Source organism: Paenibacillus sp. sgz302190, assembly GCF_059820445.1.
The window spans coordinates 114806-310236 of the sequence record NZ_JBZYAO010000004.1 but is presented as its reverse complement, the minus strand read 5'-3'; the positions used below and the strand labels follow the sequence as shown (position 1 = coordinate 310236).

153 protein-coding genes, 4 pseudogenes and 3 riboswitches (1 of these 160 cut by a window edge) are annotated in these 195431 nt (G+C 51.6%); of the genes and pseudogenes, 48 read left to right on the top strand and 109 right to left on the bottom strand.

All coding sequences use genetic code 11. The annotated features are described in order from the left end of the window. The 5 genes from AC6RNO_RS08030 to AC6RNO_RS08010 form a co-directional block, all read right to left on the bottom strand. Window positions 1-7582, bottom strand: a 7582-nt coding sequence (locus AC6RNO_RS08030) for a hypothetical protein (protein ID WP_497105151.1), incomplete at its 3' end; no start/stop codon positions are given. Between the two features lie 23 nt (window positions 7583-7605). Then, complete coding sequence (locus tag AC6RNO_RS08025; protein ID WP_497105150.1) at window positions 7606-8448, bottom strand: hypothetical protein; 843 nt, start codon at window positions 8446-8448, stop codon at window positions 7606-7608. A gap of 19 nt (window positions 8449-8467) precedes the next feature. Beyond that, window positions 8468-9406 carry a hypothetical protein gene (locus AC6RNO_RS08020; protein WP_474687044.1) on the bottom strand — a complete coding sequence of 313 codons (939 nt, stop codon included), beginning with the start codon at window positions 9404-9406 and terminating at the stop codon, window positions 8468-8470. Between the two features lie 27 nt (window positions 9407-9433). After that, window positions 9434-12967, bottom strand: coding sequence for a fibronectin type III domain-containing protein (locus tag AC6RNO_RS08015; protein WP_497105149.1), 3534 nt, complete (start codon window positions 12965-12967; stop codon window positions 9434-9436). A 42-nt stretch (window positions 12968-13009) separates the two neighbouring features. Further along, window positions 13010-17164, bottom strand: a complete 4155-nt coding sequence (locus tag AC6RNO_RS08010) for a fibronectin type III domain-containing protein (protein WP_497105148.1) — start codon at window positions 17162-17164, stop codon at window positions 13010-13012. Window positions 17165-17215: 51 nt separating this feature from the next. Further along, window positions 17216-17310: riboswitch (cyclic di-GMP riboswitch) on the bottom strand. A 279-nt stretch (window positions 17311-17589) separates the two neighbouring features. On the opposite strand from AC6RNO_RS08010, the gene AC6RNO_RS08005 reads away from it, so the two are divergent. Together AC6RNO_RS08005 and AC6RNO_RS08000 are read left to right on the top strand one after the other, a co-directional pair. Continuing rightward, window positions 17590-19212 carry a stalk domain-containing protein gene (locus AC6RNO_RS08005; RefSeq protein WP_497105147.1) on the top strand — a complete coding sequence of 541 codons (1623 nt, stop codon included), beginning with the start codon at window positions 17590-17592 and terminating at the stop codon, window positions 19210-19212. Between the two features lie 155 nt (window positions 19213-19367). Continuing rightward, window positions 19368-19673: an LSm family protein gene (locus AC6RNO_RS08000; RefSeq protein ID WP_474686839.1), complete on the top strand. Its 306-nt coding sequence runs from the start codon at window positions 19368-19370 to the stop codon at window positions 19671-19673. A gap of 100 nt (window positions 19674-19773) precedes the next feature. Here the strand turns inward: AC6RNO_RS08000 and AC6RNO_RS07995 are convergent, their stop codons facing one another. Then, on the bottom strand, window positions 19774-20244 hold the full coding sequence (locus AC6RNO_RS07995) for a CBS domain-containing protein (RefSeq protein ID WP_474686838.1): 471 nt from the start codon (window positions 20242-20244) through the stop codon (window positions 19774-19776). 147 nt (window positions 20245-20391) lie between these two features. Next, complete coding sequence (locus AC6RNO_RS07990; protein ID WP_497105146.1) at window positions 20392-21615, bottom strand: FAD-dependent oxidoreductase; 1224 nt, start codon at window positions 21613-21615, stop codon at window positions 20392-20394. 235 nt (window positions 21616-21850) lie between these two features. Between AC6RNO_RS07990 and AC6RNO_RS07985 the strand changes: the two genes are divergently transcribed. The 3 genes from AC6RNO_RS07985 to AC6RNO_RS07975 all read left to right on the top strand — a co-directional run bounded on the left by AC6RNO_RS07985 (window position 21851) and on the right by AC6RNO_RS07975 (window position 23114). Continuing rightward, the gene (locus AC6RNO_RS07985) at window positions 21851-22051 is read left to right on the top strand and encodes a cold-shock protein (RefSeq protein WP_474686834.1); all 201 of its coding nucleotides are present in this window, start codon (window positions 21851-21853) and stop codon (window positions 22049-22051) included. Window positions 22052-22247: 196 nt separating this feature from the next. Further along, window positions 22248-22448: a cold-shock protein gene (locus AC6RNO_RS07980; RefSeq protein WP_474686832.1), complete on the top strand. Its 201-nt coding sequence runs from the start codon at window positions 22248-22250 to the stop codon at window positions 22446-22448. A 498-nt stretch (window positions 22449-22946) separates the two neighbouring features. Beyond that, window positions 22947-23114 carry a hypothetical protein gene (locus AC6RNO_RS07975; protein ID WP_497105145.1) on the top strand — a complete coding sequence of 56 codons (168 nt, stop codon included), beginning with the start codon at window positions 22947-22949 and terminating at the stop codon, window positions 23112-23114. Between the two features lie 735 nt (window positions 23115-23849). Here the strand turns inward: AC6RNO_RS07975 and fumC are convergent. Then, the gene (gene fumC, locus AC6RNO_RS07970) at window positions 23850-25247 is read right to left on the bottom strand and encodes a class II fumarate hydratase (RefSeq protein ID WP_497105144.1); all 1398 of its coding nucleotides are present in this window, start codon (window positions 25245-25247) and stop codon (window positions 23850-23852) included. A gap of 640 nt (window positions 25248-25887) precedes the next feature. Here fumC and AC6RNO_RS07965 point away from each other — a divergent pair. The 8 genes from AC6RNO_RS07965 (at window position 25888) to AC6RNO_RS07930 (ending at window position 31773) form a co-directional block, all read left to right on the top strand. After that, window positions 25888-26280 carry a YbgC/FadM family acyl-CoA thioesterase gene (locus tag AC6RNO_RS07965; RefSeq protein ID WP_497105143.1) on the top strand — a complete coding sequence of 131 codons (393 nt, stop codon included), beginning with the start codon at window positions 25888-25890 and terminating at the stop codon, window positions 26278-26280. 90 nt (window positions 26281-26370) lie between these two features. Next, on the top strand, window positions 26371-26535 hold the full coding sequence (locus tag AC6RNO_RS07960) for a hypothetical protein (protein WP_497105142.1): 165 nt from the start codon (window positions 26371-26373) through the stop codon (window positions 26533-26535). Window positions 26536-26665: 130 nt separating this feature from the next. Beyond that, complete coding sequence (locus AC6RNO_RS07955; protein WP_497105141.1) at window positions 26666-27271, top strand: DUF3298 domain-containing protein; 606 nt, start codon at window positions 26666-26668, stop codon at window positions 27269-27271. 211 nt (window positions 27272-27482) lie between these two features. Further along, a complete protein-coding gene (locus AC6RNO_RS07950) occupies window positions 27483-27962 on the top strand; it encodes a DUF6530 family protein (protein WP_474686818.1) in 480 nt (159 codons plus the stop codon). 1 nt (window position 27963) lies between these two features. Continuing rightward, window positions 27964-29172: an MFS transporter gene (locus AC6RNO_RS07945; protein ID WP_488435929.1), complete on the top strand. Its 1209-nt coding sequence runs from the start codon at window positions 27964-27966 to the stop codon at window positions 29170-29172. A gap of 17 nt (window positions 29173-29189) precedes the next feature. Further along, window positions 29190-30305 (top strand): AAA family ATPase, encoded by a 1116-nt coding sequence (locus tag AC6RNO_RS07940; protein WP_488435928.1) that lies wholly within the window; start codon window positions 29190-29192, stop codon window positions 30303-30305. A gap of 53 nt (window positions 30306-30358) precedes the next feature. After that, a complete protein-coding gene (locus AC6RNO_RS07935; RefSeq protein WP_497105140.1) occupies window positions 30359-31399 on the top strand; it encodes a cobaltochelatase CobT-related protein in 1041 nt (346 codons plus the stop codon). A gap of 14 nt (window positions 31400-31413) precedes the next feature. Beyond that, window positions 31414-31773 carry a GIY-YIG nuclease family protein gene (locus tag AC6RNO_RS07930; RefSeq protein ID WP_474686814.1) on the top strand — a complete coding sequence of 120 codons (360 nt, stop codon included), beginning with the start codon at window positions 31414-31416 and terminating at the stop codon, window positions 31771-31773. Window positions 31774-32474: 701 nt separating this feature from the next. Here the strand turns inward: AC6RNO_RS07930 and AC6RNO_RS07925 are convergent. The 3 genes from AC6RNO_RS07925 to AC6RNO_RS07915 form a co-directional block, all read right to left on the bottom strand. After that, entirely contained in the window at window positions 32475-33404 is a 930-nt protein-coding gene (locus AC6RNO_RS07925; protein WP_497105139.1) for an RsmD family RNA methyltransferase, read from the bottom strand. A 167-nt stretch (window positions 33405-33571) separates the two neighbouring features. Continuing rightward, window positions 33572-34168, bottom strand: a complete 597-nt coding sequence (locus AC6RNO_RS07920) for a TetR/AcrR family transcriptional regulator (protein WP_474686813.1) — start codon at window positions 34166-34168, stop codon at window positions 33572-33574. A 220-nt stretch (window positions 34169-34388) separates the two neighbouring features. Next, window positions 34389-34937, bottom strand: a complete 549-nt coding sequence (locus AC6RNO_RS07915; RefSeq protein WP_497105138.1) for a CcdC protein domain-containing protein — start codon at window positions 34935-34937, stop codon at window positions 34389-34391. 440 nt (window positions 34938-35377) lie between these two features. Between AC6RNO_RS07915 and AC6RNO_RS07910 the strand changes: the two genes are divergently transcribed. Continuing rightward, window positions 35378-41317, top strand: a complete 5940-nt coding sequence (locus tag AC6RNO_RS07910) for an immunoglobulin domain-containing protein (protein WP_497105137.1) — start codon at window positions 35378-35380, stop codon at window positions 41315-41317. A 524-nt stretch (window positions 41318-41841) separates the two neighbouring features. Further along, window positions 41842-42057: pseudogene (locus AC6RNO_RS07905) on the top strand (GNAT family N-acetyltransferase); the annotation flags it as partial. Between the two features lie 114 nt (window positions 42058-42171). Here AC6RNO_RS07905 and AC6RNO_RS07900 read toward each other — a convergent pair. From AC6RNO_RS07900 to AC6RNO_RS07890, 3 genes are all read right to left on the bottom strand, one after another. Then, the gene (locus AC6RNO_RS07900; protein WP_497105136.1) at window positions 42172-44631 is read right to left on the bottom strand and encodes a prolyl oligopeptidase family serine peptidase; all 2460 of its coding nucleotides are present in this window, start codon (window positions 44629-44631) and stop codon (window positions 42172-42174) included. Window positions 44632-44752: 121 nt separating this feature from the next. Next, on the bottom strand, window positions 44753-45034 hold the full coding sequence (locus tag AC6RNO_RS07895; protein ID WP_497105135.1) for an HXXEE domain-containing protein: 282 nt from the start codon (window positions 45032-45034) through the stop codon (window positions 44753-44755). A 326-nt stretch (window positions 45035-45360) separates the two neighbouring features. After that, window positions 45361-46026, bottom strand: coding sequence for an SIMPL domain-containing protein (locus tag AC6RNO_RS07890; protein WP_497105134.1), 666 nt, complete (start codon window positions 46024-46026; stop codon window positions 45361-45363). Window positions 46027-46193: 167 nt separating this feature from the next. On the opposite strand from AC6RNO_RS07890, the gene AC6RNO_RS07885 reads away from it, so the two are divergent. After that, the gene (locus tag AC6RNO_RS07885; RefSeq protein ID WP_497105133.1) at window positions 46194-46820 is read left to right on the top strand and encodes a hypothetical protein; all 627 of its coding nucleotides are present in this window, start codon (window positions 46194-46196) and stop codon (window positions 46818-46820) included. Between the two features lie 120 nt (window positions 46821-46940). Here the strand turns inward: AC6RNO_RS07885 and AC6RNO_RS07880 are convergent, their stop codons facing one another. The 5 genes from AC6RNO_RS07880 to AC6RNO_RS07860 form a co-directional block, all read right to left on the bottom strand. Then, window positions 46941-47123 (bottom strand): hypothetical protein, encoded by a 183-nt coding sequence (locus tag AC6RNO_RS07880; RefSeq protein WP_474682568.1) that lies wholly within the window; start codon window positions 47121-47123, stop codon window positions 46941-46943. Window positions 47124-47133: 10 nt separating this feature from the next. Beyond that, a complete protein-coding gene (locus tag AC6RNO_RS07875; protein WP_488435921.1) occupies window positions 47134-47406 on the bottom strand; it encodes a hypothetical protein in 273 nt (90 codons plus the stop codon). 121 nt (window positions 47407-47527) lie between these two features. Beyond that, complete coding sequence (locus AC6RNO_RS07870) at window positions 47528-48325, bottom strand: DUF2935 domain-containing protein (protein WP_474682570.1); 798 nt, start codon at window positions 48323-48325, stop codon at window positions 47528-47530. A gap of 87 nt (window positions 48326-48412) precedes the next feature. After that, on the bottom strand, window positions 48413-50128 hold the full coding sequence (locus tag AC6RNO_RS07865; RefSeq protein ID WP_497105132.1) for an ABC transporter transmembrane domain-containing protein: 1716 nt from the start codon (window positions 50126-50128) through the stop codon (window positions 48413-48415). A gap of 110 nt (window positions 50129-50238) precedes the next feature. After that, window positions 50239-51108 (bottom strand): LysR substrate-binding domain-containing protein, encoded by an 870-nt coding sequence (locus AC6RNO_RS07860; RefSeq protein WP_497105131.1) that lies wholly within the window; start codon window positions 51106-51108, stop codon window positions 50239-50241. A 126-nt stretch (window positions 51109-51234) separates the two neighbouring features. Here AC6RNO_RS07860 and AC6RNO_RS07855 point away from each other — a divergent pair, with 126 nt between their 5' ends. From AC6RNO_RS07855 to AC6RNO_RS07845, 3 genes are all read left to right on the top strand, one after another. Continuing rightward, window positions 51235-52305, top strand: a complete 1071-nt coding sequence (locus tag AC6RNO_RS07855; RefSeq protein WP_497105130.1) for a branched-chain amino acid aminotransferase — start codon at window positions 51235-51237, stop codon at window positions 52303-52305. 189 nt (window positions 52306-52494) lie between these two features. After that, on the top strand, window positions 52495-52827 hold the full coding sequence (locus tag AC6RNO_RS07850) for a PadR family transcriptional regulator (RefSeq protein WP_474682574.1): 333 nt from the start codon (window positions 52495-52497) through the stop codon (window positions 52825-52827). Continuing rightward, window positions 52824-54134 carry an FtsW/RodA/SpoVE family cell cycle protein gene (locus AC6RNO_RS07845; RefSeq protein WP_497105129.1) on the top strand — a complete coding sequence of 437 codons (1311 nt, stop codon included), beginning with the start codon at window positions 52824-52826 and terminating at the stop codon, window positions 54132-54134. Before AC6RNO_RS07850 ends, AC6RNO_RS07845 begins: the two co-directional genes overlap by 4 nt. Window positions 54135-54200: 66 nt before the next feature. Here AC6RNO_RS07845 and AC6RNO_RS07840 read toward each other — a convergent pair whose 3' ends face one another. The 3 genes from AC6RNO_RS07840 to AC6RNO_RS07830 all read right to left on the bottom strand — a co-directional run bounded on the left by AC6RNO_RS07840 (window position 54201) and on the right by AC6RNO_RS07830 (window position 61743). After that, window positions 54201-58616 (bottom strand): S-layer homology domain-containing protein, encoded by a 4416-nt coding sequence (locus AC6RNO_RS07840; RefSeq protein WP_497105128.1) that lies wholly within the window; start codon window positions 58614-58616, stop codon window positions 54201-54203. Window positions 58617-58814: 198 nt separating this feature from the next. Next, window positions 58815-59957 carry a response regulator gene (locus tag AC6RNO_RS07835; RefSeq protein WP_497105127.1) on the bottom strand — a complete coding sequence of 381 codons (1143 nt, stop codon included), beginning with the start codon at window positions 59955-59957 and terminating at the stop codon, window positions 58815-58817. Beyond that, window positions 59932-61743, bottom strand: a complete 1812-nt coding sequence (locus tag AC6RNO_RS07830) for a histidine kinase N-terminal 7TM domain-containing protein (RefSeq protein WP_497105126.1) — start codon at window positions 61741-61743, stop codon at window positions 59932-59934. The genes AC6RNO_RS07835 and AC6RNO_RS07830 overlap by 26 nt, the downstream gene beginning before the upstream one ends. A gap of 271 nt (window positions 61744-62014) precedes the next feature. Between AC6RNO_RS07830 and AC6RNO_RS07825 the strand changes: the two genes are divergently transcribed. Then, entirely contained in the window at window positions 62015-62716 is a 702-nt protein-coding gene (locus tag AC6RNO_RS07825; protein WP_474682579.1) for a Fic family protein, read from the top strand. A 335-nt stretch (window positions 62717-63051) separates the two neighbouring features. Here AC6RNO_RS07825 and AC6RNO_RS07820 read toward each other — a convergent pair whose 3' ends face one another. The 4 genes from AC6RNO_RS07820 to AC6RNO_RS07805 all read right to left on the bottom strand — a co-directional run bounded on the left by AC6RNO_RS07820 (window position 63052) and on the right by AC6RNO_RS07805 (window position 65467). Next, window positions 63052-63240, bottom strand: coding sequence for a hypothetical protein (locus tag AC6RNO_RS07820; protein ID WP_497105125.1), 189 nt, complete (start codon window positions 63238-63240; stop codon window positions 63052-63054). Between the two features lie 67 nt (window positions 63241-63307). Beyond that, a complete protein-coding gene (locus AC6RNO_RS07815; protein WP_474682581.1) occupies window positions 63308-63643 on the bottom strand; it encodes a hypothetical protein in 336 nt (111 codons plus the stop codon). Between the two features lie 498 nt (window positions 63644-64141). Further along, window positions 64142-64525: a PIM8 family immunity protein gene (locus tag AC6RNO_RS07810; protein WP_474682582.1), complete on the bottom strand. Its 384-nt coding sequence runs from the start codon at window positions 64523-64525 to the stop codon at window positions 64142-64144. 24 nt (window positions 64526-64549) lie between these two features. Beyond that, entirely contained in the window at window positions 64550-65467 is a 918-nt protein-coding gene (locus AC6RNO_RS07805; RefSeq protein ID WP_497105124.1) for an RHS repeat-associated core domain-containing protein, read from the bottom strand. A gap of 496 nt (window positions 65468-65963) precedes the next feature. On the opposite strand from AC6RNO_RS07805, the gene AC6RNO_RS07800 reads away from it, so the two are divergent. Then, window positions 65964-66191 (top strand): hypothetical protein, encoded by a 228-nt coding sequence (locus AC6RNO_RS07800; protein ID WP_474682584.1) that lies wholly within the window; start codon window positions 65964-65966, stop codon window positions 66189-66191. Window positions 66192-66645: 454 nt separating this feature from the next. On the opposite strand, the gene AC6RNO_RS07795 is transcribed toward AC6RNO_RS07800, so the two are convergent. The 3 genes from AC6RNO_RS07795 to AC6RNO_RS07785 are packed head-to-tail and all read right to left on the bottom strand — an operon-like array spanning window position 66646 to window position 68614. Then, the gene (locus AC6RNO_RS07795; protein ID WP_497105123.1) at window positions 66646-66918 is read right to left on the bottom strand and encodes a hypothetical protein; all 273 of its coding nucleotides are present in this window, start codon (window positions 66916-66918) and stop codon (window positions 66646-66648) included. After that, the gene (locus AC6RNO_RS07790) at window positions 66919-67698 is read right to left on the bottom strand and encodes a DUF2705 family protein (protein ID WP_497105156.1); all 780 of its coding nucleotides are present in this window, start codon (window positions 67696-67698) and stop codon (window positions 66919-66921) included. Continuing rightward, entirely contained in the window at window positions 67673-68614 is a 942-nt protein-coding gene (locus tag AC6RNO_RS07785; protein ID WP_497105122.1) for an ATP-binding cassette domain-containing protein, read from the bottom strand. Before AC6RNO_RS07785 ends, AC6RNO_RS07790 begins: the two co-directional genes overlap by 26 nt. A gap of 164 nt (window positions 68615-68778) precedes the next feature. Between AC6RNO_RS07785 and AC6RNO_RS07780 the strand changes: the two genes are divergently transcribed. After that, a complete protein-coding gene (locus tag AC6RNO_RS07780; protein WP_497105121.1) occupies window positions 68779-69492 on the top strand; it encodes a response regulator in 714 nt (237 codons plus the stop codon). Beyond that, entirely contained in the window at window positions 69489-71240 is a 1752-nt protein-coding gene (locus AC6RNO_RS07775; RefSeq protein ID WP_497105120.1) for an ATP-binding protein, read from the top strand. The genes AC6RNO_RS07780 and AC6RNO_RS07775 overlap by 4 nt, the downstream gene beginning before the upstream one ends. Window positions 71241-71349: 109 nt before the next feature. On the opposite strand, the gene AC6RNO_RS07770 is transcribed toward AC6RNO_RS07775, so the two are convergent. From AC6RNO_RS07770 to AC6RNO_RS07730, 9 genes are all read right to left on the bottom strand, one after another. Further along, entirely contained in the window at window positions 71350-71889 is a 540-nt protein-coding gene (locus tag AC6RNO_RS07770; RefSeq protein ID WP_474682589.1) for a GNAT family N-acetyltransferase, read from the bottom strand. A 102-nt stretch (window positions 71890-71991) separates the two neighbouring features. Beyond that, a complete protein-coding gene (locus AC6RNO_RS07765; protein ID WP_497105119.1) occupies window positions 71992-72285 on the bottom strand; it encodes a hypothetical protein in 294 nt (97 codons plus the stop codon). Between the two features lie 211 nt (window positions 72286-72496). Then, window positions 72497-75604, bottom strand: coding sequence for a beta-galactosidase, LacZ type (lacZ, locus tag AC6RNO_RS07760; RefSeq protein WP_497105118.1), 3108 nt, complete (start codon window positions 75602-75604; stop codon window positions 72497-72499). Between the two features lie 15 nt (window positions 75605-75619). Continuing rightward, entirely contained in the window at window positions 75620-77230 is a 1611-nt protein-coding gene (locus AC6RNO_RS07755) for a response regulator (protein ID WP_474682591.1), read from the bottom strand. A 6-nt stretch (window positions 77231-77236) separates the two neighbouring features. Then, window positions 77237-78991 (bottom strand): histidine kinase, encoded by a 1755-nt coding sequence (locus AC6RNO_RS07750; protein WP_497105117.1) that lies wholly within the window; start codon window positions 78989-78991, stop codon window positions 77237-77239. Between the two features lie 115 nt (window positions 78992-79106). Beyond that, a complete protein-coding gene (locus AC6RNO_RS07745) occupies window positions 79107-80510 on the bottom strand; it encodes an ABC transporter substrate-binding protein (RefSeq protein WP_474682593.1) in 1404 nt (467 codons plus the stop codon). A gap of 145 nt (window positions 80511-80655) precedes the next feature. Further along, window positions 80656-81522 (bottom strand): carbohydrate ABC transporter permease, encoded by an 867-nt coding sequence (locus AC6RNO_RS07740; RefSeq protein WP_474682594.1) that lies wholly within the window; start codon window positions 81520-81522, stop codon window positions 80656-80658. Window positions 81523-81537: 15 nt separating this feature from the next. Continuing rightward, window positions 81538-82431, bottom strand: coding sequence for a carbohydrate ABC transporter permease (locus tag AC6RNO_RS07735; protein WP_474682595.1), 894 nt, complete (start codon window positions 82429-82431; stop codon window positions 81538-81540). Between the two features lie 1119 nt (window positions 82432-83550). Beyond that, window positions 83551-86697 (bottom strand): glycoside hydrolase family 38 N-terminal domain-containing protein, encoded by a 3147-nt coding sequence (locus AC6RNO_RS07730; RefSeq protein WP_497105116.1) that lies wholly within the window; start codon window positions 86695-86697, stop codon window positions 83551-83553. Window positions 86698-86945: 248 nt separating this feature from the next. Here AC6RNO_RS07730 and AC6RNO_RS07725 point away from each other — a divergent pair, with 248 nt between their 5' ends. The 4 genes from AC6RNO_RS07725 to AC6RNO_RS07710 all read left to right on the top strand — a co-directional run bounded on the left by AC6RNO_RS07725 (window position 86946) and on the right by AC6RNO_RS07710 (window position 91820). Beyond that, entirely contained in the window at window positions 86946-88253 is a 1308-nt protein-coding gene (locus tag AC6RNO_RS07725) for an extracellular solute-binding protein (protein ID WP_497105115.1), read from the top strand. A 2-nt stretch (window positions 88254-88255) separates the two neighbouring features. Further along, on the top strand, window positions 88256-89947 hold the full coding sequence (locus AC6RNO_RS07720; protein WP_497105114.1) for a methyl-accepting chemotaxis protein: 1692 nt from the start codon (window positions 88256-88258) through the stop codon (window positions 89945-89947). A 224-nt stretch (window positions 89948-90171) separates the two neighbouring features. Next, entirely contained in the window at window positions 90172-90474 is a 303-nt protein-coding gene (locus AC6RNO_RS07715; RefSeq protein WP_474682599.1) for an ArsR/SmtB family transcription factor, read from the top strand. Between the two features lie 140 nt (window positions 90475-90614). Next, entirely contained in the window at window positions 90615-91820 is a 1206-nt protein-coding gene (locus AC6RNO_RS07710) for an MFS transporter (RefSeq protein ID WP_497105113.1), read from the top strand. Between the two features lie 505 nt (window positions 91821-92325). Here the strand turns inward: AC6RNO_RS07710 and AC6RNO_RS07705 are convergent. Beyond that, window positions 92326-92766: a YkvA family protein gene (locus tag AC6RNO_RS07705; RefSeq protein ID WP_488435892.1), complete on the bottom strand. Its 441-nt coding sequence runs from the start codon at window positions 92764-92766 to the stop codon at window positions 92326-92328. A 332-nt stretch (window positions 92767-93098) separates the two neighbouring features. Here AC6RNO_RS07705 and AC6RNO_RS07700 point away from each other — a divergent pair, with 332 nt between their 5' ends. The 6 genes from AC6RNO_RS07700 to ptsP all read left to right on the top strand — a co-directional run bounded on the left by AC6RNO_RS07700 (window position 93099) and on the right by ptsP (window position 98813). Continuing rightward, the gene (locus AC6RNO_RS07700) at window positions 93099-93884 is read left to right on the top strand and encodes a DeoR/GlpR family DNA-binding transcription regulator (protein ID WP_488435891.1); all 786 of its coding nucleotides are present in this window, start codon (window positions 93099-93101) and stop codon (window positions 93882-93884) included. Continuing rightward, window positions 93881-94822, top strand: a complete 942-nt coding sequence (gene pfkB, locus AC6RNO_RS07695; RefSeq protein ID WP_497105112.1) for a 1-phosphofructokinase — start codon at window positions 93881-93883, stop codon at window positions 94820-94822. Before AC6RNO_RS07700 ends, pfkB begins: the two co-directional genes overlap by 4 nt. Before the next feature lie 32 nt (window positions 94823-94854). Further along, window positions 94855-96228, top strand: a complete 1374-nt coding sequence (locus tag AC6RNO_RS07690; protein WP_488435889.1) for a PTS fructose transporter subunit IIC — start codon at window positions 94855-94857, stop codon at window positions 96226-96228. A gap of 65 nt (window positions 96229-96293) precedes the next feature. Next, window positions 96294-96746: a fructose PTS transporter subunit IIA gene (locus AC6RNO_RS07685; protein WP_497105111.1), complete on the top strand. Its 453-nt coding sequence runs from the start codon at window positions 96294-96296 to the stop codon at window positions 96744-96746. Between the two features lie 15 nt (window positions 96747-96761). Continuing rightward, window positions 96762-97040 carry an HPr family phosphocarrier protein gene (locus AC6RNO_RS07680; RefSeq protein WP_488435887.1) on the top strand — a complete coding sequence of 93 codons (279 nt, stop codon included), beginning with the start codon at window positions 96762-96764 and terminating at the stop codon, window positions 97038-97040. A gap of 39 nt (window positions 97041-97079) precedes the next feature. Next, entirely contained in the window at window positions 97080-98813 is a 1734-nt protein-coding gene (gene ptsP / locus AC6RNO_RS07675) for a phosphoenolpyruvate--protein phosphotransferase (RefSeq protein ID WP_497105110.1), read from the top strand. A 93-nt stretch (window positions 98814-98906) separates the two neighbouring features. On the opposite strand, the gene AC6RNO_RS07670 is transcribed toward ptsP, so the two are convergent. The 4 genes from AC6RNO_RS07670 to AC6RNO_RS07655 all read right to left on the bottom strand — a co-directional run bounded on the left by AC6RNO_RS07670 (window position 98907) and on the right by AC6RNO_RS07655 (window position 104571). Then, window positions 98907-99701: a lipid II flippase Amj family protein gene (locus AC6RNO_RS07670; protein WP_474682608.1), complete on the bottom strand. Its 795-nt coding sequence runs from the start codon at window positions 99699-99701 to the stop codon at window positions 98907-98909. 43 nt (window positions 99702-99744) lie between these two features. Beyond that, the gene (locus AC6RNO_RS07665; RefSeq protein ID WP_488435884.1) at window positions 99745-100038 is read right to left on the bottom strand and encodes a MazG nucleotide pyrophosphohydrolase domain-containing protein; all 294 of its coding nucleotides are present in this window, start codon (window positions 100036-100038) and stop codon (window positions 99745-99747) included. A gap of 72 nt (window positions 100039-100110) precedes the next feature. Then, window positions 100111-102039 (bottom strand): dihydroorotate dehydrogenase, encoded by a 1929-nt coding sequence (locus tag AC6RNO_RS07660; protein ID WP_497105109.1) that lies wholly within the window; start codon window positions 102037-102039, stop codon window positions 100111-100113. Window positions 102040-103383: 1344 nt separating this feature from the next. After that, window positions 103384-104571 (bottom strand): ROK family protein, encoded by a 1188-nt coding sequence (locus tag AC6RNO_RS07655; RefSeq protein ID WP_497105108.1) that lies wholly within the window; start codon window positions 104569-104571, stop codon window positions 103384-103386. 174 nt (window positions 104572-104745) lie between these two features. Here AC6RNO_RS07655 and xylA point away from each other — a divergent pair, with 174 nt between their 5' ends. Further along, on the top strand, window positions 104746-106062 hold the full coding sequence (gene xylA / locus AC6RNO_RS07650) for a xylose isomerase (RefSeq protein ID WP_497105107.1): 1317 nt from the start codon (window positions 104746-104748) through the stop codon (window positions 106060-106062). A 38-nt stretch (window positions 106063-106100) separates the two neighbouring features. Here the strand turns inward: xylA and AC6RNO_RS07645 are convergent, their stop codons facing one another. From AC6RNO_RS07645 to AC6RNO_RS07630, 4 genes and pseudogenes are all read right to left on the bottom strand, one after another. Beyond that, the gene (locus AC6RNO_RS07645; RefSeq protein WP_497105106.1) at window positions 106101-106595 is read right to left on the bottom strand and encodes a CBO0543 family protein; all 495 of its coding nucleotides are present in this window, start codon (window positions 106593-106595) and stop codon (window positions 106101-106103) included. Then, entirely contained in the window at window positions 106592-107080 is a 489-nt protein-coding gene (locus AC6RNO_RS07640; RefSeq protein ID WP_497105105.1) for a CBO0543 family protein, read from the bottom strand. The genes AC6RNO_RS07645 and AC6RNO_RS07640 overlap by 4 nt, the downstream gene beginning before the upstream one ends. A gap of 45 nt (window positions 107081-107125) precedes the next feature. Next, a pseudogene (locus AC6RNO_RS07635) lies at window positions 107126-107362 on the bottom strand (YiaA/YiaB family inner membrane protein); the annotation flags it as partial. Window positions 107363-107407: 45 nt separating this feature from the next. Beyond that, a pseudogene (locus AC6RNO_RS07630) lies at window positions 107408-107611 on the bottom strand (YiaA/YiaB family inner membrane protein); the annotation flags it as partial. 209 nt (window positions 107612-107820) lie between these two features. Between AC6RNO_RS07630 and AC6RNO_RS07625 the strand changes: the two are divergent. The 4 genes from AC6RNO_RS07625 to AC6RNO_RS07610 all read left to right on the top strand — a co-directional run bounded on the left by AC6RNO_RS07625 (window position 107821) and on the right by AC6RNO_RS07610 (window position 111711). Beyond that, on the top strand, window positions 107821-109107 hold the full coding sequence (locus AC6RNO_RS07625) for a LysM peptidoglycan-binding domain-containing protein (protein ID WP_497105104.1): 1287 nt from the start codon (window positions 107821-107823) through the stop codon (window positions 109105-109107). Between the two features lie 124 nt (window positions 109108-109231). Further along, complete coding sequence (locus tag AC6RNO_RS07620) at window positions 109232-109510, top strand: hypothetical protein (RefSeq protein WP_474682616.1); 279 nt, start codon at window positions 109232-109234, stop codon at window positions 109508-109510. 168 nt (window positions 109511-109678) lie between these two features. Beyond that, the gene (locus AC6RNO_RS07615) at window positions 109679-110782 is read left to right on the top strand and encodes a PfkB family carbohydrate kinase (protein WP_497105103.1); all 1104 of its coding nucleotides are present in this window, start codon (window positions 109679-109681) and stop codon (window positions 110780-110782) included. 17 nt (window positions 110783-110799) lie between these two features. Beyond that, window positions 110800-111711, top strand: coding sequence for a pseudouridine-5'-phosphate glycosidase (locus tag AC6RNO_RS07610; protein WP_474682618.1), 912 nt, complete (start codon window positions 110800-110802; stop codon window positions 111709-111711). A gap of 103 nt (window positions 111712-111814) precedes the next feature. Here AC6RNO_RS07610 and AC6RNO_RS07605 read toward each other — a convergent pair whose 3' ends face one another. Beyond that, complete coding sequence (locus tag AC6RNO_RS07605; RefSeq protein WP_474682619.1) at window positions 111815-112387, bottom strand: nitroreductase family protein; 573 nt, start codon at window positions 112385-112387, stop codon at window positions 111815-111817. A 1153-nt stretch (window positions 112388-113540) separates the two neighbouring features. Here AC6RNO_RS07605 and AC6RNO_RS07600 point away from each other — a divergent pair. After that, window positions 113541-115166, top strand: coding sequence for an S-layer homology domain-containing protein (locus AC6RNO_RS07600; RefSeq protein WP_497105102.1), 1626 nt, complete (start codon window positions 113541-113543; stop codon window positions 115164-115166). An 82-nt stretch (window positions 115167-115248) separates the two neighbouring features. Here AC6RNO_RS07600 and thrC read toward each other — a convergent pair whose 3' ends face one another. The 6 genes and pseudogenes from thrC to AC6RNO_RS07570 all read right to left on the bottom strand — a co-directional run bounded on the left by thrC (window position 115249) and on the right by AC6RNO_RS07570 (window position 121090). Beyond that, window positions 115249-116646, bottom strand: coding sequence for a threonine synthase (gene thrC, locus AC6RNO_RS07595; RefSeq protein ID WP_497105101.1), 1398 nt, complete (start codon window positions 116644-116646; stop codon window positions 115249-115251). A gap of 160 nt (window positions 116647-116806) precedes the next feature. Beyond that, window positions 116807-117919, bottom strand: coding sequence for an RNA-guided endonuclease InsQ/TnpB family protein (locus tag AC6RNO_RS07590; RefSeq protein WP_474682622.1), 1113 nt, complete (start codon window positions 117917-117919; stop codon window positions 116807-116809). After that, window positions 117879-118007 (bottom strand): annotated as a pseudogene (locus AC6RNO_RS07585) (IS607 family transposase); the annotation flags it as partial. The pseudogene AC6RNO_RS07585 and the gene AC6RNO_RS07590, both read right to left, overlap by 41 nt. Window positions 118008-118215: 208 nt before the next feature. Next, on the bottom strand, window positions 118216-119010 hold the full coding sequence (locus AC6RNO_RS07580) for an energy-coupling factor transporter transmembrane component T family protein (protein ID WP_474682623.1): 795 nt from the start codon (window positions 119008-119010) through the stop codon (window positions 118216-118218). Beyond that, entirely contained in the window at window positions 119001-120488 is a 1488-nt protein-coding gene (locus tag AC6RNO_RS07575) for an ATP-binding cassette domain-containing protein (protein ID WP_497105100.1), read from the bottom strand. Before AC6RNO_RS07575 ends, AC6RNO_RS07580 begins: the two co-directional genes overlap by 10 nt. 5 nt (window positions 120489-120493) lie before the next feature. After that, window positions 120494-121090: an ECF transporter S component gene (locus AC6RNO_RS07570; RefSeq protein WP_474682625.1), complete on the bottom strand. Its 597-nt coding sequence runs from the start codon at window positions 121088-121090 to the stop codon at window positions 120494-120496. A gap of 102 nt (window positions 121091-121192) precedes the next feature. Continuing rightward, a riboswitch (TPP riboswitch) is annotated at window positions 121193-121302 on the bottom strand. Window positions 121303-121422: 120 nt separating this feature from the next. Here AC6RNO_RS07570 and AC6RNO_RS07565 point away from each other — a divergent pair. Then, window positions 121423-121779 (top strand): hypothetical protein, encoded by a 357-nt coding sequence (locus tag AC6RNO_RS07565; protein WP_474682626.1) that lies wholly within the window; start codon window positions 121423-121425, stop codon window positions 121777-121779. Between the two features lie 134 nt (window positions 121780-121913). Here the strand turns inward: AC6RNO_RS07565 and AC6RNO_RS07560 are convergent, their stop codons facing one another. From AC6RNO_RS07560 to AC6RNO_RS07500, 13 genes are read right to left on the bottom strand one after another with little or no spacing between them, the layout of a single operon-like run. Next, window positions 121914-122933, bottom strand: coding sequence for a BtrH N-terminal domain-containing protein (locus tag AC6RNO_RS07560; protein ID WP_497105099.1), 1020 nt, complete (start codon window positions 122931-122933; stop codon window positions 121914-121916). A gap of 3 nt (window positions 122934-122936) precedes the next feature. Then, window positions 122937-123203, bottom strand: a complete 267-nt coding sequence (locus tag AC6RNO_RS07555) for an acyl carrier protein (RefSeq protein WP_474682628.1) — start codon at window positions 123201-123203, stop codon at window positions 122937-122939. Between the two features lie 20 nt (window positions 123204-123223). Next, window positions 123224-124618 carry a preATP grasp domain-containing protein gene (locus AC6RNO_RS07550; RefSeq protein WP_497105098.1) on the bottom strand — a complete coding sequence of 465 codons (1395 nt, stop codon included), beginning with the start codon at window positions 124616-124618 and terminating at the stop codon, window positions 123224-123226. A gap of 16 nt (window positions 124619-124634) precedes the next feature. Beyond that, entirely contained in the window at window positions 124635-125951 is a 1317-nt protein-coding gene (locus AC6RNO_RS07545) for a type III PLP-dependent enzyme (protein WP_497105097.1), read from the bottom strand. Between the two features lie 14 nt (window positions 125952-125965). Further along, the gene (locus AC6RNO_RS07540; RefSeq protein WP_497105096.1) at window positions 125966-126778 is read right to left on the bottom strand and encodes an ABC-2 family transporter protein; all 813 of its coding nucleotides are present in this window, start codon (window positions 126776-126778) and stop codon (window positions 125966-125968) included. Window positions 126779-126784: 6 nt separating this feature from the next. Continuing rightward, a complete protein-coding gene (locus AC6RNO_RS07535) occupies window positions 126785-127588 on the bottom strand; it encodes an ABC-2 family transporter protein (protein WP_497105095.1) in 804 nt (267 codons plus the stop codon). Beyond that, window positions 127585-128571, bottom strand: coding sequence for an ATP-binding cassette domain-containing protein (locus tag AC6RNO_RS07530; RefSeq protein WP_497105094.1), 987 nt, complete (start codon window positions 128569-128571; stop codon window positions 127585-127587). The genes AC6RNO_RS07535 and AC6RNO_RS07530 overlap by 4 nt, the downstream gene beginning before the upstream one ends. 26 nt (window positions 128572-128597) lie before the next feature. Then, window positions 128598-129599, bottom strand: coding sequence for a Gfo/Idh/MocA family oxidoreductase (locus tag AC6RNO_RS07525; protein WP_497105093.1), 1002 nt, complete (start codon window positions 129597-129599; stop codon window positions 128598-128600). Window positions 129600-129612: 13 nt separating this feature from the next. Further along, entirely contained in the window at window positions 129613-130788 is a 1176-nt protein-coding gene (locus AC6RNO_RS07520) for a radical SAM protein (protein WP_474682635.1), read from the bottom strand. 4 nt (window positions 130789-130792) lie between these two features. Further along, window positions 130793-131920, bottom strand: coding sequence for a UDP-glucuronosyltransferase (locus AC6RNO_RS07515; protein WP_497105092.1), 1128 nt, complete (start codon window positions 131918-131920; stop codon window positions 130793-130795). A gap of 17 nt (window positions 131921-131937) precedes the next feature. Next, window positions 131938-133275 (bottom strand): ATP-grasp domain-containing protein, encoded by a 1338-nt coding sequence (locus tag AC6RNO_RS07510; RefSeq protein WP_497105091.1) that lies wholly within the window; start codon window positions 133273-133275, stop codon window positions 131938-131940. Continuing rightward, the gene (locus AC6RNO_RS07505) at window positions 133272-133547 is read right to left on the bottom strand and encodes an acyl carrier protein (protein ID WP_488435863.1); all 276 of its coding nucleotides are present in this window, start codon (window positions 133545-133547) and stop codon (window positions 133272-133274) included. The genes AC6RNO_RS07510 and AC6RNO_RS07505 overlap by 4 nt, the downstream gene beginning before the upstream one ends. Window positions 133548-133566: 19 nt before the next feature. Beyond that, window positions 133567-136302, bottom strand: a complete 2736-nt coding sequence (locus AC6RNO_RS07500) for a prolyl oligopeptidase family serine peptidase (RefSeq protein ID WP_497105090.1) — start codon at window positions 136300-136302, stop codon at window positions 133567-133569. Window positions 136303-136657: 355 nt separating this feature from the next. On the opposite strand from AC6RNO_RS07500, the gene AC6RNO_RS07495 reads away from it, so the two are divergent. Then, a complete protein-coding gene (locus AC6RNO_RS07495) occupies window positions 136658-137617 on the top strand; it encodes a stalk domain-containing protein (protein WP_497105089.1) in 960 nt (319 codons plus the stop codon). Between the two features lie 779 nt (window positions 137618-138396). Here AC6RNO_RS07495 and AC6RNO_RS07490 read toward each other — a convergent pair. Further along, window positions 138397-139179 carry a helix-turn-helix domain-containing protein gene (locus AC6RNO_RS07490; RefSeq protein WP_497105088.1) on the bottom strand — a complete coding sequence of 261 codons (783 nt, stop codon included), beginning with the start codon at window positions 139177-139179 and terminating at the stop codon, window positions 138397-138399. A 118-nt stretch (window positions 139180-139297) separates the two neighbouring features. Between AC6RNO_RS07490 and pyk the strand changes: the two genes are divergently transcribed. Further along, a complete protein-coding gene (gene pyk, locus AC6RNO_RS07485) occupies window positions 139298-140710 on the top strand; it encodes a pyruvate kinase (protein ID WP_497105087.1) in 1413 nt (470 codons plus the stop codon). An 894-nt stretch (window positions 140711-141604) separates the two neighbouring features. Here the strand turns inward: pyk and AC6RNO_RS07480 are convergent. Further along, entirely contained in the window at window positions 141605-142435 is an 831-nt protein-coding gene (locus AC6RNO_RS07480; protein WP_497105086.1) for a YhjD/YihY/BrkB family envelope integrity protein, read from the bottom strand. A gap of 290 nt (window positions 142436-142725) precedes the next feature. Here AC6RNO_RS07480 and AC6RNO_RS07475 point away from each other — a divergent pair, with 290 nt between their 5' ends. From AC6RNO_RS07475 to AC6RNO_RS07450, 6 genes are all read left to right on the top strand, one after another. Beyond that, window positions 142726-146031: a glycosyl hydrolase gene (locus tag AC6RNO_RS07475; protein ID WP_497105085.1), complete on the top strand. Its 3306-nt coding sequence runs from the start codon at window positions 142726-142728 to the stop codon at window positions 146029-146031. A 31-nt stretch (window positions 146032-146062) separates the two neighbouring features. Next, complete coding sequence (locus AC6RNO_RS07470; RefSeq protein WP_497105084.1) at window positions 146063-147025, top strand: ABC transporter permease subunit; 963 nt, start codon at window positions 146063-146065, stop codon at window positions 147023-147025. Window positions 147026-147067: 42 nt separating this feature from the next. Then, a complete protein-coding gene (locus AC6RNO_RS07465) occupies window positions 147068-147934 on the top strand; it encodes a carbohydrate ABC transporter permease (protein WP_474682646.1) in 867 nt (288 codons plus the stop codon). Window positions 147935-148018: 84 nt separating this feature from the next. Beyond that, window positions 148019-150370, top strand: a complete 2352-nt coding sequence (locus AC6RNO_RS07460) for a helix-turn-helix domain-containing protein (RefSeq protein WP_497105155.1) — start codon at window positions 148019-148021, stop codon at window positions 150368-150370. Between the two features lie 153 nt (window positions 150371-150523). Further along, complete coding sequence (locus AC6RNO_RS07455) at window positions 150524-152083, top strand: type 2 periplasmic-binding domain-containing protein (RefSeq protein ID WP_497105083.1); 1560 nt, start codon at window positions 150524-150526, stop codon at window positions 152081-152083. A 31-nt stretch (window positions 152084-152114) separates the two neighbouring features. Further along, complete coding sequence (locus tag AC6RNO_RS07450; RefSeq protein WP_497105082.1) at window positions 152115-154301, top strand: glycoside hydrolase family 88 protein; 2187 nt, start codon at window positions 152115-152117, stop codon at window positions 154299-154301. 1008 nt (window positions 154302-155309) lie between these two features. On the opposite strand, the gene AC6RNO_RS07445 is transcribed toward AC6RNO_RS07450, so the two are convergent. The 40 genes from AC6RNO_RS07445 to AC6RNO_RS07250 all read right to left on the bottom strand — a co-directional run. Next, window positions 155310-156374, bottom strand: coding sequence for a hypothetical protein (locus tag AC6RNO_RS07445; protein ID WP_488435857.1), 1065 nt, complete (start codon window positions 156372-156374; stop codon window positions 155310-155312). Between the two features lie 211 nt (window positions 156375-156585). Beyond that, entirely contained in the window at window positions 156586-157599 is a 1014-nt protein-coding gene (gene galE, locus AC6RNO_RS07440) for a UDP-glucose 4-epimerase GalE (RefSeq protein WP_474682650.1), read from the bottom strand. Between the two features lie 157 nt (window positions 157600-157756). Then, window positions 157757-157972, bottom strand: a complete 216-nt coding sequence (locus AC6RNO_RS07435; protein WP_474682651.1) for an anti-repressor SinI family protein — start codon at window positions 157970-157972, stop codon at window positions 157757-157759. A gap of 53 nt (window positions 157973-158025) precedes the next feature. After that, a riboswitch (cyclic di-GMP riboswitch) is annotated at window positions 158026-158109 on the bottom strand. Window positions 158110-158292: 183 nt separating this feature from the next. Beyond that, on the bottom strand, window positions 158293-158628 hold the full coding sequence (locus AC6RNO_RS07430; RefSeq protein ID WP_474682652.1) for a helix-turn-helix domain-containing protein: 336 nt from the start codon (window positions 158626-158628) through the stop codon (window positions 158293-158295). Window positions 158629-158884: 256 nt separating this feature from the next. Further along, on the bottom strand, window positions 158885-159220 hold the full coding sequence (locus tag AC6RNO_RS07425; protein WP_474682653.1) for a helix-turn-helix domain-containing protein: 336 nt from the start codon (window positions 159218-159220) through the stop codon (window positions 158885-158887). Window positions 159221-159259: 39 nt separating this feature from the next. After that, window positions 159260-160384, bottom strand: a complete 1125-nt coding sequence (locus tag AC6RNO_RS07420; protein WP_497105154.1) for an aminotransferase class I/II-fold pyridoxal phosphate-dependent enzyme — start codon at window positions 160382-160384, stop codon at window positions 159260-159262. Between the two features lie 74 nt (window positions 160385-160458). Continuing rightward, window positions 160459-161307, bottom strand: coding sequence for a metallophosphoesterase (locus AC6RNO_RS07415; RefSeq protein WP_497105081.1), 849 nt, complete (start codon window positions 161305-161307; stop codon window positions 160459-160461). Then, a complete protein-coding gene (locus AC6RNO_RS07410; RefSeq protein WP_497105153.1) occupies window positions 161300-161947 on the bottom strand; it encodes a NeuD/PglB/VioB family sugar acetyltransferase in 648 nt (215 codons plus the stop codon). Before AC6RNO_RS07410 ends, AC6RNO_RS07415 begins: the two co-directional genes overlap by 8 nt. A gap of 17 nt (window positions 161948-161964) precedes the next feature. Further along, window positions 161965-162561, bottom strand: a complete 597-nt coding sequence (locus AC6RNO_RS07405; protein ID WP_488435854.1) for a sugar transferase — start codon at window positions 162559-162561, stop codon at window positions 161965-161967. Between the two features lie 36 nt (window positions 162562-162597). Continuing rightward, the gene (locus AC6RNO_RS07400; RefSeq protein WP_474682656.1) at window positions 162598-163665 is read right to left on the bottom strand and encodes an EpsG family protein; all 1068 of its coding nucleotides are present in this window, start codon (window positions 163663-163665) and stop codon (window positions 162598-162600) included. Window positions 163666-163708: 43 nt separating this feature from the next. Beyond that, complete coding sequence (locus AC6RNO_RS07395) at window positions 163709-164599, bottom strand: glycosyltransferase family 2 protein (RefSeq protein ID WP_488435852.1); 891 nt, start codon at window positions 164597-164599, stop codon at window positions 163709-163711. A 21-nt stretch (window positions 164600-164620) separates the two neighbouring features. Further along, a complete protein-coding gene (locus AC6RNO_RS07390; RefSeq protein WP_497105080.1) occupies window positions 164621-165724 on the bottom strand; it encodes a glycosyltransferase in 1104 nt (367 codons plus the stop codon). Window positions 165725-165734: 10 nt separating this feature from the next. Continuing rightward, window positions 165735-166802, bottom strand: coding sequence for a glycosyltransferase (locus tag AC6RNO_RS07385; protein ID WP_474682659.1), 1068 nt, complete (start codon window positions 166800-166802; stop codon window positions 165735-165737). Beyond that, window positions 166765-167934, bottom strand: a complete 1170-nt coding sequence (locus AC6RNO_RS07380) for a glycosyltransferase (RefSeq protein WP_497105079.1) — start codon at window positions 167932-167934, stop codon at window positions 166765-166767. The genes AC6RNO_RS07385 and AC6RNO_RS07380 overlap by 38 nt, the downstream gene beginning before the upstream one ends. Before the next feature lie 28 nt (window positions 167935-167962). Further along, window positions 167963-168847, bottom strand: coding sequence for a UTP--glucose-1-phosphate uridylyltransferase GalU (gene galU / locus AC6RNO_RS07375; RefSeq protein ID WP_474682810.1), 885 nt, complete (start codon window positions 168845-168847; stop codon window positions 167963-167965). A 23-nt stretch (window positions 168848-168870) separates the two neighbouring features. Beyond that, entirely contained in the window at window positions 168871-170697 is a 1827-nt protein-coding gene (locus AC6RNO_RS07370) for an SDR family NAD(P)-dependent oxidoreductase (protein WP_497105078.1), read from the bottom strand. Window positions 170698-170961: 264 nt separating this feature from the next. Next, window positions 170962-171942 (bottom strand): glucosamine inositolphosphorylceramide transferase family protein, encoded by a 981-nt coding sequence (locus AC6RNO_RS07365; RefSeq protein WP_497105077.1) that lies wholly within the window; start codon window positions 171940-171942, stop codon window positions 170962-170964. Between the two features lie 34 nt (window positions 171943-171976). Then, the gene (locus AC6RNO_RS07360; RefSeq protein WP_497105076.1) at window positions 171977-173542 is read right to left on the bottom strand and encodes a lipopolysaccharide biosynthesis protein; all 1566 of its coding nucleotides are present in this window, start codon (window positions 173540-173542) and stop codon (window positions 171977-171979) included. Window positions 173543-173566: 24 nt separating this feature from the next. Beyond that, window positions 173567-174127, bottom strand: a complete 561-nt coding sequence (locus AC6RNO_RS07355) for a DapH/DapD/GlmU-related protein (RefSeq protein WP_497105075.1) — start codon at window positions 174125-174127, stop codon at window positions 173567-173569. Between the two features lie 21 nt (window positions 174128-174148). Continuing rightward, the gene (locus AC6RNO_RS07350; RefSeq protein WP_497105074.1) at window positions 174149-175315 is read right to left on the bottom strand and encodes a glycoside hydrolase family 88 protein; all 1167 of its coding nucleotides are present in this window, start codon (window positions 175313-175315) and stop codon (window positions 174149-174151) included. A 21-nt stretch (window positions 175316-175336) separates the two neighbouring features. Beyond that, a complete protein-coding gene (locus tag AC6RNO_RS07345) occupies window positions 175337-176518 on the bottom strand; it encodes a glycosyltransferase (RefSeq protein ID WP_497105073.1) in 1182 nt (393 codons plus the stop codon). 10 nt (window positions 176519-176528) lie between these two features. Beyond that, window positions 176529-177731: a glycosyltransferase gene (locus AC6RNO_RS07340; RefSeq protein ID WP_474682667.1), complete on the bottom strand. Its 1203-nt coding sequence runs from the start codon at window positions 177729-177731 to the stop codon at window positions 176529-176531. Window positions 177732-177741: 10 nt separating this feature from the next. Continuing rightward, window positions 177742-178908 carry a polysaccharide pyruvyl transferase family protein gene (locus AC6RNO_RS07335; protein WP_474682668.1) on the bottom strand — a complete coding sequence of 389 codons (1167 nt, stop codon included), beginning with the start codon at window positions 178906-178908 and terminating at the stop codon, window positions 177742-177744. A gap of 16 nt (window positions 178909-178924) precedes the next feature. Next, entirely contained in the window at window positions 178925-179953 is a 1029-nt protein-coding gene (locus AC6RNO_RS07330; protein WP_488435842.1) for a glycosyltransferase family 2 protein, read from the bottom strand. Window positions 179954-179956: 3 nt separating this feature from the next. Further along, a complete protein-coding gene (locus tag AC6RNO_RS07325) occupies window positions 179957-181156 on the bottom strand; it encodes a glycosyltransferase (protein WP_497105072.1) in 1200 nt (399 codons plus the stop codon). 10 nt (window positions 181157-181166) lie between these two features. Then, entirely contained in the window at window positions 181167-181898 is a 732-nt protein-coding gene (locus AC6RNO_RS07320) for a glycosyltransferase (RefSeq protein WP_497105071.1), read from the bottom strand. A 119-nt stretch (window positions 181899-182017) separates the two neighbouring features. Continuing rightward, window positions 182018-183838, bottom strand: a complete 1821-nt coding sequence (locus AC6RNO_RS07315) for an ATP-binding cassette domain-containing protein (protein WP_497105070.1) — start codon at window positions 183836-183838, stop codon at window positions 182018-182020. A 1-nt stretch (window position 183839) separates the two neighbouring features. After that, window positions 183840-185033, bottom strand: a complete 1194-nt coding sequence (locus AC6RNO_RS07310) for a nucleotidyltransferase family protein (protein WP_497105069.1) — start codon at window positions 185031-185033, stop codon at window positions 183840-183842. Window positions 185034-185048: 15 nt separating this feature from the next. After that, window positions 185049-185447, bottom strand: a complete 399-nt coding sequence (locus AC6RNO_RS07305; protein WP_497105068.1) for a lasso peptide biosynthesis B2 protein — start codon at window positions 185445-185447, stop codon at window positions 185049-185051. Between the two features lie 56 nt (window positions 185448-185503). Next, window positions 185504-185797, bottom strand: coding sequence for a lasso peptide biosynthesis PqqD family chaperone (locus AC6RNO_RS07300; protein WP_497105067.1), 294 nt, complete (start codon window positions 185795-185797; stop codon window positions 185504-185506). Then, window positions 185797-186705, bottom strand: a complete 909-nt coding sequence (locus AC6RNO_RS07295) for an HPr kinase/phosphorylase (protein WP_497105066.1) — start codon at window positions 186703-186705, stop codon at window positions 185797-185799. The genes AC6RNO_RS07300 and AC6RNO_RS07295 overlap by 1 nt, the downstream gene beginning before the upstream one ends. 117 nt (window positions 186706-186822) lie before the next feature. Continuing rightward, on the bottom strand, window positions 186823-186966 hold the full coding sequence (locus tag AC6RNO_RS07290) for a paeninodin family lasso peptide (protein ID WP_474682677.1): 144 nt from the start codon (window positions 186964-186966) through the stop codon (window positions 186823-186825). 21 nt (window positions 186967-186987) lie between these two features. Continuing rightward, a complete protein-coding gene (locus tag AC6RNO_RS07285) occupies window positions 186988-188928 on the bottom strand; it encodes an asparagine synthase-related protein (protein WP_497105065.1) in 1941 nt (646 codons plus the stop codon). Between the two features lie 167 nt (window positions 188929-189095). Then, window positions 189096-190208 (bottom strand): nucleotidyltransferase family protein, encoded by a 1113-nt coding sequence (locus AC6RNO_RS07280; protein ID WP_497105064.1) that lies wholly within the window; start codon window positions 190206-190208, stop codon window positions 189096-189098. After that, complete coding sequence (locus tag AC6RNO_RS07275) at window positions 190205-192010, bottom strand: ATP-binding cassette domain-containing protein (protein ID WP_497105063.1); 1806 nt, start codon at window positions 192008-192010, stop codon at window positions 190205-190207. The genes AC6RNO_RS07280 and AC6RNO_RS07275 overlap by 4 nt, the downstream gene beginning before the upstream one ends. 21 nt (window positions 192011-192031) lie before the next feature. Beyond that, on the bottom strand, window positions 192032-192487 hold the full coding sequence (locus AC6RNO_RS07270; RefSeq protein ID WP_497105062.1) for a S24/S26 family peptidase: 456 nt from the start codon (window positions 192485-192487) through the stop codon (window positions 192032-192034). Further along, window positions 192474-192743 carry a PqqD family protein gene (locus AC6RNO_RS07265; RefSeq protein ID WP_474682682.1) on the bottom strand — a complete coding sequence of 90 codons (270 nt, stop codon included), beginning with the start codon at window positions 192741-192743 and terminating at the stop codon, window positions 192474-192476. Before AC6RNO_RS07265 ends, AC6RNO_RS07270 begins: the two co-directional genes overlap by 14 nt. Next, window positions 192743-193528 carry a hypothetical protein gene (locus AC6RNO_RS07260; protein ID WP_488435829.1) on the bottom strand — a complete coding sequence of 262 codons (786 nt, stop codon included), beginning with the start codon at window positions 193526-193528 and terminating at the stop codon, window positions 192743-192745. Before AC6RNO_RS07260 ends, AC6RNO_RS07265 begins: the two co-directional genes overlap by 1 nt. 100 nt (window positions 193529-193628) lie before the next feature. Then, window positions 193629-193799, bottom strand: coding sequence for a hypothetical protein (locus tag AC6RNO_RS07255; RefSeq protein WP_474682684.1), 171 nt, complete (start codon window positions 193797-193799; stop codon window positions 193629-193631). 90 nt (window positions 193800-193889) lie between these two features. Further along, window positions 193890-195431, bottom strand: partial view of a hypothetical protein gene (locus AC6RNO_RS07250; protein ID WP_497105061.1) — the 3' portion only. The gene runs 150 nt beyond the window's last position; the window shows 1542 of its 1692 coding nt (coding positions 151-1692); its start codon lies beyond the right edge, outside the window; it ends in the stop codon at window positions 193890-193892.

The following is a 195431-nucleotide window of genomic DNA, read 5'->3' as shown; positions in this document are numbered from 1 at the left end:
TGATCAGGTACTTCACTTCCGTGCCGCTCACCGGGTCCGTATAGCCGCTCGGCTGTTCGGACGTGTACGTCTCGCTCTGGGATTGCCGGTTGCCGCTTCGGTCATATGCGTAGATGGTCGTTTTGCCCGGCGCCTCGGCTTTTTCGATTCTTCCCGCCGCATCGTAGCTGTAATTCGTTGTGCCGTAGCTGTCGGTTTTCGCCGTTTGTCTTCCCGCGTCGTCGTATGCATAAGCGTACTCGGATATAAGGCTGCCATCCGGTTTCTTGTTCACGAGCTTCATCAACCGGTTGTTTTTGTCAAACGCATACTCTTCCTTCACTCCGCCCTCGTAAGCAATCGACGTCCGGTTGCCGTTCTCGTCGTAGGTGTAGGCCGTTGTCTTGCCTTGGAACGATACGGTCGCCATCCGGCTTGACTTGTCGTAAGTGTAGGATGTAACGAAGCCTTTGGAATCCGTGACGGTTTCGATGCTGCCCACGGCGTCATAGGTGTAAGCAATCTGTGTAGTCCCGCCTTTGGAAATCTGCAGGATACGGTTATTCCCGTCGTACGTATAGCTGCTTGCCCCACTCTCGTCGGTCATCGACGCCCGGTTGCCCGCTTCGTCGTACGTATAAGCGACCGAGTCGCCTGTTTCCTTGACGGTTCTTTCCAGCAGCAGGTTCCTGTTATCGTACACATAACGGGTATGGTTGCCGTTGCGGTCGGTCATCTCCGCTGCGTTCAGAGCCAAATCATAGCGATACGCGATCGACTGACTCAACGCGTTCGTGACCGAGCGCAGCAATCCGAACGCCCCGTAGCGGTAGCGGGTGACTTTCCCTTTGCCGTCCGTCATGTCCAGCTTGTTGCCGGCCATATCGTAGCTGTATGCAACGCTGACGTCTAACGGGTCGGTGACCCGGATGAGACGTCCGACAGGATCGTACTCATACGATTTGGCATGGCCTAATGCGTCCGTCTCCTTGACTTTCTCGCCCGCCGGATTGTATTGGTACAGAGCGGTGAACTTCTCCGGCTTGTTCTGCGCGGCGATCTCCGGGTCCACCGTGCGGATGAGGCGTCCGGCCAAATCATACGTGTACAGCCAGCCGTACCGCTCTTCATCTGTGCTGCCCGAAAGATACCCTTTCGCATCGATCTTTTTGATTACATTGTTGTTGGCATCGTACATGTTGCGGGAGATGACAATGCCGTAAGGGTCGGTCACCGTAACAAGACGGTTCAGCTTGTCGTATCCGTACGTCATGCTGTTGTTCCGGGCATTCGTCTCCGCAAGCTTGTTGCCGGCCAAATCGTATTTGTATGTGAACGTATGCTGCTCAGGGTCCGTAACCTGTTCGACGCGGTTTAAGGTGTCAAAAGCGTAACGGGTGACAAGCCCTCTCTCATTCCGCTCCGCCACGCGGTTGCCGACTTTGTCGTAGGTGTATTGCTTGTAAACGTCGGCTCCGTTCACCTTGCGGATCACTTTATCCACGCGGTTCAGCGCATCGTATGTGTAAGTTATGATGTACGGCTCCCGCTCTTCCCCCGCATACCGGTACGCCCGCGGATCGATTTGCTTCGTACGGTTGCCGAGAAGATCGTACTCGTAACCGGTTATGATACGGATTTTGCCCGCATATTCGGCATCCCGCAGCGCCGCGGCGTCACTCAAGCTTGCCGCATCCAAATCCGCTTCATCCATTAGCTTGATCCGTTTCACCAACCGGTTCGAATTGTCATACTCGAACTTCTCCACATCGTAAACCGACGTTTCCCGCAGCTTCTGCGTCTTGACGAGATTGCCGTTCTTGTCATAATCGCTTTGCGTATAAGCGCCGCTGTTGTCGGAAACGGTTTTGAGCAAATTATTATCGTAGTACGTATAGGTCGTTTCCCGCAGGAACGCCGCATCCTTCGAACCTGTCACGGTTTTCTTCAGCAGATTTCCCACGGCGTCATACGCATACGTCTCTACGGCATACATGGTGCTGCCGCTTCCGTCCCGGTCGACCGGCGTTCTTTTGACAGTCAGCCTGTTCGCTGCGTCGTATCGGAGAAGCGTCACGCTGCCCCGCTTATCTTTGAAAGAAACGAGGTTGCCGACCAGATCGTACTTGTTTTCCGTGTAATCGCCGTACGGGTCTTTCACCGTCTTTTCTTTGCCGAAAGCATTGTATGTGTATGTGACCGTATTGCCTAACTGATTCGTTTCGGCGATTTTGCGGCCCAGCCCGTCATACGCATAGGCGGTCGTTCCCCCGTCGGCAAATGTTGCCTGGCGCAGCGTGCTGTCGGCGTTGTAGGCATAGCTAGTCTCACGGCCCAGCGCATCCACGGTTCGAATCAAATTGCCAAGCACGTCATAATCGTAATCCGTACTATTTTGCAAAGCATCTGTCTTGCGAACCACGCGTCCCAGCCCGTCGTAAGCAAAAACGGTTCCCGCAGACGTCTGCATATCCCCTGTATATCTCAATCCGTCCGCGACTTTGCGGATTTGCCCGCGAGCATCGTACTCGATATATTCTATGCCGCTGCCATCAGGCGAGAAGACAGCTGTCCGGCGATTCATCGCATCGAATGCATAGGCCGTACCCGCCAAGCTTGTGACTGAAGCAGGGTTATCGTATGCCGGATCATATTGATTCGGCATCACTTGCTTGATCAAGTTGCCGACAGCATCATAGACGTATCTCGTTGTCGCCAGGGAGCCGTCCGCAGCCGGCGTCTTTTTGCGGATCAACCGGTTCAATGCATCGTACTCATACACGATGGAGACGCCCTTCGCATTCTGTTCTTCCAGCAGATTGCCGTTCGCGTCGTAACGATACAGAGCCGTTCCTTGCAAGGAGTCGATCTTTTTCACCGGTCTTTTGTCAAAATCATACTCAAATTGCGTAGAACGTCCTTGTGCATCCGTCTGGCTCTTCAAACTGCCGTTTTTGTAATAACTGTAGGCAGTGGTTGAAAAAACCCGATCCGTATAATCATTGTCGTATTTAGCGCCGGACAAGTAGTCCAGACTAAGGTCGGAGGTCTTTACAAGCAATGACTCCCCGATCAATTGGGACCTCACGTCGTATGCATACCTTCTGACGTTGTCATCGCCGTCCGCTGCTTTTTGCAGCTGCAAGGTCCTGTTCCCGGCCCGGTCGTAGTCGTAAGTCGTCTCCCTGCCGTTGGGTCCGGAAATTTTAGTGAGCCTGCCCGCTTTGTCGTATGCGCGGCTCTCTTTATTGCCTGACGATATTTTGCCCGCGTTCGTTCCGTCCCGATAGAGGAATGTCTCGCTGCCAATCAGACGATTCGCCTCATCATATTGAAGCTCCGTCAGCTTATAGGAGCCGGAGGCGCCTTCCTGCTTGATGAACTCTTTCTTTTCAATCGGATTGCCCGAAGCATCATAGCTCAGCAACTGAGCATTCCCCGCCTGATCGTACCGCTCGGACAGCTCGCCTCTGGCGGAATACTTGAATCGCTCCGTTGTTCCGTCCGGATATTCGACGCGGTAAGGCTTATCAAAGACAGTATTGAATATTTTCGTAATCCGACCCTGGCTGTCCGTCTTGATCTGCATAGCCTTGCCGGTCAAATCGTAATCGTAAGCTTCCTTGTTGCCGTCGGCTAATGTTTTCTCTTTAGGCAAACCGTTCAAATAATACACATATCTTGTCGTATTTCCCCGAGCGTCGGTTTCGGAAGTCACATGGCCTGAGCCGTCATACTTGAAGCTTTTGGACACATAGCGCGTTCCGTTCTTCTCATTCTGGAAGGCGAGCTCCGCCGAAACGATGGCAGCCCTTCTGTCGTTGGCATCATATTCGAATGTAATGCCTGCCGATTTGTCCGGATTCGCTGCGTTATATCCTTCGCCATCCGACTCTTTGACGATATTGCCGCGCCCGTCGTATGCTTTATAAGAAATCACTTCTCTTGCTTTGCCGTCAAAAACGGATGCCCGCACAGGTCTATTCAGCGCATCATACTCGTATTCGATGCCCGGCGCCTGATCCTCGGAAAGCGCCATATATCTGGCATCGATTTCCTTGATCTTGTTGCCTGCGGCATCATATACAAATCTTGAAGCATTGCCGAGCGGATCGATCTTCTTCACTGTCTTGCCCAAGCCGTCGATAACCAAAGTTACCGTTGCGTCGATTCCTTGAATCGTCAACGTCTGGGAGACGGCGTTGCCCGCCTTGTCGTATTGATAGCGCGTACGCTTGCCTTCAGGATTGCCGCCGTACGGTTCCAGCTTTTCTTTGACGTGGTTGCGGTAATCGTACGTATAGACGGTCTTATCATAACCGCTGCCATTATAGGCTTGCTGCGTCAGAAGGTTGCCTGCGTAATCCCTTTGATACAGGTTCTGATAAGCCCCGTATTCCTGGTCGGATTCCTTGTAGCTTCCTTTGTCCTCCTTCACCCGCCCCGCAAAATCATAGACATAGGAATACATTCGGTATTTCGTCTCATCCTGATCGGCATATTGAATCGAGCTCGTCTTGCTGCCGTTCTTGTTATAGCTGTTTTTCGTATGCCCCGTCCTCGCGGCGTCTATCTTGGTGTACTCGTCGGTTATACGATTCATCGCATCATAGGAATAACTGCTGTCGGACGAGACGTTATCCGTACCAGCCTCGACGCTGCCCTGCTTGACACTTGTGACGTTATTCGCTGCATCATAAGCGTAAGCGGTATAGGTATAGTCCGACGAGCCTTTGCTGTATACTTTCTTCGTGCTTATACGGCCCAGCGCATCGAATGCATATTCGGTCATTTTGCCGCCGGGTTCCTTGAGCAACGCAACCTGATTCAGCGCGTTATAGACATACTCCGTCCTGCCGCCCAAAGCGTCCTGCTTCCCTTTTAATCTGCCGAAATTGTCGAATTCGTAGCGGGTCGCGCTGTTTCTGGCATCCGTTTCGCTTACTTTATTGCCTGCATAGTTATAAGAATACGCTGTTGCATACCAGCGGACATTATCCGGAGTGACTTCCGTCTTGGCAAGTCTGTCCGCAATGTCGTAGTAATATTTTTTCGCATACCCTTCTTCATCCTTAATCGTAACGAGAAGCGGCGTATCCTTGCTGTAGCCGATCTGATACCCGATTACCACCGAACCTTTGTTAACGGTATCGTTTTCGTAGTACGACTTCTGAACGAGCCTGTATTGGCTGTCATATTCATAACGGATACTGTGCCCGTTAGTATCGGTTTCTTTCTTTTTATTGCCTTTGGCATCGTAGTCGAACGTCTGCAGAGCAACCCATTTCCCATTATCCGAAACACTGGCCTGAACCAGAGAACCCATAATGTCGTATTCGTATAAAAAGTTCGTCTGCTCCGGGTCCGTGTAGCGGATTTTCAGGTTCGCATATGGATTTTCTTCATAATTGTACACTTTGATGCTGTTATCCGGTTGAAACTTCTTCACTACCCTGCTTAACGCATCGTATTCATAGACGGTTTTATTGCCTTTAGGATCAACCTCTGCCGCTTGCTTGCCCGTGTTGAGGTCATACGCATACTTCTTGGCGATTTCTTGCCCATCCAGCGACTGGTATTCCTTGGTCAAATAAGCTCCCTTGACGTCAACGCCATTCGCGTCAGTTCCGTACTCGTACTGAGTGACGAAGGCTTGCCCTCCCGATTGCACCGCCTTCCTCGTCATGTTGCCGTAGTTGTCATATTGATAATCGGTCACAATCCAGTTGTCATTGTTATCGGTATCGATTTTGCTTTCTTTCGTGACATTTCCTTTATCGTCGATCGTATATAAATTTTGGCTGGTCGTTTCCTTGTCTTTCTTCCATGTCTTCGAGGCCAGCACATGAAACTTGTCGTAAGCATAAGCGTACACGACGGTGCGCTCCGCGTTGACGGGGTACCCTTTGTCGTCACGTTCCGCATCCGGGCCGGTGTAATTGGTCAAATTTCCGTATTCATCGTATCGGAAATTCTCGATTTTTTTGACAGGCTCGCCGGTCGCTTGCCCGTTCACCACTTGATAGAGCTGGCTTTCCTGCTTTTTCACCAGCTTCAGTTCGTCCCGCTCACTCAGGATGACCTCTTTGTGTTCTTTTCCCTGTTTGTTCGTGACGATTAACTGATGCAGGCCGTCGTACGTATATTTGACCGTATTTCCGATTAAATCCGCAATCTCCGTTTCATACCGATAGGTATCCCTTAAATAAGTATCGTCCGATTCCTTGTATCCGTCCGTTCCGAACCCGTCCGCTTCATGGGTGTACGTATAGCTCGCCTTATCTTTGATATCGACAATGAAGCGGTCTTCGAATTTCGTTTTGGACGGGTCATAGCTCTTTTTGACCAGCTCCTGCTTTTCAAAAATTTTGCGGTACTGCATACTGCCTCTGTTCAAGCTCTTCGTGTATGAATTGTACACATACCGCTTCATATGATTCGTCTTGCTGTAATCAACCTGAACCAGATTTTCATAACGGTTGTATACAGCATACTTGGTCCCGTTCATATAAGTGAAACCGAGATCGGGCTGTTCGTACCAGAGATGATACTTGGGAAGACCGTCCACATCGAAGACCCGCTGCAGCCGCGTGCGGATAACCTGTTTGGTCGAATTGACCAGGACGGCGGACTTATCGTAGGTGATACTTTTCTCACCAGGCAAATGAACAATGACTTGAAACTTCCCTTGCAAATCCCCCGAATCGCTCGTATTCGGATTTTGCGAGGTTTTATAGCTCTCTTCGGCACTGTATGACGAATTCGCGATAGGCCCTACAGTAAACGCATGATCCTCTTTATACTCAATGGTCGTTACCCTGCCCACTGTATCCGTTATCTTGGACATCAGCTTCTTCGTTATCGCTGTGCCGTCAACTGTATACGAAAGCGTACTGTACTCAAAAACAATCGAGTTCCCGTAACGGTCGACAATGCCCACAATTCTTCCGTCCTCGGCAAAATAAGTCTTCTTCCCGTCTTTCCCGGTCATGACGAACTTGGAAGTGCCGTCGGCCTGTCCGTTCTTGAATTCGGCAGTTTCTTTCACGACAACGTCTTTGACGGTTTGCCCTTCGGGCAAGTAGGTGAGAACGCCATTCGTTGTAGTTCCTTTTAAACGGTACACGTCCCCGCTCTCCGTATGTAAATAGTTGTACGTTGTGCCGTCGGAGTTGGTTTTAACCTCCATATTCGGAAATGAGAATCTCATCCCGATGCCAAGATTGTACCGGTCCTCGTAAAAGGAAGACGTGGCAGCGCCGGACTCAACGACATCCACCCATGCGCCGTTCACGTACTTCACATTCATCTCCTGAACATTGGAAATTCCGCTCTTGTAAATGCGTTTTATTTCCAGATCCAGGCCGTTTCTGCCAGGCAATACGTAATCCGTTTGAGTCAGCGTCAGCTCGCCGCTTTGCGGGCTGATTTGCTCCTCGCTGGCGTTATTTTTCAAATAAACCGGGGAAAGCATCGTGTTATACTGCTGCTTGGGCCCGACCAGGTTATTGATTTGATCTTCCAGTGTCTCCGCGTAAATCAACTGAGCCGGAACAATGAAAAACAGGATAGATAAGAATAAAGTCTTGCTCCAACGTTTCAACCTGGCACCTCCAGTCAGCCTTATCAGAATTTATCGTAGGTTTCGGTATAGCTTTCCGCCATAATAGCTTCGTCCGTCATGCCTGCCTGCATCTTGCCAATTACCGTTTCAGGACTCTTGCCGATCTTTTGCGCCAGTACAAACGCCGCAGTCACTTTTGCTTCCGCAAATGTTCCCGGAACCGTATATTGCTTCAACTGCTGGGCGGTTATTTGCACCCTGGGAAGACCTGATGCGCTATGCAGGATGTCCAGGTCTGCCGCAATTTCCTTCCAGCTATTTTGCGATTCCAGCTTGCCTGCAATGAGGTCTTTTACCGGCTTCCCTGAAACGAAAGCGAGTCGGTCGGCAATCATAATATCATCGGGAGCAAATCCCGGAGTTTTCATCAAACTTTCCAAATAACCCGAATCGAACGATCGGGGAACGAAAGCCGCATGACCCTTGTTATAGCCGGTGAATACAGCCTCCCAGGTCTTGCCCGCTTCCCGGGACTTGACTATAGTCTCCAAATCTTGCATTTTGCCATAATTTTGATTGAGGAATTCATAGGCAATCAAAAGATCAGGCAAGCGGTGCCCTTCCAGGATGAGCCGCTCGATTTCCCGCTTAAATTTGCCGTGGACATCCAGAGCAACAAGGAGTTTCCTATAATTCGTCAGATTAGTGTCGTACCTGCTCGGATCGGATGATTTCAGCTTGTCCAATACGTCCTGCGGAATGTCTATACTTACAGCAGCTTCGGTTCCCCCCGCAGAAGCAGCGGTTTGCGCCTGCACGATGGACAAAAGCGTATACCCGGTCTGGAGTAACGCACTTAAAGCCAGTACGATTACCAAGACCTTCGACATCGTTTTTATCTTCATTTCATGTACCCCTTTGCGGCTAATTTGGATTCAAAGCGCGAATCTCTTTCATGACATCCTCGGCCGGATTGCCCGGCTTGAGGTTCTTGATCTGCGGAGGCGAGACGTCCGGCAGCAAAGACTTTCCTTGGGAATCTTTTGCCGACACGCCCTCTTTCCCGGCCGTTATCGGCTCGTCTTTGGCGACCGAATTGTTTTTCTGTATGTTTTCCAGAACCGTAAGCTCAATCACCGACATGGTGATGATGTTATTGCGGGATATTTGTATGCTCTTTTCGTCTTTATCCTGCAAATATTTTTCTTTGTCGCGGATGTAATCTTCCAAATTCAGCCCGAGCTGCAAGGAGAGCAGGTACTCGTCCAGCACTTCCTCCGGACTGCCGAAATCTTTCCGTAGCACGAGCATAAAATAGATAGCCGATTTGGTATCGAACTGCTCGGCGATCTTTTGAAGCGCCTCCGTCTTCTCGTCCTTTTTCTTATCCGCACCAAGCTCGGGGAGCGGAGTTTGAGGCTTGTGCCCGGCATCGTCCGCAATCTCCTTCAGTTGAAATTGCAGCCTCTCGGCGAGCATTTTTGCCGTCAAAATCTCCTCTTGCTTAAATCCCTGATCCTGCAGTTTTTGAATAATCTCTTCAATCCCTGCCTCTGCCAGAAGACTGTTTCTCTTGCTTTTTTCATTCTGCTCGCCGCTCTTGCTAACATTTTTTAATTTATCCAAGACCTCATTCCAAGACATATTGGCCTGTTTAAGCTTTAAAATCTCTTCCACTTTCACACCTGTCATGTTGGAAATATCCGCTGCGATTTTGCTGTCATCGCTGCGTTCCACAATAGATTCCGTGCTTGTCGGCTTGACCGCCTTATCGTTCACGAACACAATAAACATCTGGGCAATTAAAGATACGCCTATAATGCCGGCTATCCATTTATAATATTTGTTGAAAAAGCGTTTCACGCCATCACCCTCGCTATGATCTGCATATTATTTGGCAACAACGTCGATTTGGGCTTCTCCGTTCACTTTAGCCTTCAGGAAGATCGCCGTGATTTCCCCGGACCATGAAGTCCCGGGCACCACATTTTGACTGTTCTTGAATGTGATTTGTCCAGGTGTATAAGCAACCGTCAGGTTGGAGCCCGGAATCTTCCCTGACTGCATGACATCCCGCTGCGGCGTGTAATTGTACAAATCGACGACTTCCAGGTGATTCGGATCATACGTAACCACATACGTCAATTCACTGAAATCCTGAACGTTGAAAGCAAGCAGCGACAAATCGAAGCTTTGCCCTTCCGTTACGTTGACTGTGTACGTCGGGCTCGTTGTGCTCTTCACAATCGCGTTGCTCCATGCCGTTACGCCTGTTTGGTTTTTCGCCCTTAACCGGTACGTATGCGCCGTTCCCGATGTCAGCTTATCATGTGTATACGTAGGACTATCTCCTGCGTCTACGGTCTGACCGTCGATCTCCAGATCGTAGCCTGTCGCCCCGGCTATCTTTTGCCAGCGCAGCTCAATGCTGTTATTGGTCGCAAAAGCTTCAACGCCGACCGGAGCATCCGGCGGGTCGGGCAATGTCGACAAGGACAGTATAGCCACCCATGGGTTCGGGCTATCGTCCTTTTTCAAGCGAATCTTGTACGTATGGAATTCGCTCGCTTTTAACCCCCCATGATGGTAGATCGTATTGCTTCCATTGTCGGCAAGCAGGCCGTCCACCTCGATGTCGTATCTGGCCTCGGGAGCTACGGTATCCCAGGATAATGTGATCGCTTTGTTCGTCACCACCGCAACAACATTGGTCAGGGACAGACTTCCGTCGCTTCCTTCGGGGAATGTAGACAAGGTGACCGGACTGCTCCACTCGCTGCTGCCGCTAATATTGTTGGCTCTGACCCGGTATGTGTGCTTGCTGGAAGGTGCCAGAGCGCTATGAACAAACTGGTTATCCGTGACATTCGTGACGGATGTCCCGTCGATTTCTACTTCATACCCGGCCGCATGAGAAACTTTGTACCAGGTCACGGTGATCGCTTTCTCTTCCGCTGTCGTCATGATATTCGCGGGAACTTCCGGCTTTTCGGGATGTGTCGTTACGCTGACCGGGTCGCTCCACACACTCTTGCCGCCGGCATTGGTCGCTCTGACCCGGTACGTGTGCCCACTCAAAGCGTCCAGCCCCTGATGAACATAGGCCGTGCTGCTGCCGTTATCGATGATCAGTCCGTCTGCCTCAACTTCATAGGCATCCGCTCCATCCGATTTGCTCCAGCTTACCGTCACTTGATGGATCGAAGGGGTCGCCGCAACATGTCCCGGCGACGCAGGGGGATACGGCAATGTTTGCTTCACCACCGGCTGACTCCACTCGCTGACGCCGCCTTTATTGGCGGCTCTGATCCGGTACGTGTGGTCAGTAAGCGGCTGCAGCCCCTTGTGTACGAAGGTCGTCTTGCCTCCGTTGCCGATTACGGTTCCGTCTACCTCAATATCGTAGCTCTCCGCACGGGCAACGACGTCCCACGAAACGGCTATTTCCGTTTGCAGCGGCGTTGCCTGAATGTTCATCGGAATCGCCGGCGGATCAGGCAGCGTGAATTTGCTGATGAAGGCGCTCCAATTCCCTGTCCCTCCGGCATTTCGCACTCTAACCCGATACTTATGCTGCGTATTAGGGGCAAGATCGCCATGTAAAAAGGTTGCGGACGTTTTGTTGTCCATAACGACGCCGTCCGCTTCGATGTCATAGCTCGCTCCCGCTGTCGCAGGCCAAGTTACTTTAATCGACCTCTGGGTTGCTTCAGCCATTATATTTACAGGCGGGATTGCCAGCGTGCCGACACTCACCGGCGAACTGAACGCAGTTTCCTCACCGGCATCATTGCGCGCTTTAGCCTGAAAAATGTACGACTTGTTAGGCGATAGCCCTTTTACCGTCACCTTCTTGCCGGTCTGTGTGAACCATGCTGGATTTGTCGTCAGAACTCCGGTCTCGCTGACGTATTGGCCATCTGAAAACAGTTGGTAATACGTGCGGGAAGGATTGGCATCCTGAAACGAAATATCCAACTGATTTTCGCCGATTTGACTTGTACTCAATACGGGCGTCTGCGCCTTTGTATAGATGGTTTGTTGCTTCGACGCTATATGCTCCAGCTTATCTTTAGCCTCAATCTGTACGCTGAAGGCCGTATTAGGCGTTAAATTGCTAAATGTGTACGAATTGGCAGTCCAGGCGCTCGCTATAGATCCGATTGTGTATCGGTAAGGTTCCGGTGCCAAGCCTGATCCTGTATCCGTTGCCGCGCCTGCAACTGTAATTGCAGTATCTGTTGGTGCCACGCTAATGTTGTCTATGATTGGCGGTGATTTGTCCAGAATGAAATCAACTGTGCTCGTGACAGGCCCGTTCAAGTTATTGGACAACACAAATTTAAGCGTGTGTTTTCCTTCCGGCAGTCCATTGAATTGAAGTGCATCAAAGGCAACAACCTGAGATGTTACAGCATTTGTAATTGTTTTACTGTCACGGGGAGAAGCTTCATCATCTAAAAAGTAAGTATTGATCAACGTATCGCCATTCCGACCGGTTACTGATATTTTGGGAACTAGATACGTATCGGTTTGACCGAATATTTGATTCAAATTTGGCGAAATGATGGAAATAGATGGCGATACTTCTCTTTTTATATACCAATACCCGTCGCCTGCTTTCCCGTTATCCGGATATGTGCCGTCTGGAGCGACAATATCTTTCTGACTTAAGGCGCCAGCTTTGTATGCCCCTTCTTTTTGCCTGCTGTCTCTAATATAGGAACTATAGCGACCAACACCGACATAAGTAAGTATTCCATTACTCAGCGTATAACCTGGACCATCATTAGAGCCTGTCCAGTTGCTTAGAATCCATGTATTATTTACTGTGTCAAACGTTGCTGTTTGGTAACCGGCTGTCCCATAGAAGGAATAATTACCTGTATTGAACTCTGGAGGTTCGGAGTATCTGTATACTGCCTCGTATTTGTCAAAATAATAAAGGGTTGATACCGTTGAAGGTGCAGGTGCAATATTCTTTTTTACATACCAATATCCGTCGTCACCTACTCCATTGTTTGGATATCTGACATCAGAGGCTACAATATTCGCTTGGTTTAAGCTCCCCATTGTACAAGTACCCGTATTTTGCCTGCTATCCATAACATAGCTGCTATGTCGCGAAACATAGGTCAGCATCCCATTGGACAGATTGTATCCCGGACCGGTATTAGAGCCGGTCCAGTTGCTTAAAATCCATGTATTTTTAGACGTATCAAACGTCGCTGTTTGAAAGCCGGCTGTTCCGGAGGGTGAATAATAACCCGTATTAATCGCCGGGGGTTCTACATAAGTACAAGCCAGGTTGTACTTGTCATAGTAATAATAAGTCGTGGACGCCGCATAAGCTGCCGACGATCCGATTTCCAAAATTGTGCTTAGCAAGAGCACGATGGAACATATCAGTTTTATCGTTCGCATTGATTTCCTCCCAAACCTCGCATTTCGCACGTGCTCTCCTTATTACTCCACTATATAGGTGACCTTCGAATCCTCATTGGTCTTCGCGATAAATTTGATGCTGTTTATGGTTGTCTTATCGGCGTTCTGAACGTTAAATACGATTTCGCCGGGTACAAACTTGCTGACCGTAAAGTTCGTGCCACTTATCGGGCCGGCTTTCAATTCCAACTCCGGTGTGATTGCGCTCAGATCCTGAACCTCCACATCGTCCGGACTATACGTAACAACGATTCTACGTGCTGTAACCCCGTCTTTCTTTGGCGCAATAACGACCAGATTAAATATGTTGTCTTTTCCGACATTAACGATCAATTCGGAAATGGTTTTGGCTTCGAGTTTCTCCGACCATTCACTGTGCTTGCTGCCGTTCGCGGCCTGAATGCGGTAGCGGTGCATCGTGTTGGGCTCCAGCCCTGTGTGCTTATAACTCGTTTCCGTAATGTTATCAATGACCCGGCCGTCCACTTCAAGCGAATAGCTCCTCGCTCCGCTAACTGCATCCCAAGTTAAAGTAACTGAATCCACAGCTGCCTTTGCTTTGAAATTGGCAGGAACGCTTGGAGTGGTGATCTGGATGACGGCTTCTGTCCATTGACTCCGCTCGCTCCATTCACTTACACCGTCATCGTTCTTGCTCCTGATTCTGTAGGTGTGCAGCGTATCTGGGCTCAGATTACGGTGGACAAATGTAGTATACATACCGTTATCCAACATTTGGCCGTCCGCTTCCACCTCGTACCCCACAGCTCCTTCAACGCTATCCCAAGATACGGTAATAGTGGAACTGGTAGAGCTTAAACGAATGTTGCCCGGAACTCCAAGCAATGTCGCTTTGGATAAAGTCTCCGACCACACGCCCGGAATGCCTCCGGCTATGGCGCGAACTCTGTATACATGCCACGAATATGGCGTTAACCCATCATGCGTGAAGGTTAGTGCCGAGCCATTATCCCGAATAACCCCATCGACCAGTACTTGGTAACTTTCAGCCCCGGAAACAGCATCCCATCCCAAAATTATGGATGAAGTTGTAGCGCGAGCGGTAAAATTTTGCGGCTGCCCGAGAAGTGCGGATTGCATGACCGCCTCGCTCCATTCGCTTGCGCCTCCCTGATTTTTGGCCCTGACCCGATACGTATGCTGTGAATTCGAAGCCACTCCTTCATGGGTGTATAACGTGACGAGTCCGACATCGACAATATTACCGTCCACTTCCAATTCATAGGATGTCGCCCCCAGGACAGGATCCCACGTCACTTCTATTTTGTCGCTTGCGGCTGCGAACCGGACGTTCTGCGGCTTCATCGGCGGCATTTTACGAATTGCTTGAGCACTCCATAACCCGGCAGCTTTCACATTTTTTGAGCGTATCCGGTATGTATGTTCCGAATTGGGTTCCAATGGAGTATGGATAAATGTACGAGTAGTGCCGACCTTAATAATGGCCCCATCCACTTCCAATTCATATTCGCCTGCCTCATCTATACCGGACCAACTAATTTGAATCGCGTTAGCAGATGATAAATCTGTAGTAAGTACCGGGGTTCTGGGGAGCGTTGTAGCCTCGATTTCAGAGCTCCATGGTCCGGCGCCTTCCACATTTTTCGCCCGTACCCGATAGTGATGCGTAGTATATGGCTGTAAATTTCCATGTAAATAAGAAATTGCATGATTCGTGTCGACAACAAGCGCGCCATCCACCTCAATATCGTAGCTTTCGGCGCCTGCTATTCGATTCCACGTCACTTGCACACTCGAATCGGTTGCGATTGCCGTAATTTCCGACGGGACTCCGGGTAAAGTCGATTTCGCAACTACACTGCTCCATTGCCCCGGGCCGCTGGAATTTTTCGCTCTGACTCTGTAGCTGCGCTGAGTATTCGGATTCAATTCATTGTCCAAATAAGTAGTTGCCGATCCATTGTCCACTACATTTCCGCTGAATTCTATATCGTATCCTGTTGCCCCTGCAACCGGATCCCATTCTACTTTTAACGTATGGCTAGTCGAATTTAGCCGCAAATTTTCGGGAATTGCCGGCAGCGTCCACACGGAGGCTAAAGAAGACCATTCCCCAGTGATGTCTCCGCTGGTTGCCCTAACTCTATAGGAATGAAGAGTTCCAAGACCCAGGTTTTCATGAACAAATGTCGAAGTGGGGCCAATCGGGTATATAACGCCATCCGCTTCCACTTCATATCCATCGGCATTAGAGATTGGATTCCAGGTTAATGTATGACTTGTTTCTGTTGGTATTTGCGATACAACCGGTATCCCAAAAGGAAACAGTTGACTCTGTGGAACGCGTTCTTTCTGTTGGGAATTGCTTGACCAGTACAATGCCGCCCGGGGATTACGGTTTGCACTTAAATATTCCACCTTGATATTCTCTCTCTGGCCCGCTGCCAAATAGACGGAACCTGTTACAGTGCCCTGGAAACTTGCATCTTCTTTATTTATTAAAAGATTATTATTTACCCATAGCTTGATCGGTCCGCTCGTTTGCAATTCAAACTGATATATTTCGCTGAACAGAGCCTCAATTTGTCCGGACCATCTGACAGAAATGTCCTGATCATTGAATCCTGCAACAGGGAACTCAGGATTATTTTGCAAATCAATAACCGGATCCACCCTGGTTACGGTATTCCCCTTGAAATTCCCTTCGCTAAAATACTCCGCCTTTAATCCATGCAGCGCATATTTCAAACTTGTCGATCCGTTTCCTCCGACCCCTGTATCGATGAACGGCCGTTGATTGGCCGTCATGTTGCCGCCGATGGCAAACAAACCGCCTGTTTGAATATGCAGTTGATTGTTCACATGCACATCGTCGCGAACGAACAAGTCACTGTTATTTACTTTGATGTTGGCAGTACTATTGTTGGAGACGATCCCGCCAACCATCATCTCTTGCTCTACGTTCATATCCGCTTGCGTGTTGATATGCAATTGATCTTTGATCAAAACGCGCTTTGCCCGGACGTTCAACTGTCCGCTGTTAAAAGTAAGACTGTCGGCAGATAACAAACCATCCACGCTAACCGAGGAATTGTTGTTAAGATGCCAGCTCCCCTTCACCCAGAGGCTCCCATCGGCAGGCTCCGTTCCATTCGAAGACGAATGTACTTGCAAGTTTAGCTCCGAATTGGCATTCATGCTGCCCTTAACAATCAACAGGCCGTATACATCTATGCTTAATTTGGTGTTCGTATTGATTCCATCCGCAATGATTACAACCGGTTTGGAGGGACTTCCGAAAACTACCGAAGAATTCAGATTCAAGTGCCCCACCTTAATAAATGAAGGGGTTTGCGTACTATTGTCGATTGCGCGCTGCAGTGAGACCGGATCGCAATTCGCGCATGCAACAGCTTTTTGTTCAGAATCAGACAGCAATTGGTTCACTCGCTGCACTTCTACATCCATATACCTTCCTATTTCCTCCTGCAGACCATCCACTTGCAGATAAAATGGAGCATTATGCTCGTTATTCATCTTGCCCGAAAGCAGCACTTTGTCCCCATGCACTTTTCTCGGTTCGGGCGGTGGCCCTATAACAGGCGTGCTGGCAGCAGAGAGGGCGAGCAAAGTGCTGGGAGAGCCAACTTTGGTTAGCTCTATGAACTGTAAAGCCGTCTCCGCTTCCTCCGCATCGCCGGAACTGACCGTTAATCTGCCATCTGCAACTTCAACGGATTTTGCTGCAATGACATGCTGCCCTCCCTCAAGAGGGATACGATCAAAAAAGCTTACTCCTTCAACGATTACAGTATTATTGCTTGAATATACGGAATCGCCGACGCTTACCTTAACTTCATAGATGCCGTTGTTTACTTCGAATTCCCAGACCCCGCCTTTATGAACGCGAATTGCGGTATCATTCGGAGTAGGTTGATAAGTACTGCCGCTTACCGTAGAATCCGTGTGAGAACTATTCCACCCATAATTGAATCCATTTTGCGAGCTGAACGGATTTCCCGAATCCGGCAAAAATCCTTCAGGCACAGGTGAAGCCGCAGGCTGGAAATTAACTTTTACACCCCACGCTCCCGTATCGGCATATGCATACGACGATTCTGCCAAAGGAATGAACAACTGCAGCAGCAAGCATAGACAAAGCCCCCTGACAACAGCTTGAAATCCAAATTTCATATTTGTATCCTCCATTTCCCTTTCAATTTGCACAAAAAAAGACCAATTGCAAGAGGCGGCCCGGCTGCCGTACCGTTTCGGTCTGAAACGGTTTAGGCCCGTGGCTTTGCGTCCCTGTCTTTCGATCAGGTTTGCCTTTTTCAATTTCAATTGGTCTTCGCTTATGTACATAGGTAAAAGGATTTGCTCCTACCTACCTTTATACTATAAACAAGCATGACTGTATACCTAGTTACATAATATACGACCAGGTTTCAATATTTCCCTCTTTTTTTGGAATGTTTTGTCGATTTTAATTTGATGCATATTTTGCATAACTAATTTCATAAAATCTCCTTAACTCGGCGAGTCCTTCGGCGTTTTTTCGCGTATAATTTATCAGACATTCTGCCTCATACCTATTAAATTAAAGGAGAAGATTTCATATGCAAAAGAAGCATAGACAATGGTGGATTTCCGCCGCGCTTGTTGTGCTGTTGATCGCCTTGACAGGCTGTCAGGCCGTTCAGGGTCTTGATCTCGGGCAGGCTATGCAAAATACCGGAACCGTTAAGTCCTCGGTATCCAAAGGATCGATTGCGCTGGAGCTGATTACAGGCAGCAGCGATCAGATTGATCCCAAGGAAAAGGCGCTGATCCAAACGTTCAAAAATACGAAGCTGACGATCAACAGCGCTAAAATGCAGGACGCTCAGCACGCATCGATCGATGGGGAATGGAATTACGCCAAAGGGACGATTCCTTTTCAGCTCGTCATCGACGGTACTAAGATGATCGTACATATTGACGGCGCCAAGAAGCCTATCGTCTTTGACCAGGCGGCATTGGCGGCTGACGGAAGGGTGGCGCCGTTATCTCAAGAAATCAGGCAAAAACTGACGAATAGCGCAGAGCAGCTGCGGCCGGCCCTTTATAAGTTTTTCTTCAACAATGCGCCGAACCCGAATACAATCTCCGTAACCGACGCTACGGAGCAAGTGAACAATGAAACGCTAAACATGCAAAAAGTGCATGTGGAGTTAAAAGGCAGCGAGCTCGCCGGTCTTTTGAAACTGTTCCTGACGAACGTCCTCGCCGATGAGCAAGGCTTGAAAGAGCTGCTTGGCCAACTGTACGATGCGGTCGTACCGATTGTGAAGGAGCAAATGAGAATTTCTCAGGAACAATTGAAGGAAGAGTACCCCGATCTGGAGGAACAATCGACTACGTCGGATTTGATGATGGCCTATCTTAACAATAAAAACCTGGCGGTCGAATTCGCTTATACAACGATTCATGAGTACTTGAAAAAAGCTGTAGACGAATTCGATAAAACGATGAAAGACACTGCTGCTTCCGATTCACCGGCCAACGAGGAAGTGTCGGCGATCCTCAGCGATAAATTGACGTTCAAAGCCGATTATTACGTCGATCGGAACAAGCAGATCCGCAAGGTGCAGGCTGAGCTCAATATTCCGGCTCCCAATAAGGATGGCGCAGTGACCGGGATAAAATGGACCTACGCCTTCGAAAACTGGAGTTTGAACCAGTCCGTGACTGCGGATGCGATCGATACTTCCGGCGGGGCGTTGAATGTGGATTCCGATACGTTCAGAGGCTATGCGATTTTGAACAATTTTGACAAGAGTTCTTCGTTTTACAAGCTGCTGAAGGAAGATTTGCAAGTTACCAAAAAAGAGCTTCATTTCATTGTCCAAAGCCAAGAAGCCGCGGACGAGGATCCATACGGCTCCTACAGCCCGTATATGAACGACGATGAAGTCGTCATGGTTCCGGTGAGATTCCTTTCCGAGCAGCTTGGGGCTGACGTCAAATGGAATGCCGAATGGAAGCAGGTTACGATTAAAGACGGAGTAACCGGCACAAGCATCGTAATGTCCGTCGACAGCAAGTCCGCAACAGTGGGCGGAACGAACGTGGAACTGGACAGCGCTCCGGTTATGCGAAACGGGACAACGTTTGTTCCTATCCGTTTTATCGCCGAAAAGCTCGGCACAACCATCAAATACGATCCTGAAACCCGTCTCATCACCATTAAGCGGGATTAGAGGATCAAGGAAGCAGGATAATGGCCAAGGCGAGCGATCGCTTTGGTCATTTTTTTATATGAATAGGCGGCAGCCTATACCTTTCGGGAGCGCATGAATAGGCTAATAACGTAATAGGCGAATAACACGAGTGCAGAAAGGGGCAAGAACGCATCATGTATATGGAACCCCAGGTTATTTATCAGGCTGATTTTTCGGAGGAGCAGGAGCTGCCGCAAAACAGAGACAGACTCCGCGATACCTTGATTCCCCACATCGGGCGCACGGTTCATGTTCAAACCTTGGACGGATTCACGTATGAAGGCATTTTGGTCTATGTGGATGAACAACATGTGCATCTCCAGGTTTCGATGTATGAGCATCCCTATCATGGCATGTATCGCGGCTTCTACAATCCGGCTGCTTCCACGATCCTGACGCTGGTGCTGTACGAACTGCTCGTGATTGCCCTGCTGGCTTAAGCGGATGCCGAGCCGCCCTCCCCGAACAGGCAAAAACCCGCGCGAAACCGCCCGAGTCCAAACCTCGCAGCGTTCGTGCGGGTATGTTTTGTTATCGCAGCTAGCCGGGCAGCCTGGATAAGTACTGCCGGCTGAAAAAGCGGACCATATCCCCGCGGCTGATAATGCCGGCCAGATAGCCGCCGTTTTTTTCCACGACGACTTTTTGGAGATGCTTTCGGCCGAGCAGGGTCGCAACGTCGTTCAGCGGCGTGTCCACATTGACCGTGATAACCTTGGCTCTGGCGTAATCCATCACATTGGCATCGGCAATGTCGCGGCACTTCTCCTCCATCGTCTGCGTATCCATCCAGGTGGAGGTAAAAAAAGGTGATACGACGACGACATTGCTGTGCGAGCTGACTGCGCGCATAATATCTCCATCGCTAATGTACCCTTTGATCTGATTGCAGTGATTCACGATAGGCATCCCGCCGATTCCACGGCTGACGAACTTCTCCAAAACACATTTGATTGTATCCGCTTCCAAAACTTTCACTACTTGGTCAACCATGATGTCCGATGCTTTCATTATCGCTCGACCTCCTTGCTTGAAACTGTTTATGGAAGCTATCGGGAGAACCGGTTCAAAACGCTGCCGGCTCTCCGGCTTGCACGATAATTAAATTGTAAGACAATTAGCAAAGTTCAGTCAATGGTTGCCTCTGCGTGCGGAAACCTATTTTCGCAAGCTTTCCGCTTGCTGCCGCTTAAGCGATTTGCCGCCCAAGAGGCTTGCCGAATCCCAGGTCAGCTTCCGGACGTTCAGACCCAGCTTACCGGTAAGCAGCATATCGATCCCCCATTTTTGCGCCCACACGATGCCCTTTTCCGGACCAAGCCCGATGCAAAATAAATTCATAAAGGATGCATGCTCGGGACCGGTCTTGCCCGAATATTCCGCTTTTATGATTTTGGCAAGGCGCTGCGCTTGAGGAATGGCCTCTTTGCAGGTCATACCGTCGGCTTTGCCGGTGACCGAGTCGACGATGTGCGCACAATCTCCGATCGCATACATGTCGGGGCAGCCGCGCACATGATACCTGCCGTCGACGCTAATCTTCCCGTTCGCTTCCGTCGGCAGTCCGAGTCCGGCAATCAGCGGATTCGGCCGAAGGCCCAGCGTCCAGACGCATAGTCCCGCTTGTACAGCGGCTCCGTTGTCCAGCGTCAGACGATGCTGCTGATCATGGTACACAGCCGCCCTTGTGCCATGCATAACCCGAACGCCCAGTGCGTTCAGTTCTTTTTCGATTCTCCGGCCTACTTTGGCAGGCGCGGCTTCCATCAATCGCGGCTGTGAATTCACCAGGACGACGGACGCCAGCGCCGGGTCCAGTCCCGCCTTAGCCGCTTTCTGCCGCAGGGCGTGCGCAAATTCGGCAGCCGTCTCAATGCCGGTAATGCCCGCGCCGACAACCGCGGCGGACAGAAGCGTTCGTCTCGACGCTTCGTCGTCTACGTGCAAAAGAGCCTGCTGCACATTGTGATCCATGCGGCCCCGAATCTGCGCGCCGCTTTCCAGGCCTGACAAGGATATGCCGCCCTTACCGGGAGGAACCGGCACAGCCGTGCTGCCCAGACACAGGATCAACCGGTCGTACGCCATTGCACCTTCCCGCCCGTCCGGGTACTTCAAGGCGAGGCGATTCGCGCCCGGATCAACCGACACAAGCTCCGCCTGCACGATCTCCACCGCAGTATGAAAAAAGCGGGAGAGCGGAATCTTGAGATCGGCCTCACCCACCGCGCCGCGAAACAGCAGCACTTTTCTGAGATGATAGCTTTCTTTATCGATTAAAATGACCCGGTACTCACGCTGTCCTTCGAACTGCTTCAGCAAAGCGTTCGCCAGATTAATTCCGGCGTACCCGCCGCCTATGATTACGATTTTTTGTTCCATATGCCTCTCCCCCTCAAGCTTGATAAACATGAGACGGATTTGCTCCTTTCTTTGTGACACGCCGGCTCTGCGAATTAATTTTTGGAAAAAGAGGAATAAGCTCTCATGAAAATGGATATATTAACAAAGCTGTGCATTTCACTTACTAATGAGATACCTTCATCAGGTTTTTCGAAATTACTTTTTGTAACGTGTGAATGCATCACACAAATTAGGGTTGGAGGTTTTTGTACACATGGAAACAGGTACAGTTAAATGGTTCAATGCGGAAAAAGGTTTTGGGTTCATCGAAGTTGAAGGAGGCAAAGACGTATTCGTTCACTTCAGCGCGATCTCGGGCGAAGGCTACAAAAGCCTGGACGAAGGCGAGCGCGTTCAATTCGATGTCGTTCAAGGTAACCGCGGACCGCAAGCCGAGAATGTCGTAAGGCTGTAGTCCTGCACATATCCTTTTTGGAGAACAGCGGTTCCAGCCGGACAAACTGCACCGGGGAGGGCCGCGAACGGCCATGACCAATCCAAGCTGCTTGCTGGGAGTCAGTCCGACGGAGTCACTTTTGCACATGCCGGAGTGAAGTATACCTTCTGCTGAATTCATCGGACAGACTCCCGGCTGAAAAGGAGGAGTTAGTTTGTATTTTTCAAAGAAAACGATGGAACCCGTCCAAGAAGAAGAAACGAGCATCTGGACATGCAGTACGGAGCAATGCTCCTGCTGGATGAGGGATAACTTTTCTTTCGATGAAAATCCGGTCTGCCCGATTTGCAACTCGGCGATGGTGAAAGATACCAAGCTGCTCCCCGCTTTGACGAACACGAGCGGCAAAAAGTAATTGAAAAGCGCCGGTCCCGCGGGATCGGCGCTTTTTATGTTTCTGGGAACGGCGTCCCAGCCGTTCGTGACGCGGCTTGACAGGCCTGGTAACAACGCAAAACCAGCAAAAACTCCCCTGACGTCGTGGACGTCGCCGACAGAATGAAAACCGCGCGCAGCTCCCAGCGTGCGGTGTGAAGCTCGGAATCGGATCGGAAAACCACGAAAACCTGCAAAAGTGCTCAAAAGTACAGGCTTTTCCGTGAGAACGGCTCGGTTTGGAGAAAGCCTGCGATTGTGCAGGAATTTTCGGCGAGAATGGGGCCGAGACCGGGGCATGCGCTGAAAAACTGTATTTTTGCAGGCTTTCTCTACGCTGCCCGGCAGATTGCGCTACCTCCGGCGTGCAAGCTGCTTCTCCGTCGCTCCAGTTTGCCGCCAAGACGCGGTACAGCCCGTTCGATAGGCGGTTAGCGGCCCTCACCCCCAAAAGCCTGCGAAAGTGCAGGCTTTTTCCATGAAAGTAGCTCGTTTTGGAGAAAAGCCTGCGATTGTGCAGGAATTTTCGGTGAAAATGGGGCCGAGACCGGGGCATGCGCTGAAAAACTGTATTTTTGCAGGAATGTTTCACTTCCAGCGCATCAATGGGCAAAAAACTGCACATTTGCAGGTTTTCTGCGCGTGAACGAACGCGATGCCAAGCAAATGTGTCATTTCCAAGCATGCTAGGGTTGCTTCTCGCAGCTTTTCCAGGGCCGCGGGCGCGGGTGAGCCATTTCTACACGTGCGAGATTTGATTTCTCGCAGGTTTTCCGGGGCACGGGCGCGTGTACGCGCCATTTCCACACGTACGAGGGTCGCTTCTCGCAGCTTTTCCGGGGCCGCGGGCGCGGGTGAGCCATTTCTACACGTGCGAGATTTGATTTCTCGCAGGTTTTCCGGGGCACGGGCGCGTGTACGCGCCATTTCCACACGTACGAGGGTCGCTTCTCGCAGCTTTTCCGGGGCCGCGGGCGCGGGTGAGCCATTTCTACACGTGCGAGATTTGATTTCTCGCAGGTTTTCCGGGGCACGGGCGCGGGTACGCACCATTTCCACACGTACGAGGGTTGCTTCTCGCTAGGTTTCCGGGGCGCGGACGCGAGCGCTTGTGCAGATGCCGGTAATGTCTTGCCTTTGAGAGCAGGCATTTTCGGAAAAGCACAAGGGCATTCGGCCAGGAGTCTGTCCGATGAACTCATGTAGAAAGTATGTTTATGCGAAGTGACAGAGCAAACAGGGGGATGCAGTCCGCGGTCCGATGGCGTCGAGAACGACAACGCCATAGGGTGTGCGCTCCGTCGGCAACACCGCGAGCAGCCCCCGACGCACGGCGCGACGCCGCGCTGCACAACCTCGCCCGGCCGACCCCAACAGCCCCCTAACTCTCGGTCGGGTGCACCATCAGCTCCGGCCGGACGTAGCTGTCGAACTGCTCGGCCGTCAAAATCCCGCTCCGCAGCGCCGACTCCTTCAGCGTCAGCCCCTCTTTATGGGCTTGCTTGGCGATGCTCGCCGCTTTTTCGTACCCGATGTGCGGGTTCAGCGCGGTGACGAGCATCAGCGACTGCTCCAGATTGCGCCGGATGACCTCGCGATTCGGCTCTATGCCGACGGCGCAGTGGTCGTTGAACGAGCGCATCGCATCCGCCAGCAACCTGACCGACTGCAGGAAGTTGTAGATGATGACGGGCTTGAACACGTTCAGCTCGAAATTGCCCTGGCTTGCGGCGAAGCCGATGGCGGCGTCATTGCCCATGACCTGGCAGACGACCATCGTCATCGCTTCGCTCTGGGTCGGGTTGACCTTGCCGGGCATGATCGAGCTGCCCGGCTCGTTCTCCGGGATCGCGATTTCGCCGATCCCGCAGCGGGGGCCGCTTGCCAGCAGACGCACGTCATTGGCAAGCTTCATCAAATTCGCGGCAAGCGCCTTGAACGCGCCGTGAGCAAAAACGATCTGATCATGGCTGGTCAGCGCATGAAACTTGTTCGCGGCCGACGCAAAGCGCGTGCCGGTCAATCGCTCCAGCGCCGCGGCGACCCGGGCGCCGAACTCGGGATGCGCGTTCAGCCCGGTGCCGACGGCCGTGCCGCCGATCGCCAGCTCGCGCATCGTATCGACGCTGCCGCGCACCATCCGCGCAGCTTGCTCAAGCATCGCCGCCCAGCCGCTGATCTCCTGCCCCAGCGTCAGCGGGGTGGCGTCCTGCAGGTGGGTGCGGCCGATTTTGACGACGTCCCCGTACGCGTCCATCTTGCTGCGAAGCGTGGCATGCAGCAGCTCCAGCGCGGGCAGCAGCTCCTCTTCAACCGCGATCACACCGGCGACATGCATCGCTGTCGGGAACGTATCGTTCGAGCTTTGCGAACGGTTGACGTCATCGTTGGGATGGATGCGCTCGCTGCTTCCCGCCGCTTCCAGCCATTCGTTCCCGCGACGGGCGATCACCTCGTTGACGTTCATATTCGACTGCGTTCCGCTGCCCGTCTGCCAGACAACAAGCGGGAACTCGCCGTCCCAGCGCCCCTGCGCAATCTCGTCCGCCGCCCGGCAAATGGCGTCCGCTTTCTCCTGCGTCAGCCCTCCCAGGTCGCGGTTCACAAGCGCAGCCGCCTTTTTCAACAGGGCAAAAGCATGGATCAGCCTGACCGGCATCCGCTCCGTGCCGATTTTGAAATTTTCGTAGCTCCGCTGGGTTTGCGCCCCCCACAGCTTGTCCGCAGGCACTTTGACTTCCCCCATCGTATCCCGTTCAATTCGAAAGTTTGGATCCACCGCTCTTTGGGCACCTCCGCTGATTGGTCTAAACTAAGCCCGAGCCCAGGCTCATTTCCTTTTTCCTGTTATAGCATTCCCAGACAACGTGAAAACCTGCAAATTTCGGGCTGTTGCCCCCCCACATTAGTGGAGATAGCCATAATCTGCCTGACTGCACGAAAAAACCTGCAAAAATACATGAATTTGCATCCCTTGATCGCTGGCCACGAACAATTCCTGCAATTGTGCAGGCTTTTCAGCGAACACATCGACTCATACTCACTTTCAGCGGAAATTCCTGCACTTTTGCAGGTTTTTAGCCAAAACAAGCTAATCTCAGAGAAAAAACCTGTACTTTCGCAGGTTTTCTCCTTACCAAGCTGCTTCCTGCCCAATTATGCATTTCCACGACCTTCACCGACAGAGGCGCGCACCCAGAAAAAGCGGCTGGCCCCCCACTAATTCCCCTAGCCCTAGAGGTATCGCGACTTGCTCGGGCAGCCTGCGAATTTACACGCCGATGATTTCGCACCGCGCGCGGCTCCCGGCGCACGATGTTGATGCTGCATGACGACGATGATTCCCGATGGCTGTGTCCGCTTTTTAAAATCATATATAATAAGACTAGCAACCGAACCGATGAAGGAGCAGTGATCCTATGGAAACAAAACTGGAAATTATCGTGCGCTCGACCGAAATCGATGTGAACGGGCATGTCAATAATGCCAAATATTTGGAGTACCTGGAATGGGGCCGTGAAGAATGGTATGAGCAGATCGGACTGACGTATGACGCTTTTGACGATATGGGGATTCAGACCGTGACGGTGAACATCAATATCAATTACCGCCAGGAGTGCAGGCAAGGCGACAAACTCACGGTTACATGCCGCCCCGAGCAGGTGGGAAGAACCAGCTATGTGCTGAAGCAGACGATCGTGAACTGGCAAGGCCAAACTTGTGCCGATGCGCTCGTCACCAGTGTAACGATGGGCAGCGCCACTCGCAAGAGCCGCGAAGTGCCCGATGAGCTGCGCAAATGGTTTGCCTAACCGGCAACATGGAAAATTCATGGTTCATGAATATAATTTTTCCATTTGAGGGATACTTGGATTGTGCTTGAACGAGGAGGTGAATACACTATGACAACCAATAACAACGATGTGGTCAATCATGGATTAAACGCCGCCGAGGCCAATGCGGATGACAGCAAATCCAAACAGCAGGTAGAGCAGCTGTCCTCCGAACTGCGGGAGACGACCGGTGCCGTATCCTCCGCCGAAGAAACTACCGACACAGAACAATAAAGCAGGGACAGAAACCGTAGAAGCGCCGGGTGCGTTTTCTGCGGTTTTTGTTTTTTCCGGCGGCATCAGGATCGAACCACTCGCCCATTCCCCGAATAAATTGGTTAAAAAAGCTGGGATGGATGAACCGATGAACGGACCGGAGCCCGTTAGCATACAAACCCGCAAAGTGCTGCGCCCCAGGCTGAAACTTTCTTATCCGGTTGTGACGAATCTGCCGTCGCACGCGGCGGAACAGCAAATCAATGCGGCCATTATCAATGAAGTGAATCTGCTGCTCCACCGGCAAGGATATCCGCAAAACCCGCAGACGGAAGTCACGGCATACTACGAGCTCAAAACGAACGAAAGAGACATTCTCAGCTTGTCGCTGCTGAATTACGCCTTTTCGGGCGGCGCGCACGGGCTTACGCTGCAAAAATCGCTAACTTTTCAAACGACGACAGGCAAATCCTACGCTTTAAAAGACCTGTTCAAACCCGGCAGCGACTATGTGAAGAGATTGTCCGCTCTCATTCATGAACAAATCAAAGCCCGCGGCATCCCGCTCCTGACGGATTTCAAGAGCATACGGCCTGACCAGGACTACTACATCGCGGACAAAGCGCTGGTCATTTATTTTCAGGTTTACGAAATTACCCCTTACTTTTACGGCTTCGCCTATTTCCCCATCTCCGTTTACCAAATCCAGGACATTATCGACGAAGACGGCCCTCTCGGCAAAATGATGTACTAAGGGCGAAAGCGTGCGCAAAACCATCATATACGACAAAACCGGTTTCCTGTACGTCAAAGGCTAGCCGGTTTTTTATTTGTTTTTTGTGTAAAAATTTGGATTCCCCCTCTGCCCAGGGCAATTATCGGATTGACGTCCGGAAAGATGAAAGATATAATGAGCTAGTAATTTAGTAAATTACTAATTTAGTAAGCGAAAAGAGGAAAAGAAAATGAAAATACCAACTACTTTAAAACATAAGCCTGTTGTCGTGTCGGAAAATTATGAGCGGGTTGACGGCCGACTTGCCCAAAACACGGATGCTAAGGGCCTCTCTTTAGGACTCGCCCAATGGAATGACAGAGGAAAGGTCGATATTTCCGCCAAAGTATGGAGATACACAGGAGAAAAATGGTCAAGGCAATCGGAGGAGCTTCCTCTCCATCGCGTTCTTGATTTGTCCATTCTGATTTGCCGGTCCTTGGAGCATTTTCGCGAAGCATACAGATATGAACATTTATATGATCCGAATGAGCCCGTCATCGACCGGGTCGGCCTACAGGGGGATGCCATGACCGTGGCGATATGTACGGACAATGAGAGAATCAATGAAGATATTAAGCTGTTCGGCCAAGCTCTGAGCGACGACGATGAGATGATCAGCGAACGTCTGCGGACGTTATCAAAAATTTTAAAAGATATGGGGTATTAACGTGTTTTCCAATCGTTATGTTCGAACTATTATTCTCTCCCGGGTGCTGCTGCAGCTGGGGGTTTGGATTCGGAATTATGCCGTCCTTCTTTATGTTACCGATTTAACGAATAATAATCCGGTTTACGTATCGCTTATTTCGGTTGCGGAATTCGCGCCGATCTTTCTATTCGCTCTTATCGGCGGAACCTTTGCCGACCGATGGCGGCCGAAGCGGACAATGGTTTGGAGCGATCTGCTGTCCGCCTTGTCCGTTGTGGCTGTGCTGCTTGCCGTCATGAACGGCGGATGGATCGCGCTTCTCGTCGGATCGTTTGTTTCCGCCAGCCTGTCTCAATTTTCTCAGCCTTCGGCCATGAAACTGTACAAACGGCATGTGCCAGGGGAACAACTGCAAGGCGTGATGGCGATGTCCCAAACCCTTGTCGCTGTCTTTATGGTTTTGGGCCCGGTCATCGGTACGTTTATTTTCATACAGTTTGGTATTAAAATTCCGCTCGTCCTGACGGCAGTTTTGTTCCTGGGGTCCTCCCTTGTACTATCGACGCTTCCCCACGACGAGGCGGAACCGAAGTCCGGCGGTGCCGGCAGCTTCATGAAGGAATTGATGGCCGGGTTGCGTTATATCGGGTCCAATCAATCCTTAAGAACGCTCAGCTTGACTTTCGCGGCTGTCGGATTGGCCTCGGGAATTACTCAGCCGCTCCAGATTTTCATTGTCATAGAGAAGCTGGGGCAGAGCAAACAATTTCTGCAGTGGGCGGTTATGACTAATGGGGCAGCTATGTTAGTAGGCGGAGCCGCCATAATGGGGATTGCCAAAAAGGTGAAGCCGCAGCTTCTGCTCATGACAGGCTTGCTTGTCACCGCCGTCTGTACGATCGGAATTGGCGCGTCTACGATGGTTTGGCTGACCATTGTCCTTTTAGTGATCAGCGGGTTGTTTTACCCTTGCATTCAAGGCGGAATCCAGACGCTGCTTGTGCGGAATACGGAAGGAGCTCTTATGGGCCGGGTATCGGGAGCGATCACTCCGGTTTTTATGGGAATGATGGTGATCGGCATGTTTTTATCCGGTTATCTGAAGGATGCGTTCTCCCTGCTCACGGTATATGTGATCAGCGGCGGTTTGATTGTTGTCGGTGCGATGCTGCTGCTCCCTCTTGTTGCCCGGAAAAAAAGCGAAGCTGCGAGGGGCCCGGCATTATGACGGAAAGGAGAAGTGTTATGAATGACCATGAACCCTGTTATTTGTCGCCTGCAAGACAATTGACGGACGCGGAAAAAGGGCTTGTCTGGAAAAAGCCGGCATCTCATAAAGTCAGCGAAGAAGAACGGCGTATTTGCAACGAAATACAGCGCAACTGGCATCGCGGCGAAATGAAAATCGCCAATATTTTGCTAGAGGGCGACGCCGGCTCCGGTAAAACGCAGCTCGCCAAGGCGTTGTCGGCTAATTTCGGGCTGCCTTATACGAAAGTGACCTGTTTTGCCGATATGGATAAATCGGACGTGATTGGCGCTATTTTGCCAGTGATTTCGCACGAGCGGCTGGAGAAGTTTGAGCCTGCGGAACAAACCGTTTTGAAGGCATTGTACGAAAGCGACGGTTTTCAAAGCGCGGCTGAAATTTTGATGGACATTCTGGGGGTCACCCGGGAACAAGCCGCTTTAAAAATGAAGCGGTTGATGAAGCTGGCCGCCGAAAACACCGGGGGCGAAGCGGTTGAGTATCGTTTTTACCCATCCGAGATCGTCAGAGCCTACCAGAAAGGTTATCTCCTGGAAATACAAGAACCGACCGTTATTCGCGATGCCGCGGTGTTAATGGCGTTAAATTCCGCCTTGGAGCCGGATGGCAGCATCAATCTGCCTACGGAAATCGTGCGCAGGCATCCGGACTTCATCGCGGTCATCACGACAAACCGCAGTTATGCGGGGTCCAGACCGCTCAACGAAGCGCTGCGCGACAGAGTTCAGCATACCGAGAAGATGGACTTGCCGACGAAAGAAGTCATGATAGAACGCGCCATCGCCAAAACCGGCTATACGGCCGACAAGGTGCTGGGCGTTCTGGCGGATATCATGATTGTTTTGGACAAAACGGCCCGGGCCCATGCGATCAAAGGCGTAGCCGGAATGCGCTCCTACTTCTACTGGGCGGATGCCGTCGCCGAGGGCGCTCCTGTCAGGGAATCCCTGTATCATAAAGTCATATACAAGATAACTACCGATTCCGAGGAAATCGAAATTTTGGAAAATGCGCTTACAAGCAGCGGTTTGTTGGCGAGCCTTGATGAAGTCGGGATGGAAGTAAAAAAAAACGGCATTTTGACGCAGTAGAGATCAGAACATGGGGAAATATAGACAGCGCCGATTTTGACCGCGGCAACGATTTGGAAGAAGACGGCATCGCCTTAAAAAAATCCGCTGACAGCGACGAAAGCTCATCCGACGGTTCCGAGCATTCCTCCGATACGGAAAGTTCGGATTTGGGAGAGAACGGCTCCCCCATTTATCACCAGGCAAATCCTGAAGCCATGTCAGAGGATGCGGTACAAAAAGAGCGCGATTTCCGCAAAAAACTGAATCGGGACGCGAGGGAAGTTGTATCCGATTCGATTCACGGCCATGTCAGGCTCATCGTTCACCGCCCGGACTACGTTTTGGAAAACCAGCACGAATATGCCGGTCTAAGCAAAGGGCTTATGCCTGTCGTGCGGGAAATCGCCAGAAAGACGCTTCCGCTGTTGGAACATGAGGTATCGTCCGAGTTCGCGAGAAATCATTACTATGGCAGCAAATTTCAAGCGGACAGCATCGCTTACCGGGATTTCAGGTATTTTGCCAAGAAACGTCCGCCAACCGAATCCCCTTCCCTTGCGGTCGGTCTAAGGGTCGACGAATCGGCGTCGATGTCGGCTTTCGGGAGATTGGAAGCGGCCAAACGCGCGGTGATCGCGGTATATGAATTTTGTCAATACTGTCATATTCCCGTATTGATTTACGGCGATACTGCGGATGTCTCCAAAATGGAGCAAATGTCGGTCTTTGCCTATTCCGATATGGATAAACCGGACCCCAACGACCGATTCAGGCTCATGGGGATTCGCGCCAGAAGCAATAATCGCGACGGAATGGCTTTGCGCATTATTGCCGAACGGCTGGCGGCCGCGCCGCAAAAAACCAAGCTGCTGATTAGCATAAGCGATGGGCAGCCCAAAGCAATGGAAGATTACACCGGGAACTATGCGATCCGGGACATGCAGCAAACGATAGCCGAGTACGAACGGAAAGGAATTGCCTTTCTGGCAGCCGCAATCGGCCAGGACAAAGATGTGATTCAGCACATCTATGGGAATGAGCGGTTTTTGGATATTACCGATCTGCATGAGTTCCCGGCTAAATTGGTTCGCATTATCGCCCGGTATTTGTGAGAGGAGAAACATATATGGACAAGAGCAGACGCAAGGAACTGCAAGAGGAATACAAACAAATCAAGACTTACATGGGTGTAATCCAAATAACGAACAACACTAACGGCAAAATTTTCATAGACAGCTATCCCAATCTGAAAAACAAATGGATCATGATCCAAAGCCAACTGGACATGGGGAGATTCGCCAACTTACAACTGCAAAAGGACTGGAAGGAACTAGGCGCCTCGGCATTCACCTACGAAGTGCTGCAGCAAAAAGAAGCCGACGAAATTACAGACATGCGCTGGGAGCTGAAAAAAATACTAAAGCCATGGCTGGAAAAATTGCAGCCCTACGGAGAGAAGGGCTACAACAGACCGCCGAGGGATTGACCCTCGCGGCACAGGCGGGGAGACGGCTGCCTGGCGGGTCCCAAGGGGGCTCCTAAGGCAGAGCACACCGGGGCAACACCCAGGGACACCTAGACGCCCCAAGGCTACTCCTTGGTAGCCCTCAGGGCAGCACCTAAGCGGCTCCATGGTAGCTCCTAGGCAGCACCTCAGGGAAGCACAAGGCAACCCCCGGGTAGCACCCTAGGGCAACACCTAAGTAGACCCAAGGCAAGCTCCCAGGTAACCCTCCCCGGCGGCTAGAGGTCTGTCCGATGAACCCGCACACACGCTGGAAAGCAGCAAATCTACTGGAAAAACGAAAAAAAACTGCAAAAGTACAGTTTTTGCTCGGTTGATACGCTTGCCACGAGAAATTCCTGCAATTGTGCAGGCTTTTCGCCGCGAATATGGGCTCAGGCTCAATTTCACCGAAAATTCCTGCACAATCGCAGGTTTTTCGCCAAAACGAACCATTTCCATGAAAAAAAACTGCACTTTCGCAGTTTTTTCCCTGTCAAGCCGTCTTGTCCCCCTTTACTTCAGCTCAACAACCTGTACAGGAGAGGTGAGTCCCTCTTCAGCTACGCAAACCGTACTGGAGAGGCGAGGGCTGGGGAATAACCACTACGCTCCCCGGTATTTCCCTAGCCCGTAACTGTATCAACGAACGCACAAAAGTAACTCCGCCTGCCGGACTGCTACTAAGAGGATTCGGCCACTATAACGTGACGGCTGAACCGGCCCTTCCGTACGATGCAGCGGTCCGCGATGCGGAAGCCCGCTTGTTCCACGGCCGCGTCGACGGGCTCGGTCGTGATGATGACCGCCCTGTCTGCAAGGCGGCGGGCGCTTTGGAGCATTTGAAGCTGCTCGTCTTCCGGCAGCTTCGAGCACAGGTTGTACGGCATGTCGAGGATGAGGGCATCGCAGCGGCCCGTCAATGTCCGCATGTCGGCGAGGCTCACCACGTTCGGCATGCCGAAGTGGGCCAGGTTCGCCCGCGCGCCGCGCACGGCCAGCGGGTTCGCGTCGCAGCCGGCGATGTCGATCCCCATCGACATCGCCTCGATCAGGACCGTGCCGATGCCGCAGCACGGGTCAAGCGCCCGCGTGCCCGCAATCTCGGGCACGGCGATGTTCACCACCGCCCGCGCGACGCGGGTGCTCAGGGCGGTGGAGTAGTTCTGCGGCTTCTGCTGATGCCGCAGCCATACGGCTTCGCCGTAGGAGCAGCTGCCCAGCAGCCACCGGCCCTGCAGCGCCGTCACGGCGAAGCGCTGCTCCGGCCGCCGCATCTCCGCCCTGCCGCGGAGATGCCGGCCCAGTTCGCGTTCGATCTCCCGCTGGCGGTCATAGCTGACCGCAGCATCCGTCTCCGCGAACACAACTTTGAACGTTGACCCCGTGACGGTCAACGTCTGCGCCAGCGCGGCCAGCTCCTGCAAGCTGCCGGCCGCCAACTGCACGTCGAGCCGCAGCTTCAGGAACGGGCTGCGGCTCGGCTCGATCCGGCGTGCGCTTCGCAGCCAGCGCGCGCCGGGTTCCGGCGCTGCACCCAGCAGGGTGCGCAGCTCCAATTCACACAAAGCCTGCTCATCTTCATGGCAGGCAAATACATACACATATTCCACGCTTCCTTAGTCCTTCCTGGGAGTCTGCCCGACGGAGTTACTTTTGTGTTTTTACCTTCTGCGCGCTTCATCGGACAGACCCCTCAGTTCTTCGTCCGCAGCCGCTCCATTCGGCGTCTTGCATGCCTGCGATAGCAGACCGTCCAGACGGCGGCTTAGTTTCTGTATTACTGGAGCGAGCGGAAAATAAACCGGAACACGTCTTCCTCCCGCAGCGCATACTCGGAATCCTTGGCGATGACGTTTTGCACGCGCAGGCCGTAGCCGAACGCCATGAACATCGCCGCCGCATGCGCCGCGTCTACTCCTTCCGGGATCGCGCCCGCTTTTTGCCCGACCTCGATCCAATTGCGCGCCATCGCCGCGGAGAAGTCGAACAGCTCTCTCATGACCGCCGCAATCTTCGGATTGTCGTTCTGGCTAAGCAAATAGGTGAAAATTTTATTGGTTACATCCTGACTATCGCTATTGGCAATCATGCCCTTGGTAATCGTCTGTATCGGCGGGGCCGCGTCTTTGCCGACCGTCCCTTCCACCGTTTGTTTGAATCGTTCATTGACCGATTCCACTTTGGATTTCAAAATCAAACCGAACAGTTCGTCTTTCCCCGAAACGTAATGGTAAATCGCCCCTTTGGATAAACCGGTTCGGTCAATAATATCCTGGAGCGTCGTCTGCCGGCATCCTTTTTCCCGGATTAGCTGTTCCGTCGTATCTAAAATAAGCTGAAAGCTTGCGCTTCGCTGCGCAGCATCTGCAGTCATCAGCAGGACACCTCCCTCGGCATTCGCTTCTTCTATTGTATACTAACGCATGACCGGGTCAAGCGCCTATTGTGCGCGGTCGCGTTTCATTCGGCCCGAAGCAGCCAAACGGCCACAGCCGTCCACGATCCCTCTACCCACCAGATAGAGTTATCCACAGATACTCTGGCCAGCCGGCCCTATATGAGCCCGACTTGGGAATTCTCCTTTGTTTTTAAATTTATACGGCTGCCGCCCGGGCTTCTGCGTCTGTGCTCTGCATTGCGCTGTTTTTCACTGTTCGGCGATACGCCGCATACATGTACAAGCGCCAAGCGAACGTATAGACAACCAGCACGGTGATGTACAAAGCCAGCATGAGTTCGATGTCCGGACGGTGTGCGGCGGTCAAAATCGGATGATTATGGAACACGTTATCGCGCACCATGTACCGGACGTAAGGAAATCCAAACAGGAACATGTAGAACAGGATATTCGTTTTAAAAAAGATTTTGCCGTCCGCCTTGACTTCGAACTTCGAGGTCAACATATACGGAACCGCGAGCGCCAGACCTAGGCCGACGGCCCAGCCGATTTGCCCGATCGTTGCTCTTGTGCCTGCGCAGTAGATAATCCAGGGAAGCGACGCGAACATCAGCCAGTCCCCGAGCAGCAGCTTCAGCCCCTTTCCTTTGATTTCCTTGCGGGACTGCATGAATTGCTTGAGCGTCACCCAGATGATCAACGCCCATACGCCATAACCGATCAAATCCCATTGTTGTTGTGTCATTTGCACCACTTCTCCTCTTGAATAATTTTGTCCAGACCGTCGGTCGGTTTGTTTATATGGTTATCATACAGACCGTCGGTCGGTTTGTCAAGGGGTGTCTATTTAAATAAATTAAGGCAGCCGACCAAATTTAGATCGGCTGCCTTCTGTGCTTTATACGTCCTTTGGCGCAGATTTTTCCAAAGCTGCTTTCAACAAATCAATATATACCAGAAGATCTTCCGGCAAAAACACATCGTTTCGTTTCACCAAGCCCAAGAGCCAGGAACGAAGCCCGATCCCCGAATCCGGGATTTTGTCGTGAGTTTGACGCAATAGAAACAAGCTGAATGAAGAGCCTTCGGAATCGGTCGGGATTCCAGGGCTCTTTCTGTTTATTCTCTGTTTATTGTGTTTTTGTATAATAAACCTGATTTTTGTCGAAAGAGGAGACGTGAGCTGTGAATCATCAAAAAAAAGCCAAACAATGGTTGTGGAAGCTGTACATATTGGGCGTGGCGCTGTTTATTGCCTGTACAAGTATTGTAGCAATTCCGGTATATGCAGCTGAGACATGGAGTCAATTTGGCCGGATTGGGCCGGTCAGCAATTCAAACCCGGGAGGCTTTACCTCTCCAAAAGGAGTGGCGGTTGACAGCAGCGGGAATGTGTATGTGGCCGATACTTCCAATCATCGCATTCAGAAGCTGACCATATCGACGAATACATGGAGTGAGTGGAAAAAGGTCGGCGGCGGCGCAGGAAGCGGCTTAGGTGAGTTTAATGGTCCAACTGGAGTGACGGTTGACCTTAACGGGAATGTGTACGTGGCCGATACTGGCAACCATCGCATTCAGAAGCTGACCATATCGACGAATACATGGAGCCAGTGGGGGAAGAGTGGAGGTTTAAATGGACTTGGTTTGGGCGAGTTTTACTTTCCAAGAGGAGTAGCGGTAGACAGCAGCGGGAATGTGTACGTGGCCGATAGTAGCAACCAGCGCATTCAGAAGCTGACCATATCGACGAATACATGGAGCCAGTGGAAAAAGAGCGGTGCCGGAGCAGCCCCAGGAAGCGGCTTGGGCGAGTTTAATTCTCCTAATGGAGTGGCGGTAGACAGCAGCGGGAACGTGTATGTGAGCGATACTTTCAACCAGCGCATTCAGAAGCTGACCATATCCACGAATACATGGAGCGAGTGGAAAAAGGTCGGCGGCGGCGCGGGAACCGGTTTGGGCGAGTTTACTAGTCCAAGAGGAGTGGCGGTAGACAGCAGCGGGAACGTGTATGTGGCCGATAGTTCCAACTATCGCATTCAGAAGCTGACCATATCGACGAATACATGGAGCGAGTGGAAAAAGAGCGGCGGCGGCGCAGGAAACGGCTTGGGCGAGTTTTTTGGTCCAAATGGAGTGGCGGTAGACAGCAGTGGGAATGTATATGTGGCCGATGACAGTCATAACGTTCAGAAGCTGAACGCAGCCAACAATACATGGATTCAGTGGGGTGTAATAGGGCCTGTTAACGGGAGTAGTCCGGGCGAGTTTGCTTTTCCAAGAGGAGTGGCGGTAGACAGCAGCGGAAATGTGTACGTGGCCGATGTTAGCAACCATCGCATTCAGAAGCTGACCATATCGACGAATACATGGAGCGAGTGGAAAAAGGTCGGCGGCGGTGCAGGAAGCGGCTTGGGCGAGTTTACTAATCCTTATGGAGTGGCGGTTGACAGCAGCGGGAACGTGTATGTGGCCGATTCCGGCAACCAGCGCATTCAGAAGCTGACCATATCGACGGATACATGGAGCGAGTGGAAAAAGGTCGGCGGCGGCTCAGGAAACGGCTTGGGCGAGTTTTATAATCCATATGGTGTGGCGGTAGACAGCAGCGGGAATGTGTACGTGGCCGATTCCAACAACCATCGCATTCAGAAGCTGACCATATCGACGAATACATGGAGCGAGTGGAAAAAGAGCGGCGGCGGCTCAGGAAACGGCTTGGGCGAGTTTAATTTTCCTAATGGAGTGGCGGTAGACAGCAGCGGGAATGTATATGTGGGTGATGTTGGCAACCATCGCATTCAGAAGCTGACCATATCGACGAATACATGGGGCGAGTGGAAAAAGAGCGGCGGCGGCGCAGGAAACGGCTTGGGCGAGTTTAGTAGTCCTTATGAAGTGGCGGTAGACAGCAGCGGGAACGTGTATGTGGCCGATTACGGTAACCATCGCATTCAGAAGCTGACCATATCGACGAATACATGGAGCGAGTGGAAAAAGAGCGGCGGCGGCGCAGGAAACGGCTTGGGCGAGTTTACTAATCCTTATGGAGTAGCGGTAGACAGCAGCGGGAACGTGTATGTGGCCGATACTTTCAACCATCGCATTCAGAAGCTGGAAATACCTGCATCCCCGATTACTGACTTTGCAAGCACAGCGAAGACGAGCACAACGGCAACGTTCAACTGGACAGCAGCAAGCGGAGCGACGGGGATCATCATCGAGCAGTCCCCAACGGGAACGAATACGTGGACAACGGCTACGACCGGCGCGATTGCAACCAATGTGACGACCGCTATGGTAACGGGATTGAGCGCGACCACCGCGTATGATTTCCGGTTAGTAGTTACCGGTGGGGCGAACGCAGGCAACTCGAACACGATAAGCGTCACGACCGATGCGGCACAAACGTACACGATAGCAGCGATAGCGGAACAAACGGCAACGGCACTGACGGCAGGTTACGGATCGGGCACTCAGGACACGAAAACGATCACGATTACGAAAACCGGCACCGGAGATTTGACCAATGTAGCCGCAGCGTTAAGCGGAACAAATGCGTCTGATTTTGTCATCACGCAGCCGGGAGCGACGACACTGAACAGCGGCACCACGTCGACGACGTTTACGTTGAAAGCAAAGGATGGCCTGGCAGCAGGCACGTACACCGCAACGGTGACGGTATCGGCGGACAACATGACGAACGTGACATTTACGATTACACAGACAGTCAATCCGGCGCCCGTGGCACCGTCGATCACAAGTCAGCCGGGTAATAAGACAGTGACAGCGGGACAAACTGCAACGTTCAATGTAACCGCCGGCGGCGACACGCCGCTTAGCTATCAGTGGATGAAAGACGGCAATGCGATGACAGACGGCGGGAACATCAGCGGAGCAACGGCGGCAACCCTAAGCATCTCTAACGCACAATCGAGTGATGCGGGTAGTTATACCGTCGTGGTTACCAATGCAGCGGGGAATGCGACAAGCAACGCGGCAACCCTGACGGTCAATCCGGCGCCCGTGGCACCGTCGATCACAAGTCAGCCGGGCAACAAGACAGTGACAGCAGGGCAGACTGCAACGTTCAGTGTAACCGCCAGCGGCGACACGCCGCTTAGCTACCTGTGGAAGAAAGACGGCAATGCGATGACAGACAGCGGGAACATCAGCGGAGCAACGGCGGCAACCCTAAGCATCACTAACGCACAATCGAGTGATGCGGGTAGTTATACCGTCGTGGTTACCAATGCAGCGGGGAATACGACAAGCAACGCGGCAACCCTGACAGTCAATCCGGCCCCCGTGGCACCGTCGATTACAAGTCAGCCGGGCAACAAGACAGTGACAGCGGGACAGACTGCAACGTTCAATGTAACCGCCGGCGGCGACACGCCGCTTAGCTATCAGTGGATGAAAGACGGCAATGCGCTGACAGACGGCGGGAACATCAGCGGAGCAACGGCGGCAACCCTAAGCATCTCTAACGCACAATCGAGTGATGCGGGCAGTTATACCGTCGTGGTTACCAATGCAGCGGGGAATACGACAAGCAACGCGGCAACCCTGACGGTGAATGCGCTGACCGATGCGGCAACGCCGAGCATCGGCACACAGCCAGCGGACCGAATGGTGAGTGTGGGTGGCAGCGCGCCTTTGAGCGTAACGGCAACGGTGAGCGACGGCGGAACGGCGAGCTACCAATGGTACAGCAACGCGATCAACAGCAACAGCGGCGGAACGCTGATCAGCGGTGCCACGACCGCAACATATAACGTACCAACAACCACGGCGGGAACGACGTACTACTACGTTGTGGTGACGAACACGAACAACAGTGTAAACGGAACGAAGACGGCGACGGCAACGAGCAGCGCAGCCAAGGTGACGGTGAACGTTGCACCTACTTATACGATTGCCGCAATAGCCAACCAAACAGCGTCGGCGCTTATTCAAGGCTACGCCTCGGGTACGCAAGAAACGAAAACGATCAGTGTAACGAATACCGGCACCGGCAATTTGGCGAATCTCGCTGCAGCTTTGAGCGGCACCCATGCAAATGATTTTGTCGTGACGCAGCCGGAAGCGACGACACTGGACAGCGGAATCACGTCGACGACGTTTACGGTGAAAGTAAAGGACGGCTTGCCAGCAGGCACTTACACTGCAACAGTCACAGTAACGGCGGACCACATGACGGCTGCAACCTTTACCGTGACTCAGGTGGTAAACTTGCAGAATGCTCCTGCGAATCCGCAGAACCTTGTGGCTGACGGAGGAGATCGTCAGGTTACACTAAACTGGAGCACGGTAACGGGAGCGACCTACTACAACCTGTATATGTCAACAGCTTCGGGCCAATTTAGCAACGCTTCAGTTACGACAGTGAGCTCTTCCACCTATAACGTCCAAAGCTTGACCAACGGAACTACCTACTACTTTATAGTGAAAGCAGGCAGCTTGGGAGGTTTGAGTGCGGAATCCAACCAGGTCAGCGCAACTCCTGCAACTGTTCCGGTAGCGCCAACGAATGTGACGGCAGTTGCTGGAAACGGACGAGCTACCATTTCATTTACGGCTCCAACTGATGATGGCGGAAGTCCAATTATGGGGTATGAGGTAACGATTTCACCGGGAAATACGGTCATAACCGGAACGGCAGGTCCGATTACCGTAACAGGCTTAACCAACGGAACGAGCTATACTTTTACGGTAAAGACAGTCAATGGTGTGGGAAGAAGTGTCTCTTCTGCCCCATCCAATGCCATTATCCCAGCAGCGCCATTAAGCAGCGACAATGGCAGCGGCAATGGCAGCGGCAACACGACAACCGAACCTGCAGCTCCTGCTAGAGCGGAAACTGGAAATACCGGAGTGGATGTGCTCGTCAACGGTAAAGCGGAGAATGCGGCAACAGCAACGATAACCAAACAAAACGAGAAAACCGTAATAACCATTACGGTTGATGAAAAAAAGCTGAATGACAAGCTCGCGCTGGAAGGACAACATTCGGTCGTAGCGATTCCGGTCAATATGAAGTCAGATGTAGTCGTCGGTGAATTGAACGGTCAAATGATTAAAAACATGGAGAACAAGCAGGCGGTCTTAGAGATCAAAACCGACCGGGCAACGTATACGCTGCCAGCCCATCAGATCAACATTGATGCCGTTGCCAAACAAATCGGCAGATCTGCAGTCCTGCAAGACATCAAGGTACAGATCGAAATCGCGACACCGACAGCGAATACAATAAAAGTTATGGAAAACGCGGCAGCCAAAGGAACATTCACACCGGTCGCGCCGTCAATCGATTTTACGGTTAAAGCCACATACGAAGGCGCAACGGTCCACGTATCGAAGTTCAACGTCTACGTGGAACGAACCATTGCGATTCCGGATGGTGTTGATCCGAACAAGATTACAACAGGAGTTGTTGTTGAACCTGACGGAACGGTTCGCCACGTGCCGACCAAGGTGGTTGTAATCGATGGCAAGTATTACGCAAAAATCAACAGCCTGACCAACAGTACGTACTCGGTTGTCTGGCATCCGCTTGAGTTTATGGATATGACCAATCATTGGGCGAAAGCCGCGGTGAACGACATGGGATCGCGGATGGTCGTCGATGGTACTGGAAACGGCATGTTTAATCCTGACCGAGACATGACTCGCGCTGAACTTGCAGCGATTATCGTCCGTGGATTGGGACTTAAGCTGGAAAACGGAACGTCACCGTTCTCGGATGTCAAGACGTCAGATTGGCAAAGCAGCGCGATTAATACAGCATATGCATACCATCTGATCGATGGGTTTGAAGACGGAACGTTCCGCCCGAACGATAACATTACCAGAGAACAAGCCATGATGATGATCGCCAAAGCGATGACGATCACCGGGTTGAAAGCGAAGATTTCTAACCAACCGGCAGGCGAAATATTACAGCCGTACACAGATGCGTTGGATGCATCCGCTTGGGCGCTAAGCAGCATTGCAGACAGTGTTCAAGCGGGGATCGTATCGGGAAGAAACGGCGCTGAATTGGATCCAAAAGCGCTTATTACGAGAGCTGAAGCAGCAGCAATTGTACAAAGACTGCTTCAAAAATCAGAATTGATATAAGTCCGTTATACGGCCTACAACTAGAGTAAAAGGGCTATCCGCAACAGTAGAGAAAGCTGCTGCAGGATAGCCTTGTTTTTTAAATACCATTTTGCTTGCCGGGTTTTCGGGGCAGCTAAACTAACTACCGCGGGAGAGCGCATCGCTGGCAGCGATGAGGTCAGGGGTTCGATCCCCCTATTCTCCACCAACACCTAACACAAACGGCAGAGATGCCGTTTTTATTTTTAGCGAGCGGTTCGTATTTTATATCCCATGAATATCCATTTACTTTGCGGGTGGTGTCAGTTTCGCTGGTACTACCCCATAAAGCGCCGAGGCGGCTTTACTGATTGAATTATGCTTGGCTATCTCCACTAAATAGCGAAATTGTTGAAGCGTCATGTGCCGCACCTTTCTTTGACCGATTATGCCGAATGTCTGCCATAACTTTATTCTATAGCCAGCAATGAAAAAGGGCAATTTTACGTTCTGTACGGAGGGTGCTAAGATTCGGTTAGAACAACAAATTTATTGTGAAGGAAGAAAAAAATGACAAGGTCGTTGCATTTGCTACATTTGGCCCCTTTAGAGCATGGCCGGCATATAAATATACGATCGAACATTCCGTATATGTTCATAAGGATCATAGAAATGAAGGGATAGGAACAAAAATAACGAAAGAGTTAATCAAAATTGCTAGCGAAAGAGAATATGCAACACTTATTGCCGGAATTGATGCCGCAAATGAAAGCAGTATAAAAACATGCATGAGAGAATGGGATTTGAGAAGGATAAGCAGGCAATTGAATCTACAGCGAAGGACAGCAAAAAGCTCCAAGAGCCGTTACGCCCCTGAAGCTGCTTGTTCATGTTTATGATGCTTTTTTCTTGTTTTTCACATTTTTATTAAGAAAATGAATAAGTGCCTGGTAAAAGTCGCGTTCGTTCTCCAGCTTATGAAATCCGTGGCCCTCGTTCTTCTTGAGCATGTATGGGACGTCTACGTTCAGCTTGCGCAGCGCCGCCACCATTTGATCCGATTCCGCCTTGTTCACCCGCGGGTCATTCGCGCCTTGAGCGATCATGAGCGGGGATTTGATCTGACCGGCGTGCTGCAAAGGGGATGCTTCTTCTAGCAGCTTTTTATCCTTGACCGGATCGCCAACCTGTTCGTAGAAACGCGTGCGGTCCAATTCCCAGTACGCCGGCAGCGTGTTCAGGAAGCTGAACAGATTCGACGGTCCGACATAGTCAACCCCTGCGGCATATAGATCCGGGGTGAATGTCATGCCCGCCAAAGTCGCATAGCCGCCGTAAGACGCGCCGTAAATCGCGATGCGCTCAGGGTCGGCGGTCCCTTTTTGAATCAGCCAGTTTACGCCGTCCGTAATGTCGTTCTGCATCGCTTTGCCCCACTGCTTGTCCCCGGCATGCAGGAACGCCTTGCCATAGCCGGTGGAGCCGCGGAAATTCATCTGCAGCACGGCATAGCCTTGGCTGGCCAGCAGCTGCACCTCCATATTGTAGCCCCACGAGTCGCGCGCCCATGGCCCTCCATGCGGCATAACGACGACAGGCAGCTTGCGCGGAGCCGCGCCCTTAGGGAGCGTCAAGTATCCGTGAATCGTCAGGCCGTCCCGGCTGCGGTAAGAGATCGGCTGCATGTCCGACATTTTGCTTTCGTCCAGCTTGGGCTGGATGTCTGCGATTTTTTCCACTTTATCCGCGTTCCGGTCATAGAAGTAATAGCTGCCGTAAGATTTATCGCTTTCCGTGTACAGCAGCAGCACGTCCCGGTCCGGAGACCCGATCAGCCCGAAGCGCTTGCCATCAAGCTTGCTTTCGATTTTGTGATACAGCTCCTCAAAATCTTTGTCCAAAAACTGCACATGCTTCTCATCCGTCTCATAAATGACTGCCAGGATGGATTTCTTCTTGTAAGACACCACGATGTCGTCCAGGTCGACTTCATCGTTTTGGTACACGACTTCCGTCTCCTTTTTGGAGGCCGGATCGTATTTGACCAGCGCCTGCTTGTCCCGGCCAACGTCCGAAACGGCGTAGAACTGTTTGTCGTCAAAAGTGAACATCACCGGAAGAAACGTATCTTTGGAATCGAAATCTGCGAGCTTCTCGAACTTCCCGTCTTCATCGTCCCGGTACAGCAAGCCGGTCTTGCTGCCCTCCCTGGTCAAAGCCGCGCGGAGCCGGCCCCAATTGTCCGTCTGCCAATAAACAATGTTGCCCGGGTTCTCCATTTGCATCTCCGTTTCGCCGGTGCTCAAATTCACCCGGTACACATCGAAAAGCTTGGGGTCCCGCTTGTTCATCGTCAGCAGAAGCTCATAATCGCTCTCGTTTTTTGCCGGCAGCACATCGAGAAGGTCCGCTTTGACATTCTTGTAAGGCGTCAAGTCCTTATCCCCGGAACCGTCTGTCTGCACGACCCGAATGTGCGTGTTCTCCGTGCCGTCGCTGTCCAGCGAATATACAAGCGTGCTGTTCGTAATCCAGTTGATTTTCCGGATGTTCTCTTGCTTGGAGCTCGTGATGCGCGTGCTTTGCGAATCGCCGATCTTTTGAATGTAGATGTTCATGCGGTTTTCCCAAGGCTGGAGGAACGCCAGCATTTTGCCGTCCGGCGATACCCGGAACCCGGCTTTCTCCGGCAGCTTCAGGAAATCGTCCAGGGGAACCGGGGCCTGCGCCAGTTCGTCTTTTTGCGTTATCGTGCGGTACAAAAACAACACGAGTTGAGCACGGGTCACCTGATCCTGCGGCATAAACTCCACTTGCTCGGTTATAAAATTTTGCTTCAGCTTGATGACGTCGTCGCGATGCGCTTTGCCGATCGCCGCTTCATCCTTCAGCCAGGCTTGGACCCCGTTATCCTTGAGCTGAAAAGCCCGCGTCAGCAAGCTCGCCATCTGCTCGCGTGTCAAAAGCGAATCCGGCAAATACATGCCGTCGCTGCCCTGCACGATGCCGCGCTCTTTCAGCGCATTCACCGCTTGCGCGTACGGACTCGTGTCCGGCACATCCGCGAACCCGTTCAGCGCCTTCGGCTTGTCCAGCTTCAACGCCTTGCTGAGCCATACGGCAGCATCCCCGCGCGTGACCGGGTCATCCGGATGAAAGGAACCGTCTTCATTGGCGCCGACGATTCCTTTTTGCTGCAGCTGGCCGATCTCTTTACTTGCATAATGACCCCCCGGCACGTCCGGGTATGGCGCAGCATCTACGCTCGCTTGGGCGCCGACCGGAACCGCAATGGCTGCAACCCAGGCGGCAAGCACCGCGGATACTGCAAATTTTCTAATATAACTTTTCATTTCGCCCTCCCGTACGGTAGATACAACATCGAAGCACGATATTCATTATATATCAGGAGAACGCAGCCGGAATAGGTAGGAAATCGGTCTTATCTAAAAATTATTTTTCGGGCCCGGGGATTCAATTTTTGATCAGGATTTTGCCCAGTTTATGCCCTAACAAAACCAGCGGGATGAGCAGAAGTCCCGACGGGGCGTACAACAAAACCTCCTCCCACGTTACCGCCTGCTCCGTAATAAACCTGTAAAACAAATAAACCGTATACGGCAGCAAAACAATGATCCCGGTAACGACTCCCGGCGTGTACGATTTCAGCAGTATCGATTGCCCCAGGAGTCTGTCCGATGACCTCGTAGAAGGTATATATGCAAAATGATAGTAATTATACAGCGTGAGCGGCAAAATATACAGTCATTATTTACCCGATATGCACAAAAGTAACTCCGTCGCACAGACTCCAAGATGGGTGAACACATGGATCATCAGCGGGGCGTTAAATCCCACGAACAAAACGTAGCTCTGCCGCATTACGGCCATATAAGTAACCGGTACAAAAACAATAAACTGGGTGAGAACCGCCACCGCAAATGGGGAGGATTTCACATGTGCAAAATCCCCTAAAAACCCGACCAGCGCTTTTGGAGCGATTGGGCTAATTCGGCCAAAAACAGCCACATCAAGGATTGGATCGGAATGAACGGGTCCGGAACCATGAGCGCTCTCCTTCGTTATCCAAATAAATACCAAACGCGGACCGCAGCGCTTACGGTCAATTGTCCCGGCTGGATGGGCGTTGCCGCCCCCGCCTCAAACGCCATGCTGGCAAAAGGAACGGGCTCCGCCGAGCGGGGAAGCTCCTGAACCTGGCTCGGAACCGCCGCAAGGGCAACGCCCAATGCGCTGGCGATGGTGAGCGCCTTCTGGCGGGCTTTTTCGACGGCGCGCGCCAACGCTTGATTCGCATAATACTCCGGGTGTGCGACCGTGAACCGGATGCTGTTAACGGTATTCGCTCCGTGCGCAACCGCCGTGTCGACAATCACTCCTGTCTGACCGACTCTCCCTGTCGTAATACTGACAAGGTGAGTCACTTTGTAGCCGCGAAAAATTTGTTTGCCCTCATGATAATCGTACTGGGCTTCGATCCGGAAGTCGGTCGTCTGAATGTGTTCCCGCGGGATGTCCAGAGCCAACAAGGAGTTGATCACATCAGCCATGATTTTCGCGTTTTCCGTCTGGACGGTTTGCAGGACAGGACCTTCGTTTATGACCCCCAGCACGACTACGGCTCTGTCGGGAGCTGCGGTTACCGTCCCCTCGCCCGAAACCTCGATGGCTGGCGGACAATCGGAATAGCAAGCGGCGGCAGGCTTGCCGAATGGTTGAATATACATAGCGGACCCCTTCCCGGTAATAGGTTTATAACCTAATGTATGGGGGAGTAATCCATATAATTCTTGAAACAAAGGTAGCTTTCCCGCTGCATAGACTTGAACATGAACGTTACGTCATGTTTCTATACTTTAGTTACCGGTAGAAAGCTAGTGCGGAAAAAAAGGGGATGATCGTGCTGCTAGGCGGAAGGTTGGGCAACTCGCACGCTAGAGCAGGCATGTGGCCGACCGCCGTCATGCAGCGCAACACCGCGCGCCGGGAGCCGTGCGCGGTGCGAAGCAGCGCATCTGCCCGGCAGCAGCTCGGCTGCGGCTCAGCAGCAGCTTGGCTGCGGCTCGGCTGCAGCTCGGCTGCGGTACGGCTGCGGCTTGGCTGCGATACGGCTGCAGCACGACTGCGGCTCGGCAGCAGCTCGGCTGCGGCTTGGCTGCGGTACGGCTACGGCTCGGCTGCGGCCCGGCTGCAGCTCGGCTGCGGCCCGGCTGCGGCTCGGCTGCGGCTCGGCAGCAGCTCGGCTGCGGCTCGGCAGCAGCTCGGCTGCGGCTCGGCAGCAGCTCGGCTGCGGCTCGGCAGCAGCTCGGCTGCGGCTCGGCAGCAGCTCGGCTGCGGCTCGGCAGCAGCTCGGCTGCGGCTCGGCAGCAGCTCGGCTGCGGCTCGGCAGCAGCTCGGCTGCGGCTCGGCAGCAGCTCGGCTGCAGCTCGGCTGCGGCTCGGCTGCGGCTTGGCTGCGGCTTGGCTGCGGTACGGCTACGGCTCGGCTGCGGCCCGGCTGCAGCTCGGCTGCGACCCAGTAGTGGCACGGTAGCGCGAAGAAAACCTGCAAAAGTGCAGGTTTTTGCTCGCTGATACGCTGCAAACGAAATATTCCTGCAAATGTGCAGGTTTTTCTATCAAACGCATGGGCTCAGGCTCATTTAGTCGAAAATTCCTGCACTTTCGCAGGTTTTTCGCCAAAACGAGCCACTTTCGCGGAAAAAGCCTGCACTTTCGCAGGTTTTTTCCCTAGCAAGCTGATTTCTGCCCAGTTGTGCAGTTCCACGAACTGCACCGAGAGAGGCGCGCGCCCAGAAAAAGCGGCTGTCCTCCAAATTAGCCACACTCGTTCCCCTAGCCCTCATAGAGTATCGCGACTTGTTCGAAAACCTGCAAAAGTGCAGGCTTTTTCTGTAATAATCGTTTATTTTGGCGAAAAACCTGCAAAAGTGCAGGAATTTTCGGCGAAAATGAATCTGAGCCCATGTTCCCGGCAAAAAGCCTGCACAATTGCAGGAATATGTCGTGGCCGGCGTATCTATCGGGCAAAAACTGTATTTTTGCAGGTTTTCTTAGCGCAACCGGAGCCAGGCAGATTGTGCCATGCGGCCGACCGACCGCCGTCATGCATGCGCAACGCCGCGCGCCAGGAGCTGTGCGCAGTACGTGCCGGCTCTGGCGTGTTGGTTTCCGGGCAGCCTGGCAATCGCAGGTTTTTCCAAAAACGAGCCGCTTCCACGGAACATGCTTACTCGTCGATTCTCGGCTTGGTGGGATCGCAATTCCAAATGGGAATCACACCCAGACTCGCCAACTTCATTAGGTAATAGCACTCCTCGCGCATCATATGATCCGGAATCAGCGGCGAAATCCGGTCGAGCACTTCGGCCGACAACCCCAGCTCTTCCAGCTCGTGCAAAAAGGCCGTAAACAGTTTCATCTCGATATTGATGTCCGTATGGAACTTCCGCAACGCCGGAAAATCCGTCACCTGGGCCCTCATATAGCCGGCCATTTCGATACTTTTCAAATAAAACTGCTGGAAATGAAATTCAAATCTCTGACTCTTCTCCATCAATCGGTTCTCGACCATATCCAGATCGCTTGTGATGATAGCTGCATGACCGGCTGCGTCGGACAGCCACAGCAAGTCGTGATGCAGCGCGCTGTATTGAGGAACCGGCCTACCCGCGGCCAGTTCGTTTAATATGCGCAAATACTCCTCCAGCTCATTAACCATATGATTGACGAATGTTGGCGTAAGTCCACTCGTTATTTTTCCGGTCAGCATTGTTTTCAGCAATTCCAATTTGAATGTCCGCAATTGATCGGTTAGAGGAAGAGCGTGCTGATTGAGAGTTATGAGATCCTCATCGGTTGAGGCCGATCGGGCAAACTCCAACAAGTGATCAAAAGATCGGATGAACTGCCCGGCCTCCTGAATATATCCGGCTTCCTTGGGAGAGAGCGTGTTCCATATGAATCGGCTGTGGTCTCCCAAGATTTGCAGCCAGAACTGATGTTCGAAAAGTGCCGCCTGGTCCAAAATACTGACCTCCCTTACGTTCACGAATCTTATGTAAGGATATGAGGCAGCTGATGGATATATAACGATGAGCGGGTAACGTCACCGTCAAGCGCGGAACTGCGCCTGGTGCAGGCGGCTGTAGACGCCGCCGACGGCGAGCAGTTCGTCGTGCGCGCCTTGCTCGGCGATGCCCTGCTCCGTGACGACGATGATGCGGTCGGCGTTCTTGATCGTCGCCAGCCGGTGCGCGATGACGAGCGTCGTGCGGCCCGCCGACAGCTCGGCCAGCGAAGCCTGGATGGCGGCTTCGGTTTCCGTGTCAAGCGCCGAAGTCGCTTCGTCGAGGATCAGGATCGGCGGATTTTTGAGAAACATCCGCGCGATGGCGAGCCGCTGCTTCTGTCCTCCGGACAGTTTGACGCCGCGCTCGCCGATTACGGTCTCCAGGCCTTCCGGCTGGGACCGGATAAATTCATCCAGCCGCGCCCGCCGTGCGGCTTCCCAAATCTCGGTTTCGCTCGCGCCGAGCTTACCGTAAGAGATGTTCTCCCGGATCGATCCGGAGAACAGGAACACGTCCTGCTGCACGATGCCGATTTGGCGGCGCAGCGAGGCAAGCTTGATGTGACGGATGTCCACACCGTCAATCGTGACACTGCCGCCGGTCACATCGTAAAACCGCGGCAGCAAGCTGCACAGCGTCGTTTTGCCGGCGCCGGACGGCCCGACGAACGCGATCGTCTCCCCGGCGCGAATGGACAGGTCGATGCCTTTCAGTACGTCCGCATCGCCTTCGTACCCGAACGACACCCGGTCGAAGCGAATCTCACCGCGGAATGGCGCCGCCTCGATCGCCCCGGGCATATCGGCAATATCCGGCTCCGTGTCGATGATTTCCACGTACCTTTTAAAGCCGGCAATTCCTTTCGGATAACTTTCAATAACGTTGTTGATTTTCTGGATCGGACCGAGGAATACGTTGGTCAGCAGCACAAAAGCGATAAATTGCCCATAGCTGACTTCCCCGCGAATGACGAACCAGGTGCCGCAAATGAGCACGAACACCGTCACGAACCGCATCAGAATGTAGCTGATCGATATATTCCATGCCATAATTTTGTAAGCCAGCAGCTTCGTCAAGCGGAAACGGCCGTTATTTTCGGCAAACAATTTTTTCTCGTAATCCTCATTGGCAAACGCCTGCACCACGCGGATACCGCCGATATTGTCCTCCACTCTGGCGTTAAAATCGGCCAAATCGCCCATCATGCGGCGAAACGTTACCGTCATTTTGCGGTTGAAATAAATCGCCAGCCACAGGAGCAGCGGCACGACAATGAACGTCAGCAGCGCCAGCTTCACATTGATCAGCATCATCAGGACAAGCGCGCCGATCAATGTCATAACGGCAATGAACAAGTCCTCGGGGCCATGATGCGCCACCTCGCCGATTTCGAGCAAATCGTTCGAGATCCGGGACATCAGCTGCCCGGTCTTATTGTTGTCATAGAAACGGAACGACAGCTTCTGCAAATGCTCGAACATTTTTTTGCGCATGTCCGTTTCGATATTGATCCCCAGCTTGTGACCCCAATACGTAACGATGAAGTTCAAAATTGCATTTAAAGCATACACGGCAAACAGCCCCGCACACGCCCATAGTATCCAGGTCCAATTCCCGGCCGGCAGCAGTTTGTCGACAACCTGGTTCACAGCTAACGGAAAGCCGAGCTCCAGCAGCCCCGCGATCACGGCACATGCAAAATCCAAAATAAATAAGTTCCTGTAAGGCTTGTAATACGAAAAAAAACGCCGCAGCATCCCGCTTTCTCCTCCTTGTCTTATGCACATCCTTATATTGTAAACATATTGAGAACCGTTATCAACGGAATGTTTCCTTTATACAAAAGATCTCCTGCCGGCAGGCGCATTCAGAAGTGCCTGATCAGCTGGCCGATAAACGTATCCGTCGTCGTGCATTGGTACATGTCTTTGCGGAATACGATGCCGACTTCCTGCTGCGGTACCGGATCGACGATGGATACGGCATGCACGTTAGCGTCGTTGATGCCCATCAGGTAAGATCTTGGCAGGATCGCTCCGCCCATGCTGTTTCTCGCCATTTGCAGCAGGGAATCCAGGGTGGACATCTCGACGACGGGCTTTAGCGTGATCCCCATGTCGGCGCAATAGCGGTCGATCATTTGCCGGACATGGAACTTCTTTTGCAGCATGGCCAGCGGAATATCCGCAAGTTCGCGAAGCTTGACGGACTCCGCCCCGGAAAGCTCATGCTTGCTCGAGACGACAAGCTGCAGCTGTTCGTTGTAAAGCGGAATGCTCTCCAACTGCTCATCCTGCGTCGGCAAAAAGACCACGCCCAAATCCAGCCGGTTATTGAGCAGCCCCTCCTGCGTCTCTTCCGTCGCAAGCTCCGTAACCGACAGCTCGATACTCGGATACCGCGCGTGAAAAGACTGGACCGCCGCCGTCAGCAAATGATTGCCGGAACAGCCGATCCGCAAGCTTCCCCGCTGCATGCCTTTTATTTCATTGATTGCCGCATTGGCTTGCTCCATCTCGTGAAAAATGTTTCTGCTATGCTTGTAAAGAATGTCCCCGGCTTCCGTTACATAAATTTTTTTGCCGATCCGCCGAAACAGCGGCACCCCCAAACGGTGCTCCAGCAAACGGATTTGATGGCTTAAGGTCGGCTGGCTGATGCCCAGTTTTTCCGCAGCTTTCGTCACATGCAGTTCCTCGCAAACAGCCAAAAAATATTCCAGCAGCCTAAGCTCCATAACTTCGCCCCCAAATCATAGATCGTATCTATTATTTTAATCGATAGATTGGAATTGATCAATGAAAGCCGTTTCTTTATAGTGGATATAACGAGTGCCAAAATATACTATGGAGGCGAAAAACGCATGTATGGAACAATTCGCATCGAACGATGCAGCCACAAAAAAGCTGTGCCCGATCAGGACGCAGCGCTTGGTTTCGGGAAATATTTTAGCGATCATATGTTTTTGATGGATTATGAAACGGAGCAAGGCTGGCACGATCCCCGCATCGTCCCTTACGCTCCGCTGTCTTTTGATCCGTCCGCCATGGTCTTTCACTATGGGCAAGCTATTTTTGAAGGGCTTAAGGCTTACAGAACCAAAGATAATAAAATCACGCTCTTTCGTCCGGACAAAAATGCGGCAAGGTTCAATCAATCGTGTGAACGGCTCAATATGCCGCCGGTTGACGAGGCGTTTTTCGTTCAGGCGCTGCAAGCGCTCATTCGCGTGGACGAGGATTGGATTCCTAGGAAAGAGGGAACTTCTTTGTACATCCGCCCTTTTATGATCGCTACGGAACCCGGGCTTGGCGTGCGCGCTTCTTCCCGCTACCTTTTTGCCGTCATTCTTTCGCCGGTGGGCAGCTATTATGAGGAGGGCATTCGTCCTGTCGCCATTCATGTGGAAACAACCTACACCAGAGCCGCTCAGGGAGGCATGGGATACGCGAAGACAGCGGGCAATTACGCCGTCAGTCTCAAAGCGCAGATGCTCGCCAAGGATTACAACTGCTCCCAGGTGCTGTGGCTGGACGCCGCCGAGAGAAAGTACCTGGAGGAAGTCGGCAGCATGAACGTTTTCTTCAAGGTGAACGGGGAAATTGTCACCCCGCCGCTAAACGGCAGCATTCTCGACGGCGTTACCCGGAACAGCATCATGCAGCTGCTCGCGGCATGGGGAATGCCTGTGAGCGAGCGGAAAATTTCGATCGGCGAAATCGCTCAGGCGGCCGCGGACGGTACGCTGGAGGAAGCGTTCGGCACAGGCACGGCGGCGGTCATTTCGCCGATCGGCAGCTTGCACTGGAACGGCCAGACGATGGCCGTCAATCATGGACAGACAGGACCCGTTACCGGGAAACTGTACGAGACCCTCACAGGCATCCAAAACGGTATCATTGCCGATACATTTGGCTGGAATGTTCCCTGCTGATTCAGCCTCCCCCTGGTCGCGGCCGAGTGTCGAGTCGGGGGGCGGGGAAGGCTTTGGCGAGGCTTTCTGGTACCTTTCGGGAAAAATACTTGCCCTTTGAGGGCTTTTCTTTTACACTTATACATAGATTTTCGATGCATACATATTCGAGGTATGTCGGCTTGATTTTGAGTGAGGAGGGGCGGGCCTGTGAAAGTTAACAAAGAACTGATGAAAGGCAGTACCGTTATTTTGATTTTGACCCTTCTGGCTCGGAAGGATATGTACGGGTACGAGATGACCAAAGAAATGGAGCAGGGCTCGGACGGCGTGTTTACTTTGAAGGAAGGCACGCTTTACCCGCTTCTGCACACTTTGGAATCCGAGAAGCTTGTCGAATCTTACTGGAACGAGCATGAAGGGCGCAAACGCAAATATTACCGGATTACGAAAGACGGCAGAGCCGAGCTCAATGTGAGGAAGCAGGAGTGGGTCCTTTTCCGCAGCACAGTCGATAAGGTTTTGGAAGGAGGCAACGCATGAGCGCAATTCGCAATCATGATGAGATTAAGCATTTTTTGCAGCAGGTATGCAGGCCCATCAAGGCCAGGGAAGTTCACCGGGAAATAAAGCTGGAATTGGAGAACCATTTACAGGAGTTGGTGGACGAGGAGCTTGCTAAAGGGGCGGAAGTGGACGAGGCTGTCCGGACGGCGATCAAGAAAATGGGCGATCCCGCCGTCATCGGAGAACAGCTTCACAAAGCGCATCGCCCCATGATGGATTGGGGATTGATTGCCCTGACGGCTGTCTTTATCATGATCGGCTTGTTGGGCGTGTATGCGGCTCGGTTCTCTTTACCCGATTGGTATGGGGATTATTTCCAAATGAAACAGGTGTTGTTTGTAAGTGCAGGCGCGGGCTTGATGCTGCTGATTTGCTTTGCGAACTACCGCAAGCTTATGGCCTACTCGTGGCCTCTCTATGGCATAACGATTATGATGCTGGCCTATGTCAATCTGTTTGGAAATACGGTGAATGGTGCGTCTTCGTTCATTCGATTCGGATTAGCCAGCTTTAATGCGGGTGCCGTCTCCCCTTATCTGCTGCTCGTTTCATTAGCGGGCATATGGGCGGCCGACCGGGGGGCCGGAGAGGGAACATCCTTGCTGCGGACGCTCTGGAAATATGTCGGCGCGATACTGCTTCCCGGCGCCCTGATTTTGTCCGTCCCTTCTATAGCCGATTTTCTGCTTTTTTTCTGCGGCTGCATGATCATTTTGATCGTACTGAGAAAACTGTACGTAGTTTTAGCCCACTGCATGCTGTTCGCAGCAGGTTTTATTGTCTTGGCGGTCAACAGCCCCTACCGCATGCAGCGCTTGCTGGCGTTCGTGGATCCGACGGACGATCCGTACGGTATGAATTACATGACGGTCCAATCCATGAAAGCGATTCAATCCGCAGGCTGGTGGGGGCACGGTTACGGGTCTTTGCTCAAATCGTTGCCTGAACTTCACGCGGAGATGATGTATCCTTTTCTCATTTACTGCTTCGGATGGGCTGCGGGCGTCGCCATTTTTGTGGGAGCGGTAATGTTCATCGTACGGGCCGCGCGCATTTCATTTATCGTGGGCGACCGGTACGGAAAAGCGTTGGCGGCAGGGCTTTTAAGCGTATTTGCCATCCAATATTTGTGGAACATGCTGATGTCGCTCGGGTGGGCGCCAATGACTTCCTTTCAGCTGCCGTTTATCAGCTACTCGGGCACGGTGGTTGTTGTCCAACTGGCTGCGATGGGCTTGATGCTCAGCGTGTATCGGCGCAAAGACCTCGTCCCCCGGGTCTGACGGCCAGGCACGAAAAAAAACGATCAAATCCCTCTTCGTGAAACGGGACTTGATCGTTTTCTTTTTTTACTTCGCTAGCTGCAGCGCTCTTAAAATAACCGTCACCGCTTCAGCGCGTGTGGTGTTGGCTTTAGGTTGAACGGTACCGTCCTCGTAACCGTTGATTAGGCCTTTGGCAGCCGCGGTAGCCAGGACAGTTCGAGCCCAGTCGGATACATCCGGGCTGTCCGTGAAGCTGCGGCTCTGATTCGCGACATTGAGCCCGGCTGCGCGAACTACGATCGCCGCCATTTGTTCGCGGGTGATCAGGTCGTCAGGACCGAAGGCGCTGTCGCTATACCCGGTAACGACGCCAAGCGCAGCGGCAGTCTCGATGGCGCTTCGGGCCCAATGGGCTCCGGTATCGGCAAAGCTTTTACCGGCTTGCGTCCGGAGATGAAAAGCTTTTACGATGATGGTCACAAATTCGGCTCTCGTAATCCGATTATTCGGCCTGAAGGTGTTGTCCGGATAACCGGTAATCACACCTAGTCGAATCAGTTCGAGAACGTTCGTTTCGGCCCAGTGCCCCTTGAGGTCGACGATTTTCGTTTGAGGCGGAATTACCTCCTGTTGATCCGAAGCCAGAACAGCAAATTTGTAAAAATTCCGGACAGTTCCTGACACCGTCCCGTTGGTCTGATCCACTTTCTGATCGTCCAGCCGCACCCACTTGCCGGTTTGTTCGTTCAGCCAATACAGGCCAACCGAAGATTTTGTAGAGTCGACTTGGGTCTTGTCGAAAGGCAGCGTAATAACAACAAGCTTGGTAAAATCCCCTGCTTTATCCTTCGTAATTTCGTAGACGTCGCTTACTAACTTCAAAGCAGGGTCAGCGGGCAGTTTCGATGTATCGCTTCCTTTATCCACAGTAACCCGAATGTCGCTGTCCGTAGCTCCGGCCGGAACTACTACTGTAGCTCCGTTCAAAATGAGCGTCCCCCCGGCAGCCGCCAAAATCGTCCCGGAGTTAGCCGGTGCCCTGCCACTCCCACCGCCTCCACTGCCTCCGCCGCTTCCGCCGTTGTTCGCAGGAGTGACTGGTAAGTAGAAGAAATATCGGGCAAAGTGTTTCGTCCAAATGACAAGGTCGCTGCCGACCGTCAATACCGCATCCCCGCCTGTGGCAATCTCGCGGTCTGCCGCTGCTTGGGTGTCTGCCGTAATGGAGCCCGTAATCTGGGTTGCAATGCCATTTCGTACGTATCCGGCTAATTTTCCTCCCTGATTCGGAAATAGCAGCCGCACCGCTTTGTTAAAAGTCAACGTTGCATCGGCGGAACCAAATTCGATAACTGCGCTCACGTTACCGTTAGTGACCGATACGCTGCTATTGCTCTGCATTTCCGGCAGCTTCATGATGCCGTCCCAGGCGACAGGGGCCGTAATTTTCGTACCTTCCGGAATCACCGCTTCCACAACTCCCAGCGAGGTTGCCGCTTTGACTTCGACTAACGGGAGTACGGCTTCTTTATTTGATCCTGCCGTAACCGGCGAGAGAGCAACCCTGGCATTCGTGATGCCGGACGGAACGGTAATCGTGACAGGCTCCGTCGTTACCTGAACCGGTGTGATGGAATCAGCCGTGATCGCTATCGCTCTTTTGATGGTCACGTTGTATGCCATTATCGTTTTGCCGTCTTGTGCCGTAACTTCTATGGTGACGAGGTTGCTTCCGACATGCAGCGGGATTTCTTTGGAGGTTGCGGGTTCTGTATTGATCTTTACATGGGCCCGGCTCTCTTCGGGAACGGCATTTAAGGTGATGACATCCACACTATTGCCCACAGACACCGTATAAGCAGGAATGTTCTTGTTAAAATCAAAAATAGCCTTATTGACTTGCAAGGATTGCAAATAGGCATTGCTGTCTGCTTCAGTTGCTCTGTTTACATTCAACTTGTAAGTCATACTGGAGCCGTTTTGCGCGGTTACGGTCAGCTCAATGCGGTTACCGCCTACTTGGAGCGGAAGCGGACTCGATGCCTGGCCGCTGGGTAAGCTGAAAGGCCCCCGCACAAGCACATTGTCACTATCATACAGGCTTGCCGTTATAGTGGAACTGCTGTCATACACGCTTGCCGTAACGGTAACACTCGATATTGGGTTCGTTACATGATAAACATAGGTTGTTCCCGTTACCGAATCGGGACTTAGCGTTTGGGTGCTGCTTGCCAGTGTTAGCCCGCTCAAAGTCGCATCTCCGCTTGGGGTTTTTGCAACCGTGACGGTGTAGTTCTTCGTCGTTCCGTCCTGCGCGGTGACGGTGTACGTTACGGGCGAAGTAAAGTCGTTCGCCGTCGTGCCGCTCACTTGCACGGTGGTGCCTACTTTTACCGTGGATGCGGCTGAGTTCGCAAACGTCGCAACGAGCGACGTTACTGATGTTGCGTTCGGTACGGTCAATGTAATGTCCGTGCCGCTAATCGTGCCTATCACCGCTGGGGATAGCCCTTCGAAGCTGAAGGACGTTATGTCCTTCGCGCTGTTCGCCGCAACGGTTACGGTATACGTAACCTTCGTTGTTCCATCCTGGGCGGTAACGATAACTTTTTTGCCCGTCTCTAATGTGGTTGCTACAGTTGTTCCGTCCGCATCATAGACCTCAAACGTCGCACCCGCTGCCGGTGTAATAGCTGTTTTCAACGCTGCTAGCGTTGTGCCGTAGGGAACATTCGTTATGCTTTCATTCGCCGTTCCGCCTGTGCTTACGGTCCCTATCGCGGAGGTCAGCGTGGCGATCGTGCTTGGTGCGTTCCACTTCGCATACAAGATCGTATTTGCCGTTATTGTATATGAATCACCCGGTCTATATGAACTGCCGCTACCACCTGCTTGCGTGTTCCATCCATCGAAGATATACCCGGTCTTTGTTAGTGTCCCCGAATAAATGCTGACCGTTGCTCCCGGCATGTAAGAATGACTGGCCGGAACAGTCCCGCCGGTGCTGCCGTTCCCGTCATAGTCCAGGTAAGCCTGGGCAGCCCGCAGATAAGGATACCCGCCATTATGTAACGAATCTATCGCCCATATATTCGAGAAATCCCAAATATGAGCAGCATCTGCTTCATAAGTGCTTTGATTCCGCATCTCTGCAGTTAGTTTGCCGACACCTACAGCCGAAGCGGATTGTCCGGTTGTTTCTTCGTCGTAAAAGCTGTTGGTCGTCGTTCCATTGCCGTCATCGCCCCCAACCAAGCCGCCTACATAAACGCCGTTATTATTTCCGCTCATATCCCCTGAGGCATAGCTGTTGCTAATATCTGCGCTTCCGTTCCAGCCAACCAAGCCGCCTATATAAAAACTATTATCGCCCCCGCTCACTTTCCCTGTTGTATAGCTATCGCTGATCTTGTCAGAGTAGTTTTCGCCAACTAAACCGCCTATATTATAACTGTTGCTTTCTCCGTTTACTCCTCCCGAGGTGTAACTGCCGCTGATGGTCCCGCCATTTTTCCGACCAACCAAGCCGCCTACACTTTCTCCCCCGCTCACGGTCCCTAATGTGTAGCTGTTGCTGATATCGCCGCCAACGGATTCGTTGCCGACCAGGCCGCCGACGTTTGAACTTCCGCTCACATTCCCTGAGCTGTAGCTGCTGCTGATTGTTACAGAAGTACTATTGCCGATCAAACCGCCTACATCTTTGCTATTGCTTCCACCGCTCACATTCCCTAAGGCGTAGCTGCCGCTGATCTTGCCATCGGACATCCCGCCAGCCAAACCGCCTGTCAGCGAACTGTTACTTCCGCCGCTTACATCCGCTGTGGCGTAACTGTTGCTGATGGTCCCGCCAAGCCCTGTGGCATTACCGACCAACCCGCCTAAGCCGAAGGTTCCGCTCGCATTCCCGTTCACATTCCCGGAGGCATGGCTGGTATTTATTTTGCCAGAGGCATTGTAACCAACCAAGCCGCCTGTATTATATGTTCCGCCAATAGTCCCTGAAGCGTAACTATCGGTAATGGTTCCTCCGTCGTTATAACCTACCAGACCGCCTACGAACTGCATCCCGCTCAGAGACACATTATCCAGCTTCATATTCGTAAGGGAACTGCTGGCATCAATACGGCCAAATAACCCTATATTATCGTCGTTCATTTTATTAATCGTAAGTCCCGTTATTTTATACCCATTGCCATCCATGTGGCCTTGAAATGAAGTGTTCGCATCACCAATCGGAACCCAGCCTGCGCTTGCGTAGCCACTCAAATCAATATTATCCGTCAGCTTGAAATAAATGTTCGCACCCAAATAACTGCCCCTGACTTTATCAAGTTGGTCGGCAGTTCCGATAAGGTAAGGGTCGAGAGACGAACCGTCTCCTGAAAAATCGCCTGCCGCAAAAGCTTTGCCGCTTCCGAGCTCCCCTCCGGATATGGCGCCGAACACCATCATCAGAGCCAGCATCAGGGCCACTGCTTTATTGCCTGTCTTTCGCATTCCTCTTCTCCTCTCGATCCATCACTTTCCAATATCCGCGATATCCGCCGGAACGGAAGGGACGCCGCCGGAACTCGGCTCCACTTAATGCCAGTTTACAGCAGCCAAATAAAAGAATAATGAAAAACCCGGCTGTGAAAAGCCAAAAAAACCGCGCGGCATCAAGCCTTCGCGGTTTTTATCAACGAACGGAAATATTTATTTTTTGCCGGAAAAACGGCTTATCAACAAATCGTATATTTGTATCAGTTCATCGGACGGACGAATGCCGAGTTCCCGGCTGAGAAGCCGGACATAATCGGTGTACAGCGCCGTCAATCCTTTTTTGTCCCCGGTCATCTCGCGGATCATCATTAGATCGCGCATAACCGATTCGTCCAGCGGATTGCGCTCTTTCAGCTTGAGCAGCAGCTTCGATGCGGAGGCTGTATCTCTAAGCGAAATGAGCACTGCGGCAAGCCGCTTTACGAATGAGGCGTACAATTCCGCGTAGCGCTCCGTTTCGTGAATGGCCCACACATACGCCTTGTCCCCGAACAGATCGCCCGTATACATCCGTTCGATTTGCAGCGCCCTCTCTACATTCCCGGCCTCGATGGTTTGCAGCTGTTCGACTTGCTTTTCGAATTCTGCACAATCGATAACGGGATCCTTTAATTCGAGCGCATAGCCGTCGTTCTCCGAGCGCACGGCCTCCCGCATGCCAAGCGGTTCCAAAGATTTGCGCAATTGATAAACGGTCGTATTCAGGTAATTCTCCGCATTAGCCTGGTTCATCCCCCCGAAAATATCCACAACCAGCCTGGAACGGGGTATTCGTTTGCCGCGGTAAAGCAGCAAGTAAGCGAATAGCTCCGCGCATTTCCGCGAGATCCACTTGACGCGGCCCGCCTCGCTGCTCACCGCGACATCGCCGAGCACCGTTAGGACGACCCTGCCGGAATTTGCGGCAGCCGACGGCGCTGGCGAATGGATGACCCTCCGGCTGGTCATCGCGCGATTTACCGCCCGCTGCAGCCGTTCCTGGGAAACGGGTTTGACCAAGTAATCCAGCACGGACAATTCGTAAGCTTCCAAAGCATATTCCTTGTGCGACGTGACGAAAACAACTTGCAGCGGAGTATCCGAAGCTTCAATTTGAGTGGCGAACTCCATTCCGCTCTCGCCCGGCATAGAGAGGTCTACGAAAGCCAGACCGACGTCGGCATTCTCTTTGAGAAAGGAAGCAGCGGACTTCGTATCCGTAAAAGCGCCCGCCACATGAACCCCGGGCAGCTTGTCCAGCATTTTGCGCAAAATCAAATGCATCGCCGGCTCATCGTCCACCAAAATAACCTTCATATACTTCCTCCCCCATTCCGCCGTCATCAAACGAATCCCGCACACCAGCCGAGCCGGGCAAGGTGAATGAGAACGTCGTGCCAACTCCCGGCTCGCTCTCGAACCAAAGCTTGCCGCCCTGGATGCGAACGAATTCGCGGGTCAGCGCCAGCCCGAATCTCGTATCCGCCGAATCGTCCCCGACAGCCGCCATCTTGAAAAACGGCTCCTCCAGGCGCAGCAGCTCCGCTGTCTGATCGTCGATTCCCGCTCCGTTGTCGCGAACGGACACGATGATCAGATCGCCATCCAGAACGGCCCCGATCTCAATCGCCCCGCCGACTCCGGTAAACTTGATCGCGTTGGAAAGCAAATTCCGCAAAATAAGGTCTAGCATCTCTTTATCGGCTCTGACCGTCAGCTTCTCGTCGATTCGCTCCGTCATCCGAATTTGCTTCATATCGGCTTTTGCGCCTGCAAGCAGCAATGCCTGCCTGACGACCTGCTGCAAATTCCAGCCTAACGGGCGGAACACAACCTTCCCTTTTTGGCTGCGATACCAATCCAACAAATTTTCGACGAGATGAAACGTGCTTTGCACCTGTCCTTTGAGTTCCCGTACTAATTCGGCATGCTCAAAATCAGCGGCGGTCAGTTCGTCGCCCAGCAGTTCCGTCAAACTGACGAGGAGTGCGATCGGATCACGAATGTCATGCGCCACGACGGTGAACAGCTTGTCCTTGAACGCGTTCAATTCGGACAGCTGCCGGGCGTTCTCGCGCAACCGGGCCTCGCTTTCCTTCAACTCCGTAATATCGTTGAACATCAAAATTTTACCGACCAGAACCTCGCCCGAATCGTAAATGAGCGACAAGCTGCAGTTGTAATACTTTGTCCGGCTCCCATGAAATCTGTGAAACGGAAAGCGCTCGTCCCCGTCGCTTGCGGCGCGAACTCGTTCCAGCAGCTCCGGGCTGGAGGGCAGAACCTTCACCATATCGGCGGGATAGCTTTTCGTCAACCCGAGCTCAGGAAGCACCTCTTCAGCAGCTCTGTTATAGCTGACGATTTGATCCTCATAATCGAACAGGACAACCCCGTCCCGGATCGTTTCGAACACTTTGGCCATTGCCAGCGGCGTTAGTCGAAGCAAATTAAACCGGTAAATCCCCCACACGTAGGCGACCCCAGATACGGCGAATCCGAACGGCGTCAGATCAACGGTATTGCCGGTCCAGAAAAACAAATTGAAGAACATCGGCGCGATAGCACCCAAAAGGAGGACGACGATTTGTTTTCGCTCGATCGGCAAAGCCCGCCAATACATCGGGATAAACAGCAGCATCCCGCACAGCAGAACGGAATAATTATAGACGGTGTGCACCTTATACCAAGGTCCCTTGTCCGTCAAGTACAACGGAACCGATGAGTTCACATTCGGGACATAACTCTCATAAATCAGATGATGCCAGTCGTTGGTCAAATGGAGAAAAAAAACAGCTGTGGGGATAACGAACAATACCACCGCCAAATGCTTGCGGTAGCGAGCCGCCGTACCGGTAAATTGGATAACCTGGTAGAACCATAGCGTTGTGACGAATGGAATGCCCAAATATTCGATTTGAAGCGACAGCTTCACTTCGTTCAGGTTGCGGCTCAACACCTCAAACGCATAGCCGAGCGCGTAAAAAGCCGCTGCCAGCATGATCAGAACCATCGTTTTGGCAACAGGCAGATGGCGTTTCCGGTAGGACAAGTACGAGACGAACACCATCAGTGCCGCTGCGAGGAAAAGTAATATAGACATCCATAGCCTTATATCCACGGCTGCGTCTCCCTTGTATCAAGTGACAGCAGAACCGCCCCGCGGGACAGTTCGACAAAAACATACCTGGAAATATGATATCATCTTTCCTATCGATAGTTCCATAGTAATCCTTTTTTTCTCGGCAGGTTGAAGAATAACAACACAAGAGATAAAGAAATATGTGTTTCTCTTTTGGTATGGTACATGCAAATGAAAGATGATTTTGCTTTTAAAACCGGATATAATGACAACAAGGCAGGAGGGAAACGAAATGAAACCATTTTCGGATAAATATGCGCTGACCAAACAACAAAGTTTATTTCTGGCCAAAAAGAAATGGGACGAAAATATATACTGTGGAATGAAGATGGAGAACCGGAATATTACCTTTCCGCAAACCCAAACGATACTGAACGGCGTCAATGTTCCCGGTGTCACGCTGGACGATATACAAGCCGTCCTCAATATGAGGGATGCCTGGCGCTATTTGGTTAACGCGATTGATGAGCCGATTACACTTCCCCTCATCTGCAAACTCAATGAATACGTCGCCAGGAATGAAGCCCTTGAATGGGGCGTTTTAAGAACCGGGCGTGTCGGGATTTCAGGCACGGATTATGTACCGCCGCTCCCGGTGCAAAGCGAGATCGAACAGGAATTGGCGCACTTGCTGACCGCGGACATGACCATAACGGAGAAATCCATTACGGCTTTTCTATGGGGAGCGCGGCGGCAAATGTTTTGGGATGGAAACAAGCGTACCTCCCTTCTATTGGCGAACAAACTTCTTGTCGAGAGTGGACATGGTATGTTGACCATTACAGAGAAAAATATGGAGCGATTTAACGAATTATTATCTGCTTACTACACCACGAACGAAATGAGCAAGATCAAGCTGTTTTTGTACGAACATGCGATCAGCGGCATTGACTTCGAGCCGGAAAAACGTCATGAATCGGAACGATCACGATAAAGCGAATACGTATGCAAGCCTGTGGCCCGGACTTGGCAGCGGGCTTTTATTTTCTGCAGGATAGGGAAATTTACCTGACTTGCGAATTGAAGGGCAACACGAGACATTAAGGGGAAATATGGTATATGACAAAAACAGGTCAATCATGGTAGTATCTGACCATAATCGACCTGTTAAATGTAAAGGAATGACGTTATTTAGGATATAAAATTCAAGCATTGATGGCGTACAATTAAAATGACGAAATCTTTATACGGGTATTACAAGGGTTATATATGTTATTAGCGAAAGATAGATTCATTCGGTATTTGGTAACCCCACCAATAACACATAAATTATTTCAGTTTTTCAATTATTTCATTTACTCCATGCACAATCACACTGCTGAGTACATCAGTGTAATTTTTATAATCATCTGACTTGGCTATTATGGTATCAAAAACATCTTTCAGCTTGCCATCAATTATTAGTGTAAGCCCTTCTATCTGTTCCTCACTTCCCTTTTTACCGAACATGTCTTTCATTATCGTAAAGGTGTCTTCACTATTTATTTTTACCCTCCTTGTAAAAAAGATTGTTACCATGGATTATCTAGTAACGATAGTCTTCAGGAATGACCTCAATAAATTGCTCATACTTCCCAAGCCACCCATTCGGTACATATAGTTCATAGGATGCAAGCTCAGGATAGTAGGATGTCAATTCCTTATCATCAAAATCCACGTGTAGAGAAGGTAACATATCTGAAATATGACTATAAGTTCTCTGCTCAGGATTAGGAATTTCAAATCCCTTCTCAAGATATGAAGAAATTTGTTTTTTCAAATCCAAAAACCATATCTCCTTATCTGCAACAAACCATCTGAAAGATTTCTTATATTTAACTAGAACTATTATAGTTTCCGCATACTTCGGCTTATTATTCACTGTACCTCCTCCTCAGTATTCAAGTACCTCTATAATCCTATTTTTTTATTGTACCATACTCTTCAAGCCACTGAATCCAAGGGGCAGGGAATTCATATGATGTTCCCGGAGTACTCGGGTCGACCACTTTTGGTGCTGTCCCCCCTTGATTAAGAGGATTTGAATTATACTAACTGCGAAATTGCACTTTCTATCATCAAACCATTTCGGCACTCCAACTTCAACAATTTCTGCACCGTTACCCCTTTTTTGTAAGAAATATTCGGCATCCCCTAGTTCCTCCACTAACATTCAAATTCGCTAACTTGGCTAGCATTTGGCATTTTGCTACCTTGAACTCTGTAGTACGAAACAGTTCCACCCGCCCCCTTAACAATAGCTTTGTTAGCTGATAGGGCATTGAGTGCAGTGGAGGTAATTACAATTACCTAACCATTAGGTCAGCAGTTACAGAAAAAGAAACCTTGAAAGGCATGAAGCCGATCAAGGTACTTTAGCTTATAGCTCTTCAACGGACAGAACTTCAATTGATGTGCAGTAAAATTGCATTATGTCGTTCTCATAGTCGTGAACATAATACCTTTGACCGTGCTCCCAACTTCGATCTCTCATGTCCGTTATTTTAAAGCCCATTATTTGATTAAATGCTCCGCCAAATCCTGAAAGGCTTAAAGAAGTAATTTCATCGAATTTTAGCAAAAGCTTATATCTTTTACTTTCAACTTCAGATTCCAAAATGTACCCTACTTCTAGAAAAGATGCCTCGTCATAACGTTCATTATAACCAATGTAGTAATTAACACTCACAACCAATTTTAAGTCCTTTTCTCTAAAAGAGAGCACCTTCTCAGAGATAAGATGAAAGTTTTTTATAAATTTCACAGCAATAGGTCATCTCCTATCATTTCAAAAATGGTAGTCGTATTCCTTACCTTTGTCCGAATATCCTGGGCCGAATATGCGCTCATGCAAATGAGGAACAGAATGATCATTCGGCATACTATGATCGGCATGATCAACTCTATAACTCTGCCTTCCTGCATTATCATAGATAACAGTCGATCTCTCAATTTTCCCGTTGTACTCCCTATAATGATCATACTTTAAACCAGGAGTATTATAATCGGGTGCTTTTCTACCCCAATATTCATCAGGCACAAAAGGTCTACCGACAGTTCCCGAACCCTTAACAATAGCTTTGTTAGCTGTTATAGCATTATCAAAGATTTTAACTGTCTTTGCATTGAAAGCAGCATAGTCGGTAATACCGCCGACAACAGCACCTGCGCCATTCCAAACCCGCTCACTCGTAGACAAATTCTGACCAGTGACGTAGTTATAACCCGTAATTGCCTGCTGGCCCATCTTTAATGTTCCCCATACGGGAAGAGCATCGCTCCACATATCTACCGCTGTTTGTATGGTTCTGGTTATTGCATTTTGCACATAATTCCACATTGCACAATCAAGCGAACCAATACAATGCCCGCTAGGATCTTTGTACAACAAAGGGTTATTTTCCGCATACGTGTACAGGTTCAAGCTTAACGGATCTTTATTATCCCCTTCATATGTGTCCTGATTAATAAATCTACCAACACTTGGATCGTACCATCTTGCTTTGAGGTATTGCAATCCTGTTGTACTATCATAAAACTCGCCGCTGTAACGGAATGGTTGCTGTACAGTTTCACTCGTCGTTAGCGGATTGCCCCAAATATCATAACTGTAGCTGTTGAGCGTATTCCCCGAACCATCTCTTAACCCAACAATATCGCCATGACCATTCTTCAAATAATACGTTTTATTCCCGTTTGCATCCAATCTTGCAGCTAATCCATGACCACGAATGTAGCTTGCCTTTTGGGTTACTGTACCTCCATTAACAATTCCTTCGGCGATTAAATCCTGACCGTTGTAATAATACCTTGTTGTCTGGCCATTTTCCGTCCGCTGATTAAAACGAACATAAGTCGCTACGTATATGTCTTTCCCTCCCGAATTTTTTATCGTTAGAGGGAACTATAAGGCTGCTTTGGTGACTCCGATTATAACTCATATCGCGTCACCCTTGAAATGTTTTTAAGCCAGATGCGTAAAATAACGGACAAGGTTAGTTCCCCTTCAAAGCGGCGTTCGATTTGTGGTTCGTTACATTGTTTTTTTCATCAGTTTTCACGTTCTTTCTTTCAGAATGGAGCCTGTAAAAACAAAAAGAGAAGACCTGGAAACATGGCCTTCTCTAAGATCGCTATCGCTCCTTTGTTCGTTTTATTGGTATAATTTAAGTAAGAAATACTGTAAGTGAGGTGTATGTGCTATGCAATGGCAAGAAGTTCGGAATATTTACCCCGACCAATACGTTCTGCTTGAAATCCTGAATTCCCATACAGAAGATAATATCCAATACGTTGACGAAGTCGCCTTGATTAGAGCCATTCAAGACCCGGACGAAGCAACGAAAGAATTATTCAAGTGCAAGAACAACAACATCGTCTATCATACCGGCAAAGAGAAAATAACCATCCTGCTTAGACATAACCCCTGATATCGTTTTCAAAATCGGCATTAAATTCGAGAACGAAGATGAGCTTGTAAGAAGCTTTGGAATCGGCGGAGAAGAGTTTTCATTCCAAAAGCGGGTAGATCAAGTCCAACTCGGTAACCTTGTCATGAAAGATATAAGCCTTGATTTTGGCGTACTCCACGATGGTATTAATTACATTAACGGACTCATTGGTCTAGACATACTTAAAGCCGGCAACATGGTCATCGATCTTCAACGAACGGAAATGTATCCGGCAATCTCCATGTAGCATTGAAAATGGGGACGTACATTATGCGTACGTCCCCATTTCGTCTCCAACTACCCTAACACGAGACCCGACTCCCGGTCGGGCCCCGCCGCATTACGTACCCAGGCAACCCCATCGTTATCAAAGTGCCGCCGAATTTAGTCCATTTCAAGAAGGCAAGCAGCCATTTGAATTTCACCATTAAAATCAGGAAGATTGTGAACAAAATCGAGCGGTTTCGTGTTGTTGACATAACCGTTGTTTTTTTACCTCCAACGAATGTTTGATTGCTAATAATTTAACTTCGCGGCGTCGCTGCAAATCCGGCAGCTCAAAGAATCGTTGTTGGGCGAATAACGCCAGCAGCGCTTGTTCTGCCGCTGTCCTGGCGTCGATTTCATTTTGCAGCAAATAAAAGGCAACCTGATAACTATACGCCTCATATTTTTTTAACATGCATGCTTTGGCCTGCGTATTCATTCATTTGATATCTTTCTTCTGTAAAATGAATATGGAAACGAACAAAAAGACGAATATATATGCGGCAAATACGACGATGGAAAACGATAGCGACATGCCTGGAAAACTCGGGCCAATCCCTTCGTTCATGGCCGATTCCTTTTCATACATTTGCCAGTTCAAATTGTTGAAAATAACGTATTTCGTCCAGGCATACTTGGAGCCCAAGAACGTTAAGGCAGACCCTAGAGAGTTAGCCACCATCGATATCGTAATGGACAGCGGCATACTCCTGGTCACGACCCCGATCATAAATGAAAATGTAATGAAGAAAATTAAATACGGAAGCTTATACAGGCAAGTCTTCAGCAAAACCATCCAAGAAATCCCATCCTGGGCATGCCAGCCAAAAATAATTGCCCCCAGCGCCAGACTAAACAACATCAAGAAGAGCAGAACACCTAATATCACAACGAAGACGGATGCATATTTCGATAATAAGATCATGCTCCGGCTAACCGGGCGAATCAAAAGCTGTTTGACCGTACCGTCCTTAAACTCTTCGGTTAACGTCCGTGCTCCTAAAACAATTGCAAATATCAGAACAAAGAGATAGAGGACCGATAAGGCCATGCTCGAAAAGCTAAGATAGTTCATCCCTTCTGCAGCTTCTTTGATCCAAAGCTTTATCACAATACCAATCGCAGTGATGGCCACAGCAAGAAATATGATAAATATCCAAGTGTTCCTCTTGCTGTTGATCTTCATCAATTCGTTATCGACCAGCCGTATAAATGTCATGTTCACGCGAGCCTCCAGTTACATCTAAAAATACATCTTCAAGCGCTGTCTCTTTCGTATTAATCCGATAAATGCCAACTTGGAGCTGTGTTAGCCTGCGTACGATTTCGGGAATTTGGTCTTTGGACGTTTCAATGGCTACAGTCCTTTCGCCGACCTGAACGGTCCCTTTGTCCCCCAACGATTCCGCAGCTTTCAACACGTCGGTTACTTCAAATTCCACAACCAGACTGGTTTGCTCTTCCTCCTTCCGCCTCAGTGTTCTTTCATCGACCAACCGGCCATCTTGTATAATGATGACACGATCGCATATCAACTCAATTTCCGATATAAGATGGCTGGATATCAGGATTGACATATTTTCATGAAGAGCAAGGCTCCGCAAATAATCCCGAAGCTTGCGAATGCCTGAAGGATCCAGACCGTTCGTCGGTTCATCCAAAATGAGGATGGAAGGCTTATGCAGCAAGGCCTGGGCAATGCCCAAACGCTGGCGCATGCCCAAGGAATACGTTTTGACTTTGCGATCAATCGCGTCCTCTAATTCGACAAGACGGATGATTTTTTCAATGCGGTCGTTAGGGACCGGTTTATCGTACATTTGCGCATAGTGCTTTAAATTTTTCCTTCCGGTCATATAACGATAGAGCTCCGGATTTTCCACAATCGCTCCAATGCGCTGCAGCGCTCGCGTCCGCGCCGTTCGAATACTGTGCCCATTAATGAAAATGTCGCCGCTCGTCATCGAAATCAGACCGACCATCATCCGAATGGTCGTCGTTTTACCGGCCCCGTTCGGGCCCAAGAATCCATATATTTCTCCCGGCTGAATCGAGAAAGATATATTTTTAATAATGTCTCTGCCCCCAATAACTTTGCTTACGTTACGGACATCGACTGCAGGTGATTGTGACATTATACGTGGAACCTCCAATATCCATTAAGAAATTCTTTATGATTGATCATAACACCCTTAGCTTATCGGAACGTAACCGTCTGCTTACGATTTTCTTAAATGATTTGCGGCCAGTTAAACTCGTGTTAAGGTGGCTATGCTATGATGGGGGAAGGAGGGATATTGTGGAAAATGCAATCATACTGCTTGTTGACGACGAACAATCAATTGTCCGGATGACCGAGATGGTTCTTAGAAAAGAAGGCTTCCGGCATATATACAGCGCGAATTCGGCCCAAAAGGCGTTAGAGCTTCTTCGCAAGCATGGTGCGGATGTTGTTATACTTGACGTGATGCTGCCCGATCAATCGGGTCTGGAGCTGTGTCCCAAGATTCGAGAGATCACTTCAGCGCATATTATCTTTTTGACTGCGCGAACCTCTGACCTGGATATTTTGACGGGATTTGCCATGGGCGGGGACGATTATGTAACCAAACCGTTCAATCCCCTTGAAATTGCGGCCAGAATCAAGGCAAGGCTGCGGCGAGGGGCGCAGCTGCCGCCGATACAGGCGGAAAGCAATCATTTGCGGTACGATTTCAAAGGCTTTGTCGTCGATGAGCATGCTGCGGAATTGATCGTTGGCGGGGAAACGGTCGCTTGTCCCGCGCAGGTGTTTCAGCTGCTGCTATTCTTATGCAAGCATCCGAACATGATATTTTCCAAATTGCAGCTGTATGAAGCGGTTTGGGGATTTGACGGTATCGCTGACGATAACACTGTTATGGTACATATTCGAAGAATTCGAGAACGGATCGAATCTAACCCAAGCAATCCCGTGTATCTGGTAACCGTTCGGGGCCTCGGATATAAGCTTGTGAAGGACAGATCCTCATGAAAAGCATACGAAGAAGGCTCGCTTTGCATTTTGCTTACCAATTCATACTTTTGTTCCTGTTTGTTATGACGGTATCTACCATACTATTCTTTCTTTTGGCTCAATACCTCGGAGATGAAAATTTAAAGCGGACATTTCCTTCGGGCGCTCTGGATTCGATTGTTACAGCGTCCATCAACTTGGATGGCAAGGTGACTATTCCTTCGTCATGGAAGGAGCTATTAAAGCAGAACGAATTGTGGCTGCAAATTGTTGATAAGGAAGGCGCGGTTTTTCACTCCGAAAACACGCCGGAAGCGTTGCCTCAAGCATACAAAATGAGCGAACTGCTGCAAATTGAAGAAACGCATCGTTTCGGGTCTTACTACATCTTTACTGAAGTAAGCACTGACAACAATAATGAGGTATGTCTTTACTTGCTGGGCTATGAAGATAAGAGGGGAGAACAGCTTCGTACTTGGTTCCGCGATCATGGAGATAACGGACGCATTCGCCAGACGGATGTATCGGCTCTTGAGCAGCAGGTCATCGGCTCGAATGGGCAGCTTCAAATCATCGATTCTGATGGCCGAGTCATTCAATCGATAGGCACAGGAGTGGAATCGCAGTTTTATCGTCCGCTGAATCTTATAGAAATGAAAGCGGAGCCTGGAAGATTTGCCAATGCACTATCCTTGCACTATGACCCGGTTTCCGGCTTTACCTGGGCGTTATACCAGCCCAAAGCGGGAAAAGATTATAAGAAGCAATCGATTCTGCAAGATTTCATTAACGCCATGATTGTTATTGGCATCATCGCCATACTGCTGGCGGCCGCTTTTTCCATGTGGCACGGCTATCGGTACGGGCGTCCTTTGCTGCTTTTCATGGATTGGTTTGAGCGGATGGGACAAGGCAAATACCATGAAGCATTGGGAGAAAAGGACAAGAAAAAAGTGTTTCGCAGAAATGGCAAATTGCGTCTGAAATATCGGCTTTATAAAGAAGTTATCGATGGTTTTTACGATATGGCCAAAAAGCTGGGGTCCGCCGATCAAGAAAGCAAAAGGCTGGAAAAGACTCGTGAGGAATGGATGACGGGCATCTCTCACGATCTGAGGACGCCATTATCCACGATACAAGGGTATGGGCATATGCTGGAGAGCGGTAAATTCGATTGGACGGCTCCGGAGCTGCAAGAGATGGGCAGCATGATCCGCGAGAAAAGCTTCTATATGCTTGAGCTTATCAACGATTTCTCCCTCACGTTCCAGTTAAAAAACAAAGCGCTGACTTTTCCGATGGAAGAAATAGAGCTCAACGAATTCGTCCGCCGCGCGGTATTAAGATACGCGAACGACGCTACGCACTCGGAATCATCCTTCTTCTATGAAGGAGAAGAACCGCCGGTATATATACAAGCTAACCCCAAATGGTTTTTGCGGATGCTTGATAATTTGATTACAAATGCCATCAAACACAATCCTCCGGGTACGGCAATTACGCTCAGAACGTCGAGAGAAGGGGCCATGGCGCGGATTCAGGTGGAGGATAACGGGATCGGGATGGATGAGCAAACGAAAAACAATCTGTTCGTACGGTATTACAGGGGAACGAATACGGACGAAGATTTGGTCGGAACGGGGCTTGGGATGAGCATCGCGAGCGAAATCATTTTGGCTCACCAGGGAGAAATTGTGGTGGAAACGATAATAGGAAAGGGAACCGTCCTCACTTTGCGTTTTCCCGTATTCGGGGATAACAAGTGAATGAATAAATGCCAGTTCAGTCCTGTCATGAGGGGAACTGGCATTTTGGCATAACAGACATCGCCGCCGAAGTCTCACCAGCACACACGCCTGAATAACAACATAGCAATCAGAGATATTTTACGAGTTCAATACTCGAATATGTTTGTTCAGAATACTCTTTGTCTCCAAAAATACCATTAATCTTGTCGAAGCCGGTTTTATGCCAAAATCTTAGAGCAGACCAGTTTTTCAAAGCTACGTTGATCCTAATTTCCTTATAGTCGATTTTAGTTAACTCCGAGGACAAATGCTTGATAATTTCTAGTCCAAAGCCTTGATTCTTATACGACTCCCCAATACACATGAAAGCTATGTAGGCAATATCGCCCGCTGGAAAACCATGGTAAATAGATACCATACCAATTATAGATTTGTCTATGGATTTAGCCCTTATTGTAAGTAGTTTATAGTTTTCCTTCCTGCCATTTGGGGGCAAATCACCCTGAAAATAACATTGACTGATGTAGTTCTTATCAGGAACATTCCCATCCCATTGCTTAGTGTTGCTGCTTGATTCATAAAGTTCTTGTAACTCCTCTATTTCGGAATGTTTGGTTTCGTCGACAATAAAGCTTTCGGACTCAAAGGGTGTAGCCAATACTCCCATACGTCACTTCCTCTCGCGAACAAAATAGATATCTGTCAACCCAGCTTTCACATTCGTAACTGTTAAAAAACTCGCCTGCCGAAGTCTCACGCCACATCTGCATCACAACGGGGAAAAACCTGCAAAAGTACATCTTTTTTGCTCCTTGATGAGCTCTTCCAGGAAAATTCCTGCAAATCTGCAGTAATTTCCGCCCGGGATCGCGCTCGGACCCGTTTTGATCGGAAATTCCTGCACAATCGCAGGCTTTTCCGCCAAACCGGCCGATTTCATCGAAAAGCCTGCACTTTTGCAGGTTTTATCGGGCGGGCAGGTTTTACCAGGCACCGGGCTATCAGATAACCTCAGTAAGTATATACTCCCGACTTTAAATGATCCATTAATTTCCTGTACCAACCCTCATCTGTACAATATGGGCTTCGACGGAACGCACACGAAGATACAAAAAGAGGGCTAGCCCTACAAAGGTGGCCGCGATAGGTAGCTTGCGTCAACAAGCTTCTCCATACGTTTACGCCATCCTTAGTAAAAGCGAGCCCTACTACAGTTAAGTCCCCTTCAAGGCAACGAAGAGTGTTGTATCGTGCTTAAATTCCTTGAATGCACATCAAAGCGCAGAGATGCCTTTGATGGAAAAGCTGTATGCATAGCTGCGGTTGGCATACAATGTAAACTCCGGATGTGTCTTCGACATCCAGCTGTCATCGCCGCCAACGCCCATCTGGCGGTAGTTGACGCGCAGCGCTACCTTGCCGCTGGGAGGCAGCTTGTAGTCGTGGTCGTGCGCCTCAAGCTCGGCCGGCGTATACGGCAGCGCGTTCAGCTCGACGGCCGGAGCGCCTTCGACCCGCAGGCCGATCCCGTCGCCGCGGGTCAGTTCGGCCCAGCGGACGCCCGTTTTGTTGCCGCATTCCTGCGGACGCAAATACGGCACGTACTGCTCTTCGACCTTGCCGCTGTAAATGCCGAGACGTGCGCCTTCGGCGCGGTCCCAATAATTTTCATGCGGCCCGTTACCGTACCAGCGCAAGTTTTCAAAGCTGCTATCAAGCTGGAACATCACCCCGACTTCCGGAATTTCCGGCAAGTTCGGGCCCGGATGCAGCTCCTCGCGGATGCAAATCTCGCCATTGCCCAGAACCGTATACAACAGCTTGCAAAATGAAATCTGCGTCGTCGGCAGCGCAAACTCCGCCTCAACCTCCAGCTTATCGGGATAGGATACGATGTTCAAAGCGTACAACTTGCGGTTCTGCCCGGCTTCCCTCCAGGTCACGCTTCGCTCCGGCAGCTTGTTGCCTCTATCGTTGTCGATGCTGGCCCGCCAAAAATTGGGTGCCGGAGCCATTTTCAGCAGTTCGACCCCATTGTACATATAAGAAATCAAATCACCGGTCCGCTTGCTGAAAACCGCGCTGAAGCCGGCCCCCGAAACCGTAAAGGCAAAATCCGTCTCATCCGTTTGCAGCGGAGGATGCGCGGCGGCGGGTACGGCCTGCGTCTCGACCGGCAGGATGAACTGCTCGAACGCCACCTCGTGGCCGGCAGGCGCCCAAGCCTTCCCTGTTTTCTCCGCCAGCCGAACCGTCAGCGTATATTCTTCACCGGCCGAAGCGGCGGCAGGAAGCTTATAGGGCAGCGCCACTTCGGCGGCTTCCCCCGGCTCCACGTCCAGCGGGGCGCTTCCGTCCGCGATAGTCACGCCATTTTTCGCCACTTCCCACAGCAGCTCATAAGCGCTCAAATTCGTGAACAAATACCCGTTGGCGACGCGAATGCGGCCCTCCAGCAAATCAACCGCCTCGAACTTGGCGGACTGGTAGCATTTCTTCACTTCATGCAGCTTCGGCGTTACCCGGCGATCGGCAAAAATAAGCCCGTTCCCGCAAAAGACGCCGTCATTCGGCGTATCGCCGAAATCGCCGCCGTATGCCAAATATTCGATGCCGTCCGGCGTTTTCGTGCGGATCGCTTGGTCGATCCAGTCCCAGATGAAGCCGCCTTGCAAAATCGGATACTTCTCAAACAGATCGGTATATTTAAACAAATTGCCGTTGGAATTTCCCATCGCATGGCTGTATTCGCACAGGATGAACGGCTTTTTCGGATTCGACAGCGCGTACTCCTCGACTTTGTGCGGCAGCGTGTACATCTGGCTTTCGATGTCGGAGGCGGCGTCGGACTTGCGGCAGCGGGTGACGCCTTCATAATGAACGAGCCGGGTCGGATCTTCGGCGCGGAAAAAATCGTGCATTTTCACAAAATTGTCTCCGCCCCACGCCTCATTTCCAAGCGACCAGATGACGATGGACGTATGGTTTTTGTCCCGCTGCAGCATCGAATTGGCACGGTCCAATACGTTGGCCGTCCATTCGGGCTTGCTCGCCGGAATCGTCCAGCCCTCCTCCTCTTGAAAATTGGACCAGCTCCCGTGGGTCTCAAGATTCGTCTCGTCGATGACATACAGACCGTATTCGTCGCACAGATCGTACCAAAGCGGATGATTCGGATAATGGGAGGTGCGGACCGCATTGATGTTATGGGCTTTCATCAGCTGTATGTCGCGGACCATGTCGTCATAGCCGATAGCGCGGCCCGTATCGCAGTTGAACTCGTGGCGGTTGACGCCTTTGAACAAGATGCGCTTGCCGTTGATCTTCATCAGCCCGTCCTTCAGCTCGAACCGGCGGAACCCGATGCGGCAGCTTACCGCCTCGACGAAACGTCCGGACGCATCCTTCAGCGTAAGAACAAGCGTGTACAGGTGCGGCGTTTCGGCAGTCCACTTCAGCGGGTTATCGACCTGCGCGGAAAGCCCCACCGCCTGCTGCTTCTCCCGGTCCGGCCCCACATCAGCCTCGCCGACAACCAACACAAGCCCGCCGGCCCGATCGTACAGCGACGCCTCCAGCGTATGCCGGCCCAGCGGCTCGCCGAACGCATTCGTCACCGTCGCCGCAACTTCCAGCAGGCCGTTCCGGTATTCGCCGTCCAAATCCGCCACGGCGCTGAAATCGTACACATGCGCCTGCGGCGTGCTGTACAAATACACATCGCGGAAAATGCCGCTCATCCGCCAAAAATCCTGGTCCTCCAGCCAACTGGCGTCGCACCAGCGGTACACCTCGACGGCCAGCTTGTTTTCCCCCTCCTGCAAGTAGGGGGTCAGGTCGAACTCCGCCGGCGTAAACGAATCCTCGCTGTAACCGACCAGATCGCCGTTTACCCAAACGTAAAAAGCCGACTCCACACCCTGAAAGCTGATATAGACGGGCTGCCCTTGCCATGCTTCCGGGACCGTGAACGTCCGCGCGTAAGAGCCTACCGGATTGTACCCGGTCGGCGCAAAAGGAGGCTTGATATCTTCCTTGCCCTCCCACGGATATTTGACATTCGTATACTGCGGATAATCGTAGCCTTGCAGCTGCCAATGCGCCGGAACCTGAATGTCGTCCCAGGCGTCCGTGTCGTAATTCGCTTCGTAGAAATTGACGATACGCTTGTCCGGCGTTTCGGCAAAACTGAACTTCCAGGTGCCGTTCAGCGACACCGTATAGCCCGATGCGCCGCGGTCGCCCTTCAAAGCTTCCTCTACGGAAGCAAAAGGCATTAGCGTCGCATGCGCCGCCATCCGGTTCAATTGGAAAATTTCCGGGTTGTTGTTCCACTCGGGATAGCCGTTTTGGGGAGGGGTATACTGGAATTTTTGCGACATTTTCGCGCACCTCGCTTATTGGATATATAACTGTTTGAATTCGGACGGGGTTATGCCCGTATGTTTTTTGAACAATTCGCTGAAATGCCGCCTGTCTTCGTAACCGAGCGCTTGCGCGATCTCCTGCACCTGCTTGCCTTCAACCAGCATCGTTTTCGCCTGTTCCATCCGCTCCGTCGTGACGAACTGGACTACGGTCATGCCCGTCACCTTTTTAAACAGATTGGCAAAATAACTGCCGCTCAAATAAACCAGCTTGGCATAATCGTTGACGGTCATGTCGGAGGCCAAATTTTGCCGAATGTGAGCGATGACTTGCTCCACGACTCTGTTCACATCTTCCGCATGCCGTTTCTGAATGAGCTCGCATCCCGCTTTGCACATTTCCTTGATGTTTTCCTGGAGCTCTTTGAGCTTGAACGACGTAAGATTGTTGATGTAAAGCAAATGACGATCGATGCGCTCCTTCTCTTCGCGGGTCAGCTTTTCCGAGAACACGCGGCTGATGAGAAAGGCCAATTCGTCGCACATGCCCTTGACCATGCCGGGAGCCGGAGGTACGGATGCGGAGACGGTTTCCTCGAACAGTTCGTCCACAATGGCGGACGCTTTGTGCAAATTCCCCGAGCGCAGGCAGTAAAAAAGCTCCTTCTCTTTTTCCGGAGAATAGCGCGGCGCGGCCTGATGGACAGGATTCATATTCCGGTAACTGTACACGGTATTGCCGCCGGTATAAAAATTATACGAAAGGGCTGTAAGCGCCTGGGCGTTGGAGTAAGAAATCTGGTGTATCGCCTGCACTTCTTCCCCGAGTCCCAGAGATACCGTGTATTTGGAATTTTTCTCGACATTTTCGCGGCATTTCTCCGCCATCGCTTCCGCGCTCAAGCCGGCCGGAGGATTGAAGATGGCCACAAACCGGTTCGTATTATCGCGAAAAACAAACCCTTTTGTATACTGCTGCAAGCTTTCCTCCACAATATTATGAACGGTAAAGCGGATAAGTTCAACTTCCTGCACGGGCAGCGTCTCCGTCTGTTCGGCAAACTGGTCGATTTCCGCCAGCATGACGACAAAGCGCTCCCGCTCCAGCCCGATATTCAAAAAATCCCAGCGTTTGGCCGCTTGTTCAGGGGTCGTTTTGAACTGCAGCAGCAGTTGAAAATATTCCTGCCGCAAATACGGCAAGCTTTCGCGCAGCTTGCGTTCCATTTCGCGGTAACGCTGCATGCGGTCCAGTTCCTCTTCGATCGATGTTTTCGCCTTCAAGACGACTCCGGTAATGTTTTGCGGCGTAAACGGCTTTACAATATAATCGAAGGCGCCGAGCTGGACGGCCTGCTGCGCATATTCAAAATCGGTATAGGCGCTTAGAAAAACGATTTTCGTGTGCGGCAGCATCTCCAGCACCTGCCTCGTCATTTCAAGCCCGTCCATTCTGGGCATGCGGATATCGGTCAAAACGATGTGAGGCTCGGTTTCGCGAATAAGCTCGATGCCCTGCTCGCCGTTGCTCGCCGTCCCAACAATGCGAATGCCGTAAGTTTTCCAATCGATATGGTTCGCGATGCCCTGCACTACGGTTTTTATATCGTCGATTACGCACATTTTAAGCTCGGTCGCCACTGCTCATCACCCGCTTGCCCAAGGTATTGTTATTGTTACGGAAGTCGATACGTAAGGTTCGCTGCTCAATCTGATTTCGGCTTCGCTGCCGTAATACAGCCGCAGCCGCCCGTAAACATTGCGAAGCGCGTAGCTTTTTTTCGACGGCTGATCCATCCGCATGTCGGCATCGACTTGCTGAATGTTCATGCCTGCGCCGTTATCCTCGACGCGGAGCCGCAGACTGTCGTTCCATCGAAACGCGGAAATCCGGATCTTGCCCATCCCCTCCATTTCCTGAAAGCCGTGGAGAATGGAGTTTTCCACCAAAGGCTGCAGCAATATTTTCAGAACCGGCCTGTTCAGCAGCGTTTCGTCCTCTACCTCGATCGTATATTCGAACAGATCCTCGTAGCATTTTTGCTGAAGATTCAAGTAATGCCTGACGTGATCGATTTCCTGAGCCAGCGTCAGCATGTCGTTCCCGCCGTTCAGCCCAAGCTGGAACAGCAGCGACAGCGAGGCGATCATCGCCGAAACGTCCCGGTTCTGAGAAGTTTCCGATTTCCAAAGAATCGTGTTTAACGTGTTGTACAAAAAATGAGGGTCAATCTGCGCTTGGAGCGCTTTGACTTCCATTTTCCGCTTCTCGTACTCGGCGGCCTTGACATCCTCAATGAGCGAGGAAATCTCCTCCAGCATCCGGTTGAACTTCATTCCTACCTGCGCGACCTCATCCTCGTATTTGCTGGCAAACCGCACGTCGAGATTGTTTTGCTCGACCTTTTTCATGAGCCCCTGCAGTTTGTGCAGCGGCTTCAGCAGAAAGCCTGACAAAACATTGGACAGCACAATGGCCAACACCGCGCAGCATAGCATGATCCAAAACGTCGTCGTTTTAATGCGGTTCACTTGCGTAAGCAGCTCGGATTGCGTCTGCACGCTGACCATCGTCCAGCCAGGCGCCATCGTCAGACGCGAATAATTGATCAAATATTGCTCGCCCTGGACATTGTATTTGAAAAATCCCCGCTCCTGCCGGCCTTGCACCTGCTTCAAAAAAGCCGGATCATGCTCAAACTGTGACGTTCGGCTGCTGATCGGGAGCACGCTGTCGCCGTTTTGGGACAACAGGAAGTAGTCGCTGGCATGGTCGAGCAGGTCATCGGTGACGACACCCCGGATTGCATCTTCCTTGACGTTCACGACGACATACACATCGTGTACGACAGCATCCGTGACTGGCTTCATAATCAAGGAAATCACTCTCTGCTTTCCCGAAAATAAAGGATCTTCATGATCCTCCACCCATACGACGCGGTCCGTACTGTCCAAATAGCGCGCAAAAATCGTATCCTTGAAACGGACCCGGCTGTTGCGAAGGTCGTTTGTGGCAAACAGTTCGCCGACCGGCGTATAGATTAAAGTCGATTGAATCGACGGCTCGATCAGCTTCATTTGCCCGAGCGGAGTTTGCAGGGAAGACAGCCGCGTATAATAAGAAGCCGAATTATTCGTGTATACGTCTTCCATCGTGTTCTTGAACGGATCGCTGAGCATCATGGACGAGGCCGTCACGACGATGTGCCGCAGCTTTTCGTCAAGCACGCGCACGGACTTGTTCAGCGTATTCTGGCTGGATATGAACGCCTCCTGCTCTGTCGAGCGAAAAGCGATCCAATAGGACATCATTCCCGTCAGCGCGATCGAGAGAACTGTCAACAGCAAAACCGAAATCCACAACCGCCGGCGGAGCGACAGCCGATAAAACCATGTTTTCAATCTGCCGGCCCCCTTCTTTGTATCCGGTATATGAACCGCGAATCAGACGCCGTGGCGGTAAAAGCGAAGAGACGCGCTGCTTTCGGCTGCGCGCCCCTTGCCCTATTATGCTGTCTTACTTTGCGAGGCTTCCCTGCAGCTTGCTTGGATCGAAGCTCGGGTCCGCTTTTGTCTTCGTTTCCCCTGCGGTCCGCGCTTTCTCAAGCCCCGCATTGTAGCGGGCGGTCAAATCGCTCAATATTTTGTCCAAGTCTCCGCCTTCAAGCATATATTTGATGATGGCATTTCCCGTTTTGATGCCTTCGACCTTCGTTTCCGTCACACCGGCCGGCGAAGGCGCGTACAGCGCGTCGTATTTGGTCGGCAAGAAGCCTTCGATGCCCGGCATGGTCGGCTTTTTCGCAGCAGCGTTCACGTCAGGCACGATGGAGATGCCGAGGCCTTTTTCGTGATAATCTTTTTGGAAGTCCAGACTGTAGATGTACTCCAGGAATTTCCAAGCCTTTTCTTTATTCGGCGTGTTTTTGCCGATCCCGATATAGTTGCCCGCGTTCAGAGCGATGGCTCCCGTCCGGCTTCCGTCGATCGTAGGCGGAAGCGCGGCGCTCCACTTAATTTTCGTCGGGAATTGGCTTTGGTATACGGCAGGCTCGCCGGAATGGTTAAAATACATGCCAATCTTTCCGGCAGCGAACTGCGCGCGCAGCGGATCGATATCGAGCGATTCGACGCCGGGCAGCATGCTGCCGTCCTGCTTCATTTGACGAAGCGCCTCGACAATTGGCTTGTACGCCGTAAAATCGAACTGGCCCGTTTTGTAATTGTAGCCGTCCACTTCGGAAGTTCCGCTGAGCGAACCGACCGGATTGGCGATCCGGCTGAAGGCCGAGCTGGGGTTCTTGAAGTTTTCCGCAAAGCCGTAAGCACCGATATCTTTGCCCGCTTCCGTAATCTTCTTGGCATCCTCGACCAATTCCTTGAGCGTTTTGGGCGGTTCTTGGATGCCGGCTTTTTGGAACAAATCGACGTTATAGATCAATCTCCAATATTGTCCCGTATTCGGGAGCGAGTAAATTTTGCCGTCCATCATATTGGCTTCTTCCACCATCAGATTACTGTAGCGCTTTTTCATATCGTCAGTCAACATGTCATTGAGCGGCAGCAGGTAGCCTTTTTTCACAAAGCCGGAAAAATCGTTCGTCTTGAAAATGTCGGGGGCCTGGTTGCTCGCAAAAGCGATATCGATCGATTGGTTGAAGTTGTCGGCCAGCACCGTCATTTCAATTTCAATATTGTCCTTGTTCGTTTCATTGAACTTCTTGATAACTTCTTTCATATAGTCGGCATCATGGCGGTCAACGGTCCAGTATGAGAGCTTCGTCTTCGCTCCTCCGGCCGCAGGGCTTGAGCCCGCGCTTGTACCGGCACTAGAGCCATTGTCGGCTGCTCCGCCGCAAGCGGAAAGCCCCGCAGCCATGGTTACGCTGAGCAGCATGGTCATTACCATCTTTTTCTTCATGTCGATAAACCCTCCCGTATTGTTAGCTTACTTCAAAAGCGATGCGAGGCAATCATTGTAACTGCTTTCATAATAACTTCTAGTCCCGGGAAACCGTGAAGGATAAAGCAACTTTCCAGGTGGGGCAAAACCACTCTTCTGCGGTCTATCCTTTTACGCTGCCCGCCGTGACTTGCACGAACGATTTGTTCGCCAGCGCGTACACGACCAGAATCGGCAGGAAGGACAGGCACGCGCCGGCCATCATGAGCTGGACCTCCGCCGCGGCGCCGATGCCGTAGCGCAAATTGGCCAGACCGACCGTCAGCGTCTGCAGCTTCGGGTTCGTCATCGTGAATACAAGCGGCAAAATGTATTCGTTCCACGCGCCGCGAAACGTGAACAGTCCGGTCACGCCGAGGGCCGGGCGCAGCAGGGGAAGCACGATTTTCCAATAAACCGTATAGAAATTGCAGCCGTCGATATAGGCCGCTTCGTCCAAATCCCTGGGAATCGCTTTAAAAAAGCCGATAAGCATAAAATACGCTGCGGCATGCGCGCTGATCAAAATAATGATGACGCCCCACAGCGATTTGTTCAAACCCAGCTTGACCATCAAGTTGAATTGGGGCATCAGCACAACCGCGCCGATTGAAATAAACATCGTACTGGCCTGCAAGCCTACGTACAATTTTTTGCCGGGGAAATTCGTCCGGTCAACGGCATAAGCCGACATCGTCGCGACGAGCAGCGTTCCGACCGTCACTACGATGCTGAGAAACAGACTGTTCCACGTAAACCGCGCAAAATTCGCCTGCTCCCAAGCCGTGGCATAGTTGGAAAATTTCCAGACCGAAGGCAGCAGCGTCGCTCCCGTCGTCAGTTCCGCATTCGTTTTGAACGACCCCAGAATAGCCATAACGATAGGAAACAGCGTGAAAAAGGCTACAGCCAGCAAAAATATCCATATTATAATTTGGCCAATGAAATAGCCGCCTTTGAAACCGCCTGACTTCAGACTAGTATCCATCATGCACCCTCCCTTTATTTAATCCTGATTCAGACGTCTGGACATATAGAAATATACAATGGTCACAAGTCCGACAATCAAAGCAGTCACGAACCCGACCGCACTGCCGTAGCCGATTTCCTGCACAGTCGGACTAAGCGCCGAGACCGGGAAAAACAATTTGTACACGTACAGGTACATGACATCGGTTTTGCCGAACGGGCCTCCCTCGGTCAAGACCATGATGCTTTCGTAGCCTTTCAGCGCAGTAATGATGGCCAGCATCACGATCATTTGCAAAACAGGGCCAAGCATCGGAATCGTAATGCTCCAAAATTTTTGGAACGCATTCGCTCCGTCAATCGACGCACTCTCGTACAGATCGTCGGGAATGCCTTGCAGTCCGGCGATAAACAGCAGCATATAGTTGCCGATCGCGCCCCAGATCGCCGTGATGATCACGGTCAGCATCGCATAATTCGGCCCCAGCCAATCGATCGCTTTGGAAATCAAGCCGTATTTCAGCAAAAATTGATTCAACAACCCGTTATACGAATTGAAAATCGTAAAAAATACGATAGCCATAACCGACGTGCTGATAATGGTCGGCATAAAATAAATAGCCCGCAGCAATGATTTGCCTTTAAGCCCGCGGTTCAAGATAACCGCAAGGATGAGCGACAGCGGCAGGACGATGATGAGCTTCCCGCCCGCATAAATGAGCGTGTTGTACACGGAATGCCAGTACTCCCCGTCGCGCATCAGCCTCGCAAAGTTATCGAGCCCGATAAACTTCTCCTGTCCGTATCCCTGATAGCTGTAGAACATATAACGAAACGCCCACACAAGCGGATATATCCCTAACGCCAGTGTTAAAAACAAGCTGGGGAAAATAAACACATACGAATTGAACAGAGAAAACCTTTTGCGCATAGTATATCTCCTTCTTGAGGTTATTGTATTTCAAGCATAGTACAAACGCGTGAAAATGCGGGAGCGGCTATTCAACTGAGTCCGTATGACAAATCAACTGTGTTGCGGAAACGCGTCCCCAACGTTGAAAAAAAAGGCCAACCAGAAAATTCTGGTTGACCTGATAACCGGGCGGCGCTGATGCGGAGTCGCCCGCTGCAGCGAGAGACCGGCGAATCACGCTTGGGCTCGGGCGGAGCCGGCGAATCGCTTCCGGGCCCGGGCGGAGCCGGCGATTCCGCTCCAGGGATCGGGCGGAGCCAGCGAAACTGCAAAGGTGCCGGGCGTAAAAACTGCGCCGCCGGGCGCAGCCGCACTTTCCCGACCGCACCACTTCCGGTGCGGGTTGCGACTTTGTGCAACGGGCGGTCATGAAGCGGATTGGCGGACCTGGTCAGGGGAAAGCCTGCGAAAAGAGGTTTTTTCAAATACCTGCAATAGTGCAGGCTTTTTCCGTGAAGGTGGCCCGTTTTGGCGAAAAACCTGCGAAAGTGCAGGAATTTTCGTTGAAAATGAATCTGAGCCGATGCTCGTGCCGAAAAGCCTGCACATTCGCAGGAATTTCCCGCAGCACGCGTCTTAGCAGGCAAAAACCTGCACTTTTGCAGGTTTTCAGCGTGTGGCCATGCCAGATTGTGAGGTGACTACCACCTCTGACACGAGGTTTTTTCAAAAACCTGCAAATGTGCAGGCTTTTTCCGCGGAAGCGGCCCGTTTTGGCGAAAAACCTGCGAAAGTGCAGGGATTTTCGATGAAAACGGATCCGAGCCGATGCTCGTGCCGAAAAGCCTGCACATTTGCAGGAATTTCCCGCAGCACGCATCTTAGCAGGCAAAAACCTGCACTTTTGCATGTTTTCTGCGCACAACCAGGCGGTTATTGCTAGCGGCTCCGGCGTGCGGGATTCTGGGCAGCCTGACTTTTGCATGTTTTCTGCGCATTCCCGGCGCTGCCTTAGCGAGCAAGTTTTTCGACGGCCTCTTTTGCATCGGTGCTATTGCCGCCCGCGGCCGATTTCAGCACTTCGAACGATCGTTCGAAGTGCGACTCGACTCGTTTGTCTTTGCCCGTCCCCGACAATTAATGAAAATGAACGATGAACGTTCTGATCTCGTAAGGCTTCGTTTGAACTTCGATGAATGATTCGTACTGCCGCTCTCCGAGAGGCCGTTCGAGCAAATCGCACTCCTGCCAAGACATGATCCGGGCGTCGCTGGAAATGCCCACGGTCCCGCTGATGCCGGCGAACTCGTGAATTCTTACAATGACCGCAGCCTCGTCCTCGGCTTTTTTGACTGCGTCGATCATTACATGATCGCAGGAAATCCGGAACAAGCCGAACGAATCAGCGGCAGGCTTGCCGGGTGCGAACGTCAGCGGATTGTTAAGCGACCACGCGGACGGCACCGTTCCCCCGTCGTACCAGTCTCCGGCGTGCGGGTACAGCGAATACGTAAATTCGTGCGCTCCTTGGTCGGCCGTCGGGTCAGGAACCATCGCGGACTTGATCAAGGTGAGCCGCATTACGTTATCTTTAATGTCATAGCCATATTTGCAATCGTTCAGCAGGCTGACGCCGTAGCCGCGCTCAGACAAATCGGCCCACTGATGGCCGACCGATTCAAATCGGGCGTAGTCCCAGCTCGTATTCCAGTGCGTCGGGCGCTTCACGTTGCCGAATTGGATGTCGTAGGTCGCTTCCGTCGCCCGGATTTGCAAAGGAAACGCCACTTTTAACAGCTTGCGGCGCTCGTTCCAATCGACATGCGTCTGAAAATCGATTCTGCGGCTGTGCGCATAAAGCACCATATCCTGCACGACGGTAGAGTCCATATATGTCCACTCCATACGGACAACCGCAGCCAACGGCCCGATGTCCGTCACTTCGATGCGGGTCAGGCGCTCTACCTCTTGCTTTTTCTCCGTATAAAAAATGTCGATGTCCCACGCCTCGTGCCGGCCTTTCGGCTTATCCTCGAACACTTCGAAGCGGTTGCCCGATTGGCCTTCGGCAAGTATCTCCCGACGCTCTATCCGATCGTAGAGGCGGACAATTTGACCGGCGGCACTCCACTCGATTTCATAAAACGGCGTCTCTATTCCTTGCGCCGTCGCCTTAAATTTCACCGGCACCGCCGCAGACTGACCGCCTAGCTCCCCGCTGCGGATTACCGCGTATCCCATCGGGGAAACGCGTTCCACCTTGACCCACCAGCTTCCGCCTACAAGCTGAGCCTCCAGCGGGCTTCCGGCAGCATCGAACCACTGTGCGTCCGCTTCTTCCCGGGGAATGCGCACGATATCCGTCCGCTCCCACGGAGCGCCGTTGAACACCGTCACTTCGCGCCCGCTCCCCCTGCCTTCCGTCATCCGGGAAACGGATTGCCGCCACACTTGCTCGCCGATGGCCAGCGCCTCATCGTACTCGATTCTACTGTCCTCGTACACCTCGCGAATCGACGAGCCCGGGATAATATCGTGGAACTGGTTGCGCAAAATAATTTTCCAGCCTTCATGCAGGGCCAGGGACGCTTCTTTTTCCGCCGCGAGATCCGGGGCCTGCACAATGCCGCTCAGCGCCTGAACCCACTCCGTTTCCCGGTACAGCAGCTCCAGCTTGCGGTTCATCCGCTTGTTATGCGCCTGACTCGTATACGTGCCGCGGTGCAGTTCCAAATACAGCTCGCCGTCCCATGTATGCACATACGAATCGGCGCTGTCGACACGCTGCTGCAGTTCGTCAAAATACTCGTCGGCGCGCCCCGTCTTCACCCAAGGAATGCCCGGAATAGCGTCCAGCCTGCGCCGCATCTCCAGCATCTCGCGGTTGACGCCCCCTCCGCCGTCGCCGAACCCGTATGCGAGCAGCAGCGACGAATTCAGCGTCTTGTCGCGGTAGCCTTCCCAAATCCCCTGCACCGAAGTCGGCGTCACTTTTCCGTTGTACGTGTAATAAAAAGCGCCTTCGCTCGTACCCGGGTCCGGCGTCGTAATAAAATGAGTCAGCACTTCCGTCCCGTCAATCCCCCGCCACTTAAACGTGTCGTGAGGCATCCGGTTGTACTGGTTCCAGCTGATTTTCGTCGTCATGAACGACTCGATGCCTGCTTTGCGCAAAATTTGCGGCAGCGCCCAACTGTAGCCGAACACGTCCGGCAGCCACAAATATTTGCACTCAACGCCGAATTCCTCGCGGAAAAACCGCGTCCCGTACAGCAGCTGCCGCACCAACGATTCCCCGGACGCCAGATTGCAATCCGCCTCCAGCCACATCGCGCCCCCGGCTTCCCAGCGGCCTTCCCGGACGCGTTCCTTGATGCGCTCATAGATTTGCGGGTAATCCGATTTGATATATGCATACAACTGCGGTTGTGTTTGCAAAAAGACATACTCCGGATACTGCTCCATCAAACGCAGCACCGTAGAAAACGATCTCGCCGCCTTCTCCCGCGTATGCTTCAACTGCCACAGCCAGGCGACGTCAATATGCGTGTGGCCGATACACCGAACCACGACCGAGTGCAGCTTGGGCGCAGCCGCTAACGCCTGCCGAAGCTGTTCCCGCGCACTTGCAACTGAGCCGTAAAAACCGTCGCTCCCCGGCCTCGACCAGTCCAGCATCAGGAAGGCCTGATCCAGCATATGCAGCAGCTCATGCCGTTCCGGGCGCTTCTCGTCCAGAATCCGCACCGTTTCAAGCAAGGCTTTGGCCGTGTAAAACAAATCGTCCGCGGCTTCATCCAGCCAGCAGACGGCGGCCAGCTCCAACCGGCTTTCCATGATGCGATAGCTTTGATATCCCCCAAGCCCGGACCATAGGCGGAAGCGAAGCTGCACCGTAGCGCCGATCGCCTCATCCGGCATAAACACCTCTTCGTGATTGGAGTCAACGCCCTGATACGGCTCTCCATTCAGAAACAGAAGCGATTCGAACCCGCTGTTCGTTCCTTCCCCGGTATGTCCGAGCCGAAACCGGCCGAGCACTTTTCTCCCTTTCCACTCTTCCGGAATGAACACGTCGGCGGCAAGCCAGTAGTACACATCGCGGCCCGTCCAGCGATCTCCCAAACGTATCTCCTGCCATTCGCCATCTTCCCGCGGATACGCCCCGATCTTGCCCTCAGCATCGAGTTTGATGCGAAATGTATCGATATGCCGTTCATCGCGATAGCGGTACGGCTCCAAATCATTGATGCGCGCATGCAATTTCTCCACAGTCCAGAACATCAACATTTCTCCTTCACTATGCAAATATTCCCCTGCAAAGGGTGCGATATGTCCATTGTATAAGAAAGAACTCTCCGCTTGTGACAGGCAATCCGATGAACATGGGGGGGGAAAATCATTCAATAATGAACCTTACATGCAGAAACGGCTTACATTTCTATCACTTTTTGCCGATGAATACTTTGAAGGGTGTGAAATCCCTGATTTTTACAATTTCAAAACAACACAGAAAAGAAGGTGGCGTCAACATGAAAAGTTATTTGAAGTTCGCGTTCCTGTCGGCAGTGCTTGGAACCGTACTGATCAGCGCTCCCGGCTGCGGCAAAACCGCAAGTGAAGAACAGAGCAAAGGAATTGAGGGGCCGGTCACCTTAAAACTTGCCTGGTGGGGAAATGATCAGCGCCGCGAGATGACAGAGAAAGTGGTGCAGTTGTTCCAGCAAAAAAATCCGTCGATCAAAATTCAAACGGCCAGCTTCGCCGGAACCGAGCCTCTTACGACTGATTTGGCTATGAAAGCGGTGGATCAGGATTTGCCCGACATTATTCAGACGGACTATAATTTCATGAGCCAATACGCAAGCCGCAAGCTCATCGCGCCGCTTGATTCCTACGTGAAAGACGGCATATTGAATCTGAAGGATGTAGATCCCTCCTACACCGAAAGCGGTAAAACGAACGGGCAATTGTTTGCCGTCACTCTGGCCATCAACGTGGCTTCAATGGCCTACGATCCGGCCGTGTTCGAGAAAGCGGGAGTCCCTGTCCCTCCGCCTGAGTACACGTTTGACGACTTGCACCGGACCGCCCTTAGTCTGAAAGCCAAAATCAAGGATAAGGACTTTTATCCGCTGGCCAATCTCCCCGATTTTTCGTATTATCTCCGGGGCAAAGGAGCCTCTTATTATAATAAAGACGGGACTGCGTTAGGCTATGATGACGACCAGTATTTCATTGAATATGTAACGATGCTGAAAAAATGGAAGGAAGAGGGGCTTATCGCTCCATCGCCCACTACATCAGGCAACGAGCTGCTCATCGCGCGCGGGAAAGCCGCATTTTATCATACAACGAGCAACCAGGTAAGTACGATAAGCAAAAACGCCGGCCACCTGATCAAAATATTGCCGCCGCCGGCCGTTGCCGCGGGCCAGGAAGCCAAATTTCTCAAGCCGTCCATGTTCTTCTCCGTGTCCAACTATTCGAAGCACAAAGAAGCGGCTGCCAAATTTATCGATTTCTTCATCAACGATCCGGATGCCAACGATATTTTGTCGGGCGAGCGCGGTGTCCCGGTTTCCTCGAAGATCAAAGACCGTCTGACGGCCAAATTGAATGACGCCGACAAAGAGCAGTATGCAATCATCGACTACGTGAAGTCGCATGCCAAGCCGATCGATCCGCCCTCGCCCAAAGCCAGCGTCAACGTGGCGACCGTGTACAATATTGAATCGGACTATATCATAAGCGGGCAAAAAGCTCCCGAAGCTGCAGCCAAAGACTTCCGCACCAACGCCAACAATATTTTGAGCGGAAACATGGGAGGGGGCCACTGATCATGAAACTGACGATCGGCAAAAAACTGTACGGCGGATTCTCTGCCATCCTGCTGCTATTCATCATCATTGCATCGGCCAATTTCTTCTTCATCGCCAAGGTTAACAATACCTACGTCGAGCTCATGAACAATCGCGTAGCCCTAGTAGGCCTCATCAAAGATTTAAATGCCTCTGTCGGAGATGAGCAAACCGGCGTTTTCGGTTATTTGTTAACGGGAAATGCCGATCAGTTGAAGGACTACCAAACAGCGCAGGCAACGTTCAACCAGCTTATCAAAAAGGCGGAACAACTGGTTACCAAACCGGATCAGTGGGAAATTTTGCAGGGACTCGCACTGTTGCAAGAAAAGTACACCAGCGCCGCGGATCAAATGATCGACGCCAAGAAGCAAAACAAGACGGACCAGTACATTCAAGCCGCGAACAGCCAGGAGCTGGTGATCCAAAAAATCAACCAGGCCGCAGATAAGCTGGTCAGCAATCAGGAAACCTTCATGGCCCAGGAACAAAGCGACATCGACAAGCTGATCGTTTCGTTGAAAATATCGCTAGCCATCATTACCGCGGCCACGCTGATCCTGGGGATTGGAATCGCATTTTTCATCAGCCGTTCCATTTCCAAACCCATTTTACTGCTGTCCGCTTCCGCCGTCCGAATCTCTTCCGGCGACTTGACGGTCAAGGAAATTTCCGTCAAAAACCGCGATGAGATCGGCCAGTTGGCGGCAGCTTTCAATCAAATGACGAACAACTTGCGGCAGGTCATTCGGGAAGTCGGATTTCATTCCGAACAGGTGGCTGCATCCGCCGAGGAACTGACTGCCGGTGCGGATCAAACCAGTCAAGTAACCGAGCATGTGGCGAAAATTTCGGAAGAAGTCGCTGCCGGCACGGAACGGCAAGTGAATACGATTCAGGCAAGCACGCATTCGGTCCAGGAAATGGATTCGGCCGCCCGCCAAATTGCTGTCGAAGCGCAGACCGTATCCGATCAGGCTCAGCACGCTTCGCGGATGGCAACCGAAGGCAATGAAGCCGTTAAAACGGCAATCAGCCAAATGAATTCCATCAACCAAACCGTTCATGGCATGGCTGATGTCGTGCAAGGTCTTGGCGAGCGTACCGGGCAAATCGGCGAGATCATCGGATTTATTACGGACATCGCCAACCAGACCAACCTGCTGTCGCTCAATGCGGCGATTGAAGCCGCACGGGCCGGCGAGGCGGGAAGAGGCTTCTCCGTCGTTGCCTCGGAAATCCGCAAGCTGGCGGAGCAAACATCGCAATCCGGCAAAAAAATAACCGAAGTCATCAGCGGCATTCAACAGGATGTGTCCATTACGGCAAAAACGGTCAAAGAAGGTACGAAGGAAGTAAAAACCGGCATTGAAGCCGTCCATACAGCCGGAGAGGCGTTCGACAAAATCAAAGAGGCGATTCACGAAGTCACCTCGCAAATACAAATTGTTTCCTCCTCTTCCCAGAAAATGACGAACGAAACGAAACAATTGGTCGTCTCGTTCGAAACGATCATGGAAATATCCGGCCAAGCGGCAGAGGGAACGCACAGCGTATCGGCATCCGCCGAACAACAGCTTGCGACCATGCAAGAAATTACAAGCTCATCCGCAGCCTTGTCCAAAATGTCGGAGGATCTGCTCGAATTAATCGGAAGGTTCAAATTGAACTAAATTCAGTCCGGATCGCCTAAGAGACTGGGGACTGGTCCAAAAGAAGCGTTAGCTTCTGCGGAGTCAGCCCTCTGACAAAAAGACGCCTCATTGCCACTAGTACAGTGGCTCTGGGGCGTCTTTTGGCATTAATAGTTTAGTTATTACAGCGTCGATGTTATCCCCACTTGAAAACTGCGGCGGTTGCACTTGACACATCGATAATTTTCGATATGATTATGTGTATGGAGCCAATTGAAATTTTTAAAGCACTGTCCAACGAGTCGAGATTGCAAATTTTGCATTGGTTGAAAGAACCTGAAAACCATTTTACGCCCCACGAAGGGATTGATATGAGGAAAATCGGGGTATGTGTATGTCAAGTCACGGACACGTTGAAGATGACACAGTCCACAACTTCCCAATATTTATCGATACTCCAGCGGGCAGGTCTGGTCACGGCGGAGCGGATCGGTAAGTATACGTACTTCAAAAGAAACGAGGAAGCGATACGCGAAATCGGTGCATTTTTCAATAATGAAATTTAATGACAACAAGCTGAATGCTTTCTAAGAATTCGGTTTGTTTCTGAGCTACATATCGATATATTTTGATATGTAGATTTTTTATGTATAACACATCGATAATTCATTATATATAGATGTGAAACAAATAAGGAGTGGTATAGTTGAAGGCAAGCACTTGGAAGGTTTATTTTTTGGCAATTGTCAGTTTTTTGGTCGGGACATCCGAGTATGTCATTTCAGGTATTTTGGACCAAATCTCGGATACGCTGGGGATTTCCATTACTTTGGCCGGGCAGTTTGTGACCGTTTTTTCCTTTGTATATGCCATTTGCACCCCCATATTGATGGCTTTGACGGCAAAAATCGAGAGGCAAAAGCTGCTTGTCGGTGCGCTGGGAATTTTCGTGGTAGCCAACATTTTGTCTTTTGTTCTGCCGGGCTTCGGACTTTTTGTGCTTGCTCGCGTGATCATGGCTTTAGGCGCAGGAATGGTTGTTGTAACCGCCTTGGATATAGCAGCGAAAATCGCGCCCGAAGGTAAGCAAGCCAGCTCTATTGCAACCGTAGTGATGGGGTTTACTACTTCATTAATTATCGGGGTTCCTCTCGGACGCATGATCGCTGCGGCATACGGCTGGAAATCGGTGTTCGGTTTCATTGCCATAATGGGGTTTCTGGCCATCTTTGTTCTATATAAAACGATCCCGCAAGTAAAAGGGGATGCCCCTGTACCTTTATCTAAGCAGCTTGCTCTTCTCAAAAGCAGAAAAGTGGCTCTTGGACTATCGATCACTTTCTTTTGGCTCGGCGGCTACTCGATAGCGTATACCTACATTTCTCCTTATCTTCTCAAGGTTGCGGGCTTAAATGAAGAAGTGCTCAGCGGAGTATTGTTGGTGTTCGGCGTGGCCAGCTTAATCGGTTCCAAATTCGGCGGCTACAGTACGGATAAATGGGGAGTTCCTTTCACGTTAGTCGGGGGAATGCTCCTGCACATCGCGGCTTTCCTGTTACTATCTGCTGCCGTTGCTCTAAAGGGTTCTTGGGTGCTCGTTGTCGCCGTTCTTGTATTATGGTCATTTGCAGCGTGGTCGTCCGGTCCTACGCAGCAATATAATTTAATCCGAATTAAGCCGAATTATTCGGGAGTCATGCTCGGGCTCAACCAGTCAACGATGCAATTATCGATGGCAGCAGGAGCGGGAATCGGCGGCCTCGCCGTGGATCGGGTATCTTTATCATCCATCCCGTGGATCGGGACGATCGGTGTAGCGATTGCAGTCACGGCCTCGTTATTATTATTTTCATGGATAAGACAAGAAGCAAGAAAAGAAGGCATGCCGCAAGAGCATGCTTTGTCAGACTGATCCAGGCGCTTGCAGAATCGATCAATCGGCAAACCTGCAGGAGCATTAAGAGCCGTTTAGAAACCCCATATCTATCAGATGTGGGGTTTTCTTTGTTTTGGCATACGCCCCCCAGTTCGACTGGGGGCTTCTGTTCGAAATTTCGTACAGAAATTGTACTGATTTCGTAAAATCGAAAAATAGGTATGAAAAATCGAACAGAATACTGCCTATAGCGGTAAAGATGACTTTTGTATGCGAAAAATCATACAGAAAAGCGCAAAAAGGGACTGCAATAGACCGTCTCATGGCAACGAGTTACGGCATCGAAAAGGGCCGGGAAAGAGACCCCTTTTCAGGGGCTCACCCGTGGTAACGTGGCAACACGCGGTTGGCAGACTTTCAATGCGCCTTAGAGGTGCTTGCTTGTAACATGCCCTTACAGGGCTCATGGAGGTCACCGGCTAACATTTTCAGCATCTCAGTATCTTGCATGTTTCCCTACTCAGGCATCCGCTTATCTCCTTCAACGCTCCGCGTTCTTCCGATGCCCGCCGCTTTCCGAAGCCGGCTGCTCTTCCACCAGTTGCGCGTCGATATCGATGATATCCGAGCTGCTCCCCGCTTCTTCGCCGAACAAATCTTTGAGCTTGTTCTTCGCTCTATCCTTCACTTCCTGGTCGATGCTCATCGCCACAGCGCCGAGCGCCAGCCCCAGCGCGCCCAAATCGTCCACATAGCCGACCACAGGCAGCAAATCCGGAACCAAATCCAGAGGCAAAATCAAATACCCGAGCGCCCCGTAAATTTGGATCTTGGCCTTAAGCGGAGTTTTCGGGCTATCTAACGCATAGAACAGCAGCAGTCCGCTGTATATGACTTTAGCTCCCGCCTCTTTGGCGGTCTTCTTGACCTTGTCCCAAAAACGGTCGTTGGAAAAATGCTTTTCATACTTGGAAGAATCCATCCCCCTACACCTCCATCGTCAATTGGAACCTCTGTTTTATCCCATTATATCACAAGGGCGCATTTGCCATAATCAGGACGGAATCCGCCATCCGGCTTCAAGAGCATGTTAACGGCCCTGGCGGAGGTTTAACATGATCGGCCCGAGGGGATGCTATCTAAAAATGCAACTCTCAGCCATGCTCATACGTGATCATTTAAAGAAAATATAACCACCAGAAAGCGCTTTACAAACAAATATCAGTCATATATAATCATATTCGACAACAATCGAGCACGAAAGTGGTCAATTTCGCAAGAAAGTCACTGAATGGTAGCTAAGGAGGGATTCTTATGCTGTTTGAGGAAGAACGCCAGCAGAAGATTGCCGATTATGTGCAGCAGAAAGAGCGGGCTTCCGTTCAAGAACTGGCCCAGCATTTTCAAGTATCCGAATCGACCGTCCGCCGTGACTTAAGGATTCTTGAAAAATCCGGCCAGCTCAGGCGAACGCACGGGGGCGCGGTGATTATGTCAAGCGACAACTCGGAGCCTTCGTTTATTGAGAAAGAGGACCGCTATCGGATACAAAAGGAGGCAATCGCCAAGGAAGCTGCGGCCATGGTCCGCGAAGGAGATACCATTGTTATGGATTCCGGCACGACGACTTACTATTTGGCCAAAGAGCTCAAATCGTTCAAGCAGTTGACCGTCGTCACCAACTCTGTGATGGTAGCTCAGGAGCTTGCCAGCAATAAAGGCATCGATCTCGTGCTGACCGGCGGAATGCTGCGCCATGAGACGTTGGCTATGGTAGGCCCGCTAACCGAAAAGGCAATGGAATCCATGTATGTGGATAAAGCTTTTCTGGCTATAAATGGCGTGGACCCGGCCGCCGGACTGACAACGCCGAATATGCTGGAGGCCGCGGCCAAAAGAAGTATTCTCCGTTCCGCCAAACAAGTGATTCTGCTTGCGGATCACAGCAAATATGGAATCGTTTCGTTTGCCAAAGTGGCCGATTTGTCGGACATCGACGAATGCTTGACGGATGACGGGATTTCGGAGAATGCGCTGAACGATTTAAACGCAGCCGGTGTTTCGGTCACGGTGGTCCCTGTCGGGAAGGAGAAGGCATGAAAGCAAACGTACTTACAGTCACATTAAATCCTGCGATCGATAAAACCGTCACGGTCGAAGATTTTGTTATCGGCGGATTGAACCGTATTAAAGAATGGAGAACCGATGCCGGGGGAAAAGGGATTAACGTCGCGAAGGTGCTCAAGCACTTCTCGGTCGATGTCGTCTCCTGGGGATTGTCCGCAGGGCACCAAGGGAAGATGATTACGCGGAAGCTGCAAGAGCTGGGCATTCCCGGGTTCTTTATCGAAACCGAAGGCGAGACCCGGACGAATCTGAAAATGTATGTCGAGAGCACGAAGGAAACGACGGAGCTGAATGAGTCGGGTTTTACGGCCGACGACAAGACGCTTGGCGAGTTCGTCAGCGCTTATCGGGAAGCGGTCAAGGACATACCGGTTGTCGTGTTGGGAGGAAGCTTGCCTCCGGGAGCGCCGAACGATTTTTATAAAACGCTGATTCGCATTGCGAACGAAGCCGGAGCACGCACCGTGCTGGATGCTGACGGCCAGCCGTTCATTCACGGCATCGAAGCCGTCCCTTATGCGGTAAAACCGAACATTCACGAACTGGAAGCGTTGTTCGGCGAAACGTTTCGTACGGATGAAGAAATTATAGCCGCAGCGAGAAAGCTTACCGGCAAAGGAATCGCATGCGTGGCCGTTTCTTTGGGCGGCGACGGTTCGATTCTGGTCAGCGGGCATGAAGCGTACCGAGCGAAACCGTTCCCCATCACACCGATGAGTACCGTAGGAGCCGGGGATTCGATGGTAGCGGCCTTGATCTATTGCTTACTGCACGGCAAAACGCTGGAGGAGATGACCCGCTGGACGTCGGCGGCGGGAACCGTAACAGCCTCCAAACCGGGCACACAGGTCTGCACGCTGGCAGAGGTGGAAGCTAACCTGGGCGGCGTAACGATATCAAAACTTGCATAACTGAAATGAAAATCATTTTAGGAGGTTAGACTATGAAAAAGATTCTTGCGGTAACCGCATGTCCTACCGGTGTAGCGCACACGTACATGGCCGCCGAATCGCTCGCGAAAGCCGCCAAGGAAAAAGATATTCCTATCAAGGTGGAAACCCGCGGGGCGGTCGGCGTTGAGAATGAGCTGACTGAGCAGGAAATAGCCGAAGCACACGCCATTATCGTAGCCGCGGATACGGATGTACTGGAATCCCGGTTCTCCGGAAAGCCGGTTGTCAAAGTTCCCGTAGCCCAAGCAATCAAAAATCCCGCCGGGCTTCTCGAAGAAGCGCTTAACAAAGAAGCAGCTTCATCGGACGATTATCTGAAGCAGGTCGAGCAATCCAAGGCCCAGCGCAGCGCTACCCGCTCCGGTCCGTACAAGCATTTGATGACCGGCGTATCCAACATGCTTCCGCTCGTTGTAGCGGGCGGATTGCTAATTGCGCTCTCCTTCGTATTCGGCATCGAGGCGTTTAAAGTTCCCGGCACGATGGCCGCCGCATTAATGAATATCGGCGGCGGAGCGGCATTCGCTCTTATGGTGCCGATTTTGGCCGGATTCATCGCATTCTCCATTGCCGAAAAACCGGGTCTTGCTCCCGGTCTGGTAGGCGGGATGCTTGCGTCGCAGATCGGCGCCGGCTTCCTCGGCGGCATCATCGCCGGTTTCCTGGCAGGCTACGTCGCGCTAGCGCTCAAAAAATATATCAAGCTGCCGAGAAACTTGGAAGGCTTGAAGCCGATTTTGCTCATACCGCTTATTGCAACGGGTATAACCGGACTGTTGATGATCTACGTCATCGGCGAACCGGTGAAGGCGGTCATGGACGCTTTGACGGTATGGCTCAAAACGCTTGGCACGACGAATGCCATCCTGCTCGGCCTGCTGCTCGGAGCGATGATGGCGTTCGATATGGGCGGACCGGTGAATAAAGCCGCTTATACGTTTGCCGTAGGGCTGCTCGGAAGCGGCGTGTACGGTCCAATGGCGGCAGTCATGGCTGCCGGAATGACCCCTCCGCTCGGGTTATGGCTCGCTACGCTGCTTGCTCCGAAGAAATTCAGCAACGAAGAGCGGGATGCGGGTAAAGCTGCTTCCGTGCTCGGGATCGCGTTTATTACCGAAGGAGCGATTCCGTTCGCCGCCGCGGATCCGTTCCGCGTCATTCCTTCGATCGTGGTCGGTTCCGGAGTAACGGGCGCAATGTCCATGCTGTTCGATGCAACGCTCCGCGCACCTCACGGCGGCATCTTCGTGCTGCTGATTCCAAACGCGGTGGGACACTTGGGGATGTATGCCCTGTCCATCGTAGCGGGAACAATTGTTACGGCAATCATGTTGAATATTTTGAAAAAGCCCGCCAAAGGCTGACGGATACAAATACACTTCGGAGAGGGCACCGACCGCTCTCTCCATATATTTTAGGAGGAATAATCATGAATGTTCAGGAGCTTTTGCACGATCAAAGCATTTTGATTCCGTTGGAAACATCCGACAAGGAAAACTGCATCCGGTCCATGATTGACGGGCTTGAAGCCGCGGGCTGCATCAGCGATAAAGCCGCTTACTTCGATGCCGTAACGAAAAGGGAAGCAACGGGATCGACGGGGATCGGCTTCGGCGTCGCCATTCCTCACGGGAAGTCCGCTGGAGTAAGCAAACCGGGGCTTGCTTTTGCCAAGCTGTCGCAACCGCTCGACTGGGATTCGCTGGACGGCAATCCGGTGTCGATCGTCTTTATGATTGCCGTGCCGGAAGCGGCTGCAGGGAACGAACATCTGCAAATTTTGATCGCTCTTTCCCGCAAATTGATCGACGAGCAGTTCCGTGAAAGCTTGCTCGCCGTAACGGAACCCCAGCAATTGAAAAATATCCTGCAAGCGATCTAAGAGGAGATGAACGTCATGCTGTCAAAAGAGGTTACAATCCGGAACGAATCCGGTTTCCATATTCGCCCTGCCCAGCTTTTTACGGAGAAAGCGGCCGCTTTCCAATCGGCGATCAAGATCATTACCGATAACGCGCCTGACCGCACCGAGGTGGATGGCAAAAGCATCCTGGGATTAATGACTTTGGGACTGGCCAAAGGTTCCGTCATTACAATCGCAACGGAAGGTCCCGATGCGCAAGAAGCGCTCGATGCTTTGGTCGAATTGGTGGAGAGCGGTTTTGGGGAAGCGTAATGCTTGCGCTTAGGGCGCAGACGGATAGGAGGAAAGGCCATGTCTGAAACTATACTGCAAGGGCTTGGAGTGTCGGCCGGGATACGAACCGGTAAAGCATTCGTATATGCGCCTGCCAGGCTTACCGATATCGTGAAGAAAAAAACGGAGGATCCGGCAGCGGAAGTACTGCGGCTTCAACAGGCCAAGGCGCAATGCCTGGAAGAGCTCCAAGCGCTAATCGGGCTCGCCGAGAGCAAGCTGGGAGAGGATAAAGCGGTCATCCTGAAAGGACAGATCAGTTTTTTGCAGGACCCGACTTTTTATCCGCCGATGGAGAAGCTGATACTGAACGAACAGTGGACGGCAGAAACTGCGGTCGATCAAATCGTAACTCAAGTAGCCGGGTTGTTCGAAAGCATGGCTAACGAGTACATGCGGGAGAGGGCTGCGGATGTCCGCGACATAGGGAATCGGCTGTTCGCGCAGTTGTCCGGGCGCAAAGGAACGCAGTTGTCGGATATTCGGGAGCAGGTGATTCTGGTTGCGGACGATTTGACGCCTTCTGACACGGTTCAGTTGGATAAAAGCCTGGTTCTGGGCTTTGTAACCCGCATAGGCGGCAAAACCTCGCATACCGCGATATTGGCGAACTCTCTCGGAATCGCGGCCATTTTGGGCGTCGGCGACGGGATCGATTCCATTCGGCAGGCCGACGAGCTGATCATCGACGGCTCGACAGGCCGATGCATCGTGCACCCTTCCCGGGAGACGGCGGAAGCCTATCGGGTGCAAATGAGCAAAGAAACGGAAGAACAGGCCGAACTGCAAGCTTATGCGCAGCGCGAAGCGGTTTCCAAAGACGGCTTCCGTGTGGAACTGGCCGCCAATATCGGCACGGTGGAAGAATCGCTGACATTGGTGGATCAAGGAGCCGAAGCCGTAGGCTTGTACCGGACCGAATTTTTGTTCATGGGACAATCGCATATGCCCGGCGAGGAAACCCAATTCGCAGCCTATCGTGACGTAGCGAAAGCAATGCAGGGACGCCCGGTTGTGATCCGCACGTTAGATATCGGGGGAGACAAAGAGCTGCCTTACCTGGAGCTGCCGAAGGAAATGAATCCGTTTCTCGGTTACAGAGCGATTCGGCTTTGCCTGGATCAAAAAGAGCTGCTCCTTACCCAGCTTAGAGCGATTTTAAGAGCAAGCGCATATGGCCATATCAAAATCATGTTCCCGATGATTTCGGGGATGGAAGAATGGCGGCAGGCCAAAGCCATCTATGAAGAAGCGCGCAGCACGCTTCGCCTCGAAGGAATCGCCTTCGCTGACAATGTCGAGCTTGGCATCATGATCGAGATTCCTTCCGCCGCTTTGATGGCGCCGAGCTTTGCCAAAGAAGTGGATTTCTTCAGCATCGGCACCAATGACTTGGTGCAGTATACGGTCGCAGTCGACCGCATGAACGAAAAGGTTTCTTATCTCTATGATTACTTCCATCCGGCAGTCATTCGTTTGATCAAAACGGTCATCGACGCATCGAACCGCAGCGGAAAATGGACCGGCATGTGCGGAAGCATGGCCGGCGACCCGCTCGCAGCCCCTCTGCTCCTCGGCTTGGGACTTCATGAATGGAGCATGGCGCCTTCCGCGCTCTCCAAAGTGAAAAAAGCGATAACCCACATGGACCGCAGCGAATGCGCCGCCCTGGCGGAACGTATTCTGGACATGGACACGCCGGCCGAAGTTCGGCAAGCGCTTGAGGCGTTCAGTCAACTGCAGACGGTATAATCCGCGGGCAAGTTCGTGTAAGCAGTTATCGCAGAGCAGTGCAGTGCAGCCTCTGTGATAGCTGCTTATTTGGTTTGCCGGTTTTCGGCGATTTCATATCAGTTTGACGACGGCGCTAATCAAATAGGCGGAGGGCAGCAGCACGAATTGACCGAGCAGCGTGCCGAAAAAACGGCTCGTCATCAGCAGCACGTACACTTTGCCGAGTTGGTTTTTGTATGCTTCTTCATGCAGGGCCTTGTCCGTGATCAGCCCCAATTGGGGATCGATAAACAGCGTTAGCAAAATCGTCGCAATCCCGTTAATAATTCCGGATGCCTGCGAAGCCGTCGTACTGTACTCCGGCAGCAAATGAGCCGCATAGAGCGATGCCAGCACACCCACCGTATAAAATGCGGTGACCAGCACGTTCAACAGCACGAACCTTTTGGGAATGTCCAGATATCGGAATTGCAGCAGCATTTGCAGAGACGGTTTTTTGAGGTAATGCTTCGTATTTTTCAACTGGCCTATCGTAACGCTGGTAATCAGCTTCGGAATGGAGCCGGCGACTTCCAGCCGCGAAATGACCCGTCCTGATAGATGTACAAACGTAGGAAACATGGCGATTGCGATAATTGTACCGATGGATGACGCAAACATGATCATGCGCAAAATGTCCAGCAAGTTGAAATCCGGATGACGATTGGCATAGTCCACAAACTTGGCCGTCAAAGGGGCCTGGATCAAATTCGCCGTTCTGGAGACGAGCACGATAATCCCGGTCAACGATAGAGCCACAGCTATTTTGTTCAGTTTGACTCCGGCAAACCGCACCGAATAGGATAAAGTCTCAGCCGTATGGATGATCAAGGTCAATACGAATACGACGACTAAACTGCCGGTCATCACTTAATCTCCCCCCTTTTCCCCGCAAAGCAAAGTCTGCGACTCACTTGTTCCATTTCACCTTGTTGATCTCCTCCTTGAGCCGAAAACATTCCTGCAGATCGATGTCATACACATTGGCCAGCGCAGCCACATAATAGAGCACATCGTACAATTCCTCTTCAATCGTGCCTTTGATCGTTCCGTTTTCCGCCAGCCTTTGATTTTTTCGCAAAACTTCCGAAAGCTCTCCGGTCTCCTCAATCAGCTTATAAAAATAATGAAGCCGGTTATCGGGGGCATAATCCGTTTTTTTGATATACTGCTGCAATTGCCTGAGCGTTAATTCCGTTTCCATACCAGTCCCTCCGATCAAAAAGAATATTCCCGGCTGCGCCGGCTGTACCGGCAGCAGAACCCGGTTGCCCGGTTATGTATTTGACGCAGGACGCACCAAAAAAGGATACATGAGATACAGCCCCGCCGCATATAAAGCGATGGCCACGTATACGGGCAGCAAATGAATGAAGCTTGTATAGCCGATATGCAAATGAACCAGTAATCCCGCCGCAAAACCGGGCAGACCGCCAACCAGGAACGTCCACCACAGCCAGCCCTCCCCCTTGTTCACTCCCCACAAAGCGGAAGCGGTTATCGCCACCGCCAGCGAAAACAGCGCCCCGCCAAACCCCGCGCGGTCATGAGCAATCAGCGGCACCAACCGCTCGTTCCAAGCAGATAGCTGCTCAGCGCTTGCGCCGAGAAATTCTAAATCCGTCGGCACAAACACATGGGTCACGCCGATGAAAGAAATCGTCAGTCCGCCAATCCCCAGAGCGGCGCCAAGCACGACAAAACAGCACTGCCCCCATTGCGCCCTGCGCCAGACCGTATCGTTATACCAGCCCGGCGGTTTGCGGGACGGCCGATCTTTCAGCCCTCTCAGCGCAAGCAGCATCATCGGCAGCAAAATAGCAGCCGCTGTCGCATGCAGCGGATCGAAATAACCGTAGCCCAGATAAAGAAAAAAGCTGCTGAAACCGACCGCGCAGGAGGCAAATACCGCGGTTTTGGCCCAGCGCAAACCGTATCGAAGCCCATGCCGGGCCAATTGATAATAAAAGATGCCTATGGAAATCATCGTCCCAGCCAGCGTGATCCGGTCGTGGGACATGAAATGCAGAACGCGCCGGTTCCATTGTAAAATGTCGCCGCGCCCCACGCCCAGGAAGCTCTCGTCATAAGGCAAAAGCACGCTCGTCTGCGCGATCAGCCAAGCCAGCACGCCTCCGAGCATCATGCCGATGCCGAGGAGGTTCATCCAGCCCCAGTTCGCCCAGAACGACGGCGGCTCAGGCTCCGGTGTTTCCCGAATGCGGTCATAGAGGACCGCTTCGTTGATTCGTTTGGACAGCCCGGGCCCCGCATACACCAGCCCGCTGTGCAGCTGGATGCAGTTCGCGCCCGCGGCCAGCAGCTCCCGGGCATCCTGCGGCTGATGCACCCCGCCGCAGGCGACGATCGCCTGCCGCGCGTCCAGCATCCCGCGCAGCTGCCGGACCTTGGCCGTCGCCTCGCCGAGCGCGCCGGCCCCGACCCGGATTCGGCCGTCTTCCAGACGCACCGAATCGCCGAGCACTACACCGCCGCAGCGGCTTAGCGCCTCGCTGGCGGCAAGCGCCTGCAGTGCCGCCTGCGAAGCGTCCGGCGGCACATAGAGCAGCACAGGCTTGCCCGGCGCTACCGCGTCCGCAAGCTGCTGCGCCTGACGAAGGATGGCCGCCGCCGCAGCGGGCGGCCATCCTTCGTCGAGCGCGTCGAGGCTGAAGCCCGACGCGTAAGGCGCCAGCTTCACGAGCAGCTCGCGCAGCTCGTGGAGGGCCTGCTCCGGCGTCCGTCCGGGCATCGGACGCAGCCGGCAAAACAGCGGCAGCCGGTGCCCCGCGCCGCGCCGCAGCCGCTGAACGATGCAGGCGACGCCATCGTTCTCGTAGCCATCCGGGTAGATGATAGCCTCCTCCCCGGCCTCCCTGACGATCGGTGCGGCGCTGCGCACCTCCCGGACCGTGACCGGCCCGATTTCGATGTAGCCGAAGCCGAATTGGGACAGCGCTTTGTGCGCCGTGCCATGCGGATCGAGCCCGCCGCTCAGGCCGACGGGGCAAGAAATCGGCACGCCCGCAAGGTCTCCCGCCAAAATCGGCGGCAGCTCCACATGCCCCATCGTTCGAATCACGAGCGCGCCGCCCGGCATCCGGCTGAGCGCCCCCATCGCATGGAGCGTGAAATCCCGCGCCAATTTCGCCGGAAGACGAAACAGCAACGGCCGAAAAATAGAATGATAGGACCAATCCGGCATAGGCCCACTCCTGTTCGCAGCATAATCTGGAAAAGTTTCTCTTTTCAGTATACAGGTTTCCGCCGTTTTCTTCCTTACAAAATTAAACGTAGGGCTAATAGGCTGTACCTCCAAGGAACTGCAACCGTTCGCAAAGCTGCTTGACGCCGAAGATGGCGCGGCCGTTCGATAAGCAGCACGGGCAACCAACGGGACCCTCAATTGGGGACGCTGCCATTCGCGAACCGGCTTGGCAAGCCGAACCCCCGAAAAGCCTGCGAAAGTGCAGGCTTTTTCCGCGAAAATGGTTCATTTTGAGAAAAAACCTGCAATTGTGCAGGAATTCTTGGTCAAAATGGGTCTAAACGCATGTATTCGCTGAAAAGCCTGCACTTTTGCAGGAATGTTTCGTTTCAAGTGCCTCAACGAGCAAAAAACTGCACTTTTGCAGGCTTTCTGCATGCGGCGCTACCAAGTAGATGAGAAGCTGCTTGACGCCGAAGATGGCGCGGCCGTTCGATAAGCAGCACGGGCAACCAACGGGACCCTCAATTGGGGACGCTGCCATTCGCGAACCGGCTTGGCAAGCCGAACCCCCGAAAAGCCTGCGAAAGTGCAGGCTTTTTCCGCGAAAATGGTTCATTTTGAGAAAAAACCTGCAATTGTGCAGGAATTCTTGGTCAAAATGGGTCTAAACGCATGTATTCGCTGAAAAGCCTGCACTTTTGCAGGAATGTTTCGTTTCAAGTGCCTCAACGAGCAAAAAACTGCACTTTTGCAGGCTTTCTGCATGCGGCGCTACCAAGTAGATGAGAAGCTGCTTGACGCCGAAGATGGCGCGGCCGTTCGATAAGCAGCACGGGCAACCAACGGGACCCTCAATTGGGGACGCTGCCATTCGCGAACCGGCTTGGCAAGCCGAATCCCCGAAAAGCCTGCGAAAGTGCAGGCTTTTTCCGCGAACATGGTCCATTTTGAGAAAAAACCTGCGATTGTGCAGGAATTCTTGATCAAAATGGGTCTAAGCGCGTGTATTCGCTGAAAAGCCTGCACTTTTGCAGGAATGTTTCGTTTCAAGTGCCTCATCGAGCAAAAAACTGCACTTTTGCAGGCTTTCTGCGCGCGGCCCTGCCAAGCAGATATACTCCCGCCTGGCGCGCCAGTTTTTCGACAGTCCGACTTCGCAGGCTTTCTGCGCGCGCGTAGTCCTCCCGCCTGCCAACGTCAAAAAGCGCGATTGGCACCCGCTGCTCTCATGCCAATCGCGCTTGCACAGCGCCCGTTGTCCGAACCGGGCGCCAGGAGTCTGCATCTATGCCGCTTACGCTGCATAGAATCCGTCATTTTGCATATTCGGACAGACGCCTAGCTTCTGTCCACCGTAACTTCCGCGTCGGCGAAAAACTTCGCCGTCGCCAGGGAAGCTGCGCCGAGGACGGCCGAGCGCACGCCAAGCTGCGAGAACTCAACCGTCAGCTGCTTCCGCGGATGCGGCAGGGAACGCTGCTCCAGCAGCGCCAGCAGCGGCCGCTTGAGCCACTTCTCGGCTCCGGCCAACCGGCCGCCGAGAATAATAAATTCGGGGTTGTAGGCGTTGATCACGCCTATGACGCCAACCCCGAGGTAGTATCCGAGCCGCTCGAACAGCCGGACGGCAGCTTCGCTGCCTTCGTCCGCCAGGCGCAGCAGCTCGTCCACATCCGCTCCGCCCTCGCCGCGGATCAGCCCGAGATCCCGCGCGTGCTTTTGGAGCGCGAGCTCGGATGCATACAGCTCCCAGCACCCCATGCTGCCGCAGCGGCACTTGGGACCGTCGTGCTGGATCGAGATGTGCCCGATCTCGCCGGCAAAACCGCTCGCTCCCCGGTACAGCTCGCCCTTAATAATAATGCCCGCGCCGATGCCGATCCCGATGCTGATATAGATCAAGTTCGCCGCTTCCTTGCCGGCGCCGAACTGCCGCTCGCCTACGGCCCCGGCATTCGCCTCGTTGTCGATCACAACCGGGATGCCGAACTCCGCCTCCACCATCTTCTGCAGCGGCACGTTCTCCCAGCCGAGATTCGGCGCGAACAGCAGATTGCCGTTCTCGTCGCAGATGCCCGGGAGCCCGATGCCGATGCCGACGATGCCGTACACGCTGTCCGGCGCCCGGCGAATGAGCTCGCGGATGCTCGCTTTCATCACTTCCACTACGTTGTCCACCGTATCGTTGTTATGCTGCACCGTGTATGCTTCGATCACTTTACCGGTCAAATCGGTGAGAACGGCCAGGCAATCGTCCACCCCGAGGTCGATCCCGACGGCGTATCCTGCCGCTCCGTTAAACAGCAGCATCATCGGCTTGCGGCCGCCGCTCGATTCGCCCGCCCCGATTTCCCCGACCAGGCTGCTTTCCATAAGCTCGTTCACCAAGCTGGATACGGTCGCTTTCGTCAGCCCCGTCATTTCCGCAATCCGCGCGCGGGAGATCGGCGAATTCGTGCGGATATGGCGCAGCACGATCGATTTATTTATTTTTTTAACCAGGTTCAAATCCCCTGTTTGCTTCATGACAAGCCCCCAACTGTGCGCTATTCGTCTGCCTTTTTTAGTATGAACTGATTTTAACACGATCGTCTGCTCATTGCACGGACTAAGTTTGTTTAATGAATTTACAAACTTTATGAATGATGATATGATTACAGCATAAGCATTTATTAATTCATGATTCCGGAGGTAGAGTCGATGAGCTATTTTGACAACATTCAAAAGATCAAGTATGAGGGCAAGACTTCCACGAACCCGCTTTCTTTTAAATTTTACAATCCCGACCAGATCGTTCTGGGCAAAAGCATGCGGGAGCATCTGCGTTTTGCAATCGCTTACTGGCACTCTTTCTCGGCCAACGGCTCCGACCCGTTCGGCAGCGGTACGGCGCTGCGCGCCTGGGACAAATACACAGGCATGGATCTGGCAAAAGCGCGCGTCGAAGCTTGCTTCGAGCTGCTGAACATTTTGGACGTGGACTACTTCGCTTTCCACGACCGCGACATTGCGCCTGAAGGCGACTCGCTCCGGGAAACGAACGCGAACCTCGACGAGATCGTCGCGCTGATCAAAGACAACATGAAATCCAGCGGCAAAAAGCTGCTCTGGAACACGGCGAACATGTTCACCAACCCGCGCTTCGTTCATGGCGCAGCTACTACGAACAATGCTGATGTGTTCGCCTATGCCGCGGCGCAGGTGAAAAAAGCGCTGGAGCACGGCAAAGAGCTCGGCGCTGAAAACTACGTTTTCTGGGGCGGCCGCGAAGGCTACGAAACGCTGCTCAACACGGACCTCGGCCTGGAGCTCGACAATCTTGCGCGCTTCCTGCACATGGCCGTCGACTACGCCAAAGAAATCGGCTTCGACGCGCAGTTCCTGATCGAGCCGAAGCCGAAGGAGCCTTCCAAGCATCAATACGATTTTGATGCGGCGACGACGCTTTCGTTCCTGCAAAAGTACGACCTGCTGCCTCACTTCAAATTGAACCTTGAAGCGAACCATGCGACGCTTGCGGGCCATACCTTCGAGCACGAGCTGCGCGTGGCACGGATCAACGGCGTACTCGGTTCCATCGATGCGAACCAGGGCGATATGCTGCTCGGCTGGGATACCGACGAGTTCCCGACCGACCTGTACGCGACGACGCTGGCGATGTACGAGATTTTGCTTAACGAAGGCGGCATCGGCCGCGGCGGCGTAAACTTTGACGCCAAAGTGCGCCGTACTTCCTTTGAACCGTCCGACGTCGTCTATGCTCACATCGCAGGTATGGATTCCTTCGCACGCGGCTTGCAGGTTGCCGCCAAATTGATCGAAGACCGCGTCTTCGACAACATTCTCGACACGCGCTACGCTTCCTTCAAATCCGGCATCGGCGCGGATATCGTGTCCGGCGAAGCGAACTTCAAGACGCTCGAAGCCTATGCGCTGCAAAACGGCAGCATCGTCAACCAATCCGGCCGCCTCGAGTTGATCAAGGCTACGGTGAACCAATACATCACCAACGTATAATGCAAAAGCAAAGGAACCTCCCGCACCGGGGGGTTCCTTTATTTTTGCCGCACTTTCGCAGGCTTTGCCGGCGAATGTTCCGGGCGAAAGAACCATAAGTAGAAAACCCGCGATAAATAGAGCGTCGCCCACACGCTGAGAAACGTCCAGATCGGCTTCCAGGCGTAGTAATCGATCAGTTTCGTATATTTTTCGATGAGCGATTCCACGATCGTGATGCCAAGCGAGAATAGCGTAATGTAAAGAAAACGGGTTACGCGCCGCTTTTGTTCCGGATAAAGCATATTCATGTAGACGGCGACAGTCGGATAAGCCAAAAATTCGAATGTGAAGCTCGTCATATTTTTGTGCAGCCCTCTGACCGGATAAGTCAGCCACCCCATTTGGACAACGACAAGTCCGAGTATCCAGTTGACCAACTGCTGAAACAGGAACACGGCCTGCGCTTCCCTCCGCCAATCCTTGGGAACGAGCAGCAGCGCCGTCACGCATATCAACCATACGACCGCAAAAATGATTCGCTCCGCCGTCAACGCCCGTCATCCTCCTGCCGCTTCGCCTTCTGAAAATACCATCTGCCGTACATCCGCGAAAGGTTCATTCCCGCTAAAAAAACGGCGGCATTCAGCCAAATGTTGAAATGTTGATACCTGACAAGCTGTGTAAACAAGGTTAGCGAATAAACGTAAAGACAGCTTGCGGAAACAAAAAGCGCCTGATACGCGGCTTTGTTAAGCAAACTGCCCTTCTCCGGGTAATATAAATAAAAAATCGCAGTAATCAAGGGGAACAGCACATAATTGTTCGTAAAATTGCCGCCCGTCGCCTGCGGAAACTCACGCACCGGGTTCGCGATGAAATTGTTTTCCACAAGAAGCAGGCTGGAGATCCAGGTCAGGAACTGACTCGATAAAAATACGAGCACCGCCTCGCGCACCCGGGCTCTGGGCACCAGCAGGAGAGCCGCAATCAGGCATACTATCCAGACAGCCGCGAGCACTATGCGCCCCAAGATCATTCGTTCTCACCCTTCGGGAATAAATCATATTCTCCCAATATTCCCTTATTGCGCGAAAATATCCATGGAACGAGCTTCTTTTTGCTCAATTGAGTCCTCAAGCGCGGCTGCGTTCCAAGATCCGTCTTCGTTGTTGTCGCGAACCGTTTTTTGCAGCACGAAGGAGGACATCGTCAGAAACAAAGCCGTGACTGCGTAATAGCCTTGCACCGACAGCGGCTGCTGGAGGTTGACGATGCCGACAAACATCGCGAGCAGTGCACAAACGAAAGCGCTCCAGGCCATGAAAGTGAATGCCGCCGTATTGCGTTTACGGGAAGAATGCCCGTCTTCCATGTTGTCCCGGACGACTTTTTGCAGAACGAATGCCGACATGGTCAAAAATAATGCGCTGACCGCATAATACCCTTTTACGCTAAGCGATTCTTCCAATGTATAAATCCCGATGAACATCGCCAAAAAAGCGGCGATAAACGATGCCCATGCCATAAACGAAAATGCTGCCGTATTTCTTTTCCGATTTGTATCCATCTTCATTCCTCCATCAGGTTGCTTGCCGCAACGCGTTATGTACGATTACTTGAACTTATTGTAGGACAGACCGGCCGATTCAAATAGTACTAACTTTAAATAGTACTGAAGCAATCGCAAGCATAATTTGGGCTAGACATACACCTATTACGGATAGACGGAATACGATAAAAGTAATGAAGCACAGGAACGTCAGGAGGAATTTCCGCATGCAGATTCATGTAGTTCAACGTGGTCAGACATTATACAGAATCGCTCAAACTTATGGGGTAACGGTGGAGGATATTACGGAGGCCAACCAAATATCTGCGGCTCAGTCGCTCGTCATCGGACAGGCTCTGGTTATTCCGATCGTCGGCTCGTATTACCGGGTGATGCCCGGCGACACTTTACAGTCGATCGCCCAAAAATTGGGCGTCGCCGCGCAAACGCTCGCCTCACTCAACGACCTCAGTCCGGATCAGCCGCTTGAAGCAGGCTCCGCTTTGTACATTCCGCCGGCGCCAAGGCGCGATGCCGAGGTCAATGCTTATCTGGAACCTCACGGGCATCATGTGTCTGCGCCGCTGCTGAATTCGGCCCGCGAGGCGGCGCCGAATCTTACGTATCTCGCCCCGTTCAGCTTCCGTATTTTACGCGACGGCTCGCTGCAGGCGCCCCCTTTGAACGGCCTGGAATCGATTGCCACGGAATCGCAGGTCACGCTGATGATGGTTGTCACGAATTTGGAGAAAAGCCAGTTTAGCCCGCAGCTTGGACATTTGATTTTGAACGACTTAACGATTCAGAACCGTTTGCTCGAAAATATTAAGGCAACCGCCAAGCGGTACGGCTTCCGGGATATTCATTTTGACATCGAGCACCTGCGGCCGGATGACCGTCTGGAGTACAACCGTTTTTTGCGGAAGGCGGCGGATCAGCTCCACCGCGAAGGGTATCTGATGTCGACTGCGCTGGCCCCCAAAACGAGCTCCGCGCAGACAGGCGAATGGTACACGGCGCACGATTACAAAGCGCACGGGCAAATCGCCGATTTCGTCATCATTATGACGTATGAGTGGGGCTACAGCGGAGGGCCGCCCATGGCCGTTTCGCCGATAGGGCCGGTGCGCAAAGTGCTGGAATATGCGCTCAGCGAAATGCCCGGCTCAAAAATTATGATGGGACAAAATTTGTACGGCTACGACTGGACACTGCCTTACGTGCACGGCGGGAAATTCGCCAAAGCGATCAGCCCGCAGACGGCGATCGATCTGGCCCGCAGGCACAGAGCGCAAATTTTGTACGATCATAGGGCGCAAGCCCCGCACTTTCACTACTGGGATCCGTCCGGAAAAGAACACTCCGTCTGGTTTGAAGACGCCCGCTCGATTCAGGCGAAATTTCTTTTGCTGAAAGAACTCGGTCTAAGGGGCATCAGCTATTGGAAGCTCGGTCTCAGCTTTCCGCAAAACTGGCTGCTGATCGAGGACAATTTTAACGTTGTGAAACGGTGAGAAACGGCGGGAACAGACAACCTTGTCCGCAAAGGGAATCTCGATGAGCCGAATAAACTTCCTGCGGGATGGGAAAAGTAAATCTGCCTATTTTGACGCACTTTTGAGCGAGTCGGAGGTATGCATGATGATCCCGCGGCTGTATACGAAGTTGGCGCTGTTGTCGTTTTTGTGCTTCGCCGCCGCTGTCGGAGCAGGGCATAGCCATTCCCCGGAAGCTGCCGGCGGCAGCGCTTCGCCGCTCGGTTCGGGCGTTCCACCCTCGTACGCCGGTTATTCCGAACGTCCGCCGGAGCCTGCCGCACATTCCGCAGCGGGTCGCAGCGGCTATCTCGGATTGCTCGGGCTGCTCGGCCTTATCGGGCTTCCCCGCGCGCGGAACAGCCGAAGCCGGGTCGAATGAGATAAACCACTATCGAAGCTTTCGAAGATGTGGTAAAAGGAGCAAGACCTTCAAAACAGGTCTATGCTCTTTTTTGCATTCACGGGCTGTAAACAAAAGTTTACTCAATGGACATATGTTTATAAATGATTTACAATGAAAGCAGACCTGCACAGAAAGGAGCATGCCATGGACCGGGAACAGCAAATTTTGGCGCTTATCCGTCAAAACCCGTTCATTTCGCAAAATGATATCGCCGGCAGCGTCGGCATTTCGCGCTCTGCAGTAGCCGGTTATATCGCCACGCTCATGAAAAAAGGCTTCATCCGCGGACGCGCTTACGTGATCGCCGATGAGGGTGCCGTAATGTGCATCGGCGGCGCCAATCTGGACAGCAAGGCGGTGAGCAAGCAGCCGATTCGCCTGGCTTCCTCGAACCCCGTCACGCTGACGGAGTCCTGCGGCGGAGTTGCGCGCAACATCGCCGAGAATCTCGCCGGACTGGGATGCCGGACCGCGCTCATGACCGTTGTCGGCGACGACAAAGCCGGGATGTGGGTGCTTGAGGAGACGAGGAAGCGCGGCGTTGACGTCAGCCAATCGGTTGTGCTGCCTGGCGAGAATACAGGCACTTATACAGCGCTGCTCGATGCGGGCGGCGATATGTTTTTAGCTTTTGCCAATATGGAAATTTACGATACGTTCACCCCGGAGCTGCTCAAGGAAAAATGGCCGCATATTGCCGCCTCCAAGCTTGCGATTGCCGATACCAATCTGCCGGAGAGCAGCCTGGGCGAATTGGTCAAGCGCTGCGCCGAGGAAGGGGTTCCGCTGTTTATCGATCCCGTCTCTTCGGAAAAGGCGAAAAAACTGCCCGCACAGCTGCAGGGGGTAACGGCGATTTTCCCGAACCTGGAAGAGGCTTGCCAGTTGGCGGGAGCAGCCATTACCGAACAAGCCGAGCCCGCTTTTATTGAAGAACTGGCGGCAGCCATCCGCAAGCGCGGCGTGCAGCATGTCCTGATTACGCTCGGCAAGCAAGGCGTCTTTTACCATGGCGAGGAAGGCAGCGTGCAATTCTCCCCGATACCGACGGAAGTCGTTGAAGTTACAGGCGCGGGGGATGCTTTCGTAGCGGGCGTCGCTTACGGTATTTTGCAGGAGCAATCGTTTATCGAAGCGTGCAAATTCGGCGTCGCCGCTGCCCACATCACTTTGCAAACCAACGAATCCGCCGCAGGCGGGCTGAACGGCCAACTGCTGCTTGATATCGTACAAAAACATTCATTTTAAAAGGAGAGTAACCGACCATGAACTCTTATTTGACTTTTACCGACGAAGTAAAAGAAGCGCTGGACACGGGCAAGCCCGTCGTCGCTCTGGAAACGACGATCATTTCCCACGGCATGCCGTACCCGCAAAATATCCAGATGGCGAATAAAGTGGAGCAGATCATTCGCGATAACGGCGCCGTTCCGGCCACGATCGGCATCATGAACGGCAAAATCAAAATCGGCTTGAACGAACAGGAGCTGGAAGCTTTCGCGACCAGCCAGGATGTCGACAAAGTGAGCCGTCGCGACTTCCCTTATATCCTGTCGTCAGGCCGTATCGGCGCTACGACTGTGGCCGCTACGATGATCGGCGCTGCACTTGCCGGAATCGAAGTGTTTGCGACCGGAGGCATCGGCGGCGTACACCGCGAAGGCGAAACGACGATGGACATCTCCGCCGACTTGACGGAACTGGCGCAAACGAACGTGGCCGTTGTGTGCGCCGGAGCCAAATCGATCCTCGATATCGGGCGCACGCTCGAATATTTGGAGACGCACGGCGTTCCTGTTGTCGGATACAAAACAAGCGAGTTCCCGTCCTTTTATGCCAGGGAGAGCGGTTATGGCGTCGATTTCCGCCTGGACGAGCCGGCACAAGTCGCCGACATGCTGCGGACCAAATGGTCGCTGGGCTTGCAAGGCGGCGCCATCGTCGCGAACCCGGTGCCTGAGGAATCGGCAATGAACCATCTTGAGATCGAAGGCGTTATTCGCCAGGCGCTGAACGAAGCCAAAGAGCAGAACATTACCGGCAAAAAGGTCACTCCTTTCCTGCTGGCCCGCATCAAACAGTTGACCGACGGCAGAAGCCTCGCGACCAACATCGCCCTCGTCTACCACAACGCACAAGTCGCTGCGCAAATCGCCGTGGCACTGAAGCAAAAATAAGCTTGAGCGGGGCCGCGTCGTTTCAAGGCCGATTGACTCGCTGCTCCGCACAAAAAAAAAGATGCTGCGCTTAATTCTAAGCAGCATCTTTTTTTGTGCGCAGCTATTCCGTGACCCACACCGTCTTTTGCTCAAAAGGTGTGCGTTTGGAATTCGGCACGTCTCCCTCGGGATAGCCGATGTAGATAAAACCGACCAGCTCCTCCGCTCCTGTAAGGCCGAACGTTTCTTTCATCTTCGGATGGTAGGTCGGCGCACCCGTCCGCCAAATCGTGCCAAGCCCCAGCGCGTGGGCTGTCAGCAGCATATTTTGCACCGCGGAGTGCGCCGCGGCGTATTCCTCGATCGCCGGCACTCCGGCCAGGCCGGCCGGCGTTACGGCGACCGCGATCACGACCGGAGCGCGGAACGCTTTTTTCTCTTGCGCGCTGCGCAGCTGCGCCAGCTCTTCCCCGGGCAGCGCGCCCGCCTCAGCGGCCGCGACTTCCGCGTAGCCGCGGCCAAGCAGCTTCCGGCCGTCGCCGGTCATGACCCAGAAGCGCCACGGCTCGGTTTGCCCGTGATTCGGCGCCCATACGGCCGCTTCCAGTATTTCCTCAATGAAACGGACCGGCACCGGATCCTGCTTCACTTTTCCGACACTGCGGCGCTGGCGGATGGCTTCTTTTATTTCCATGGCTTCATTCACTCCCGCTTTCTCATCTCAGTGATAAACATTCTCATCTACTATATTGTGCACGAATGCGCGGCATTTCGCAAATGCGTGCAACAAAAACAAGCGCCCATACGTTTATTCCATATGCGGTCGGCCGCTGTCATGTGGCACACACCGCGCGCCGGGAGCTGTGCGCGGTGCTCATGCGGGAAGCCTGGCCGCTCTCGAGGGGGATCCCCTCGCATTGGCTAACCCCTCCGATACCCGCAAACAGATTCGGTGGCCTGCCGGAAAAAGCGTACCTCTGAGCACGCTCATGAACGAAACATGCCGGCCGGTGGCACATCACCGATAAGCCCTGCGCATAGAAAACCTGTAAAAGTCCGGCTGTGGAGTAACCCCCTCTTTTTCTCGCTAATCAAAATAGCGCCAAAAGTATGACCTAAATACCCCCGCAAATCTCAGGCTGCTGAAACCCATGCTTCTCCTGCACGGGCTTTGGCGCTGAGTTTGGGCACAAGGCTGCCCTGTGGGGAGAAAACCTGCAAAAATACATGAATTTGCGTCCTTGATCGCTGGCTACGAAGAATTCCTGCAAAAGTACAGGCTTTTCATCGAACACATAGACTCATACTCACTTTCAGCAAAAATTCCTGTACTTTTGCAGGTTTTTCGCCAAAACAAGCCAACTCCACAGAAAAAACCTGCACTTTCGCAGGTTTTCTCCCTAGCAAGCTGCTTCCCGCCCAGTTGTGCAGTTCCACGACCTACACCGGGAGAGGCGCGGGCCTAAAAAAGGCAGCTGTCCTCCAAATAGCCGCACTCGCTCCCCTAGCCCTCACAGAGTGTCGCGACTTGCTCGGGCAGCCTGCACATTTGCAGGAATATGCCGCGGCCAGCGTATCTATCGGGCAAAAACTGTACTTTCGCAGGTTTTCTTCGCGCCACCATAACTAGGCAGTTGAGTGCTGCCGCATGCGCATTGAGTCATGTGAAGAGCCTCCCTTCCGGTTGGTTCGATTCTCACTCTCATTACAACAATTTGACAATGACAGCGTAATTGTAGCAATCTATAATTAAGGCTGTCAGCCCGCGCCAGCTCACATAGCAGCAGATTTGCAGGGTTCCATACTTATGCTTGACCCGAACCATCCATTATTTTCAGGAGGTACTTATGAAAAAATCTTTATCCATCATCGCACTCGGCACAATGGCTCTCTCTTTCTATACAGCTGCAGCGCTCGTAGATCCGGCAGGAAAGGCTGCCGCCGCGGCCTCAAAAACGTCCGCCGATTTTCAGGATTTGAAAGATAGCGACGCAAGCCTGAAAGCCAAGATCGACAGTCTGCTGGCGGCAGGCGTTTTTGAAGGCGTGTCCGACACGTCATTCGGCATCAACGAAAATATGACCAGGGCACAGTTCGCAAAAGTGGCCACGCTCATTTTCGGAATCAAGGTAGACCCTGCCGTCAAGGTTTCCAGCTTCACGGACGTAACCGCCGGTGACCCGGCCAACGGTTGGGCGATTCCTTACATCGAAGCAGCCAAAAAAGCCGGGCTGATCGATGGCGTAACGGACACGACTTTTGCTCCCGGCGATAAAGTGACGACCGGTCAGTTGGACACTATTCTTTTGAAAGGTTTGGGCAAAAAGGTGAGCACAACCGGCAGCCCCTGGTTTGCGGACGCAGTCAAGCAGGCTTCTGACCTTGGCATTCATCCGGCGGGCAAAACAGGCGATGCCGCTGCGGACCGCAAGGATCTCGTCGTGAGCTCCTACGCCGCCCGGCCGAATCCGGTGAAGCCGCCGGCGGAAACGGCGACCCCGGTATCCGTCAGCTCCGTCCAGGCTTCGAGCGACAAAACGAAGGTGCAGGTCACACTCAGCAAGGAAGTCGACACGACAAAAGCTACGCTTGCTTTGAGCAAAGGAACGACAGCCGTTCCGTCTACAACGGAGTGGTCCAGCGACAAAAAATCCGCCGTGCTGACCCCGAAAGACGGCGCTCTGACCGCGGGAGACTACACGGTAACGCTGGGCGGCCTTGACACGGCGGCTACCCGCATGTTTTCGATTGCCGCTTCCACAACGGCGGGCGGTACCGATTACAGCTCCGCTCAAACTTACGATCTGGGCAATGTGATCGACAGCGGTTTGACGGCCTCGGCTACGGGCTTGAACGGATTGGAAACCAAGGCAAATGCCGAAAACCCCGCCGTCAGCAAGCTTGCCAAGGAAATTGTGATCAAAGCGACAACCGCCGCGGGCGAAGAAGTCGCGATGCCGGGAATGGTTCAGTCGATCGCTTCTTCCAATCCGAGCGTGGTTAAAGTAGGCGTATCCGCCGACCACCGCGGCTATGCCCTCGGCAACAAAGCGGGCACGGCAACGGTCAGCGTCGCTTTCAAAACGATCAACAATGAAGTGAAGAACATGCAGGTGACGGTCAACGTCAAAGCCGATCCTGTCCAGGCCAAGCAAATCAAGGTCGGCAACACTTCTTACGACTACACGCTTGCCGGCTCCGCTTCGTTCAATGCCTTCACGGCGATGGACCTGACCATCACGGACAACTACGGCATTCAGTATGAAAAAGAAGATGTGCCGAAATACAATTTTGCGCTGGGCTCGCTGCTGATTACAAATGATGTTCAGGGCGACTCGAGCAAAGGGGCTGCAGGCACCGTATCGGTAGATCAGGACGGCACTGTCCGCGTGACAGGCAACGTCACTTCGTTCGAATTGACCGCTGTGCTGCCGAGCGGCGATAAAGCCACGACTTACGTCCACGTGAAGTAAGATTCAGCAGCGCCGACAGTCCGGCAATAGCAAAACGCCTCCGGCCCTTGCGGGTTTGGGAGGCGTTTCTTTTTGCACTTTTTTAAGCCAGCGTATAAAATTTTTCAAGCTGTCCGACAATTTCGCTTTCGGAAGCGTCGACGATCACTTGGTACTGCGGTTTGTCCAGCAGTTGAGCGATTTGCTCCGGGTACGTCTGCTCGATACCGCATTTTTCGATGGACTCGTTGAACTTGGCCGGATGCGCGGTAGCGAGCGTCACGCATACTTCGCCCGCGCCGTTGCATTTCTCATAGGCAGCTACACCGCACGCGGTATGGGGATCAAGCAAATACCCGTTCTCCTTGTAGTACGTGCCGATCGTCCGCAAGCACTCGTCTCCGCCTACGCCGTGAGCGGCAAAATCGGCCTGCACCTGACGAAGCAGCTCCTCATCGATGCGGATTTCGCCTTCGGCTTTGAATTTGGCCATATATTCCGAAACCTTTGCGGCATTTTCCCCTGTCAAATAGTACAAGTATCTTTCAAAATTGCTTGCCACTTGAATGTCCATCGACGGGCTGTACGTGCTGACGAATTCGCCCGGCTTGTACACTCCTTCATGGACGAACCGTTCCAGAATGTTGTTTTCGTTCGTAGCGAGGATCAGCTTGCCGATCGGCAGCCCCATTCTTTTCGCCAAATAGCCCGCAAAAATATCCCCGAAGTTCCCCGTCGGAACGCTAAAATTCAGCTTTTCAGCACCGGAAGGCTTGGCTGTGCGGAAATACGCATAGAAGTAGTACACGGTTTGCGCCAAAATACGGACGAAATTGATCGAATTGATCGCCCGCAGGTGGTATTTGTTCTTGAAATCCACATCGCCGAACAGGTCTTTAATGATTCCCTGGCAGTCGTCGAATGTTCCTTTGACCGACAGGTTGAGCACATTGTCCGCGTGCACGGTCGTCATTTGCAGCTCCTGCACTCGGCTCACTTTTTGGTGCGGGTGCAAAATGCAGATGCGGATGCCTTCCTTGCCTCTGACGCCTTCGATAGCGGAAGCGCCCGTATCGCCGGAAGTCGCTCCAAGGATATGAATAATTTTGTTCTGCTTCTTGGACACGTAAGAGTACAGATTGCCCAGGAACTGCAGCGCAATATCTTTAAAAGCGAATGTCGGACCGTGGAACAACTCCATCACATGCAGGTTGTCCGAAATTTTGCGGACAGGCGTCACTTCGGGATCGCGGAACGTCGAATAGCTTTGACGGATCAGCTCCTTCAGATCTTCCTGCGGAATTTCGTCATTGGTAAAGTACGAAAAAATCTCATAGGCCAGTTCCTGGTAGGACAACTGCTCCATTTGCTTCAGCTTGTCCTGCGGAATTTGCGGGATTTCGCTCGGGATCAATAGCCCTCCGTCGTCCGCCAATCCCATCAATACCGTATCGATGAACCCGATTTTATCAACTTTGCCTCGCGTACTTTTAAACTCCATAGTCATCCGTTGCCAAGAACTTATAAAAGTCTATAAATCCTTGTTTGCTTCCTGCTTCAACGTGTCCGCTTTTGCCAGAGCTACTCGCGTTTGATATAACACTCCACAGGCGTAAATTCGGATGCAACGAATCCTACATATTGACGATGACGTTTACGTGTCAGCCCGCCAATTTAGATAGATTGATCGCCGCATTCAAGTCACGATCCATCATTAATCCGCAAGTGCATTCGTAGATGCGGTCAGATAGTTTCAGATTCTGCTTAACCTGACTACAACATGAACACAATCTTGATGATGGGAACCATTTATCAGCTTGCAAAAATTTCGCGCCGATCTTCTCGCACTTGTATTTCATCTGCCGCACAAACTCATGCAGCTTCTGTCCGGCTATCGCCTTGCTCAAGTGGCGGTTCTTCATCATTCCGCTCACATTCAAATTTTCCATCACTACAGCGCTCGGCTTGGTTTTCGCTATTGCGCTTGTCGCTTGATGAATGTGGTTGGTACGGATATTCGTTAGTTTCCGATGAAGCAAACGCATTGACTTTTCGACTTTTACAAGATTGCATGTCTTGACAAAACGATTCCCCTCCTTGTTCATCTCGTATTTACGGGAAGCCTTGCGCTGCAACCGACGCAAGCGTTTCTCCGTCTTTCTTACGGCAGCAGACTTATTGATGTTCTTAAACACCATCCCATTACTGCATACCGCCAACTCTTTTATCCCTACATCAATACCTATGGCTTCGCCCGATCGTTCCAGCTTCTCCTGCTCCTGTTCAATGCCCACAGAGACATACCAATACTTCCCGTCAAACGATACGCGCGGATTACTATACTTCACACCAACGGGAAGTTGTTCGGATGTTGCTACCCAGCCGATCTTCTCAAGTAACGCTTGACCGTTTCCGACCTTCAACTTCTCCGTATCCTGATAAAATGCAGGTTTGGAACGCTTTTTGCTCTTGAACTTCGGCTTCCCCGCATGTCCCTTGAACATGTTCCTGAATGCTTCACAAACGTCTTTGACAGCTTGTTTCGCCACGTTGTTGGACACTTCGTATAGCCACGCATATTCTTCTGTCTGTTTGAGCTTCGTCAGTTCTTTCCGCAAGTCTCCGTCAGGAATGAACTTCCCGCCGTTCTGGTAATTTTCTTCCTGTCGGGCAAGCGCCCAATTGTACACCCACCGAGCCGTTCCAGCCGAACGCCACAACTGTTGTTCCTGTTCAGGAGTTGGCCGAATTCTGACCTTTTTCGCCAAAATCATCTTCCATCAACTCCTTGAGCAGTTTCCTGGCTTTATTCGCCCGCTTTCCTTTCAATCGACAACTGAATACTATAACGATCTGTTGTAGTTGATGCCGCTGCCAATATCCAAAATGATCTTTTATCCCAATATAACATTATAACAAATATTATAGAGATTATAATAGTTTAAATGGGATTTACATGACTGTTTTCGAACCCCCTCATAAACTTATTGATCCTATTATAACAGAAAATCAATTCTTCTCCGCAAAAGCAAAAAAGCCGGTTCGGCGAAAACCGGCCGGCAGGGGAATGCTAACGCACATCGGTTATTGCCGCAAACGGCCACACGGTGCCCAGCACATAAGACAGGGCAAGCAGCAGCGCTATGCACAGCAAATACAAGCCGTCGAAAGCCGAATAGCCGATCGTGTAGTAATACGTCCGCAGCTTGCCGACCGAGAAGCGTTTCGCTTCCATGGCGACGGCTGTCCGGTGAGCGCGGCGGATGCTTTGGGCGAGCAGCGGAATCGAATACATGCGCAGCGTCGCATACCAGCCGGTAAGCGGATTCCGCCGTTTGCGGCCGCGAATTTTGAGCGCGTAACGTAGCGTCTGGAACTCTTCGATCAGCGTCGGAATCATCCGCAGGGCGGCCAGGAAGCTGTACGCGTACTTGGGAGGCACTTTCCACTGCTGCATAAGCGAATAAAACAGGGCGACAGGCCGCGTCGTCAGACTGAACAGCAGCCCGACCGAAGCTATCTGCAGCGCCCGAAGGCCAAGATGAACGCCCCTGTAAAAGCTCTCTTCGGTGATGTGGATAATCCCGTACCGGAACCAGGTCGTGCTTCCGCTGCCGAACATCGTCATCCCTGACGCCGACGAAATGAATATGAGCGCGAAGGGAGAAATATACAGCATCAGCCGCCTCATGGGATGGCCCGTGAACAGCAGCAGCGGGAGAATCGTTCCCAACGTTAAATAGATCATAACATTGACATTATGAGTCAGCACCACCACCGCAAATAAGGCGATGGAGGCGATCAGCTTGATGCCCGGGTTTACCCGGTGCAGCCATGTTTCGCGATATGTGAACGTCAGTTGCACAGGACGGCCCCTCCTTCCGCGGCGGCGGCGAATGCCGCGAGGAACTGCTGCGGCGATTGGTCCGTCACGCGGCCTTCCGCAACGTGCCATACCCGGCTCGCGCAGCGGCGTATGATTTCATGGTCGTGCGTCACCATGACGATCGCAGTTCCCGTGCTGCGCAACTGCTCCAGCATCCCGAGCATGCGGAACGTATTGCGCGCGTCCAACCCGAACGTCGGCTCATCCAGCAGCACAACGCGCTGCCCCCGCACGAGAGCCGACGCCACGCTCAGCCTGCGCTTCTGCCCCATGGAAAGCTGGAACGGATGCCTGTCGCGAAGCCCGAGCAGGTCATACTGCTGCAGCAGCTTTTCCGTCAGACTTGGGGGCGCGTCCTCCAAGGAATAAGCGATTTCGTCCTCCACGGAGCCCGTCACGAACTGAAACTCGGGATTCTGGAACACGAAAGCTGCTTTGGCCGCGGCGTCCTCCACTTTTTTGCCCGTGGCCCCTGCGATCGAGCAGAGCCCTTTGGTCCGGATCAGGCGCATGATGGCCAGGAGCAGCGAGCTTTTGCCCGCTCCGTTGTGCCCGGCGACGGCGATCCATTCCGCGGCACGGACGGATAAGCGATCCACATGGATCTTGATTTCTCCGCCGCGGATACCCTGGAAATCCCGCATCTCCATGAGAACTTCCCCGTCATGCGGCTTGACCTGCGGCGGCCCCTCGTCCCATGCGGTCTCCGCACGACCCGCAGCATAGTCGTCCCACACTCCCGGGTACCAGATCCCGAACTCCCGGAGCTTCGGTTTGTACTCCGCAAACACCGCCTCCGGCTTGCCGTCGGCCAGCACCTCGCCGTCTGGGGAAAGCACAATGATGCGGTCGATCAGATCGAGAATGCCGCCGATTTTGTGCTCCACGATCAGGAGCGTTTTTCCCGGGCTTGCGGCCCGGATCGTCTCCCACACCTGGCGCGTGCCCTCCTCGTCCAGTAAAGCGGTCGGCTCATCCAGGAACAGCACTTCCGGCTCCAGCGCCAGCACGCTGGCGATTGCGAGCCGCTGCTTCATGCCCTGCGAAAGCTGTTGAATCGGCGTATGAATATCGTCCAGATGAAGGCCTACCTTTTCGAGATAGCGGCGGATCAGCGCAGGCATTTGTTCCCGCGGAACCTGCATATTTTCCAGCACGAAAGCAATCTCTTCATCGACGTACGGCATGCAAAACTGGGTGTCCGGATCTTGGAAAACGTATCCCCAGCGCTCGGGGACCCGGAGCTCTTCCGCTTTCATCGGAATCTCGACGATGCTTGGAACCATCCCGCTCAGCACCTGCAGCAGAGTTGACTTGCCGCAGCCGCTCGGACCGAGCAGCAGCACTTTTTCTCCGGGGCGGAATGAAAAGGAAACCCCCTTGAATAAAAGGGGGGCATCGTCTCCGGGATATTTCAATCGTAGGTCGGTAACGCCGACTGCTGCATTTTGGATCATAAGCTTTACCTCAATTGGTCGTAATCTTTTTGGGACGCCGGACGGATGGCGTTGAGAACGCCCGTGCGCTCGATAGCCGCCGCCAAATAATAGGAGAAGAAGCCGGAGATCAGGATGCTGCCGAGCAGACGGAAGCCGATGAACAGGCAGTAGTTCCAGAAAGTCAGAGACTCGATGTAGCCGTAATAGGCGTCTACGATCAAGGACAGCAGCGCCGATCCGATCGAAGCCAGCACAACCACGCCTACGTTCGCCTTCCGGTACAGGACGATAGCAAACACGATTTCGGCTCCGAGACCTTGAAGCAGCCCGTATACCAGCGTGGAAATTCCCCATTCGCCGCCGAAGAACGTTTCGATCGTAGCGGCAGCAACCTCGGCGAGAATCGCAACGCCCGGCTTGCGGATGATCAGGAACGCGAACGTGGCGGCGATAAACCACATCCCGTAGCTGAGCTGCTCCGCCTGAAGCCCTATGGGTTTGAGAATATCGTAAATAGGGCCCCAAATTCTGTAAATAACGCCGAATACCGCCGCAATGACGATGGTCACCAGGATATCGGTCAATTTTAAAGCTTTGGATGAAGATTGCGCATTCGCCATCTTGCCATCAACTCCCTTTTCAATGTTAATATGCATAAAATGAATGTCCGGCAAACACGAAAAAGCCCGCCGGGCATGCGGCAGGCATAAGTTCAGTGCAAGTTGAAGAAGCACACCATTCACTACGCTGGCATTACCCAGATCAGTTTGACGGTCAGCGGCATAAGGCCGCTATCTCAGCCTGACTTCATCAAGCACCCGTGTAGCTATTCATTTGGCTATACTTTATACGAAAAACACATTTTTCGCAAGGCTTTTTTTGCAGATTTGCCGCAGCATTTTTTTACAGCTTCGTTTTTATCGGACGGGCAGATTTACAAAGACCTACCGGAATGATTCACAAAAGATATGAATCCCCCGCCGACAGCGCCAAAAATCCGAACAGGGTTATCTTGATCCTGCGCGCATCACTCCAAGCGCAGATCGTGGAACTGCGCAACTGGGCAGGAAGCAACCGGGCAGAAAGCAGATTGGTACAGAGAAAACCTGCGAAAGTGCAGGTTTTTTCTGTAATAATCGTTTATTTTGGCGAAAAACCTGCAAAAGTGCAGGAATTTTCGCTGAAAGTGACTCGGGAGCCCATGTGTTCGGTGAAAAGCCTGCACTTTTGCAGGAATTGTTCGCGGCCAGCGATTACGGATGCAAATTCATGTATTTTTGCAGGTTTTCTTCGTGCAGCAGGCAGATGATGATAGCGATCGCCTCTGAACGCGAGGCTTTTTGGACAACCTGAAGACCGCCAAGCGAACTTGGCGGTCCTCTTCTCATATCGGCCGGCCGCTGTCACGCAGCGCAGCGCCGCGCTCCGGGAGCTGCCCGCGTATCAGCCAATGGCCTGCAGATGGCCGGCGTACTCCCGCAGGAGCCCGGTCTCGCGGTCCATTAATTCCTTGGTCTGCTCCAGAAACAGGGGCCAGCCCTCCTTTCTTCGCTGCAGTCCAAGTTTATACAGCTGCCAGAGGCGCTTTTTCCACAAGGTCTCCTCCTCTTCGAGCAGTGCCGGCCAATCCTTGTCTGACGCCGCAAATTCGCGGGGATACTGCTCGGCAAACTGCCTCGTGTATAGAAGCTGATGGAGGATGCCGCCGATTCTCAAGCAGTAGTAAACTTCCTGGCAGCGTTCCGTAAAGGAGCTATCATCTGCGGGCATGCTCTGCTGCAAATCGTCGAAAAGGGCCATGTAAGCCGAATGTCCGTGTTCGACGCCGGCTTTGAGCGCTTTTCCGGAAATAAACCGGCGGATTCGTTCAGCCGCGAGCCCGGTCACACTCTCCTTCCGTGAAGCATCGGTGGTGTGCAACCCGTCCATGAAGGCCGCACCATACACGCCTTGCAGCAGCTTTTGAAGAGGAGTCGGTCCGTTATAGGTGAGCACTGTCCCTCCGTCATCTAACAGAAAGGAATCGCCGACATAGGCCACGTCGTTATTTTCATCCAGTCCGTAGAGAATAATTACGTGCTGCCGGCCCGGATTTTCCAGGTATACCTTGTGAAAGCCGAGGCAGCTGCTGTTTACGAACAGCAGCGCCAAGTGGCCGGAGAGCAGCGTTTGCCGCAGATCGCGCAGCAGCTCCCTTTTCTCCTCTTCCCCGTCTATCCGAAAGTCATAGCGCAAACGCGCAGGGCCGTGCAAAGCGAACTGCTGCAGCATAGCCTCGCCTGAACGGCCGACCCAGAAGGGCCTGTGCGCCGGGTCATATTCTACGTTCATCCCGTCGCACATGAAATAGAGCTCAGCCTCGGAAATCGAATAACCGTAGTTCGAAGCAAGCGCGTTCCGGATGCTGCCGAACAAGCAGTGCGTGCCCGGTTGAATATGGACTTGAAGCATCGCGGAGGACATCTGCTATCCCTCCCCCAATGAAGACTTGCGTCTTTCAACCAACTGCTTCAGTCTCTCTATGGTACATATGTTTTCGAAGGTCAGCTCCTCTTCCGGGATGACAATCTGAAACCGATCTTCCAAAGCAACGACTAATTCGATTGCCATGATAGAGCCCAGATTGTAATTCCGCAGATCGGTCTTCTCATGAATGGCCGACATCGTCTCTGCGTCGATTCCTAAAACAGAGGCCACCACCTCGGTTAGCTCCTTGCTCTCTACAACGATCACTCCACTCACCCTTTCTGTTTTCATTGTGTATGCGCAAAAGCGGCTCCGCCCGCCGGGCTTCCGGGAAGCGTTTGGGCATATAACCGGCGCAAGGTCTGCTCCAGCCGATTCTCCAACTGCTCCGCCGTCTCCCATTCATCGGCTATGATCAGCGCAAAAACGCGGCCCATATAGCGCTGCTCGCCGGACAGGCTGATCGAAGGGAGGGTTCCCGAAGTGTACACGAATATGCCTTCCCCTCCCTGTTCGTACAGCAATCCGTCCTGCGCCAGTATTTGCCGCAGAGCGGTATAATCGACTGCATGATCGGTGACCAGCCGGAAATAGCGCGAGTACAGCTTTTTTCCGGCAAATATACGCTGCACGAACGACAAGTACGTTGATAATGTGAAGCGCCCGTTAATTTCAATGATCGGAATAATGACGTCATCGCGTGTAATAATCGCATCGACACCGGCCACTCCGCTGTAACCGATCCCGTGCAAGTAGGCCCCGATACGTACTCCGTAGTCTTGAAGCCGCTGCATCGCAGCAGGCTCCAGCCGAGGCGGCGTTAGGGAACCTATGTACACGGTGCCGTTAAGCATTTGCTGCTTGATCGAGAACACATCCACCGAACCGTCGGTGTTAACGAACAGTTGAATGTTCACATCCGCCCGCTTGTCCAGCCACTGTTCGATGATCCACGGATGCTCGGGGTGGCCGGAACGGCCCGCGATTCTGGAAAGCCGGTTGCAGAGCGCATGGAACCGCTCATCGCTGTCGATCAGGTACAATCCTTTGCCCGATGCCGAGTAAGGCTCCTTTACGATCACCTGCGAACACGTCTGTCTCAACGCCTGATACTGCGCCCGCAATTCCTCTACGGTGCCGCAGATTGCGCCTTGGCAAACCGGAAATCCAAGCTCTTCGGCCATTTGCCGGTTGAAGATTTTGTCATTGACCCTCGCCCCCAACGCGGAAGAGGGACCTGCCAGCGTCAACCCGCTTCGCTGCGCAATCTCTTCTTCCAGCATTGTCACTGCGTAGGGGACAAAATATACTTCTTCGCTTTCGTCACGCAGCTCTCCCAGCTTTTGCAGCAAATGCTCGTCCTTGAGCACTAGCATAGAAATCGGTGTTTCCGCATCGGTTTGGCCAGGAATCCAAATTCGCGGAATGTCAAAACCGCGCCCCGCAAGGTCCGATAAAAAAGCGGCGTCCGGCTGCTCGCGCAAGATCAGCACATCCTGCCGGCGGCAAAGAAGCAAGTTCATCTCCTCGATACGCCCGACAACGCGGTTCTCTTCGCGATCGACGATCCCTTTGCTTTGACGGTGCCAGAACTGCTCGGCTCCGATGTTGCATAACCAGACAATCGTCCCCCGATCGCGTTCCGCAGTCAGCCACGGAAGTAAAGAAAAAGACTCCTGCATACCCTCGCCTCCTCTCTCAAAATAGACCGGACTGCCCGCGCAGCGCGTCCTCAAAACGCCCCCGCTCGCGCAGCGGGTAACAATTGCCGCCGTCTACGAGCACTTCGGCCGGCAGCGGATGGCTAAGAAACATGGCCGGACTGTGCGTAAGCCCGTAGGCGCCCGATTTTTCGATAATAATGATTTGACCGGCTTCCGCCTCCGGCAGCTGCACTTTTTGCCCTAAAATATCCGTCGCCGTACATAACGGCCCCGTTACATAGACTTCCTCCGTCCGCACTTCCTTGCCAAGCACCCGCATCGGGAAATTGTTGCGGATGTACCGCCCCAAAAAAGCCGATGACGCATGCTGGTTAGAGCCGCCGTCGCAGACCAGATACGTGCTGCCCTTGGAGGACTTCCGGTACAGCACCTTAACGGCGAACACGCCGCTGTCGGCCAGCAGAAACCTTCCGCTCTCGATAGCTACCCGGGTACCCGCCAGCCGCTCCTTGTACCGCTGCCATACATCGGCAATCCCCTGCCTCAGCAGCGGCAAATCGATGTCCTGTTCAGGAGGAAAATACGGCACGCCGAACCCGCCGCCCATATCCAGGAAGGCAAGCCTCAGGCCGTATTGTTCCATATAACGCAGTCCTAGTTTAATCGTCTCCTCGAACTGCCGAATGATGGCGGCTTCCTGCAAAATTTGCGTACCCACGTAGACGTGGAAACCGATCAACCGCACATGGTCGGCCTGCAAAACAGCTTCTATCGCTTCAGGTACAAGCCGCTCATCGATCCCGAACTGGGAAGAAACACCCGTCATGCGGATGCTGGCCGATTGCCCTTGCCCTTGCGTATCCGGATTGATCCTAATCGCGATGTCGGCGATAACTCCATTTCTTTGCGCTATGCTTTGAATCATCGCAATCTCTTCGATACTCTCTACATTTACGCTGTACAACCCCGTGGCTACCGCAAACTCCAGCTCCTCTACAGTCTTGCCGGGACTCGTGAAGATGATTTCCTCGGGCGGATAGCCCGCAGCGAGCGCCAAGGCAAGCTCCCCGCCGGAAGCGATTTCGACATGGCAGCCGATCTTGCGCAGCAATTGGGCAATTCCGATGAGCGGATTGCTTTTCAAAGAATAAAACAGATCCACTTCTTTCGGAAAACAAGATCGCAAATCTTCCGCATTACGCCGAATCGAGTCGGCATCATATATGTAAAGCGGGGTTCCGTACGTTTGAATGACACTCTGCAATCGATCGTCGTCAAGCCGTCTTTGCTCCACAATCGTCGATACGTCGCCGCTCCCGGCATTATGGTTTTCCATTCCCGTAGGACTCATCTTAGTCGCTCCCTTCAGCTGCTAGCGCTGGTGTAATTTCGTATTGCGATTTTCCAAATTGCCCTTGTAATCAGCATAAACAGCAACGGAGCCAGCAGCCCCCACAAGAATTGAACCGGACTCATGCGATCCAGCACAAAGAGAGGCGACCAGTTCGAAATCAGAAACACCGGAATCAAAAATGTTCCGGCGCCCTGCACGGTTTTCCCATAGATCCCCATAGGCATTTGATTAAAATCGAACAAAGCGTTCGAAACCTCATTGATCCCGCCCGTTCTCACCGTCCAGAATGCGGCTAACTGCGGCAGCAAAAATACGGCATAGGTCACAATGACCCCGATCAGTAGGAATCCGATAAAACCGATCAAATTCATCGGCGTCAGCGGGACGTTCGAACGGTTCCATCCGTAGACCACCATCGCGATTCCCCCGATCAGATTGGGGATCGAGAACCCGATATCAATCGAGCGCATCGTTGACATGAACTGCAGCGATATCGGCTTGGTCATCATCACATCCAGCGTTCCCGTCCGAATATGTTCCGGAAGCTGTACAAAATTCGTATAAAACAGCGTGGAATACACGCCCGCCATAATCGTATACGTACCGATAAACAAAACGATTTCGTCAGGCGACAGGCCGTTGATCTGCACGCCGATCCGGTATATGACGTACACATAAGATAATTTGACAGCCAAAAAGCCTAACTCAATCATGATCCCGAATATAAAATTAAGCCGGTACTCCATCATGGAACTGATACTGTTTCTGGCAAACACCCCGTAGATAAGCAGGTATCTTTTACATTCCTTGAGCATCTTCCGCATCTTTCGCTACCCCCCGGCCGATTCATACTTCTTCATCCCGCTGCGCCACAACAGCATCGAAACGGCCGCCAACACCGCGATCCAGAGAAGCTGGAAGCCCAGACCGCTTACCATCTGCTCAAACGGGATTTTGCCCAGCAGCACGCTTACCGGAAAATAGACAATGTACTTGAAAGGAAGCCAATTCAGCACTACCTGGGCCGTATCGCCGAACATATCGAGGGGAAACACCCCTCCGCTGGCTATATTGGCCAGCAAACTGAATGTCAGGAAGATTCCCCATACCTCAAGCAGCCAAAAAGAGATCATACTTAAACAGTAATAAATAAAAAAGTTCATAAAAACGGATAAAACGAGCGCCGCCAGGCAAATCGCAATGCGATCCATTCGCAGAGGAATCACATCCCGCATCACCGCAACGATAATTGCAGCGACAACTGCGATGACGGCCAAATGCATCATCTTTTCGCCTAAAAAAGTACAAAGGCGAAACGCCGCGTAACGGATCGGCTGAACGACGAATTTACTAAGCTGCCCGTTCTTCACATCGGTGGCGATTTCGTATTCAAAGCCGGTAGCCACCATCTTCGAAAACAACGCCGCCATGATGGCATAGGCGATAATCTGCCCTTCCGAATAACCGTACACGTCGGACCCTTTATGGCTGTTAAACACAGCGTTCCACAAAAAAATCTGGATCACGATCGGGAAGAGGCAGCTCAGCAGGCTGAGCGCGAAGTTGATGCGGTACTGCATCGCATTCTGCAAGCCCATGGCGAACGTCTTGGCATACTTTTTCCATCTTCTCATGGTTCGACATCGCCTTTTTGATAAAGCAGGGCAATGCCTTCCTCGATCGAAACGTCCTCTACCGTAAAATCAATAACCGGCAAACTCCGCAGCACCGCAATCGAGATTTCCGTCAATTCCTGCTTGTCCACCTCCAGCACCGCTTCAAGTCCGGTGCATTCCCTGACTTTCCCGTAAGTCCGAAGATCTGCGGCATCGACGGCGCCCGACAGCTTGAGCTTCATGATTTTCGTCTGATCCATCAGCCGGTTCACCTTCGCGAGATCGCCGTCATAGGCTACGCGTCCCTGATTGATGATAATCGTCCGCTTGCACAAATCCTCGATATCGTTCATGTAGTGGCTGGTCAAAATCACGGTCGTTCTCCGCAACTGGTTGTAGTATTTCAGAAATTCCCTGATTTTCCGCTGCGACAAAATATCCAGGCCGATGGTCGGTTCATCCAGGAAAAGCACGCGGGGCTCATGCAGCAGCGCTGCGATCAGCTCCAGCTTCATCCGCTCGCCGAGGGACAATCTGCGAACCTGTACGCTCAGCAGATCCGTTACATCAAGGAGTTCCGCCAGTTCCTGCAAGGTGCGCTGAAATGTTTTTTCCTCCAGCTCGTAGATATGTTTGTTCAGATGGAACGACTCGTTCGCAGGCAAATCCCACCACAGTTGGCTCTTCTGGCCCATCACGATGGAAAAATGACGCTTGAACGCTCTCTTCCGTTCCCAAGGCACGTAATCCAGCACCGCCGCTTGACCGTCGGTCGGAAACAAAATGCCGGACAGCATTTTGAGAGTCGTCGTTTTTCCTGCGCCGTTGGGGCCCAGAAAACCGACCACTTCCCCCTCGGCGATTTCAAACGAGATATCTTTCACGGCTTCCTTGATTAGCGGCTTTCGATAAAACAAATTGCGGAGCGAGTGGGCCAGCCCCACTTCTTTCTTGTAGTAGCGAAACGATTTGGACAAATGACGGACGACGATTGCCGACATGCTGACTGCCTGCCTTTCTCTTCTGGTTATACGGATTGCCGGGCCGAATGATAAATCCTCTCCTGCAGGAGAATCCGCTCGAATGACGCTTCCGGTGAAACATTATCCTTGATGCCCGCAATCACATCGCTAAAGAAATTCAACTGGTTGACATAATAATTTTGCGGTTCGAATACCGTTTTCTCCATGCTGCCCGTATGTTTATCCACTATTTTGAGCATGATCCGGTAATGACCGAGATTTGCCCGAAAAAAATCGTCGATGCTCACAGTAGCATCGTCAAAGTGGAGGACATGCGCTGCCTTGTAAGGCATCTCGAAAGACGTGACAAGCGACGCCTCTACCCCCTCCGCATAGCGGAGCTCGGCGTGAAACGTCCAGTCGCAGCCTCCGGGACCGTCAAACTTCGAATGTCCCTGGCAGGATTCGGGCTGCAACCCTACGGTCGCCTGCAGAAATTGCAGCCAGTAACAGCCCAAATCATAGAAGGAACCGCCTCCGCGCGCCGGATCGCTGCGGTAGTTGTCTGCGAAGCTCTCCTTCGGCAAAAAGCTGACTCTGGATTCGATCTTGCGAAGCCGGCCGTAGCGCCGGTCTTCGATCATCTCTTTCATCGCCTGCTGCCAAGGATGGTGCTGCACCATCAGCCCTTCGAGCAGATGCGCCCGGCCCGGCCGGCAAGCCTCTTGAATCCGCCGAACTTCCTCGCCGGTCAGGCACAAGGGCTTCTCAACCAGGACATGCTTGCCGGCCTCCATGCACCGGACGATCCATTCCGCATGAAGATCGTTGCACAGCAAAATGTATACGAAATCGATGCGATCGTCGGACAAAAGGGCGTCATAGCTATCGTACACGACAGGGACGCCGTGGGTTTGGGCGTAGGCCTCCGCCTTGCTTCTGGTGCGGCTGGACAGCCCGTATACCTCCAGGTGCCCGATATCCTTGACGGGATCAAGCAGCACGCGGGGAAGGATGGCAGCGCAACCGATCACGCCGATGCGCTGCCGTTCTCTCTTCTCGCTCATGGAACGTCACTCCTTAAATTCCGTGCAAATACAGGACGCTGCATTTGGAGCAAGCCGGCGTCAGCCCTTCCACGTTGATGATTTCTCTGATTCTTTCGTATTTCTCGGAATCCCAAATCTCCTTCAAGCTCTGTTCCTTTAAATTGCCGACCCCAAACTCGGAGAAAAATTTGCAGGCAGTGACTTCGCCTGTCGGCAAAATGTCCGCACGGGTAGACAGCGCCAGACACGTAGTAGCACAGCGGCTTGTCATCGCCTCTCCGCGGACGAAGGATTCGATTTCATCGTAATCGAGTCCGGGCTGATAGCGAACGCGGATATTCCATACCCGATCGTTGATTTTTTTGAGCGATGCCATCAAAGCTTCCACATACTCCGGATTCATCTGGTATTTGAACGCATGCCAGGAGTTGATTTGACTCTCGTCCAATTGGCGCAGCCAGCTGAATTTCTCGGCAAAATAGCGGTCCATCTGCCCGGACGTTTCCTTCGAGATATACCAAGGGAAGCACAGAATCACCAGATCCAGCCGCTTCTCTTCGAAAAACTCCAGCAGTTCGTACAGCTTGGGAATCATCCCTTCATTGATAACCGAATGGACCGATATGCGGCCTTTATAGATTCCCTGATCGCGCAGCTCCACCAGACGCTCGATCTGCTTCATCGTTTTGCCGAAAGTCCCTTTGCCTCGAATGAAATCATGCTCCGTCTCCAACCCTTCGACAGCTATTAACAGTTCGAGATGGGGAGAAATGCGGATAATGCCGTCCAGGTATTTATCCATCAGCAATCCGTTGCTGCAAATCGTCATTTCCCGCGGGTCTTCCGCCAGCATATCGAGAATTTTGTCAAATTGCTTATGGATCATCGGCTCGCCGCCCCACAAATACAAGCGCGACTTGGCTTCCCGCGTCTCTTCCAACAAACCGCGGAAGACGTCGAGATCGATGTCCATGTTCTGTTCTTCCTTGTCCATATTCTGGTGGTACCCGTCTTCGTTCCATTGGAAGCAGTGGATACACCGCAAATTGCAGCGGTTGGTCAGCTTAATGCCCAGCGATTCGGGCACAGGCGATTTATATAACGGATTTTTCAGGCGTTCCCGATAAGGTACCGCCATATTCCTCATTGTTCGTTTCATCAAATCGAATGCTTTATCATCCATGACCACACTGCTTTTCGGTTGCATACAATCACCCCATCCTTTGATTTAGCCGATGCTCCTCTAGCATATGATCGGCGTATTCTTCATATTTGCCTTTATGTTCGAGCAATCTCTCGTGCAAGGGCTCCAGCGCATCGGTCCGGAAGCCTGCCTGCTTCCAACGCTCGTAGGAAATGCCGTAACCAAGCTGCTCCCACAAAGCAGCATTCACTTGCTCATGCGGTCCGAACGGCTCCAAAAATACGACCGGCGTTGCGGAACTAAGCGAATCGATCAACGTTCCTCCGCCCGGCTTGCTGATGATCGCCTTCGCTTGCCGGATGACATCGTGCAAAAGGTTGTGATTGGGTTTGCCGACTAATTTCAGCGGCTCTCCCGGGCGAATCTGCCCCACCCTTGGGAACGTGTGCTCCGTCTGTCCGGCTTCCTTGTTCCATGCCTCCCACGACGGATCGATCGTATAATAACGGTGCTGCGGATGGTCGGTCGATTCGCCCGCTCCCGCGACGACAACATCGAGGCCGTATCCCTGCGCCTCCAATTCGGCCGTTTTGCCGAGGTAGGTGCCCATTCCCCATCCGCCGCCATGAACCACCAGGCGTTCGGGGCGTTCCGCATAGGGCACGGGCGCCTCGTTCGAAACGGGCAGGCTGTAGAGGATATCCGGCTTTACCGTGTCGTACAGCCATATTTCCCGGTACCTGTCGCTGTAATCGGGCAGTTGTTTTTGCAAGCTTTTCCACGAGGGGGAGAGAGCCGCATCCACATACAGCAGGTCGGCCTTCAAGCGCCCGGCCCCTATCCGCTCCCGATACCTGTCGAGCACGTACACCCAATGTCCCGAAAGCGCGACGAACTCGCTCCGGCCTTCGCGCTCCCATTCGTCCAGCAGCCTGTCCACAGCTTCAAAGTCCAGACTGTCCCGGATATCCATCGGCAGTTTCTGCGCGATTTTGGCTACGGCGAAGTTCGCGTGGTAATCCCGGCGGCTCTCGGCGATTTTGCCTTTCTTGTCCTTTTGCAGCAAATGCTCGAAGACAACTACCTCGGACGGGATGCTTCGCAGATCCAGCCGGCTCTTCAACAGCAGAGCCGGAATGTAGAAGCCCAGTCCGAATCCGGAGGCCAGAATGGTCCGTTTATTGGCTAAAGTCATGACATCGATCCCCCTTGTCAATGAATTTGCTGCAGCGAAAGTCCGGAGAGTAAGTCCAAAAGCGAATCAGCCTGCTTCTTGCGGTGCTGCGCATCGCTCCCAACCACGGAAACGTAAATCCTCCCCTTGTAAAGCTTATCCGCCCTCTGATTAATGGTCAGCGTATTGGCTGTCAGCGGGATCACGCCTCCCGCTTGACCCGGCCGGAACAGAAGACCTGCCGCCTCCATCCTCGCCAGCACTTCTTCGAACTGCAGCCCGGGGTTGTTGATGGAGAGCGAATAATGCCGTAAATTGCCCTGCACACCCTGCGGTTCCAGGTAACAATCGATCCGATGCTTGATCAAGCTCATCGACTTGCGGGCATTAATCTCCACGATAGGCACAAATGTGCCGTCCTTCAGCTTCATCGAATCGATGCAAACATGGCCGAAATAACCGTCTTGGTACAGCGCCTCCGCAGTACGCCTCATCAAATCGAAGTACCCGGTCTCCTCCAGCTCTTCGAGAAACGACGCTTCCGGCGTGTAGGACTCCTGGTAGGCAAACCCGTCGTTGGCGAGCTTTTGCAAAGACAAGAGGCGGTACCCGCCCTGTTCGTCAATGCTAAACTGGCACGAAAAGTCGAAAGCCTTCTCCAGGAAAGGCTCCAAAATAAAATGGGCCTGCTTCCCTTTCCTTTCCTGCGCAGTCACGTAGCTGACGATGCGCTCCCATATACTTTCGGAGTCGACAAACAGGTTGCCCTTGCCTGATACGCCGTAATTATCCTTGATCAGAAAAGAACCCTGACGCAGCATTTCCCATCCTTTGCTTTGAACGTCCTCGCCTCCGCTAACCTCCAAAGCATCGTTTCGGATCGACAGTCGGTCCCGCATCTGCGTGGAATATGCCTTTGAATTGACCGTCCGGATCGTTTCCATCCCGGGGATACGGCAGGTCAAGCCGAACCTTTCGCTCGCCTCCCTGACAAACGGAATCGCCGCAAAGGGCTCCAGCTCCGCGCCCTCCGGAATTAGCCCCGCAAGGGTCTGCGCATCGGCCTCGCACAGCAGTTGAAAGACGCACTTCCCGTTATCCTGTGCGGGATGCTGTTCCAGGGCATGGCGGTTGACCGCAAAATCAAACCCGATATCTTTTAAATATTGATAATGCGCTTGATCCATTGCGCTGCGCGTCAGCAGCACGTCGCCTTCTTCGCAAAACGCAAACAACAGCTCGTCCATCGCCGAAACGATCCGAAGATTGTCCGCGTCAGGCAGCCCCGGCAGCTTGGCGAGATTAGGATCTCGCCAATACTGCTCCGCGTCGAAAGTGCCGCAGTGAACCTTTCTGTGCGCACCCGACCGGCTCATTGGATGTTCTCGCTGAGCTGGGCTTGAGGTTGTGGCTGTGCCGAGGCAACATAAGCGCAAAAAGCGTCCACAGACTCCAAATGCCGCATATCAAACTGATCGAAGTCGATTTCGACCCCAAACTCTTCCTCTACCCGCAAAATAAAGTGAATCAACTGCAATGACTCCATGCCGGAATCATGCAATATGCTGGAATCGCCGTTCAGCGATTGCAGCAGTGACGGATCGTTCTTGGCCTCGCTAATCATTTGAATAATTCGTTCTCTCATCATTCATTCTCCCTTCAATTGGTTATTGTTCGGATGCTATTTGACTGGAGGCACGAACATCATGAAAATTCATTGCCTTCAGAGCCCCGTCATAGACGATGATCTCCCGGTTGAGATATTGATGCAGCCCGCTGAAGTAACCCGGAATCACCATCTTGCGCGTGATAATATTCCGGTTAAACATTTCGGGCCGATTTGCTGCGACAACCAGCATGTATTTGTTCGGGTTCGCCGGATTCGGCTGTATGAACAGGATGCAGTAATCCCCTTTGGTGAAAGAGCCGTACATCCCGTATCCGGTTTCTTCACATGCGATTTGCAGCTTGTTTTGGTGCCGCCGGAGCACCTCATGGTCGTGCAGACGGGTGGCGATGCAGATTAGATTGGACGCCCCTGCCTCCTCATCCGAAAGCGTGTCCGCGCTGACAATCGGATACTGGACGACAATATTCGGGTCCCAGGCATTCGTCTTCGGTCTTGCCAACACAGCCGCCGCCGTCCGCACGCTTTCTTCCTCTTGAGGCGAGGCGAACTGTGAGGGAATCACAATTTGGAGCGAATCCATATAGATTCCGAGCACGCCCATTCCATGGTTCGATCCTTTGCAGGACGCCGTCGTTTCCTCTTTAAGCCGGTAACGGCCCGCTTCGTTCGCAAAAATAAATGCGCGTTTATTCGTTGCGTCCAAGAAGAAGCTTTGATTCTGAAGCGTCACTTCCACATCTGCGGACTCAAGCCGGTCCGGCAGGGTAAGCTTGAATTCGTCGACATGAACGGCATCCAGGACAAAGGTTGACTCCCCGGTCATTTCCCCGCTCACTTGCGCATACGGGGAGCCTTCGTTCATTTTCGTAATTTGCAGCCAATACGTTTGGTTGTGCCGCCCCCGCTCCGTTCGGTACACAATTTTGGATGGATACGGGTTTCTGCGCCATTGCAGCATCCAGCGGAACACCGCGTCAAGATAATGGTACGGAAAAATGTCCAAGTGATTGGAGTTTGTCTCCAATATACCTTCGTAGAGACCGCCGCCAAGTACGGATTCCGGGTGCCGATACCCTTCCTCGACCAAATAATCCCGATCCCCGCATATGTTCAGTACAGGCATGTTGCCGAGATTCGGCAATTGCTCCGGATGAGGCTCTCCCGCCAATACGGCGATAGCCGCAAACCGGGAAGGGTGCGCTTGAGCCAAAGCCCAGGAAGCATAGGCGCCATTGGAATATCCCGTTAAATAAATGCGGTTCTCGTCAATGGCAAACCGCTGCTTAATCACGTCAAACGCCTCAAGAAACGAGGCTTCGCCGATATAGCTGCCCAAAGTCACCCCGCGGCTGGACACGGTGGCGTAAATCGCTTCTTCATCCATCCGGGTTCCAAACTGCATGTCGCGAAAACCCGGAAGATCCAGTTCGTACCTGACGCCCGGCAACAGAAAAATAAGCGGATAGGCACGGTCCCGGGAATAATGCTTCGGCAAGCATACGGTATAGCGCTCAAGACTGCCGTCCAGCCGGGAATAAAAGTATCCTTCGCCCAGCCGATTGGCCGCAACGATATCAAGGTAGTGCTCTCCCCGCTTGAGCAGTTCAAGGCATTGCCGCCAAACTGCCCAGTACTCACTCACTACCCGGACTTGAAAAAATTGAATTTGTTTCCATTCCATCAACGCAATTTGCCGAATGTCCCCCAGCAGTCCCTGCAAATTCGTGCGATCCTCTTGATCAAGCGCCCTCTCGGCAAGCAATCCCTCATACTGCCGTTCCAGCTCAAGAACAAGTCCGGACACCGGCCGCACAAGCTCCTTGTGCTCAAACACATGCACTCCGCCATCCGTATCCTTATAATGAATCGCCATTCGAACAACATAGTTCGTCTGCTCTATTGCTCGGGTCATATCATAGACAATTTGGTGCTCCAGCTTCGTCTTGAACCTGTCGATGACACTGTCTTCGTCGTTCATGACCTCGACCCATACGTCTTCCTGCTCCGGTATGCCGATACGATCCAACCGCAGCAAATAAAAAACCAACAGAGGGTCCGCTTCCTCTTGACGCTTGCCCCCGATCAAGTGCAGCTTATGCCTGAGATTACGTTCGACAAGCTCCTGCGCAAGTGCAGCAGAGCTCCCTTGCTCCGCACCTGCGCCGCTGATGCGAAGCGACCTGTCGTTGGTCGGATTGTTCAATGCTATAACGATCGTATGGTCGCCTTCCGTCAACAAGAGCCGAAACGACGCAGAAAAATAATTATGAAATACAAGCCTGCCGTCCAGCCAAATTCGACCGAATATGTTGAAAGCTCTAAAGACGGTCTCCTGCTCTAACTCGCACCTTAGGTTCGCAACTAGATATACAGTTTCATCCTCGGCAAGTGCCGGGTATTGAGATAAATCCAATTCAAAACCTCTGCTGTCGATCTGGGTAAGCAATCGGCATTCGCAGACTTCTCCCTGCTTCCATTCCAGCGAAGCCCCGTCCTTCAGGATGATCGGACCGTCCGGGAGCTCTTCCCGAAGCTCGGTTCCCAGCCCTCCCTTCACTTTGGGCACCTTTACCGGTCCAAGCCCAAAAGCAGCCGCTATGTGGACCGGTGCATCTTTCACCACCGTTGTTGCTTCCTCGACATGTTTAAATAGCATGGTCATCCTTTCTTCCATCTCCATTTGAACTTCATGACAAGATTCTTCTCTCAAATCCCTCCTTTTGTTCCAGATCGTCGACAAACCGGCATGATTCTTCCATAATCCGGTATGCAAAACAACATTCTCCAAAGAACCTCTAATATCCTCCATCAAAAAAACACTACTTTTGTAGAATTTTGTAGAATTGATTAAAATTTCTCATTATTCTGAAATTCACCATTGGTTGATAAAAATTTCAGCCCATGCGGGCAATTTTAGATGGAGTAATTTTTATGAAAACTGCTAAAAACGTGCCTCCGCTTACCTCCCTCCCCCTTTCCGATCGAACACCACCTGCAATTTACGTTAAGGTCAGCGACATACGATCCATGAAAGCGAATTCAAAAATGTGGTAATAACGACCCAAACCCGATATACTATAAATTGACAAAATCTGCATGCATTTTTATATAGAGACGGAGATGCTAAAATGGCCAAAGCAAAAATTGCCGGACTCACTCTAGCGGCTGTGCTGCTCGCACAATCCCCTGCCCTCGCGGCTGCCGAACCCCAAAAAATCGATATCGGCATCAACCAGGTTGCTATTAAAGTCAACGATCAGCCTTTTAGCAGCAACAATATTTTGTACAATGGAACTACTTACGTGCCTATTCGCGATGTTTCCGCCATGCTGAGTCTGCCTATTAATTATTTCGGCAACAGCAAAACGGTATATATCGGACCCATTAGCTCCGATGTCGGCCCTTGGGATGCGGCTCCCGCTACCCCCAGCCATGATCCTATATTGGAAAAATCGAACACTTCCATCAGTGTCCATTTAAACGCGATAACGATTAAAGTCGACGGTACTGAGTTGAATTCCGACAATATTTTATATAACGGAACTACTTTTGTTCCTCTCAGGGCCGTTTCTGAAATGATGAAATACCCGGTCAACTTCGACTCGGCAGAGCGTACGGTATACATAGGGAAGACAACTCACCAATTCCCTCCTAACAGCGAAACACAAACTCCCCCTCAAGAAGCTCCAAAGCAAGATGTGAAAAGTGACCCCGTTCCTGCGAGCGGAATGTACGCGGTTCCTGCTGAAGGAGATATGCAAGGTTGGCAATTGTTAAAAGGACACCGTTATGAGCAGGAAGCAAACATATATTTTCAGCGAAACGGGACTTATTTGACGGTAAAACTGGAGCCGATTCAAACACAAGATTTAAACCAGATTATTGAATGGACAGATGAAGACGGGAAGAAAAGGAAGACTAAGCTGGGGGATCTTTATAAATTATTCGGTACATTCAGCAACCAATATACGGATGATTTTTTATTAAACACTTTCGGTGATATATACGCTGACTGGCTGGCACCAAGTACTATAAAAGCCGATCAATTGGTCGAGCAATACCTCAAAGAGACAGGCCAGCTTAAGTAGCAAAATCCCCCGCCGGCCCAAGCCTGATGGGGACTTCCCGGCAAATCGACAGCGCCGCGCGAAGTGGTCGACCGACCGCCATCATGCAGCGCAACACAGCACGCTGGGATGCCCAAAAACCCCCGCGTCAGAGGCGATAGCTACAATCTGCCTGGCTGCGCGCGATGCGAAAAAACTGCAAAAGTCAGGCACCTCCGCGTCAGGGGTGGTAGCCCACAATCTGCTTGGTTGCGCGAAGAAAACCTGCAAAAATACATGAATTTGCGTCTTTGAGCGCTGGCCACGAACAATTCCTGCAAAAGTGCAGGTTTTCCCCGAACACATGGGCTCAGATCCACTTTCAGCAAAAATCCCTCCACTTTTGCAGGCTTTTCGCCAAAATGGGCCTTTTTCACAGAGAAAACCTGCACTTTTGCAGTTTTTTTCTCTTATCCCCCTCACTGCACAACGCCACAACCTGCTTTCGCTCGATCTGTTCGGCGAAGCGGAGATCCGTCACCCACTTTACAACAACGCCATAACCCGCTCTGGAGAGATGCATTGGAAAAGACCGGCCGCACCCCAATTTAAGCCCCCCTCTGGCTCCACCTAACCTGTCACTTTCTCAACAGTCTGATTTTCGTTTCCCGAGGGTTTCCAGTAAAATCCAGAGGCCGAAGACCGCCAAACGCTACCGGGCGTTTAACAAACGGCAGCGGCGACTTTGGAGTACATTGCGGTTTCGCACCGTGTGCAGCTCCCAGTGCGCAGTGCGGCGTCTCATGACGGCGGCCGTCCCGTTACCTCCGCACCGCTTCGCGGTCGGACAAGTAGCTCGTCGGCACTTCCCCCGTTATGCGCTTGAACACGCGGTAAAAATACGACGGATCGCCGTACCCGACGAATTCCGCGATTTCCGTGACGGTCAGGGCCGAGTGCCGCAGCATGTAGACCGCGGTTTTGATGCGCATCGCATGCACGTACTCGCTGATGGTCTGTCCGGTCACTTTGCGGAACATCGTCGCCGTGTGGTTCGGTGACCTGCCGATCGCTTCGGCAAGCAGCTCCTTCGTGACTTGCTCCCGGTAATGGTTCTGAATGTATTCCTTCATCTGATCGACCAAATGCTGCAAAGCATGCGAGACGGCCCCCTGATCATGCTCCCTGTTCATGTGTACAAGCACTTCCTGGAGCAGCGCCTCGCACATCGCAAAATAGTACGATTTCCGTTCGCTCCACTGCTCGTACATCGTGCGGATGCGTTCCAGAATTAGTTCATATTTGCCGGTTGCGCAGCACAAATAGTTTGCGGACCGCAGCAAAGGAAGCGCCTCTGCGGCCTGCTCCGGTTCGAAGCGGACCGTATATTTTTCGTGCATCAGGGTGGGCACGCTTTTGCCGTAGTACGGGACTCCTCCCGGAATGAGCAGCGTCTGCCCTTTTTCCAATACGACCTTTTTGTCGTGGATCCAGTAGACGCATTTCCCGTAGCAGACAAGCACCAGCGTCCATGCCGAATGCGAATGGGTCTCTTCCGCATACCAATTGCTGCTTTTATCGTAAACAAGAGAAACGACCTGCATGCGAACACCGCCAATAATACTATGATACATAGATCATACTATATTTCATATCCGTTTTTCACCTTTCGTACTAGAATGAAGCCAACAAGTAAATTCAACCCGAAAGGATGAACCGATCATGAGAAAGACGAAAATCATTTGTACGTTAGGCCCTGCATGCGATTCCGTACCTGTTTTGAAAGAGCTGATCGCCGCCGGCATGAACGTCGCGCGCTTGAATATGGCCCATGGCGATCTGGATGAGCACCGCCGCAGAATTGCTGCCGTCCGCGAAGCCGCTCGGGATATGGGAGTCACGATACCGATCCTGATGGATATCAAAGGGCCGGAAATCCGCATCGGACAATTGGAAGAGGCGTCCTATGATTTGTTTAAAGATCAAACTTTCGTGCTGACCACACAGCAAATTATGGGCAATGGCAACCGCGTGTCCGTCAACTACCCAGGGCTTCCGCAGGACGTGAAGCCGGGCGCTATCGTCCTTATTGACGACGGCTCCATCGAGCTTCAAGTCGTCGAAACAAGCGGAACCGATGTCATGTGCCGCGTCCTGACCGGAGGCGTTCTCAAGCAGCGCAAGGGCGTCAACCTGCCGGGCATTCGGACATCCCTGCCGGGCGTAACCGAGCGGGATATCCAGCATATCGAGTTCGGGGTTCAGGAGAACATCGGCATCATTGCCATGTCTTTCGTCAGAAACGGAGACGATGTCAGAGCCGTCAGAGAAATTCTCGAGAAGCATCAGGCGGGCCGCACGCCGATTATTTCCAAAATCGAGAATGAAGAGGGCATGACGAACTTCGCGGACATTTTGCAAGCTTCCGACGGCATTATGGTAGCGCGCGGTGACTTGGGCGTGGAAATCGCGACGGAAGAAGTGCCGATTGCGCAAAAAGAGATGATCCGCGCCTGCAACCGGGCCGGCAAGCCGGTTATTACCGCTACGCAAATGCTCGATTCGATGCAGCGCAATCCGCGCCCTACGCGGGCCGAAGTCAGCGACGTGGCCAACGCCGTTCTGGACGGCAGCGACGTGGTGATGCTCTCCGGCGAAAGCGCGGCAGGCAAATATCCCGTCGAATCCGTAAAAACGATGGCCGCCATCGCCGAGCGCACCGAGCAATCCATCGAGCACAACGCCGCGCTGGAGCTTGACAGCGAACTTACGAATGAAATTACGGAAGTGATCTGCCAAGCCGTCGTTTCATCCGCTCAGCGGCTGCAAGCGGCTGCGATTCTGGCTCCGACGGAGAGCGGATTTACCGCGAGAATGATCGCGAAGTACAAACCGTCCGCCCCGGTGCTGGCGGTCACCTCGAACGAGCCGGTCATCAATTTGCTCAGCATGGTCCGGGGCGTTACCCCGATCCTCGGCGAGCAGCACGATTCGACCGACCAAATTATCCGTTCCGCGATCCAGCAGGCGGAAGGTCTCGGTTATGTGAAACCGGGCGATCTCGCCATCGTCTCCGCCGGTATCCCGATCGGCAAATCAGGCACGACAAACTTGTTGAAAGTGGAACGAGTATAATCCGCAAAAGAGCGCCGATCCCCAAGATCGGCGTTCTTTTTGTATACGTCGACTGGGGGTTCGGTAAAGCTTATAGCTATGAGTAGACATCCCTTGAACTCGAATGATAAGAGGGGAGCCGGTCTGGAAACCGCTGCCACTTGCGAATCGTGGAAAACTGTTCGAAATTTCATACAGAAATTGTGCTGATTTCGTAAAATCGAAAAATAAGTATGAAAAACCGAACATAATCGTGCCCTGCAGTGGTAAAAGATGACTTTTGTATGCGAAAAATCATATAGAAAAGCGTAAAAGGGACTGCACTAGCAGGCTGTTGAGAAACCCCTTTTTTTCCTGGATGCTCAAAAAAAGCACCAAAAGTATGAGCTAAATATCCCTCTCAGATCGTTTTAAATCAATTTTTCTCTTCGAGATGAGTGGCCCCCACATAAAAATTAATCTGAGAGGAAACCTGTCAGACTTTCTCAACAGCCCGAATAGGCCATCTCACGGCAACCGGTTACAGCATCCACCCGACACAGCCCGATTGGAGATCGAGCACGCGAGTCTGCAGTCGCCGAACATCCCCATTCCTGTCTGCCGCCGGACGGACGAACCCAAAATGATGGGGCAACCTGTTTACAGGTGAGCCAGTGGAAAAAGGGCGGGAGTCCCCTTTTCAGGGGGTTGGCCGTGCTTACGCATAGTAACGTCGCAGCACGCGGTCGGCAAACTTTGAGCGCGCCTTAGAGACGCTTGTTTGTAACATGCCCTCCCTCGTATTTATGGGGAAACCTCACAAAATCTCAATCATTCGCAGGATTTCATAGTATCCCAAACGAGCACCATTGGTTAGGCGGAGGCATTTACAGGGCTGATGGAAGCACCGGCTAAGCCGGTGGTTATGACTGTTGTTCAGCCCAGCTTTTGCTGGTGGCGAATATGGCCTGTCGCGTTAATTTCCCCGCCCACGATAATGAGGAGCGCCGATATGTAGAACCAGGTCATAAGCACGATGACTCCGCCCAGACTCCCGTAAGTTGCGCCGTAATTGGTAAACTGGCTGATATAGTAGGAGAAGCCCCATGATGTAAGCTGCCAGCCCGCCCCCGCGAACAAGGCGCCGGGAAGGACGCTTTTGCAAGTCAGACAAGTGTTCGGAGCTATGTAATAAATACCGGTAAAAACGATAAATAAAATAATGAAATTGATGACCCAACGCATGACGTTCCACACTTCAATTTGCGCTTTCGGGACATGGACATGAACGTGCATCCAGTTGCCGATCCATTGTCCGAAGACGCTCAGCAGCAAGGCCGAGGCGATGACGATCAGCATGCCGACGGTCAGCATCACAGCCAGCAAGCGGGAATGAATGAAGCTTTTGCGCTCAGGCAGCCCGTACGCTTTGTTCACGGCGAGCACGATGGAATTCATCGCCGCGCTGGCGCTCACAAGAGACAAAATCAGCCCGAAAGAAAGGCTGCCCCCTCTTTTTACATCCAGCAAATCAACAATGCTTTTCTCCATCCCCCGCGCGACCTCTTGAGGCACGTACTCTTCGAGCAGAGCCAGGACATCCTTGGTCTCTATAGGCAAATAACCGAAAAGACTCATGATAAAAATCAGGAAGGGAAACACCGACAGCAAAAAATAGTATGCGCATTGCGCGGCAAGCCCCAAAGCGTCGTCCCGCTGAAATTGCCGCCACAGCGCTTTGAAGTAGGACGGAATTTTGATCCTCATCGCGATCCGTTTCCTTTCGCTTTGAAATGGAGTTTCCCGTTACAGGTTAATATGGCTTTCCCTCGCCCATTTTACCAATATTTTTTGTGGTTTCAGGGCTCCGGTTCCAGAAGTCTGTCCGATGAACCCGCAGCTCCGACCGCCGGACTCCCGGGCGAACTGCAAGGATGTGCAAAGCGTGCAAAATAGTCTCAGCCCCCGTAACCGGTCCGCAAAAATATTACGATTGTGCTGCAAGAGCCGCTTCCTTTACAGTTAAAGCAATTTCAACTATCTAGGAGGACAAAAAGATGGCCGACTTCAACATGCAATCGTTTCGGCAGCCGGACTCGGCGTACCGGATTCATCCGTTCTGGTTTTGGAACGGGGAGATGGAAGACGATCAAATCCGGCATCAGATCGATGAAATGGCGGACAAGGGCGTGGGCGGTTTTTTCGTGTGCGCGCGTCAAGGGCTGCAAATCCCCTACTTGTCCGAAGCATGGTTTCAAAAAGTGCGGGTCGCCCTGGAAGCGGCGAAGCGCAAACATCTGGGCGTTTGGCTGTACGACGAATACCCTTATCCCAGCGGAATCGCGGGAGGGGAAGTCACGCTGGAGCATCCGGAAGCCAAGCATTACACGTTGACGCACCGCGCGCAGCGGGTCCGGGGCGGGGAACATTGGTCGGCCGAGCTGCCGTGGGCGCGGATTTTGTACGCCAAAGCCGTTCCCGTTACCTCTAGCGGGGAGAAAATATGGCAGGAAGCCGTGGACGTGCGCGCCTCGATCGGGAATTTTCAGGCGGAGCCGATTTTTCAGAAAGCGGGGTTGACGGCTTACAACCAGAAGCGTTTTTTCACATACCGCACCGTTCAAAAGATCGAATGGACCGCGCCTCCCGGCGAATGGGAAGTGCTGGTCGTGCAAGAGCAGGAAATCGAAGATTTCAAATATTACGGCACATTCGTCGACCCATGCAACCGGGAAGCGATGGAGACCTTCATCCGGCTGACGCACGACAAATACGCACAGCATTTCGGGGACTATTTCGGGACTACGATTCGGGGGATATTTACGGATGAAATCGGCCTTTTGGGCAGCATTCCGTGGTCGCCGCAGCTGCCCGCCTTTTTCCTGGAGCGCAACGGCTACGATCTACGGGAGCATCTTCACGCCCTGCTCTACGAGGAGGCGGATGACGCAGCCAGGGTTCGCTACGACTATTATCAAGCCGTCCATTTGCTGCTGCTCGGCGCTTACCATAAGCAAGTCCATGATTGGTGCGAGCGGCACGGACTGCAATATGTCACCGAAGTGCCTTCGGTAAGGCACACGACGCAGTTGTACAGCCATGTGCCGGGCGGGGATACCGCTCACGAGAAGCTGGGCAGGCCGCTTGACTGGATTTTGAACAACCATCCGGAAAGCTTCCGCAGCAGCGCCAAAATGGTCAGCTCCCTCGCCCGCCAATTGAACAGGGAACGCAATCTGATCGAGTGTTTCCACAGCGTCGGCTGGTCGATGACTTTGCAGGATGCGAAATGGATGATCGACCGGATGGCCGCGCAGGGGACCAATTTTTTCAATTTCCATGCCTTTTTCTATACGCTGGACGGATTGACGAAGCACGACGCTCCCCCTTCGCAATTTTTGCAAAATCCGTATTGGAAACATTTCAAACAGCTCGGCGACTACGTTGGCCGGATCAGTTATGTCATGAGCTGCGGGCAAGCGGATATTAAAGCGGCCGTGCTGCAGCCGACGACATCTCTGTGGGCGCACATGGGAAATCCGTTCCATCATTTCGATTACGGCGGCAATCAAGCGGAGGAAAAGCGGAAGCTCACCGATTTAAAAGCTTGGTGGACACGCATTTGCAACGAGCTGACGATGAGCGGCAGAGATTTTGACCATCTCGATGCCGAACTGCTGGCGGAAGCGGACGTAAAAGACGGGCATGTCACGCTGGGCGCCGCAAGCTATTCCATCGTCATCGTGCCTCCCGTCACGAATCTGGAGAGCGGCGCCTGGGCCAAGCTGCAAGCTTTCCTAGCGCAAGGCGGCACCGTCATCAGCATGGGGCAGCTGCCGTACCAGGCGATTGAGCCGTCGCGGCGGGAGGACGCCGCCGCGATGGCAAGTGCGTTCGGTCTGCCGGGAGCGTCCGGCGAACAGTTTTGGAGCGGCTCCTCCCGGGAAGCGGAGCCGGCGAATTGGTCCAAAGGTACGGCGGCGAACGCGTACCATTTGCCCTTCACCACCGACGCCGCGGCACCGGCGGCGCTCGGCAAGATGACAGCGCTGCTCGAAGAGCTGCAGCCGCTGGCTGTGAAGCTGACCCCCGCCTGCGGCCGGTGGGGGATCTTGATGCAGACGCGGCGCATCGCCGGGGATGCCTTCCTGGTGTTCGTCAGCAACCAGGAAGAGGCGCGCCGCGAGGTGTCATTGCAGGTTACGGCTGCGCTGTGGGCCGGAACCGGCACTGAAGATGGCGATCTGCACGCCATCGCTTTCTCGGAGCTGTCGCTGGATAGCGGCAGCGAAACATCGGCGGCGGCCCGCCGGGACGGGACGGTCTGGAGCCTGCCGGTGGCGCTGGCTCCCTACGAGTCCCGGCTGTTCCGGCTGACCCGCGTCGGCCGCAGCGCAGCGGCCCTCGCCCCGGCGGCCACCGCCAGCCCGTGGCGTCTGCCCATCGCCGCCTCGGACAAAGATCTGTGGACGCTGCGCACGGAGCAGGACAACGCCGTCCGCTTCGACACGTTCCAGCTCACGATTGCGCAGCCGGACGGCTCGTTGGCAGGCGCGCCGGCTCAGGTGCAGGTGAAAACGTTCATCGATCAGTGCGCCGATCTCGCGGCTTCGACGAATCTGCCCGTGCAGATGAGCCAGCTGTTCGGCACCCCGATGCGCATCGGGCTCGCTTATCCGCTTCAAGCGCGTTACGCCGCTTCGTTTATCGCCCGGCAGACGCCGGAGAAGGCCCGGCTCGTCATGGACCAGGGCGCAGTGTCCGGCAGCGGAGCCATCCTGATCAACGGCCATCGTCTGGAGAAGCCGGCCTTTGAGCGGAGCTTCCTGTACGATCATATGAACATAGCTTGCGATATTGCCCCCTATTTGCAAGAAGGGGTAAACACGATAGCCGTTGACGTGGACATCGAACACGACTGGAACGGGCTTGTCGATGCTCTTTACATTACCGGAGCTTTCCATGTCGGCTTCGATGACGACCGGCGTCCGGTGCTGAAGCCGCCCGCCGTACAAAAGCAGCCGCTGGCTGCGGGACCTTATCCGGGGTTCCCTTATTTTGCCGGCACCCTCTCGTTCACTCGAACGGTAGAGCTGGACGTATTGCCGGATGCCGCGGCCTTCGAGCTTTCGTTCGAGGGACTGGACCCGCAGTTCCATGAGGTGGCGGAGGTGCTCGTGAACGGCCATTCCCTTGGAGCCCGCGCCTGGATGCCTTACCGTTTCACAGGAAACACAAGCTTGCTCCGCCAGGGCGGCAACGAAATCGAGGTGCGCGTAACCAATACGCTCATAGGGCTCCTTGAAGGCAAATATTTCGATTATGCCAAGCATGAACTGAAGCCCGTGAACGGCAGGCTTTAACATTTGAACCCGAGAAAGGAGCGCGGCATGGATGGCATCATCACTCCAACAAAAGCAGATAAATGCCGGCATTTCCTATAGCAAACGCAAAGGCGGATTAGCCAGAGACCTGCTCCGCGATAAATATTTGTATCTGCTGGCGCTGCCGGGCATTCTGTTTTTCCTCATTTTCAAATTTATCCCGATGTGGGGGGTTGTCATTTCTTTCCAAAACTACTCCCCCTTTGCGGGGATTACCGGCAGTGAATGGGTCGGCTTCGAGCATTTTCAGCGCTTTTTCTCGAACCCCGACTTCATGCTGCTGTTCCGCAACACGATGGCGATCAACCTGCTCAATCTGATCCTGTTTTTTCCGCTGCCGATCGTGCTTTCCTTGCTGCTGAACGAGCTGCGCAGCGTAGTATACCAGCGGGTCGTCCAATCGATTATTTATATGCCGCACTTTTTATCCTGGGTCATTATTTCAGGCTTAACCTTCCTGCTGTTCGCCAAGGGCGAGGGGCTCGTCAATAAAATGCTGGAAAGCATCGGCCTCTCCCGCATCGACTTTCTGACAAACCCGGATTCGTTCTGGTTGATGCTTACGGCTCAGTCGATTTGGAAGGAATGCGGTTGGGGCACGATCTTGTTCCTCGCGGCTGTGGCTAGTATCGATCCGGGAGTATACGAAGCTGCCAAAATCGACGGCGCGGGGCGTTTGCGCCAAATGTGGAGCATTACGCTCCCGGCGATTCGCAACGTGATCATCACTTTGCTTATACTGCGGCTCGGCCATATGCTCGATGTCGGATTCGAGCAAGTATTTCTGATGTACAACGGCGCTGTCTCTCAGGTGGCCGAAGTGTTCGATACGTACGTGTACCGGGTCGGCATTCAGCAGGGCGAGTTCAGCTACAGCACCGCCGCCGGATTGTTCAAATCGGTCGTAGGGCTGGCCCTGGTCGTGCTGGCGAACTGGATCGCCAAAAAAATGGGCGAAGAAGGCGTGTATTAATGTTATGAAGATCGGGTTAACGATTCGCAGGAGGACGACACTATGAAACCAGGGTTAGGAAACCGTCTTTTTCAACTCATCAATATCGTCGTATTGGGGCTGGTAGCGGCCGCCACCTTTTTTCCGCTTTACTACGTATTCGTCGTTTCCTTTACGGACCCGACCGAATATCTGAAAAAAAGCTTCGTGCTGTTCCCCCGCGTCTGGTCGCTGGAATCGTACAAATTTCTGATGGCGACGGGGGCCTTTCCGAAATCGATCGCCGTGAGCATATACGTGACGCTGGTCGGAACCGCCTGCAGCTTGATCGTCACCTCGGCGCTCGCTTATGCGCTCTCCCGCAAAAGAATGCGCGGCAGACAGCTGATTTTGCTGGCGATCCTGCTGACTATCCTGTTCAATCCGGGGATCATCCCGAACTATATGCTCGTTCGCGAGCTGAAGCTGATCGATAGCCTGTGGGCGCTCATTCTTCCGGCTTTGGCAAGCGGGTGGAACGTGATTTTGATGAAAGGCTTCTTCGACAGCATTCCCGCCGAACTGGAGGAATCCGCTGCGATGGACGGCTGCAACGACTTGACTGCGTTTTTCCGGATCATTTTGCCGCTGTCTCTCCCGTCGCTGGCCGCTTTCGGACTGTTTTACGCGGTAGCGTACTGGAATCAATTTTTCAACGCGCTCATTTATATCAACGATTCGGCCAAATGGCCGCTCCAGGTTATGCTGCAAAACATTTTGCTGAACGCCAATAACGCCGATCTGCGCATGGACGCAACCACCGTCGCGCCGCCGTCGGAAACGCTCAAAATGGCCGCCGTTATCGTCGCCACGATTCCGATTCTGCTCGTATATCCGTTCTTGCAAAAGCATTTCGCCAAAGGGGCTATGGTCGGCTCAGTCAAGGGATAAGCAGGCATCAGGTAGAGGATTTCAGCTCAAGATGTCGAAAAACGTGTTTATAAAATGTCCTGGAAGGTGAGCATCTTGACTGAAATGATGACATCGCTGCTTCGCTACTTGCAAAAAAACAAATACAACAGCCGCTTTTTCCGCAGAAGTCTGGCGATGATTTTGGTTATGGCCAGCATACCCGGCCTCATCATCGGGCTCAGCATTTATTGGATCGCGACGAACAACATTGAAGAAGAATTGCAGCGTCTGCATCAGAACCAAATCAAAAACCGGGCGGACAACATCGACGACCAGCTCGCTTCTCTGGAAATGACGATCTCCCATTGGGCGTTTGACTCCAAATTCGACGAGAAGCTGAAATCGCTGAATTTTGCCTACGATTACGATCAGGTTCAGGATATGTACCGGACCCTGCTCCAGATAGAAAGCGCGCACCCGCTGCTGGAAAAAGTCGAGCTGTTTTTGGATAAACCCCGGCCTCTGACGTTTTCGAAGGAACAATACACGTTTTTGAGCAAGCTGTCCGATATTGAAAGCTACGAAACGATATTCAAGCACGGAAAATCGGTATTTTGGGAAAACCCTTATCCCAAAGGGGCGGCGAAGCAGGCCATTACGCTGGTCGATAAAATCCCCGGGGCAAGCAGCGAATCGTTCGGCGCGATTATCGCTACGATCAATCAGGAGAAGCTGCTGCAGCTGCTCAAAACGTTAACTCCTTACGACGAAGGAGCGACGCTGCTGTTCAACGAAACCGAGGACTGGAACTTGACCAGCAGCAGCGCGGAGGGCCACGATTTGGACCAGGCGATCAAGCGGGAGTACGCGAAGCGCCAATCCGCGCTCGAACTCCGCGCAGACGATCTGGGGAAAAAGCCGGAATCGTTTCTTTTCGAATACAAAAAGGTGTCCTACTCCGTTTCATACGGGCATTTCAGCCGTCTCGGGCAAACGTGGGTCTACATGTCGGCAGCTCCGCTGTCCTCCATCACCGCTTCTGTCGTTACGATTTCCCAGTGGATTCTGATCGTCAGCTTTACCGGCCTGCTGCTTGCTCTGCTGCTGTCCTGGTTCGTTTCCCGCCGCATCTACTCGCCCGTTCACCGGCTCATGACTTTGCTTACCGGGGAGAAGCACGATGGAGCAAGGGACGAATTCGCGCTCATCGAGAAGCATTGGCAGCACTTGTCGAAGGAAAGCGAGTCGATGCGCTCCAAGCTTAACGAGCAAATCCCGCACTTAAGGGAAGGGTTTTATTTGCAGCTCGTACAAGGTTATTTGTTCGCGCTGCAGGAAAGCGATATCAAGGAAAGAATGAAAAGCTACGGCTGGGAGACCGATGACCGCCAGTTTGCTGCGCTTATGTTCCAATTGACCGGGTTTTCCAACCCGGAAGGCAAATTTTCAACCGGAGACGAGAGTCTGGCTACCTTTGCAGCTTCCAACATCATTAACGAGCTGCTGCAAAACGAGTACGAGCAGGCGGAAATTATTAATTTCCACAATTTTTCGGTCGGTGTGCTGCTGTCCTTTCCTGCCTCCCACCCTGTCAAATGGCTGGAAGAAGATTTGGAGCAGGTATGCCTGGAGGTGGCCCGGACGATTAACCGAATCCTGAAAATGCAGGTGACGGTGTCCATATCCAAATGGATTCATAACGTCAAACAAATACCGCATTTGTTCGAGGAAGTGAGACAGGCGTTGGTATACCGGGATTTGCTGGACGACAATCAAATTATTAGAACGGAGCAGATCTCCAAACTCAATCAGTTGAAAGAAAGCAGCTATCCGTTCACCCTGGATAAAGAAATCATTCACGCGATCCGCAGCGGGCAGGAAACGGACGCTGCCCTACTAATCAACCAGTTCATGGAAGAGCTGTCCGCCAACGGGTCGACGGAGTTCGTGCTTCAGCAGGGCATGCTGCAGTTGCTTGGGAGCATCCGTTATGCGGCGCTGCAGTCCGGCATGAACCCTGTCCAACTGTTCGGCAGCGTCAATCTGTTCGAGCAGTTGGCTCAGATCAAGGAACCGGAGGAAATGCTCAAATGGTTCCGGCACAAGGTGATCGCCGTTTTCGTGCAGGAGATGATCAGCCGCCAGGACTACCACTTCAAACATACGATCGAGCAAATTATCGTCTATTTGGGCGAGCAGTATATGACACCGCTTTCCCTCGAATCGTGCGCCGAGCTGTTCGGAACGAGTCCGTATACGTTAAGCAGGGCGTTCAAACAAGTGACAGGCATTAACTTTATCGATTATTTGACGAATATCCGCATCGCGAACGCCAAGAAGCTGCTGGCCGAAACGGATATGAAAATCAACGAAGTGGCGGACCGGGTCGGCTATCAGCACAGTTACTTCAACCGGCTGTTCAAAAAGTACGAGGGCATCACGCCGAGCCAATTCCGTGAGCTGCGCGGCTCCTAAGAAAAGTTCAAGGCCGCAATATAGTCCTATCTTTTCGGAAACCGCCTACAAAAAAGTACGATTGCCGATCAAATTAAAATCAACTAATGTCTACCTTGTGTTCGACACAGAATGTTCGCTCCGCAGAAGACATGAACAAGGGAGGACCACTTAATGAAACAGAGTACAAACAAGAAAGCGGCGCTGGGCTCGCTTGCGCTATTGCTGGCTTTATCCGGCGTTTTGACCGCTTGCGGCGCCAAAGACAATACGGGAGGAAAAAGTGCGGCCAATGATGAAGGCCCTTTGAAAGTCAGAGTGATGACGATTTTGCTCAGCCCTTCCCCGGCGGCGGATGACAACAAAATCAAGCAGGCGATCGAAAAAGCGACGAACTCCAAACTGGACATCCAGTGGGTATCCGGCAACAACTACACCGACAAGCTGAACGTGACGCTCGCTTCCGGGGACATTCCGGAGCTGATCACGATCAACGATCCGTTCACATCGGTGTTCCGCAACGCGGTTACGCAAGGGGCGTTCTGGGATTTGACGCCTTACATCAAAGACTATCCGAATTTGAGTTCCAAAATTTCCAAAACCGCCTGGGAACTGACGAAAATGCAGGACGGCAAAAACTACGGCATTCCGCGCCCGCGCCCGTCCGAGGCCGACTCGTTTTTCGTCATCCGCAAAGACTGGCTGGATAATCTGGGCCTGAAAGTTCCTACAACGACGGATGAACTGTACGAAGTTATGAAAGCCTTTGCGGAAAAAGACCCGGACAAAAACGGCAAAAACGATACGATTCCGCTTGCCGCCTATATGAATCCCCCTGCCGACATGGGGACCCTGGGGATGATCGAGAACAGCTTTACGGGCGCCAACGTGAAGAACGATAAATGGAAGCTTGTGGACGGCAAAATGGTGAATACGGTGCTGCTGCCGGAAAGCCGTCAAGCGCTTGAGTATTTGGCGAAAATGTACAAGGAGAAGCTGCTGCCGGAAGATTTCGCTTCCTTGAAGCTGACCCAGGCTTCGGACTTGTTCAAGGGCGGCAAGGCGGGCATCATTATGGAAAAAGCCGGGACGATGAACGACTATTACCAAAAGCTGAAAGAAATCGATCCGAAAATAAAGCCGGAAGACTTCTACCCGCTGACAAATATAAACGGCTACAACCCGAAAGGACCGGGCTTCTCCGGTATGGTCTCGATTCCGAAATCGGTTCCGGAGGCTAAGATGAAGCGCATCCTGAAGCTGGTCGACACATGGATGAGCGACGAAGTATTCGCCATTCAGCAGTATGGCATCGAAGGCATTGACTACACGGTGAAAGACGGGCAAAAAATTATCAACACCGAGCAGTTGGCCAAGGATAACGGGCCGGATTTTAACCAAATCGTATATGTCGCCGATCCGTACGCCAGCTCCACGAAAGTGTTTTTCCCGAAAGAAGCGAACGAATTGTACAAAAAGATTCAGGACGAACGCGCCAAAACGAGCGTAGCGGACGTCAGCATCGGGCTGTACTCCCCAACAGTGCAAAAGCTGCTTCCGGAATTCGAGAAAAAAGCGCAGGATTTGAAAACGAAAATTATTTTGGGCCGCGAGCCGATCTCGGCTTGGGACGATTTCGTCGCCAAAGCCAAAACCGATGCCGACTTGGCGAAGATGAGCCAGGAAATGACCGAAGCCTACCAAAAACGCAGCGGCGCAGGGGGCGCCAAATAAGCTTGGGCAGACCAAAGGAGGACATGAGCGGGTGAGCGAGCGTTATATCGATGAGAACGAAAGTATTTTCATGAAATGCGGGGACCGGGTCGAGGATATTTTGCTGACGGTCGCGGGCCGATACATCGGCAATAATCCGCCGCATCCGATGGCTTACCGGGCTTTTTGCGCCGACGGCATTTTGAAGAAGCACGATTACAGCTATGATTTCAATCTGACGGAGCGCTTTCCGGAGATGCGGAACGGCCAGCATGTGTACGCTTGGAGCAAATATTGGAGCGATGCGGAGGCGCCGCTGAACTTTATTTTGCACTGCTACGGGCCGCTGACGCTGTACGCGAACGGCGCTCAGATTTATAAAGCGAATATTGCCGATGAGCTGAACAGAAAGCGGAGAACCGTAGTGACGATTCCGCTAAACAAGGGATGGAATCATCTGGCGTTCCGGTTTACGAAAACGGAGGCGGGCTGCGGCGGTTCCCTCGGGCCGGGCTCGTACAAGAGCAATCCGGTCCATTTCCTCGCTCCGTCGCCGGAACGGTCCGGGCACGAAGGATGGATTTATACGGAGCCGCAGGATACGGTCTGGAGCACGCTGCCGGGGGAAGGCAGCAGCGAAGCCGACGGCGGCGTGAAGTGGTTCCCCGAGCTGCGATGGAGCGGTTCGCAGCAAGCGGACGGCCCGATAGCGCGGATATTCGGCGATTTGCAGGGCAAGTACGCGTTGGCTTGGACGAAGCTCCGCTCGCTCTCGGCCTCACTCTCGCAGGAGCCCCGCCAGGTGGAACTGACCGGCCGCGCCTTCGGCGCCACGGCGATTTATTTGGCCGGCCGGCTGCAGGCCTCCATCGAGCAGCCGGGCCCTTTCCGCGCCGTGCTCAGCCTGTCTTGCGGCCTGCACGATTTGACCGTGCAGAGCTTCGGCGCCGGGTTCGAGCTGGACCCTCTGCCTGAGGGCGTGCAGTTGGTTGAGCCGTATCCGGTGCATGGGAACAAGGACACCTGGCTGTATTTGGGTCCTTTCGCCGCAGATGAGGCGATGCCGAATCCCGCCGAGTCCATGCATTCGCTGGTGGATACGCGGGAAGGCGGGACTTTCTGGCGGCTCGACCAGCCGAATACGCGGGTGCGGCCATTCGCCGAAAACGCGCTGTTCGGCAAATGGAATTACCCGCTGGGCGTGACCCTCTACGGCATGCTGCAGACGGGGAAGCTGCTGGACCGCGACGACCTGCGGCAGTACGTCTATCAGCACATTGAAACGTGCACCCGCCTGTACGGGTATGCCAAATGGGACAAGGAACAATACGGCGCCTCAGGCGTATTGAACACATTGGCTACGCTCGACAGCCTTGACGACTGCGGCTCCTTCGGAGCCACGATGCTGCTGGCGCTGCAGGAGCGCGAGCTGCAAGGCGCGGAGGCGATCGCCGACGTGATCGCGGATTATATCGGCAGCAAGCAGGAGCGCCTGCCCGACGGCGCATTGTACCGCAAACCGCGTCATGTCGACTTTCCGAACGCGACGCTGTGGTGTGACGATCTGTACATGAGCGTGCCTTACCTGTGCCGCTGTTATCAGCGGACGGGAGAGATCGGCTTTTTGGATGATGCGGCCAATCAGTTCGTGCAGTTCAAAAAGCGGTTATTCATGCCCGAGCGGCAGATCATGTCCCATGTTTACGATTTCGGTATAGACAAACCGACGAGAATCGCCTGGGGGCGCGGCAACGGCTGGGTGCTGTTCTCGCTGTCCGAACTGCTGGAGGTGCTGCCGGAGCAGCATAGCCGCCGCAAAGAGCTCCTTCAATTTTTCAATGAATTGTGCGAAGGCTTTTTGCGTCTGCAAGGCCACAGCGGCCTGTGGCATCAGGTGCTCACCGAGCCGGAGTCGTATGAGGAAACATCCTGCACCTCGATGTTCCTCTACGCCTACGCGCGCGGGATACGCCACGGCTGGATTGACGATGCGGACCGATACATGCCGGCCATTCAAAAAGGCTGGAACGGGCTGGCCCGCATCTCGATCGATAAGTACGGAAACGTGTACGGGGTGTGCCGCGGATCGGGCTACTCGTACAGCGTCGGCTACTACAAGGACGATCTGCCTTGGCTGCTCAACGATACGCACGGCATAGGCATCGTCTTGCTGGCCGGCATTGAAGTGCTGAAGCTGCAACGGTTTCTCGCCGACACCTGCAGCACCAAAGCCACCTGAGCTACCGGAGCTACCGAAGCCGCAAAGGCCGCCGGAGATGCCGAAGCCGCCGGAGGCGGGGCCAGCGCCCCAAAGCCACCTGATCTGCTGGGGGCACTGAAGCTGCCGGAGCCGGTACCAGCGCCAAATCCGCCGGGACCGATGCGGTATACTTCTGTCAAGCGGATTGCATCGTTAGAAGGAGGCCCCGGAAGAATGCGTTGCCAAAACGATGCTTCGCCAGCCGCACGCAAAAAAACTGCAAAAATCTGGCTGCTGAGAAAACATACATTGGAGGGGCGCATCCCTTTAGCGCGTTGAAAACCTGCAAAATCTGATTGTTGGCGCAGCTGTTCTTCCCCAACCCCCACCTCTCCTGTACGGGTCGCAACGGTGCTCAATAAGGGGGATGAGGCAGCTTGGGTAGGGAGAAAACCTGCGAAAGTGCAGGTTTTTTCCGTGAAATCGGCTAATTGGGGCGAAAAACCTGCAAAAGTGCAGGAATTTTTGCTGAAAGTGAATCTGAGCCCATGTTTTCGGTGAAAAGCCTGCACAAATGCAGGAATTCTTCGCAGCTAGCGATCAAGGGCGCAAATTCATGTATTTTTGCAGGTTTTCTTGGTGCAGCCAGGCGAGTTTGCGACTGGCTCTGGCGTGCAGATTTCTGAGCAGCCTGAAAAATACACCTTTATGCTCCTTGATGTATTTGCCTCAGAACTGTTCCTGCAAATCTGCAGGCTTTGCAAGCGAGAGGCAGGCAAGCAGGGGGGGCACGAGAGGGAAGTAGGAGGCCGTGCCTCCATTCCCCGAACTCAACATGCAGCCGACCCACCGCCGTCATGCAGCGTAACACCGCGCACTGGAAACTGCGTGCGGCGAAAAAAGAGGCTGCCCCAAAAGCGTGCGCATAGTATGGGAACGGCCCAAAAATCGAGCAAAAGGACCTCAAATTCCACTATCAAGTGGAGAATGAGGTCCTTTCTTCAGGTGAAATTTCGAGGCAAAGGGGCAGCCCCTTTTTCCGCTATGTTAGTTCGTGGAAGTGCTGTCCGTTGCGTCTGCGGCAGGCGCTTCCGGTTTTTGGTGCTTGTCTTCAACGAATTTTTTCAGCGTATCGGTCAAGCTGTCTTTGAGTTTGCTGATCAGGTCGTCTTCGCTAATTCCTTTGGCCGCTGCAATTTCAGCGATCGTCTTGCCGGAATCCAGCTCGGTTTTCAGCTCATCCTGCGTGATGCCCAGAATCGTCGTCAGCGCCTCAGAGTTCCCCAGGAAACCGCCGCCGAAGCCGCCGCCACGATGACCCTCGCCTCCGTTTTCTTGTCCGCCTTCAGGTCTTGCGTTCTCTATATGCTGTTTCAGGCGGGTCGCAAGATCCGCGGTGATTTTGTCCGCTTCCGCTTGCGTGATCGTGCCTGCCGTAACTTGGGCAGCGATTGCCGTTTTTTGAGCGTCAGTCAGCTTGGCCAGGAAATCATTCTCCGTCAAGCCGGCCGCTTGCGCGATTTCCAGCAGCGTCTTGCCTTCTTTCAGCGATGCCTGGATCGTGCTCACGTCTACGCCCAGCACGGTTGCCGCCGTTTCGTCGAGCTTGCCGCCTTGGAAGCCGCCGCGTCCGCCCTGCTCACCGCCGCGGAATCCTTCGCCTTTGTTGCCGAAGCCTTTGTTCTCAATTTGCTGTTTCAAACGAGTCGAAAGATCCGTTATCAGCTTGTCGGCCTGCTCTTGCGTCAGCTTGCCGGCCGTCACCTTCTCGTTGATCGCCGTCGTTTCGGCGGCAACCAGCTTCGCCAGGAAATCGTCCTCCGTCAAGCCGGCCGCTTGCGCGACTTCAAGCAGCGTCTTGCCTTCTTTCAGCGACGCCTGAAGCGTGCTCTCGTCTACGCCCAGCACAGCTGCCGCTTCCTTGACGATGCTGCCTCCGTAGAAACCTCCTTGGCGGCCGCCGCGGTCTTTGAAGCCGTCCGATTTTTGAACGGTCGAGCCGCTCACTGTATCGGCATACGCCTGATTATGTAGCGCTCCGACAAAACCTGTTCCAAGAACAAAAGATGCTGCAATCGTACCTGCGAGAATTTTTTTGCTAATAGTTTTCATATTGTTATTCCACCTTTTCGAATGTTTTTGTTGTTTACAAGACCAAGTATAGGCCCCTTTCCTGAATCCCCCCTGAGCGCCGACTTAATAAACCATGAGCGTTGCCTGAGGGTTTCCTGAGTCCGGCTGCCGTCGCATGAAACGCAAAAAAACTGCAGTTGTCTGCAGTTTGGCAAAGTCCGGCTGCTGTCAGGGAACAACACCAGCCTGTTTATTTTTCATATCCGTTAGGGTTGTTGAATTGCCAGCGCCAGGCGTCTGCGCACATGTCTTCAACGCCTTTCTCGGCAACCCAGCCTAATTGCTCGCGCGCTTTCGTTGTGTCCGCATAGCACGTAGCCACATCCCCCGGCCTGCGCTCCTCGATGCTGTACGATATTACTTTTCCGGAAGCTTTTTGAAAGGCTTCGACCATTTCAAGCACGCTGTAACCCCGGCCGGTACCGAGATTATACGCTTCGATCCCGCTCCTGGACAGCAGTTGTTCCAATGCTTTTAAATGCCCTTTGGCCAGATCGCTGACGTGAATATAATCCCTGACTCCGGTTCCGTCTACGGTCGGATAATCGTTCCCGTATACCCGCAGCTTTTCCAGTTTGCCGATAGCCACTTGGCTCACATACGGCATCAGATTGTTCGGCACGCCGTTCGGATCTTCCCCGATTCGTCCGCTGGGGTGCGCTCCGACCGGATTAAAATACCGCAGCAGCGATATGCTCCAGCTGTGATCCGAGATGTACAAGTCCTGCAAAATCCGCTCGATCATAAGCTTTGTTTGACCGTATGGATTCGTCGCGTCGAGCGGAAAATGTTCATGAATCGGCACCTGCTCAGGCACCCCGTAGACAGTTGCCGAAGAGCTGAACACCAATTTGCGGACATCGTATTTTTGCATGACATTGCACAGAATTAATGTGCCGGTAATATTGTTGTGGTAGTAAGATAAAGGAAAAGAGACCGATTCCCCCACTGCCTTTAACCCTGCAAAATGGATCACCGCTTCGATCGAATGCTCGCGAAACACCTGTTCCAGCCCCGCAAAGTCGAGCAAATCCAATTGATAAAATGCAAAATCCTTCCCCGTCAGCTCACGGACCCGCTCAAGCGCCTCCGGCTTGCTGTTCATCAGATTGTCGACAACGACGATCTCATAACCCTTGTCAAGCAGTTCGACACAGGTATGGCTGCCAATATAACCTGCTCCGCCAGTTACTAGAATGGACATGATTTCCGTTCCTCCAATTTACGATTTCATTGCGCCGGCGCATCTGCATGCAGCCTTTTTCCAACTTAATGGATTTATGCCATTTTAGCAAATACCAAAAAAACGCCCCACCCTTCTCAAGGAAAAGGATCAGTGCGCTCCGGTAACAAATGCATGATTACACAACGACTTTGCCGGACAGGTCATTATTGGCAGCCCCGGCGTTGATGTTCGTATATTTGGTTAACCCTCTGTCCAACTGTGCGAATGACCCTAAATAAGCTTGCACTTCACCAATTGTTAACCCCAAGCTGCGAGCCTCGCGAATCATTTCTACCCAGTCTGAATCCAAGGGATTGCGTTCCATACCCAATTGCACAAATACTTTGGACATACTATTACCTCCAATGTGAAGTTTGTTTGCAAAAAACCATCTATTAACGGTTTAATAGATTGGGTCGGTTGCACCACTAACTCCACATGCTCCAGGTGCCCACATACGGCGCATGTATCAAAGTATTCCCATAATTAATTATCCAATTGCGGAATAGATCTCAAGGCCTAAGACTGAAACATTTCTCATCAACCTAAGCCTATTATACAACGACCTTCTCCTAAATTCCACCAAAAAATTTGAAAAAAAACTGCTAGGTCATTGTTTTTTAGGAAAATGATACTAATGTATCCGCAATAGATAAGTAATTAGTAGGATGCTTACTTGTTGTTTTCCTGGTTTTTCTTCCATTTGCTGAATTCCAAAAATTCGCGAAACTGCTCCTTCGTTACTCCCGAATCCATCGCCTCTTTGACTAAATCCTGCCACTGGCTGTCCAGTTCTTCTTGCACTTTCGGCTGTTCTCCGTGCAGGATCAAGTCGAGCGGCACGTCAAGCGCAACCGCAATTTTTTCCAAAAATTGAATGGACGGATTTTTCTGAATATCTCTTTCCATATTGCTTAAATAAGATTTGGCGACTTCAGCCTTGGCAGCAAGCTCAGATAAGCTGAGTTTTTTTTCCAGCCGTAATCTTTGAATCCTTTTACCAATCACACTTATCATCTTCCTTTTTGCTTTATTCACCATGTTTACGCATATTATAGCAAAGTACCCCTGCCCAGACTATCGCTATATTTTCCAACCGCATACAATTTTCAGAAAAGAAAAAATGCATCTGCACAAAAATGGAGAAATAAAAGCGGTTAAACTTCTATTTGCCATTTAAGGAGATGCATTTCGAAGGCCTACCCCCGGTGTCCGGCGGGTTGCACAAAACAAACTTCGCCCGCCGGACTCTCAGCGCCGCCGTTCACTCGCCGGGGTTCGTCAAACGCCATTTGTTAAACTCAAGGAATTCTTTAAACTGGTGCTTGTTAATACCGGATGACATAGCTTCTTTAATAAGCTGATACCATTCCTGATCCAGTTCTGCGACATTCGTTTCCGGAGCTTCTTGATCAAGAAACCTGTCTACAGGCACCTTCAGAACGGAGGCGATTTTCTCGAGAAATTGTATCGACGGGTTCTTTTGAACATCACGTTCCAAATTGCTTATATATGATTTGGCCACGCCGGCCCGCTCTGCCAGCTCGGACAGAGACAATCCCTTTTCCTTGCGAAGCTGCTGTACTCGAGTTCCTATCATCAAGATCTTCCTTTTTTTAACGATGTAATATATTCCATGCTATCTGACAGCCGCTTTGTGCCGTAATGTGCTTTTCATGCAATCGATAACTCTCGTCTGCTCCTCTTCCATCATCCCGGATCCTGATGGCAAGCATAAGCCGGTGTTAAACAATTTCTCGGAAACACTTTCGTTCTCCGCATGCCGGTAATATGCCGCTCCCCCAAAAAGAGGCTGCAGATGAAGCGGTTTCCAAACCGGACGGGCTTCGATGTTTTCTGCTGTCATTGCTTCGAGTATGGATTTGACGCTTACGCCATGTTGTTCCTCATCCAGGGTGATCACGGTAAGCCATCGGTTCGACCTTGTGTTCTCCAATTCAGGCATAAATTGTATGCCCGGGATGCCGGATAGGCCCTGCCGGTACTTTTCGAAAATGGCTCTTCGAGCACTCACCCGCTCATCCAGTACGCCCAATTGCGCGCGCCCAATCCCTGCCAATACGTTGCTCATGCGATAATTAAAGCCAAGCTCCGAATGCTGGTAATGCACGGCCGCATCCCTGGCTTGAGTGGCCAAGAAACGCGCTTTTTGCAAATCATCCGGATCATTGGAAACAAGCATGCCTCCGCCGGACGTCGTAATAATTTTGTTTCCATTAAAGGAATAGATGCCGTACTTGCCGAAAGATCCGCTCGCTTGTCCTTTGTACGTCGAACCTAGCGACTCCGCTGCGTCTTCGATCACGGGAATATCGTATCGATTGCATAATGCAAGGATCTCGTCCATTTTCGCGCTTTGTCCGTATAAATTCACCACAATAATGGCCTTGGGCAGCTCTCCCTCACGGTCCGCATCCGCTAACGCGCGTTCCAACGCATCAGGCGACATGTTCCAGGTCTCAGGCTCCGAATCGATAAAGACGGGCACGGCTCCCTGGTAAATAATCGGGTTGGCGCTGGCTACGAATGTCAAGCTCGAGCAAAACACTTTGTCGCCCTGCTCCACGCCCAGCAACCGCAAAGCAAGATGAATGGCCGCGGTTCCGGAGCTTACGGCAGCTGCGCCGTTCATTCCGACATAGGCGGCAAGCTCGCTCTCAAAAGCATCGACATGCGGTCCTAGCGGAGCAATCCAGTTCGTTTCGAAGGCTTGGGCTATGTATGTTTGTTCCTGGCCGCTCATATGCGGAGCCGATAAATAGATTCTTTTTTTCTCCGATGTCACTTGCAACGCACCTTTCCTTCCAGCATGTTGAATTAAGATATATGAAATATAGTAATTTCCGGTCTGCAAAACATGCGGATCGGTAAAAAGCTGGTGCCGATCCCGCGGTTCACGTATAAAGGCATCCGCCTGTCTCCAATGGCGTACAATCCGTCTACATATTTTTGTCCAAGTTCCGGGGTGAAAAATGGCTTGGAGAACGGCTTGCGAATTTGGCCGCCATGCGAGTGTCCCGAGAATTGGGCGTTCACACCGAAACCGGAACAAATATCCGCAAGATCAGGCTCATGCGCCAGCAGCAAAACGCAATCTTGTTCCGACTTCCCTTGCAGCGTCTTCTCGATATCGAAGTGGCCGAACATATATTCATCCACACCTGCGATACATAAGCGCTGCCCATTTTCTTCGATATAGCCGTGCGCATTGATCAACACGCGAAAATTCGAATTTTGCAGCATCTGAACGGCTTGATCCCTCGCTGCATAATCGTGGTTCCCAAGGACAGCCCACTTTCCGCCGCGCGGCGCGCGCAGTTCCTGGAGCAAGGGCAGCACCGACGGCGACGGCGTTTCCAGCCACCCACGATCCAATAAATCGCCTGTAAAAAACAGAATGTCAGGCTGTAAATCGTTGATCATCCGCACGACCCGGCGGAACGATTCGCCATCGTAATGAAAGCCGAAATGCGTATCGCTGAATTGAACGATTTTCCAGCCCTTGAAGGCTTCGGGAAGCTTGCTGATCTTGAGATCCACCTTGCGTATCTGATACCAGAATCGCTCCCCAATGGCATCCGCGGTTCCCACTACGCCTGATCCGAGCAAAATCAATCCCGCTTTTTTCAAAAAACTTCGCCGGGATATCTTCTTTGGCTCAGTCATGTGCGGGCTCCGGTAGCTTGCCGATTACCTTCGCAGGAGTTCCCACGGCGGTGCTGTGCGGCGGTACCGGACGAATGACAGCAGCGCCTGCCCCAATCACGGACCATTCCCCGACCGTCATTCCCGGAATGACGGTTGCTCCCGCGCCTATCATAGCCCCTTCCGCTACCTTCACATCGCCGGTCAATGTTGCGCTAGGCGCAATATGAGCATAATCCCCGATGCGGTTGTCATGCTCGATGACAGCAGCCGTATTAACGATGGCATGGCGTCCGATTACAGCATCGGCCTGAATAACCGCATTCGCCATAACTACCGTTCCTTGGCCGATTTGAGCGCTCGGGCTGATCACCGCTGTCTTATGGACAAGGGTCAGGTAATATGCATCCGCTACATTCAGTCGCGAAACAACCGCTTGTCTAATTCTATTATTTCCGATAGCGATAATGAACTTCAGTTCTTCCAGTTTGCCCATCACCTGCTGCGCTGCAGAGACAGGACCTTTGAACACGCCGTCTTGCAGCGATAAATCATCATATTTATCATCAAGGAAGGCTCTTATGGTATAGCCCTCTCTCGCAAGTATCATATCGCGAATCACTTTGCCGTGCCCTCCCGCACCGACCACTGCGATGTCCAGCTCAACCACACCCTTCGCTAAGAGAGCTTCGTCCCCCTGAATTTCTCCATGGTGACATGATTATCTTGACTGACTCCTTCGGATTTAAACACTTTATAGAAAGTTAACATCATGATTTTCAAATCCAGGGCAAAGCTTCGATTCTCTACGTACCATACATCCAGCTTGAATTTGTCTTCCCATGAAATCGCATTCCTGCCGTTAACCTGAGCCCAGCCCGTGATCCCCGGCCTGACCAAATGCCGTTTGGCCTGTTCCTCGGTATAGAGCGGCAAATAGTCCATCAACAACGGCCTTGGGCCGACCAGGCTCAAATCGCCTTTGATCACGTTGACCAGCTGCGGCAATTCATCCAGACTAAATTTTCGCAAAATTTTGCCGAAAGGGGTTAGCCTCACTGCATCGGGCAGCAAGTTCCCTTCGCTGTCTCGCGCATCCGTCATAGAACGAAATTTATATAAGTAAAACGGCTTGCCGTGTAAACCGGGACGCTCCTGCTTAAATAGAACCGGCGTACCTAATTTGTTTCTGACCAGGACAAACAATACGGCGATCAATGGAGACAGCAGCAAAAGCATCGTGAAGGAAACCAATAAATCGAACAGCCTTTTCATCTTATCAACTCCTTTGCTTCTGAGCGGCACATCATATTACAAGTACAAGTATTTGCTGCCATAATAAATATTCAGGCTGATGACGCTCTCGTAATAGTAGTAAAGGAAATAAAAAACCATGATCAGATAATAAATAAATTTCTGATGTCTCGTGACGAACACCTTCACGACCCAAGGGATCAGAATAAGACTGTACAAGCCGAAATAGATGCTGAATCTCGCAAATATCCACTGCTGCGTCGCGATAAGCATAACGACAACATTCAGCAAGCACATATTGACGATGATATCGCTTTGCGGAAAAATGCTCCTCAGCTTATCTCTTCCGATAAAAGCAAGGACCAGCGGCGCAGCCGTCACAACAACCCGCAAAAAATTGGCGCCATGCGTTTCGAGATTTTGGTATTCGCTGTATTTCGTATCCTGGATCACCGTGAACAGAGCTTGTGAAAATTGGCCGAAGCCAAGCACGAATATGACCGCTATCGCCAGGAATATGTAAGTTTGGTACGTCCACGCTTTTCGCCTGACAATAAAATAAATGGGCACGAGAATAAGCGCGGATTGATGAATAGTCGCCGCCAAAAGAACGACGGCCATATACTTTTTCCAATTTCCGTCCAATATATATTTGGTTGCCGCAAAGAGCAGGGCAGCTGCAAGAAACTGCCTGATGCCGTTCATGGAAACCAGGAACATTCCGCTTGTAATGTATAGAAAGACACTCAGTTCAAACAATCTCGCATATTTATATAGAACAATCAGAATACATACATTTGTTAATAAGGCTACTACGAAGATCAGGAGCTGCGGATCAAGCGATATTTGCTGCAGCAGCATCTGAAATAAATTAAACCCGAAATCCGCGCTAAACAAGGCGCTGTACAAATTGAAGTGATTGGTGCGGTAAGAGTACATATAGAAAACCGTGTCGCCGATATTGTTTCTGAGACCGGAAACGAGAACTATAATGGCGATAACGATGAAAACAAGCATCCTGTTCGGCCTAATATAGACCGGACCTGTCGGGATCGGTTTAGCGACGAATCTGGCCAATAATGAAATCATATACACACTGCATAAAGTAATCCAAAATATCGTCATTCCGCGATCCCTCTCATGATGCAAGCAAAACGTTGCCGCATTTTTATGCAAGCGTCCTATTCTTGTTTTGAATATATACATAGAGCATTACGCCCAGCGGCGTCGCCAATAACGTCGTCCACTTGCAAGGCGATTCCAACAAATATTTGCGGTTGCGGATCATCAGATTGCTGGATACATAATGTACCGCCTCTCTGAATCTCTCCTTATAGGAAGTGGCGTATTGCATGGCGACTTTTCTGAAAAATGAAAAGCCCCGGGGATTTCTCACATATTGTTTGAGCATATTCAAACTGGAGCCGTCGGCCAAATATTCTACATGACATAGAATTTCATTCATGACCAGCAACGGGCACTCTTGATCGATGAGAACATATTTGTAGCTCAGCGGACAGTATTTCTCGCCCGGAAAAATCGGATACGGCGGGCATTTCCGGGTGAGCTCGGTCCGGTACACCAGCTTCTTATCTCCTCGAACCTTGTGCTTCGCATACAAATCGGTAAGCGTCGAAGCCTTTAGCCGTTCGGGCATCGGGGTTCCGATGATCGCTCCGTCCGGCGTCGCATCCAATCCGACAATTCCGGCGTATTGCTCGCTTCCGTGTTCTTTCCAAAAGGAAATAATGCTCTCCACTGCATTATCTGACATATAATCATCTGAATCAATACAAACATTAAGCTCTGTTTCGATTAGTTCGTAAGCGGCATTATGTGCGCCATGCATCCCCAAATTATTTTGATAATGATAGCGGATGTTAACGATGCCCTCGGAAATCCAGGAATGGACGAGCTCCTTGGTGTTATCCTGAGAGCCGTCATCGATGATGAGCCATATAAAATCTTTGCTCGTCTGTCTCGCTAAACTGGCGTAACAAAGATGGAGCGTATAGGCTCGGTTATACGTAGGTGTGAACACGGTTAAAGTGGGAACCACGATAATTAAACCTCCGGAACGTTACATGCTCTTATATTGCAAATAATAGTCTGCCAGCCATTTTGACATCGTTTGGGTGTCATAACCGTTCGCGCTTAATTGCCCCGAGGTATCCGCATGCTCATAGGAGGAGTCGAGAATCCGCTGCGCCCAGGTATCCGTCGATTCCTGCAGGCTTACAAAGCGGACGCGGCCGGTCACATCGGTTTCTTTGGTGATGGCATCCGACACCACGCAGTGCAATCCGGCAGCCTGCGCTTCCACCAGGACGACGGGCAGTCCTTCGAACAAGGATGGAAACAGAAACAAATCCATGCCTTGCATCAATTTTGGAATATCGCTTCGCACACCCAAAAATCGAACGCTGCCCGATAAACCCGACTGCTCCACTTTATTTTCGATCGAAGCCCGCAAATCACCGTCGCCTACCAATAACAGCAGCGCATCCGGGCGCTTTTTATGAACGGCTTTGAACACGTCAATGAGAAAGCTGTGATTCTTTTGTTTATTGAACCTTCCAATGTGGCCCAAGACCAACTGTTCTCCAATGCCCAGTTCGGCTCTTACCTGCTTGCGGGCCTCTTCATCGTATTTAAAGTCCGCCACGTTCACCGCATTATTGAGAACTGTAACTTTGGGGGCCGACTTCTCTCCGAACAACCACTCACCGGCTTTGCGCGAGCATGCGAAATATTGGCTGGGGTGATCTTTCATCGCATATCTGGCATACAAACGGAAAGGGAGCTTCAAATCGATGCCAAGATCGCTTAAATGGCTATGGGCGATTCGGCAAGGAATTCCGGCCTTATTGGCCGCCCGAAGCACGAAGCTGCTGTTCTCGTTAATGTGCGAGTGCACGACCCGATATTCGGGATGCTCCGCAAAGAAATGATCCAGCTTGCTAAAATAAAGCCGGTAATTGCCTGGCCTGATTTGCGGCATCCGAAAGATTTTGCCCCCAAGGCTCTCAATTTCTTGATCGTAATGCCCTTCCGAAGACCGGTGCACCATAAAATCAAATTGTATGCTGCTTCGGTCCATTTGCCGATAGTAATTCATCAGCATCGTTTCCAATCCGCCGCGGTTCATATGGGTCACTACCTGCAATACACGTATCGGTTCCATATATTCGCTCCTATCTAACCATCTTTCTAAGCTGTTCTATGGCTACAAGCATGAAGTAGTATGCAGGTGTAATACCATATTTCGCACAACCATAAAACACTCTCCAGACAGCTGAAAAATGCTTCATCTCCAATTGCCGAAAGGAACGCTTGACCCGCTCGTCGTTGACGATGAGGCGAAGCATGCGCATCTTCCGCCATACTGAGGCCTTATTGCCTTTGCTGATCGTATTCAGACCGAGCCCCAGGGTGTTTAAACAAATCCGGTTGTTCAGCGCAGCATGAAAATCCGCATTCAGTTTCTTCTCGATCAGCAAACTTTCGATCATCCCGTAGAGAGCAAACCATTTATGGTGCAAATCCGGTTTATACCCCGTTGTCAATGAACCGGCATTATCGCGCCAGTAGTGGTAGTAAGGTTTGTTCAGAAATACAAATGACTGAGCGTAATAGAAGGCGTGTATATTAAAAAGAGAATCCTCGTTCGTGCCGATCAGACTCAGGTCAACGAACCGCAGCTGCCGATCCTTGATAAGCTCGCTCCGGTACAGCTTTGACCAGACGGTGCCCCAGGCGTCCAGCAGCTCCGGACTTGCCACTTCTTCGGACAGCGGACCGACCAGACGTCTCATTACTTTCGCTTGAACGTCTTCATTGCGGTAACATACCTTCTCGGGAAGTTGGAACTCCTTCACTTTGGCATGCGTACCGAACTCCCGCATGTAGCCGCACATGACAATATCCGCTTTTTCGTCGATTGCGGTCGTATACATCCGCTCGTACATATCGGTATCCGCCCAGTCATCCGGGTCTACAAATCCGATGTAATCTCCCGCAGATGCCAGAATGCCGTCATTTCGCGCAGCGGAGACCCCTCCGTTCAGCTTCTCAATGACCACAATCCTGCTGTCCTTGCTTGCGTATTCGCTAAGGATAGCCCCGCTTCCGTCCGTCGAACCGTCGTTTACAGCTATGATCTCTATATCCGACAAGGTCTGGGCAAGCAGGCTATCGAGACACCGGCTCAAATAATTCTCCACATTATATATAGGCACGATGATACTGACTTTTGGAAACATCTGAATCCCCCAACATGTACCGGGCATATATTTCGCTTAACTCCGATCCGACTTGCGAAAGCGAGTATTGCTGCACCCGGAGCAAACTTTCAGCCTGCATTTGATTCCGCCGGTCCTTCGATCTCCAGAGCTCCAACAGCCGTTTAGCCATCAGTCCGAAGTCTTCATGCGGCACCACGTGACCGTTCACCGATTCTTGAACAAGTTCGGCATGGCCTCTGTTGTGACTGGCGACAACGGGCAACCCGCACGCCATGGCTTCCATAATATTCACAGGCAAGCCCTCGCGAATGCTGGAGGCGACAGCTATATCGCACACCGGCAAAATCCGATCGATATCTTCCCGATAGCCAAGAAATACGACTCTGTCCGATATCCCCAGCTTTGCGGCAAGCTCCCGGCATGCTTCCTGCAGCGGCCCTACTCCGGCGAGCAGCAGGTTCATGTTAGGCGCTTCGTCCTTGATAGCTCCTAACGCTTGTATGAGGAGCTGCTGGTTCTTATTTTTATTAAACTCTGCTGCATAAAACATCAGGAAGTCATCCGGGCGATAGCCCAGTTCCAGCCTCATTTCCCGCTTCTTCTCTTCTGCCGCCGGTTTAAACCGCTCCGTGTTCACGCCTACGCCATGAACATGCTCTATTCGCTTGGCCTTAAAGCGATGGTCCACCGCCAATGTATAATCTTCTCCATTGATCGTAATCAAGCAATCGGTCACTTTTGCGAGCATCTTTTCGATCGGGTAATAGATCAGCCAGTTGAGGAGAGGCGCTCCTTTGCAAAAATGAAAGCCGTGCGCCGTGTACAGCACATTCGTGCCGATATTCCTTCTGGCGGCACTTGCAGCCAGGCGGGCAAGCACGCCTCCTACAGGAGTGTGGCAATGTACGATGTCGTATTTTTGATTATCGATGATAGCCTTGAGCTCGCGGTAAGCCTTCAAGTTCTGCCTCCGGAACGGAGAGCGGTGAATGGGAAGATCGTACTTCCGATCCACATGCGGAAGCTCCATGTTCCCGTGTGCGGCAACGTGCACCTCCCAGCCTTGCTCCTGAAACCATTTCATATGCGGCAAATGGAACGCCTTGAAATGATAATCCACAGTCGCAACAAACAATACTTTTCCAGCCATTGTCCCCATCCGTTCACAGTCCATAAAATTAGTTGCGCGCTGCTTCTTTGTCCATAACTTGAGTAAGGTAATCCAGCAAATGGCTTCGCAAATCTTCCCGCTGCAAGGCGAATTCGATGGTCGTTTGAATAAAGCCTAATTTCTCGCCCACATCATACCGAATCCCTTCGAACTCATAGGCGAAAACCGCTTCATGCCGGTTCAACTGCGCAATGGCATCGGTAAGCTGGATTTCACCGCCGGCCCCCGGCCCCTGATTTCCCAAAACCTCAAAAATCCGCGGACTTAAAATATAGCGTCCCATAATTGCCAGATTGGATGGCGCTGATCCCGCCTGCGGTTTCTCAACCAAGTTGCTGACGTTGTATATCCGTTCGTCCATCGCTTTCCCGTCTACAATTCCATATCTGGAGACTTCTTCATCCCTCACGTGCTTGACCCCGATGATGGAACCGTGATAGCGGTCATATTGTTCGATCATCTGCAAAAGGCAGGGCTTTTCCGCAGAGACGATGTCGTCTCCGAGCAGTACGGCAAACGGCTCATTGCCTATGAATTTACGCGCACACCAGATAGCATGCCCGAGACCTTTCGGCTCCTTCTGGCGGATATAATGAACATCTACCATATTGGAGGATTTTTGAACCTCGCTGAGCAATTCGTATTTCTTCTTTTCCAATAAATTTTGCTCCAATTCAAAAGAGTTATCGAAGTGATCCTCAATAGCTCTCTTGCCTTTGCCCGTTACGATGATAATATCTTCGATCCCCGACTCCACTGCTTCTTCGATAATGTATTGAATCGTCGGCTTATCTACGATAGGCAGCATTTCTTTGGGCATTGCCTTGGTCGCAGGCAGAAACCTTGTGCCTAACCCGGCTGCAGGAATGATCGCTTTTCTTACCTTCATTATGACTGTGAACCCCTCTTCTTCATTCAAATTACGGCAGATACAAGCTTGTTGCGTTCTACTTTGCCATTGGCTACGTCGAGCAGCAGATTTTTCAGCGTTTGGATGTCAAGAGTCGGGTAGATCTCGATGATTTCCTCAATCTCCGATATGAAGAGACCCGCCGTCTTGCCTATATAAATTTTGGGGAATACTTGTTGCTTATGAACCTCGTCTTCCGCTAACAGTTCCTCGTACAGCTTCTCGCCCGGCCTCATTCCATTAAACTCGATTCCGATATCCTCGATAGAGTTCCCGGACAGCTTGATCAGGTTTTTGGCCAAATCGACGATTTTGACCGGTTCGCCCATATCAAGGACGAAAATCTCCCCGCCCCTGGCCAAAGCTCCCGCTTGAATAACCAGCCTGGATGCTTCCGGGATCGTCATAAAGTAACGAACCATGTCAGGATGAGTGACCGTTACCGGCCCGCCATTTTGAATTTGTGTTTTGAATCTCGGGATCACACTGCCACGGCTGCCCAATACGTTGCCGAAGCGAACAGCGACGAACGTCGTGCTGCTAATCGTATCCATGTGCTGGACGATCATTTCCGCCAATCTCTTCGTAGCTCCCATCACGCTGGTCGGGTTAACCGCCTTATCGGTAGAGATCATAACGAATTTCCCTACGCCGCTCTGGCTTGCCGCCCTGGCGACATTCATAGTCCCGATGACATTGTTCTTGACCGCTTCCTCCGGATTGCGCTGCATCAACGGCACATGCTTATGCGCCGCGGCGTGATACACAACATCCGGCCGGTGGAACTGCATCACTTCAAGCATTTTTTTGGCGTCTTGGATATCCATGATTTCCGTATAAAACTTGATGTTCGTATGTGCAAACATTTCCTTCAGTTCTATTTCCGCCGAATAGATGCTGTTCTCGCCATGCCCCAATAAAACCAGCTTCTCCGGATGGAATTGGGCAATTTGACGGCAAATTTCGGAACCGATGGAACCGCCCGCCCCTGTTACCAGCACAACTTTGTCTTTTATGTATTCCGAGATACTGCCCATGTCCAATTCAACGGGCTCCCGGCCCAACAGATCTTCGACCTGTACATCCCTGAACTTGCTAACCGATACCTTCCCTGTAACCAGGTCTTCCAGCATCGGAAGAATTTTGGTTTTGGCTTTTGTTTTCGCGCATTCCTGGAAAATGGCGTTGAGCTGTTTTTTGTTTAATGACGGGATGGCTATAATGATGTTGTCGATTTTCAATTCCTGAACGATCCGCTCAATTTGGCCCGTTCCGCCCACCACCGAAATTCCTAATATATCCAGGTTCTGTTTTTTCGGATTATCGTCAATAAATGCGATCGGCTTCAATTCCGAATCGTTGTTCTGAATTAATTGTCTCGCTACCATAGTCCCTGCGGCCCCGGCCCCGACGATCAGCGTCCGTTTTTTACTGTCATCCTGCCTGATATAAGTATCGCGGAACATTCTCCAACCGAAGCGCGAGCCCCCGATCAAAAGCATATGCAGCATCCAGGTCACGCCCAGCAAGCGAAGGAAAGTCGTATCCAGCATTATGAGTTGTACGAATCCCGTAACCAGAATCGAAAAGGTCACTGCCTTCAAAATAATGAGCAGTTCTCCGACACTCGCGTATTCCCACGCTTTTTTGTACAACTTGTACACAAATGAGAAAAAATGATGGCTTAGCAGCAGTACGAGCGCGCTAATGATGATGGGTACCGTGATCACATGGACCGTGGCGTTCACCAGAAAACTGCTGAAGAAGACAGCGGTTAACACGATCAACGAATCCAAGGAGATTAATAATGAATACCTCTGGCGATATGTCAAACGATTTCACCCTTTCGGATCATTTTAAAACTATTTAATCGTTGCCATTCTTTATAAAGAACAGCAAAGGCAAAAAAAATATGGAAAACAGGTATACGATTTCTTTAAAACGGATCATAGCAGAGCATTTTTTGAAAAATACCGTACGATGAGCGGAGTACAGAAGTGCCGCGGCGAACTTTCACATCAGTTACAGTTCAATTGTAGTTCTTTATAAAGAACATGTCAATTCATAAATTAACCGTGAGTTCGGACACTTAGTTATCACGCTTTAAGCAGATGATGAATCTTGCTTGCGAGGCGATCCATTTTCCAGCTGAAATAATGTTTCTTTTCAAACCTGTGGCCGTCAACGGCTATTAGCCACTTATTGTCATTGATTTTTAATTGGTCGATATGATGCATGCCGTCTTTTCTCCAGTCATTCTCCTTATTCGTGCCGCTTAAAACCGTATCGATCCGCTCTTCCGCAAAATCGTCTTCCGTAAGAGTTGTGATTTTAAACAGATTAACCGAATGCCCATAGTAAGGCTCGCCTTGCTGCGTATACCTGTAGATCGCATTGTTATCCACAATGACTCTTCCGCCCGGACGAGTAATACCTATGTCGCTTTTAATCAGGGGGCTTTTCTTATGCTCTTTCCAATCTCCTTCGAGATTTTGCGAATGAAATAAATGTAAGTGCCCATCTATGCCGGCCAGCATCCACCACATCTCTCGATATCGGAATATGGAAGGGTCCGCATATTTACTATGCAGCAGCTCATGAGCGATCTCCCACTCATACGGAAAGTTTGTTGCTCTGTATAACAGCACCTTGGTCGCGGCAATCGATTCCGGCAGCATATAAATTTCGCCTTGAAACGCAAACACTTGCGGATAGGATAAGTGAAACTTTTCCGCTAATACGATTTTCTCGTAAGTCCAGTTCTCTCCGTCCGTGCTTGTGGCTAAGCCTATTTCTCCTTTTTCAGTGGCCTTATTGTACACTTCAAAGAACAAGTAAATGGTAGAGCCGTGTTTGTATAAGAACGGATCCGCGACTAATTCCGCAGCTGCATCGGTAATATCCGAAGCTTGCAAAGTCGGCCGGCTTAATTTTTCGTCCATTGGAGCGTCCTGGATAAAGTTATCGGAGCTAAATACACGGATCGACCATATGTGCGAATCCATAACCCGGTTGTATCTTTTCACGAGCAGCATCGTCATTCCGACAGCTACAATTGCGATCAAACATTGAACCATGAGCAACCCTCCTTTAATGTATGATATGGATGAATCAGGAAGACATCTTCTCTACTTTCCTCTTTTTACCCAACTGCGCGGCTTTCTCAAACACCATGCCGGTCATCCGCCTGGCGATCGTCCATATATACACAAACTCTCCCGTTTTACGAAAAATAGCTACATAAATGAGGTTCGGCACAACAAATGCGACCGCACCGGTCAGTATTAGCTTCCACAAGTTATCCGGAGCAATCATCCGGCAAATCAGACTCGTCCCAACGCAGGTTCCTAATCCAATAACCACATAGAAGAAATAGGTTGCAAAATACGTTCGTAACGGTTTGTTAAATACCTTCTTATAGACAAGATACGGAGTTGTCCATACGGGAATGACCAGAGCGCTGATCAGCGTCCCCAGAAATACACCGATAATCCCCCAGTACTGCACCAGCCAAATGGAGAATCCGAGATTTACAGCAGCTTGGCATAAAGGCGCATAACGATCCTCATGAAAAATACCGGCGGTCGTTTTCACCGTTGTAATGGAATTTCTCATGCCTCTCTCATAAAATGTAACCATAAGAACGATCAGCACCGCGTGGTCCATAATAAATGAAGGGCCTATCCACAGCGAAATAAAAGGCTCCGAAATCACATAGAGGAATATCGCGAAAAACGAATACAGCCAGAAATTCACCAACCAGTATACTTTATACACTTGATAAACTTTATCCTGGCTTTCCTTGGCCACCAAATTTCCCACGCTGTGGTATATATTGTTGAATATCTGATTAATGAACGTTCTGCATATTTCGATGAGCATATTGTAGTTGGAATACAAGCCTACGGCCGCTACGCTGACAAAAGACGAAATAATAATATTGTCCGTGCCGAAAATTAAATAAGCGCCGATATTTTGCAGCAGGATTGCTTTAATATTTTTAGTGATGCTCCTCTTGATCTCAGGGTCCAGTCCCTCTCTTGTTTTCTCTTTCAGGAACGGGTATCTCCGATCAACGAGCATGAACATAATGAACCCGTTGGCAATCGTAATCACACTATCGATAACCAGATATAAGATGTAATTTTGCGTGAATTGCAAAAGAACGATTTTCAGAAGCATCGAAAGGATCGAGGAGATCGAATAGATTCCGGTGATGATGTAACCCTTTTGATTTACGTTTAAGAACGAGCTTTTATATTGAAAAAAATAAGGCGCAACCGTGTTGATCAGAAAAATCAGGTAGATCCAATGCAGGTTGGCTACATTCGCATCTTTGACGAATAGATGAAGGAACGGCATCAATCCCAGACCCAGCAGCAGGATGACTAGCGCTATGATCCGGTATGCTTGTTTGTACAAATGCATGAGAGCCTTAATTTTTTCTTTGTCGTTATCCGCAACAGGTTTATACAAGCTGTATATAATGCTCGATCCAAATCCGGCCTCAGCCAAAGAAAGCATAGCCAAGATGCTCGTAAACAACCCGTTCACACCCAAATAATCTAAACCAAGGGTATGGATAAACACTGTCCTCGAAAAAAAACTAAGTATCGTAATCAGCAGCTGACTACCTAACCCGGCACTTATATTGAGTATGGAATGTTGTATTCTCATGTTAACTCCCACTGTTGGCTGCTTTTATTCAACATAACCTATTGTATTACGAAGCTCTCTGTACATGCTTTCCTTATCGGCAAGGGAAACCTTTCCGTTCAAAGTGAAGCTTTTGTCATACACTTTTGCCTGTCTCATTAGTTCGTTACTTTTTTCCAGATAGCTGTCAATCGCAGAAATGACTTTGGCAGGGTTACCGGCAACAATACTGTCTTCAGGTACCGATTTTGTAACGATACTCCCAGCCGCAACGATAGAATTCCTGCCAATTGTAACTCCAGGCATGATTAACGCTCTTGCACCTATAAATACATTATCTTCAATAGTTATACTTCCAAGCTTTGTAAAGTTAATTAACTTTTTAGTGCTGGCATCATGTGCCAATAAATAAGCCTCCGGAGCAATGGTGACGTTATTGCCGATCTGAATTAACCAACAATGGGAATAATCAAAAACAACACCTGGCTGAATAGCGCAGTTATCCCCTATTTTCATCCCCATTTTAATATAATCTTCCATCCACTTTTCTTCTAAAATAACTTTTCTTATTCTGGCCCTTAGAAAATTCATCATTTTCATTAGCATGAATGTACACTACCTTATATTTCATAATTTGTTCATCATACGAATACAGAAGCCCTGGGTGAACGGCAAAATATTAAACAACATGGAATACACGCCGATATCCTTCGTATCGCCTTGGGAGAAATCCACGGCTCCGTTTCGTCTCGTTACCTTCATCAGGTATCCGATCGCCCGGTCGGAGCTCTCCGAACAGTCCTCCGAAATCGCTTCGATCTTTGCCGCGTTCAGCAAAAACCAGCCAAGCGTAGCCGTAGCCGAAGAATCCGGCCGGGATTCCGCTCTGGTAACCGTCCAATTCCAATTCCCGCCGGGTTGTTGGAACGAAATAACGGCTTTGGCGAATCTCTGTACACTTCCCTCCAATACGGACTTATAGGCATGGTCTTCGGGAAGCTCGTTCCACGCATCGATTAAGCCGATGGCGAACCACCCCAGTCCTCTTCCCCATCCGTACAGTCCAAGAGGCGCCTTGTTGTCGATCTGGTAAGCATGACAAGGTATAAAGTGCCCGTCCAGCATTCCGTATTGCTCATACGCCTGGATTTGCTTAACGGCCAAGTCTACACACTCTTCCTTGTCGTACCTGAGCCCATAAGCGATGAGAAAAGGGCATATAAACCCGATCGTGTCCACATACCGGTAGCTCTGCATAGCTTTTCGATAAGCAGCAGTCCCATCTTTGCCGATATGCTCCCTGATCAACTCCCAAGTGGCGTCCAAAGCCGGCTTGTAGACATCGATGTCGATAAATTCGAGCTTCATGACCGCGTAAGCGAGAATAGCTCCATCCACATGTACAGGCTTGTTCACCCATTGGCCGTCCCGGTCGAATTTTTGCTGCAGATACGATTGAATGCTCCTCTTAGCTTGCGCATCGTCATGATGCCGTACATATTCGGCTAAGCCAAGAAGCAATGACGCTTCCTGCCAGTGCTGAATGGCACTGCTGGAATAATTGCCTTTGATCATATCGATAGCGACTAATCTTGTATTGTCGGTCACCTTCATCTTCGGCGTATTTGTCAGCCACTTCATGCCGGTTGCCGTAATCGCTTGATTCCACCGCCGCTTGTCGTCATACCGCCCAATATGGATTCGGCTTAGCCAATCCGTGCCGATAGGAATCAAATCCACCAATAAAATGAGTATAAGGATGCCAAGCGCAGCCCAGCCTGCTATATGAATCATCGTCGTTATGTCCTCTCTACACTACTCCACAAATGCGTACAATTTGCCGATCTCCGCTTCCGTCCCCAGCTTCTCCATGGACAGATTGCGGATCAGCCCGCTTCTCAGAGCCTCATCATCCAACAGTCTTTTGATACCGTGAGACACTGCTGCGGCGTTCATTTCTACAATCCATCCGTTGACCTCATGTACAATCTGATCTTTTACCGTACTGTAATTCGTAACGACAATCGGTTTGTGCAAGATTTTCGCTTCATCCAAGGCAATGGATTTCCCCTCGAACCGGGAGGGCTGCACGTAAATATCCGCTTCCCTTATGTATGGATACGGATTTTCGCGAATGCCCAACAGAATGACGTTGTGCTGCAGCTGCCGGTCGGCAATCATCGCCTCAAGCTTGGCCCGATCTTCGCCCTCCCCGATAATATACCAGGTAACCTTGTACCCGGATTGAACCAAGTCTTTGCACGCGTCGATGGCCAGCTCGAATCCTTTCTGGTAAACAAGCCTGCCAACCGAAACCAGCTTCACGCCGTCTGCAGCCATTTCAGCCCGTTCGGATGCCATGTTATGAATCATTTTAGGAGATACGATGTTGTGCATCACTTCAATTTTGTCCTGAAACTCAGGGAATCTATGCTTTAGTACTGCGGCACATTGCTCGGATACTGTAACGATATGATCCAATTGGGAAAAATACGCGCTATCCATGTCCGGGTCCATTCCTAATTTGTCATAATCGTTGTGGATAAACCCTATTTTTTTACTTGCAATGACCTTGTCCACGCAATAATAAATCGGATTCTTTTCCAAATAGGCAATCGCTGCATCGTATCTCTTGTTAACGGCTTGCATCGATCTGGCAATGTAGGCCCAAGCCCGTTGATCAACTTTGGCCCGGTTGCGTTCATTTCTGAAAATATAACTTACACAAAATCTGGAGAACGCAATAGAGAAACGGCCTTTCTTCAAACAATCGGCTGCCGCTTTCTTCAACGGCATGTCAAAATATTGATATTCCTCGGGCTCTTCCAATATATGAACCTGTTTAGGTATGCTGTTGAAAAATAGGCCCTGGTGTTTAAACAGGAACAGATCCACCTCATAGCTCGCATAGTCGATTGTTTCCAATAAGGAAATTAACGCCTTCTCCGCTCCGCCGCAATCCAGGTTGTTAATAATAAACAGCAGTCTTTTTTTCACAAGCTACCACCTAATTGATTATTTCGTACAATTTACGAATTTCTTCTTCGGTCCCCAGCTTTTGTTTGCTAAGAGTGTCCACCAGCCGTTCCTTCATCGCCTTGTCTTTGATAAGCGTCTCAATGCCTTCGCATAATCCGTCTTCGCTTAATTCCACAATGAGCCCGTCGGTGCCATGCTGGATTTGATCTTTTGCCGTTTCAAAGCCGGTGACGACAATCGGTTTCCGAAGAATTTTGGCCTCGTCTATGGCAATCGACTTCCCTTCATATCGGGACGGCTGAACGTAAATATCGGACGCCTTGATATACGGATAAGGGTTCTCTTTGATACCCAGCAATTTGAAATGAGGTTCCAAGCCATGGGTTGCGATTAACTGCTCCAATTGTTCCCGTTCGCCGCCCTCGCCAAGCACGTACCATTGTACGGAATAACCCTTGCTTATCAACAATCTGCATGACTCGATCGCCAGATCAATGCCTTTTTCATTGCTTAATCTGGCGACCGTAACGATTTTCGTGCATTTCGCATCGGTCACCATTTCGACAGGCGTATCGTTTTGCGACAATTGATTGATGATGGAAGGGGACACGATATTGTAAATGACTTTCACTCTGTTTTGTAAATGGGAAAAATGAAACACCAGCGATTTGGCGCATTCTTCGGATACGGTAACGAGATAATCCAGGCGGGAGAAATACGGCGTGTCGAATTCCCCGTCCATCCCTGAGGTGGAGTAATTCGTATGAATCCAGCCGATCTTTTTCTTCGCCCGCACCTTCTCTACAACAAAATAAATAGAGGATTTCTCCAAATATCCGATTGCAGCGTCGTACTCTTTATCTAACACATCCAAAGATCTACTATAATATTTCCAGGTGTTTTGCTCGGAGATCGCTTGATCCTTGATCATACGATTCTTCAAGCTGAACATGAATCTGGAGTACGCCAGATCCACCCGCCCTTTCAATATAAATCTGCCCAACGAGCTCTTTAACCCGTCCGAAAAAATCCGGTGATTCTCAGGCATGTCGAGCAGGTTCACTTCTTTGGGCAAAGAATGAATAAACACGCCGGATCTATTGAACAGGACCAGGTCTACACGATACTCGCCGTAATCGATTTGGGATAACAGATTGACAAGACTCTTTTCCCCGCCGCCTGCGGATAAGTCAGGCATAACAAATAGCAAATGCTTCTCACGCTTCATCATTCGTCTCATCTCAAACGGCTTTGACTAGCTCGTTCAAATATTCAACCGCTTTGTAGGACATCTTCTTAATCTGCGGGATCGCTTGCTTCAGCTTTTCTTTAATCGCCTGCTCCTCGCTGAACATTTCATTAAACTTGGCGATGAGTTTGCTGCCTGTCGCGATTTCCTCGATCCCCAGAACCAGCTTCTCTTCGCCGAATAAATCTTTGGCAATGCCCTTCGATTTCACACTGTAGCCGAGCACCATCGTCGGAACATAATTGGAATACGCAGCGATCGTAGCGTGTGTCCTGGCTCCGATAAAGAACCTCATTCTGGCGATGTATCCTTTGTACTGGATGGCATTTAAGTTATTCGGCAGCAGAATGACCCGGCCGGTATCCTTGAATTCGCCGTAGTAGCTTTTTAGAACTTCGTAATCATCGTTCCCCGCTTCGATGACATGCGGCGTAAGCGCAATGGTCGAATCAGTCGTATGCAAGATGTGGGAAATCAATTCCCTTACGGCGACTTGCGAATCTTTATTTCGCTTCCAGACGAGCGGACTGAAGTTGAGCCCGATGGTGTTGCCTTCCTGCCAACCTTCAGGCAGAGCCAGTTCCTCTTTTTCCATCGTAAACGCGGCATCCGCGCACAATTTGACATTCGTTAGCCCGTGGCTCCTTAACAGCTCATACGTAAGGGTTTCGCGGGCAAGAATGAGGTCGAACAACCGCAAATCCTGCAATTTTCTTTCCGACAAATCTTCAGCCCCGATTGAGCAGCCCCACAGAACCAATTTCTTCCCTTGCGCCTTGACCCTCCTGTCGATCTCATACCATCCAGGCTGTTCGCCATAGCAATAATTGTCCCCGCCGATCGATAAACATACGTCCATATGGTCTATATGTTTAATGATTTTGTTGTGGATTCTGCCCAAGGCATACGATTCATCATTAAAAAACTTCACCTTAAGTGAAGATAGCAACCAGTCATATGAATACTTTTTAATGCTTTGCGGCGATCCGTCGTAGATGCCGTCCAACGTCTCGATGACCCGATCGGTTTCAGGCTTTCCCGAAGCCAGGTACACCTGCACCCCCTGGATTTGTTCCTTAATAAGCGAAGTAGAGGAGCGCACGATGGCCTCGCAGCCTCTATTCAAACTCCCGTCATGGGCAAACATCATAATTTTCATTATCCGATCCCCCTCGTTATTTATTCCTCAGTCTGCTGTATGCGGTAGCGCAGTAAAGGCCAAACGTCGATTTCCGTTTCATCAACTCCACAATATACTTATCGTAACGCCCTTGCCTGCCGGACATTTCGCGAATATATGCAGGCAGAGCCTCTCTAACGTGCACATTGTGTATCATTTTCTTTACCAAGGCATACCTTTTGCCGAATCCCACCTCCGGAGAGGTAAAATATATATAAATATAGGACATGACACTATGGATCAATTTGATCGATTGCAGCCGCCGGATTTCGTCCTTTTCCAGGGTACCGCCGATGACCCGGGTCAAATCCAATGCATATACATCAAGCGCCCGCTGAAAATAATCTTTTTGCAAAATGTTTCTCGTAGCGCTCCCCGCCACCTCCCGGTAATGGTATCCGGTGTAGTCTATGTATTGAACCGCCGCGGCGCTTCTGAAGAACTCCAGGTTAAACATGCCGTCTTCCCCCAGCGCAACGCCTTTCGGAAATTTCACCCGCCGGCTGCGCAGAACCTCTCCCTTATAAAGCTTGCTGCAAACCGTATTCAAATCGTCATGCTTGATAAAATAAGGCAGAATCTCCCGGGCAATGTAATCTTCCCTTAAAACAGTGCTCGCAGGAAACGGATATCGCGTAACCACTTGATGACCGCTCAACTCACTCTCAAAATTGGAGATGATCGCATCGCAGCCGCTTCGTCTTGCTGTGTCGTACAACAGCTCGAACATATCGGACTCAATGTAGTCATCTGCGTCGACGAACCCCACATACTCCCCGACCGCGCGCTCCAAGCCGGCATTCCTTGCCATGCTCACGCCCTGGTTCTCTTGATCGATCAGCTTGATTCTATGATCTTGTTGCATATACCGCTCGATGGCAGCACGGCTGTTGTCCCGGGAGCCGTCATTTACGAAAATAAATTCACATTCGCGCAATGTCTGCTCAAGGAGCGATTCCATACATGGGACGATGTAGCGCTCAGCGTTATAAACAGGAACGATTACACTAACTTTGACACTCATGACTTAAGCTCCCATCAATCGATACAGCTTTTCCAACTCGTCGCTATTACTATGATCTTGGGCTTCCAAATGGTCTGATAACGCTTTTCTTAACTCGCGGTTCTTGTACAGTCCTTCAATGCCATCCGCGATCCCCTCTTCGCTCAACCCGCAAACAACCCCGTCAACGCCGTCCTCGATCTGGCTCGCAGCCGTCGAGTAATTGGTAATTAAGACCGGCTTGCCTAAAATTTTGGCCTCGGTCACGGTGACGGCTTTCCCTTCATAGCGCGAAGGCTGGACGTAGAGATCGCAATCCTTCATATAAGGATAGGGATTCGTCCTTTTCCCCAGCAAAACAAAGCTGCCGGAGAGGCCGTTCCGCTCGATTAGTTCTTTCAGCATAGCCTCATCTCCGCCATATCCGACGACATACCAGGCAATTTGGCCGCCGTAACCCCTGTCGTGCAAAATCTTCAATGCCCGCACGGCTTGATCGATTCCTTTTGCATTCGATAGCCTGGCTACTGTGACAAGCTTGAACCGATGATCCGGAGCGATCGAATCCTCTGCTTTGTGCAGCGACATACGCTTAACAAACGCAGGGGAGGTTATGTTTTCGATGACGCTAACTTTGGTTTTCAGCGTAGGGTACTTAACCAAAAAAGATTGCTTGCAGGCTTCCGACACCGCAATAATATGATGAAATTGGTCCCATATTTTGAGGTCCATGCCGACGTTCGTCTCCACAGTCGAATAGTCCGTGTGGATCCAGGCGATCTTCGTCCGCGCTTTCACCTTTGCAGCGACAAAGTCATGCGGCCACAGATAGCTGATCGCGATATCGTACTCTTTGTCCGCCTTGGGCAAAAAGGGCAGGGCGTATTTCCACATGAGCTGCATTTGGTAATAGCCCGGTTCCGCGATCCCTTTCCTTCTGCCCATGTACGTGGCCGCCAGCTTGGAAACGATTCTGGATGCGCCGATCACGTATTGCCTCTCCCTCACAATCTCGCCAATCGACTTTCTGAAGGTTGTGTAGGAAGAGACTTCGTCCAGCAATCTGGCTTGGGATGGAATCATCCCCATAAAATCGCCCTGATGCCGGTACAGCATCAAATCGACGGCATACTTGTCATAGTCGAAATTTTCAAGCATACTGATCAGGCTTCGTTCCACCCCGCCGACTTCCATGTCGTAGGATGCGATTAATATATTTTTCATGACTGTGCTCCTATGCTTTTGTCACTAATTTGCGAATTCGCGCTATGTTGTCTCCGCCAATAATTTTGGCTGCCAAATGCTTGAGATTGCTCTTCAATCTGACTTTAGGCGGCAGCCAGCTTTTATGAAAATAGTGCATCGCATAGGTTTGTTCCGTGATGAATTTTCTACAATTAATGTAATCGTAAGGAGAAAAATAAGTCTGGGGATAAAAGGCGCCAATGTCCTTGATTTCTTGGTATTCCCCATTGAGCTGAAGCCCCTTGCTTCGGAGAATTTCAGTAATCATCGCCACATTCGTTAAATCGTTGTAGCTCCCGTCTTCTCTCTTGAAATCAATGCCTTCATAGGAGTCGACAAATTGCTTTAACAACAGGTTGCCCTTTGCAGCCCCGATCGTGCTCGTCGCAATGTAGTTTTCCTGCTCGAATCCCCAGAACGAATCGTGATGCAGCAAATCGTCAAAAGGCTTGTACACCTCAACATCGGTATCCAAATAAATGCCGCCATAGTGATACAGGGCGCTGGCCCTGGCGTAATCGCTGACAAAAGCGAATTTCCGGGCTTCATAAGCCCCTTGAACGTATGAATTGCATCGAACGTCGAAGTTATGTTCATTCCATTCGATAAATTCATACCCCGGCAGGTTACGTTTCCAGCTGTCCATGCACCGCTTGACGATATCTGGCTTTTCATTACCGCCAAACCAACAATAGTGAATCGTTTTGGGAATGATATTCAACGGAAAGCTCCCCCTAAGAACTAATCAATCGTTCTCCACAGAGAACATAAATGGCAATTTCTACAATAATTCATCTTCATTGTAGTTCTTTATAAAGAACGTGTCAATCATTGTGTCCGTTAGTTCGCCGCGCCGATGCTTAGATTCGGGCTTTGATTTCCCAGCAAGCCGGCGAACAGACCGCCTTTCTCCAGCGCTAATTGTTCGAACCCGCCTGCCTGAACAATTCGGCCGTTATCCATGACGATCACTTGATCCGCGTTGCGAATCGTCGACAACCGATGGGCGATGACAATAATGGTCATCTTGCCTTGTATTTTTTCCAAAGCTTGTTGAATTCTCGCTTCATTCTCCGTATCCAGCGCGCTCGTCGCTTCATCCAGAACGAGAATAGACGGCTTCTTCAAAATTGCCCGGGCCAACACCAGCCGCTGCCGCTCACCGCCCGAGAGTCTGACCCCCCGATCGCCGATCAACGTATCCAGTCCTTGCGGCAGCTTGCGGACCAGCTCATCGACAGCCGCAAACTCCAGCGCTTCCCACATTTGCTCCTCGGCGGCATCCGGCGCAATCATCAACAGATTTTCCCGAATGCTGGCATTAAATAAAAACGGGTCCTGGGGAACGTAGCTAACGGAATGCCGCAGCGACACCAGCTTCTCCGCAGTAAGCGGTACGCCGTCGACAAGAATTTGGCCGCTTTCCGGCTGCATCAATCCCATTAATATATCGATTAAAGTGCTCTTCCCCGCCCCGGATCTTCCTGCAATCGCCGTCATTCGGCAGGACGGAATTTTCAGACTAACCCCTTGAAGAGCATACAGCGACTCCTCCGGATTATAGCGAAAATATACATCGCGGCATTCGAATCCTTGCTCGATGCGAAGCCGCTCGACGCTTTCGGCCGGATGCCCGCCGATTCCATCGAGTTCCTTCGCGGCCTTGCATTCCTCTTGAAGCCCAATCAGCATCCGGAATGCCGGAATCATCGACGCCATCGACTCCAGGTTCGATTGGATGCTTATAAATCGCGGCCACAGCCGGGAAAATATGACGACGATCATCAACAGCTGCCCCTGCTCGGACTTGAACAGCGTTAAAGACACATAAATAAATACAGCGATGAGCACCGCTGAAGTGACTTTATAGAGCAGCTGCGATTGAGTCGCCAGCTTGACCTGCTTTATCCGTTCGCGCTCGGTCTCATCCGACCAGTCCTGGAGCCAGCGGTACCGCGGTTCTTCCAGCCTGTTGCTTTTAATATCTTTGATGCCGTTGAAGTGATCCGTGATCCCGGCAAGGTAGACCTTCGCCAGCTCTAACAAGCGGCCCCCAACCGCCTGCGACCGGTAAATAAACGTCCTGGAGCAGAGAAGCAGCGCGAAACCGCACAGCAGCACGAAACTCGTCATTTTTACCGACAGCCAAAAGGCGAATGCAAGCTGGATCATCGTAAAAGTGAACGAGCTTAGCAATTGCAGAAATAATTGAACCCCGCCTGTAACCTGCCCCAGCTCTCCGGTCAACGAATGAATAAGATCGGATTTGCGCTTTTTCACAAAAAAGCTCCAATTCGCCTGCAAGATTGCACGGTACGTTTCCAGCCGCAAGTGATTGATAAACCGGGTATGGATTTTGGCGTCCTGTATGGTCAGATTCCGCTGCAGCATAGACTGAGCGAGTACCAACACTACATAAATCCCTAAAATAAGCGGCAATCCGAGCATCGCCGGGACCTGCTGCAAGGTCTGCAATAGCCCGGCCGCAGGCGCTGCTCCTGTATTCATATCCAAAATGCCGCTCATACTTATAAGCGGAATTAAGAGGAATATGCCGATGCCGTCCAAACAGCTGATGAAAACCATCCCAAGCAAATTCAAATAGAGAAGCTTTCCCGTGTACGCATATAATTGTTTGGTCAGAAATAAAATTTGCTTCACTCTACGCCCTCCCGGACACTACATATTTCTTGGTCGTCCGCCAGAACCACAATACCGGACGCAAAGGGAAATAGAGAAAATGGAGCTTCTTCGGCAGAGGCAATATCTCGGCGTCAATCGGATACGGATGAAGGAAGCTAACTATGAACAGGAGCTTTTGCCGGATTCCCATCAAGGCGAACAGATGCCGTTTATGATATTTTTGCACATCTTCCGGTACGGGGTCGGTGTGCAAATTGACCATCCTCTTCAAATAAAACATGGCGTCATTCGCCAGCTTCTTCGCCCGTTTCTTTTCCGCAAGCAGGGCCATGGCTTCCGTCTGCGGCGTATGCAATAATTGCGCGCATAAATGAAGGGCTTGTCCGGCAATATGCGAAGCATCATAGGTACGCAGTTCGGCGTATAATTTGTCCCAGTCCGGCGCTTGCTTGACGAATCGATCGATATCTGCCAACCAACGCAGTCTGGACCAGCCGTGACGGGACCCGTGCAATATTAAAAAAAGGAACAAATCCTCTCTGCCCAAGAAGTAGAGAGATACGCCTTTTATCGGACTCACCCGTCTCCGTTCCCATAAATGCTCAAAACTCGGCTCAATGGACGGGCCCGGATTAAGCCGCCAGTGCAACTCCACCGTGATCCCCCGCTGCGGGTGGGTGTACGTAGTGTGATGGTGCCTCCACTTCCAATTGTCTAAAGTCGTTGAGAAGTAGTCGTCCTTCACATAGCCCTGTTCGAGCAAAAGCTCCTCGGCCCGATCAAGCTCCCGGAGCGGAACGAGAATATCCAGGTCGCAGGAGGAGCGGAGCGACAGATCGCCGTACAGCTCCATGGCAAGTACAGGCCCTTTCAAAAACAGGCACGGAATCGACGCCTCAGAAAGCAGCCTGCATAAGCGTTCCATCTCCCCGCCAAAACGAAGCATCTCGAACGTATTCAGTTTGTATTCCTGCTGTAAGTTCTGCACAACGTGCGGAGGGATAGACGTACTGTTGAGCGATCTTATTTTTTTGTAAACGAGGGGGAACACACGGTGATGCTTCACTAATTCGAGGAAATGATTCCAATCGATAGCGTGAAACAGCCCGGCATGATCCGGTGAAGCAGGTTCATCCTCCTGGCCGATCATAGACAGAAGCAATCTTAATTCTTTGGGGAGGTCGCCCCAATGGAGATGAACATTAGTATCCATGATTAACTCCTTCAATCAGTCATTGTTCATTGTCTTGGCAAATTTACCAACGACTGTGAATTTCTCCATTCCTTCCGAGCCGGTAATATAGTAAGGGCCGCTTCGCAGCCAGGCATGTGCGATCATATTTCCCGCTTCATCCTTTGCCGTTCCCAAATATAAAGTGCTTTCGATTCGTCGTTTCTCCAACATTTTGAGCCCGGCAATCGCTCTGACCAAACATTTGCTCTCCCACAACGTATGGCCGCTCACGGATTGAATGGCGTTATGGATATGAACGAGTGCAGCGTGGTTGCCTGGCGTAGGTTCGAAGGTTGTCTCCAACATTTTCTGCCCCAATTGCGGCGCTATCTTCGAGAATGGCAGCAAGATAAGCAGCCGCGCCCAGCCTAAATAGAACAGGGCTTCCAACATGAAGCAAAAGGTTTTCCTATCCCAAGAACGTATAGCCCTTAATTTTCTCAGCATCTTTATTCTCCGATATGAATAAGCCCTTCTTTGTGCAGATCCTCCAGAAAGGAGACGACATGCGCTTCGCATTCCGCCTGCTCCACGTTGTATTCCGAAATCAGGATGCTTACCATTTGATGAACCGCAACCGGGTTCTCCATCAATCCCCAAATTTTCCCGCCTATATCGCCTAAATTGTAGTATTTGCCCTTTTCAATACTCAGCATGACGATTTCTCCATCCATCTCGCTTACAACCGTACCTTCCATTTGTTTAACCACGTCATGCAGCGATATTTCCCGAGCTTTGCTCATTATGGATTCCCCCTGTTTAATTTATCGAGTATGAAGTCTACTAACTGCGGCGCGCTAAAGCTAATGGCAGACCGTCGGATTTGATACATATCCACGTGATTCGTCATGCTAGCCGAGACGGTAAAATGCCATTCCATCAGCCCAAGCCGCGGAATAAGAAAATTGCGGTATGTATGGGTGAAAAGTGTCTGGAGCCGCGCCAGCTTCGTAATAGGCTGGAATTCGAAACGTTCATTCTCCGTCTTGCCAAGTTCAAATACAGCGGCAAGCGGCAGCGGTTCTGCATAAAAGCTGGACGGAACCGGAATCGAAAATTTATTTTCCCTGCCGAATATCGGCTTATATTCATGGCCGTCGACGCCAAAATTGTCCAAGCTCTCTTGCCACAGCTTCTGCTGCGGATACGAAGGCGTTACTATGGGTGTCCGATCGCGGTTCGACAGCGAGACAGCAATCACATCGTCGCTGACCAACCGGCAGCCCCGTCTTAAGAAGGCGGAGGCCAAAGTGGACTTCCCGGCGCCGGATTCCCCGATAAAGGCGTACGCCTTTCCGTCGATTTCAATGGCGCTTCCGTGCAGGGGGTAGATGTTTTTTTGCATCAACAATGCGCCCATGCACGAGCCAAGGATGTAGAGGCGGATTAAACTCTCGTCCGCTCCGCGAATCGGAGCGACCTTGATCGTTCGGCCATCCTGAACGCAGAAATATGCATGATCCGGAACATAGAACAGGACCGTCCGGTCCTTCACGATATGTTCGTACGGGTTATTTTCCAATTCAGACTTAAAATTCACGTTGTCGTCGATGACAATTTCAATGTCGGCTTCATTCGCCGGCATATTGACGAACGGCAATTCAGGTAAAGAAATCTCGCTTGAGATCAACAATCCAAAAGCCTTATACATACAACTCACTCCAAATCGCTGCCATGGAAATAAGAAGAACCCTTATACTCGCTTTGATGTATAAGGGCCTCTACACATTCAAAACTTACAAATGATTGTCCGCCGAGAATGTTTGAATTAGCTGGTAAAGCGCGGTTTCGGTGAACGAACACCTTGAACATAAGCTTCGTCTGTAAACGGACCGTCCGTTGTAGAAGCTTCGGTCATTTGTACGTCCAATACGCTCAGTACCGGTTTATTCCATTCTTTTTTGTCTGCCATTGTTTTCACCTCCCCCTCGTATTAAATGAACCCCTTTAAAAATCGATACACAATCAAGCTTCGCATCAGCATTCTGAAATCCATATCGTTGGCCTGCTCAGGGCGTACCCCTTGCTTGGCCTTCGAAAGAGCGGCCCGTATCGCAGAGCCGTTAAACACTTCCAGTGCGACAGAATCCGTGCTTAGCTGTTGTATTTCTTCCACGAATGCGTCCCAATGCGGCATCATCCGATGAATCCAATCGACACCTTGCGTACCGTGAACCCGTTGATTCAGCCTGACTTTGTCAGGCAAATACGTTTCCGTCGCTCTTCGAACGAGCGCACGGTCCAATCCGTCGCGGACATACTGTTCTTCGGGTACGGATAAACAGAACCGAATGACGCGAATATCGTTCGTAGGGTCTCTCTTCCATACCGAGTAGCGCAGCGACAATTTCGTCGCCAACGTATTGCTTGCATTCCAATGAAACAATTGTTCAAAATGCTTCCTTCTTTGCTCATATGCATCGGCATCGGAAATCCAGCCGGATTCATCTATTCCATACAACTTCAGTCTGTTGTAAACGTCCGTTTTTTTCGCAAAGTCCGGGTTGATGAGCACTGGATACTTAAAAGGCGCGCTTGCCGGAAGCATCCGCTCTAACCGCGGGAATGCGACTTTCGCGATATCAGGCAGCATGCGCAGCCGGCTTCCGCCTACATTGAAACTGTAATGATGCAATTCGCGGCTTAATCGAACCCATCTTAGCTTTTTGAGAAGAATCGCATAATAATCGATCGCAGGCCCCCAGGAAATAGACATATTCCCTCTGCCGCCGTTCAGCAGCACGCCTGTCCCTTCCTCATGCGCTTGCTCAAACATCCCTTTAAGCCAGAAGGAATTCTCAAAAAACTTATAGGGCATCTCCATAATCTTAAGGAAATCATCGACCTCGGATAAGGAGTTTCTGCCTGTGAAATCGCAATATTTCTGCTTAATGCCGCCTACGTACCCTACAGTCGATTGAATAAAAGGACTCTCATCGGCGATGTAATGCTGTGAAGTGTAATCCTTAAAATCGTTCGTCGGAACGTAACTAAACGTATGTAAAAGCTTATTCTTCTTCCGCAGCACCCTTGCGGCAAAACCGGCAATGGCGCCAGAGTCCAGCCCCCCGCTCAATTGAGCGCCCACGCCCCGATATGTACGCAGGCGAGAGGTAACGGCTTCCTGAAACACTTCGCGAAACGCTTCTACATACTCTTCATCGGATTTCAACCGCAGCCGTTGTTCCGGCGTTATTTGGCAATATCTTGATAATTTCACTTGATTCCCGGCAATAGAGATACTGTGCGATGGAGGCACCTGCTCGATATGTTTGTACACGGTTGAAGAAGAAGTGACAACATCCACCATCCCGCTTATCGCCAAATACTCCGCGAGCCATTCTTCATTCAGCTCTTTTTTCACATGAGGTAATGTCAACAAAGGTTCGATCACGGTGCAAAATCCAAAATGGTTCCCCGCATGGGCGTAATACAGTGTCCGACTGCCGGAGAAATCTCTTGCCCCGAAAAGGCGGCGTTCCCTGCCATCCCAAATCATAAAAGCGAAGTCGCCGACCAAATACTGCGGAGCATCTCCCCCCCACTTGGCATAGGAGAGCAAAATGAGCTCGCTATCGGTTATCGCCTTCCGCCTTTCAGGCTCGATCTGCAGCATTTCAAACAATTGCTGCCGGTTATCGATAATAGCATCAGCCGTAATCGCCAACTGCCTTGCCGAATCATAAAACGGCAGACGCTCTTCTACGGACTCGGGTGTGATCCACTGCGCATGGCATCCCAAAAAGACGCGGTCTTCGTGCCAAATTCGAACGTCGTCCGCCGGGTAGATTTGCAAAGCTTGCATGAGCATTCCGCCATACTCGAGGGCAATAGGCTCTTCCATTACACTGTAAACTCCCGCTATGGCACTCATGTAATGCTCCTTTCACCCGACCATGCAGCTTAGCCCGAATCTTTATACAGAACAATAGTCCGCTAATATATGGGTATTACGAACTATTTTTGTTCTTTATCAAGAACATTTCAAGAATATCATGTCACATTTTCGATGTCAAATCTTTCTTTATCAATTTACCCAAATTATGGAAAAAGCACTCGTATAAAGCTGCGGCACCTTTTATGGTACAGCATGACGTACTTGACCCATACCGGGCCTTCAGCCGTCTTGAACCCCAATTCATGGCCTAATTCGACCTTGTTGGGGAGGATCCAACTCCATATCGCCCGCAGGCAATGCGCCGCTTTATCGTAGATTACAAATTGAGACCTGATCAAATTGATATATTGCCGCCGCTTGTTGTAATCCCGGTCGGTGACCGCGTGGTAATCCCACCGCAAACCTGCTTTTGCTCTGAACGGAAGTGGTGCGATTTGTTCCAACTGCGGCAAAATGTGATAAACAACCTCCAGCGTCCAAATCATTCTTTTGAAGGTGTGATGCGAACCCGCATCCTGAAAAAGCAGCGAATAATCGAGTTCCCCGTTATCACGCAGCGCGCAGATCATCTGGATGATGTCCAGTATATATTTAAAAGAGTCCAGATTATGCTTCCATCCATGCAGACAAATCATGTAGAAAGTATGATAATCGGATAATTCCTTGATATGTCTGTACGGCCCCAGCGGCTTGGCTTGATGCCAAAACTCTCCGATCCTTAAGGAAGAAGTGCCTGCCTTCAACAAATCCCAATGAAGTTCCACGGTTAACGGAATCGGCGAATGAGGCAGCGGCTTGCTGTAGCTGGCATGAAAATGGGCAGGGATTCGTTCCTCCTCATCCGTAAAACCAAGCGATTTGACACACGCGCTCGCCTTCTCCATATCTTCGGGACGAATCAGCAGATCGATATCGGTCGTTTTTCTGGCTCCAATATGTCCGAAGTACTTTTCGGCGAAAAAGACGCCTTTAAGCGGAATCGCCGCGATTCCGGCTTCCTCCAGCTTGCCGACGATGCGTTCCAGCTCGCTTTTCACAAAAATATTGAGGTACAAATCTTTCGTAAACTGCTGTTCGAGACGTTCCCGAAAAAACGGAGGGGTTTGTTCAAGCCATCCTTTCCGCTTTAAAAGCCAGTATATTTGCGAACATACTTCGGATGATTCGATGTCCTCCAACGCCCGGCGGTAAAATGCCGAATCGGCAGGCAGCGGCTTCGACGGCTCGTACAATGCCTGAATCATATCCGTTATCAAACCGCGTCCGCTCCTTCCGTTTTTTGAAACTCTCTTTGATACAGCTGACGATATAATCCGTCCGTTTCCATAAGCTCCTCATGATTGCCCTGCTGCACGATTTTCCCCTTGTTCAGTACGATAATCAAATCCGCGTGGCGGATTGTGGACAGCCGATGGGCAATGACGAGCGTTGTACGGTTTTGCATAAGCCGGTCCAGCGCCTCTTTTACTTCATGCTCGGATTCGTTGTCCAGTGCGGAAGTCGCTTCATCCAACAGGAGGATCGGAGCATCCTTCAAAATCGCCCGCGCAATGGCCAGCCGCTGTTTTTGCCCTCCTGACAACCGCAGGCCCCTCTCCCCGATCTCGGTATCGTATCCGTCCGGCAAAGCGCAGATGAAATCGTGGATATTGGCAGCGGCGGCGGCTTCCCGCAATTCCTCCTGCGTAATATCCGGCCGCGCTATCGACAAGTTCTCCCTCACAGTTCCGTCAAATAAAAAGGTTTCCTGCGGAACGTATGCAAACCGGCTGCGCAGCTCCGAAGAGGAATAGCTGTCGGCGGGTCTGCCATCAATCCAAATGGTGCCCTCCTCGGGCTTGAAGAAACCTTGAAGCAGGTTAAACAGCGTCGTTTTGCCCGCACCGCTCTGGCCGACGATAGCGACGACTTTCCCGGCGGGGATGTGCATGTCGAATCGATCGAATATGCGCATCCGGCCGTCGTAGCTGAAAGCGATATTGTTCACATCGATAGCTACAGCCGTCGGGGCATGCCGGATATAATACGGCAGCCGAGGGGATTCCGGAGCTTCCTGCATTACTCTCGAAATTCTTTCCACAGCGGATACCGACCGCTGAAATCCCGCCCATTGGGCCGCGAGCCCCGTTAGCGGGTAAATCATATGATCGATCAGGTTGACGAACGTTAGCAGGGAGCCTACCGTCAGCACATCGCGCGAAATGAAATAAGCCCCGAAGCAAAGGCTTGCCAGAAAGATCAATGTGCTGATAGCGTCTCCTCCGGCTAAAAATTTTCCCCGCAACCTGGCATTTTGCAGCTCCAATGCGAACAACTCCCGGTTCTGGGCGGCAAATTTACCGAACAGCCATCTCTCGATGGAAAACGAACGAATCATCATGAAGCCTTGAAAAGTTTCATTCAGCAAACCGTTCATATTGCCCAGCAGTTCGTTAATCAGCCGGCTGTTCCGGCGCAGCAATAAACCGAACACGGCGCCGATCGCCAGGGCGAAGGGCGCGGCAAGAACACCCAGTACAGCAAGCTTCCAATGGATTTGCATCAAATAAATAAACACAGCCAGATATACAACAGGAAGCTTGATCAGCTCTATAAAGCTTCTGCCGATAACTCCATCGATGCTGTGAATATCGTTCGTAAAGTGGGATATTAAATCTCCGGAACGGAGGTTGAAGTGCTTTGCTGCGGGGAGCAGCAAAATTCGTTTATACAAATCCGTTTTCAAACTGTTTTTAACGCCGTTCGTAGCGACCGTGTCCAAATAAACATTGAAGTAAGCAGTAAGTATACTAACGATCAAAAGAGCTACACCGAGCGCCACCAAGCGAAGCAGGCGTGTAATGTCGCCATGGATCGCAGCATCCGTAATCGACCCGTAAAACCAGGCGAACACCAAAGTCAAGGCGACATCGACCCCCAACAACAAAAAGAGGAGCGCATTCGGCCTCCAATACCGGAGCATATACGGCATGAGCAGGGAGAACGTTTTTCGGATATCGTCAGGAACAAAATACTGCTCTATGTAAGAGGCAAATTTCCGCTGCATTCGTTCGATCATAGGGACACTCCACTAAAGCTTCTAGTTAATGCCTTGCTTGCGGTTCAGATACATTCTTAACAACCAGGATATATGCGGAATCGAAATGACGAGCCGACCCCACACATCAAAAATGAGGCGATTCGTTTGAATCCGCCTGTTCTTCTTTTGTATATATGCCAATCTGCCTATGATCCGATCGTCGCTTACAGGCTCGTCAAAGCCCAGATTCGTATCGCCCTTGCATAAATAATGCGCTTTATTATGGTTCCATACGGTCCGGTAAAACCGATGAGCAACAAGCTGTCCGCCGGCAGTAACGAATAAAACTACGTCCCCCTTCTGCAAATCCGCCGGCCCGCATGAAACGAAGCGGCACACGTCATCTTCCCGAATAAGCGGGAACATGCTTGTACCGTAAGAAGGCAGATCAATCCATCCTTTGCGTTTCACGACGCCGTGAATCAGGTGCAGGGTTTCCGCGTCAGCTTGCCGCATGCCGAATCAAGCCGCATTCAAGCAGACTGGACAAAAATTGTTCCACGTCCATACCGGCTGCATCCGGAACACCGTTATACTTATCCTGAACGGCTTGCGTAAGCGAGCGCACCGTCTGCTCCTCGTGAAGCAGCGACCAGCAAAAACCGCCGATTTCATTCAGCTTCGTTACCGTGTAATCATGCGTATTCAGAATGATCCATTCCCCATCCATCTGAACCGTTTCATACTGATCTTTTTGAATGTAAGACGTCATCAGGTTATCAACTCCCAAAACCGGTTGTTTTTTTGAAAACGGAGCTCATAAATCGGAGCGGTATCCGCCAGCATCCGCAACAGCCCGAATACTTTATTAGTCTCGGCGGCGCTGTACTTCCAATAGAACACTTTATCGATTAACTGAAGGAACCCGTTCGACTTGCCGAGCTTCAGTCTTTCATGATGAAGGGCCTGATGCAGAACGTGAATACCGGCCAGAGTGCAGCTGTCTTCCGTATTCATGGCCTCAAGTTCGCTACGGAACGGAGAGTTGAATACGGTCAATCGATCAGCCGTAATTTTCACAATCGCCGCTTCGTCCGCGAGCAGCTTTCTGGGGAGAGACAGCTTGGCCGCCGTCGATTTGCCCGCTCCCGATTGCCCGGTAAACAGATGCGCCCTGCCCTGATCGATTACGCAGGAGGCATGGAGAAGAAGCCCCCATTGATGATGAACGATATATGCGCTATAAAAGTTCACAAGGGCATGCTTTAAAGCAAATTCATTGTGAACCGATATACGGGCGTCGCTAAAATCCGGACTGGCTTCAATCAAGTAATCCGCTCTTCGGAAAATAACACGGTTCGAACGCTGTTCAATGCTTACCTCGTAATCGAGAAAAGGAACCCCGAAACCTTCTTCCAGACGAATCGCGACCTCCGGCTTTACATCGCTTTGCTCCGCGCGGATCGCGTAATTTTTGAGAAAAAACGGCTCAAGATTTTCCGAAACATTTTCAAATCGTACTCGATGCTCTCCAATGATTGCATGTATGACGTTCATTGCTCTATCTCCATAACCTTGATTAGCCTGACCGGCGATTCAAAATAAGGTCAATGGCATTTCACCATTGACCTTACAATCGGGACAGAACTTGCTTAGCTTAGTACTTCGTTTTTTTGGACGGCCTTGGATCGTTGGGATAAATCTTTCCTCCATTGCCGGTTCCGTAGTGATTTTTATTCCCAACACCCTTATTCCAGGATTGAGCCGTTTCGAATCGGATAGGTTGATGACTTAATACTTTTGGACTCGAGTACGTTGGTTTCTCCATCCGTGAACCTCCTAACATGGCTTGATAACGATACCGCACATGCCTCTTATCGTTCATTATAAAGAACAATCGCTAAAGTGTAAAGATGCATTACTGTTTTACCGTTTTCAGCAATCGCTTGGCTTCACCGAAAGGCGTATCGATAACTTCGTAGAACTTCACGGTATAATCATGATCGAATTGTTTTGCTTTAAAAGAGACGAAACGGTCCCCTTTTGTCAAACGGTCGGCACCCGTGAAGGAGAAGTTTTTGGAAACCATCACTTTCCCTTCCTTATCCGTCACTTCCACTTGCAAGTTGGAAAAATTTTGGTCGACGACCGATTTGGATGGAGGGATATCCAGATCCAAAATCAACTGATTCGAATACGACCAGTCGCTCGATACGAAATTGGCTTCGATCTTCCAGTTATTAAGCTTCACATCGAATGGATACAGGGAAATTTGCTCATCCTCGGGACTGGATTGAACCTTCGTTCTTAAGGATGCGAGCGGAATGCGATAAGGCGCGGCAGCGCCGCCATCCAAAATATTCATGACAAGCTTATCGCCTTGCTCCGTGCTTGGCACAACAAAATAGTAGTACACTACATAATTAATGTTCGGAATGAGCGACTGTATCGTTAAATTTTGGCGGGTGCCCGCGTAGTTGTATCCGCTGCCGCTTACAAGCTCCGTCAAAAATTCGGGAACAGGCACAGGGCTGTCCGTTCGGTTCTGAAGCTTGAACTTGGCAACTACGGTTTTGAATCCTTCGCTGCTGCTTTCATGCATCTGAAGCTCATCCAGCGAGACGGAGACATTGGACGGAACCAGCTTGCTCAAAGGGTCGAAACGGATCGGCAGCGTTCTTTCATAAGAAACAGCCTGACTCCACGCATTTCCGGTACCCGGAAGCTGTATGCTCAACCGCCCGATCGTATAGTCCACAGACGTCTTCTCGTCGACTGCGAAGCTTTCCGGCGTAAGGACGTACAGGCTCTGCAGTTCCTCATATTTGTCCGCGGGAATCGCGTAGTGAATATACTGCTTGTCGCCGGGTTCGAGAATAATGGCGTCTTGTTCCACTTTTTTCCCGGTGTAAACCTTTTTGCTCGATTTACCGTTGATTCTAAAGTCAGGGATTTCCCGCTTGAGATCCCCTGTATTTTCCGCGAGCAGCGTTAGCACCATCGCATTTCCTTTGTCTGTTCGCTGCTTGCTGAGGCTGACCGGTTTGTATTCCAGCGTGGCCGATAAAGTGGGAATCTTGAACGCTTCCCCCCATGTCTTCACCATTTCCGGACTCGTAACGCTTGATTGATCTCCGTGCCATTCCATTCCTGCGATCGGAATCGTAAGGTCGGTTTTTACTTTTCTCGGATACACGAACGAGTTCTCGTCAACCCATGAAAGTTCGGTTAAAGCAAACGTATCGTCCCTATCCACCACGACCATATAGGTCAATTCTGCTTTTTCTTTAGGCAAAATTTCTTTCGCATTGGCCGCGCTGGGCCGCAACGTATATTCGACGCCATCATCGGATTTGACCCTTACCACATCTTCCGGAAGCCCTGTCGCCCGATTTCCTTGATTGATAAGGTAAAATACGACGCCGATCCTCGTCCCATTTGCGGTTTTTTCGTTCAGCAC

What these genes read in the sequence shown, in the direction of transcription:
- AC6RNO_RS08025 (WP_497105150.1), bottom strand. Translation starts at nt 8,448, where the DNA reads ATGAAGATAAAAACGATGTCGAAGGTCTTGGTAATCGTACTGGCTTTA.
- AC6RNO_RS08015 (WP_497105149.1), bottom strand. Translation starts at nt 12,967, where the DNA reads ATGCGAACGATAAAACTGATATGTTCCATCGTGCTCTTGCTAAGCACA.
- AC6RNO_RS08010 (WP_497105148.1), bottom strand. Translation starts at nt 17,164, where the DNA reads ATGAAATTTGGATTTCAAGCTGTTGTCAGGGGGCTTTGTCTATGCTTG.
- AC6RNO_RS08005 (WP_497105147.1), top strand. Translation starts at nt 17,590, where the DNA reads ATGCAAAAGAAGCATAGACAATGGTGGATTTCCGCCGCGCTTGTTGTG.
- AC6RNO_RS08000 (WP_474686839.1), top strand. Translation starts at nt 19,368, where the DNA reads ATGTATATGGAACCCCAGGTTATTTATCAGGCTGATTTTTCGGAGGAG.
- AC6RNO_RS07995 (WP_474686838.1), bottom strand. Translation starts at nt 20,244, where the DNA reads ATGAAAGCATCGGACATCATGGTTGACCAAGTAGTGAAAGTTTTGGAA.
- AC6RNO_RS07990 (WP_497105146.1), bottom strand. Translation starts at nt 21,615, where the DNA reads ATGGAACAAAAAATCGTAATCATAGGCGGCGGGTACGCCGGAATTAAT.
- AC6RNO_RS07985 (WP_474686834.1), top strand. Translation starts at nt 21,851, where the DNA reads ATGGAAACAGGTACAGTTAAATGGTTCAATGCGGAAAAAGGTTTTGGG.
- AC6RNO_RS07975 (WP_497105145.1), top strand. Translation starts at nt 22,947, where the DNA reads ATGAAAGTAGCTCGTTTTGGAGAAAAGCCTGCGATTGTGCAGGAATTT.
- AC6RNO_RS07965 (WP_497105143.1), top strand. Translation starts at nt 25,888, where the DNA reads ATGGAAACAAAACTGGAAATTATCGTGCGCTCGACCGAAATCGATGTG.
- AC6RNO_RS07960 (WP_497105142.1), top strand. Translation starts at nt 26,371, where the DNA reads ATGACAACCAATAACAACGATGTGGTCAATCATGGATTAAACGCCGCC.
- AC6RNO_RS07955 (WP_497105141.1), top strand. Translation starts at nt 26,666, where the DNA reads ATGAACGGACCGGAGCCCGTTAGCATACAAACCCGCAAAGTGCTGCGC.
- AC6RNO_RS07950 (WP_474686818.1), top strand. Translation starts at nt 27,483, where the DNA reads ATGAAAATACCAACTACTTTAAAACATAAGCCTGTTGTCGTGTCGGAA.
- AC6RNO_RS07940 (WP_488435928.1), top strand. Translation starts at nt 29,190, where the DNA reads ATGAATGACCATGAACCCTGTTATTTGTCGCCTGCAAGACAATTGACG.
- AC6RNO_RS07930 (WP_474686814.1), top strand. Translation starts at nt 31,414, where the DNA reads ATGGACAAGAGCAGACGCAAGGAACTGCAAGAGGAATACAAACAAATC.
- AC6RNO_RS07920 (WP_474686813.1), bottom strand. Translation starts at nt 34,168, where the DNA reads ATGACTGCAGATGCTGCGCAGCGAAGCGCAAGCTTTCAGCTTATTTTA.
- AC6RNO_RS07915 (WP_497105138.1), bottom strand. Translation starts at nt 34,937, where the DNA reads ATGACACAACAACAATGGGATTTGATCGGTTATGGCGTATGGGCGTTG.
- AC6RNO_RS07900 (WP_497105136.1), bottom strand. Translation starts at nt 44,631, where the DNA reads ATGAAAAGTTATATTAGAAAATTTGCAGTATCCGCGGTGCTTGCCGCC.
- AC6RNO_RS07890 (WP_497105134.1), bottom strand. Translation starts at nt 46,026, where the DNA reads ATGTATATTCAACCATTCGGCAAGCCTGCCGCCGCTTGCTATTCCGAT.
- AC6RNO_RS07885 (WP_497105133.1), top strand. Translation starts at nt 46,194, where the DNA reads ATGATCGTGCTGCTAGGCGGAAGGTTGGGCAACTCGCACGCTAGAGCA.
- AC6RNO_RS07875 (WP_488435921.1), bottom strand. Translation starts at nt 47,406, where the DNA reads ATGACGGCGGTCGGTCGGCCGCATGGCACAATCTGCCTGGCTCCGGTT.
- AC6RNO_RS07865 (WP_497105132.1), bottom strand. Translation starts at nt 50,128, where the DNA reads ATGCTGCGGCGTTTTTTTTCGTATTACAAGCCTTACAGGAACTTATTT.
- AC6RNO_RS07860 (WP_497105131.1), bottom strand. Translation starts at nt 51,108, where the DNA reads ATGGAGCTTAGGCTGCTGGAATATTTTTTGGCTGTTTGCGAGGAACTG.
- AC6RNO_RS07855 (WP_497105130.1), top strand. Translation starts at nt 51,235, where the DNA reads ATGTATGGAACAATTCGCATCGAACGATGCAGCCACAAAAAAGCTGTG.
- AC6RNO_RS07845 (WP_497105129.1), top strand. Translation starts at nt 52,824, where the DNA reads ATGAGCGCAATTCGCAATCATGATGAGATTAAGCATTTTTTGCAGCAG.
- AC6RNO_RS07840 (WP_497105128.1), bottom strand. Translation starts at nt 58,616, where the DNA reads ATGCGAAAGACAGGCAATAAAGCAGTGGCCCTGATGCTGGCTCTGATG.
- AC6RNO_RS07835 (WP_497105127.1), bottom strand. Translation starts at nt 59,957, where the DNA reads ATGAAGGTTATTTTGGTGGACGATGAGCCGGCGATGCATTTGATTTTG.
- AC6RNO_RS07830 (WP_497105126.1), bottom strand. Translation starts at nt 61,743, where the DNA reads ATGTCTATATTACTTTTCCTCGCAGCGGCACTGATGGTGTTCGTCTCG.
- AC6RNO_RS07825 (WP_474682579.1), top strand. Translation starts at nt 62,015, where the DNA reads ATGAAACCATTTTCGGATAAATATGCGCTGACCAAACAACAAAGTTTA.
- AC6RNO_RS07820 (WP_497105125.1), bottom strand. Translation starts at nt 63,240, where the DNA reads ATGAAAGACATGTTCGGTAAAAAGGGAAGTGAGGAACAGATAGAAGGG.
- AC6RNO_RS07800 (WP_474682584.1), top strand. Translation starts at nt 65,964, where the DNA reads ATGCAATGGCAAGAAGTTCGGAATATTTACCCCGACCAATACGTTCTG.
- AC6RNO_RS07795 (WP_497105123.1), bottom strand. Translation starts at nt 66,918, where the DNA reads ATGAATACGCAGGCCAAAGCATGCATGTTAAAAAAATATGAGGCGTAT.
- AC6RNO_RS07790 (WP_497105156.1), bottom strand. Translation starts at nt 67,698, where the DNA reads ATGACATTTATACGGCTGGTCGATAACGAATTGATGAAGATCAACAGC.
- AC6RNO_RS07785 (WP_497105122.1), bottom strand. Translation starts at nt 68,614, where the DNA reads ATGTCACAATCACCTGCAGTCGATGTCCGTAACGTAAGCAAAGTTATT.
- AC6RNO_RS07775 (WP_497105120.1), top strand. Translation starts at nt 69,489, where the DNA reads ATGAAAAGCATACGAAGAAGGCTCGCTTTGCATTTTGCTTACCAATTC.
- AC6RNO_RS07770 (WP_474682589.1), bottom strand. Translation starts at nt 71,889, where the DNA reads ATGGGAGTATTGGCTACACCCTTTGAGTCCGAAAGCTTTATTGTCGAC.
- lacZ (WP_497105118.1), bottom strand. Translation starts at nt 75,604, where the DNA reads ATGTCGCAAAAATTCCAGTATACCCCTCCCCAAAACGGCTATCCCGAG.
- AC6RNO_RS07745 (WP_474682593.1), bottom strand. Translation starts at nt 80,510, where the DNA reads ATGAAGAAAAAGATGGTAATGACCATGCTGCTCAGCGTAACCATGGCT.
- AC6RNO_RS07740 (WP_474682594.1), bottom strand. Translation starts at nt 81,522, where the DNA reads ATGATGGATACTAGTCTGAAGTCAGGCGGTTTCAAAGGCGGCTATTTC.
- AC6RNO_RS07735 (WP_474682595.1), bottom strand. Translation starts at nt 82,431, where the DNA reads ATGCGCAAAAGGTTTTCTCTGTTCAATTCGTATGTGTTTATTTTCCCC.
- AC6RNO_RS07730 (WP_497105116.1), bottom strand. Translation starts at nt 86,697, where the DNA reads ATGTTCTGGACTGTGGAGAAATTGCATGCGCGCATCAATGATTTGGAG.
- AC6RNO_RS07725 (WP_497105115.1), top strand. Translation starts at nt 86,946, where the DNA reads ATGAAAAGTTATTTGAAGTTCGCGTTCCTGTCGGCAGTGCTTGGAACC.
- AC6RNO_RS07720 (WP_497105114.1), top strand. Translation starts at nt 88,256, where the DNA reads ATGAAACTGACGATCGGCAAAAAACTGTACGGCGGATTCTCTGCCATC.
- AC6RNO_RS07715 (WP_474682599.1), top strand. Translation starts at nt 90,172, where the DNA reads ATGGAGCCAATTGAAATTTTTAAAGCACTGTCCAACGAGTCGAGATTG.
- AC6RNO_RS07705 (WP_488435892.1), bottom strand. Translation starts at nt 92,766, where the DNA reads ATGGATTCTTCCAAGTATGAAAAGCATTTTTCCAACGACCGTTTTTGG.
- AC6RNO_RS07700 (WP_488435891.1), top strand. Translation starts at nt 93,099, where the DNA reads ATGCTGTTTGAGGAAGAACGCCAGCAGAAGATTGCCGATTATGTGCAG.
- pfkB (WP_497105112.1), top strand. Translation starts at nt 93,881, where the DNA reads ATGAAAGCAAACGTACTTACAGTCACATTAAATCCTGCGATCGATAAA.
- AC6RNO_RS07690 (WP_488435889.1), top strand. Translation starts at nt 94,855, where the DNA reads ATGAAAAAGATTCTTGCGGTAACCGCATGTCCTACCGGTGTAGCGCAC.
- AC6RNO_RS07685 (WP_497105111.1), top strand. Translation starts at nt 96,294, where the DNA reads ATGAATGTTCAGGAGCTTTTGCACGATCAAAGCATTTTGATTCCGTTG.
- AC6RNO_RS07680 (WP_488435887.1), top strand. Translation starts at nt 96,762, where the DNA reads ATGCTGTCAAAAGAGGTTACAATCCGGAACGAATCCGGTTTCCATATT.
- ptsP (WP_497105110.1), top strand. Translation starts at nt 97,080, where the DNA reads ATGTCTGAAACTATACTGCAAGGGCTTGGAGTGTCGGCCGGGATACGA.
- AC6RNO_RS07670 (WP_474682608.1), bottom strand. Translation starts at nt 99,701, where the DNA reads ATGACCGGCAGTTTAGTCGTCGTATTCGTATTGACCTTGATCATCCAT.
- AC6RNO_RS07665 (WP_488435884.1), bottom strand. Translation starts at nt 100,038, where the DNA reads ATGGAAACGGAATTAACGCTCAGGCAATTGCAGCAGTATATCAAAAAA.
- AC6RNO_RS07660 (WP_497105109.1), bottom strand. Translation starts at nt 102,039, where the DNA reads ATGCCGGATTGGTCCTATCATTCTATTTTTCGGCCGTTGCTGTTTCGT.
- AC6RNO_RS07655 (WP_497105108.1), bottom strand. Translation starts at nt 104,571, where the DNA reads ATGAAGCAAACAGGGGATTTGAACCTGGTTAAAAAAATAAATAAATCG.
- xylA (WP_497105107.1), top strand. Translation starts at nt 104,746, where the DNA reads ATGAGCTATTTTGACAACATTCAAAAGATCAAGTATGAGGGCAAGACT.
- AC6RNO_RS07640 (WP_497105105.1), bottom strand. Translation starts at nt 107,080, where the DNA reads ATGATCTTGGGGCGCATAGTGCTCGCGGCTGTCTGGATAGTATGCCTG.
- AC6RNO_RS07625 (WP_497105104.1), top strand. Translation starts at nt 107,821, where the DNA reads ATGCAGATTCATGTAGTTCAACGTGGTCAGACATTATACAGAATCGCT.
- AC6RNO_RS07620 (WP_474682616.1), top strand. Translation starts at nt 109,232, where the DNA reads ATGATGATCCCGCGGCTGTATACGAAGTTGGCGCTGTTGTCGTTTTTG.
- AC6RNO_RS07615 (WP_497105103.1), top strand. Translation starts at nt 109,679, where the DNA reads ATGGACCGGGAACAGCAAATTTTGGCGCTTATCCGTCAAAACCCGTTC.
- AC6RNO_RS07610 (WP_474682618.1), top strand. Translation starts at nt 110,800, where the DNA reads ATGAACTCTTATTTGACTTTTACCGACGAAGTAAAAGAAGCGCTGGAC.
- AC6RNO_RS07605 (WP_474682619.1), bottom strand. Translation starts at nt 112,387, where the DNA reads ATGGAAATAAAAGAAGCCATCCGCCAGCGCCGCAGTGTCGGAAAAGTG.
- AC6RNO_RS07600 (WP_497105102.1), top strand. Translation starts at nt 113,541, where the DNA reads ATGAAAAAATCTTTATCCATCATCGCACTCGGCACAATGGCTCTCTCT.
- thrC (WP_497105101.1), bottom strand. Translation starts at nt 116,646, where the DNA reads ATGGAGTTTAAAAGTACGCGAGGCAAAGTTGATAAAATCGGGTTCATC.
- AC6RNO_RS07590 (WP_474682622.1), bottom strand. Translation starts at nt 117,919, where the DNA reads ATGATTTTGGCGAAAAAGGTCAGAATTCGGCCAACTCCTGAACAGGAA.
- AC6RNO_RS07575 (WP_497105100.1), bottom strand. Translation starts at nt 120,488, where the DNA reads ATGATCCAAAATGCAGCAGTCGGCGTTACCGACCTACGATTGAAATAT.
- AC6RNO_RS07570 (WP_474682625.1), bottom strand. Translation starts at nt 121,090, where the DNA reads ATGGCGAATGCGCAATCTTCATCCAAAGCTTTAAAATTGACCGATATC.
- AC6RNO_RS07565 (WP_474682626.1), top strand. Translation starts at nt 121,423, where the DNA reads ATGATTCACAAAAGATATGAATCCCCCGCCGACAGCGCCAAAAATCCG.
- AC6RNO_RS07560 (WP_497105099.1), bottom strand. Translation starts at nt 122,933, where the DNA reads ATGTCCTCCGCGATGCTTCAAGTCCATATTCAACCGGGCACGCACTGC.
- AC6RNO_RS07550 (WP_497105098.1), bottom strand. Translation starts at nt 124,618, where the DNA reads ATGCAGGAGTCTTTTTCTTTACTTCCGTGGCTGACTGCGGAACGCGAT.
- AC6RNO_RS07545 (WP_497105097.1), bottom strand. Translation starts at nt 125,951, where the DNA reads ATGAGTCCTACGGGAATGGAAAACCATAATGCCGGGAGCGGCGACGTA.
- AC6RNO_RS07540 (WP_497105096.1), bottom strand. Translation starts at nt 126,778, where the DNA reads ATGCGGAAGATGCTCAAGGAATGTAAAAGATACCTGCTTATCTACGGG.
- AC6RNO_RS07535 (WP_497105095.1), bottom strand. Translation starts at nt 127,588, where the DNA reads ATGAGAAGATGGAAAAAGTATGCCAAGACGTTCGCCATGGGCTTGCAG.
- AC6RNO_RS07530 (WP_497105094.1), bottom strand. Translation starts at nt 128,571, where the DNA reads ATGTCGGCAATCGTCGTCCGTCATTTGTCCAAATCGTTTCGCTACTAC.
- AC6RNO_RS07525 (WP_497105093.1), bottom strand. Translation starts at nt 129,599, where the DNA reads ATGAGCGAGAAGAGAGAACGGCAGCGCATCGGCGTGATCGGTTGCGCT.
- AC6RNO_RS07520 (WP_474682635.1), bottom strand. Translation starts at nt 130,788, where the DNA reads ATGCAACCGAAAAGCAGTGTGGTCATGGATGATAAAGCATTCGATTTG.
- AC6RNO_RS07515 (WP_497105092.1), bottom strand. Translation starts at nt 131,920, where the DNA reads ATGACTTTAGCCAATAAACGGACCATTCTGGCCTCCGGATTCGGACTG.
- AC6RNO_RS07510 (WP_497105091.1), bottom strand. Translation starts at nt 133,275, where the DNA reads ATGAGCCGGTCGGGTGCGCACAGAAAGGTTCACTGCGGCACTTTCGAC.
- AC6RNO_RS07505 (WP_488435863.1), bottom strand. Translation starts at nt 133,547, where the DNA reads ATGATGAGAGAACGAATTATTCAAATGATTAGCGAGGCCAAGAACGAT.
- AC6RNO_RS07495 (WP_497105089.1), top strand. Translation starts at nt 136,658, where the DNA reads ATGGCCAAAGCAAAAATTGCCGGACTCACTCTAGCGGCTGTGCTGCTC.
- AC6RNO_RS07490 (WP_497105088.1), bottom strand. Translation starts at nt 139,179, where the DNA reads ATGCAGGTCGTTTCTCTTGTTTACGATAAAAGCAGCAATTGGTATGCG.
- pyk (WP_497105087.1), top strand. Translation starts at nt 139,298, where the DNA reads ATGAGAAAGACGAAAATCATTTGTACGTTAGGCCCTGCATGCGATTCC.
- AC6RNO_RS07480 (WP_497105086.1), bottom strand. Translation starts at nt 142,435, where the DNA reads ATGAGGATCAAAATTCCGTCCTACTTCAAAGCGCTGTGGCGGCAATTT.
- AC6RNO_RS07475 (WP_497105085.1), top strand. Translation starts at nt 142,726, where the DNA reads ATGGCCGACTTCAACATGCAATCGTTTCGGCAGCCGGACTCGGCGTAC.
- AC6RNO_RS07470 (WP_497105084.1), top strand. Translation starts at nt 146,063, where the DNA reads ATGGCATCATCACTCCAACAAAAGCAGATAAATGCCGGCATTTCCTAT.
- AC6RNO_RS07465 (WP_474682646.1), top strand. Translation starts at nt 147,068, where the DNA reads ATGAAACCAGGGTTAGGAAACCGTCTTTTTCAACTCATCAATATCGTC.
- AC6RNO_RS07460 (WP_497105155.1), top strand. Translation starts at nt 148,019, where the DNA reads ATGATGACATCGCTGCTTCGCTACTTGCAAAAAAACAAATACAACAGC.
- AC6RNO_RS07455 (WP_497105083.1), top strand. Translation starts at nt 150,524, where the DNA reads ATGAAACAGAGTACAAACAAGAAAGCGGCGCTGGGCTCGCTTGCGCTA.
- AC6RNO_RS07445 (WP_488435857.1), bottom strand. Translation starts at nt 156,374, where the DNA reads ATGAAAACTATTAGCAAAAAAATTCTCGCAGGTACGATTGCAGCATCT.
- galE (WP_474682650.1), bottom strand. Translation starts at nt 157,599, where the DNA reads ATGTCCATTCTAGTAACTGGCGGAGCAGGTTATATTGGCAGCCATACC.
- AC6RNO_RS07435 (WP_474682651.1), bottom strand. Translation starts at nt 157,972, where the DNA reads ATGTCCAAAGTATTTGTGCAATTGGGTATGGAACGCAATCCCTTGGAT.
- AC6RNO_RS07425 (WP_474682653.1), bottom strand. Translation starts at nt 159,220, where the DNA reads ATGATAGGAACTCGAGTACAGCAGCTTCGCAAGGAAAAGGGATTGTCT.
- AC6RNO_RS07420 (WP_497105154.1), bottom strand. Translation starts at nt 160,384, where the DNA reads ATGAGCGGCCAGGAACAAACATACATAGCCCAAGCCTTCGAAACGAAC.
- AC6RNO_RS07415 (WP_497105081.1), bottom strand. Translation starts at nt 161,307, where the DNA reads ATGACTGAGCCAAAGAAGATATCCCGGCGAAGTTTTTTGAAAAAAGCG.
- AC6RNO_RS07405 (WP_488435854.1), bottom strand. Translation starts at nt 162,561, where the DNA reads ATGAAAAGGCTGTTCGATTTATTGGTTTCCTTCACGATGCTTTTGCTG.
- AC6RNO_RS07400 (WP_474682656.1), bottom strand. Translation starts at nt 163,665, where the DNA reads ATGACGATATTTTGGATTACTTTATGCAGTGTGTATATGATTTCATTA.
- AC6RNO_RS07390 (WP_497105080.1), bottom strand. Translation starts at nt 165,724, where the DNA reads ATGGAACCGATACGTGTATTGCAGGTAGTGACCCATATGAACCGCGGC.
- AC6RNO_RS07385 (WP_474682659.1), bottom strand. Translation starts at nt 166,802, where the DNA reads ATGTTTCCAAAAGTCAGTATCATCGTGCCTATATATAATGTGGAGAAT.
- AC6RNO_RS07380 (WP_497105079.1), bottom strand. Translation starts at nt 167,934, where the DNA reads ATGGCTGGAAAAGTATTGTTTGTTGCGACTGTGGATTATCATTTCAAG.
- AC6RNO_RS07365 (WP_497105077.1), bottom strand. Translation starts at nt 171,942, where the DNA reads ATGGTTCAATGTTTGATCGCAATTGTAGCTGTCGGAATGACGATGCTG.
- AC6RNO_RS07360 (WP_497105076.1), bottom strand. Translation starts at nt 173,542, where the DNA reads ATGAGAATACAACATTCCATACTCAATATAAGTGCCGGGTTAGGTAGT.
- AC6RNO_RS07355 (WP_497105075.1), bottom strand. Translation starts at nt 174,127, where the DNA reads ATGCTAATGAAAATGATGAATTTTCTAAGGGCCAGAATAAGAAAAGTT.
- AC6RNO_RS07350 (WP_497105074.1), bottom strand. Translation starts at nt 175,315, where the DNA reads ATGATTCATATAGCAGGCTGGGCTGCGCTTGGCATCCTTATACTCATT.
- AC6RNO_RS07340 (WP_474682667.1), bottom strand. Translation starts at nt 177,731, where the DNA reads ATGATGAAGCGTGAGAAGCATTTGCTATTTGTTATGCCTGACTTATCC.
- AC6RNO_RS07335 (WP_474682668.1), bottom strand. Translation starts at nt 178,908, where the DNA reads ATGAAAATTATGATGTTTGCCCATGACGGGAGTTTGAATAGAGGCTGC.
- AC6RNO_RS07330 (WP_488435842.1), bottom strand. Translation starts at nt 179,953, where the DNA reads ATGAGTGTCAAAGTTAGTGTAATCGTTCCTGTTTATAACGCTGAGCGC.
- AC6RNO_RS07325 (WP_497105072.1), bottom strand. Translation starts at nt 181,156, where the DNA reads ATGAAAAATATATTAATCGCATCCTACGACATGGAAGTCGGCGGGGTG.
- AC6RNO_RS07310 (WP_497105069.1), bottom strand. Translation starts at nt 185,033, where the DNA reads ATGGATACTAATGTTCATCTCCATTGGGGCGACCTCCCCAAAGAATTA.
- AC6RNO_RS07305 (WP_497105068.1), bottom strand. Translation starts at nt 185,447, where the DNA reads ATGTTGGAAGCCCTGTTCTATTTAGGCTGGGCGCGGCTGCTTATCTTG.
- AC6RNO_RS07300 (WP_497105067.1), bottom strand. Translation starts at nt 185,797, where the DNA reads ATGAGCAAAGCTCGGGAAATATCGCTGCATGACGTGGTTAAACAAATG.
- AC6RNO_RS07295 (WP_497105066.1), bottom strand. Translation starts at nt 186,705, where the DNA reads ATGTATAAGGCTTTTGGATTGTTGATCTCAAGCGAGATTTCTTTACCT.
- AC6RNO_RS07290 (WP_474682677.1), bottom strand. Translation starts at nt 186,966, where the DNA reads ATGGCAGACAAAAAAGAATGGAATAAACCGGTACTGAGCGTATTGGAC.
- AC6RNO_RS07285 (WP_497105065.1), bottom strand. Translation starts at nt 188,928, where the DNA reads ATGAGTGCCATAGCGGGAGTTTACAGTGTAATGGAAGAGCCTATTGCC.
- AC6RNO_RS07275 (WP_497105063.1), bottom strand. Translation starts at nt 192,010, where the DNA reads ATGATCGAACGAATGCAGCGGAAATTTGCCTCTTACATAGAGCAGTAT.
- AC6RNO_RS07270 (WP_497105062.1), bottom strand. Translation starts at nt 192,487, where the DNA reads ATGCGGCAAGCTGACGCGGAAACCCTGCACCTGATTCACGGCGTCGTG.
- AC6RNO_RS07265 (WP_474682682.1), bottom strand. Translation starts at nt 192,743, where the DNA reads ATGACGTCTTACATTCAAAAAGATCAGTATGAAACGGTTCAGATGGAT.
- AC6RNO_RS07260 (WP_488435829.1), bottom strand. Translation starts at nt 193,528, where the DNA reads ATGAACGTCATACATGCAATCATTGGAGAGCATCGAGTACGATTTGAA.
- AC6RNO_RS07255 (WP_474682684.1), bottom strand. Translation starts at nt 193,799, where the DNA reads ATGGAGAAACCAACGTACTCGAGTCCAAAAGTATTAAGTCATCAACCT.